Origin of the sequence: uncultured Microbacterium sp. (assembly GCF_963528945.1) — a bacterium.
Classification (GTDB): Bacteria; Actinomycetota; Actinomycetes; order Actinomycetales; family Microbacteriaceae; genus Microbacterium.
Genome location: NZ_CAURWX010000002.1, coordinates 1 through 225,622, shown reverse-complemented (window position 1 = coordinate 225,622; position 225,622 = coordinate 1). Strand labels below are relative to the sequence as shown.

General features: G+C 70.2%; 211 protein-coding genes, 3 tRNA genes and 1 pseudogene (1 of these 215 cut by a window edge). 113 read left to right on the top strand and 102 right to left on the bottom strand.

Going from position 1 to position 225,622, the window contains the following annotated elements; all coding sequences use genetic code 11:
- Nucleotides 1-2,188, top strand: the 3' portion of a protein-coding gene (locus RWS82_RS08230; RefSeq protein WP_314648713.1) for an MMPL family transporter. It extends 461 nt beyond the left edge of the window; only the last 2,188 of its 2,649 coding nucleotides appear in the window; the start codon falls outside the window, past its left edge; it ends in the stop codon at nucleotides 2,186-2,188.
- Nucleotides 2,189-2,449: 261 nt separating this feature from the next.
- A complete protein-coding gene (locus tag RWS82_RS08225) occupies nucleotides 2,450-2,809 on the top strand; it encodes a TraR/DksA C4-type zinc finger protein (RefSeq protein WP_314648710.1) in 360 nt (119 codons plus the stop codon).
- Nucleotides 2,810-2,982: 173 nt separating this feature from the next.
- On the opposite strand, the gene RWS82_RS08220 is transcribed toward RWS82_RS08225, so the two are convergent.
- Nucleotides 2,983-3,573 (bottom strand): TetR/AcrR family transcriptional regulator, encoded by a 591-nt coding sequence (locus RWS82_RS08220; RefSeq protein WP_314648707.1) that lies wholly within the window; start codon nucleotides 3,571-3,573, stop codon nucleotides 2,983-2,985.
- 94 nt (nucleotides 3,574-3,667) lie between these two features.
- Entirely contained in the window at nucleotides 3,668-4,510 is an 843-nt protein-coding gene (locus RWS82_RS08215) for a Gfo/Idh/MocA family oxidoreductase (RefSeq protein ID WP_314648704.1), read from the bottom strand.
- Between the two features lie 61 nt (nucleotides 4,511-4,571).
- Between RWS82_RS08215 and RWS82_RS08210 the strand changes: the two genes are divergently transcribed.
- Both RWS82_RS08210 and RWS82_RS08205 read left to right on the top strand, forming a co-directional pair.
- Nucleotides 4,572-5,303 (top strand): hypothetical protein, encoded by a 732-nt coding sequence (locus tag RWS82_RS08210; RefSeq protein ID WP_314648701.1) that lies wholly within the window; start codon nucleotides 4,572-4,574, stop codon nucleotides 5,301-5,303.
- On the top strand, nucleotides 5,300-6,142 hold the full coding sequence (locus tag RWS82_RS08205) for an SMP-30/gluconolactonase/LRE family protein (protein WP_314648698.1): 843 nt from the start codon (nucleotides 5,300-5,302) through the stop codon (nucleotides 6,140-6,142). The genes RWS82_RS08210 and RWS82_RS08205 overlap by 4 nt, the downstream gene beginning before the upstream one ends.
- Nucleotides 6,143-6,270: 128 nt before the next feature.
- Here RWS82_RS08205 and RWS82_RS08200 read toward each other — a convergent pair whose 3' ends face one another.
- Together RWS82_RS08200 and RWS82_RS08195 are read right to left on the bottom strand one after the other, a co-directional pair.
- Nucleotides 6,271-7,245 carry a C-terminal binding protein gene (locus RWS82_RS08200; protein WP_314648695.1) on the bottom strand — a complete coding sequence of 325 codons (975 nt, stop codon included), beginning with the start codon at nucleotides 7,243-7,245 and terminating at the stop codon, nucleotides 6,271-6,273.
- 207 nt (nucleotides 7,246-7,452) lie between these two features.
- Complete coding sequence (locus RWS82_RS08195) at nucleotides 7,453-8,337, bottom strand: LysR family transcriptional regulator (RefSeq protein ID WP_314648693.1); 885 nt, start codon at nucleotides 8,335-8,337, stop codon at nucleotides 7,453-7,455.
- Between the two features lie 102 nt (nucleotides 8,338-8,439).
- On the opposite strand from RWS82_RS08195, the gene RWS82_RS08190 reads away from it, so the two are divergent.
- From RWS82_RS08190 to RWS82_RS08175, 4 genes are all read left to right on the top strand, one after another.
- Complete coding sequence (locus tag RWS82_RS08190; protein WP_314648691.1) at nucleotides 8,440-9,765, top strand: MFS transporter; 1,326 nt, start codon at nucleotides 8,440-8,442, stop codon at nucleotides 9,763-9,765.
- Between the two features lie 87 nt (nucleotides 9,766-9,852).
- Nucleotides 9,853-11,484 (top strand): amidohydrolase, encoded by a 1,632-nt coding sequence (locus RWS82_RS08185; RefSeq protein WP_314648689.1) that lies wholly within the window; start codon nucleotides 9,853-9,855, stop codon nucleotides 11,482-11,484.
- Between the two features lie 216 nt (nucleotides 11,485-11,700).
- Entirely contained in the window at nucleotides 11,701-12,450 is a 750-nt protein-coding gene (locus RWS82_RS08180) for an SDR family oxidoreductase (RefSeq protein WP_314648687.1), read from the top strand.
- On the top strand, nucleotides 12,443-12,784 hold the full coding sequence (locus tag RWS82_RS08175) for a nuclear transport factor 2 family protein (protein ID WP_314648684.1): 342 nt from the start codon (nucleotides 12,443-12,445) through the stop codon (nucleotides 12,782-12,784). The genes RWS82_RS08180 and RWS82_RS08175 overlap by 8 nt, the downstream gene beginning before the upstream one ends.
- Nucleotides 12,785-12,864: 80 nt before the next feature.
- Here RWS82_RS08175 and RWS82_RS08170 read toward each other — a convergent pair whose 3' ends face one another.
- The 4 genes from RWS82_RS08170 to RWS82_RS08155 are packed head-to-tail and all read right to left on the bottom strand — an operon-like array spanning nucleotide 12,865 to nucleotide 17,060.
- Nucleotides 12,865-13,707 (bottom strand): SDR family oxidoreductase, encoded by an 843-nt coding sequence (locus RWS82_RS08170; RefSeq protein ID WP_314648683.1) that lies wholly within the window; start codon nucleotides 13,705-13,707, stop codon nucleotides 12,865-12,867.
- 1 nt (nucleotide 13,708) lies between these two features.
- Nucleotides 13,709-14,809 (bottom strand): enolase C-terminal domain-like protein, encoded by a 1,101-nt coding sequence (locus RWS82_RS08165; RefSeq protein ID WP_314648680.1) that lies wholly within the window; start codon nucleotides 14,807-14,809, stop codon nucleotides 13,709-13,711.
- The gene (locus tag RWS82_RS08160) at nucleotides 14,806-15,561 is read right to left on the bottom strand and encodes an SDR family oxidoreductase (RefSeq protein ID WP_314648678.1); all 756 of its coding nucleotides are present in this window, start codon (nucleotides 15,559-15,561) and stop codon (nucleotides 14,806-14,808) included. Before RWS82_RS08160 ends, RWS82_RS08165 begins: the two co-directional genes overlap by 4 nt.
- Nucleotides 15,558-17,060, bottom strand: coding sequence for a hypothetical protein (locus RWS82_RS08155; protein ID WP_314648675.1), 1,503 nt, complete (start codon nucleotides 17,058-17,060; stop codon nucleotides 15,558-15,560). Before RWS82_RS08155 ends, RWS82_RS08160 begins: the two co-directional genes overlap by 4 nt.
- Nucleotides 17,061-17,147: 87 nt before the next feature.
- Here RWS82_RS08155 and RWS82_RS08150 point away from each other — a divergent pair, with 87 nt between their 5' ends.
- From RWS82_RS08150 to RWS82_RS08140, 3 genes are all read left to right on the top strand, one after another.
- Entirely contained in the window at nucleotides 17,148-17,858 is a 711-nt protein-coding gene (locus RWS82_RS08150) for a GntR family transcriptional regulator (RefSeq protein ID WP_314648673.1), read from the top strand.
- Nucleotides 17,855-18,688 carry an SDR family NAD(P)-dependent oxidoreductase gene (locus RWS82_RS08145; RefSeq protein ID WP_314648671.1) on the top strand — a complete coding sequence of 278 codons (834 nt, stop codon included), beginning with the start codon at nucleotides 17,855-17,857 and terminating at the stop codon, nucleotides 18,686-18,688. Before RWS82_RS08150 ends, RWS82_RS08145 begins: the two co-directional genes overlap by 4 nt.
- Nucleotides 18,689-18,844: 156 nt before the next feature.
- Nucleotides 18,845-19,510: an SDR family oxidoreductase gene (locus RWS82_RS08140; protein WP_314648667.1), complete on the top strand. Its 666-nt coding sequence runs from the start codon at nucleotides 18,845-18,847 to the stop codon at nucleotides 19,508-19,510.
- A gap of 144 nt (nucleotides 19,511-19,654) precedes the next feature.
- On the opposite strand, the gene RWS82_RS08135 is transcribed toward RWS82_RS08140, so the two are convergent.
- The 7 genes from RWS82_RS08135 to RWS82_RS08105 all read right to left on the bottom strand — a co-directional run bounded on the left by RWS82_RS08135 (nucleotide 19,655) and on the right by RWS82_RS08105 (nucleotide 28,161).
- The gene (locus RWS82_RS08135; RefSeq protein ID WP_314648665.1) at nucleotides 19,655-21,811 is read right to left on the bottom strand and encodes a peptidase C14; all 2,157 of its coding nucleotides are present in this window, start codon (nucleotides 21,809-21,811) and stop codon (nucleotides 19,655-19,657) included.
- 99 nt (nucleotides 21,812-21,910) lie between these two features.
- Nucleotides 21,911-22,915 (bottom strand): hydroxyacid dehydrogenase, encoded by a 1,005-nt coding sequence (locus RWS82_RS08130; RefSeq protein ID WP_314648662.1) that lies wholly within the window; start codon nucleotides 22,913-22,915, stop codon nucleotides 21,911-21,913.
- Nucleotides 22,912-23,997 (bottom strand): dihydrodipicolinate synthase family protein, encoded by a 1,086-nt coding sequence (locus RWS82_RS08125; RefSeq protein WP_314648660.1) that lies wholly within the window; start codon nucleotides 23,995-23,997, stop codon nucleotides 22,912-22,914. Before RWS82_RS08125 ends, RWS82_RS08130 begins: the two co-directional genes overlap by 4 nt.
- Complete coding sequence (locus RWS82_RS08120) at nucleotides 23,997-25,031, bottom strand: epimerase (protein WP_314648658.1); 1,035 nt, start codon at nucleotides 25,029-25,031, stop codon at nucleotides 23,997-23,999. The genes RWS82_RS08125 and RWS82_RS08120 overlap by 1 nt, the downstream gene beginning before the upstream one ends.
- 19 nt (nucleotides 25,032-25,050) lie before the next feature.
- Nucleotides 25,051-25,965 (bottom strand): carbohydrate ABC transporter permease, encoded by a 915-nt coding sequence (locus RWS82_RS08115; protein ID WP_314648656.1) that lies wholly within the window; start codon nucleotides 25,963-25,965, stop codon nucleotides 25,051-25,053.
- A complete protein-coding gene (locus tag RWS82_RS08110) occupies nucleotides 25,962-26,867 on the bottom strand; it encodes a sugar ABC transporter permease (protein ID WP_314648654.1) in 906 nt (301 codons plus the stop codon). Before RWS82_RS08110 ends, RWS82_RS08115 begins: the two co-directional genes overlap by 4 nt.
- 58 nt (nucleotides 26,868-26,925) lie before the next feature.
- Nucleotides 26,926-28,161 (bottom strand): sugar ABC transporter substrate-binding protein, encoded by a 1,236-nt coding sequence (locus tag RWS82_RS08105; protein ID WP_314648652.1) that lies wholly within the window; start codon nucleotides 28,159-28,161, stop codon nucleotides 26,926-26,928.
- Between the two features lie 189 nt (nucleotides 28,162-28,350).
- Between RWS82_RS08105 and RWS82_RS08100 the strand changes: the two genes are divergently transcribed.
- The 5 genes from RWS82_RS08100 (at nucleotide 28,351) to RWS82_RS08080 (ending at nucleotide 33,610) form a co-directional block, all read left to right on the top strand.
- Nucleotides 28,351-29,526 (top strand): ROK family protein, encoded by a 1,176-nt coding sequence (locus RWS82_RS08100; protein WP_314648651.1) that lies wholly within the window; start codon nucleotides 28,351-28,353, stop codon nucleotides 29,524-29,526.
- Complete coding sequence (locus RWS82_RS08095) at nucleotides 29,523-30,536, top strand: Gfo/Idh/MocA family oxidoreductase (RefSeq protein ID WP_314648649.1); 1,014 nt, start codon at nucleotides 29,523-29,525, stop codon at nucleotides 30,534-30,536. The genes RWS82_RS08100 and RWS82_RS08095 overlap by 4 nt, the downstream gene beginning before the upstream one ends.
- A complete protein-coding gene (locus RWS82_RS08090) occupies nucleotides 30,533-31,549 on the top strand; it encodes a Gfo/Idh/MocA family oxidoreductase (protein ID WP_314648647.1) in 1,017 nt (338 codons plus the stop codon). Before RWS82_RS08095 ends, RWS82_RS08090 begins: the two co-directional genes overlap by 4 nt.
- A 283-nt stretch (nucleotides 31,550-31,832) precedes the next feature.
- On the top strand, nucleotides 31,833-32,834 hold the full coding sequence (locus RWS82_RS08085; RefSeq protein WP_314648644.1) for a magnesium and cobalt transport protein CorA: 1,002 nt from the start codon (nucleotides 31,833-31,835) through the stop codon (nucleotides 32,832-32,834).
- Nucleotides 32,835-32,881: 47 nt separating this feature from the next.
- Nucleotides 32,882-33,610 carry an SGNH/GDSL hydrolase family protein gene (locus RWS82_RS08080; protein WP_314648643.1) on the top strand — a complete coding sequence of 243 codons (729 nt, stop codon included), beginning with the start codon at nucleotides 32,882-32,884 and terminating at the stop codon, nucleotides 33,608-33,610.
- Between the two features lie 50 nt (nucleotides 33,611-33,660).
- Here the strand turns inward: RWS82_RS08080 and RWS82_RS08075 are convergent, their stop codons facing one another.
- Nucleotides 33,661-34,110: a cytochrome C5 gene (locus RWS82_RS08075; RefSeq protein ID WP_314648640.1), complete on the bottom strand. Its 450-nt coding sequence runs from the start codon at nucleotides 34,108-34,110 to the stop codon at nucleotides 33,661-33,663.
- 206 nt (nucleotides 34,111-34,316) lie between these two features.
- On the opposite strand from RWS82_RS08075, the gene RWS82_RS08070 reads away from it, so the two are divergent.
- The 4 genes from RWS82_RS08070 to RWS82_RS08055 are packed head-to-tail and all read left to right on the top strand — an operon-like array spanning nucleotide 34,317 to nucleotide 36,616.
- Nucleotides 34,317-34,667, top strand: a complete 351-nt coding sequence (locus RWS82_RS08070; protein WP_314648638.1) for a PadR family transcriptional regulator — start codon at nucleotides 34,317-34,319, stop codon at nucleotides 34,665-34,667.
- 1 nt (nucleotide 34,668) lies between these two features.
- Entirely contained in the window at nucleotides 34,669-35,040 is a 372-nt protein-coding gene (locus tag RWS82_RS08065; RefSeq protein WP_314648635.1) for a DUF1048 domain-containing protein, read from the top strand.
- On the top strand, nucleotides 35,034-35,852 hold the full coding sequence (locus RWS82_RS08060; RefSeq protein ID WP_400190081.1) for an ABC transporter ATP-binding protein: 819 nt from the start codon (nucleotides 35,034-35,036) through the stop codon (nucleotides 35,850-35,852). Before RWS82_RS08065 ends, RWS82_RS08060 begins: the two co-directional genes overlap by 7 nt.
- Nucleotides 35,849-36,616, top strand: coding sequence for an ABC transporter permease (locus RWS82_RS08055; RefSeq protein ID WP_314648631.1), 768 nt, complete (start codon nucleotides 35,849-35,851; stop codon nucleotides 36,614-36,616). Before RWS82_RS08060 ends, RWS82_RS08055 begins: the two co-directional genes overlap by 4 nt.
- A gap of 188 nt (nucleotides 36,617-36,804) precedes the next feature.
- Here the strand turns inward: RWS82_RS08055 and RWS82_RS08050 are convergent, their stop codons facing one another.
- The 5 genes from RWS82_RS08050 to RWS82_RS08030 all read right to left on the bottom strand — a co-directional run bounded on the left by RWS82_RS08050 (nucleotide 36,805) and on the right by RWS82_RS08030 (nucleotide 43,351).
- Nucleotides 36,805-38,268 (bottom strand): lipase maturation factor family protein, encoded by a 1,464-nt coding sequence (locus tag RWS82_RS08050; protein WP_314648629.1) that lies wholly within the window; start codon nucleotides 38,266-38,268, stop codon nucleotides 36,805-36,807.
- Between the two features lie 155 nt (nucleotides 38,269-38,423).
- Nucleotides 38,424-39,353 (bottom strand): glycine betaine ABC transporter substrate-binding protein, encoded by a 930-nt coding sequence (locus RWS82_RS08045; protein ID WP_314648626.1) that lies wholly within the window; start codon nucleotides 39,351-39,353, stop codon nucleotides 38,424-38,426.
- Nucleotides 39,346-40,305 carry a proline/glycine betaine ABC transporter permease gene (locus RWS82_RS08040; protein ID WP_314648625.1) on the bottom strand — a complete coding sequence of 320 codons (960 nt, stop codon included), beginning with the start codon at nucleotides 40,303-40,305 and terminating at the stop codon, nucleotides 39,346-39,348. Before RWS82_RS08040 ends, RWS82_RS08045 begins: the two co-directional genes overlap by 8 nt.
- Entirely contained in the window at nucleotides 40,305-41,633 is a 1,329-nt protein-coding gene (locus RWS82_RS08035) for a glycine betaine/L-proline ABC transporter ATP-binding protein (protein ID WP_314648622.1), read from the bottom strand. Before RWS82_RS08035 ends, RWS82_RS08040 begins: the two co-directional genes overlap by 1 nt.
- Before the next feature lie 527 nt (nucleotides 41,634-42,160).
- On the bottom strand, nucleotides 42,161-43,351 hold the full coding sequence (locus RWS82_RS08030; protein ID WP_314648620.1) for a methyltransferase: 1,191 nt from the start codon (nucleotides 43,349-43,351) through the stop codon (nucleotides 42,161-42,163).
- Between the two features lie 49 nt (nucleotides 43,352-43,400).
- On the opposite strand from RWS82_RS08030, the gene RWS82_RS08025 reads away from it, so the two are divergent.
- Nucleotides 43,401-43,709 (top strand): hypothetical protein, encoded by a 309-nt coding sequence (locus RWS82_RS08025; protein WP_314648619.1) that lies wholly within the window; start codon nucleotides 43,401-43,403, stop codon nucleotides 43,707-43,709.
- Between the two features lie 7 nt (nucleotides 43,710-43,716).
- Here RWS82_RS08025 and RWS82_RS08020 read toward each other — a convergent pair whose 3' ends face one another.
- Together RWS82_RS08020 and RWS82_RS08015 are read right to left on the bottom strand one after the other, a co-directional pair.
- A complete protein-coding gene (locus tag RWS82_RS08020) occupies nucleotides 43,717-44,988 on the bottom strand; it encodes an amino acid aldolase (protein ID WP_314648616.1) in 1,272 nt (423 codons plus the stop codon).
- A 194-nt stretch (nucleotides 44,989-45,182) separates the two neighbouring features.
- Nucleotides 45,183-45,764, bottom strand: a complete 582-nt coding sequence (locus RWS82_RS08015; RefSeq protein ID WP_314648613.1) for a helix-turn-helix domain-containing protein — start codon at nucleotides 45,762-45,764, stop codon at nucleotides 45,183-45,185.
- Nucleotides 45,765-45,838: 74 nt separating this feature from the next.
- Between RWS82_RS08015 and RWS82_RS08010 the strand changes: the two genes are divergently transcribed.
- The gene (locus tag RWS82_RS08010; RefSeq protein WP_314648610.1) at nucleotides 45,839-47,209 is read left to right on the top strand and encodes an MFS transporter; all 1,371 of its coding nucleotides are present in this window, start codon (nucleotides 45,839-45,841) and stop codon (nucleotides 47,207-47,209) included.
- Between the two features lie 208 nt (nucleotides 47,210-47,417).
- Here RWS82_RS08010 and RWS82_RS08005 read toward each other — a convergent pair whose 3' ends face one another.
- Nucleotides 47,418-47,666, bottom strand: coding sequence for an SCO4848 family membrane protein (locus tag RWS82_RS08005; protein ID WP_314648605.1), 249 nt, complete (start codon nucleotides 47,664-47,666; stop codon nucleotides 47,418-47,420).
- Between the two features lie 274 nt (nucleotides 47,667-47,940).
- Between RWS82_RS08005 and RWS82_RS08000 the strand changes: the two genes are divergently transcribed.
- From RWS82_RS08000 to RWS82_RS07980, 5 genes are all read left to right on the top strand, one after another.
- Nucleotides 47,941-48,561, top strand: coding sequence for a sigma-70 family RNA polymerase sigma factor (locus tag RWS82_RS08000; protein WP_314648603.1), 621 nt, complete (start codon nucleotides 47,941-47,943; stop codon nucleotides 48,559-48,561).
- Nucleotides 48,558-49,004, top strand: coding sequence for a hypothetical protein (locus RWS82_RS07995; protein ID WP_314648598.1), 447 nt, complete (start codon nucleotides 48,558-48,560; stop codon nucleotides 49,002-49,004). The genes RWS82_RS08000 and RWS82_RS07995 overlap by 4 nt, the downstream gene beginning before the upstream one ends.
- A gap of 77 nt (nucleotides 49,005-49,081) precedes the next feature.
- Nucleotides 49,082-50,635, top strand: coding sequence for a S8/S53 family peptidase (locus tag RWS82_RS07990; protein WP_314648595.1), 1,554 nt, complete (start codon nucleotides 49,082-49,084; stop codon nucleotides 50,633-50,635).
- 322 nt (nucleotides 50,636-50,957) lie between these two features.
- Complete coding sequence (locus RWS82_RS07985; RefSeq protein ID WP_314648593.1) at nucleotides 50,958-53,459, top strand: CHAT domain-containing protein; 2,502 nt, start codon at nucleotides 50,958-50,960, stop codon at nucleotides 53,457-53,459.
- Nucleotides 53,460-53,707: 248 nt separating this feature from the next.
- A complete protein-coding gene (locus RWS82_RS07980; RefSeq protein WP_314648590.1) occupies nucleotides 53,708-54,301 on the top strand; it encodes a short chain dehydrogenase in 594 nt (197 codons plus the stop codon).
- A gap of 45 nt (nucleotides 54,302-54,346) precedes the next feature.
- On the opposite strand, the gene RWS82_RS07975 is transcribed toward RWS82_RS07980, so the two are convergent.
- Nucleotides 54,347-54,646: a chorismate mutase gene (locus RWS82_RS07975; protein ID WP_314648588.1), complete on the bottom strand. Its 300-nt coding sequence runs from the start codon at nucleotides 54,644-54,646 to the stop codon at nucleotides 54,347-54,349.
- A 62-nt stretch (nucleotides 54,647-54,708) separates the two neighbouring features.
- On the opposite strand from RWS82_RS07975, the gene RWS82_RS07970 reads away from it, so the two are divergent.
- Nucleotides 54,709-55,995 (top strand): AI-2E family transporter, encoded by a 1,287-nt coding sequence (locus RWS82_RS07970; protein WP_314648586.1) that lies wholly within the window; start codon nucleotides 54,709-54,711, stop codon nucleotides 55,993-55,995.
- Between the two features lie 59 nt (nucleotides 55,996-56,054).
- On the opposite strand, the gene RWS82_RS07965 is transcribed toward RWS82_RS07970, so the two are convergent.
- From RWS82_RS07965 to RWS82_RS07930, 8 genes are all read right to left on the bottom strand, one after another.
- Nucleotides 56,055-56,981 carry an ABC transporter substrate-binding protein gene (locus tag RWS82_RS07965; RefSeq protein WP_314648584.1) on the bottom strand — a complete coding sequence of 309 codons (927 nt, stop codon included), beginning with the start codon at nucleotides 56,979-56,981 and terminating at the stop codon, nucleotides 56,055-56,057.
- A gap of 94 nt (nucleotides 56,982-57,075) precedes the next feature.
- The gene (locus RWS82_RS07960; RefSeq protein WP_314648581.1) at nucleotides 57,076-57,885 is read right to left on the bottom strand and encodes an ABC transporter permease; all 810 of its coding nucleotides are present in this window, start codon (nucleotides 57,883-57,885) and stop codon (nucleotides 57,076-57,078) included.
- Nucleotides 57,882-58,562: an ABC transporter permease subunit gene (locus RWS82_RS07955; protein WP_314648579.1), complete on the bottom strand. Its 681-nt coding sequence runs from the start codon at nucleotides 58,560-58,562 to the stop codon at nucleotides 57,882-57,884. The genes RWS82_RS07960 and RWS82_RS07955 overlap by 4 nt, the downstream gene beginning before the upstream one ends.
- Nucleotides 58,559-59,446, bottom strand: a complete 888-nt coding sequence (locus RWS82_RS07950) for an ATP-binding cassette domain-containing protein (protein WP_314648577.1) — start codon at nucleotides 59,444-59,446, stop codon at nucleotides 58,559-58,561. The genes RWS82_RS07955 and RWS82_RS07950 overlap by 4 nt, the downstream gene beginning before the upstream one ends.
- 53 nt (nucleotides 59,447-59,499) lie before the next feature.
- Nucleotides 59,500-59,802: a DUF427 domain-containing protein gene (locus tag RWS82_RS07945; RefSeq protein WP_314648576.1), complete on the bottom strand. Its 303-nt coding sequence runs from the start codon at nucleotides 59,800-59,802 to the stop codon at nucleotides 59,500-59,502.
- 186 nt (nucleotides 59,803-59,988) lie between these two features.
- Nucleotides 59,989-61,422 carry an NAD(P)/FAD-dependent oxidoreductase gene (locus tag RWS82_RS07940; RefSeq protein WP_314648573.1) on the bottom strand — a complete coding sequence of 478 codons (1,434 nt, stop codon included), beginning with the start codon at nucleotides 61,420-61,422 and terminating at the stop codon, nucleotides 59,989-59,991.
- A gap of 107 nt (nucleotides 61,423-61,529) precedes the next feature.
- Nucleotides 61,530-62,633 (bottom strand): beta-propeller fold lactonase family protein, encoded by a 1,104-nt coding sequence (locus RWS82_RS07935; protein WP_314648570.1) that lies wholly within the window; start codon nucleotides 62,631-62,633, stop codon nucleotides 61,530-61,532.
- Nucleotides 62,634-62,636: 3 nt separating this feature from the next.
- Nucleotides 62,637-63,923 carry an adenylosuccinate synthase gene (locus tag RWS82_RS07930; RefSeq protein ID WP_314648567.1) on the bottom strand — a complete coding sequence of 429 codons (1,287 nt, stop codon included), beginning with the start codon at nucleotides 63,921-63,923 and terminating at the stop codon, nucleotides 62,637-62,639.
- 250 nt (nucleotides 63,924-64,173) lie between these two features.
- On the opposite strand from RWS82_RS07930, the gene RWS82_RS07925 reads away from it, so the two are divergent.
- The 11 genes from RWS82_RS07925 to RWS82_RS07875 all read left to right on the top strand — a co-directional run bounded on the left by RWS82_RS07925 (nucleotide 64,174) and on the right by RWS82_RS07875 (nucleotide 74,756).
- Nucleotides 64,174-65,103 carry a DMT family transporter gene (locus RWS82_RS07925; RefSeq protein ID WP_314648564.1) on the top strand — a complete coding sequence of 310 codons (930 nt, stop codon included), beginning with the start codon at nucleotides 64,174-64,176 and terminating at the stop codon, nucleotides 65,101-65,103.
- 235 nt (nucleotides 65,104-65,338) lie between these two features.
- On the top strand, nucleotides 65,339-66,319 hold the full coding sequence (locus RWS82_RS07920) for a Pr6Pr family membrane protein (protein ID WP_314648561.1): 981 nt from the start codon (nucleotides 65,339-65,341) through the stop codon (nucleotides 66,317-66,319).
- Between the two features lie 77 nt (nucleotides 66,320-66,396).
- A complete protein-coding gene (locus RWS82_RS07915) occupies nucleotides 66,397-67,116 on the top strand; it encodes a Pr6Pr family membrane protein (RefSeq protein ID WP_314648559.1) in 720 nt (239 codons plus the stop codon).
- A 229-nt stretch (nucleotides 67,117-67,345) separates the two neighbouring features.
- Complete coding sequence (locus RWS82_RS07910; protein ID WP_314648556.1) at nucleotides 67,346-68,539, top strand: MoxR family ATPase; 1,194 nt, start codon at nucleotides 67,346-67,348, stop codon at nucleotides 68,537-68,539.
- A 112-nt stretch (nucleotides 68,540-68,651) separates the two neighbouring features.
- A complete protein-coding gene (locus tag RWS82_RS07905; protein WP_314648554.1) occupies nucleotides 68,652-69,560 on the top strand; it encodes a DUF58 domain-containing protein in 909 nt (302 codons plus the stop codon).
- Nucleotides 69,547-70,032, top strand: coding sequence for a hypothetical protein (locus tag RWS82_RS07900; protein ID WP_314648553.1), 486 nt, complete (start codon nucleotides 69,547-69,549; stop codon nucleotides 70,030-70,032). Before RWS82_RS07905 ends, RWS82_RS07900 begins: the two co-directional genes overlap by 14 nt.
- On the top strand, nucleotides 70,023-71,009 hold the full coding sequence (locus RWS82_RS07895; protein ID WP_314648551.1) for a VWA domain-containing protein: 987 nt from the start codon (nucleotides 70,023-70,025) through the stop codon (nucleotides 71,007-71,009). The genes RWS82_RS07900 and RWS82_RS07895 overlap by 10 nt, the downstream gene beginning before the upstream one ends.
- Complete coding sequence (locus RWS82_RS07890) at nucleotides 71,006-72,064, top strand: VWA domain-containing protein (protein ID WP_314648549.1); 1,059 nt, start codon at nucleotides 71,006-71,008, stop codon at nucleotides 72,062-72,064. The genes RWS82_RS07895 and RWS82_RS07890 overlap by 4 nt, the downstream gene beginning before the upstream one ends.
- Nucleotides 72,061-72,828 (top strand): tetratricopeptide repeat protein, encoded by a 768-nt coding sequence (locus tag RWS82_RS07885; RefSeq protein ID WP_314648546.1) that lies wholly within the window; start codon nucleotides 72,061-72,063, stop codon nucleotides 72,826-72,828. The genes RWS82_RS07890 and RWS82_RS07885 overlap by 4 nt, the downstream gene beginning before the upstream one ends.
- The gene (locus tag RWS82_RS07880; RefSeq protein WP_314648543.1) at nucleotides 72,822-73,928 is read left to right on the top strand and encodes a hypothetical protein; all 1,107 of its coding nucleotides are present in this window, start codon (nucleotides 72,822-72,824) and stop codon (nucleotides 73,926-73,928) included. Before RWS82_RS07885 ends, RWS82_RS07880 begins: the two co-directional genes overlap by 7 nt.
- A 135-nt stretch (nucleotides 73,929-74,063) precedes the next feature.
- Nucleotides 74,064-74,756, top strand: a complete 693-nt coding sequence (locus tag RWS82_RS07875) for a phosphotransferase (RefSeq protein WP_314648540.1) — start codon at nucleotides 74,064-74,066, stop codon at nucleotides 74,754-74,756.
- Between the two features lie 201 nt (nucleotides 74,757-74,957).
- Here the strand turns inward: RWS82_RS07875 and RWS82_RS07870 are convergent, their stop codons facing one another.
- A complete protein-coding gene (locus RWS82_RS07870; RefSeq protein WP_314648537.1) occupies nucleotides 74,958-75,665 on the bottom strand; it encodes a hypothetical protein in 708 nt (235 codons plus the stop codon).
- 142 nt (nucleotides 75,666-75,807) lie between these two features.
- Between RWS82_RS07870 and argG the strand changes: the two genes are divergently transcribed.
- From argG to RWS82_RS07845, 5 genes are all read left to right on the top strand, one after another.
- Nucleotides 75,808-77,241 (top strand): argininosuccinate synthase, encoded by a 1,434-nt coding sequence (argG, locus tag RWS82_RS07865; protein ID WP_314648535.1) that lies wholly within the window; start codon nucleotides 75,808-75,810, stop codon nucleotides 77,239-77,241.
- Nucleotides 77,242-77,359: 118 nt separating this feature from the next.
- The gene (locus RWS82_RS07860) at nucleotides 77,360-78,034 is read left to right on the top strand and encodes a TetR family transcriptional regulator (protein WP_314648532.1); all 675 of its coding nucleotides are present in this window, start codon (nucleotides 77,360-77,362) and stop codon (nucleotides 78,032-78,034) included.
- Entirely contained in the window at nucleotides 78,031-79,047 is a 1,017-nt protein-coding gene (locus RWS82_RS07855; protein ID WP_314648528.1) for a hypothetical protein, read from the top strand. The genes RWS82_RS07860 and RWS82_RS07855 overlap by 4 nt, the downstream gene beginning before the upstream one ends.
- Nucleotides 79,044-80,873 carry a YhgE/Pip domain-containing protein gene (locus RWS82_RS07850; protein WP_314648525.1) on the top strand — a complete coding sequence of 610 codons (1,830 nt, stop codon included), beginning with the start codon at nucleotides 79,044-79,046 and terminating at the stop codon, nucleotides 80,871-80,873. The genes RWS82_RS07855 and RWS82_RS07850 overlap by 4 nt, the downstream gene beginning before the upstream one ends.
- 64 nt (nucleotides 80,874-80,937) lie before the next feature.
- The gene (locus RWS82_RS07845; RefSeq protein ID WP_314648523.1) at nucleotides 80,938-81,699 is read left to right on the top strand and encodes an alpha/beta hydrolase; all 762 of its coding nucleotides are present in this window, start codon (nucleotides 80,938-80,940) and stop codon (nucleotides 81,697-81,699) included.
- Nucleotides 81,700-81,726: 27 nt separating this feature from the next.
- Here the strand turns inward: RWS82_RS07845 and RWS82_RS07840 are convergent, their stop codons facing one another.
- The 7 genes and pseudogenes from RWS82_RS07840 to RWS82_RS07810 form a co-directional block, all read right to left on the bottom strand.
- On the bottom strand, nucleotides 81,727-81,900 hold the full coding sequence (locus RWS82_RS07840) for a hypothetical protein (protein WP_314648520.1): 174 nt from the start codon (nucleotides 81,898-81,900) through the stop codon (nucleotides 81,727-81,729).
- Between the two features lie 89 nt (nucleotides 81,901-81,989).
- Entirely contained in the window at nucleotides 81,990-82,379 is a 390-nt protein-coding gene (gene mnhG / locus RWS82_RS07835) for a monovalent cation/H(+) antiporter subunit G (RefSeq protein ID WP_314648518.1), read from the bottom strand.
- Nucleotides 82,376-82,645, bottom strand: coding sequence for a monovalent cation/H+ antiporter complex subunit F (locus tag RWS82_RS07830; protein WP_314648515.1), 270 nt, complete (start codon nucleotides 82,643-82,645; stop codon nucleotides 82,376-82,378). Before RWS82_RS07830 ends, mnhG begins: the two co-directional genes overlap by 4 nt.
- Nucleotides 82,642-83,244: a Na+/H+ antiporter subunit E gene (locus tag RWS82_RS07825; RefSeq protein ID WP_314648514.1), complete on the bottom strand. Its 603-nt coding sequence runs from the start codon at nucleotides 83,242-83,244 to the stop codon at nucleotides 82,642-82,644. The genes RWS82_RS07830 and RWS82_RS07825 overlap by 4 nt, the downstream gene beginning before the upstream one ends.
- Nucleotides 83,241-84,797, bottom strand: coding sequence for a Na+/H+ antiporter subunit D (locus RWS82_RS07820; RefSeq protein ID WP_314648511.1), 1,557 nt, complete (start codon nucleotides 84,795-84,797; stop codon nucleotides 83,241-83,243). Before RWS82_RS07820 ends, RWS82_RS07825 begins: the two co-directional genes overlap by 4 nt.
- 692 nt (nucleotides 84,798-85,489) lie before the next feature.
- A pseudogene (locus tag RWS82_RS07815) lies at nucleotides 85,490-85,981 on the bottom strand (Na(+)/H(+) antiporter subunit C); the annotation flags it as partial.
- Nucleotides 85,981-88,971: a Na+/H+ antiporter subunit A gene (locus RWS82_RS07810; protein ID WP_314648509.1), complete on the bottom strand. Its 2,991-nt coding sequence runs from the start codon at nucleotides 88,969-88,971 to the stop codon at nucleotides 85,981-85,983. The pseudogene RWS82_RS07815 and the gene RWS82_RS07810, both read right to left, overlap by 1 nt.
- 191 nt (nucleotides 88,972-89,162) lie before the next feature.
- Between RWS82_RS07810 and RWS82_RS07805 the strand changes: the two genes are divergently transcribed.
- Complete coding sequence (locus RWS82_RS07805; RefSeq protein ID WP_314648506.1) at nucleotides 89,163-90,677, top strand: hypothetical protein; 1,515 nt, start codon at nucleotides 89,163-89,165, stop codon at nucleotides 90,675-90,677.
- Nucleotides 90,678-90,714: 37 nt separating this feature from the next.
- Here the strand turns inward: RWS82_RS07805 and RWS82_RS07800 are convergent, their stop codons facing one another.
- Nucleotides 90,715-91,776, bottom strand: a complete 1,062-nt coding sequence (locus RWS82_RS07800) for a LacI family DNA-binding transcriptional regulator (protein WP_314648503.1) — start codon at nucleotides 91,774-91,776, stop codon at nucleotides 90,715-90,717.
- Between the two features lie 58 nt (nucleotides 91,777-91,834).
- On the opposite strand from RWS82_RS07800, the gene RWS82_RS07795 reads away from it, so the two are divergent.
- From RWS82_RS07795 to RWS82_RS07785, 3 genes are all read left to right on the top strand, one after another.
- Nucleotides 91,835-93,061 (top strand): MFS transporter, encoded by a 1,227-nt coding sequence (locus RWS82_RS07795; RefSeq protein WP_314648501.1) that lies wholly within the window; start codon nucleotides 91,835-91,837, stop codon nucleotides 93,059-93,061.
- A 193-nt stretch (nucleotides 93,062-93,254) separates the two neighbouring features.
- Nucleotides 93,255-93,950: an endonuclease NucS gene (nucS, locus tag RWS82_RS07790; RefSeq protein WP_314648498.1), complete on the top strand. Its 696-nt coding sequence runs from the start codon at nucleotides 93,255-93,257 to the stop codon at nucleotides 93,948-93,950.
- Nucleotides 93,951-94,152: 202 nt separating this feature from the next.
- Complete coding sequence (locus tag RWS82_RS07785) at nucleotides 94,153-94,818, top strand: HAD hydrolase-like protein (RefSeq protein WP_314648495.1); 666 nt, start codon at nucleotides 94,153-94,155, stop codon at nucleotides 94,816-94,818.
- Nucleotides 94,819-94,934: 116 nt separating this feature from the next.
- Here the strand turns inward: RWS82_RS07785 and RWS82_RS07780 are convergent, their stop codons facing one another.
- Nucleotides 94,935-95,141 (bottom strand): cold-shock protein, encoded by a 207-nt coding sequence (locus RWS82_RS07780; protein WP_314648492.1) that lies wholly within the window; start codon nucleotides 95,139-95,141, stop codon nucleotides 94,935-94,937.
- Between the two features lie 710 nt (nucleotides 95,142-95,851).
- On the opposite strand from RWS82_RS07780, the gene RWS82_RS07775 reads away from it, so the two are divergent.
- Entirely contained in the window at nucleotides 95,852-96,673 is an 822-nt protein-coding gene (locus RWS82_RS07775) for a shikimate 5-dehydrogenase (protein ID WP_314648489.1), read from the top strand.
- Between the two features lie 12 nt (nucleotides 96,674-96,685).
- Here the strand turns inward: RWS82_RS07775 and RWS82_RS07770 are convergent, their stop codons facing one another.
- Complete coding sequence (locus RWS82_RS07770) at nucleotides 96,686-97,882, bottom strand: MFS transporter (RefSeq protein WP_314648486.1); 1,197 nt, start codon at nucleotides 97,880-97,882, stop codon at nucleotides 96,686-96,688.
- A gap of 115 nt (nucleotides 97,883-97,997) precedes the next feature.
- Here RWS82_RS07770 and RWS82_RS07765 point away from each other — a divergent pair, with 115 nt between their 5' ends.
- From RWS82_RS07765 to RWS82_RS07755, 3 genes are all read left to right on the top strand, one after another.
- The gene (locus RWS82_RS07765) at nucleotides 97,998-98,447 is read left to right on the top strand and encodes a MarR family transcriptional regulator (RefSeq protein WP_314648485.1); all 450 of its coding nucleotides are present in this window, start codon (nucleotides 97,998-98,000) and stop codon (nucleotides 98,445-98,447) included.
- 37 nt (nucleotides 98,448-98,484) lie between these two features.
- Nucleotides 98,485-99,177 (top strand): aspartate/glutamate racemase family protein, encoded by a 693-nt coding sequence (locus RWS82_RS07760; RefSeq protein WP_314648483.1) that lies wholly within the window; start codon nucleotides 98,485-98,487, stop codon nucleotides 99,175-99,177.
- Nucleotides 99,178-99,304: 127 nt separating this feature from the next.
- A complete protein-coding gene (locus tag RWS82_RS07755) occupies nucleotides 99,305-100,486 on the top strand; it encodes an alcohol dehydrogenase catalytic domain-containing protein (protein WP_314648481.1) in 1,182 nt (393 codons plus the stop codon).
- 84 nt (nucleotides 100,487-100,570) lie between these two features.
- Here RWS82_RS07755 and RWS82_RS07750 read toward each other — a convergent pair whose 3' ends face one another.
- The gene (locus RWS82_RS07750; RefSeq protein WP_314648478.1) at nucleotides 100,571-100,852 is read right to left on the bottom strand and encodes a hypothetical protein; all 282 of its coding nucleotides are present in this window, start codon (nucleotides 100,850-100,852) and stop codon (nucleotides 100,571-100,573) included.
- Complete coding sequence (locus RWS82_RS07745; RefSeq protein WP_314648476.1) at nucleotides 100,849-101,073, bottom strand: hypothetical protein; 225 nt, start codon at nucleotides 101,071-101,073, stop codon at nucleotides 100,849-100,851. Before RWS82_RS07745 ends, RWS82_RS07750 begins: the two co-directional genes overlap by 4 nt.
- A 146-nt stretch (nucleotides 101,074-101,219) precedes the next feature.
- On the opposite strand from RWS82_RS07745, the gene RWS82_RS07740 reads away from it, so the two are divergent.
- The 3 genes from RWS82_RS07740 to RWS82_RS07730 all read left to right on the top strand — a co-directional run bounded on the left by RWS82_RS07740 (nucleotide 101,220) and on the right by RWS82_RS07730 (nucleotide 104,546).
- Nucleotides 101,220-101,984 (top strand): hypothetical protein, encoded by a 765-nt coding sequence (locus RWS82_RS07740; protein WP_314648474.1) that lies wholly within the window; start codon nucleotides 101,220-101,222, stop codon nucleotides 101,982-101,984.
- A gap of 99 nt (nucleotides 101,985-102,083) precedes the next feature.
- Nucleotides 102,084-103,703 carry a serine/threonine-protein kinase gene (locus RWS82_RS07735; protein ID WP_314648471.1) on the top strand — a complete coding sequence of 540 codons (1,620 nt, stop codon included), beginning with the start codon at nucleotides 102,084-102,086 and terminating at the stop codon, nucleotides 103,701-103,703.
- Between the two features lie 84 nt (nucleotides 103,704-103,787).
- On the top strand, nucleotides 103,788-104,546 hold the full coding sequence (locus RWS82_RS07730; RefSeq protein ID WP_314648469.1) for a DUF3800 domain-containing protein: 759 nt from the start codon (nucleotides 103,788-103,790) through the stop codon (nucleotides 104,544-104,546).
- Between the two features lie 161 nt (nucleotides 104,547-104,707).
- Here the strand turns inward: RWS82_RS07730 and RWS82_RS07725 are convergent, their stop codons facing one another.
- On the bottom strand, nucleotides 104,708-106,312 hold the full coding sequence (locus RWS82_RS07725; RefSeq protein ID WP_314648466.1) for a LuxR C-terminal-related transcriptional regulator: 1,605 nt from the start codon (nucleotides 106,310-106,312) through the stop codon (nucleotides 104,708-104,710).
- Nucleotides 106,313-106,608: 296 nt separating this feature from the next.
- Here RWS82_RS07725 and RWS82_RS07720 point away from each other — a divergent pair, with 296 nt between their 5' ends.
- The gene (locus RWS82_RS07720) at nucleotides 106,609-107,286 is read left to right on the top strand and encodes a DUF6766 family protein (RefSeq protein WP_314648464.1); all 678 of its coding nucleotides are present in this window, start codon (nucleotides 106,609-106,611) and stop codon (nucleotides 107,284-107,286) included.
- Between the two features lie 129 nt (nucleotides 107,287-107,415).
- Here RWS82_RS07720 and RWS82_RS07715 read toward each other — a convergent pair whose 3' ends face one another.
- The 5 genes from RWS82_RS07715 to RWS82_RS07695 form a co-directional block, all read right to left on the bottom strand.
- Nucleotides 107,416-112,464 (bottom strand): hypothetical protein, encoded by a 5,049-nt coding sequence (locus tag RWS82_RS07715; protein WP_314648461.1) that lies wholly within the window; start codon nucleotides 112,462-112,464, stop codon nucleotides 107,416-107,418.
- Nucleotides 112,465-112,640: 176 nt separating this feature from the next.
- Entirely contained in the window at nucleotides 112,641-116,114 is a 3,474-nt protein-coding gene (locus RWS82_RS07710) for an SdrD B-like domain-containing protein (RefSeq protein ID WP_314648459.1), read from the bottom strand.
- A gap of 230 nt (nucleotides 116,115-116,344) precedes the next feature.
- Nucleotides 116,345-116,797: a DUF2243 domain-containing protein gene (locus tag RWS82_RS07705; protein WP_314648456.1), complete on the bottom strand. Its 453-nt coding sequence runs from the start codon at nucleotides 116,795-116,797 to the stop codon at nucleotides 116,345-116,347.
- A gap of 5 nt (nucleotides 116,798-116,802) precedes the next feature.
- A complete protein-coding gene (locus RWS82_RS07700) occupies nucleotides 116,803-117,696 on the bottom strand; it encodes a cytochrome c oxidase assembly protein (protein WP_314648453.1) in 894 nt (297 codons plus the stop codon).
- A gap of 106 nt (nucleotides 117,697-117,802) precedes the next feature.
- On the bottom strand, nucleotides 117,803-118,147 hold the full coding sequence (locus tag RWS82_RS07695) for a hypothetical protein (protein WP_314648450.1): 345 nt from the start codon (nucleotides 118,145-118,147) through the stop codon (nucleotides 117,803-117,805).
- A 145-nt stretch (nucleotides 118,148-118,292) separates the two neighbouring features.
- Here RWS82_RS07695 and RWS82_RS07690 point away from each other — a divergent pair, with 145 nt between their 5' ends.
- Together RWS82_RS07690 and RWS82_RS07685 are read left to right on the top strand one after the other, a co-directional pair.
- A complete protein-coding gene (locus RWS82_RS07690) occupies nucleotides 118,293-118,907 on the top strand; it encodes a cyclodeaminase/cyclohydrolase family protein (RefSeq protein WP_314648447.1) in 615 nt (204 codons plus the stop codon).
- A gap of 13 nt (nucleotides 118,908-118,920) precedes the next feature.
- Complete coding sequence (locus RWS82_RS07685; RefSeq protein ID WP_314648445.1) at nucleotides 118,921-119,208, top strand: hypothetical protein; 288 nt, start codon at nucleotides 118,921-118,923, stop codon at nucleotides 119,206-119,208.
- Here RWS82_RS07685 and nhaA read toward each other — a convergent pair.
- From nhaA to RWS82_RS07670, 3 genes are all read right to left on the bottom strand, one after another.
- Nucleotides 119,196-120,461, bottom strand: coding sequence for a Na+/H+ antiporter NhaA (gene nhaA / locus RWS82_RS07680; protein WP_314648442.1), 1,266 nt, complete (start codon nucleotides 120,459-120,461; stop codon nucleotides 119,196-119,198). The two genes, RWS82_RS07685 and nhaA, sit on opposite strands and share 13 nt — an antisense overlap.
- Before the next feature lie 66 nt (nucleotides 120,462-120,527).
- Nucleotides 120,528-120,701 (bottom strand): hypothetical protein, encoded by a 174-nt coding sequence (locus RWS82_RS07675; protein WP_314648439.1) that lies wholly within the window; start codon nucleotides 120,699-120,701, stop codon nucleotides 120,528-120,530.
- Nucleotides 120,702-120,807: 106 nt separating this feature from the next.
- Complete coding sequence (locus tag RWS82_RS07670) at nucleotides 120,808-121,398, bottom strand: TetR/AcrR family transcriptional regulator C-terminal domain-containing protein (RefSeq protein ID WP_314648437.1); 591 nt, start codon at nucleotides 121,396-121,398, stop codon at nucleotides 120,808-120,810.
- Between the two features lie 50 nt (nucleotides 121,399-121,448).
- Here RWS82_RS07670 and RWS82_RS07665 point away from each other — a divergent pair, with 50 nt between their 5' ends.
- Nucleotides 121,449-121,769 carry a DUF952 domain-containing protein gene (locus tag RWS82_RS07665; RefSeq protein ID WP_314648436.1) on the top strand — a complete coding sequence of 107 codons (321 nt, stop codon included), beginning with the start codon at nucleotides 121,449-121,451 and terminating at the stop codon, nucleotides 121,767-121,769.
- A gap of 28 nt (nucleotides 121,770-121,797) precedes the next feature.
- Here RWS82_RS07665 and trxA (RWS82_RS07660) read toward each other — a convergent pair whose 3' ends face one another.
- Complete coding sequence (gene trxA / locus RWS82_RS07660; RefSeq protein ID WP_314648433.1) at nucleotides 121,798-122,181, bottom strand: thioredoxin; 384 nt, start codon at nucleotides 122,179-122,181, stop codon at nucleotides 121,798-121,800.
- 144 nt (nucleotides 122,182-122,325) lie between these two features.
- On the opposite strand from trxA (RWS82_RS07660), the gene RWS82_RS07655 reads away from it, so the two are divergent.
- From RWS82_RS07655 to RWS82_RS07645, 3 genes are all read left to right on the top strand, one after another.
- Nucleotides 122,326-122,547 (top strand): hypothetical protein, encoded by a 222-nt coding sequence (locus RWS82_RS07655; protein ID WP_314648431.1) that lies wholly within the window; start codon nucleotides 122,326-122,328, stop codon nucleotides 122,545-122,547.
- A gap of 125 nt (nucleotides 122,548-122,672) precedes the next feature.
- Nucleotides 122,673-123,425 carry a sigma-70 family RNA polymerase sigma factor gene (locus RWS82_RS07650; protein ID WP_314648427.1) on the top strand — a complete coding sequence of 251 codons (753 nt, stop codon included), beginning with the start codon at nucleotides 122,673-122,675 and terminating at the stop codon, nucleotides 123,423-123,425.
- Nucleotides 123,422-124,414, top strand: a complete 993-nt coding sequence (locus tag RWS82_RS07645) for a hypothetical protein (protein ID WP_314648425.1) — start codon at nucleotides 123,422-123,424, stop codon at nucleotides 124,412-124,414. Before RWS82_RS07650 ends, RWS82_RS07645 begins: the two co-directional genes overlap by 4 nt.
- A gap of 7 nt (nucleotides 124,415-124,421) precedes the next feature.
- Here the strand turns inward: RWS82_RS07645 and RWS82_RS07640 are convergent, their stop codons facing one another.
- The 6 genes from RWS82_RS07640 to RWS82_RS07615 all read right to left on the bottom strand — a co-directional run bounded on the left by RWS82_RS07640 (nucleotide 124,422) and on the right by RWS82_RS07615 (nucleotide 130,774).
- On the bottom strand, nucleotides 124,422-125,387 hold the full coding sequence (locus RWS82_RS07640; RefSeq protein WP_314648422.1) for a hypothetical protein: 966 nt from the start codon (nucleotides 125,385-125,387) through the stop codon (nucleotides 124,422-124,424).
- A 24-nt stretch (nucleotides 125,388-125,411) separates the two neighbouring features.
- Nucleotides 125,412-126,206, bottom strand: a complete 795-nt coding sequence (locus RWS82_RS07635) for a siderophore-interacting protein (RefSeq protein ID WP_314648420.1) — start codon at nucleotides 126,204-126,206, stop codon at nucleotides 125,412-125,414.
- Nucleotides 126,207-126,261: 55 nt separating this feature from the next.
- Complete coding sequence (locus RWS82_RS07630) at nucleotides 126,262-127,404, bottom strand: hypothetical protein (RefSeq protein ID WP_314648417.1); 1,143 nt, start codon at nucleotides 127,402-127,404, stop codon at nucleotides 126,262-126,264.
- A gap of 120 nt (nucleotides 127,405-127,524) precedes the next feature.
- Nucleotides 127,525-128,739 (bottom strand): MFS transporter, encoded by a 1,215-nt coding sequence (locus RWS82_RS07625; protein ID WP_314648413.1) that lies wholly within the window; start codon nucleotides 128,737-128,739, stop codon nucleotides 127,525-127,527.
- On the bottom strand, nucleotides 128,739-129,788 hold the full coding sequence (locus tag RWS82_RS07620; RefSeq protein WP_314648411.1) for a SagB/ThcOx family dehydrogenase: 1,050 nt from the start codon (nucleotides 129,786-129,788) through the stop codon (nucleotides 128,739-128,741). The genes RWS82_RS07625 and RWS82_RS07620 overlap by 1 nt, the downstream gene beginning before the upstream one ends.
- Nucleotides 129,785-130,774 (bottom strand): hypothetical protein, encoded by a 990-nt coding sequence (locus tag RWS82_RS07615; RefSeq protein ID WP_314648406.1) that lies wholly within the window; start codon nucleotides 130,772-130,774, stop codon nucleotides 129,785-129,787. The genes RWS82_RS07620 and RWS82_RS07615 overlap by 4 nt, the downstream gene beginning before the upstream one ends.
- Before the next feature lie 407 nt (nucleotides 130,775-131,181).
- Here RWS82_RS07615 and RWS82_RS07610 point away from each other — a divergent pair, with 407 nt between their 5' ends.
- Nucleotides 131,182-131,727, top strand: coding sequence for a helix-turn-helix domain-containing protein (locus tag RWS82_RS07610; RefSeq protein ID WP_314648404.1), 546 nt, complete (start codon nucleotides 131,182-131,184; stop codon nucleotides 131,725-131,727).
- A gap of 57 nt (nucleotides 131,728-131,784) precedes the next feature.
- On the opposite strand, the gene RWS82_RS07605 is transcribed toward RWS82_RS07610, so the two are convergent.
- Nucleotides 131,785-131,867, bottom strand: a tRNA-Leu gene (locus tag RWS82_RS07605).
- Nucleotides 131,868-132,048: 181 nt separating this feature from the next.
- Here RWS82_RS07605 and RWS82_RS07600 point away from each other — a divergent pair.
- The 7 genes from RWS82_RS07600 to pknB are packed head-to-tail and all read left to right on the top strand — an operon-like array spanning nucleotide 132,049 to nucleotide 141,017.
- On the top strand, nucleotides 132,049-132,771 hold the full coding sequence (locus RWS82_RS07600) for a DUF3662 and FHA domain-containing protein (RefSeq protein WP_314648402.1): 723 nt from the start codon (nucleotides 132,049-132,051) through the stop codon (nucleotides 132,769-132,771).
- Nucleotides 132,768-133,289 carry an FHA domain-containing protein gene (locus RWS82_RS07595; RefSeq protein WP_314648401.1) on the top strand — a complete coding sequence of 174 codons (522 nt, stop codon included), beginning with the start codon at nucleotides 132,768-132,770 and terminating at the stop codon, nucleotides 133,287-133,289. Before RWS82_RS07600 ends, RWS82_RS07595 begins: the two co-directional genes overlap by 4 nt.
- 7 nt (nucleotides 133,290-133,296) lie before the next feature.
- Entirely contained in the window at nucleotides 133,297-134,610 is a 1,314-nt protein-coding gene (locus RWS82_RS07590) for a PP2C family serine/threonine-protein phosphatase (RefSeq protein ID WP_314648399.1), read from the top strand.
- Nucleotides 134,607-135,992, top strand: coding sequence for an FtsW/RodA/SpoVE family cell cycle protein (locus RWS82_RS07585; RefSeq protein WP_314648396.1), 1,386 nt, complete (start codon nucleotides 134,607-134,609; stop codon nucleotides 135,990-135,992). The genes RWS82_RS07590 and RWS82_RS07585 overlap by 4 nt, the downstream gene beginning before the upstream one ends.
- A 40-nt stretch (nucleotides 135,993-136,032) precedes the next feature.
- Nucleotides 136,033-137,487 (top strand): penicillin-binding transpeptidase domain-containing protein, encoded by a 1,455-nt coding sequence (locus RWS82_RS07580; RefSeq protein WP_314648395.1) that lies wholly within the window; start codon nucleotides 136,033-136,035, stop codon nucleotides 137,485-137,487.
- On the top strand, nucleotides 137,484-139,280 hold the full coding sequence (locus RWS82_RS07575; RefSeq protein ID WP_314648392.1) for a protein kinase domain-containing protein: 1,797 nt from the start codon (nucleotides 137,484-137,486) through the stop codon (nucleotides 139,278-139,280). The genes RWS82_RS07580 and RWS82_RS07575 overlap by 4 nt, the downstream gene beginning before the upstream one ends.
- Nucleotides 139,281-139,328: 48 nt before the next feature.
- Nucleotides 139,329-141,017, top strand: a complete 1,689-nt coding sequence (gene pknB, locus RWS82_RS07570; RefSeq protein ID WP_314648390.1) for a Stk1 family PASTA domain-containing Ser/Thr kinase — start codon at nucleotides 139,329-139,331, stop codon at nucleotides 141,015-141,017.
- 33 nt (nucleotides 141,018-141,050) lie between these two features.
- On the opposite strand, the gene RWS82_RS07565 is transcribed toward pknB, so the two are convergent.
- From RWS82_RS07565 to RWS82_RS07555, 3 genes are read right to left on the bottom strand one after another with little or no spacing between them, the layout of a single operon-like run.
- Nucleotides 141,051-141,683: a glutamine amidotransferase-related protein gene (locus RWS82_RS07565; RefSeq protein ID WP_314648388.1), complete on the bottom strand. Its 633-nt coding sequence runs from the start codon at nucleotides 141,681-141,683 to the stop codon at nucleotides 141,051-141,053.
- A complete protein-coding gene (locus RWS82_RS07560) occupies nucleotides 141,680-141,835 on the bottom strand; it encodes a hypothetical protein (RefSeq protein WP_314648386.1) in 156 nt (51 codons plus the stop codon). The genes RWS82_RS07565 and RWS82_RS07560 overlap by 4 nt, the downstream gene beginning before the upstream one ends.
- Before the next feature lie 16 nt (nucleotides 141,836-141,851).
- Complete coding sequence (locus RWS82_RS07555) at nucleotides 141,852-142,646, bottom strand: class E sortase (RefSeq protein WP_314648383.1); 795 nt, start codon at nucleotides 142,644-142,646, stop codon at nucleotides 141,852-141,854.
- 78 nt (nucleotides 142,647-142,724) lie between these two features.
- Between RWS82_RS07555 and RWS82_RS07550 the strand changes: the two genes are divergently transcribed.
- Nucleotides 142,725-142,964, top strand: coding sequence for a cell division protein CrgA (locus tag RWS82_RS07550; protein WP_314648380.1), 240 nt, complete (start codon nucleotides 142,725-142,727; stop codon nucleotides 142,962-142,964).
- Nucleotides 142,965-143,135: 171 nt separating this feature from the next.
- On the opposite strand, the gene RWS82_RS07545 is transcribed toward RWS82_RS07550, so the two are convergent.
- Both RWS82_RS07545 and RWS82_RS07540 read right to left on the bottom strand, forming a co-directional pair.
- Nucleotides 143,136-144,035: a rhomboid family intramembrane serine protease gene (locus tag RWS82_RS07545; protein ID WP_314648377.1), complete on the bottom strand. Its 900-nt coding sequence runs from the start codon at nucleotides 144,033-144,035 to the stop codon at nucleotides 143,136-143,138.
- A 21-nt stretch (nucleotides 144,036-144,056) separates the two neighbouring features.
- Complete coding sequence (locus RWS82_RS07540; protein WP_314648374.1) at nucleotides 144,057-144,614, bottom strand: peptidylprolyl isomerase; 558 nt, start codon at nucleotides 144,612-144,614, stop codon at nucleotides 144,057-144,059.
- Between the two features lie 146 nt (nucleotides 144,615-144,760).
- Between RWS82_RS07540 and RWS82_RS07535 the strand changes: the two genes are divergently transcribed.
- From RWS82_RS07535 to RWS82_RS15175, 3 genes are all read left to right on the top strand, one after another.
- The gene (locus RWS82_RS07535; RefSeq protein WP_314648371.1) at nucleotides 144,761-145,267 is read left to right on the top strand and encodes a DNA helicase; all 507 of its coding nucleotides are present in this window, start codon (nucleotides 144,761-144,763) and stop codon (nucleotides 145,265-145,267) included.
- A gap of 65 nt (nucleotides 145,268-145,332) precedes the next feature.
- On the top strand, nucleotides 145,333-145,761 hold the full coding sequence (locus RWS82_RS07530; protein ID WP_314649498.1) for a YbaK/EbsC family protein: 429 nt from the start codon (nucleotides 145,333-145,335) through the stop codon (nucleotides 145,759-145,761).
- Between the two features lie 293 nt (nucleotides 145,762-146,054).
- On the top strand, nucleotides 146,055-146,297 hold the full coding sequence (locus RWS82_RS15175) for a type IV pilin protein (protein ID WP_400190073.1): 243 nt from the start codon (nucleotides 146,055-146,057) through the stop codon (nucleotides 146,295-146,297).
- Here the strand turns inward: RWS82_RS15175 and RWS82_RS07525 are convergent.
- A complete protein-coding gene (locus tag RWS82_RS07525; protein ID WP_314648369.1) occupies nucleotides 146,221-146,643 on the bottom strand; it encodes an NUDIX domain-containing protein in 423 nt (140 codons plus the stop codon). The two genes, RWS82_RS15175 and RWS82_RS07525, sit on opposite strands and share 77 nt — an antisense overlap.
- A gap of 163 nt (nucleotides 146,644-146,806) precedes the next feature.
- On the opposite strand from RWS82_RS07525, the gene RWS82_RS07520 reads away from it, so the two are divergent.
- The 3 genes from RWS82_RS07520 (at nucleotide 146,807) to RWS82_RS07510 (ending at nucleotide 150,510) form a co-directional block, all read left to right on the top strand.
- Nucleotides 146,807-147,256, top strand: coding sequence for a DUF1801 domain-containing protein (locus tag RWS82_RS07520; protein ID WP_314648365.1), 450 nt, complete (start codon nucleotides 146,807-146,809; stop codon nucleotides 147,254-147,256).
- 99 nt (nucleotides 147,257-147,355) lie between these two features.
- Nucleotides 147,356-149,335 (top strand): serine hydrolase domain-containing protein, encoded by a 1,980-nt coding sequence (locus RWS82_RS07515; RefSeq protein WP_314648363.1) that lies wholly within the window; start codon nucleotides 147,356-147,358, stop codon nucleotides 149,333-149,335.
- Nucleotides 149,336-149,394: 59 nt separating this feature from the next.
- Entirely contained in the window at nucleotides 149,395-150,510 is a 1,116-nt protein-coding gene (locus RWS82_RS07510) for a Xaa-Pro peptidase family protein (protein ID WP_314648361.1), read from the top strand.
- A gap of 223 nt (nucleotides 150,511-150,733) precedes the next feature.
- Here RWS82_RS07510 and RWS82_RS07505 read toward each other — a convergent pair whose 3' ends face one another.
- The gene (locus RWS82_RS07505; protein WP_314648358.1) at nucleotides 150,734-156,763 is read right to left on the bottom strand and encodes a GH92 family glycosyl hydrolase; all 6,030 of its coding nucleotides are present in this window, start codon (nucleotides 156,761-156,763) and stop codon (nucleotides 150,734-150,736) included.
- Nucleotides 156,764-156,955: 192 nt separating this feature from the next.
- On the opposite strand from RWS82_RS07505, the gene RWS82_RS07500 reads away from it, so the two are divergent.
- Nucleotides 156,956-157,963, top strand: coding sequence for a LacI family DNA-binding transcriptional regulator (locus RWS82_RS07500; protein WP_314648355.1), 1,008 nt, complete (start codon nucleotides 156,956-156,958; stop codon nucleotides 157,961-157,963).
- A 6-nt stretch (nucleotides 157,964-157,969) separates the two neighbouring features.
- On the opposite strand, the gene ilvD is transcribed toward RWS82_RS07500, so the two are convergent.
- On the bottom strand, nucleotides 157,970-159,874 hold the full coding sequence (gene ilvD, locus RWS82_RS07495) for a dihydroxy-acid dehydratase (RefSeq protein ID WP_314648353.1): 1,905 nt from the start codon (nucleotides 159,872-159,874) through the stop codon (nucleotides 157,970-157,972).
- A gap of 77 nt (nucleotides 159,875-159,951) precedes the next feature.
- Between ilvD and RWS82_RS07490 the strand changes: the two genes are divergently transcribed.
- Nucleotides 159,952-160,782: a helix-turn-helix transcriptional regulator gene (locus tag RWS82_RS07490; protein WP_314648350.1), complete on the top strand. Its 831-nt coding sequence runs from the start codon at nucleotides 159,952-159,954 to the stop codon at nucleotides 160,780-160,782.
- A 135-nt stretch (nucleotides 160,783-160,917) separates the two neighbouring features.
- Here the strand turns inward: RWS82_RS07490 and RWS82_RS07485 are convergent, their stop codons facing one another.
- Nucleotides 160,918-161,196 carry a hypothetical protein gene (locus RWS82_RS07485; RefSeq protein WP_314648347.1) on the bottom strand — a complete coding sequence of 93 codons (279 nt, stop codon included), beginning with the start codon at nucleotides 161,194-161,196 and terminating at the stop codon, nucleotides 160,918-160,920.
- Between the two features lie 112 nt (nucleotides 161,197-161,308).
- On the opposite strand from RWS82_RS07485, the gene RWS82_RS07480 reads away from it, so the two are divergent.
- The gene (locus tag RWS82_RS07480; protein WP_314648344.1) at nucleotides 161,309-161,824 is read left to right on the top strand and encodes a DUF3253 domain-containing protein; all 516 of its coding nucleotides are present in this window, start codon (nucleotides 161,309-161,311) and stop codon (nucleotides 161,822-161,824) included.
- 37 nt (nucleotides 161,825-161,861) lie between these two features.
- On the opposite strand, the gene RWS82_RS07475 is transcribed toward RWS82_RS07480, so the two are convergent.
- The 15 genes from RWS82_RS07475 to dnaA all read right to left on the bottom strand — a co-directional run bounded on the left by RWS82_RS07475 (nucleotide 161,862) and on the right by dnaA (nucleotide 179,337).
- Entirely contained in the window at nucleotides 161,862-162,386 is a 525-nt protein-coding gene (locus tag RWS82_RS07475; RefSeq protein ID WP_314648341.1) for a hypothetical protein, read from the bottom strand.
- A gap of 92 nt (nucleotides 162,387-162,478) precedes the next feature.
- The gene (locus RWS82_RS07470; protein WP_314648339.1) at nucleotides 162,479-165,091 is read right to left on the bottom strand and encodes a glycine-rich protein; all 2,613 of its coding nucleotides are present in this window, start codon (nucleotides 165,089-165,091) and stop codon (nucleotides 162,479-162,481) included.
- A gap of 223 nt (nucleotides 165,092-165,314) precedes the next feature.
- A complete protein-coding gene (yiaA, locus tag RWS82_RS07465) occupies nucleotides 165,315-165,782 on the bottom strand; it encodes an inner membrane protein YiaA (RefSeq protein WP_314648336.1) in 468 nt (155 codons plus the stop codon).
- A 271-nt stretch (nucleotides 165,783-166,053) separates the two neighbouring features.
- Nucleotides 166,054-166,126: transfer RNA gene (locus tag RWS82_RS07460), tRNA-Ala, on the bottom strand.
- 24 nt (nucleotides 166,127-166,150) lie between these two features.
- Nucleotides 166,151-166,224: transfer RNA gene (locus tag RWS82_RS07455), tRNA-Ile, on the bottom strand.
- Nucleotides 166,225-166,306: 82 nt separating this feature from the next.
- On the bottom strand, nucleotides 166,307-167,251 hold the full coding sequence (locus RWS82_RS07450; RefSeq protein WP_314648334.1) for a DUF4097 family beta strand repeat-containing protein: 945 nt from the start codon (nucleotides 167,249-167,251) through the stop codon (nucleotides 166,307-166,309).
- Entirely contained in the window at nucleotides 167,248-167,934 is a 687-nt protein-coding gene (locus RWS82_RS07445) for a response regulator transcription factor (protein WP_314648331.1), read from the bottom strand. The genes RWS82_RS07450 and RWS82_RS07445 overlap by 4 nt, the downstream gene beginning before the upstream one ends.
- Nucleotides 167,922-169,190 carry a histidine kinase gene (locus tag RWS82_RS07440; protein WP_314648329.1) on the bottom strand — a complete coding sequence of 423 codons (1,269 nt, stop codon included), beginning with the start codon at nucleotides 169,188-169,190 and terminating at the stop codon, nucleotides 167,922-167,924. Before RWS82_RS07440 ends, RWS82_RS07445 begins: the two co-directional genes overlap by 13 nt.
- Nucleotides 169,191-169,336: 146 nt before the next feature.
- A complete protein-coding gene (locus RWS82_RS07435; RefSeq protein WP_314648326.1) occupies nucleotides 169,337-169,741 on the bottom strand; it encodes a DUF3566 domain-containing protein in 405 nt (134 codons plus the stop codon).
- Entirely contained in the window at nucleotides 169,738-172,293 is a 2,556-nt protein-coding gene (gene gyrA, locus RWS82_RS07430; RefSeq protein ID WP_314648323.1) for a DNA gyrase subunit A, read from the bottom strand. Before gyrA ends, RWS82_RS07435 begins: the two co-directional genes overlap by 4 nt.
- A gap of 74 nt (nucleotides 172,294-172,367) precedes the next feature.
- Complete coding sequence (gene gyrB, locus RWS82_RS07425) at nucleotides 172,368-174,449, bottom strand: DNA topoisomerase (ATP-hydrolyzing) subunit B (RefSeq protein WP_314648320.1); 2,082 nt, start codon at nucleotides 174,447-174,449, stop codon at nucleotides 172,368-172,370.
- 118 nt (nucleotides 174,450-174,567) lie between these two features.
- Nucleotides 174,568-175,107 carry a DUF721 domain-containing protein gene (locus tag RWS82_RS07420; protein ID WP_400190080.1) on the bottom strand — a complete coding sequence of 180 codons (540 nt, stop codon included), beginning with the start codon at nucleotides 175,105-175,107 and terminating at the stop codon, nucleotides 174,568-174,570.
- A 62-nt stretch (nucleotides 175,108-175,169) separates the two neighbouring features.
- Nucleotides 175,170-176,348, bottom strand: a complete 1,179-nt coding sequence (gene recF, locus RWS82_RS07415) for a DNA replication/repair protein RecF (protein ID WP_314648314.1) — start codon at nucleotides 176,346-176,348, stop codon at nucleotides 175,170-175,172.
- Nucleotides 176,349-176,400: 52 nt separating this feature from the next.
- Entirely contained in the window at nucleotides 176,401-177,546 is a 1,146-nt protein-coding gene (dnaN, locus tag RWS82_RS07410; RefSeq protein ID WP_314648312.1) for a DNA polymerase III subunit beta, read from the bottom strand.
- 519 nt (nucleotides 177,547-178,065) lie between these two features.
- Nucleotides 178,066-179,337: a chromosomal replication initiator protein DnaA gene (gene dnaA / locus RWS82_RS07405; protein WP_400190079.1), complete on the bottom strand. Its 1,272-nt coding sequence runs from the start codon at nucleotides 179,335-179,337 to the stop codon at nucleotides 178,066-178,068.
- 448 nt (nucleotides 179,338-179,785) lie between these two features.
- Between dnaA and rpmH the strand changes: the two genes are divergently transcribed.
- From rpmH to RWS82_RS07345, 12 genes are all read left to right on the top strand, one after another.
- Complete coding sequence (rpmH, locus tag RWS82_RS07400; RefSeq protein ID WP_022879826.1) at nucleotides 179,786-179,923, top strand: 50S ribosomal protein L34; 138 nt, start codon at nucleotides 179,786-179,788, stop codon at nucleotides 179,921-179,923.
- Between the two features lie 6 nt (nucleotides 179,924-179,929).
- Nucleotides 179,930-180,277, top strand: coding sequence for a ribonuclease P protein component (gene rnpA / locus RWS82_RS07395; RefSeq protein ID WP_314648295.1), 348 nt, complete (start codon nucleotides 179,930-179,932; stop codon nucleotides 180,275-180,277).
- The gene (gene yidD / locus RWS82_RS07390) at nucleotides 180,274-180,624 is read left to right on the top strand and encodes a membrane protein insertion efficiency factor YidD (protein WP_314648292.1); all 351 of its coding nucleotides are present in this window, start codon (nucleotides 180,274-180,276) and stop codon (nucleotides 180,622-180,624) included. Before rnpA ends, yidD begins: the two co-directional genes overlap by 4 nt.
- 3 nt (nucleotides 180,625-180,627) lie before the next feature.
- Nucleotides 180,628-181,695, top strand: a complete 1,068-nt coding sequence (yidC, locus tag RWS82_RS07385; protein ID WP_314648290.1) for a membrane protein insertase YidC — start codon at nucleotides 180,628-180,630, stop codon at nucleotides 181,693-181,695.
- Nucleotides 181,695-182,186, top strand: a complete 492-nt coding sequence (locus RWS82_RS07380) for a R3H domain-containing nucleic acid-binding protein (protein ID WP_314648289.1) — start codon at nucleotides 181,695-181,697, stop codon at nucleotides 182,184-182,186. The genes yidC and RWS82_RS07380 overlap by 1 nt, the downstream gene beginning before the upstream one ends.
- 18 nt (nucleotides 182,187-182,204) lie before the next feature.
- Nucleotides 182,205-182,837 (top strand): 16S rRNA (guanine(527)-N(7))-methyltransferase RsmG, encoded by a 633-nt coding sequence (gene rsmG / locus RWS82_RS07375; RefSeq protein WP_314648286.1) that lies wholly within the window; start codon nucleotides 182,205-182,207, stop codon nucleotides 182,835-182,837.
- Between the two features lie 79 nt (nucleotides 182,838-182,916).
- On the top strand, nucleotides 182,917-183,309 hold the full coding sequence (locus RWS82_RS07370) for a GNAT family N-acetyltransferase (protein ID WP_314648284.1): 393 nt from the start codon (nucleotides 182,917-182,919) through the stop codon (nucleotides 183,307-183,309).
- Nucleotides 183,310-185,597: 2,288 nt separating this feature from the next.
- A complete protein-coding gene (locus RWS82_RS07365; protein ID WP_314648283.1) occupies nucleotides 185,598-186,470 on the top strand; it encodes a ParA family protein in 873 nt (290 codons plus the stop codon).
- Nucleotides 186,470-187,450, top strand: a complete 981-nt coding sequence (locus RWS82_RS07360; RefSeq protein WP_314648281.1) for a ParB/RepB/Spo0J family partition protein — start codon at nucleotides 186,470-186,472, stop codon at nucleotides 187,448-187,450. The genes RWS82_RS07365 and RWS82_RS07360 overlap by 1 nt, the downstream gene beginning before the upstream one ends.
- 149 nt (nucleotides 187,451-187,599) lie before the next feature.
- Complete coding sequence (locus RWS82_RS07355; RefSeq protein WP_314648280.1) at nucleotides 187,600-189,048, top strand: sugar porter family MFS transporter; 1,449 nt, start codon at nucleotides 187,600-187,602, stop codon at nucleotides 189,046-189,048.
- A gap of 9 nt (nucleotides 189,049-189,057) precedes the next feature.
- Nucleotides 189,058-189,384: a tryptophan synthase subunit alpha gene (locus RWS82_RS07350; RefSeq protein WP_314648278.1), complete on the top strand. Its 327-nt coding sequence runs from the start codon at nucleotides 189,058-189,060 to the stop codon at nucleotides 189,382-189,384.
- Nucleotides 189,385-189,406: 22 nt separating this feature from the next.
- The gene (locus RWS82_RS07345) at nucleotides 189,407-189,925 is read left to right on the top strand and encodes a GrpB family protein (RefSeq protein ID WP_314648276.1); all 519 of its coding nucleotides are present in this window, start codon (nucleotides 189,407-189,409) and stop codon (nucleotides 189,923-189,925) included.
- A 101-nt stretch (nucleotides 189,926-190,026) separates the two neighbouring features.
- Here the strand turns inward: RWS82_RS07345 and trxA (RWS82_RS07340) are convergent, their stop codons facing one another.
- From trxA (RWS82_RS07340) to RWS82_RS07325, 4 genes are all read right to left on the bottom strand, one after another.
- Entirely contained in the window at nucleotides 190,027-190,350 is a 324-nt protein-coding gene (trxA, locus tag RWS82_RS07340) for a thioredoxin (RefSeq protein WP_314648273.1), read from the bottom strand.
- Nucleotides 190,351-190,419: 69 nt separating this feature from the next.
- On the bottom strand, nucleotides 190,420-191,394 hold the full coding sequence (gene trxB / locus RWS82_RS07335) for a thioredoxin-disulfide reductase (RefSeq protein WP_314648271.1): 975 nt from the start codon (nucleotides 191,392-191,394) through the stop codon (nucleotides 190,420-190,422).
- 109 nt (nucleotides 191,395-191,503) lie between these two features.
- Nucleotides 191,504-193,120 carry a murein biosynthesis integral membrane protein MurJ gene (gene murJ / locus RWS82_RS07330; RefSeq protein WP_314648269.1) on the bottom strand — a complete coding sequence of 539 codons (1,617 nt, stop codon included), beginning with the start codon at nucleotides 193,118-193,120 and terminating at the stop codon, nucleotides 191,504-191,506.
- Nucleotides 193,113-195,251 (bottom strand): DUF6049 family protein, encoded by a 2,139-nt coding sequence (locus RWS82_RS07325; RefSeq protein WP_314648267.1) that lies wholly within the window; start codon nucleotides 195,249-195,251, stop codon nucleotides 193,113-193,115. Before RWS82_RS07325 ends, murJ begins: the two co-directional genes overlap by 8 nt.
- A 105-nt stretch (nucleotides 195,252-195,356) precedes the next feature.
- Here RWS82_RS07325 and RWS82_RS07320 point away from each other — a divergent pair, with 105 nt between their 5' ends.
- Nucleotides 195,357-196,853, top strand: a complete 1,497-nt coding sequence (locus RWS82_RS07320; protein ID WP_400190072.1) for a methyltransferase — start codon at nucleotides 195,357-195,359, stop codon at nucleotides 196,851-196,853.
- A gap of 110 nt (nucleotides 196,854-196,963) precedes the next feature.
- Here the strand turns inward: RWS82_RS07320 and RWS82_RS07315 are convergent, their stop codons facing one another.
- Nucleotides 196,964-200,242, bottom strand: coding sequence for a putative Ig domain-containing protein (locus tag RWS82_RS07315; protein WP_314648265.1), 3,279 nt, complete (start codon nucleotides 200,240-200,242; stop codon nucleotides 196,964-196,966).
- Between the two features lie 143 nt (nucleotides 200,243-200,385).
- Here RWS82_RS07315 and RWS82_RS07310 point away from each other — a divergent pair, with 143 nt between their 5' ends.
- Genes RWS82_RS07310 through RWS82_RS07285 form a run of 6 tightly spaced genes read left to right on the top strand, consistent with a single transcriptional unit; the run spans nucleotide 200,386 to nucleotide 203,954 of the window.
- A complete protein-coding gene (locus RWS82_RS07310; RefSeq protein ID WP_314648263.1) occupies nucleotides 200,386-200,844 on the top strand; it encodes a hypothetical protein in 459 nt (152 codons plus the stop codon).
- Nucleotides 200,841-201,356 carry a tail fiber protein gene (locus tag RWS82_RS07305; RefSeq protein WP_314648261.1) on the top strand — a complete coding sequence of 172 codons (516 nt, stop codon included), beginning with the start codon at nucleotides 200,841-200,843 and terminating at the stop codon, nucleotides 201,354-201,356. Before RWS82_RS07310 ends, RWS82_RS07305 begins: the two co-directional genes overlap by 4 nt.
- A gap of 3 nt (nucleotides 201,357-201,359) precedes the next feature.
- A complete protein-coding gene (locus RWS82_RS07300; protein ID WP_314648260.1) occupies nucleotides 201,360-201,857 on the top strand; it encodes a tail fiber protein in 498 nt (165 codons plus the stop codon).
- A gap of 18 nt (nucleotides 201,858-201,875) precedes the next feature.
- Nucleotides 201,876-202,400 (top strand): tail fiber protein, encoded by a 525-nt coding sequence (locus RWS82_RS07295; RefSeq protein WP_314648259.1) that lies wholly within the window; start codon nucleotides 201,876-201,878, stop codon nucleotides 202,398-202,400.
- Nucleotides 202,393-202,866: a GNAT family N-acetyltransferase gene (locus RWS82_RS07290; RefSeq protein WP_314648257.1), complete on the top strand. Its 474-nt coding sequence runs from the start codon at nucleotides 202,393-202,395 to the stop codon at nucleotides 202,864-202,866. Before RWS82_RS07295 ends, RWS82_RS07290 begins: the two co-directional genes overlap by 8 nt.
- A 29-nt stretch (nucleotides 202,867-202,895) precedes the next feature.
- A complete protein-coding gene (locus RWS82_RS07285; protein WP_314648255.1) occupies nucleotides 202,896-203,954 on the top strand; it encodes an LLM class flavin-dependent oxidoreductase in 1,059 nt (352 codons plus the stop codon).
- A gap of 107 nt (nucleotides 203,955-204,061) precedes the next feature.
- On the opposite strand, the gene RWS82_RS07280 is transcribed toward RWS82_RS07285, so the two are convergent.
- Both RWS82_RS07280 and RWS82_RS07275 read right to left on the bottom strand, forming a co-directional pair.
- On the bottom strand, nucleotides 204,062-204,538 hold the full coding sequence (locus tag RWS82_RS07280; protein WP_314648254.1) for an ASCH domain-containing protein: 477 nt from the start codon (nucleotides 204,536-204,538) through the stop codon (nucleotides 204,062-204,064).
- A gap of 17 nt (nucleotides 204,539-204,555) precedes the next feature.
- Nucleotides 204,556-206,313, bottom strand: coding sequence for an alkaline phosphatase family protein (locus RWS82_RS07275; RefSeq protein ID WP_314648252.1), 1,758 nt, complete (start codon nucleotides 206,311-206,313; stop codon nucleotides 204,556-204,558).
- Between the two features lie 203 nt (nucleotides 206,314-206,516).
- Here RWS82_RS07275 and RWS82_RS07270 point away from each other — a divergent pair, with 203 nt between their 5' ends.
- The gene (locus RWS82_RS07270; protein WP_314648251.1) at nucleotides 206,517-207,944 is read left to right on the top strand and encodes a CCA tRNA nucleotidyltransferase; all 1,428 of its coding nucleotides are present in this window, start codon (nucleotides 206,517-206,519) and stop codon (nucleotides 207,942-207,944) included.
- Nucleotides 207,945-207,948: 4 nt separating this feature from the next.
- Here RWS82_RS07270 and RWS82_RS07265 read toward each other — a convergent pair whose 3' ends face one another.
- The 3 genes from RWS82_RS07265 to RWS82_RS07255 are packed head-to-tail and all read right to left on the bottom strand — an operon-like array spanning nucleotide 207,949 to nucleotide 209,521.
- Nucleotides 207,949-208,107 carry a hypothetical protein gene (locus RWS82_RS07265; RefSeq protein ID WP_314648250.1) on the bottom strand — a complete coding sequence of 53 codons (159 nt, stop codon included), beginning with the start codon at nucleotides 208,105-208,107 and terminating at the stop codon, nucleotides 207,949-207,951.
- On the bottom strand, nucleotides 208,104-209,171 hold the full coding sequence (locus RWS82_RS07260) for a hypothetical protein (protein ID WP_314648248.1): 1,068 nt from the start codon (nucleotides 209,169-209,171) through the stop codon (nucleotides 208,104-208,106). The genes RWS82_RS07265 and RWS82_RS07260 overlap by 4 nt, the downstream gene beginning before the upstream one ends.
- Complete coding sequence (locus tag RWS82_RS07255) at nucleotides 209,168-209,521, bottom strand: PadR family transcriptional regulator (protein WP_314648247.1); 354 nt, start codon at nucleotides 209,519-209,521, stop codon at nucleotides 209,168-209,170. Before RWS82_RS07255 ends, RWS82_RS07260 begins: the two co-directional genes overlap by 4 nt.
- Before the next feature lie 152 nt (nucleotides 209,522-209,673).
- Here RWS82_RS07255 and RWS82_RS07250 point away from each other — a divergent pair, with 152 nt between their 5' ends.
- From RWS82_RS07250 to RWS82_RS07240, 3 genes are all read left to right on the top strand, one after another.
- Complete coding sequence (locus RWS82_RS07250) at nucleotides 209,674-211,002, top strand: transcriptional regulator (protein ID WP_314648246.1); 1,329 nt, start codon at nucleotides 209,674-209,676, stop codon at nucleotides 211,000-211,002.
- A 116-nt stretch (nucleotides 211,003-211,118) separates the two neighbouring features.
- Complete coding sequence (locus tag RWS82_RS07245) at nucleotides 211,119-212,684, top strand: aldehyde dehydrogenase family protein (RefSeq protein WP_314648244.1); 1,566 nt, start codon at nucleotides 211,119-211,121, stop codon at nucleotides 212,682-212,684.
- A complete protein-coding gene (locus RWS82_RS07240) occupies nucleotides 212,684-213,100 on the top strand; it encodes a DUF779 domain-containing protein (RefSeq protein ID WP_314648242.1) in 417 nt (138 codons plus the stop codon). The genes RWS82_RS07245 and RWS82_RS07240 overlap by 1 nt, the downstream gene beginning before the upstream one ends.
- A gap of 225 nt (nucleotides 213,101-213,325) precedes the next feature.
- Here the strand turns inward: RWS82_RS07240 and RWS82_RS07235 are convergent, their stop codons facing one another.
- Together RWS82_RS07235 and RWS82_RS07230 are read right to left on the bottom strand one after the other, a co-directional pair.
- Complete coding sequence (locus RWS82_RS07235) at nucleotides 213,326-214,450, bottom strand: hypothetical protein (RefSeq protein ID WP_314648240.1); 1,125 nt, start codon at nucleotides 214,448-214,450, stop codon at nucleotides 213,326-213,328.
- Nucleotides 214,447-215,415, bottom strand: coding sequence for a hypothetical protein (locus RWS82_RS07230; protein ID WP_314648238.1), 969 nt, complete (start codon nucleotides 215,413-215,415; stop codon nucleotides 214,447-214,449). Before RWS82_RS07230 ends, RWS82_RS07235 begins: the two co-directional genes overlap by 4 nt.
- A 48-nt stretch (nucleotides 215,416-215,463) precedes the next feature.
- Between RWS82_RS07230 and RWS82_RS07225 the strand changes: the two genes are divergently transcribed.
- A complete protein-coding gene (locus RWS82_RS07225) occupies nucleotides 215,464-215,823 on the top strand; it encodes a hypothetical protein (RefSeq protein ID WP_314648237.1) in 360 nt (119 codons plus the stop codon).
- Nucleotides 215,824-215,857: 34 nt separating this feature from the next.
- Here the strand turns inward: RWS82_RS07225 and RWS82_RS07220 are convergent, their stop codons facing one another.
- Complete coding sequence (locus RWS82_RS07220) at nucleotides 215,858-216,445, bottom strand: Lrp/AsnC family transcriptional regulator (protein ID WP_314648235.1); 588 nt, start codon at nucleotides 216,443-216,445, stop codon at nucleotides 215,858-215,860.
- Between the two features lie 152 nt (nucleotides 216,446-216,597).
- Between RWS82_RS07220 and RWS82_RS07215 the strand changes: the two genes are divergently transcribed.
- From RWS82_RS07215 to RWS82_RS07195, 5 genes are read left to right on the top strand one after another with little or no spacing between them, the layout of a single operon-like run.
- Entirely contained in the window at nucleotides 216,598-218,181 is a 1,584-nt protein-coding gene (locus tag RWS82_RS07215) for an ABC transporter substrate-binding protein (protein ID WP_314648234.1), read from the top strand.
- A gap of 11 nt (nucleotides 218,182-218,192) precedes the next feature.
- The gene (locus RWS82_RS07210) at nucleotides 218,193-219,254 is read left to right on the top strand and encodes an ABC transporter permease (RefSeq protein ID WP_314648233.1); all 1,062 of its coding nucleotides are present in this window, start codon (nucleotides 218,193-218,195) and stop codon (nucleotides 219,252-219,254) included.
- Nucleotides 219,251-220,159 (top strand): ABC transporter permease, encoded by a 909-nt coding sequence (locus RWS82_RS07205; RefSeq protein ID WP_314648231.1) that lies wholly within the window; start codon nucleotides 219,251-219,253, stop codon nucleotides 220,157-220,159. Before RWS82_RS07210 ends, RWS82_RS07205 begins: the two co-directional genes overlap by 4 nt.
- Complete coding sequence (locus RWS82_RS07200) at nucleotides 220,156-220,944, top strand: ABC transporter ATP-binding protein (RefSeq protein WP_314648229.1); 789 nt, start codon at nucleotides 220,156-220,158, stop codon at nucleotides 220,942-220,944. Before RWS82_RS07205 ends, RWS82_RS07200 begins: the two co-directional genes overlap by 4 nt.
- Entirely contained in the window at nucleotides 220,937-221,773 is an 837-nt protein-coding gene (locus RWS82_RS07195; protein WP_314648227.1) for an ATP-binding cassette domain-containing protein, read from the top strand. Before RWS82_RS07200 ends, RWS82_RS07195 begins: the two co-directional genes overlap by 8 nt.
- Nucleotides 221,774-221,949: 176 nt before the next feature.
- Here RWS82_RS07195 and RWS82_RS07190 read toward each other — a convergent pair whose 3' ends face one another.
- A complete protein-coding gene (locus RWS82_RS07190; RefSeq protein WP_314648226.1) occupies nucleotides 221,950-222,666 on the bottom strand; it encodes a hypothetical protein in 717 nt (238 codons plus the stop codon).
- Nucleotides 222,667-222,870: 204 nt separating this feature from the next.
- Here RWS82_RS07190 and rpsF point away from each other — a divergent pair, with 204 nt between their 5' ends.
- The 4 genes from rpsF to rplI are packed head-to-tail and all read left to right on the top strand — an operon-like array spanning nucleotide 222,871 to nucleotide 224,525.
- Nucleotides 222,871-223,239 (top strand): 30S ribosomal protein S6, encoded by a 369-nt coding sequence (gene rpsF, locus RWS82_RS07185; RefSeq protein ID WP_314648224.1) that lies wholly within the window; start codon nucleotides 222,871-222,873, stop codon nucleotides 223,237-223,239.
- A gap of 4 nt (nucleotides 223,240-223,243) precedes the next feature.
- The gene (locus RWS82_RS07180; RefSeq protein WP_314648222.1) at nucleotides 223,244-223,747 is read left to right on the top strand and encodes a single-stranded DNA-binding protein; all 504 of its coding nucleotides are present in this window, start codon (nucleotides 223,244-223,246) and stop codon (nucleotides 223,745-223,747) included.
- Nucleotides 223,748-223,806: 59 nt separating this feature from the next.
- On the top strand, nucleotides 223,807-224,061 hold the full coding sequence (rpsR, locus tag RWS82_RS07175; protein ID WP_017829850.1) for a 30S ribosomal protein S18: 255 nt from the start codon (nucleotides 223,807-223,809) through the stop codon (nucleotides 224,059-224,061).
- Between the two features lie 11 nt (nucleotides 224,062-224,072).
- Nucleotides 224,073-224,525, top strand: a complete 453-nt coding sequence (gene rplI, locus RWS82_RS07170) for a 50S ribosomal protein L9 (RefSeq protein ID WP_314648221.1) — start codon at nucleotides 224,073-224,075, stop codon at nucleotides 224,523-224,525.
- A gap of 404 nt (nucleotides 224,526-224,929) precedes the next feature.
- Here the strand turns inward: rplI and RWS82_RS07165 are convergent.
- Nucleotides 224,930-225,622: LPXTG cell wall anchor domain-containing protein (locus RWS82_RS07165; RefSeq protein ID WP_314648219.1), on the bottom strand; the 693-nt coding region annotated here is incomplete at its 5' end.

The following is a 225,622-nucleotide window of genomic DNA, read 5'->3' as shown; positions in this document are numbered from 1 at the left end:
CGGCATCGCGCAGATCGACGCGGCCCGCGCCCAGGCCGAGGCCGCCGGCGCTCCCGCCGCGCAGCTCGCCGGCATCGACGCGCAGAAGCTGCAGCTGACCGCTCAGCTCACCGAGCTCGAGACGCAGCAGCAGACCCTGAACAGCGGCCGCGACGAACTCAAGGCGAACGCGGAGCAGGCCGAGCTCGGCCGCACGCTGCTCGACCTCGCGAACGGCATCGGCGTGGTCTCGGAAGACGGGTCGACCGCGATCGTCAACGTGTCGTTCGTCGACCCCCGCCTCGAGCTCTCCGAAGAGGTCAAGCAGAGCGCCATCGACCACTTCCGCGATGAGCCGATCGACGGCGTCACGGTCGACTTCGGCACCGACATCGCGCAGGGCGTGCCCGAGATCTTCGGAATCGGCGAGGCCGTCGGCCTGGCATTCGCGGCCGTCGTGCTCATCGTCATGCTCGGCACCCTGCTCGGCGCGGCCCTCCCCATCGTCACGGCGGTGGTCGGCGTGGGCGTCGGTGTGACGGCATCCCTCGCCTTCTCGGGCGTCGTCGACATGGCATCCGTCACCCCCGTCCTGGGTGTGATGCTCGGTCTCGCCGTCGGCATCGACTACTCGCTCTTCATCGTCAACCGGCACCGCAAGCAGGTGCTCGCCGGCTCTCCGCTGCGCGAGTCGATCGGCCTGGCGACCGGCACCTCGGGCACCGCGGTCGTCTTCGCGGGCGCGACGGTGATCGTCGCGCTGCTCGCGCTCAACGTGACCGGCGTGCCGTTCCTCGGCCTCATGGGCACCGTCGGCGCAGTGTGCGTCGCGATCGCCGTGCTCGTCGCGGTCACGCTCGCCCCGGCCATCCTCGGCCTGCTGGGCGAGCGCCTGCTCAGCCGCAAGGCGCGCGCCGCCGTCGGACAGCCGCACGCCGTCGGCAAGCCCGTGAAGCGCATGTCGACGCTGCGCGCGATCGTCACGGCGCTCGTCAGCGTCGCGGCCCTGCTCATCATCGCGATCCCGGCCATGTCGATGCGGCTGGGGCTGCCCGACGGCGGCAGCGAGCCCGACGATTCCACCAGCTACCGCGCCTTCCACGCGGTCGAAGACCAGTTCGGCGCCGGAGCCAACGGCCCGCTGCTCGTCACCGCCACGCTCGACGAGGGCGTGAGCGACGACGATCTCGTCGCGACGCAGGTCGAGGTCGCGCAGAAGCTCGCCGACCAGGACGACGTCGTCGCCGTGGCCCCCGTCGCCGCATCCGACGACAACGCCCTGCTCGCGTTCCAGGTGCTGCCCGCGGAGGGGCCGAACAGCCCGTCGACCGAGAAGCTCGTGCAGAGCATCCGCGCCCTGCCCGACCTCGACGGCGGCATCACGCTCGGCGTCGCAGGCCAGGCGGCGGTGAACATCGACATCTCCGAGGCGCTCGCGAGCGTGCTGCCGCTGTACCTCGTGGTGGTCGTCGGTCTGTCGCTGCTCATCATGATCGTCGTGTTCCGCTCGCTGCTCGTGCCGATCATCGCGACGGGAGGGTTCGTGCTGTCGCTGTTCGCGACATACGGACTCATCGTCTCGGTGTTCCAGTTCGGCTGGGGCGCCGACCTCATCGGCCTGCACAGCACCGGCCCGATCCTCAGCTTCCTGCCGGTGATCCTCGTCGGCATCCTGTTCGGCCTGGCGATGGACTATCAGCTGTTCCTCGCCTCCGGCATGCGCGAGGCGTACGTGCACGGCGCATCGGCACGGGATGCCGTGGCGCAGGGGTTCCGGGCGGGCCGCTCGGTCGTGATCGCCGCCGCGCTGATCATGGTCTCGGTGTTCGGTGGATTCGTGTTCTCGGAGTCGACGATCATCCGCTCGATCGGGTTCGGCCTGGCGTTCGGCGTGCTGCTCGACGCGTTCGTGGTGCGGATGCTGCTCATGCCGGCGCTCATGCACCTGCTCGGGAAGTCGGCGTGGTGGTTGCCGCGCTGGCTCGACCGTGCGCTGCCGAACGTCGACATGGAGGGCGCCGCGCTCGAGCGCGACCACCCCTCGGTGCACGTCGACGCCGCGCCCGCCATGGCCGACGCCGCTCCGACCCGCACACGGGGGTCGCGCGACGGTGCGGTTCCGCGCACGCGGGATGAGCGCAAGGCCGCGCGGGCCGAGGGTTCCGTGCCGCGCACCCGGGCCGAGCGCAAGCGGCGCGAGCGCGGCTGAGTTCCATGCCTCTCGCGCGAGGGGTCAAAAAGTGCCGCGTCCGGGGGCTCCCGCACGGCGTGTCTTGACCCCTCACGTGCAGAATGACCCCTCACGTTGGATGCGGGTGGTGGGGGGCGAAATTCCTGCGCGAGGGGTCAGAAAGTGCCGCGTCCGGGCGTTCCCGCACGGCGTGTCTTGACCCCTCACCCTTGGACGCGGGTGGGTAGGGGCCTGGGCGCGGGAGCGGGCACGAAGGGCGACGCGGGTAGGGTGGCCGGCATGGAGGAGGACGAGGGACGCCTACGGGCGCTGCTCACCGCGATGCGCACCCAGGCGGATGCTCGGGTCCGCGCGACCGCGGCGATCCTCGACGAGCTCACGCACGACCGCGAGGGCTCGAACGACGACGATGAGCACGACCCTGAGGGCGTCACCCTTTCGTCGGAGTGGTCGCGCCTGACGGGTCTCGCCGAGGCCGCGGCATCCGAACTGCGGCAGGTCGATGACGCGCTCGCCCGCATGGATGCCGGCACCTACGGCGTGTGCCTGCACTGCGGTCGACCGATCCCCGCCGCGCGCCTCGAGATCCGCCCCTTTGCCGAGTACTGCGTCGCCTGCGCGACCGCCCTCGGTCGCTGATCCGATCCCCCTCGGCGGGCTGCTGAATCCTTGCGGACGCGCCGTCCCACCCGCACAACTTCGGAGTTGCGTCCCGACACGCCGACCCGCGGCCGTCGGCGACGGCGCGTCTGCGCAGAAATCCGAAGTTGTGCAGACGGCGCGGGGGCGGGCGGCGAGGGACGCGCGCGCGGTCAGGCGGCGGGGCGGTGCGAGGCGAGCAGCACGCCGTTCCAGAGGCGGGTCAGGCGCTCGACCATGTCGACCGACGAGTCGAGCAGCCACTGCATCTGCAGCCCGTCCGAGACGGCGATGATGATGTCGACGGTGATGGGCACGTCGATGGTCGGTCCGACGTCTCCGGATGCCTGCGCCCGCTCGATCACATCGGTCAGCAGTCGCCGCGCACCGGCGTAGTGCTCGACGAAGTACTCGTTGGCGGGGTGACCGGGGATGGTCGCCTCGGCCGAGAACTCGACGAAGAGGCGCACGAGTCCCGGCACCGACACGTTGTGGTCGATCACCGCGAGCCACCCGTCGAACGTCAGGTCGGGGGCGAGGAACCGATCGAGGTCGCGGTTGTCCTTGGCGCGCAGCACCTCCATGTACAGCTCCTCACGCGAGGAGAAGTAGTGCATGAGCCCGGGCTGGGTGAGCCCGACCCGCTCGGCGATCTCGCGATTGGAGGCCTTCCGGTATCCGACCTCGGCAACGACATCGAGAGCGACCTGCAGGATCTCCTCCCGCTTCGCGATCCCCTTCGCGTATCTCCCCCGAGCTGTCATGGGCACATTCTAGGTTCCGGCGGCGCAGAACGCGCCGATGCCGTTCGCGTCCTGTCATCGATTTCACAACGGTCGCGCGCGACACGACGCGCGCTCACTCGCCCGCAGTCGCGACCGTCTCCTCGATGACCGTGACAGCGGCGAGCATCTCGGCCGACGGCACCGCAACCTGCCGGGTCACGAGCATCCGCCCGAAAGCCTGCAGCGCCGGCTGCACGTAGTCGCCGCCCACCACGATCTCCCGGTCGACGCTCCCCTGCGCACCCTCCGCCGTCACGCGGAACGGGACCTCGAGGTCAGGCCGAACAAAGTCGAGCGCGACCTCGACCTCGCCCGACCGGTAGCGCGCGATCAGTCCTCGGTCGTGCGCCGAGACCCGCAGATCGCCCGGCTCGCCGGGTGCGAGTCGCTGAGCGAGGTCGGCATGGTGGATGCCGTAGAAGAAGAGGCCGCCGAACGGGCCGTCCGGGTCGGCGGGCCCCGACACGGTGAGGCGGCGCACGGGTCCGATGCCGGGGAGGGCGGCGGCGACGGCATCCGTGTCGGACAGCCACCGCAACGTCGACGACGAAGTGAGGAGCGCTCCTCCGCGCCCGGCCGCCACGACCATGGCCTCGGCATCCGCCCGGGTCTCGGCGAACGGCTTGTCGACCCACACCGGCACGCCCGCCTCGAGGAACGGCACCGCGAGGTCGCGGTGCGTGGCGCCGTCGCGGGTCGTGATGATGAACGCATCCACCTCGCCGACGAGAGCGCGCACGTCGTCGACCACGCGCTCGACCCTGCCGAGCTCGGCGAGGCGCGCGGTGCGTTCGGGATCGCCCGCCACGATCGCCGTCGCCCGCAGCGCCGGCGCCTCGTCGAGGCCGAGGTGACGCAGGATGTGCTCGGCATGACTGTTCTCGATACCGACGAGGCCGACGCGCACAGGATGCATGCCTCCATCCTCGCGGACACCCCCGTCGCGCGTCGTGCCCCGCCAGTAGGCTGAGCACATCATGCAACCGTTGCTGGACTTCGCGGGCGACTTCTGGTGGCTCATCTTCCCCCTGATGGCCGCCGCCGGCGGCGCTGCCACGTCGTGGGAACGCGCGTCGAAGCGGCGGCACGAACGGCGCATCGAGACGCTCAAGGTCAAGGCGCAGCTGAAGCAGGCTCAGATCGACGCGCGGTCGGGCGGGCGGACGCGCGCCACCGTCGTCGACTCGGCGCCGTCCGTCGCTCCCAACGACCTTCTGGTGCGCCTGTTCGCCGAGCACGACGAGATCACCGCGCGCTGGCTCGACTACGAGCTCGACGTGTCGAAGCTGATCGCGTTCCCCGCGATGAGCGACGGTCGACAGCCGTTGACCGCGGCGTTCCTGCGCGCGAAGCGCACCGCGGATGCCCTGCGGCCCACGTCGGCCGAGGCGAAGGTCACCGAACAGCAGGTGGCGGAATACCTCGATGCCGTCGGAGCCTACGCGGTGGCGTTCGAGGTGGCCGAGAAGGATGCCCGGCGCCTGCGCGACTCGACCTTCACCGAGACCGAGCGCAAACGCCTCGACCGTGCGCAGAAACTGCTCACCGTCGCGGTCGACGAGTCGGCAACGCAGGCCGAGCGCAACCTCGCCTACAAGCGGGTGCGCGAAGAACTCGACGGGCTGATCCTGCTGTCGGACGAGGCCGTCGAAGTGCTCGAGAAGAAGGTCGCGCGCGAGCTGACGCGCGGGACGGAGGACCCCTCGTGAACGTCGAGAACCTGACCGGACCGATCTGCGTGCACGCCGAGACTCCCGTGTGGTCGACGTCGTGGGGCGGCATCCGATGGGTGGATGCCGAGGCCGCCGACCTCGTGACCCTGCGCGACGACGGCATCCACCGGCTGCACCTCGACGACACCTATGCGGCGTTCTGCCGTCCCCGGGTCGGGGGTGGTTTCGTGGCGTTCGGCGCGCGGTCGATGCACCTGTCCGACTCGGCCGACGGGCCCGCCCAGGTGGTGGCGACCTTCGACCTCGGCGAGGCGCAGTTCAACGACGGCACGGTCGACCCGCGGGGGCGGCTGCTGGCCGGGTCGATGGCGACCGGCGACGGGCCGGCAGGCCGCGTGCTGCGGATCGGCGCGGACCTGTCTGCGACGCAGGTGCTGTCGCGCGTGACGGTGTCGAACGGCGTGGCCTTCGCGCCGGGCGGCGGTCGGGCGTATTACGTCGACACCGAGACGCAGCGCGTCGACGTGTTCGACGTGAGCGAGGGCGAGCTGCGCGGGCGCCGCGGCTTCGTCACGATCGACGAGGAGCACGGGTCGCCCGACGGCCTCACCGTCGCGGCTGACGGTTCGGTGTGGGTGGCGCTGTGGGGCGGATCGGCCGTGCACGGCTACGCGCCCGACGGGTCGCTGATCGAGCGGATCGAGCTGCCCGTGCCGCGGGTGAGCGCCTGCACGTTCGGCGGCGACGACCTCGGCACGCTCTACATCACGACCTCGGCGCAGGGCCTCGACCCCGACCACGGCACCGAGGCGGGTTCGCTGTTCGCGGTACGCCCCGGGGTGACCGGCATGCCCGCGGCGGCGTTCGCGGGCTGAGTGCCGCGGGCGGGGTCGCGCGTGGGGCGCGGGCGCGTGGGCGTGAGGGGTCAAGACACGCCGTGTCCCGGGCCCCGAACGCGACCATTCCTGGCCCCTCACGTGGGGTGAGGGGAACGGGGACGCGGTCAGCGGGCGGCGGCGTAGCCGGGGTTGACCACGGGCACGGGCGCGCCGGCGAGGAAGTCGACGATGTTGCGGGCGGCGTGCACGGGAAGGTCGGCGAGAGCCTCGGGCGAGTACCACGCGGCGTGCGGCGACAGCAGCACCTGGTCGAGGTCGCGCAGCGGGGAGTCATCGGCCAGAGGTTCACCGTCGAACACGTCGAGCGCCGCCGCGCCCAGCCGCCCCGACCGCAGCGCCTCCGCCAGTGCGTGCTCGTCGACGAGCGGCCCGCGGCACGTGTTCACCACGACGGCCCCGCGCTTCATCGTCCGGAGCGCGGCGGCGTCGATCAGGTGGTGGGTCTCCGGGGTCAGCGGCACGTGCAGCGTGAGGATGTCGGCTCGTGCCACCGCATCCGCGATCTCGACCGGCTCGCATCCGGCATCGCGAACGGCCTCGGCGGCGGCGAACGGATCGGCGACCAGCACGCGGAAGCCCAGCGCCCGGCATCCGCGCGCCACCATCGACCCGATTCGGCCGAAGCCCAGCACCGACACGGTCGTCGTCGAGGGACGCACGGCGAGCGGCCGGGCATCCACCGCCTTCCACGTTCCCGCACGCACCGCGCGGTCGTACGCCGGAAGCCCGCGGGCCTGGGTCATGATCATCGCGATCGTGTGGGCGGCGACCTCTTCGATGCAGTAGCTCGGGGTGTTGGCGACGGCGATGCCGCGGGCGGTGGCCGCCTCGACGTCGACCATGTCGTAGCCGATGCCCACGCGGCTGATGATGCGGAGGTTCGGCATGCGATCCATGACCTCTGCGCCGACGGATGCCCACTGCACGACGAGCCCGGTCGCGTCGGAACCCGCGGCGGCGAGCGCCTCCGGATCGGATGCCGGAGCGCGATCGGCCCGCAGGCCGGAACTCCGCAGGGTGTCTTCGATGACGGTTCCCGGGAGGTCGCAGTCGGTCACGAGGATGAACGGCGCTGTCATGCCCCCGATGCTATAGCATCTAGCACTCCCGGACACCCGCCGCCCCCCGGCCCCTGCCCCGACCCGGGTGCTCCCGTCGCATTTTCTGTCGCTCCGGCCGACAAGAAGCGACAGAAATTGCGACGGGAGCAGAAGAAGAGGGGGAAGGAGGGACGGGGGGGGAAGGAAGGGACGGGGGAGGGAGGGAGGGGAAGAAGGGGCGGGGGGTCAGGGGGTGGGGTCGTAGAGGCTCAGCACGTGGTCGGCGGCGAACGCGGTGAGCTGCTCGGCGACCCGGCGGATGTCCTCCCGCGCGTAGTGCGTGCGCTCCCAACTGGCGTAGAGCGCGCACTGCATGGGCAGCCCGCGGTGGTGCAGGGGGCGCGACAGCAGCCCGAACCGCGGCGGCTCGACGACGACGCAGGGCCCGTGCCCGGCGGCCGACCGCGCTTGGATGATCGGCGCATCCGCTCCGAAGCTCGCCATCTCGACCGACCAGGCCTCGCTCTCGGCTGCCCGCTGGATCTGCGTCCACGCCGCGGAACCCGCGCCCGACGTGAGGAACGGGCCGGCGAGTAGGTCTTCGAGTTCGAGTCGCTCCCGCACGGCGAGCGGGTGCGAGGCGGGCAGCTGGCAGTACAGGGGCAGGGTGAGGATGCGGATGCTGCTCAGCCGGGCATCCGGTGGGGCGGTGGTGACCGCGAGGTCGGCCCCGGAGCGCAGCCGATCGTAGGTCTCGGCCGGGGTGGCGACCACGACGTCGGAGATCGGCCCGCCGCCCGCGATGAACGGCGCCAGCACCAGCACGCTCGTCATCTCGGGCGCGGCGGCGACGAACGAACGCTCCTTCTGCACGATCCCCGCCATGACCTCGCGTGCTCGCCGCCCGCGGCGCACGAGGTCGCGGGCCATGGGTTCGAGCCGCTCGCCGGCGTACGTGGTGACCATGCCCTGCGGCATCCGGCGGAAGAGGGATGCTCCCACCTGACGCTCCAGCGACGCGATCTGCCGCGACACCGTCGGCTGGGTTCGGATCAGCCGCTCGGCGGCCAGGCTCACCGATCCGTGGTCGAGCACCGCGACGAATGCTTCGAGTTCCCGCTCTCCGTACATACACAAATCGTATGTCTATCCTCGGATTCTTCATTGGACGGGCATGGCGTGGGACGATCAGGATGGCAGAACCCGACTCCCCCGAGACAGAGAGCCTTCCCGATGGCCCCTTCGCACAGCGAGATCAGTTCTGCCCGGCAACGACGTTCGATGGTCGGCGCCTTCGTCGGCACCGCGATCGAATGGTACGACTTCTACATCTTCGGCACGGCCGCCGCCCTCGTGTTCGGCCGCGTCTTCTACCCCGAGGTCGCGCCCGGCGCCGCCCTCCTCGCCTCCTTCGCCACGTTCTGGGTCGGCTTCCTCATGCGCCCCATCGGCGGGCTCGTGTTCGGCCACTTCGGCGACAAGTTCGGGCGCAAGAACGTGCTCGTCCTCACGCTCATCCTCATGGGTCTCGCGACCACGATGATCGGCCTCCTCCCGACCTACGCGCAGATCGGCATCTTCGCTCCGATCCTGCTCGTCGTGCTGCGCGGCCTGCAGGGCTTCGCGGTCGGCGGCGAATGGGGCGGCGCGGTGCTGCTGTCGACCGAGAACGCCCGCGCCGAGAAGAAGGGCCTCGCCGGCGCCTGGGTGCAGCAGGGCTCGCCCGCGGGTTCGATCCTCGCGACCGTGATGTTCCTGCTGGTGGGGCTGCTTCCCGACGACGCGTTCATCTCGTGGGGATGGCGCGTGCCGTTCCTGCTGTCGGCCGTGCTCGTGATCATCGGCCTCGTCATCCGCGTGAAGGTCGAGGAGTCGCCCGACTTCGAGGCCGCCAAGAAGTCGCAGGAGGTCGTGAGCGCCCCGGTGCTCGTCGCCATCCGCACCGCCCCGCTGCTCATCAGCCTCGGCGTGCTCGCGTCGGTCATGGGCATCTCGAACGCTTACTTCTCGAACACGTTCCTGCTCGCCTGGACCACGGGCTCGCTCGGCATCGACCGTCAGCTCATGCTGAACATCCTGCTCGGCATGGCCATCCTGCAGTTCGTGTGGCAGCCGATCGCCGCCAAGATCGCCGAGCGCTTCGGCATCGCCCGCGTGATGCTCGCCGGACTCGTGCTCAGCGTCGTGCTGACCGTGCCGTACTTCCTCGCGATCCAGGCCGCCTCCCCACTGTGGATCACCGTCACCCTGTACGCCACGATCATCGGCAGCACGGCCTACTACGCGCTGCTCGCGACTCTGCTGGCCTCGGCGTTCCCGGCGCGCATCCGCTACTCCGGTGTCTCGCTCGCCTACCAGCTGTGCGCCACGGTGTTCGGCGGATCGACCCCGCTCGTCGCGCAGTGGATCCTCAACTCCACCGGCGGCAGCGTGTGGGGCGTGGCGGTGTTCTACGCCGTGATGATCCTCGTCACGATCGCCGGCGTGTGGGGCCTCCAGCGCCGCATCGCCCGCTCGGTCGAGGCCGAGGTCACGGCGACCGCCCCCGCCACCGCCTGACGCTCGAGCGCGAGGGGTGCCGTGGCCTGGCCCGGCACCCCTCGCCGAGCATCCGGCCCCCGCACGCACCCACCCCCTGGAGAGACCATGCGCGTCGACACCATCTTCACCAACGCCCGCATCCGCACCCTCGACCCCGAGCGCCCCACCGCCCAGCGCATCGGCACGCTGCACGGTCGCATCGTCGGCTTCGACGACGACCTGCACGGTGTCGACGCCGACCGGGTGGTCGACCTGGGTGGCCAGCCGGTGCTGCCCGGGTTCCACGACGCCCACCACCACCTGTCGCTCACCGGCTTCCGCCTCGCCTCGCTGAACCTGCGGCCCGGCGCGGTGAACTCCCTCGACGAGTTGTACGCGGCGGTGCGGAAGCACGCCGAGGGCCTGGCTCCGGATGCCTGGGTGCGGGGCTCCGGCTACGACCAGAACTTCCTCGAGGGGCATCCGACCGCCGAGGGCCTCGATCGGGTCGCGGGCGGGCGCCCGGTGATCCTCGAGCACGTGTCGGGGCACATGATGGTCGCCAACACCCGCGCGTTCGAGCTCGCCGGGTACAGCGGGCGCGACGGGTTCCCCGACATCGCCGGCGGCGGCATTCCCCGCGACGGCTCCGGGCGTCCGGAGGGGTTGCTGCAGGAATCGGCGATGGCCCCGATCCTCGCCCTCGTGCGACCCATGGATCTCGACGAGGTGCAGCGCAACCTCGGCCTCGCGAGCGACCAGGCGCTGAGCTACGGCCTGACGTCGGTGACCGAGCCGGGCATCGGCGAGATCCGCATGGTCGGCAACAGCCCCCTCGACTATCACGCGTACCAGACGGCGGTCGAGCGGCGGCTGCTGCGGGTGCGCACCACCCTCATGCCGTACATCACCGTGCTGCACCCGTTCACCGACCTGCCGGACAAGGAGATGCTGGGCCTCGACCTCGGCATCCGCACCGGTCTCGGCGACGACATGCTGCGCGTCGGACCGGTCAAGATCGTCGCCGACGGGTCGTTCATCGGTCGCTCGGCGGCCATGCACGCGTGCTTCCACGGCGAGGCCGACAACTTCGGCGTGCTGCTGCACGAACCGGAGGCGCTGCGCGATTACATCGTCGGCGCGCACCGCTCGGGGTGGACCGTGGCGACGCACGCGATCGGCGACCGCGCGATCACCCACGTGCTCGACGCGATCGAGCACGCGCAGAGCATCGCCCCACGGCCGGCGGTGCGCCACCGCATCGAGCACTTCGCGCTCGCGAGCGACGACGACATCGCCCGCGCCGCACGCCTCGGGGTGATCCCGGTGCCGCAGGGCGTGTTCGTCTCGGACTTCGGCGACGGCATGGCCGCCGCGGTCGCCGCCGACCGCCGCGACGACATCTACCGCGTGAAGTCATTGGCGGATGCCGGGATCGTGCTGAACGGCTCGACCGACTCCCCCATCTCCGACGCGAACCCCCTCGTCTCGCTGCGCGACATGGTGCTGCGGCGCACGAGCGGCGGCGAGGTGCTCGGGGCGCGCGAGCGCGTCTCGGTCGACGAGGCCGTGCGCGCCTACACGCACGGCTCGGCCTACGCGGTCGGGCAGGAGCACGACAAGGGAACACTGAAGGTCGGGATGCTGGCCGACTTCATCGCCCTGAGCGACGACCTCTACGAGATCGCCCCCGAGCGCATCGCCGAACAGCACGTGACGACGACGGTCGTCGGCGGCGAGGTGGTGTTCGGGGGCTGAGGCTCCCTCTCCTCTCCCCCTCCCCCTCCTCTCCCCCTCCCCCTCCCCCCTCCCCCTCTCCGGGTCGGGCGCTCTCGTCGCATTTTCTGTCGCTTCGGCCGCCCTCAGGCGACAGAAAGTGCGACGGGAACAGAGGGTGGGGTGCGAGGTGGGCCGGCGGGGGCGGGGCGGGCTGGGGCGGATGCGGCGGGTGGAGGTTTGCTATAGCGTTTAGGGATGACCCACCGCCGCGCACTCGTCACGGGAGCCAGCTCCGGAATCGGCACCGCCGCCGCCCTCGAACTCGCCCGCGAAGGACTCGACGTCTGGCTCACTTACGCCGGACGTGAGGCCGAAGCGGCCCGTGTCGCCGAGGAATGCCGGCGGGCCGGGGCATCCGACGTGCGGGTCTCGCGCCTCGACCTGCGCGACCCGGCCTCGATCGATGCCCTCGTGGCCGAGATGACGGATGCCTGGGGCGAGCTGCACGTGCTCGTCAACAACGGCGGCGTGTGCCCGTACACTCCCTTCGACGAGATCGACATCGAGGAGTGGGACGGGGTGCTCGAGACGAACGTGCGCGGCACGTTCCTGCTGACGCGTGGCTCCCTGCCGCTGCTGCGCGCCGCCTCGGGCGACCGCAGCATCATCAACCTCTCATCGATCGCGGGGCAGGTCGGTGCGCTGCAGACCGGTCTGCACTACGCCGCGAGCAAGGGCGCGATCCTCGCGCTGACCCGCAGTTTCGCCCGGCACCTCGCGCCCGAGGGCATCCGTGTGAACGCCGTGACGCCCGGTCCGGTCGCGAGCGCCATCACCGATCAGTTGCAGGGCGAGGGGCGCGCGAAGCTCGAAGCATCGATCCCGCTCGGCGCCTTCGGGCAGCCTGCCGATGTCGCCTGGATCATCTCCTCGCTCGCCTCGCCGCGGGCCGGGTTCATCACCGGCGCCACGTACGACGTCAACGGAGGAGTTCGCATTGACTGACAGCATCCGCACCGCCGAGCAGACCGTGCAGGAGCAGCTCGACGCGTTCAACGCGCACGACCTCGACGCCTTCGTCGCGACGTACGCACCGGATGCCGTGATCACCGGCGTCTCGCCCGAACCTCTCGTGGGGTCGGAGGCGATCCGCGCGTTCTACGAGCCGCGGCTGCAGAATCCCGAGCTCTCGTGCGTGATCGATCGGATCGTGCTGTTCGGCGACCGCTGGGTCGTCGCGCAGGAACAGGTGATCAACGCCGGCGTGGCGACCGAGACCATCGCGACCTTCGACGTGGTGGACGGCCTGATCGCGCGCGCCTCCATGCTCAAGGCCTAGGCCCCTCGCCCCCCCGTTTCCCGCTTGAGGGGTCACAAAGGGCCGCGTGCGCGGGGGTGGATGCGGCGTGTCTTGACTCCTCACGCGGGGTGGGACGAGGGGTGGGACGAAGGGCGGTGCGGCGAATACGGGGAGGCACCGAAGCGGGCGCGAAGTGCGGGGTCGAGAGCGACCTCTCCGAACGACGCGGTCCAGGCACCGTCGACGGCGATCGACTGCCCTGACAAGTACGGCGCCTCGTCGGACAGCAGGAACGCCGCGACCGCAGCCACCTCCTCGGCGCGGGCGATGCGCCCCATCGGCGGCCCCTCGGCGAGCGCGCGCTCCGCCGCGGCGGGGTCGTCGGATGCGGCGATCTGCGCCTCGAGGTGCGGCGTGCGCACCCCTCCCGGCGCGACCGTGTTCGCGCGGATGCCGAGCCCGCCGTAGGTCACGGCGACACTGCGACTCAGCGCGTCGATGCCGCCCTTGGTGAACTCGTACGCCGCGTGGTCGACGAACGACGCCCGCCCGTGGATCGACCCGATGTTCACGATCGCGCCCGCGACGCCCTGTTCGACGAACGCCGACACCGCGACCGAACACCCCCACAGGTAACCGAAGCCGTTGATGTCGAGCACCTCGCGCACCACCGCCTCGTCGAGGTCGTGCAGCGGGGTGCGCTTCGTGATGCCGGCGTTGTTGACCCAGCCGGCCAGGGGCGCCCGGGCGCGCGCCGCCGCGGCAGCCCGCTCGTGCGTGGCGCGGTCGGCGGCGTCGCCGAGCACGACCTCGGCGACCACCCCGTCCTCCACCGTGCCCGACCCCGGCGAGCGCTCGAGCCCGACGACGATCCACCCGTCGGCCGTCAGCCGCTCCGCGATCGCCCGTCCGATGCCCTTGCCGCTGCCCGTCACGACGACGCTGCGTACTGCTCCATCCATCTCAGTTCCCTCCCGGAGACGCGAACCCGAACACACTCGGGTCGAGCGTGAACCCCAGCCCCGGAGCATCCGTCGGCCGCACCTCGCCCGCGAACGACGGCCCACCGACGATGAATGACGGCGCCGGGTCGTACGGGTTCCCCCCGCGCGCGAAGGTCTCGACGCCGATGCCGAGATGCGTCGTGACCTCGGGGTAGACGTGACCCGACACGGGCACACCCCGCTCCGCCGCCCAGGCGATCACCTCGCGCGCGGGCGTCACCCCGCCGATCGCGACGACGTCGAGCCGCAGCACGTCGACGCCCCCGACCTCGACGAGCGCCCGCAGCACCGCGGGGTCGGTCACCTCGTCGCCGACCGAGACCCTCAGCCCGCTCTCGCGGCGGATGCGCGCACACCCCTCCGCATCTTCGGGCAGCAGCGGATCTTCGAGCCACGCGAGCCGCGGCGAGCCCCACTGCGCGATCTCGGTGAGCGCCTCGTCGGCGTCGCGCCAGCCGAACCCGACGTCGACCACGAGACCGGTCGACGACGGCAGCTCCGCGCCCAGGATCGTCAGCAGCTCGCGCATGTACGACGGGTCAGGCAGGCGCGAGATCTTCACCTGCGCCCACCCCGCGGCCTGCGCGAGCACCTCGACGGCGACCTCCCTCGGCGTGCGCGTGGCCGACGGGTACGCCGCCACGAGCATGGCCTCGCGGGGCGCGTCGCCGGTGCCGAGCATCCGCCACAGCGGCACCCCGGCGCGCCGGGCGGCGACATCCCACAGGGCGACGTCGACCAGGCCGATCGCCCGGCGCACGAGACCGACCCGTCCGACGATCGCGCTGCCGCGCAGCATCCGCTCCCACGTCGTCGCCGGGTCGTCGGCGTCGGCTCCGTGGGCGTGCGGAGCGACGAGACGGTCGACGATCTCGGCCATCGGCGCCTCCCGCGAGAGGCAGTACGCCACGCCCCGGATGCCGTCGGCGTCGGTCACCTGCACCGCGCTGTACTCGCGCCGGGTCACCGTCATCGCCCCGAGGTGCAGCGGCGCGGGCAGCGGCAGCACCGCCGTCGCCGTCTCGACCGTGGCGATCACGCCCCCCGATGCGCCGGTCATGCGGGCCTCTTCGCGAGCGGCACGCCGTAGTCGACCATGAATCCGCCGTCGACGTAGAGGGTCTGGCCGTTCATGTACCGCGACTCCTCGGAGACGAGGAAGCTGACCGCGGCGGCGATCTCGCTCGCCTCGGCCAGGCGCTGCGCCGGGATGCGCGACAGGATCGTGTCGAGGCTGAGCGTGCCCTGCTCCACGCCCTGACGGAACACCCCGGTGTCGACGTAGCCCGGCGCCACCGCGTTGACCCGCACGCCGCGCGCCGCCCATTCGGCACCCGCGGTCGATGTGAGACCGATCACGGCCGCCTTCGTCGTGGCGTACGGCGCCCGGCCGGCCGAGCCCCGCGACGAGATCGACGAGATGTTCACGATGCGGCCCTCGCCGCGCGTGAGCATCCGTCGCCCTGCAGCCTGCAGTGCCGAGAACACGCCGTGCAGGTTGACGTCGACGACCGTCGACCACTCGTCGAACGTGAGGTCTTCGAGGCCGCGATGCCGCTGGATACCGGCGTTGTTCACGAGCACCTCGATGGGCCCGAGGTCGTCTTCGATCTCCCCGAACACGCGGTCGACGGCGGCGTGATCGGTCACGTCGAGCTCGCGCCACAGGATGCCCGCCGGGTTCTCTCCCGCCGTCAGGCCAGGAACACGATCGGCTGCGACGACGAGGTAGCCGTCGGCGGCGAGGCGCTGCCCGATCTCCCAGCCGATGCCGGCGGATCCTCCGGTGACGATGGCGACGAGGCGGGTCATGCTTCTCCTTGCGTGTTGGTAGGGGTGGGGGTGGGGGTGGATGCCGGGGAGGAGGCGGGCGGGGCGGCGAGCACGGCCGCCACCCTCTCGGCGGCGTGGTCGATGAGGAGATCGAGGGCACCGGGCGCGAGCGGCGTCTGCCACGCCTGGTACGCCCCGCGCGCATACGCCTCGGTGGTGGGCAGGTACACGAACCCCGGACCGTTCGTCAGGTTCATGACCACGATCGGGATGCCGGGGAAGCGCTCGCGCAGAGCGGTCTGCAGCCTCGAGTACGCCTCGCCGGGATGAGCGACGAACACGGCGTCGCCGAATCGCCACACCCACACGGGATGCGCGACGGTGGGGCCGTCGATGTAGTCCTCGCGCAGGTTCCGTGCCCGGCCGAGGCGCTCGTCGCGAGAGCGCGGATCGATGTCGGCCCACTCCTCGGCCAGCTCGTCGAGGGTGGGCAGATCGCGCAGCGGCAGCTCGACCCCCGACAGGATCGCGGCGGCGGTCGCTGACACCGCGGGAGGGGCCGCGGGGGAAGAGGCCACCCCGGAGGAGGCCGTCACGGAGGACCCCGCGACCGGCCGCCCCGCCCAGACCGCGAGCGGCGCACCCGATTCGACCACGCCGTCGAGGGTGAGTTCCTCGCCCGGGGCGGGCATCGCATCGATCGCGGCAAGCACCGCGTGCCCGAGCGAGCGGCCGTGCCGATCGGCGACCGCGACCTCGCCCGTGTACTGCTCGCGCGGCGCGAGTTCGCCCGAGGCCCCCTGCACGAACAGGCACGGTGCTCCGGTGGCACCCTCGACCACCTCGCGCATCGCGCCCACGTAGTCGGGCGACACCTCCCGGTTCTGCCACGCGAGGGTCGTCGGGTGGCACGCGTAGTTCACGAGCGTCGCGCACACGACGCCGTCGACGCTGATGCGTCCGATCGTCACCGTGTCGTCGGCGGCGCCTGCGGGGTTGAAGCCGACGAGCGCGCGGCCGTCGAGGTCGAGTTCGCGTTCGGCGGCGAGGGCGCACCGTCCGGTCGTCCATTCGACGAGGCCGGGGCGGGCCGCGGCCAGCGCCTCACGGCCGGCGGCGACACCGGCGGCCGTGAGAGCATCGAGGTACCCGGGGATCAGTTCGCCGCCGGGCAGGTGCGCGTCGGCCGCGCACAGCACCGCTCCCGCGTGGGTGTGGGAGAGCGACACGAGCAATTGGTCGGCGTCGAGCGCGAGCCCGTCGAGGATGGCGGTGCGCACGCCGCGCTCGTCGGCGACCCGCCGCCACCAGGTGCCGTCGGCGGCGAGCAGCACGCGCGGGCGGTCGTCGTCGCCGATGAGCGCGAAGGCGGTGAGGGTGAACGGCCGGTGCGCGCCCTCGGAGCGCTCCCAGTCGGCCGGCCCCCAGTTCTTCGCACGGATGCCGGTGGGCGGCGTGATGTCGCGGCGTGCGACGCCGACCGACACGGCGCTGCGCGGCACACGGATGCGGTCGCCGATGCGGGTGGCCGACGTCATGGGCGCTCCTCGGAGGCGATGTGGGAGTGGTGGGAGGTGGCATCTCCGGAGCGGGCGGGGGATGCCATAGCATCGGTGCGAGCGCGCATGACCGGCATCCCGATCCCCGCCGGCCGCGACGCACTCGGAGAGGGCCCACCCATGCGCACCGTGTCGGATCGCAACATCGCCGAACAGGTCGCCGACGAGCTGCGCGCCGCGATCCAGTCGGGTGAGCTCGCCCCCGGCGAGCGCCTGGTTGAACGCACGCTCGCCGATCGGCTCGGTGTGAGCCACATCCCCGTGCGGGAGGCGCTCACACGGCTCGCCGAGGAGCGGCTGATCGTGCGGGAACCGCGCCGCGGGGCGCGCGTGGCCGAGCTCACGGCGCAGGACCTCGACGAGGTCTCGAGCCTGCGCATCGTGCTCGAACAGTTCATGGCCGTGCGTGTGCAGGAACGGTGGAACGCGGATGCCGCGGCGCGCCTCGAGTCGATCGTCACCGCGATGGGCGCCGCCGCCCCGGGCGACATCGACGAGGTGCTGCAGCAGGACCGGCTGTTCCACGAGGCGCTCGCCGACCTGGCCGAGCACCGGTTCCTCGACGAGGTGAGCTCGCAGTTGCGCGGGCGCATCGCCGGGTTCCTCCGCGCCGCGAACGCCGCTCTCGACCCCGCAGAGCAGGAGCACCACGTGCAGAGCCACCAGGACATCGTCGACGCCCTCGCGAGCGGCGACCCCGAGCGTGCCCGCGCCGTCGTCGCCGCGCACATCACCCGCGCGGCCGCGCGCATCACCCCGGCAGGAGCATCCGCATGACCGACCGCACCATCGTGATCACCGGAGCATCCGACGGGATCGGCGCCGCCGCGGCCCGCCAACTCGCGGGATCCGGCGCCCGCCTGATCCTCGTCGGACGCTCGCCCGAGAAGACCCGCGCCGTCGCCGAGGCGGCGGGTGCCGAGCACTTCACCGCCGACTTCGCGCGCCTGGACGACGTGCGCGCTCTCGCGCAGCAGCTCACCGACGCCGTCGGCGACGGCACGCTCGACGTGCTGGCGAACAACGCCGGCGGTATCTTCGGCGACCGCACCCCGACCGTCGACGGCTACGAGAAGACGATCCAGGTCAACCACCTCGCCCCGTTCCTGCTCACGAACCTGTTGCTGCCGAAGCTGCTCTCGTCGCGGGCATCCGTCATCAACACGTCGAGCGTGGGTCATCGCCTGTTCGGGCACATCGACATCGACGACCTCGACAACGCGAAGAAGTTCAGCGCGAACAAGGCCTACGGCGACGCCAAGCTCGCGAACGTGCTGTTCACCCGCAGCCTGCACGAGAAGTTCCACGACGACGGGCTCAGCGCCGTCGCCTTCCACCCCGGCACGGTGCAGACGAACTTCGCCTCCGACTCGTCGAGCATCATGCGGCTCGTGTACCGCAGCTTCCTCGGCAAGCTGCTGCTGACGAGCACCGACGAGGGCGGTGCGATCCTGCGCTTCTTCATCGAGGGCACGCCCGGCGACACGTGGTTCTCGGGCGCCTACTACGACGAGCGCGCCCTCTCGTCGAAGGTCAATCCGCAGGCCGACGACCCCGCGCTCGCCGAGGCCCTCTGGCAGCGCAGCGCCGAGCTCGTGCGCCTGTAGGCGGCGCCCACCTCGCTCCCGCACCCGCACCTGCACCCCCACCCGCACCCGCTGCGAAGGAGAACACGCGGAACGCAGGAGCGGATGCCGCGTCCGCTCCTCCATAGCGTGAGATCTCCTCCGCACCGGGCGCCGAGACTTCGGTACCCTTCCCGCATGCCCCTCGCACTCGTCACCGGAGCCGCGCGCCCGAACAGCATCGCCGCGGGTATCGTGCCGCGACTGCGGGCCGACGGCTGGTCCGTCGTCACCAGCGACCTCGATGCCGGAGACCATCCGGCCGATCTCTCCGACCCCGACGCCCCCGCTGCACTCGTCGAGCGCGTGCGCCGCGAGCACGGCGAGGTCTCGGCGCTGGTCCTGAGCCACGCTCACGGCGTCGAGTCGGGCATCCTCGACACCACCGCCGAGAGCTTCGATCGTCACGTCGCGGTGAACGCGCGCGCCAGCCTGCTGCTGATCGCGGCGTTCGCGCGGCAGGTCGGCACGGACGGCGGCGCGATCGTCGCCTTCACCAGCGACCACACCACGGGCAATCTGCCCTACGGCGCCTCGAAGGGAGCGCTCGACCGCATCGTGATCTCGGCGGCGCGCGAACTCGGGCCCCGGGGCATCTCGGCGAACGTCGTCAACCCGGGCCCCATCGACACCGGATGGATGAACGACGAGATCCGTGATGCGCTGACACCCCTGCATCCGCTCGGTCGCGCCGGCACGCCCCGCGACATCGCCGGGGTCACGTCGTTCCTTCTCTCGCCCGAGGGCCGATGGATCACCGGCCAGCTCCTGCACACCGACGGTGGGTTCTCGGCCCGCTACTGATCGTTCGCCCCCCGGGCGACCGCCCCGCACCCGCACCCGCACCTGCACCCGCTGCGAAGGAGGACACGCGGAATGGAGGAGCGGATGCCGCGTCCGCTCCTCCATAGCGTGAGATCTCCTCCGCACCGCGCGCCCGCCGCCGACTCAGACCGCGATGTTCGCCGTGTCGACCACGCGGTCGCCCTCGGCGGGGAACGCGGTGCGGGTGACGCCCGACTCGACGTTGGCCGTGTGCACGAGGGTCGACGACGATCCGAACGCCCCGTCGGCGAGTTCGATCGCCCCGCCCTCGAAGCGGTTACCGACCGCGCGGTAGTGCGTCGCACCCGTCTTGATCGACACGTGCGTCGCCGCCCCCTCGGCGCGGAACGTGCTGTCCGACAACGCCACGTGCAGCTCGCCCGATCCGGTGCGGGCGAGGCCCGTGCCGCCGACGTTCACGACCTCCGACCCGGCGATCTCGACGGCCTGGCGCTCACCGCGCGCGGCGGCGATGCGCGCATTGCGCAGGGTCGACCCCTCGATGCGCAGCCGCGCAGACGACACCGGCATCGGGGCCGCGTCGTCGGGGCCGGTGAGGGTCGACCCGCGGAAGGTGACCGCGCCCGGCCCGGTGATCTTCAGCCCGCCCACGCCGCTCAGCACGGTGTCGACGAAGGTCACCGGGGTGGTGACGTTCGCGGCGGTGAGTTCGCCGCCCGCGGCGACGAACGTGAAGTGCGACCCCTCGATGATGTTCGGGCGGGACGAGGCATCCGACTGCTGGGTGATGATGAGCGTGTCGGATGCGGTGCACCCGCGCAGCTGCGCCCCGTCGGCGTTGATCCACAGCATGCCCGAGCCCGCGAGAGTCGGCTTGCCGATCACCTGTACGTCTTCGAGGGTGAGGTCGGTGATGCGCACGCGCGCCACGAACCACGAGCACACGTGCTTGCGCACGGTGATGCGCTTGGCCGCCGAACCCCACGCGGCACCCGAGTTCGCGAACGTCATGAGCCCGGAGTTGCCGGTGTAGGTGAGGTCGTGCTCGTACTGGCCGTGCGTGACGAAGGGCCCCTGGTCGTCGCCGTCGCCGTGGCAGTTCTCGACCAGGCAGTAGGCGCTCGCGGTGAAGTCGTTGAGGTGCCGCGCGTTGGCGGTGTGGCAGTTGGCGACGTAGCCGTACAGGCAGTAGATCTGCTGCGTGAGGTACCCGGCTCCGCCCCAGGTGACCGAGGTGGGGTTCTTGAGCGTGCAGTCGGTGGTCGAGAAGTAGGTGTTCCAGCGGCGCTGGATGAGCGGCCAGAAGGTGCCGGTGCCGTCGATGTGGTCGACGTCGCAGCGCACCGCGTACTCGAAGGCGAGGGGGTGCGACCCGGTGTACTCGTCGGTGCCCTTCCCGAGGAACTTCAGGTTCGACACCGACACGTCCTGCACGGGCACCACGCGTCGCCACGTCATGGTGCGGTCCTTGCCCAGCGGCCACCCGTTCTTGTAGTTCACGCGGATGTGCGTGCCGTCGACGATCTGCGTCACCTGCACGAGCCGCTGCAGTTCGCGCTCCCACCGGCCGCTGAGCGCGTTGACCTCGGCCGCGTACCAGTCGCCGACCGTGAAGAACGACGAATCGGCCACGGGGAACACGTCGCGCAGGTCGGGCACGTCCTCGCCGAGCCGCGCCTGCTGCACGGCCTCGGTCACCTCGCCGCGGAAGAACATGACCGCGGCGAACGGGTCGTCCTTGCCGGCGTTCTCGATGCCCTCGGTCGTCATGAGGTGCCCGCCGAAGTCGAACGCGATGTTCGAGCGCGAGAACTTATGACGACGCACGAAGTTGAGGTCGGTGTGCGCCTCGATCCGGTGGATCGTCGGGTCGTTCACCATCGCGTCGAGGGCATCGTCGGCGTTGACGTTCGCCCCGAAGATGCCGAAGGCGCGGAAGTCGACGACGCCCTGGTGCACGAGCATCCAGACGCCCTCCTTGCGGGCGGCGAGCACGGTGCCCCCGTTCACGGCCGGAGCCGCGTCTTTCACGAATCGGTAGAGCCCGTCTCCCCCGTCGCCCGGCGCGGCGTAGCCGGAGGTGCGCATCAGGTCGCCGGCCTTGCCCTTGATCGACGCGAGGTCGGTCGCGAGACCGGCGTTGCCGACGTCTTTCGAACCGGCCGCCGCCGTCGGCGCCACCGGACCGGATGCCTGAGCGGGAGACTGCATCGCGACGGCGGCCAGGCCTCCCGCCGCTGCCGCGCCGAAGCCCGCGAGCAGCATGCGCCTGCTGCGGAGTCCGGCCGGGGTCGTGCTGTCGTCGTGCGTGATCGTCATCTCTACCTCCGTGCGGCAGCCGTGCCGCGGTCGGGCGTGCGGCCGGATGGTCGTCACGCAGCGTGGGTCAGTTCGTGCGGTCTCCCGCTGTGGGGCCGTTCATGCCATCGACGCGAGCTGTGCGCGGTCGACGAGGTGCGTCAGGGCGTGCCCGGCGGCGAACGCGTCGATCTCGTCGGCGACGATGCGTCCCTGCCGCAGGCGCCCTTCGGTCGTGCCGGCCGCGCGGTGCGGGGTGAGCAGCGCGCCGCGGAGTGCGCGCAGCGGATGCTCGGGGCCGAACGGCTCTTCGTCGAACACGTCGACGGCGGCGCTGAGCCGCCCCGAGCGCACCTCGTCGATGAGCGCGGCCTCGTCGACGAGCCACGAGCGGGCGGTGTTCACGAGTCCCGCGCCGTCGGGCATGAGGGCGAGTTCGCGGCGTCCGATCAGATGGTGCGTCTCGGGCAGCGTGGGCGCGTGCACGGCCACGATGCGCGCCTGGGCGAGGGCGTCGTCGAGCGGCAGCAGCTCGGCACCCAGGGCGGATGCCCCGGCCTCGTCGAGCGTCGGATCGACGAGCAGCAGGCGGGCGCCGAGGGCGCGGACGAGGTCGAGGTAGGCGCGCCCGGTGCGTGAGGCGCCGATCACGGCGATCGGGGCGTCGAGGATCTCGTGCTGCGCACCGACGCCCTCGTACCAGCCGCCGTCGCGCAGCCCGTTGTGCAGCTCGGGCACCCGGTGCAGCAGCGCCAGGGTGAAGGCGAGCGACACCTCGGCGACCGAGCGCGCCATGCCGGCGCCCGCCTGCGTCACGCGGATGCCGCGGTCGAACAGGTCGTCGGTCGCGAACGCCTTGATCGAGGCGCCGGTGTGCGCCACGAGTGCGAGCTGCGGGAGGGCGTCGAGCGTCGGCGCGTCGAACGGACCGACACCCCAGCTCGTGATGACGACGCGGGCCTGGTCGAGACGGGCATCCGTCAGCCGGTCGACGCGCGCGAACGCTCCCCCGAGCTGTTCCGCAACCGCGGCGAGACGGTCGGCGTCGGCCGGCGAGAAGAACTCGGCGAACAGCGCCTCCGGCACGACGGCGACGATCGAAGGCCCTCCCGGCGATGCGCTCATGCCAGCCAGGCCTCGCGGTGCGCCGCGATGAACGCGTCGTCGTTGAGCGCCGGATAGGCCCGGCGCACGCGGGCGATCTCGTCGGCCTGCCCCGGCGACAGCCCCTCGGCGGGATCGAGGCACCAGATGCCGTCGAGCAGACCCTGCTGGCGCAGCATCTCGTGCACGCCCGCGATCACGCCGTGGAAGTCGTTGCCCGGGTCGAACACCGCCTGGTTCACGTCGACCATGTCCGAGGCGATGAGGCCGAGCTCGCGGTACGCCGCGGCATCCCCCGCCATCGCCCGCTGCGCCTTCTCGAGCAGCGCGACCGCCGCCCGGGTGCCCACGGCCCACTGCCCGAGCAGACCGCCGACGAATCGCAGCGTGCGGGGGCCGTCGGGCGCATCGACGTGGAACTCCGAGAGCAGGTCGGCGACGATCGCGTCGTCGTTGCCCGTGTACAGCGCGATCTCGTCGGCGCGACCCGACGCGGCGACGCCGCGCACGAGCTCGAGCGTGCGGTAGCGGTCGAACGGCGCCGCCTTGACCGCGACCACCGCGGGGATCGCGGCGAACTCGCGCCAGAAGTCGCGGTCGAGCACGGGGCCGCCGATCGCGGTCTGCAGGTAGAACCCCACCACGGGCAGCACCTCGCCGACCGCACGGGCGCGGTCGAGCAGCGCCTGCTCATCAGCCCCGGCGACGCGAGGGCTCACGAGCACGGCGTCGTAGCCGAGCGACCGGGCGAGCTCGGCCTCGGCCACCGCCTGCGTCAGGTCTCCTGCGACCCCGGCGATGCGCACGAGGCTCGCGTCGTCGCGGGCATCCATCTCCTCGGCCGCGAGCGCGAGCACCGGCTCGAACAGCGCGTGCTCCGGGTCGCGGATCTCGAACTGGGTCGTGTGCACCCCGACGGCGAGGCCGCCGGCGCCCGCGTCGAGGTAGTAGCGGCTCAGCGCACGCTGACGGCGTTCGTCGAGCCGGCGGTCGGCGGTCAGGGCGAGCGGATGCGCGGGGATGACGGCACCGCGGGCGAGCGTCGCCGCCGCCTCGGGGCGCAGGGTGGGAACGGTCGCGGTGCGGGCGGCGGATGCGGCCATCAGAACTTGCCGTCCCGCACGGCCCACTTGGTGGGCTTGGCGATCATCGGCAATCCCGCCGTGATCCACTCGGCCTGCCGCTCGATGAGCGTCTCGGCCGACACCTCGGGGTAGCCGAACAGCGCCATGCACCGGCGGGCGTCGCTGAGCAGTGCCGTCGGCTGCGGGTCGTCGACCAACGTGACCTCGCGGCCGAGCAGCGTGCCGAAGCGGCGGGCGATCGACTCGACGCTCAGCAGCTCCGGGCCGGTGAGGTTGATCGTGAACGGGTCGGTCGAGGCGTGGCGCAGGCTCCGAAGCACCACCTCGTTCGCGTACCCCTGCCAGATGACGTTGACGTTGGCCGTCGCCACCGACACGGGCTCGCCGGCGTGCACGGCGCTGCCGATGTCGGCGAGCACGCCGTAGCGCAGGTCGATCGCGTAGTTGAGGCGGATGATGGCGACCTTCGTGCCGCGCTCCTGCGCCCCGAACTCGAACACCCGCTCGCGGCCGAGGCACGACTGCGCGTATTCGCCGATCGGGGCGGGGGCGACCTCTTCGGATGCCCCGCCCGATGCGGCGGGCACGAACGGGTACACGTTGCCGGTCGACAGCACAGAGATGGCGCTGTCGCGGTAGCGGCGGGCGACCCGGTCTGGGAGCGCCGCGTTGACCTCCCACGCCCACGACGCGTTGGTCGCGGCGCCGAACTTCGCGCCCACCATGAACACGACGTTCGGAGCATCCGGGAGCCCTGCGAGGTCGTCGTTCTCGATGAGGTCGAACGGCACCACCTGCACCCCCGCGCTCTCGAGGCGCTCGCGGATCGCCGCGTCGCCGAACCGCGAGACGGCGATGACGGCGTCGCCCTGGCGGCCGGCCGCGTCGAGGCCGCGACGGGCGAGCATCGCGAGGGTCGGGCCCATCTTGCCGCCCGCCCCGAGGATCACGAGGTCGCCGGAACCTGCGGCGAGGTCGTCGACGAGCGCGGCGCTCGGCGTCGCGAGGGCCTCCTCGAGCTCGGCCTCGGAGGTGAAGCGGTGCGATGTCATGTGGTGCATTCCCTTCTTGTCAGCCCTTGATCCCGGTGCCCGTGACTCCCTCTTGCACGTAGCGCTGAGCGATCAGGTACGCGAGGAAGATGGGCAGGAGGGCGACGACCGAACCCGCGAGCATGGTGCTCAACGGCACGTCCTGCTGCTGCAGCGACGAGATGCCCACGGTGAGCGTGAACATCGAGTTGGACTTGGCGATGATGAGCGGCCACAGGAAGTCGTTCCAGTGCCACAGGAAGACGAAGATGCCGAGGGTCGCGAGGATCGGCTTGCACAGCGGCAGCACGATGCGCAGGAAGATGCGGAACTCGCCCGCACCGTCGATGCGCGCCGCCTCGAACAGCTCGTCGGGCAGCCCCTGGATGAACTGGCGCATGAGGAACACCGCCTGCGCGTTCGCGAGCGTCGGCAGGATGAGGCCCCAGTAGGTGTCGATGCCGCCGAGGTTCGCCATGAGGATGAACGTCGGGATGAGCGTGACGTGGAACGGCACCATCACCATCGCGAGGAACGACCAGAACATCACCTCTTTGCCGCGGAACCGTTTCTTCGCGAAGGCGTAGCCCGCGAGCGCCGAGAGGAACAGCACGGCGACGACCGACACCAGCGAGTAGACGAGGGTGTTGAACAGCCAGACGAGGATGTTCTGGCCGCCGAGCACCTGCGCGTACGAGTCGAATGAGATGTCGCTGAAGGGCGACAGCGAACCTGGAAGCTCGACGACCATGCCGGGCTTCAGGCTGAGCACGACCATCGCGTAGAACGGGAAGAAGCTGAGGATGCCGGCGATGCTCAGCCACACCCAGCGCACGACGACGCCGAGACGCGTCGGCTCCAGGGCGCGGAACGAGCGGTTGCGGCCGCGGGGGGCGGCGGGCTTCGGGGTCGTCGCCGGCGGCGTCTGGGTGGGCGGCTGGATCAGGGCGGTCATTTCTGCTTTCCGATCACGAGGCGCTGGATGAGGGCGACCACGAGGGTCATGAGGAACAGGGCCACACCTACGGCGGCGGCATAGCCGTAGTCGAAGTAGCGGAAGCCCTGGTCGTAGAGCATGTAGACGAGCGAGTAGCTGGCGTTGGCCGGCCCGCCCTGGGTCATGACGTAGATGACGTCGAACACCTGGAACGCGGCGGTCGTCTCGATGACCGCGAGGAAGAAGAAGGTCGGCCGCAGGTACGGGAGGATGATGTACCGGAATCGGTTCCAGGCGTTCGCCCCGTCGACGAGGGCCGCTTCCTCCAGCTCGCGCGGCACGTCCTGCAGCGCGGCGATGAGGATCATCATTCCGTAGCCGAACCGCGACCACACACCGACGACGACGATCGCGGGGATGACGAGGATCGTGCTGCCCAGCCACGACCCGCCGAGCCCGAGCGGGCTCATGATCGCCGACCACGGGCCGTTGCTCGAGAAGATCCAGACGAAGATGCTGCCCGCGAGCACGAGCGACGTGATGACCGGCAGGAAGAAGATCGACCGGAAGAACCGCGAGCCGCGGAACGCCCGCCGCACCCCGAGCGCCATGACGGTCGAGAGCACCAGCGAGATCGGCACGGCGAAGATCGTGAACGTCACCGTGGTGCCGAGCGCCCGCCAGAACAGCGGGTCGGCGACGAGACGCTGGAAGTGGTCGAGTCCGCGCCACGCGATCTCGCCCGAGATGTCGTAGTCGAAGAAGCTCAGCGCGACGCCGGCGATGCTCGGGCCGAAACGGAACGCGATGAAGAGCAGGAAGGCGGGGAGCACGAAGAGGAACGCGACGCGCGCCTCCCGGCGGGCGAGCACGCGCGCCACGCGCCCCGTGGGCCGTTCAGCGGTGGATGCCGTCGTCATCAGGGGTCCTCACGGAAGGGAGCGGGGGCGCACGGGCGTGCGCCCCCGCTCGGCACGACTACTTGATCAGCGGAGCCGCGGCGGCCGCGGCATCCTTCAGCGCATCGGCCGGCGACTTCTGGCCGAGCAGCGCCGCCTGGATCTCGGGGGCGAGCACGCCCATGAGGGCGCGGGAGCTGCCGTCGAGCTCGCCGACGGTCGTGTCGGGCACGTACTTCTCGACCTCGCCGAGCAGCGGGTCGTCGGCGTACAGCGGCTCGGTGGTGCTGAGCGCCGAGAAGTAGCCCGCGGCCTTCAGGTAGGGCTCGATGACGTCGGCGCTCGTGGCGTACTCGGCGAACTTCGCCGCAGCATCCTGCGCCTTCGATCCCTTCATGACCGACAGCGATCCGACGGTGCCGTAGGCGACCGACTCCTTGTCGGTGAGCGGCGCGAGCACCTTGACGTTCTCCTCGCCCCAGAACGGCGCGACCTCGGTCACGGCGTTGTTCCAGGTGCAGGCGACCTTGCCCTGGGCGATCGCGGTCTGCTCGAGCGGCACGTTCGTGGTGAGCGCCTCGGGGTCGAGCGCTCCGTCGGCGGCGAGGTCGCTGATGAACGTCAGGGCCTCTTCGCCGGCCTTGCTGTCGAAGCCGACCGCGCCGTCGTCGTACACCTGACCGCCGGCCTGCCACAGCAGGGGGTAGAAGGTGAGGTTGAGCGTGTTCTCGGCCGAGGCCGGGTAGTTGAGCACGTACATGTCGGCGGCGGTGAACGACGGCGCGATCTCGGCGATGTCGTCCCACGTCTCGGGGTACTCGGTGACGCCGGCGGCCTCGAACGCGGCGGCGTTGCAGATGAGGGGCTGGGCGCTTGTGAGCAGCGGGGAGCCGAGGATGTCGCCGTCGATGGTGACCGACTCCTTGACGTTCGGCAGCAGGTCGTCCTGCCGCTCCGAGCTGAGCAGGTCGTTCAGCGGCGCGATCGACTTCTGGTAGGCGGCGAGCTGGTCGGGGATGAGGTAGACGACGTCCGGGCCCTTGCCGGCGGCGATCGCGGTCTGCAGCGCCTCGTCGCGGTTCGCCCAGGGGAAGATCTCGTAGTCGACGTTGATCCCGTCGTTCTCCTTCTCGAACTCCTCGATCGTCGAGTCCCAGAACTCCTTGTGCGCCGCTTCGTCGGCGATGACGGGGTAGAGCCAGACGGTGATGTCCTGCTCGCCGTCGGCGGTGCCTCCGCCGCCGGCCGAACAACCGGCCAAGAGGGCGACGGTCGCGAATCCCGCGACGACGCCGGTGGTCTTGCTGACGCGCATGGTGCTCCTTTGCTCATACCGTGCTGAGTACGGTTCATTATGACAGTAGGGTGGGATAATTCGTCAAGGACAACTTCTCAGCCATTTGTTTCACCGGTGTTTCCGGCGGGAAAATGGTTGACCTTGATCTGAGAATCCGGTGTGCTAATTTGATCGCACCTGCCGACGTCAGCAAGGAGAGGACTGCACATGGGAGTGCCGGGCCACCTGTCGATCGTCGCGCGATCGGCCCTGCAACTGCGTGACGGCGGACCGGCGACGGTCGCCGCACTCGCCCGCTCGCTCGAGATCTCGCGCACATCGGTCGAGAACGCGGTCGCGGTGCTGAGCGAGTCGGGACTTCTCGTCGACGCCCCCGCACCCGGCGCGTCCGGGGCCGGGCGCCCCGCCCGCCACTACGCCTTCCACGCGGGCGCCGGCACCGTCGTCGGTCTCGACATCGGCGTCGCCAGCGTGCGCGTGATCCTCGCCGACCTCGCGGGCCGCGTCGTCGCCCAACGCTCCTTCCCCGGCGTCGAGGCGCAGGCCGACGGGGCCGCCAAACTGCAGGCCGTCATCGACCATGTGCGCCGCACCCTCGCCGATGCCGACCTCCCGGCGTCGCGGCTCCGCGCCGTGGGCGTCTCGCTCCCGGGGCTCATCGACGACAGCGGTCGGGTCACGCTCTCGGTCGTCATCCCCGAGTGGTCGGGCGTCGACATCGGAGCGCAGCTGCGCCAGGCCTTCGGATGCCCGGTCGCGGTCGACAACGGCGTGCGCCTCGCCGCAGTCGCCGAGCATCACCTCGGAGTCGCCCAGCTCGTCGACGACGTCATCTACCTCTCGGTCGGCAACCGCATCTCGATGGGCCTCATCCTCGGCGGACGCCCGCGTCGCGGCATCCACAACGCCGCCGGCGACATCGGACGCCTGGCCTTCCGCGGCCTCGACACCGGCACCGGTCAGATCTCGTGGCGCACCGCGCCGACCGCCGCCGAGGTGTTCGCCGCGGCCCGCGCCGGCGACGCCGCGGCGCGCGACGAGCTCGACGCGTTCATCGACGAGCTCGCGCACGGCATCGCCACCCTCACCATGACCGTCGACCCGGCCATGATCGTCGTCGGCGGGGGTCTCTCGGCCGCGCACGAGCAGCTGCTCGACCCCCTGCGCGCGGCACTCCCCCGCCACCTCGGCCTGCCGTTCCAGGTGCCGATCGCCGAGGCGCGCCTCGGGGCGGAGGCCGCCGCGCACGGCGCCGTCGTGCACGCCTTCCAGCGGCACGCCTCCGATGTGTACGGCATCGACGACATGCCCGTGCCGCCCATCACCCCGCTGTCGGCGGTCGCCGCGTCGGCCCCCGCATCCGCATCTCTGGAGGAGAAGTGAGCACCCTGAAGGTCGGACTCATCGGCGCGGGCGGCATCTCCCGCGTGCACGCCGACGCCTGGCGCGCCCTCGGCGTCGAGGGCTACGTCACCTCACTCGACGGGGCGGACGAGATCGCCGCGGAGTACGGCTTCGTGCAGGTCGCCGACGTCGACACCCTCATCGAACACGTCGACCTCGTCGACATCGTCACCCCCAGCAGCACGCACGCCGACTTCGCCTTGCGGGCCATCGCCCGCGGCCGCGACGTCATCTGCGAGAAGCCGCTGGCGGCGACGGCGGATGCCGCGGCCGAGGTCGCGCGCGCCGCCGAGGCCGCCGGGGTGCGCCTCTTCCCCGCCCACGTCGTGCGCTACATGGGCGAGTACGAGCGCATCAAGCAGGGCATCGACGCCGGCCGCATCGGCACCCTCGCCGTGCAGCGCTTCAGCCGTGCGGGCTCCGCGCCGCAGACGCCGTGGTTCTTCTCGGAGCGCGCGGGCGGAGGCGTGATCCGCGACCTCGCGATCCACGACATCGACCAGGCGATGTGGTTCGCCGGCGACGTGACCCAGGTGTTCGCGGTGCAGAACCCGCCGACGGTCGACGACCGTGTGCCCGCCCCCGTCACCGCGCACATCGTGCTGACCCACGTGAACGGCGTGGTCAGCCACATCCACGCCAGCTGGGGCCTGCCGGGCATCCCGTTCCGCACCAGCGTCGAGGTCGCGGGGTCGGAGGGGCGTCTGCGCTACGACAGCGCAGAGGACCGCACCCTCCGCACGGATGCCGTGGTCGACCCCGGCACCACCGACTATCTGCCGCCGATGTCGCCGCAGGACAGCCCGTACTACGCCGAGATCGCCGATTTCGTCGCCGCGATCGGCGAGCGCCGCGACGCCCGGGTGGCGCCCGCCGACGGCATCCGCGCCGTCGCCGTGGCCGAGGCGGCGTACGCGTCGATCGCCGCCGGGGCACCGGTCGCACTCGCCCCTTCTCCTGTTTCGCCCGCCGAGGAGGTCTCCCGATGACCGCGCCCCTGCGCATCGCCGTGCTGTCGTTCGCCCACACGCACGCCCTCAGCTACGTGCACGCCCTGAAAGCGATGCCGGGCGTCGAGCTGATCGCCGCCGATCCCGACGGAGCGACCGCATCCGACGATGCGCCGCGCGGCGCCGACCTCGCCGCCGAGCTGGGCGTCGCGTACGTCGACACCTACGACGAGGCGTTCGCCTGGCAGCCCGACGCCGTGGTGATCGCGGCCGAGAACTCCCGCCATCGCGCCCTCGTCGAGCGCGCCGCGGTCGCCGGGGTGCACGTGCTGTGCGAGAAGCCGCTCGCGACCTCGGTCGACGACGCGGTCGCCATGCGCGACGCGTGCGAGGCCGCCGGAGTCATCCTCATGGTCGCGTACCCCGTACGGTTCGCCCCGGCGGTGCGCGACGCGATCGCCGAACTGCGAAGCGGCCGCCTCGGGCGCGTGCTCGGGGTCACCGGCATCAACAACGGCAAGCTCCCCGCTGAGCGCGCCTGGTTCACCGATCCGGAGCTCGCCGGCGGCGGCGCCCTGGTCGACCACGTGGTGCACTGCGCCGACCTGCTCGACGACCTGCTCGGCGAACGCGCCGTCTCGGTGCGGGCGGTGTCCAACGGCATCCTGCACGGCCAGCGCGACCTCGCCGTCGAGACCGGCGGACTCGTGACGCTGCAGTACCCGAGCGGCGTGATCGCCACGATCGACTGCTCGTGGAGCTGGCCGATGAGCTCCGCGACCTGGGGCGGTCTGACGCTGCAGGTGGTCGCCGAGCGCGGCACCGTCACGGTGAGCCCCTTCGCGAAGGGCGTCGCGGGGCACGACGCCGCGGGCGAGACGTGGGACCCGATCGGCGCCGACCTCGACGCCCTGCTGCTCGCCGAGTTCGTCGACGCCGTGCGCACGCGACGGCACCCCCAGCCCGACGCGGGTGTCGGCATCCGCACCGTCGAGATCGTGAAAGCCGCGCAGCTCTCCGCCGCCCGCGGGGGCGAGGTCGTCGCGCTGTAGCGGCGCCCGCGGTATCGCGGGTGGAGACTCCGGGGAGGACGGGGGAGTAAGCTCTCCCTTCGGGTCGATCGGCCCGAGGAGTCACGGAAGGCGGTGAGGGCGATGTCCGACGATAGTTACGACGCCGCCTCCGCTGCGTCGCGACTCCCTGCGCTCGCGCGTTGAGCATCCGCTCCGCGTCCGCACGTCGATCTCCGCAGCCGTCGGTGGCGTCCTCCGCATCCTGACGAATCCGCGCACCAGCCGACCGCCCGTGTGCGCCTGCGAGAGAAGAAGCACCCCCATGGCCCTCATCGACAATGGCGTGTACGTCCACGGACGTCGCGTCGAGACGCTCAAGAACCTCGACGACACCTTCCGCACCCTCGGCGCGACCGGCGGGATCGCCTGGATCGGTCTCTACCGACCGCAGCGCGAAGAGGTCGAATCGGTCGCTCGGGAGTTCGACCTGCATCCGCTCGCCGTCGAAGACGCCCTGTCGGGGCACCAGTGGTCGAAGGTCGAGCGCTACGGCGACACGCTCTTCGCCGTGCTGCGGCCCGCGCGGTATCGCGACGAGCAGGAGTCGATCGTGTTCGGCGAGCTGCACCTCTTCATCGGCCCCGACTTCGTGGTCACCATCCGGCACGCCGAGTCGCCGAACCTCTCGGCGGTCCGCCGCCGCATGGAGGCGAACCCCGACCTGCTCGCGAAGGGCCCGGAGGCGGTGCTCTACGCGATCCTCGACGAGGTCGTCGACGAGTACGAGCCGATCGTCGCGGGACTCGAGAACGACATCGACGAGATCGAGGACCAGCTCTTCGGCGACAGCGACGACGACGCGCTCTCCCGTCGCATCTACGAGCTCTCGCGCGAGGTGATCAACTTCCAGCGGGCGGTGCATCCCCTCAGCGGGATGCTCGAATGGCTGCGCCGCGGAAGCGACAAGTACCGCGTCGACGAAGAGCTGCAGCGGTCGCTGCGCGATGTGCTCGACCACGTGATCCGCGTGAACGAGCGGGTCGACTCGTTCCGCTCGATCCTCGAGAACGCGCTGACCGTGCAGTCGGCGCTCGTGGCACGACGGCACTCCGAGGCGGGGCTCGCCCAGAACGACGAGATCAAGAAGATCTCCTCGTGGGCGGCGATCATCTTCGCCCCCACCCTCGTCGGCACCGTGTACGGCATGAACTTCGACCACATGCCCGAGCTGCACTGGGCCCTCGGCTATCCGCTGGCGCTCGGGGCGATGGGTGCGTTCGCGGTGACGCTGTACGGCATCTTCCGGTACAAGCGCTGGCTCTGAGGCAGGGGGGAGTGGGCGACGGCGGCGGCCCCGGTAGGGTCGGAGACGTGTCAGACACCGCCGCCCCCACCGCCGCATCCGACCTCGCCCGCATCGCCGACGGCCTCGCCGGCGCCGACCCGCTGACCTGGGTCATCACGGGCGACTCGATCACGCACGGGCTGGTGTTCACCCAGGGCGGCCGCAGCTACGCCGAGCACCTGCACGAGCTGATCCGCGGCGAGCTGGAGCGCGTGCGCGACATCGTCATCAACTCGGCGATCAGCGGGCATCGCATCGTCGACATCCTCGGCGACTTCGACCGGCGGGTGTCGTCGTGGCGACCCGACGTGGTGACGCTCATGATCGGCACGAACGACTTGTCGACGGGCGGGCCGCAGCCGGTCATCTCGCCCGAGGACTACGCGGCGTCGCTGCGCACCTTCGTCGCGCGGGTCCGCGAGCTCGGCGCCGTGCCGGTGCTGCAGACGCCTCCGCCGATCGACATCGCGAATGCGCCGGAGCGCGCGCGGGTGGCGGAGTTCGCGGATGCCGTGCGCACCGTCGCCGCGAGCGACGACGTCATCTTCGTCGACCAGTACGCGCACCTCGTCGCCCTCGGGGCCGGGGGCGTGCCGTGGGGTCTGATGGGCGACCCGTTCCACCCGAACGCGGCGGGGCATGCGGCGCTGGCCCTCGAACTCGCGAGGGTGCTCGGCATCCGCCCGTCCGCGGAGCGCTCCCGCACCCTGCCGCTGCTCGAGGCGAAGGTCGGCGCCGCGCGCATCTACAGCTGACGCCGCGGCGCACTCCGCGTCCGGCGACCTCGACCCGTTCCGCGACGCGCTCAGGCGTCGACGACCTCGACCCCGGTGACCTCCAGCTCGTCGTCGAGCTGCACGAGGATGCGCGAGTCGGGGAACTGCTTCGGCGCCGCGAACGACACGTGCACGGCGTCGGCGAAGACGACGATCGCCGTCGCCTCCATGTCGTCGCGCAGGTCGCGCTGCTCGGTGACCTCGGCCTCGCCGACGGCATCCTCGATGTCGGTGGCCGCTTCGTCGACGATCGCGCGCCAGCGGCGCTCCGACACGGCGAGGATGCGGCGCAGCCCGTCGATGATCTCTGCCGGGTCGGCGTCTCCGTCGTCGCCCTCGGGGTCGAGATCGACGGCGACGACCACGCCGGCCGCTTCGAGCTCGGTGCGTCCGTGCAGGAGGCCGTCGCCGGGGGCGGCGTCGTCGAGCAGTCCGCTCTCGGTCACGCGGTTCAGGAGGTCGTCGAGCGCAGAGGTCATCCCTCCATCCTCCCCGAATCCGCCCGGCTCTTCACGGTTCCCGTCGCACTTTCTGTCGCCTCTCCGCCCAGTGAGCGACAGAAAGTGCGACGGGAGCTGGGGAACGGAGTCCGTAGTCGGTCTTGCTAGGTACCGGTACTTAGTGTTACTTTGTAGCGGTACCCAGCATCACTGAGTAGCGGATGCGGCAAGAGAAGGAGCATCGGATGGGCAAGCAGATGACCGAGATGCTGAAGGGCACCCTGGAGGGCATCGTGCTGGCCCTCCTCGGCGAGCAGCCGGCCTACGGCTACGACATCACCGCGCGCCTGCGCGACCACGGGTTCACCGACATCGCCGAGGGCACGATCTACGCCCTCCTGGTGCGCATCGAGCAGCGCGGTCTCGTCGACGTCGAGAAGGTGCCGAGCGAGAAGGGGCCGCCCCGCAAGGTGTACTCCCTCAACACGCAGGGCACCGCCGAGCTGGCCGAGTTCTGGAAGACCTGGAGCTTCCTCTCGCAGCGCATCGAAGAAGTACGAACCACCCCCGCGAACACCCCGAGCAAGGAGAACTGACATGGCCGCCAAATGGATCGAAGCCCTCACCGGCTCGCTCGAGCAGAAGAAGCAGTACAAGCAGGCGAAGGCGCGGCTCGACGCCCTGCCCCAGCCCTACGCCGCCACGGCCGACGCCTTCCACCGGTACTTCCTGTACTTCGGGGGCATCAGCGAGGGCGACACCCTCGTGCAGATGATCGCCGACTTCGCCGACCTGTGGGAGCGGGCAGCCCTCGACGGCACGCCGATCGATGCACTCATCGGCGACGACCCGGTGGAGTTCGCCGAGAACTTCGCCAGCGCCTACAGCGGCAAGCAGTGGATCGACAAGGAGCGCGCCCGGCTGGTGCAGGCGGTCGACGAGGCGACGGGGAAGGCGAAGGAATCATGAGCGCCGCGATCAGCGCCCGGGGTATCGAGAAGTCCTACGGCGACCTGCGGGTGCTGCGGGGCGTCGACCTCGACGTCGATGAAGGCTCGATCTTCGCCCTGCTCGGCTCGAACGGCGCCGGCAAGACGACCATGGTGCGCATCCTCTCGACGCTGCTGTCGGCGGATGCCGGAACGGCCACGGTGCACGGAGCCGACGTGTCGCGCGAACCCCGTGCCGTACGCGAGGCGATCAGCCTGACAGGGCAGTTCGCCGCCGTTGACGAGATCCTCACCGGGCGCGAGAACCTCGTGCTGGTGGCGAAGCTGCGGCACCTCCCCGACGCCGGGCGGATCGCCGACGATCTCCTCAGCCGGTTCCGGTTGACGGATGCCGGCGGCCGCCGGGTCGGCACCTACTCCGGCGGTATGCGGCGGCGCCTCGACATCGCCATGAGCCTCGTCGGGAACCCCGCCGTCATCTACCTCGACGAACCCACCACTGGGCTCGACCCCGAGGCTCGGATCGAGGTGTGGCAGGTCGTGAAAGAACTGGCGGATGCCGGCACCACCGTGCTGCTCACCACCCAGTACCTCGACGAGGCCGAGCACCTGGCCGACCGCATCGCGATCCTGCATGAGGGTCGCATCATCGCGAACGGCACACTCGCCGAGCTGAAGGCACCGCTGCCGCCAGCCAAGGTCGAGTACGTCGAGAAGCAGCCCACGCTGGAGGAGATCTTCCTCTCGCTCGTCGGGCCTGACGCCACGAGCGCTCCAAACACCCCGAACACCCCGCACACCCCGCGCGCGCCGAAGGAGGACGCCGTATGAGCACGCACGTCGTCGCCGACACGGCGACCCTCACGGGCCGGTCCCTGCGCCACATCTTCCGCAGCGCCGACACCATCATCACCACCGCGGTCACACCGATCGCCCTCCTGCTTCTGTTCGTCTACGTTTTCGGCGGCGCCCTGCGGCAGAGCACCGGGCAGCAGAACTACGTGAACTACCTGCTTCCCGGCATCCTGCTCATCGCCATCGCGTCCGGCATCGCCTACACGGCGTTCCGCCTCTTCACCGATCTGCAGAGCGGCATCTTCGACCGCTTCCACTCCATGCCGATCGCGCGGTCGAGCGTGCTGTGGGCCCACGTGCTCACCTCGCTCGTCGCGAACGGCGTCACGGTGGCGATCATCATCGGCGTCGGGTTCGCGATGGGGTTCCGCACCGGTGCGAGCATCGGGGCGTGGCTCGCCGTGATCGGCATCCTGCTGCTGTTCACCCTGGCGCTGACGTGGCTGGCGGTCATCGCGGGTCTCAGCGCCACGACGGTCGACGGAGCGAGCGCGTTCTCGTACCCGCTGATCTTCCTGCCGTTCATCAGCTCGGCGTTCGTGCCGACCGACACCATGCCGGGCCCCGTGCGGTGGTTCGCCGAGAATCAGCCGGTCACGTCGATCGTGAACACGATCCAGGCGCTGTTCGCCGGCGAGCCCGTCGGGGCGGAGATCGGGGTCGCCCTCGCCTGGTGCGTCGGCATCCTCGTCGTCGCCTACGCGTTCGCGATGCTGACCTACCGCCGGAAGGTGCGCTGACGGCGCCCGATTCGCCTTTCTTCCCCGCGCCGTGCCGCCATAACTCAGGACGACGCGCGACGAACCGCCCCGGAATCCGCTTCTGGGGCGGTTCCTCGCGGGTCGGTCCTGAGTTACGGTCGGCCGCCGGGCAAGCCATGGCTCGAAACCCGTGAACCCCACGCCGAGAAACCGAGGCCGAGCATCGCTCAGCGCAGCGCGACCGGTCCGAGCACGAGGCGCCGGCGGTCGCGCACCCAGTGCACCCCGAGTTCCCGCCGCTCCGCCCGGGTGGCGAATCGGTAGCGGTACGACACGGCCCGCACCCACCGCGGCGGCTCCCCGTCGAACGGATCGACCCGCAGCAGCGCGAGCGTCGGGGCATCCGCCTCGAGCAGGCGGAGGAGGAACACCGTGAACCAGTCGTCGAGCGAGCGACCGAGCGGCAGGAACCACATCAACCAGTCGAGCCGCAGGTGGTACGGGGCGAACTGCCGCGGCACGCGCCGCACATCGCCCGGTTTGCCTCGGAACTCGTACTCACGCCAGTCGCTCTCGCCGTCGGCATCCGTCGTGCCCTCGACGACGATCTCGACGCGTTCCTTCGTCACCGTGCCGAAGGCGCCGTAGGCGTTGGCGAGCTGCCAGCGGTTGAAGCTCGCGTTCATCAGCTGACGGCGGGCGAAAAGGTTGCGCAGCGCTGACCAGCTCAGCACGACGTACAGCGCGGCAACGGCCGACGTCACGACGAACCACCACAAGGGCATGCCCGGCCACGGACCCGCCTCGACCGACGGATGCCCGACACCCGGCAGCCCGATCGCCGAGAACCCGATCACGATCGTCGCCCAATTCAGCCAGGCGAAGTTGCCCGTGATGACGAGCCACGCCTGCGTTCCGATCAGGATGAGCGCCGCCACGGTGCCGATGATCTGCGGCACGGGTCCGTCGAACCAGATCGACAGCAGCGGCGCGAACAGGAAGAACGGCACGAGGAGCTGCGCGACATGGTTGCCGACCACCTCCCCCTTGTGGAACCACGCGGGCAGCAGATGCGCCTGACGACTGAGCGGACCGGGCATCGGCTGCGTCTCGTGGTGGTACATCAGGGCGGTGAGGTCGCGCCACTCGCGCCCGCCGCGGATCTTGATCATGCCGGCGCCGAACTCCAACCGGAACAGCAGCCACCAGAACAGCACGATCACCACCGTGGGCGGCGGCTGCTCGTTCGAACCGAGGAACGCCGCGAGGAACCCGGCCTCGAGCAGCAGCATCTCCCACCCGAACGAGTAGAACGTCTGCCCGATGCTGACGACCGACATGTAGCCGAGCCACAGCGCGAGGAAGCAGAGCATCGGCACCCAGGGCGGCCCGAGCTGCGGGATGCCGGCGACGAGCGTCGCGGCGACGACGATGCCCGCGACGCAGAGGACGACGAGACGCCGGTCGGTGTAGCGGATGCGCGAGAAGAGCGTCGGATGCAGCATCCGCCGTCGCTCCTTCTTCTGGGCGACCCAGTCGAGCAGTGCCGGTGCGGGAAGGAGTCCGCGTTCGCCGAGCAGCGGCCGGAACTGGTTCAGCGTCGACACGAACGCGACGAGGTACAGCGCCGCGATGCCCCGCTGCAGGACCTCGCGGGCGAACCCGAAGTCGACCGCCGCGAACCCGTCCACCCGGTCAGGCTACGCCCGGGGCAGACCCCACCGCCGCCCCCCTTGCGCTCCCCCCAAACCGACGCTCCCGTCGCACTTTCTGTCGGAACCGGCGGGCCGGAGCGACAGAAAATGCGACGGGAGCAGAAGGGGGAAGGGGGAAAGGGAAGGAGGGGTCAGCTGACCACCCAGTCGAAGTCGGCGCCGTTCTCCTCGAGCCAGGCGTCGACCGCCTCGGCCTCGCGACCCTCGCCGTACTCGTTCACCACGAGGTCTTCGAGCGAGCCGTACTGGGCGTCGTCGAGCTGGATCTTCTCGATCAGCTCGGCCGCCTCGGGGAACTCCTCGGCGAAGCCCTTCGTGCCCAGGAAGTGCAGCCCCTCGGCGTCGCCCATCGCGCCCTTCGGGTCTTCGAGGTCCTTGACGGGGAAGGCATCGTTGGCCCAGAACGGACGCCACAGGGTGACGACGATGTCCTGCTCCTTGTCGGTCGCCGACTGCAGCTCGGTGAGCATCGCCGCGGTCGACGAGGTGACGAGCTCGTACTCGCCGTCGAGACCGTACTCGGGCATCATTTTCTGCGTCTGGGCGGTGAGGCCCGCGCCGGGTTCGATGCCGTAGATCTTCCCGCCGAGGTCGCCGCTCTTGCCGACGAGGTCGTCGATGGTCTCGAGCTCGGAGTACTCCGGCACCGCGATCGTCAGCCGTGCGTTGTCGTAGTAGGTGCCGAGGTCTTCGATCTGCTCACCGTACGTCTTCATGTACTCGGCGTGCGTGACCTCGGGCCAGGCCGACGGGAACACGTCGACGTCGCCCTGCGCGAGACCCGTGTACAGCGGCCCCGCCTCGGTCAGCGTCTTCATCTCGACGGTGTAGCCGATCTTCTCGAGCTGGTCCTGCAGCAGGTACGCGGTGCTCAGACCATCCGTCCACGAGGGCAGGAAGCCGAGGGTGATCGTGCCCTTGTCCCCCGTGCCGCCGCCGGCATTGCCGCCTCCGCCGCCGAGTTCGATGGTTCCGCCGGCGCCGTCCGAGGCGCAGCCCGACAGGGCGAGGGCGGTCGCGGCGCCGAGGGCCGCGAGGGTGGTGATCCTGCTCTTACGCATTCTGGAGCTCCTTCTCTGCGACGGGCGTACGGTCGACATCGCCGGAATCGGATGCCTCCGCCACAGCTGCCGATCGACGGCGGGCACGCCGCGACCGCAGCATCGCCAGCAGCGACGAGGGGTTCTGGCCGAGCGTTCCGAGGGCCGCGGTGACGCGGTCGAGGAACACGGCGATGAGCACGACACCGAGCCCGGCCTCGACGCCCTTCGCGATGTTCACGGTCGAGATGGCCTCGACGACCATCTTCCCGAGGCCGTCGGCGCCCGCCATACCGGCGATGACCGCCATGGAGAGGGCGAGCATGATGACCTGGTTGATGCCGGCGAGGATGGTCGGCATGGCGAGGGGCAGCTGGATGCCGCGGAGGATCTGCCCCGGCTTCGCGCCGAACGCCTGTCCGGCTTCGACGGTCTCGGAGTCGACGCCCCGGATGCCCAGCTCGGTCAGTCGCACGCCCGGAGGGAGCGCGAAGATCACCGTGGCGACGAGTCCCGGCACGACGCCGATGCTGAAGAACACGATCGCGGGGATGAGGTAGACGAACGCGGGCATCGTCTGCATGAAGTCGAGGATCGGCTTCAGCACCGCCCGCACCGTGGCGTTGCGCGCCGACCAGATGCCCAGGGGCACGGCGATGAGCACGGCCACGATCGCGGCGACGAGCACCAGCGCGAGCGTCTGCATCGCGGGCACCCACAGCCCCATCGCGACGATGAGGGCGAACGAGATGATCGTGCCGATGGCGAGCTGCCACGAGCGCACGATCCAGGCGATGAGTGCAGCGGCCGCGATGAGCACGAAGAAGTACGGCAGCAGGAGGAGCGACGTCAGGCCGTCGACGAAGAACGTCACGACGAACGAGACGGCATCGAGGAAGCCGTCGAGGTTGGTCTTGATCCAGTCGACACCGGTCGCGACCCACGAGCCGAGGGGAATGCGGAACCCGTCCATCAGCGCACCTCCCCGGCGATCGATGCATCCGATCCGGGGGCGGTGGTGCCCCCGTCTGTCGGCTCGGCCGTCCAGCCGTCGTCGAGCACGGCGTCGATCTCCGCCTGCGGCATCGGCAGCAGCGGCAGGGTCAGCTCACCCGTGGCCCCGGGGCCGGGGCCCAGTGCGGCGAGCAGGGTCACGCGCGGGATGACACCGACGAGTCGGCCGGCGGCATCCGTCACCGCGAGCGGCAGCGGCGACTCGACGGCCGGCACGAACAGGTTCATCAGCACCTCGTCCTCGCTCACGCTCTGCGGCACGGGCTTGATGATGTCGCGCAGGGTCGCCGTGCCCTTGCGCACCAGCTTCACGGCATCGCGGTCGGTGACGATGCCGACGAGCTGACGGTCGCGGCCGACGACGTACGTCGCCGACATGTAGGCGTCGCGCATCTGACGCAGCGCCGTGCGGGGGCCGGCAGTCTCGGCGACGACGGGGCGCGGGCGCTCCATCACGTTGCCGGCGGTGAGCACCCGGGCGCGGTCGACGTCTTGCACGAACTGCTCGACGTAGTCGTTCGCCGGGTCGGTGAGGATGTCCTCCGGCGTGCCGATCTGCACGATGCGGCCGTCGCGCATCACGGCGATGCGGTCACCGAGGAACATGGCCTCGTTCAAGTCGTGCGTGATGAACACGATCGTCTTCTGGAACTTCTGCTGCAGTTCGAGCAGCTGCTCCTGCATCTCGCGGCGGATGAGCGGGTCGAGGGCGCTGAACGCTTCGTCCATGAGCAGGATGTCGGTGTCGGCGGCGAGGGCGCGGGCGATGCCAACGCGCTGCTGCATTCCGCCGGAGAGCTCGGAGGGGAGCTTGTCGCCCTGGCCGTCGAGGCCCACGAGGCCGAGGATCTCGTTCGCCTTCGCCAGGCGCTCGGCCTTGCCGACGCCCTTGAGCTCGAGGGGGTAGGCGACGTTCGCGGCGACCGTGCGGTGCGGCAGCAGTGCGAAGTGCTGGAAGACCATCGACACGCGGTCGCGGCGGATCTCGCGCAGGCGCGACGCCGGGATGCCGGTGATGGCGTCGCCGCTCACCGTGACGGAACCGTCGGTGGCGGGGTGCAGCCCGTTGAGCATGCGGATGATGGTGGACTTGCCGGAGCCGGAGAGCCCCATGATGACGAAGATCTCACCGCGGTTCACGGTGAAGCTCGCGTCGATGACGGCAGCGGTTCCTGCGTCGGTGACGGCGGAGCGGGTCTCGCCGGCTTTCAACCGGCGGACGGCGGCGTTCGGATTCTTCCCGAACACCTTGAACAGATGGCGCGCTTCGAGTGCGGTTTCGGACACGTTTCCCCCGCGGCTCGCCTCGGGTCGGCGAGCCTGCTTCGGTTACGCCCGGGTGATGTCCTCGAGGCCGTTTCGACAGGGCTGCTGTGGCGGCGCGGGCGGCGGATTTCGGATCCACCGCGATAGGACATCGACCGTACGGACACGCCTCTTCGCAGCACAGCAGATCGAAAGAAGGACGCGTTCGCGGACTGGTCTTCGGACCGTCAGGCCCACAGACCAACGTAGCGAAATGGCCGGTCAGCGCCAAATCCGGCCTCCCGGTATGCCGCGCGAATCGCGGTCTGACCGGGTGATTGCACGGGGCGTTTCCGAATTCACGCGCATACTTTCACGGTGCGCGAGGGGTCACGAAATGCCGCCTCCCGGCATCCCCATACGGCGTGTCTTGACCCCTCACGCGAGTTGCCCCGGAAGGGGAACGCACTCGTGCGCGAGGGGCCACGAAATGCCGCCTCCCGGCATCCCCATACGGCGTGTCTTGACCCCTCATGAGGCACGCGCGAGGACGCGCGAGCGGGCGCGCGTCAGGGGCGACGGATGCTGCGCGTCACCGTGAACTTCGGGGTGCGGTGCAGCTGCTCGGTTGGGCCGACGAGGCGTCCGAGCTCGGCGCGGTAGCCGAGCGACGAGTTGAACACCGTGAACAGCTCGCCGCCCGGCCTCAGCACGCGGGCGGATGCCTCGAACAGCCGCGTCGCGGCACCGGTGTGCACGCTCGTGCCGAGGTGGAAGGGCGGGTTGAGCAACACGACGTCGACCGAGGCATCCGCGACCTCCGACGCGGCATCGTCGTGTGTGACCTCGACGCGATCGGCCACCCCGTTCGCCTCGACCGTGGCCCGGGCGGAGGCGACGGCCGCGGCCGAGCGGTCGGTCGCGATCACGCGTGCGTCGGAATGGGCGCGCGCGTATGAGACGGCGAGCGCGCCGGTGCCGCAACCGAGATCGAGCACCGTGCGAGATCCTCCGTCGGCGGCAACGGGGCCACGGGGGGCCGTCCCGTTCTCCGCCCTCGGCGAAGACGAACCCGCATCCCCACCCAGCCCCAACACCTCGAGCAGCACCCGCGTGCCGATGTCTAGGCGCGGTCCGGCGAACGCACCACCGTGCGCGACGATCGTGAGCCCATCGTGCATCGCCGTGACCGGGAACGGCGGCCGTTCGGGCGCCTCCCGCGGCTCGCTCGCGACGATCAGTCGGGACTTCCGCTCCGCGCGCTGCGGCTGCACGACGGCGAAGCTCCGCCCGATCACCTCGTTCTGCGCGAGCGTCATGTGCTTCACGCGACCGCCCGCGACGAGCACCGCATCGGGCGCTGCGCACCGGGCCACCGCATCCGCGATCTCCTCGAGTTCGGCGAGCGCCTTCGGCAGCTGCAGCAGCACCAGACGAGCATCCGCGAGCAGCCCGCCGTCGAGCTCGTGCGACACGAACCCCTCGACACCCAGCTCCTCGGCGTTCCGGGCGAGGGCGCGGCGTCCGGTCGCGAGGTCCTGATGCACGCGGATGCCTGGGAATCCGGCATCCGTCAACGCCAGCGTGATCGCGCCGTACTCGTCGCCGATCACCGCGATCTGCGCGCCGTCGATTTTCCGCTCTGCGGCGAGCGCGACGGCTCGGTCGACGAGCAGCCGGTCGGTCGCATCGTGCGCCTGCAGGTTCTCGGCCTCGACGTCGGGCCACCGGCGCAGGCGGCTGTAGGGGAACTCCGGCACCTGCCCACTGTACGGGGCGGGCGACCCACGACCGCGCTAGGTTCGTGCCATGAGCCCGTGGCAGTGGATCGTCGTCGCGCTCGCCGTCACGATCGCCGTCGCGCTGCCCCTGGTCACCCTGTGGCGGCTGCGCACTCCCGAGCGGCGCCGCGACGAATGGCTGGGCGCCACGGCGCAGCCGCGACTGACGCGCCTGTCGTTCGCGCTCTCGTTCGCACTCACCGCTGTCGGTGGCCTCGTCAGCGTGTTCATCGCCGTGGACGGATTCCCGCTCGCCTGGGCGACGGTCGCGCTCTCCGCCGGCCTCCTCGCCACGACACTCATCTCCGCGGTCGTGGCCCTGCGCACTCCGCGGTGACGGCCCCTCAGAAGAAGGTGCGGACGAGCTCGACGACGCGGTCGGACTCGGCCGACTCCACCACCGGCAGGAAGTGCCACTTGTCGAACGCCGTGCACGGGTGCGACAGGCCGAGCGCCACGACGTCACCGATCGAGGCATCCGCGTCGCGCAGGAACGTGTGCTGGTCGTTCATGGCGGTGACGGATGCTCCGGCTGCCGGCGCGATCGCCCTTCCGAGGTCGGGGGCGACGCCGTGCACGACGGGGAGTCCCTCGTCGAACGGGAAGTCGCGCTTGCCGCCGTCGAGCAGAGCGAGGGCCGGCTCGGGGTGCGAGACGACCCGCGCGTAGCCCCGCATCGCGGAGCGGAGCATCCCCTCGTCGATCCCGGTTCGCGTCGCGTCGAGCGGCGAGATGCCGCGGTAGAAGCCGTCGTCGTGCACGATGTACGCGCCCGAGCGCAGGGTGAACCGCGTTCGATCGTCGCGCGCGATGGCCGGGGCGTAGACCTCGGCGACGAGATCGAAGTACGCGCTGCCGCCCGCGGTCACGAACACGTCGCCCTCGTCGTACAGGTCGCCGAGCGCCTCGTGCACGACGAGCTGGTCGGCGAGGTACCGGCGCACGGCGGTGAGCGCGGCATCCGATCGGTCGTGGCCCAGCGCCCCTTCGTACCCGCCCACGCCGGCGAGGCGCAGCACGTCGGATGCCGCGATCCGGCGTCCGATCTCGATCGCGGTGTCGACGGTGCGGGCGCCGGTGCGTCCGCCCTCGGCGCCGAGTTCGACGCAGACGTCGACGCGGCGCGGCGTGCCGACCTCACGGAGCGCGCGCTCCATCGCATCGACCGTGTCGAGGGAGTCGGCCCAGCTCACGAAACGGAAGCCGGGGTCGGCGAGCTCGCCGGCGAGCCAGCGCAGCGAGCGGGCGTCGACCACCGCGTTCGCGAGCATGACGCTGTCGAGACCGAACGTGCGGGCGGTGCGCACCTGCCCCATGGTCGCGAGGGTGATGCCGGGGCATCCGGCGTCGAGCTGACGCTGCCACAGCGCGGGGGCCATGGTCGTCTTGCCGTGCGGCATGAGCTGCAGGCCGCGGGCCTCGGTCCACGCCGCCATGACGGCGAGGTTGTTGCGCATAGCGGTGTCGTCGAGCGCGATGACGGGGGTCCAGAACTCCGACAGCCGGGGCTCGGTGGCGAGGAACTCGTCGACCGTCAGACCGATCGCCCGTTCGGGGATGCCCTTGTCGCGCGCCGTGAGGCGCTCGGCGCCCCATCCGTCGTCCAGCCGTGTCATCCGTCGCCCTCCGGTTTTGTACAGTGCCCTGCCAATCTACCCGTCGGCCTGTCCCGGCAGGCTCCGCCCCCGGAACCTTCTGCTCCCGTCGCATTTTCTGTCGCCCGGCGGCGTCCGAAGCGACAGAAAGTGCGACGGGAACGGCGGGATGGAGGGAGGGCGGGAGGGAGGAATGGGGGAACAGGGGCCGAGGGCTAGATGGTGTCGTCGGCCGCGAGCAGGTCGATCTGCCAGTGGCGACCGGCGGGATCCTGGTCGTCGTGGGCCTTCTGCGCGGCGTCGAGCACGTCGTTCACCTTCTCCATCGCGACCTCGAACTCGGCTTCGGTCAGGCGGATGGTGCGCTGCGTGAAACTGCCGTGCACCTCGGCCGTGCGCCCGGTCAGATACTCGGGGGCCCAGGCGGCGACGCGTTCGAGCAGGGCGCGGTGCTCGTCGACGATGCCCGCGAGCACCGCCCCGCCCAGGGCCTCATCGGCCACGGGGCGCTCGGGTCCGCCGACACTGAGCGGCCCCTTGATGCTCGTCCACACCCGGTCGCGCCGGTCGCGGGCGTGTTCCGGCGCTTCGGAGATCAGACCGGCGTCGGCGAGCGCGCGCAGGTGGAAACTCACGCTGTTCGCGGGCACGTCGAGTTCGGCGGCGATGTCGGCGGCGCGCAGGTGCTCGTGGCGCGAGAAGAGCCGGATGATGCGGCGACGCAGCGGATGCGCGTAGGCCTTGAGCATCGCCGACGTCATGAATTCCGCGTCTGTGCCGCTCTCGTCGCCCGCCATGCCCCGAGTGTATCCGCCAGAAGACTTGCGCAAGGACAGTTGCGCAACTGCTCTTGCGCATCTACCATCGAGCCATGACCACCGTGACCGCCCCGCACCGCCTCTGGCGCAACCCGCGCTACCTCCTCTGGCTCGTGAGCGACACCAGCAAGGGTCTCGCCGCGGCGCTGTTCGGCTTCGCGATCCCCCTGCTGGCGCTCATCGTCACCGACGACCCGGCGCTCGCGGGCATCATCGCCGGGGCGGGGCTCGTCGCGCGCCTGCTCGCGACGCTGATCGGCGGCATCCTGGCCGATCGTCACCGCCGCATCGTGCTGATGCTCGTCGGGTCGCTGCTGGGAGTGGGCCTTTCGGTCGCCTTCACGGTGCTCGCATGGACCGATGCCCTGACGTTCTCGGTGCTGCTCGTGATCGACGTGCTGCTCGCCGCCCGCAACGGACTCTTCGACGTCGCCGGCGAGAGCGCCATCAAGGAGATCGTGCCCGACGAGGCGATGGGGCGCGCACAGGCGGCGAATCAGGGAAGGGATGCCGCGCTGCAGCTCGCCGGCGGACCCCTCGGCGGCCTCCTGCTCGGCGTCGGTGGGTGGCTCGTCGGTCTCGTCATGGCCCTCTGCCACGCCCTCGCCGCCGCGACCGCCTGGCTGCTCACCCGTTCTGTGGTCCCCACCCCCGTCGCGACATCGCTCGGTGGCGAAAACCCGGACGAGACGGCGGATGCTCGGCGCGGCGCCGCACGACACACCGCGGATGCCGCATCCGATCTGGGTTTTCACACCGCCGGCGGCGCCCGGCCCGCGCGCCGCCGCGCTCTGACCGAGCTGCGCGAAGGGTTCGCCTGGTTGTTCTCGCGCCCCGACCTGGGCGGCGTGCTCGCGATCATCACGATCATCAACCTCGGGTTCAACGCCGCGATCACGACCGTGATCTACGCGCTGCAGCAGGCCGGATACTCCGAGCTGCTCATCGGCACCCTCAGCGCGGGCGTCGGCGTCGTCATGCTCGTGGGCGCTGTGATCGCGCCGCTGCTCGTGTCGCGGGTAGGCACGGGCGCGCTGACCATCGCCACGCTCACCGTCGTCGCGGCCGCCGCCGTGGGGCTGTCGTTCGTCACCGACCTGTGGGCGATCGTGGCGGTGCTGGGTTCAGCGGTCCTGCTGCTGCCCGCTCTGAACGCCGGAATGATGGGCTACTTCATGGTCGCGACGCCCAGTCATCTGCTCGGGCGCGCCAACAGCGCGGCGGGCGTGCTGGGCATGGGGGCGATGCCGCTCGGTCCGCTGATCGCCGGGTTCGGCCTCGCGTGGGCCGGACGCCAGGGCACCATCCTGGTGTGCGCCGCGCTCTGCGCGATCGCCGCGGTGCTGGCCGTCGCCAACCGGGCTCTGCGGGCCCTGCCCGTCGAGGCCCGGTGGGCCGCGCACGCCCGCCAGTACGAGCAGTAGTCCCCGCATCCGCGGTCCTGACCCACGGGCCCCGCATCCGCCCGCCGCACAACTTCGGAGTTCCCGGCCGACACGCCGTCGGCGGATGCATCTGGCCGGCGCGCCTCCCGGGCACTCCGAAGTTGTGCAGGGCGGGGCGGGCGGAGGTGGGGCGAGCCAGGCCAGCGACCGGCTACGGCTCGCAGGCGGGGGCCGGACGAGGGTGGGATCAGAGGGCGCCGGCGAGCGCGGCGATGCCGGCGATCAGCGACAGCAGAGCGAGCACGAGCGCGATCGAGATCAGCACGATGTGCACCGTTAGGAACGGGGTCGGCTTGCCGTTCGTGTCGCGCGCCCGCGGGTCCTTCGCGACGCGGCGCAGGAACTGCGGCCACACCACCGCGTTGAAGACGGCGTTGAGGAACAGGATCACGGCGAGGAGGGTCACCCGTCCACCGTATCCGCCGCTGCGGAGCATCCGCCCTCCCCGACCCCCGGGCAGCTTTCCGCTCGCCGCCCCCGGGCAACTCCCCCACCCGTCGGATGCACGGACCTTGCACACCTGCACGGAGAATCCCGTCGCCTCTCCGTGCAGACGTGCACACTCCGTGCAACCGGCCACCCACCCGCACACCGCACCCCGCCCCGCACCCCGCACCCGGCACCGCACCCCGCACCACCCCTCCTGCACCGAGGTCATGTATCACCGACCTCTTGCCGCGCTCCTGGTAGATGTGCGCACAATGTTCCTCATGATCGACGGTGCTCCCGGCACCGCCCTCGATCCTGCATCGGACGACGGCCCCCGGCGTTGGCAACGGGCGGCCGAGCTCTTCGGCGCATGGCATGGGGGCGACAGTCGCGCGATGGACGGGCTCGTCCGCTTGATGACGCCCGTGCTCTGGCATGTCGTGCGCGCGTACGGGCTGGAGCGCTCCCTCGCGGAAGACGTGGTGCAGACCACGTGGCTGCGACTCGTGCGCGGGCACGACTCCATCGCCGACCCGCAGGCCGTGTCTGCCTGGCTCACCACCACCGCGCGTCGCGAGGCGTGGAAGGTCGCGAAAGCGCACGGCCGGGTCGACACGACGGATGCCGACGACCTCGACGCCCTCCTGCCGGAGCAGCCGTCTCCCGAAGACCAGGCGACGGTCTCCGATGAGCGGCGTCGGCTCTGGGTCGCCGTGAGACGGCTGGCGGAGCGCTGCCAGCGACTGCTGCGCGTGATCGCCTTCGAAGACCGCCCCGACTACGCCCGGCTCGCCGCCGACCTGTCGATGCCCGTGGGGAGCATCGGTCCGACCCGTCAACGCTGCCTCGCGAAGCTGCGCGTGGCACTCGACGCGGCCCCCCGAGCGGAGGGCGCGACATGAGCGACGACGCGCTGTTCGCCGAGCTGCGGGCGATGTGGCGCGAAGCGGACCCCGTACCCGACACCCTCGTCGACCGCATGATCGCGGCCGTCGCCTCCGACGGCCTCACGCAGGAGTACGCGCTGCTCACCCTCATCGACGACCAACTCGGTGCGGTGCGCGGCGACGCGGATGCCCTCACCCTGCAGTTCAGCGACGGCAGCACGAGCATCCTGCTGCACATCACCACCAGCGAGAACGGGCGCCGTCGGGTCGACGGCTGGGTCGACACCGCGGCGGGCGAGATCGTGCTCACGCAGGGTGACCGGTCACGATCAACGACCCCCGCCGAGACGGGACGCTTCGCCTTCGACGACGTGCCACCGGGGCTGACCTCGGTGCGACTGACCACCGTCGTGAGCGGCGAGACGCGCACGCTGTCGACGCCCCGCTTCGAACTCTGAGCACCATCGCCGTATCGCACGCCCGCCGTATCGCCGTATCGCACGCCCGCCGTATCGCCGTATCGAGAGGATGACGCATGGAGCAGCCCGAAGGATGGAGCTGGCAGGATCGCGCGGAAGGGTCGATCCGTCGAGGATCCGCTCTGGATCCGGGCCTCGAGCCGGTCGACGGCATCCGCGCCTTCCCGACCGCGTACCTGCCCGAGCGCCTGCTGATCACGAACGACCTCGACGAGCAGGAGGAGTTCGATCGGGAGCTGCGCACGCTGCGAGATGCGGCCGACTCATTCGGGTGGATGCTCGAACTCGACGTCTCCGACCGCGAAGACGCGGGCGAGCTGGTGCCGGGCGTCGCGGGGTTCCTCCGGGCCCGGCTGACGACGCCGGACGAGCCGCAGCGCGGGGAGTCGCCGGTGGCTCCGGATGCCTGGCGCGTGCTGCAGCGGGCACGGAGAATGTCGCGGTCGACGATGCCGCGCACGAGCCTCGAGCACGTGGTGTCGATCGACCCGGTCGGCCTGAACCCGTTCAGCCGCACGAATCCCTTCAGCCGCACCAACCCGTTCAGCCGCACGAACCCGGCGGCGGGTGAGCGGGGCGGCAGCGACGACTACCTCGAGCCGGGGCGCGGGGCGCGGCAGCCGGTGAGCTGGGTGGGTCCGGCACCGCAGCGCGGCCCTCGCCCGCCGCGGGGCAGACGGCGTGCGGTGGTCGCGGTGCTCGACACGGGCTGCGGGGTGCACGACTGGTTGCCCGACGACATCGTCACGCGGCACCTCGAGCTCGACGGCATCCCGGTGGGCCTCACCGATGCCGCCGACCCGGAGCGCTACCCCGACCTTTACGGCCAGCTCGACGGCGAACTCGACGCCGTCGCCGGGCACGGCACCTTCATCGCGGGCATCGTGCGGCAACTGGCGCCCGACGCCGACATCCTGTCGGTGCGCGTCGCGGGCGCGCTCGGCGTGGTCGACGAGAGCAGCCTGCTGCGCACACTCGCCCAGGTGGTGGAGCTGCTGCGGCGCTACCGGGAAGACCCGGCGACGGGGCATCCGATCGACGTGCTCAACCTGTCGCTCGGCTACTACCACGAGACCCCGCAGGACGGTCTGTACAGCCGCACCCTCTTCGACCTCCTCGCGAAGGCCCGCGAACTGGGATGCGTGGTGGTGTGCTCGGCGGGCAACGACGCCGTCGACCGCCCGTCGTTCCCCGCGTCGCTGTGGGCGTGGCCGGGCGCCGACAACGGGCTGCCGGTCGATGAGGGGGCCCCGCACGTGTCGGTCGGCGCGTTGAACCCCTCGGGTCATTCGGTGGCGCTGTTCTCGAACGTCGGCCCGTGGGTGAAGGTGTACGCGCCCGGCGCGGCGGTGGTGAGCTGCTCTCCCGCGTTCGTCGGCGGCACGCAGGCCCTCACCCGCGCCGACGCCCACGACCTGCGCCGCGAGACCATCGACCCCGACGACTACCGCGGTGGGTTCGCCGTGTGGAGCGGCACGTCGTTCGCGGCGCCGTTCGTCGCCGCACGCATCGCCGCCGAGCTGGGCCCGGTGCCGGTCGACGGCGCGGGAACGGATGCCGTCGCCGCCGCCGTGAAGACCGTCGCCGGGGCTCTTCCGTCGCCGGCGTAGCGCCCGCCGCGCCACCTGCACGGACTCCGCACGCCTGCACGGAGCATCCGCCCATTCCGCCGTGCAGATGTGCGTCGTCCGTGCAACTGCGGACCCACCCCGCCGACCGGCGTCCGCCCCCGCCCACCCATTGACGCGCCCCACCCACCGAGGCATCCCCGCCCACCGGCGCAACCCCGCCCACCGCCGGCACCCCCGCCCACCGCCGCACCCGGCCGCGTGGCCCTTCCCGCACCACCCCAGACCGCACACCCCAGACCGCACCGCCCACCCCAGGCCCCGCCCCTTCCCCGGATGCCGATGCACCGGGCATCCTGGGGACATGCCCCTGACCGCTGCCGAGCTGCATCGGCGCGGCGTCGACGCGGCGAACGCGCGCCGGTTCGCCGCCGCACGACGTGCCCTCGATGCCGCGGCGGATCGCGTGCACGACGCCGATCTGCGCGCGCGCATCGACGGCACCCGGTCGTACGTGCTCGCGCAGACCGGGCATCCGGCCGACGCCGAGCAACTCTGCCGCGACGCCCTCGCCCGGCGGGGGCTGCGGCCCGACACGGTCGCACTGCTGAGCGGGCAACTCGGCACACTCCTCCTGCACTCCGGCACGCTCGACGCCGCCGAGACGATGCTCACGCGCGCGATCGACGCGATGAGCGAGTCGTCCTCTACGGAGCTCGCGAACCTGCTCATGAACCGGTCGATGGTGCGGATGCAGCGACACGAGCTCGCGGCCTGCACCGCCGACCTGCATCGCGCCGTCGCCCTGTACGAGCGCAACGGAGACGATGAGCCGCTCGCCGAGGCGCGACACAACCTCGGCTACGCCGCACTGCTCGCCGGCGACCTGGTGGCGGCGCTGAGCCTGATGATGCGCTCGCGCCCCGTGCTCGCGGCGACGAGCGACCTCGCCGCGGCGATCAGCGACCTCGACCGCGCCGAGGTGCTGCGCGACGCCGGTCTCACCACCGAGGCCGAGACCCTGCTCGCCCGCGTCGCCGAGCAGTTCGGCGCGCAGCGCATGCCGCAGGCCCGCGGTGAGGCCGAGCTGCATCTCGCCCGTTCTCTGCTGCGGCACGATCCCGCCGCGGCCGAGCGCACCGCGCGTCGCGCCGCACGGCGCTTCACCACCCTGGGCAGCGAGGGCTGGGCGGCCCGCGCCGAGGCAGTACGACACGAGGCCGCGCGCCGCGCCGGTCGCACTCCCCCGCGCGACGAGATCGACGGCACGATCGATGCCCTCACCCGCGGCGGCTTCCGCACCGAGGCGACCGCCCTTCGGCTCGACGCCCGGCGCGACGGAACCGGTCGGATGCCCCGGCTCGCCCCCGGCGCCGCGACTCCGCTCCGCCTGCGCGCCCACGAGGTGCGGGCCGCGCGGGCCGAGGCCGCGGGGCGCACGACGGAGGCCCGCCGCGCCGCCGCCGCCGGGCTCGATCTGCTCACGAACTGGCAGCAGTCGTTCGGGGCCCTCGACCTGCAGGCCTCGGTGGCGATGCACGGGACCGACCTGATGTTCGCCGGTCTCCGCGCCGCCGCCGCGACCGGCGACCCCGCCGTCCTGTTCGAGTGGGCGGAGCGGGCGCGACACCTCAGCCAGCAGGTGGCGTCGGTGCGCCCACCGGTCGATGACGAACAGGCCGCTGACCTGGCCGAACTGCGGATGCTCCGCGCCGACCTCGCCGGCACCGACTGGACCGCCGACGCCCGGGTGCGCGTGCTGCGCGGGCGCATCCGCGAACGGCAGTGGGCGTCGACGGGCGTGCAGGGCACTCGGCAGCGGGTCGACCTGGAGACCGTCCGCGCGCACCTCGATCCGGACACCGCGCTGCTCGCCTACCTCTACACGGGCGTCGAGCTGCTGTGCGTCGTGGTGGATCATCGGGGCGCCACGGTCGTCCGCCTCGAATGGGGGCGTACTCGCACCGCGATGGACGGCCTGCGCGCCGACCTCGACGTCGCGGCGCTCACCCGCGGCGGGGCGATGTCGGGCGTGATCGAGCGCTCCCTCGACGCGCGGCTGCGCGACCTGGGCGACGCGCTCCTCGCGCCCGTTCGAGCGGTGACCACGGCGCGGCACCTCGTGATCACGCTGCCGGGGGTGCTCGCGGGGGTGCCCTGGGCGATGCTCCCCGACATGCACGGTGTGCCTTTCACCGTCGCTCCGTCGGCGTCGCGGTGGGTCGACGACCATCGCCCCACCCAGGGTGCGGGTGCCCGCCACCGGCGCGACGCCGTCCCGCTGCACCCCGCAGACACCCGGGCTTCTGCCGTGCCCACCGCCACTCGCGCGCCTCGCGTCGGCTTCGCGGTGGGGCCGCGGGTTCCGCGCGGAGCCGAGGAGGTGCACGAGGCCGCGACCGCGTGGACCTCCTCGACGACCCTGCTCGGCGACGAGGCGTCGGTGACGGGCGTGACACGTCTCGCCGGGGCATCCGATCTGCTGCACATCGCCGCGCACGGCCGGCACTCCGCCGACAACCCGCTGTTCGCGGGCTTCGACCTGGCCGACGGCACCCTGTTCGGCTACGACGTCGACCTCATCGCCCGCACACCCGAGACGGTGGTGCTGTCGGCGTGCGAACTCGGCCGCTCAGCCGTGCGCTGGGGAGAGGAGGCGCTGGGCATGACGCGGGTGTGGTTGCACGCCGGAACACGCAGCGTGATCGCCGCCCCGGTGACCGTGCCAGACGACGTGGCCTGCGAGTTGCTCGGGGCGCTGCACGTCGAGCTGGCGGGCGGCGCCGTACCGGCCGTCGCGCTCGCACGCGCCGCCATCTCGACCGGGCACCGCGCCCCGTTCCAGTGCCACGGCAGCGGTCTCTGACGCCTTCTCCCGCGACGTGCTCGTCGACGATTTTCTTCTCGACGCGATGTATCAGGAGCGTGACGTCGTGCTCCTGATCTTCGGAAGGTGTCGACAGAGCGGCTCCGGGTCACCTGGGGTGGGAGGGCGCTGTCGGCGGGGGAGCCCGCACTGGGGATGGCGGACTCGACATCGGCACCGACTGCTCAGAGGGCCCGGCGATGGGGACGCCGGGCCCTCGCGCGCGCACCGGTGGAAGACTGGAGGGCATGAAGATCGTCGTCATCGGAGCATCCGGCAGCATCGGCACCGTCGTCGCCGACACCCTCGACGCCCGCGGGCACGAGGTCGTGCGCGCCTCGCGCACCGGCGATGTACGCGTCGACCTGACGGATGCCGCCTCACTGGCCGCCCTGTTCGACGAGGTCACCGGCATCGACGCCGTGGTCGTGACGGCCGGCGCGGTGCCGTTCCGCCCCCTGGCCGACCTCGACCGCGACGACCACACCGCCGCGTTCCTGGGCAAGGTCCTGCCCCAGCTCGACGTCGTGCGCCTCGCCCTCACCCACCTGAACGACGGAGGATCGGTGACTCTCACCAGCGGGGTGCTGTCGCGCTCCCCGATCCCCACCGGAGCGGCGGCCGCCATGGCGAACGGCGCCCTGGAGTCATTCGTGATCACGGCCGCTGCCGAGGCGCCCCGCGGCATTCGCATCAACGCCGTGTCGCCCGACGTGCTCGAGAACTCGCCCGGCTACCACGACCTGTTCGCCGGACACCGGCCCGTATCGGATGCCGAGATCGGACGCGCCTACACGCTCGCCGTCGAGGGGCTGGTGAACGGGACGACGATCGTCGTCTGACCGCCCCCCGCTATCCGCGGACCACGGGAGGCGGGATGCGGCGGGTCAGCGCCCCTCCGCCGCCTCGGTGTGATGGCGGATGACCTCGGCGACGACGAAGTTGAACCACTTCTCGGCGAACTCCGGGTCGAGGTGCGCATCTTCCGCGAGCGCGCGCAGGCGTGCGACCTGCTGCTCCTCGCGGCCCGGGTCGGAGGCGGGCATCTCGTGCTCGGCCTTGAGCGTGCCCACCTGCTGCGTCGCCCGGAACCGCTCGGCGAGCAGGAAGATCAGCGCGGCGTCGATGTTGTCGATGCTCGCGCGGAGGCGCAGCAGTTCGGCTCTCGGGTCGTCGGGGGCGCTCATGCTCCCACTCTAGAGCGGTGCGGGTGCAGGGACCGGCGGGCGACGGCCGATATCGTGTGCTGATGAGCGACGACAGCGCGTCCCGGGCATCCGACGACCCCACGACCTCCCCGACGGGCGCCGCAGCCGCCGACGGCGCCGGCGATTCCCCGGCATCCGACCGGCCCGCCTCGCCCTCCGACCGGCCCGACTCCGCTGCTGCCGGCGAGTCGTACGGCTCGGCGGCCGAGCAGGGCGACGTGCCCACCGGCGACGCGACCCGCGATGTCGTCGTCGAGACGGCGCCGCCGAGCCGCTCGTTCTGGGCGCGCATCGACCGTCCGTTCGTCTTCGGTTTCCTGCTGACCCTCGGCGGACTCGCGGCGATCGTGCTCGGTCTCGCGATCACCAGCCTGTCGACCGTGCTCATCTACATCGCCCTCGCGCTGTTCGCGGCGCTGGGCCTCGACCCGTCGGTGCGGTTCCTCGAGCGGCGCGGCCTGTCGCGCGCGTTGTCGGTCGTCGTGGTGATCGTCTCGCTCATCGTGGTGGTCGCGCTGGTGCTCTGGATGATCCTCCCCGTCGTGATCGAGCAGATCGCGAGCTTTGTGCGATCGGTGCCGGGCATGATCGACGACTTCCAGCGCAGCGACCTCTACCGCACGCTCGACGACCAGTTCGGCGATCAGTTCCAGGGTCTCGTCTCCGACGTGCAGACCTTCCTCACCGACCCGGGCAACATCGCCAGCATCGGCGGAGGGGCGCTGCAGGTCGGAGCATCCATCGCCACGGGCATCTCGGGCGTGATCGTGGTGCTCGTGCTCACCCTCTACTTCGTGGCCACGCTGCCGACGATGAAGAAGGCGCTGCTGCGCCTGGTGCCGGCGCGCGACCGCGAGCGCACCGGCGACATCGCCGACCAGATCACCGAATCCGTCGGAGGCTACGTGATGGGGATGGTCGTGCTCGCGTTCTGCAACGCGGTGCTCGCCTTCCTGCTGTACTTCTTCCTGGGACTGCCGTTCCCGCCCCTCATGGCGACGGTCGCGTTCTGCATCACGCTCATCCCGCTCGTGGGATCGGTGCTGTTCTGGGCGATCGCCACGACCCTCGCGCTGTTCACCGACCCGATCAGCGCGCTGATCTTCGCGGCGGTCTACCTCGTGTACATGCAGGTCGAGGCGTACGTGCTCACCCCGCGCGTCATGAACAAGGCGGTGTCGGTCCCCGGGTCGCTCGTCGTGATCGGCGCCCTGGCAGGCGGCACGCTGCTCGGTCTGCTCGGCGCGCTCGTGGCCGTGCCCGTGACGGCGTCGATCCTCATCATCGTCAAGCAGGTGTGGGTGCCGCGACAGGACGCCCGGGTCTGACACGCAGCAGTGCCCGGGACCATCGGCCCCGGGCACTGCGGTGCGACACGATCAGGGGATCAGATGAGACCCTGGTCTTCGAGCCACTTCTTCGCGATGTCCTTCGACGACTGCTGGTCGACGGTGCTCTTCACGTTGAGCGAGACGAGCTCCTCGGCCGTGAGCTTCGCGTTGACCTCGTTGAGCACCTCGCTGATCTCGTCGGCGATGTCGCTCGACACGATCGGCACGACGTTCGACGAGATGATCAGGTTCTCGGGGTCTTCGAGCGCGACGATGTCCTCGGTCTCGAAGGCCGGGTCGGCGGTGTAGATGTCGGCGACCTGGATCTCACCGGCGAGCAGCGACTCGAGCGTGCTCGGGCCGGTGGCCGAGAACTGCAGGTCGACGCCGTAGACCTCCTTGGCGGCGGCCGGGCTGTACGGACGCTGCTCGAACTCGGGTGCCGCACCGATGGTGACCGGCGCGGGTGCCTTCGACAGGTCGGCGATCGAGGTGATGCCGTTCTCCTCGGCGAAGCTCTTGAGCACCGTGTAGGTGTCCTGGTCGGACGCCTCGGCGTAGTCGAGGGCGGTCAGACTGTCGGGCAGAGCATCCTGCAGCGCGGCGTAGACGTCGTCGGGGCTGGTGACGTCGACGCCGTCCTTCGAGAGGTACTCGAGCAGGCTGCCCGTGTACTCGGGGAAGACGTCGATCGCGCCCGACTCGACCTCGGGCATGTACGCGTCGCGCTGCCCGATGTTGAGCTTGGTCTCGACGTCGTAGCCGGCGTTCTCGAGCGCCTGGGCGTAGATCTCGGCGATGATCTCGTTCGAGTAGTACGCCTGCGAGCCGACGACGATCGTGTCGCTGCTGCCCGAGCCGGAGCTGTCTTCCGACGGCTCGTCGAGCGGGTTGCTGCTACCGCCGCACGCCGTCAGGGTGAGTGCCGCGGCGGCGACAAGACCGACGGCGAAAGCGGTGCGCTTGCCTCGTGCTGTGAACATGGACTTCCTCTTCTCTGGGAACTGCGTGTGCTGTGTGGGCTGTGTGGGCTGTGTGGACTGTGGAGTCGGGTCTAAGGGTGCCGCGGGCAAGCGGTCAGGCGGTGGCGGATGCCGGGGCGCCGGCCGAGCCGCCGGCGGCAGATGCCGGGGTGGAGGCCGCCCCGGTGGTGGCGGCGGAACCGGTGGTCGACGCACTGTCGGCATTGCGCGACGTGCGCTGGGCGCCCCCGCGCGGGCCGCCGCGGAGACCCGCCGGCACGGCGGCGCGCTGAGCGGCGGCGAGGAGCAGGTCAACGATGAGCGCGAGCACGGCGACGATGATCGCGCCGGCGAGCACCTGATCGAACCGCCGCAGGGGGATGCCCTGAATGATCGGCCACCCCAGTCCGCCGAGGTTGACGTACGCGGCGATGGTGACGGTGGCGATCACCTGCAGGAGAGCCGACCGGATGCCGCCGACCAGCAGCGGCAGCCCCAGCGGTACCTCGACCTTCCAGAACACCTGCCATCCGGTCATGCCCATCGCCTTCGCGGCGTCGAGCGTGCGGCGGTCGATCGCCTCGAGCCCCGTGTAGGCACCGGCGAGGAGCGACGGGATCGCGAGGAGCACGAACGTGATGATCGCCGCCTCGGGGATGCGGAGCACGCCGAGCAGCAGCACCAGCAGCACCATGAGGCCGAACGACGGGATCGCGCGTGCCGCACCCGACACGGCGACCGCCAGCTCGCGACCACGGCCCGTGTGGCCGATCAGCCAGCCGATCGGGATCGCGATGGCCGCGGCGATGAGAACCGAGATCGCCGTGAGGGCGAGGTGCTCGCCCAGCAGCTTCGGCAGCGCGTAGGTACCGGTCCACTGGGCGGGGGCGAAGATCCAGGCGAACGCCTCGAGGAAGAGGTTCATGCGGGGGCTCCCACCGCGATGGCCCGGGTCGGGATCTTCTTCGAGGCGGCGCGCGTCCACGGCATGAGCGCGCGCCCGACGAGCAGCAGGATCAGGTCGATCACGAGGGCGATGATGACGACCGCGACGACTCCGGCGAACACCTCGGCGATGATGCGCCGCTCGAGGCCGTTGGTGAAGAGGTAGCCGAGGTTGGTGACCCCGATGAGGATGCCGACGGTGGCGAGCGAGATCGTGCTGACCGCCGTGACCCGCAGGCCGGCGAGGATCACGGGGCCTGCGAGCGGGAACTCCACCGCCCAGAACCGCCGGAACGGCGCGAAGCCGGTGGCGGTGGCCGCCTGTCGCACGTCGTCGTCGACCGAGTCGAGGCCGTCGGAGACGGCGCGCACGAGGATCGCGATCGCGTAGATGGTGAGGGCGATCACCAGGTTCGTCTCACTGATCGCGGAGTAGCCGAGGGTCGCGGGCAAAAGGATCAGCAGTGCCAGAGAGGGGATCGTGTACAGCAGACCCGTGAGCACGATGATCGGGCCGCGCACCAGGCGGTACCGCCAGGCGACCCACCCGAGCGGCAGCGAGAGCACGAAGCCGATCACGATCGGGATGATGCTCTGCCGCAGGTGCACCGCGGTGAGTTCGAGGATCAGCCCGAGGTTGTTGACGACCCAGTTCACGGGTGACCGCCCTGTACCGAGTCGAGGGCCGCGGCATCCGGGCCCGCGAGCGGCCCGTCGGAGTGCTCGGTGTCGCCGACGATGGCTCCCTGCGTGCGGCCTTCGGAGTCGACCACGACCGTGCCGTGCGGCGTCTGCTTGAGGTGCAGCGCACGGCGGCCGCGGTCGGCGCCGATGAACGAGGCGACGAAGTCGTCGGCCGGGTTCTCGATGATCTCGCTGGGTGTGCCCACCTGCACCACACGTGCACCCTTGTCGAGGATGACGACCTGGTCTCCCAGCAGGAAGGCCTCGTCGATGTCGTGCGTGACGAACACCACGGTCTTGTCGAGCTCGCGCTGCAGGCGCAGGGTCTCCTGCTGCAGGTCGGCGCGCACGATCGGGTCGACCGCCCCGAAGGGCTCGTCCATGAGCAGGATGTTCGGGTCGGCGGCGAGACCGCGGGCCACGCCCACCCGCTGCTGCTGCCCGCCGGAGAGCTGGCTGGGGTAGCGCTCGGCCAGCTTCTGGTCGAGACCCACCGTGTCGAGCAGCTCGCGGGACCGGCGGTGCGCGTCGCCCTTCTTGACGCCGTTCAGCCGCAGCACGGTCGAGACGTTGTCGATCACCGTGAAGTGCGGCATGAGCCCCGAGTTCTGCATGACGTACCCGATGCGTCGGCGCAGCTGCACCGGGTCGCCGCCGAGCACGCTCTCGCCGTCGATCTCGACGTCGCCGGAGGTCGGCTCGACCATGCGGTTGATCATGCGCAGCAGGGTGGTCTTGCCGCAGCCGGACGACCCCACGAAGACCGTCGTCTTGCGCGACGGCAGCACCAGGCTGAAATCGTTCACGGCGACCGTGCCGTCGGGGAACTGCTTGGTGACGTTGCGGAACTCGATCATGGCTGTTCTCCCGTCGGGGGGGTGGTGTGCGGCGGCGGCTCGACCCGCGAGGGTCAGGCCGAGACCTCGACCCCGGGCGCGAAGGCGACGTAGCCCGAGAAGTCGCCGCCGACGCGGTCGAAGGCCGACGGGTACGGCTGCGGGTACGACCACGCCAGGTCCTTGTGCAGCTCTCCGCCTGCCTGCACGGAGTAGTACTGGCACACGCCCTTCCACGGGCATGTATAGGGCGTCGGGCTCTCGACGAGGACGTCGGACGAAATCGACGCCGGCGGGAAGTACCAGTTGCCCTCGATGCGGTAGAGGTCGCTCTCGTCGGCCTCGGCGAGCACGGTTCCTGCGAATACAGCCTTCATGACGTGCCTCCTGGGATGTGGGTTAGAGCGTATAAGAGGGTGCCGACATCGCGCCGAGGCTTGCGCCTCGCCGTGTCAATGTGCGAAACATTCGGGCAGGCTCGGTCGGCCCCGCCCCCCTCTCTTCGGAGCGGGAGACGGAACGGATCGGATGCCGGGACGACGCCGTCGCCCCGGCCGACGAAGTCATGCCGAATCCCTGCCGTAGGTCTCGAGCAGCCGCAGCCAGACCTCGCTGACCGTCGGGTAGGAGGGCACCGCGTGCCAGAGCCGCGCGATCGGCACCTCGCCCACGATGGCGATCGTCGCCGCCTGCACGAGCTCGGCGACCTCCGGTCCGACGAACGTCGCACCCACGACGACCTCGCGTGCCGTGTCGACGACGAGACGCGCCTGCCCCTCGAACCCGTCCTCGTACAGGCTCGCGCCGGCGACCCCGCCCAGGTCGTAGTCGACGGCACGGATCTCGAGACCCGCCTCCGCCGCGGCATCCGCGGTCAACCCGACCGATCCCACCTCCGGGATCGAGAACGTCACCTGCGGCACCGCAGCGTGATCGGCCGTCGCGGCATGACGACCCCAGTCGCCGGCGTCCACGTCGTCGCCCTTCGCACGAGCGGCGATCACGTCGCCGGCCGCCCGGGCCTGGTACTTGCCCTGGTGGGTCAGCAGCACGCGCCCGTTGACGTCGCCGACCGCGTAGAGCCACTCCGACCCCGGCACGCGCATCGTGTCGTCGACCGTGATCCAGCGGCCGGGCTCGAGGCCCACGACGTCGAGACCGATGTCATCGCTGCGCGGCGAACGTCCGGTCGCGACCAGCACCTCGGATGCCGTGATCTCGCTGTCATCGTCGAGGGTGATCGTGACGCCGTCATCGCCACGGCGCACCGCGGTGGTGCCGGTGTTCAGCCGCACCTCGACGCCGAGCTCGCGCAGGCCCGCGGTGACCCGTTCGCCGGCGAAGGTCTCCATGCCGCCGAGCAGACCGCTGCGGGCGAGCAGCGTCACGCGGGAGCCCAGCGCGGCGTACGCCGTCGCCATCTCGACCGCGACCACGCCGCCGCCGATCACGGCGAGGGAGTCGGGCAGCTGCTCGGCGCTCGTCGCCTCGCGGCTCGTCCACGGGGAGGCCTCGCGCAGTCCGGGGATCGGCGGCACGACGGCATCCGATCCGGTGCTGATCGCGACCGCATGGCGGGCGCGCAGCACACGTGTGCCGCCGTCGGCGTCGGTGACGGTCACCTCGCGCTCGCCCGTGATCCGACCGTGGCCGCGAGCGAGGTCGATGTGCGCCGACTCGAGCCACTTCACCTGACCGTCGTCCGACCAGTTGCTGGTGAACGAGTCGCGCCGCGCGAACACCGCCGAGACGTCGAGCGCGCCGGTCACGGCCTCCTTCGCACCCGCGACGTGCTGCGCCGCGCGCAGCGCCTGAGCCGAACGCAACAGAGCCTTCGACGGCATGCACGCCCAGTACGAGCACTCGCCGCCGACCAGCTCGCTCTCGACGATGATCGCCGTGAGACCACCCTGCACGGCGCGGTCGGCGACGTTCTCGCCGACCGGACCTCCGCCCAGGACGATCAGATCGTACTCACCGGTCTTGTCTGCAGTCATCGCACGCCTCTCCGCCGAACAGTCTCGCTCACCAGCAACGTCGTGTCACGGGTTCGTTGTTCCCGCGGGTGGGCGGCGGGCGTGTCCGGACGCGTCCGGCGACGGCCTCAGCGGACGGGGAGGATGTGCGTGGGCGTCGCCGCCGGCGCCTGATGACGGATGCCCCGGGGCGCTCCCGTGCGGTCGTCGAGGTCGATCAGCGAGATCGAGTCCGACCGCTGCCCCGCGACGACGAGCTTGCCCTCGAACACCCGGTGGTGGCGGGGCCAGTCGACGCCGGAGTCGGCGAGGGCGACCGACTCGAGGCGCGCGCCCCCGTCGAGCACGCGCAGGGCGGCGATCGTGTTGCTGCCGCGGAGCGCGGTGTACAGGAAGGCGCCGTCACGGGTGCGGGCGAGCTCGGCGGGGAAATCGGTGCCGACCTGCGCCACGGGGCTGGTCGGGGTGACAGACGCGACGCTCCAGGTGCCATCGGGCGCTGACGCGAGGGTGAACACCTCGCACGAGTACTCGGTCACGACATGCAGGTGACCGCTCGGATGCACGACCATGTGGCGCGGCCCCACGCCCTGCGGCAGCACCACCTGATGATCGAGCGCCAGGCCCGACCCGGTGATCCGCCAGAACCGCACGAGGTCGAATCCCAGATCGGTGGTCGCGATCCGCCCGTCCGGAAGGAAGGCGGCAGCATGCGCGTGCGACGAGCGCTCCGGCGCGGAGTACGGGTCGGATGCCGCGGCACCCACGCCCGGTTCGTCGCGCACCGCGTCGGTGTCGTCGTCGGCGCCGAACAGGGCCGCGCGCAGCGCCGCCGCGGCATCCGCCTTCGCCGGCACGAGCCGACCGTCGGGCGCGAGGCCGAAGCGCACGACGCGGCCGTCTCCGTAGCAGCTGGCGATGAGCGTCTGACCGTTCGGCGCGACGGCGAGGTGGCACACCGCCTCACCGGCCGGCACGGCAGCTCCGAGGGGTGCGAGCGACCCCTCGCCGGAGCGGACGAACGCCTGCACCGTTCCCGCGTGCTCGAGCGCCGCGTAGACGACGTCGAGGGTCGGATGCTGCGCCAACCACGACGGCGACGAGACGGGCGCCGCGAGGTCGCGGTACGCGAGGGTCGTCGCCTCGCGCCCCTCGTCACCGGCGAGGAAGCCGACGCCCTCGGCCGAGCCGCCCAACTCGGGCCCGTAGCCGCCGAGCCAGAAGCGCGTCACGGGTCAGTCAAGAAGGTCGTGGCGCACCACGACCTGGTCGCGCTCGGGGCCGACGCCGATCACCGAGATGCGCGTGTTGCTCATCTTCTCGAGGGCGAGCACGTAGTCCTGGGCGTTCTTGGGGAGGTCGTCGAAGCTGCGCGCGACGGAGATGTCTTCGCTCCAGCCCGGGAAATACTCGAGGATCGGGGTCGCGTGGTGGAAGTCGGTCTGGTTGACGGGCACCTCGTCGAACCGCTCGCCGTCGACGTCGTACGCCACGCACACCGGGATCTGCTCGAGGCCGGTGAGGATGTCGAGCTTCGTGAGCACCAGGTCGGTGATGCCGTTGACGCGCGTGGCGTAGCGGGTGATCGGGGCGTCGTACCAGCCGACGCGACGCGGACGCCCCGTGGTGGTGCCGAACTCGAAGCCGCGCGAACGCAGCCAGTCGCCCTGCTCGTCGAACAGCTCGGTCGGGAACGGACCCGACCCGACCCGGGTCGTGTACGCCTTGACGATGCCGACGATGCGGTCGAGCGCGCCCGGGCCGACACCCGAGCCGGTCGAGGCGCCGCCGGCCGTCGCCGACGACGAGGTCACGAACGGGTAGGTGCCGTGGTCGACGTCGAGCATGGTCGCCTGACCGCCCTCGAACACGACGACCTCGCCGCGGTGCAGCGCCTCGTCGAGGAGGTGCCCGGTGTCGGCGACCATGGGGCGCAGGCGCTCGGCGTACGACAGCAGGTCGTCGACGATCTCATCGACGGTGATCGAACGGCGGTTGAAGACCTTCACGAGCAGGTGGTTCTTCTGGTCGAGGGCGCCCTCGACCTTCTGGCGCAGGATGTTCTCGTCGAACAGGTCCTGCACGCGGATGCCGACCCGGTTGATCTTGTCGGCGTACGCCGGACCGATGCCGCGGCCGGTCGTGCCGATCATGCGCTTGCCCAGGAAGCGCTCGGTGACCTTGTCGAGCGTGCGGTGGTACTGCGTGATGATGTGCGCGTTCGCGCTGACCTTGAGGCGCGAGATGTCGATGCCGCGGGCGCCGAGCGCCTCGAGCTCGCTGAACAGCACCTCGAGGTCGATGACCACGCCGTTGCCGATCACGGGGGTGACGCCGGGGGAGAGGATGCCGGAGGGCAGGAGGTGCAGCGCGTACTTCTCGTTGCCGACCACCACGGTGTGCCCGGCGTTGTTGCCGCCGTTGAACTTCACCACCCAGTCGGTGCGCTCACCGAGGAGATCGGTGGCCTTGCCTTTTCCTTCGTCGCCCCACTGCACGCCGACGATCACGATTCCTGGCATGGGTAACCCCCTGGATGATGCCTCTCGCCGGGATTCCACCGGCGGATGAGCTGGCCCGATCGGGCGCTCCCATCCTAGCGAAGCCCCTCCGACACTCCCCTCTGTCGAGTCTGCGACCTGTCTGCACACCTCGGCCGACCTGCGACGCCCGCGCCTCGCACCGTGCGACGCCCGCACTCAGGCAGGAATCCGCCGACGGCTGTCCGCCGCCCGCCTCGCCGATGTCGGTGACCCCTGCCACCATCGGAACATGTCGAAGACCGCTCCCGTCTCCGGCGGCCTCCCGCGCACCGCGTCGCGACAGGGACCGCTGGTGCTCATCGCCGCCCTCGTGACCGTGGCGCTGTGGGCGTCGGCGTTCATCGGCATCCGCGGGGCGGGGCCGCACTACGACCCCGGCGCCCTCGCTCTGCTGCGCATGGCGGTCGGCACCGCGGTGCTCGCGATCATCGCGGTGCGCCACGGCATCCGACTCCCCGCTCGCCGTCAGTGGTGGCTGATCGCGGTGTGGGGCGTCGGCTGGTTCTGCGTGTACAACCTGGCGTTGAACGCCGCCGAGCGCACGCTCGATGCGGGAACGGCGGCGATGGTCGTGAACCTCGCTCCCCTCATGGTGGTGGTCTTCAGCGGACTCTTCCTCCGCGAAGGATTCCCGAAACCGCTGGTCATCGGCGCACCGATCGCCTTCCTGGGGGTGGTGCTCATCGGGATGAACTCCTCCACCCCGGCGGGCGAGGGGCCCGACATCACCGGCCTGCTCCTCGCGCTCCTCGCGGCGGTCATGTATGCGGGATGCACGCTGCTGCAGAAGCACCTGCTGACGGGCGGGGCCGACTCGACGACGCTCACGTGGCTCGGCGCACTCGCCGGCACCATCGCCCTGCTGCCCTGGGCGGGGAGCCTGGTCGCCGCGGTGCAGACCGCTCCGCTGTCGTCGACGCTGTGGGTCGTCTACCTGGGCGTCTTCCCCACCGCGATCGCCTTCACCACCTGGGCCTACGTGCTGCAACGCAGCACCGCCGGTCAGACCTCGGCCACCACCTACGTGGTGCCGGCGCTCGCCATCCTCATGTCCTGGGCCATCCTCGGCGAGGTTCCGACGCCCCTCATGCTCCTCGGCGGCGCGCTGTGCCTGCTGGGCGTGCTCGTGACCCGTCTGCGCTGGGGTTCGAAACGCTGATTCGCGCGCAAACTACCGACGCCGGGCCTGTTCCCTCTGCGCTCGCTCGAACACATCGATATACCGATCGCCGGTCGTAATTCTCACCGATCGCCAGCGCTTCTTCGCGATATCCCACTGAGCCGGAATGAAGGCGCGGAACCCGTCGAGAGGCGCCCGCCATCGCTTCGGGGACGCGCTACGTTGTCCCGCGGCCCGACCGCATCCGCGTCGGCCCTGGAGCGATGGAGGAACCGTGAACCGACTGTGGCCGTACCTGCGGATCGCCGCCGCGCTCCTCGCGCTCACCGCTCTCACGCGGCAGCTCTCGCTCGAGATCGTCACCGCCCGCTCGGCCACGACCGACTGGGGTTCCGACATCCCCACGGCGGTGTCCAACTACGTCAGCTTCTTCACGGTGCTCTCGGGTCTCATCGCCGCCGTCGCTCTCCTCGTCGGCGCCGGATGGATGCTGCGCACTCGTCGTGAGAACCACGCCGAACCGCGGTGGCTCGCCGTGCTGCTCGCCGATGCCAGCACCTACATGATCACGACGGGCATCGTCTACAACCTCCTCCTCCGCGGCATCCCCTCGCACAGCGCCACCGAGGCCTGGACGGGCGAGGTCATGCACGTCGTGCTGCCGGTGGTGATGCTGGCCGACGTGCTGTTCGCTCCCCGCCGCCGCGCGTTGGGGTGGCGGACCGCGCTCGTCGCCGTGATCTTCCCGCTCACCTGGGGCGCGTACACGCTCGTCCGTGCGCCGTTCATCACCGACCCGTTCACGGGTGCGCCGTATTGGTACCCGTATCCGTTCCTCGATCCGCACAGCGGGGGTGGCTGGCCGTCCGTCCTCACCTACATCGCCGTCATCGCCGCGGGGATCCTCCTCATCGCGGTACTGGTCGTCGCCGTCGGGCGCCGCCGCGGAGCACCGCACGACCATCGGCCGAGCACCGGATCGCCGTCGACGACGGTCGACGCCGCAGCCGCCACCGCAGCCGCCACCGATCCGAACCCGAACCCGCACCCGCACCCGCAGCCGCAGCCGCAGCCGCAGCCGCAGCGGAACCCGCAGCCGCACCCGCAGCCACACCCGCACCCGCACCCGCACCCGCACCCGCACCCGCACCCGCACCCGCACCAACTCAGGACACCGCCGGCCCCGGCGCCGCAGGAACCCCGCGATTCCGGTACGGAGCCGTCGGAGACACCGAGGAACACGACGGTGTCCTGAGTTGTGGCGGCCTCCACGCCTCTCCGAATCACCAGACCGGAGTCTGCCGCCGATGCGCCCGCCGATACATTGGCATCATGACGACCTGGTGGCCCTACTTCCGCATCGCGGCAGCCCTGCTCGGCACGGCGGCGCTGGTGCGCCAGTTCGTGCAGACCGTCGGCAACGCCCTCTCCGCGACCACCGAATGGGGCTCGCACGTGCCCACGGTGGTCGCCAACTTCTTCAGCTACTTCACGATCCTGTCGAACCTCAGCGCGGTGGTCGCGCTCACCCTCGGGGCGGTGTGGATGCTCCGCACCCGCCGCGAGAACACCCCCGAGCCCCGCTGGCTCGCGACGCTCCTCGCATTCTCGAGCACGTACATGATCGTCACCGGGGTCGTCTACAACGTGCTGCTGCGCAACATCGCTCTCGTCGGACTCTCGGAGCCGTGGACGAACGAGACGCTCCACGTGGTCATGCCGCTGGTGATGCTCGTCGACGTGCTGGTGGCGCCGCGGCGCCGGGCGCTGCCGTGGAGCGCCGCCCTCGGCGCGGCGATCTTCCCGATCGTTTGGGCGATCTACACGATGGTGCGCGCGAACTTCATCACGGCTCCCGCCACCGGCAACGCCTGGTGGTACCCGTACCCGTTCCTCGACCCGAACGGTCCGGGTGGCTGGCCATCGGTCGTCGCGTACATCGTCGGAATCGCCGTGGTCATCGTGGGCTTCGCGGCTGCGGTGGTGTGGGTCGGTCGGCGCCGCGGCATCCACGTTTCCAACGGAAGGACCGCGGCCCCCTCCGCCGCATAGGTGCCGTCTGCAGGCACCACGGCAACGTGCAGGCGAGGAAAGCGGTTGATCCGCCTGCATCCCGCACCACTGCCTGCAACCGACGGCGCCGCGCCCAGCGGAGACCCACGAGACGGATGCCCGTGGGGAGAAGTACCCCGCCGGAGCGGGACGGAACGTCGGATGGGGCCGCTACCCTGGTGCGGGGGAAGGCCGGAGGCGTCTCCCCGAGCGATCGAGGAGACTTCCCATGAACGAGCCATACGCGCCCGAGCCGTCCGCGAGCTCGACGCCGCCGCCGCCCGCTCCCTCCCTGCGCAGCGAGCAGCGCGCGGCCGCACCGTCGGCACCCCCCGCGCCCGCCCCGCAGACCCCCGCCACTGCCCCGGCTCAGCCCGCTCCGGCCTCGCGGCCCCCGCAGCCCGCGGCCCGGCAGACGACGGATGCCTCGCCCAAGAGCGCTCCGACCGACGCCGAGCTCGCCCGTGCCGGCGCGGTGCTGAAGGTCGTCTCCGACGCGTACTCGGCGAAGATGGTCGGCCAGGAACGGCTGCGCATGAGCCTGCTCATCGCCCTCATCGCCGGCGGCCACATCCTGCTCGAGAGCGTGCCGGGGCTCGCGAAGACGACCGCCGCGAGCACCCTCGCCGACACCGTGAAGGCGCAGTTCAAGCGCATCCAGTGCACCCCGGACCTTCTCCCCAGCGACATCACGGGCAACCAGATCTACGACGCCGCGACCGGCTCGTTCCGCACGGTGCTCGGCCCGGTGCACGCGAACTTCGTGCTGCTCGACGAGATCAACCGCTCCAGCGCGAAGACGCAGAGCGCGATGCTCGAGGCGATGCAGGAGCACCAGACCACCATCGGCGGCGAGGTGCACCACCTACCCAAGCCGTTCCTCGTGATCGCCACGCAGAACCCCATCGAGCAGGAGGGCACGTACGAGCTGCCCGAGGCGCAGATGGACCGCTTCCTGCTCAAGGAGATCGTGGAGTACCCGAGTCCCGCCGAGGAGTTCGAGATCCTCGGGCGCATCGACTCGGGTGTACTCGACCCCGACCGGCACGTGTCGAGCGCCATCACCCTCGACGACGTGCACATGCTGCAGGACGTGGCGAGCCGCATCTACGTCGACCCCGCGATCCGCAACTACATCGTGTCGATCGCGTACGTCACGCGTAACCCCGCTCCGTACATCGGTGACGACCGCGCCCGCTTCATCAAGTACGGTGCGAGCCCGCGCGCGAGCATCGCGTTCCTCCAGGCCACGCGCGCGCTCGCCCTGCTCAAGGGGCGCTCGCACGTGCTGCCCGAAGACGTGCGCGAGCTGCGCCACCTGGTGCTGCGCCACCGCGTGCTGCTCACGTTCGAGGCCGATGCCGAGGGCATCCGCAGCGAGGAGATCATCGACCAGATCTTCGCCGCGGTCCCCACGCCCTGACGTCCGGGCCCCGGCCCCGGCCGCTCGGGCGACGTCGACCCGGAACCGACCGCACACCGCACACCGCACACCACCGCAGAGAACCGAACCAGCCCGCCACCGCAGGAACCCGATGCCCAGTCTGATCACGCAGGTGAAGAGCAAGCTCTTCATCCACTCGACGCGCAAGTCGATGCACGCCCTCGACGGCGCGCACGCGTCGTTGCTGCGGGGGCGGAGCCTCGACTTCGAAGACCTGCGCAAGTACGAGTACGGCGATCAGGTGCGCGACATCGACTGGCGCGCGACCGCGCGGCTGGGCACTCCCCTCGTCAAACGCTCGCGTGCGACGAAGATGCAGACGGTGCTGTTCGTCGTCGACACGGGGCGCTCGATGACCGCCCTCGCCGCCGACGAGCGGCCGAAGCGCGACCTCGCGATCATGGCGACGGGCGCGCTGGGCATCCTGACCCTGCGGCACGGCGACGATTTCACCGCGATCTACGGCGACGCCGACGGCACCCGCCGGCTCGCGCCCGGCCGCAGCGAGGGCGCGCTCGAGCACGCCCTCCGCACGATCAGCACCGCGACCGATCGCAGCACGGCCCCGAACGACCGCGATGCGCTGCTCGCCGCCGTGACCCGCACCGTGTCGCGGCGCATGGTCGTCGTGATCGTCACCGACGCGGCGCCGGTCACCGATCAGACCGAGCGGATGCTCCGCCGCCTGCGCGTGCAGCACGACGTGCTGTGGCTCACCGTGCGCGACGCCGACCCCGTGCTCGATCACGCGACGGGCCGCATCCGCAGCGACGTGGACAGCCTGTGGGACGTGCCCGATTTCGTGCAGGGCGACGCCGCGATCGTCCGCGAGCTCGCCGCGCAGTCGCAGGCCGAGGCCGCGCAGCTCGCCGACACGCTGCAGCGGCTGGAGATCGCCCACGGCGTGCTCGAGAGCCAGGAGCAGGCGGTGCCGCAGCTGCTGCGTCTGCTGCACAGCGTGCTCAGCCGAGGGAACGGGAGGTCGCATGCCCGTCTCTGATGAGCTCTACCCCCCGGCCCAGTACGGCTGGGGCTGGGTGCTGCTCGCCTTCGGCATTCTGGCGCTGATGGTGGCCGCGGTGTGGATCGTGATCGCGCTGACCCGTCCGCGCCGCGAGACCGCCGTGCGCGGAGAGCAGCAGCCGCTGCCGACGGGCGACGTGCTCAGCCAGCTGCGCATCGAGTACCTGGAACGCGTGCAGCAGATCGAGACCGACTACCGCGAACGCCGTCTGTCGCCGCGCAACGCGAACCTCGAGCTCAGTCGCGTCGTGCGCACGTTCGTCAACGAGTACAGCGGCCTCGAAGCTCCCGTGCTCGCGCTCGACGACCTCATCGCACGCGGCGTGCACCCCGCCCTCGTCGACGCGCTGCGCCGCCACTACTACCCGAGCATCTTCCGTCAGGGCCCGCCGATCGATCCGATCGCCGGAGCCGAGGCGGCGCGAACGGTGGTGCGCGCATGGCACTAGCGAATGGGTGGGTGATCCTCGTCGCGGTCGGCGTGGTCGTCATTGCGGCGGGCGTCGGGCTCTTCCTCGGCCTCCGCCGCCGCGCGCAGACGGCATCCGTCGACCGGGCCCGTGTGGCGCGAGCCGAGCGTCTGCGCGCCCTGCCGGCCTTCCGCGAGGCGCTGTCGCGGCGGATGCTCGCCCTGTCCGGCGTGCTGCTGCTGGGGGCGCTGACGGTGGTGACCGCCGGCGTCGTCGCCGCGCGGCCGATGTCGTCGGAGACCATCCAGCCGGTGAACACCAGCCGCGACATCATGCTGTGCCTCGACGTGTCGGGGTCGATGTCGGAGGTCGATGTCGAGGTGCTCACGGTGTTCGAGGAGCTGCTGGAGGGCTTCGAGGGCGAGCGCATCGGTCTGACGATCTTCAACAGCTCGCCCGTGCAGATCTTCCCCCTCACCGACGATTACGAGTTCATCCGCGGTCATCTCGAGAGCATGCGGGGGAGCTTCGACTACCTCGACGAGGTGCCCGAGCACTGGGTCGGCACGCTCAACGGCAACGGGGCGTCGCTCATCGGAGACGGCCTCGCGGCGTGCGCGATGGGTTTCGACCACCCCGACGACGAACGCTCCCGGTCGATCATCTTCGCCACCGACAACGAGATCAACGGCGCCTCGATCGTGACCCTCGAGGAGGCCGCGAACTACGCCGCCTCGAACGGGGTGCGGGTGTTCGCGCTGAACCCCGTCGAGGGCAAAGACACCGACGTGAGCGCCGAGCTCACCGCTGCGGCGGAAGCCACCGGCGGCCAGGCGTACGGGCTGCGCGAGACGACGACCGTGGGCGACATCGTCGACCAGGTGCGCGAACAGGACGCCACCGAGCTGCGCGGCGAGGCGCAGGTCGTGTGGACCGACTCGCCCGACCTGTGGATCGTCGTCGTGGCGGTCGCCCTGCTCTCGTTCATCGTGCTGCTGTGGAGGGTGCGACGGTGATCCTCCAGCCCGTCATCAACGGCTTCCTTCTGCTGCTGCTTTTCGCGCCGATCGTGGCGCTGGTGGTGTGGATCCTGGTGCGCGCCCCAAAGCCCGCCCCCGCGACCGCGGCAGTCGACCCCCGCCTCGCCGCACGCCCCGCCCGCACGCACCGGCTGCTGTGGGGACTGCGCCTGGCCATGGTGCTCGCCTGCTTCGTGATGCTGCTGCGCCCCGGCATCCCCGGCGGCGCCACCCAGACGCTCGCGACCGACACCGACGTGGTGCTCGTGGTCGACACGACCGCCAGCATCGTCGCCGAGGACTGGGCCGAGGGCCAGCCGCGGCTCGACGGGGTACGGGCAGACGTGCGCACGATCGTCGCCGAGTACCCCGGTGCGCGGTTCGCCCTCATCACCTCCGACGCGTCCGCGCAGCTGCGGATGCCGCTGACCACCGACACCACGGCTCTGATCGGTTCGGTCGACGTGCTGCGACCCGAGGTCACGTCGCAGTCGCGCGGCAGCTCGATCGGGATCGCCGCGAACCTCCTGGCCGAGACGCTGGCGTCGGCGGCGGATGCTTCACCCGACCGTTCGCGCATGGTCTTCTATCTCGGCGACGGCGAGCAGACGGTGTCGTCCGACCCCGAGTCGTTCGCGGCGAGCACGGAGTACACCGACGGCGGCGCGGTGCTCGGATACGGCACCGCCGAGGGCGGTCCCATGCGGATCACCAGCGGTGGCGTCGACGGGGAAGACGCCGGGTACATCGAGTACCAGGGGTCGGAGGCCCTGTCGGTCATCGACGAGAAGAACCTCGAGGCGATCGCGGGCGAGCTGGGCGTGGAGTACGAGCACCGCACCCCCGACAGCGAGCCGGTGCTGCCGGAGGCCCCGACCACCACGACGAACTTCGCCGAATCGGGCGAGGTGGGCAACGTCACCGAGCTGTACTGGGTCGCCGCTCTGCTCCTCGTCGCACTGCTCGGCATCGAGCTCGCACGCGCGACCATGCTCGTCGCCCGGCTGCGTGGTCTTCGCGCCGCGCCCGTGAAAGAGGGAGGCGCCTCATGAGCGACGCCCAGAGCGCCGCCGCGGCGCTGCTCGCCTCGAACCGCCGCCGTCGGAGCATCCGGAAGTGGATGGCGATCGCCGGCCTGCCGTTCGTGCTCGTCGGCCTGCTGTTCGTCGGCAAACTGCTGAGCATGTACGCCTTCGCCCACCAGTCGATCAGCGCCTACGTGGTCGACGACTACGCAGGAAGCGAGTCGGCCGCGCACGGACAGGAGTTCCTCAACTGGTTCGAGCCGTACAAGGCTCCCTTCAACGTCGGCACGGCGCTGGCGGGAGCGGAGGAGCTGCCCGAGGCGCGCGCGAAACTCGAAGAGGCGCTCGATCTGGCGACGGGTCTCGAGGTGTGCGACGTGCGCATCAACCTCTCGCTCGTGATCGAGCGCATGGGGGACGCCGCCCGACAGGACGGTGACGGGGCGGGAGCGGCCGAACTGTACGCCGAGGCGTTGACGATCACCGTCGAGACGCCGGAGGAGTGCCGCAGCGAGGACGCGCAGAACCAGTCGTCCGACCCGAATCGCGACCCGGGCGAGAGCCTCGACGATTCGGAGGAACGCCTGAAGGAGAAGCAGCAGCAACAGGAGCAGCAGGAGCAGCCGCAGGACGGCGAAGAGCAGCCGCAGGAGGAGCAGGAGCAGCCGACGCAGCCCGACGAGCAGAAGCTCGACGACCTGAAGGACAAGCTGGAGCAGGGCACCCAGGAGCGCGATCAGCAGCAGGACGACGAGGGCGGGACCTCCGGCGGAACGGACAAGCCATGGTGAGTGACCACGAGCGTCAGCGCGCACGCTATGTCGCCGGATCCGAGGGCGCCCCGCCCGTGCCGCCGCCCGGGGGTTACCGGGGGGCGCGGCGCGGCAACGAGCCGGCACCGCCGCCGCAGTTCCCCACCTTCGTCTCGGTCGACAGCGACGACGAGGGACGTTCGGCGAACGCCCTCGGCTGGATCGCCCTCTGCCTGAGCATCCTGTTCGCGCTCGTTCTGCTGGGCACCCTTCTCGCCGGCGGCACCGACGTGCTCTACGGCGTGACGATGCTCGCGGTGCAGCTCGTCGTCGTCGCCGTCGTGATCGGAGCGATCGTCACGAAGCGCGGCCGCACCCTCGGAGCGATCGCGCTCGTCGTCGCCGTGCTGTTCAACGTCGCGACGGTCGGCGGTCTGAGCGCCCTCCAGACCTCGGCGAGCGGCAGTTACGACGGCACGAAGAGCGACGAGCAGCGGCATGCCGAGGCGTACCCCGGCATCAAGGGCACGAATTCGCAGGACGTGCTGAACCAGGACTCGCTCGAAGACATCCGGGCCGAGTCCGAGAGCCTGTTCGCCGACATCCGGACACGACTCACCGAGCGGTTCGGCTACACGTGGGTGCAGGTGTCCGACGAAGACCTGCGGCCGGAGCGCAACGGCTACGGCGGCGAGTCGATGCTCTACGAATACACGTCGGTGGGCTGGGCGACCGTCGAGCCCATCCAGGACTACGACCGCAAACTCGAGGTGATGGAGGTCGCCAACGACGTGGTGCGCGAGCACGGACTGTGGGATCTCTACGCCTTCAACGACCCCGTGCAGTCGGGCCTCGACACGGGCGTGCTCACCAAGATGTACGGCTCCGACGACCCGCGCACGCAGCACACCTGGGAGTCGTACACCGAGAACGTCCCGGAGCCGCTGCGGTTCTACGCGAACATCTTCGACCTCTCGAACGACCCGACCGGCGATTTCCAGCTGGAACGCGAGGCGCAGAGCGCACGGACCGGCGAGCCGCTGGAGGGCATGCAGCTCTTCGTGCTCGCGAGCGCCGTGCTCAGCGACGACGACCGGGCCACCTTCGAGGAGAAGCTGAAGGAGTACCCCGGGTTCTGACGCGCGTGCGGGCGTGAGGGGCCAGCAAACGCCGCTTCCGGATGCCTCGATGCGGCGTGTCTTGACCCCTCACGAGGTGGGCGGGCGCGCGTGCGTGGGGCGGGGGCGCGGGGCGGCGCGTGCGAGGATGACGGGATGCGTCAGGGAGCGGTCGGCGAGGTGCGACTCGTGGTGCGTGAAGGGCGGCGGCTCGTCGAGAAGCGCCTGCGCGATCCGACGCGGCACGACACCGAGCTGCGGGCACTCCGCGCATTGGAGGGCTCGAGCCTCCCCGTTCCGCGAGTGGTCGACGCCCACCCCGGGATGATCGTCATGACCGAACTCCCGGGCACGCGACTCGACGACGTCGACCCCGAGAGTCGGCTCGCGGGGCTGCGCGACTCGGCGTCTCTCCTCCGCCGACTGCACGCGCTCGAGGCTCCGGCGGGCCTCTCCTCCACACCGAACGACGCCGAGATCGTGGCGCGCTACCGCGCCGCCGACGGACCGCGCCTGCCCCTGAGCATCCCTCCCTCGGCGGGGCGGGTGTTCTGCCACGGCGACTGGGGCGACGGCAATCTGCTCGGCATCGACGGCCGCGTCACCGGCGTCGTCGACTGGGAGGCGGCGCACCTCGGCGATCCGATCCGCGAGGTGGCTCGGGCGGCGTACGGCGCCGCGCGCAAGGATCCGCGTTCGGCGCAGGTGCTCATCGACGCGTACGGGGCGGATGCCTCGGACGTCGCCGCCTGGTACCCGATCCACGCCGCGGAGCTGTGGCTGTGGTTCCGTCAGGCCGGCCCTCCGGAGTACCTCGCCCAGCTCACCGCCGAACTCCGCGCCTGGTAGGGCGCCGGCGCGAAGCGCGCCCGGTCGGACGGCAAAAACACAGAGCATCGGGCCATCGCTCGGTGTGTCGGGCCGCGACGCGCCGCATTCCGCTCGGATGATCTCCGTTTTCGCACGCGGGTGGGGCGGCGTCGGCCAACTGGGCGAGAGGCAGGCGGCGAAACGCAGGGGGAGGCGCGCGGGGGGGATAGGGCGACGGGGTCAGGATGCCAGGGCGAGGCCCGCGGCGAGCGCGAAGCCGAGCACGGTGGCGAGGCCCGTGGCCTCCTTCGCCTTCGACTGGGCCTCGGGCACCATCGAGTCGACGAGCATGACCAGCAGCGCTCCGGCGGCGAATCCGCTGGCGCCCGCCCGGAACGCGTCACCCGTGAGGCTGGCGAGAGCGAACCCGGCGACGGTCGCCAGGGCGCACACCACCGCGACGCCACCCCACAGCAGCAGCACCCGCTTCTTCGCCATGCCTCCGTCGAGCAGATCGGCCGCCGAGCCGATCGATTCGGGGAGGTTCGAGACGAGGATGGCGACGACGAGGGCGATGCTCACCGGCTCGCCGGAGGCGAGTCCGATACCGAGCACGAGCTGCTCGGGGATGCCGTCGAGCAGCGCTCCGACGGCGAGCTGCCCTCCGCCCTCCGACCCCTTCTTCTTCGCCGCGCGGGCGTCGAGGATGCGCGCGGCGATGAAGTAGGCGAGCGCGCCGAGCGCCACACCCGCGACGAGGGGCACAGGGCCCGCGACATCGAGGCCCTCCTCCCACAGCTCGAACGCGATCGACGCCATGAGCGCACCCGCACCGAAGCCCAGCACGATGCCGAGCCACCGCGGCGGCCACGCGCGCAGCAGCGCGAGCACCGCGCCGACGAACAGCGGCGCCGCCGCGACCACACCCCACAGCACTGCCTGACCCATACGCCCACTCTGGCACGCCGGCGCCTCGCCGCGAGGCATCCCCCTCCACCCCTTGCCGCCAGGGGTGGGCGCACGAGAGCTGACCGCACCGTCCGCGTCACGCATTCCAGAGCGACACGCCGCCCGCCGTAGACTGGAGGGCATGTCCAAGGTCCTCCAGTCCCTGCCCGTCGGCGAGCGCGTCGGCATCGCCTTCTCCGGAGGACTCGACACCTCCGTCGCCGTCGCGTGGATGCGCGACAAGGGCGCGGTGCCGTTCACGTACACCGGCGACCTGGGGCAGTACGACGAAGACGACATCGAGTCGATCCCGGGTCGTGCGCTCGAGTACGGCGCGGAGGCCTCGCGGCTCATCGACTGCAAGACGGCCCTCGTCGAAGAGGGGTTCGTCGCCCTCGCGTGCGGCGCCTTCCACATCCGCTCCGGCGGCAAGACCTACTTCAACACCACGCCGCTCGGTCGCGCCGTCACGGGCACGCTGCTCGTGCGCGCCATGAAGGAGGACGGCGTCGACATCTGGGGCGACGGCTCCACCTACAAGGGCAACGACATCGAGCGGTTCTACCGCTACGGCCTGCTCGCCAACCCCCGCCTGCGCATCTACAAGCCGTGGCTCGACGCCGACTTCGTCACCGAGCTCGGCGGACGCAAGGAGATGAGCGACTGGCTCGTCGCCCACGACTTCCCCTACCGCGACTCGGCCGAGAAGGCGTACTCGACCGACGCCAACATCTGGGGCGCCACGCACGAGGCGAAGACCCTCGAGCACCTCGACGTCTCGCTCGAGACCGTCGACCCGATCATGGGCGTCAAGTTCTGGGACCCCTCGGTCGCGATCGACTCCGAAGACGTCACCGTGACCTTCGAGTCGGGACGCCCGGTCGCCATCAACGGCGTCGAGTTCTCCGACCCGGTGGCGCTCGTGCAGGAGGCGAACACGATCGGCGGTCGCCACGGCCTGGGCATGAGCGACCAGATCGAGAACCGCATCATCGAGGCGAAGTCGCGCGGCATCTACGAGGCCCCCGCCATGGCGTTGCTGTTCATCGCCTACGAGCGCCTGGTCAACGGCATCCTCAACGAAGACACGCTCGCGACGTACCACGAGCAGGGTCGCCGCCTCGGCCGCCTCATGTACGAGGGACGGTGGCTCGAGCCGCAGTCACTCATGCTGCGCGAGTCGATCCAGCGCTGGGTCGGATCGACGATCTCGGGCTCGGTGACCATCCGTCTGCGTCGCGGCGACGACTGGACCATTCTCGACACCGTCTCGCCCAACCTGTCGTACGGTCCGGAGAAGCTGTCGATGGAGCGCGTCGGCGACGCGGCCTTCGGCCCGGTCGACCGCATCGGACAGCTGACGATGCGCAACCTCGACATCGCCGACTCGCGTGCCCGCCTCGAGCAGTACGCCGGTCTCGGCCTGGTGGGCGGGGCCACGGGCGAGCTGGTCGGCCGCGTGACCGCGGGTGAGGCCGGCGAGATCACCGGCTCGGTCGAGGAGGTCGACGCGAACCTCGCCGACCGCGTCGACGTGGCGTCCGAGGGCGCGGCCTTCGATTCCGGCACCGACTGACACGGATTCGAGGAGGGGCGGATGCTGCGGCATCCGCCCCTTTTTCGTGCCCCCGCGCCCCCTGTGAAGGTGCTGGGTTATCTTGCACACCTCTGTGCACGTTAGCTAGAATCGACGCATGACCACTCGCGCACCCCGCCGCGACGCGCTCGAGAACCGCGCCGGAATCCTCGCCGCCGCCCGCTCCGCACTCTCCGCCGACCCCTATGCCTCGGTCGACGTCATCGCCCGCAGCGCCGGCCTCTCGCGCCGCACCCTCTACGGCCACTTCGACGACCGCGAGGCGCTCATCCGCGAACTCATCTCGTCGGGCGCCCAGCGATTCAATGCGATCGCCGCCGAGGTCGCCGACCCCGACGCCCGCGTCGCCCTGGCGCGACTCGCCGCCCGCCTGTGGCACGAGGCCGCGCACGTGCAGGTCGCCGCCGCGCTGGCCCTCGACGAGGCGCACGTGCAGCACACGGCGGATGCTCTCGCTCCCCTCCGCCGCGCCGTCGCCGCCCTCGCCCGCCGCGGGCAGGACGAGGAGGTGTTCCGCACCGATCTCGCCGCCCCCACGCTCGCGCGCCTCATCGAAGAGATCGCCCGCACCGTCATCTCGCGCACCGACGCGTCAAGCGCGGGCGCGGCCGACCTCGCCGTGCGCACGGTGCTGAGCATCGCCGGGCTCTCGTGGCGCGAGGCCGATGCGCTGCTCGTCGCGCACCCCGACATCGTCACGACCGCTGCGGAAGGCACGACCGCCACAGACTGCGCGACCACCCCCTCGACCGGGCGGGAGGCCACCGAATGAGGATCGCACTGCACGAGGTCAGCAAGGGCCGCGGCGGGCAGGCGCTGCCGACCATCTCCCTCGAGTTCCACACCGGCGAGGTGCGGTTCGCCCTCGCCGAGACCGAGCAGCGCCCGACAGTGCTCGGTCTCATCGCGAGCGGACGGATGCGCCCCGACTCCGGCTACGTGACGCTCGACGGCGACCGCAACGCCAAGGAGCTGCGCCGCCGCGTCGCCCTGGTCGACGCCCCGGACGTCAGCGACCCGCACCCCGACATCTCGCTCGCCGGCGTGGTCGGCGAGGAACTCATGTTCGCCGGACTCGGCGCGACACCCCTGCACGCCCGGCGCTGGCTCTCGATGCTCGGATACGCCGAGCTCGCCTCGGTACCGATCGGCAGCATCGATCCGGCGGCGCGCGTGCGCATCCTCTGCGAGCTGGCCGTGCTGCGCGACGGGACGGATGCCGTCGTGCTCGTCTCGCCCGACCGCCACGGCGGCTCGCCCGACGGCTGGTGGCGTATCGCCCGCGAGTTCGCCGAGCGGGGCTACGCGATGCTCGTGATCGTCGGCGGCGCCGCCGCGGTGGCCCTGGAGCGCATGGAGGAACTCGGCGCCGTGAACGCCTCCGGCCCGGTCGAGCCGCTTGTGCTCGACGACGAGGGCGACGCAGATACGGACGCCGGCGCCGAGGCGGATGCCGAGGTACAGGCCGACGGGAACGGGGAACGGGGCGGAGCCGCGGACGAGGCGGAGACCCGAACCGAAACCGTCACGGAGGCCGAGTCCGGAACCGAGACCGTCACGGAGACCGAGTCCGGAACCGCGACCGTCGTGGAGGCCGAGGCGCCCGGCGCACCCGCCGCCGAGGCGTCCGACCCCGCGCCCGCCACCTCGGCATCCGACCCCGCCGCTCCTGCCGACCCGCCTGCCCCCGACCCGTCTCCCGACGCCGTCGCACGCCCACCCGTCGGCGAATCCCTCGACACCACCCCCACTCCCGACGACCCCCGGAACGGAGCAGCATCGTGAAGGTCCCCGCGATGATCGCCGCCGAACTGCGACGGCTGACCGCGAGCCGGATGAGCGTGATCGCCCTGATCGCGCTGGTGTGCGTGCCGATCCTCTACGGCGGCCTCTACCTGTGGGCCAACCAGGACCCGTACGGCAAGTTCTCCGAGGTTCCCGTCGCCCTCGTGGTCGACGACGAGGGCGCGCCGTCGACGGCATCCGATGCCGGTCCGGGCGACACGGTCAACTACGGCGAGGACGTCGCCGACAACCTGATCGAGGGCAACGCGTTCGACTGGCAGCGCATGACGTCGGACGAGGCGGCGGATGCCCTGCGCACCGGCTCCGTCGACTTCACCGTCACCATCCCCGCCGACTTCTCGTCGGCCCTCACGTCGGCCTCCGGCGACGACCCGCACCAGGCGCGCATCGACCTCGAGACCAACGACGCGAACAACTACCTCGCGTCGTCGATGGGGTCGCAGGCGGTCGAGAAGATCCGCAGCTCGGTCGCCGAGATGGTCGGCAGCGAGGCGGCGGAGCGGCTGCTCACGGGCCTCAGCGACATCCGCGACAGCCTGGTGTCGGCGACCGACGGCGCCACGCAGCTCACCGACGGTGCGAACACCGCCGCCTCCGGCAGCACCACGCTCGCCGACGGCACCGCGCAGCTCGCCGACGGCACGTCGCAGCTCGCCACCGGCGCGCAGACCCTCGCCACGGGGGCGCAGCGGGTGGCCGACGGAAACCGGCAGCTCGCCGATGTCGCCGATCGCGCGGGTTCCGTCGTGCAGGAGGCGTCGGATGCCCTGCCCCAGGTGCACACCGACATCACCACGCTGCTCACCGACCAGGGCCTCACGCAGGAGGAGATCGACCGGGTGCTCGCGACACTCGACCCGGTCGCGACGCGCCTGCAGGAGGGCAACACCAAGGTGCAGGCCGACGTGGCGAAGATCGACCAGCTCGCCGACGGTGCGGCGCAGGTCGCCTCTGGTGCGTCCACTCTCGCCTCGGGAGCGAGCACGGCCGCCGAGGGCGCATCGGCCGTCAACGACGGCGCGGTGCAGCTGCGCGACGGACTCGGCACTCTCGCGAGCGGCGCGGCCGAGCTGCGCGACGGACTCGCGTCGGGCGTCGAGCAGATCCCGGCATCCACCCCCGACCTGCGCACGCAGCAGGCCGACACGATCGCCGACCCCGTCGACGTGTCGAGCGACAAGGTCGCCTCCGCCGAGGACTACGGCGCCGGACTCGCGCCCTTCTTCGCCGCGCTGTCGGCCTGGATCGGCATCTACGCCCTGTTCCTGATCGTCAAGCCGATCTCGCGACGGGCGATTACGGCGCTGCACTCCCCGGTGCGCGTGACCCTCGCGGGCTGGCTCACGCCCGCCATGCTCGGTGCCGTGCAGATGGTGGGGCTGATGGGCATCCTCGCCCTCACGCTCGGGTTCACGTTCAACCATCCCGTCGGCACGCTCGGCGTGCTCGTGATCGCGTCGGCGACGTTCGCGGCGATCATCCTCGCGCTGAACGTGTGGCTCGGATCGGTCGGACAGTTCCTCGGCCTCGTCCTCATGGTGCTGCAGCTCGTGACCGCGGGCGGCACGTTCCCGTGGCAGACCCTTCCGACGCCGTTGGCCGCGCTGCACCACGTGCTGCCCATGGGGTACGTCGTGGACGCGATGCGGCAGCTCATGTACGGCGGCGATCTCAGTCGCGCCGGGAGCGACCTGCTCGTGCTCGGCGCCTGGCTCGCCGGTGCGCTGCTGCTGGCGATGATCGGGGTCACGCGGATGACGCACCGGCGCACGCTGCGCGACCTGCAGCCGAGCCTGATCGGCTGACGTCGCCCGCGCGGAGGGCCCCGCTCGCGGGGTCCTCCCATCCGCCTGCCGGTAACGTGGAGCGGTGCCCACCAGCTATCTCGCCCCGAAGGGCACCCCGGTCACCCTTCTCGAATTCGAGCACGCGGGCGCGACGCTGATCGCCGAGACATTCGGCGACGAGGGTCCGACCTTCCTGCTGCTGCACGGCATCGGCATGGGGCGGAGCGTGTACCTCGACCTCGCCCAGCGGCTCGACGGCCGACTCATCGCCCTCGATCTGCCCGGCTTCGGCGAGGCACCCGAGCCCGACCGCACGCTCACGATGGAACGGCACGCCGACCTCGTCGCCGCCTACCTCCGTCACACCGGCGAGGGGCCCGTCGTGGTGATCGGCCATTCGATGGGCAGTCAGATCGGGGCGGAGTTGGCGGCGCGGCATCCGCTCCTCGTGTCGGGCGTCGTGCTCGCCGGGCCGACCGTCGACAAGCGCGCGCGCAACATCCGTGCGCAGGCCACCTACCTGCTGCGCGACCTGCTGGGCGAACGGCCGCTGGTGATCTGGCGCGGCGCCCGCGAGTACCTGCGCGGCGGCCCGCACCTGCTGCGCAAGATCGAGGCGACCGTGCGGCATCAACCCGAGCGGGCCTATGCGCGCATCGAGCAGCCGGTGCTGGTGCTGCGCGGCGAGGACGACCCGCTCGCGCCCATGAGCTGGTGCCGTCAGATCATCGACCAGATCCCCGGGGCGCGGCTCGAGATCATCCCCGACCACGGGCACGGCACGCTCATCAGCGACTCCGAGCCGGCAGCGCGCCTCATCGAGGACTTCGCCGCAGGCCTGTGACCCGCGTCACCCAGAGGGGCACCGAGTTCAGAGCATCCCCTGGTTGTTGATTCCGGGCTGGTGTGCGTCGAGGGCCACACCGAGCGACGGATCCGGGCGCGGCCCCTCGTCGCTCGCGTCACGCGATCGGCGTCCGGCGAAGGCCAGCATGACGACCGCCCCCAGGGCGGCCAGACCGTAAAGGGCGAAGGCGGCATCCATATCGGAATGCTAGACGCCCCCTCGCCCGACGGCCAGCCCTCGCCCTACGGCCGGCCCTACCCGGCGGCGGCCCTACCCGACGGCCAGCCCTACCCGGCGGCCGGCGGGGTCTGCTTCGACTCGGCGAGCTCGTCGACGACGAGGTGGCGCTGGTCGGCCGAGCCGTTGCGGTAGGCCTGCCGCCCGACGATGTGCGCCGACAGCGGCGCGGTCGCGAACTGCATGAGCACGATCGGCGCGACCAGGGCGAGACCGAGCAGGAACCCGCCCACACTGCGCTGCGCCAAGGCGATCGCGATGCAGATAAACACCAGCCCGAGCACCTGCGGCTTCGTGGCGGCGTGCAGTCGCGACGGCACGTCGCGAAAGTGCAGCAGCCCGACCGCGGCCGAGAGGCACAGCAGCGCGCCGAGGAGGATGAGCACCAGCACCGCCGTGTCGATCACGGCGTCGGGAATGACGAGACCGAAGACGTTCATGGTGTCGTGTTGTCCCTTCTGGCGACGAATCGGGCGACCGAGATCGATCCGAACACGCCGACCGCCGCGATGATGAGCAGCACGGGGATGCTGCGGGTGTGGCCGTTGATCGCCATCTCAGCCCCGAGCACGCACATCACCTCGGTCAGCAGCACGTCGGACGCGACGGCGCGGTCGAGGATCGTCGGTCCGCGGAAGATGCGCACCACCGTGAGGATCGCCGCGATACCGAACACGATCATGATGATCAGCAGGAGGATGTTCACCGCACCCCTCCCTTCGTCGATGCAGAGCCGGCCGCACGTTCCGCCCGCTCGTCGGCCTTGAGGGCGCGGTACTGCGCGGGGTCGCCGAGCGCACGGACGACCCGCTTCTCCCAGCGCAGCACGATCTGGCGCTGTCGCTCGACTCCCGCGCGGTCCTTCACGCCGATGACGTGCATGTAGAGCACCCGGCGGTCGCGATCGGCCTCGACGACGAGCGATCCGGGAACGAGCGACGACACCACGGCGACGTGCGTCATCACGAGGTCGTCGGCGTAGCGCAGCGGCACCGCGACGATGGCCGTGCCCGGCTGGTGGCGGAAGTCGAACACCTGCACGGTGACCGACAGCGCGCCCTTGAGCAGCGCCCAGAGGAACTGCACCACGAAGAGCGCCGCGTAGAAGACGTTGAGGCGCCCGGAGAGCTCGACCGTCGGCAGACGGAACACCCGGGTCACGAAGACGGCGACGACGAGTCCCGAGACGAAGGCGAGCAGCGTGAACTGGCTCCACAGGAGCATCCACAGCACCACGAGCCAGGCCAGGAATGGCAGCTGCACTCGAAGGTCGCGCCAGAAGTGGCGCGCGTTGTCGCGGCTCATCCGACCACCTCGTCTTCGAGCTGCACGAGGTTGACCGGTTCGAGCAGCGTTTCGCCGATGCGGTCGCACAGTTCGTAGAGCGGACCGGCGAACACCGTCAGGGCGACGGTCACGGCGACCATGCCCGCGGTGGCGAGGGTCATGATCCGGGGGATGCGGCGGCGCTCCTGCTGCTCGTCGGCGGCGGGTGCGTTGCCGAGGTACGAGATGCGCCCCTCGGTCTCGCTGGAGTCCTCCTCCTCGCGCCAGAACGCGAGGTTCCAGGCGCGCATGAGCGCATAGAGCGTGAGGAGCGACGTGACGATGCCGCCACCGATCAGCACGAGCATGAGCGGGGTGCCGACCGAGGCCGCGGCCTCGAACAGCGCAAACTTGCCGATGAACCCCGAGAAGGGTGGGAGCCCGCCGAGGTTGATGGCGGGGATGAAGTAGAGCACGGCGATCACGGGCGCGATCTTGAGCAGCCCCTTCACCCGCAGGATCGACGTACTGCCCGCCCGGCGTTCGATCAGGCCCACCGCGAGGAACAGGGTGGTCTGCACGACGATGTGGTGCACGATGTAGTACACCGTTGCGCCGATCGCCGCGGGCGTCGCGATCGCGAGGCCGAAGATCATGTACCCGACGTGGCTGACGAGCGTGAACGACAGGATGCGTTTGAGTTCGGCCTGCGCGACGGCGCCCAGCACGCCGACGATCATGGTGGCGAGCGCGATGATGAGCAGCACGGTGTCGATGCTGTTCGAGGCGAAGAGCTGCGTCTCGGTGCGGATGAGCGCGTAGACGCCGACCTTCGTCAGCAACCCCGCGAAGACGGCGGTGACCGGTGCGGGCGCCGTCGGGTAGGAGTCCGGCAGCCAGAACGAGACCGGGAAGATCGCGGCCTTGATGCCGAAGGCCACGACGAGCATGAGGTGCAGGACGAGCTGGGTCTCCTGCGGCAGATCGGACATGCGCTCGGCGATCTGCGCCATGTTCACCGTGCCGACCGCGCCGTAGATCATCGCGATCGACGCGAGGAACAGGATCGACGACACCAGCGACACGACGATGTACACCGCGCCGGTGCGGATGCGCGACTCGGTGCTGCCCAGGGTGATGAGCACGTACGACGCGACGAGCAGGATCTCGAATCCGACGTAGAGGTTGAACAGGTCGCCGGCGATGAATGCGTTGAAGATGCCGGCGGCGAGGATGAGGTACGACGGGTTGAAGATCGAGATCGGGGTCTCGTCCGTCCCATCGGCGGCGCCCTGACCGATGGAGAAGAGCAGCACCGCGAGCAGCACGATGCTCGACACCAGCACGAGCAGCGCCGCCAGCCGGTCGACGTAGAGCACGATGCCGAAGGGTACCGGCCATCCTCCGACCGAGACCGCCATGGGGGTGTCGGCGGCGTCGACCGCGATGAGCAGCACCGCGGCGATCACCGATACGGCGGCGAGCGTCACGACGGTGACGAGCACCTGCAGGCGAGCGTTGCGCCCGAAGACGAGCGTGATGGCCGCACCCAGCAGCGGAAGGCCGACCAGGAGGGGGACGAGCGTCGTCATCGGCTCTCCTCCTCGTCGGTCTCAGCGGGTCGGTCGGTGGGGCGAGGCTCGGCGGGGCGATGTTCCGCCCGCGGATCGTCGTCGGCATCGGATGCTGCGGTGTCGGATGCCCCGGCGGTGGATGCTCCGGTGTCGGAGGATCCGTCCGCACCCGCGGGCTTCTCCGTCTCCCCGGGTACGTCTGCGTGGGCCTCGGCCGCGTCGGTGTCGTCGACGTCGTCGGCGTGCGTGTCAGCGGCGGTGCGCAGCACGCCCGGGTTGTCGGCATCCCGTCGCACTGGATCGTCGTCGGTGTCGTCCACCTCGTGGACGTCGTCCTCGTCGTCGGGCGGGGCCGACTCGGCGCTGAGCACGGGCGATCCGCCGTCGACGGTCTCCTCCCGCTCCTCTTCTTCGGCCGCGGCATCCGCATCGCCGCCGGCATCGGCCCGCCGTTCGGCGGCCCGGCCTCCGAACGTGCCGTCGGCGCGGGCCTCCGCGTCGGTGTCTCCGTACGCAGGCGCGGCGACCACGTCGGCATCCGCTTCGCTCTCCCGCCCACCGGCACTTTCACGCCCCCGCGCACCGGCGTCGGCCACCACGTCGGCATCCGCATCACCGTCGGCGAGAGCATCCGCGTCGCCATCGCTCTCGTCCCCCGCGTCGGCGTCCGAGTCCACGCCACCCGCATCCGCACCGCTCGCGGGGTATGCCCGGTCGACCGGGGCGTCGTCGACGATGGCGGGATGATCGCGCATGTGCAGCACCGTGATCGGAGCCGTCTGCACCCCCACGAAGTCGGTCGTCGCCTCGTCGTCGCTCTCGGACTCGTCGTCCATGAGGTCCTCGTCGGCGTCGGAGCGCTCGCGCAGCGCGATGTCGGCCTCGTCGTCGGCCACGGTGTCGGCCTGGCCCAGCTGCCACGAGCGATAGATGAGCGCGAGCAGGAACGCGGATACGGCGAACGTGATGACGATGGCCGTGAGCGTCAGGGCCTGCGGCAGCGGGTCGCTGATGTCGCCGTCGACGCCGTAGAACGGCGCCTTGCTCGGCACGCCCATCACGATCAGCAGCAGCAGGTTCACGGCGTTGCCCAAGAGCAGGAAGCCGATGAGAACGCGGGTCAGGCTGCGCTCGAGCATGGCGTAGACGCCGCAGGCGAAGAGCACGGCCATGATGACGATGAGGGTGAGCGAGGTGTCCATCAACGGCTCACCCGCCCCTCGGTCGAACGCGCCGAACCCGAGCTCGACGCCGCACCCGACGGTGCCTCACGCAGCGCCTGGGTCTGCCGGTCGACCTCGGCGCCGAGGCTGCGCAGCACGTCGAGCACGAGTCCGATCACCACGAGGTAGACGCCCACGTCGAAGATCGTCGAGGTGACGAACTCCATGTGGCCGAACCCGGGGATCTCCCACTCCCAGAACGTGCTCGTGAGCGGCGCCTGGCCGAAGAAGAGGGGGATGAGAGCGGCCCCCACCGCGAGGATGAGACCGGCGCCGAGCAGTCGACCGGCATCGGTCGGCGCCGCGGCACCCAGCTCCCAGCGGCCACCCGCGACGTAGCGCATGACGAGGGCCATGCCCGCGACGAGGCCGCCGGCGAACCCGCCACCCGGGAGGTTGTGCCCCGAGAAGAGCAGGAAGATCGACACGACGATGATCGTGTGGAACAGCACCCGCACGATCACCTCGAGCAGGATCGACCGGTTCTCGGGCTTCATCTTGGTGCCGCCGACGAGCCAGGCGCGCGGGCTGCTCTCGTTCTCGGAGGTCTGGAAGCGGATGCCGTCGGTCGTCTCGACGAGCGGCATGCGGCGAGCGGCACGACGCTTGGTGCGCGGAAGGGTCTTGGTCGCCGAGAGCAGATCGGCGCGGTGGGTGACGAACACGAGCGAGGCGACACCCGTCGCGGCGAGCACGAGCACCGACAGCTCGCCCATCGTGTCCCACCCGCGGAGGTCGACGAGGGCGACGTTGACGACGTTCTTGCCGTGGCCGATCTCGTAGGCGAGACGGGCGAACGAGGTCGAGATCGGTTCGTGGATGCGCGACTGGGTCGCCACGACCGCGACGAGGGCCATTGTGAGACCGGCGCCGATCGCGAGCAGCGCGCGCGGGAGCCTGCTCACCGAGGCGTTGTGCTCGCCCATCTTCGACGGCAGGCGGCGCAGCACGAGCGCGAAGGTCACGAGGGTGACGGTCTCGACGAGGATCTGCGTGAGGGCGAGGTCGGGCGCACCGCTGGTGGCAAAGAGCACGACCATGCCGAGGCCCGTGACCGACACCAGCACCACGCCGGTGTAGCGCTTCTGCGCACGTACGGCGAAGACGCCGGCCGCCGCCATGATCGGCGCCACCACGATCTGCACCGGGGTGTGCCAGGCCGAGAGCTGGAAGCGCTCGATGTCGGTGGCGACGAGCGCCGTCACCTCGGCGGCGACGAACACGACGAAGATCGTGCCGACATAGACCGGCAGTGAACCGCGCTGGGTGAGCGTGGTGCTGAGCACCGACAGTCGGTCGATGCCGCGCATCACGAGGTAGTAGGCGTCAGCGGCGGTGAACGGCAGCAGCCGCGCCTTGCGGTCCCACCCGGTGCGTCGCGTGAGCAGGAACAGGCCGACGCCGAGCAGGATCGTGGCGATCGAGATGCCGAGGGCCGGCTCGAGTCCGTGCCACAGCGCCAGGTGCCCTGGTCCCTCGGCGGCGACTCCCTCATGGTCGAGCCCCGGCGTCGCGGTCTTCGCATAGCCCTGCAGGGCGATGTCGAGGGCGGGGGCGCCGATGCCGGCGGCGAGCGTCACACCGGCGAGGATGATCGGGGCCGAGAGGAAGCCGACGGGAGGGTCGGGCCACTCCGTGTCGGGCATCCGGTCGCCGTTCTCGTCGCGCTTGGTCCAGAACGCTCCCCAGATGAAGCGCGCGCCGTATGCCGCGGTGAGCATGGATCCGAGCGCCACGCCGATCAGGGCCACGAGACCCCAGGGCGAGCCGCCGATCGCGTCGTCGAGGAGCGCGGTGAGCGTCGACTCCTTCGCGACGAAGCCGATGGTCGGGGCGATGCCCACCATCGACGCGATCGAGATGACCGCCGCGGTCGTCATGACCGGCGCCTGGCGGGCGACACCCGACAGCTCGCGGAGGTCTCGTGTCGAGAGCTGCCGGTCGATGACCCCGACGATGAGGAACAGCGCCGACTTGAACAGCGCATGCCCGATGACGAGCGCGAGCCCGGCGAGAGCCGCCGCCTGCGTGCCGTAGCCGACGACGACCGCGAAGAAACCGAGCTGGCTGACGGTGCCGAACGCGAGCACCCGCTTGAGGTCGGTCTCGCGGAGCGCCTGCATGCCACCGATGAGCATGGTGAGGATGCCGAGGCTGATCACGATCGGACGCCACGTCGCGCTCAGCGCGAAGATCGGCGCGAACCGCGCGATGAGGTAGATGCCGGCCTTGACCATGGCCGCCGCATGGAGGTACGCGCTGACGGGTGTCGGCGCGGCCATCGCGCCCGGAAGCCAGAAGTGGAAGGGGAACAGCGCCGATTTGCTGATGGCGCCGACGAGGAGCATGACGATCGCCGCTTCGACGATCGGGCCCGTGGGCGGCGCGGCGAGGATCTCGCGGATGCTCGACGTGCCTGCATCCACCACCAGCAGCACCACGCCGACGAACATGACCAGTCCGCCGAGCGTCGTGACGAGGAGCGCCTGCAGCGCCGCTCGACGGCTGGCGGCGCGGCGTCGATAGTGGCCGATCAGGAGGTACGAGAGGATGCTCGTCACCTCCCAGAACATGACGAGCATGACGAGGTCGTCGGTCAGCACGAGGCCGTACATCGCTCCGGCGAATCCGAGCAGCACTGCGGCGAACTGCCCGATCCCCGCGGAGTCGTCGTGGAAGTACCAGCGGCAGTAGAACAGCACGAGCGCGCCGACGCCGGTGACGATGAGGGTGAGCACCCAGCCGAGCACGTCCATGCTCATCGACAGGTTCAGCCCGAGCTGCGGGATCCACGGGATCGACTCGAAGGGGGAATCGCCCTCGATGACGCGCGGCGTCAGGGTGAGCGCGTGGACGAATGCCGCTGCGGGAATGAGAGCGGCGATCGCGAACGCCTGAGCTCCCAGCCAGCGCACCAGAACGGGCATCAGGAGAGACCCGAGGAGGAACACTGCGAGGAGCATCAGCATATACGCGGCTCCTCGGGGCTCGTCGGCCGGTCACGGCTCAGGCGGGCGGGTGTGATCCCAGTCTACCGGGCGTTAGGGAACCGTTAGGCCGCGAGGGCGACATCCACCGCGCAGGCGGCGCGTCAGGGACGCTCCGGTGGGCGTGCAGACCAGGGCGGACGGCCGGTGGCCGACCGTGGCAGAGTGGCTCCGTGCAGCGGACGTGGGTGCGAGAGCTGGCGGGGTGGATGCTCGCCCTCGCCGTGGCCGTCATCACGGTCGGCGCTGTGGCGTCGTCCGCCCGCGCCGAACTGCTGTTCCGCGACGGCGATTCCCTCATCGTCGCGCTGCTCTCCCGCTCGCTGCTCGACGGCGGGCATCAGGACTGGGCGATGTCGAGCGTGCTGTTCCTGCCCGAGACGGCCGTGTTCACCACCCTCGACGCGCTGCTGCCGCTCGACGTGGACGGGCTGCTGGCGCTCAGCGGCGTGCTCAACATGGTCGCCCTCTACGGCGCGCTGCGGCTGGTCGCCGGTCGACGCCGCGCGGGCGCGGCTCCCGTCGGGTGGGCAGTGGCCGCGCTCTGCGTCGTCGGGGTGCTCGCGATGACCGAGACCTCGGCCTCGCGCGATGCCCTCGAACTCGCCTCCCTCCCCCTGACCACCACGTACTACTCGGCGACGGTGATCGGCACGGTGTTGGCCGTCGGGATCGTCCGGCGGATGCTCGACCACGGCCGCCCGAGACCGATGCTCCTCGCCGGACTGCTCGTGGTCACGGGCGTCTCGACCCTCTCGAATCCCCTCTTCGTCGCCTGGGCCGTGGTGCCGATCGGCGTTCTTCTCGTCGTGAGCGCTGTTCGGCGGAGAGGCGCGGCCCCGGTCGCTCGGTCGACGGCCGGGGCCGCTCTCGCCGCCCTGGCGGCGGGCACGGCGATCGGCTTCGCGTCGCGCATTCCGTTCTCGGCATGGATCGCCAACACGGGTGCGGGATACGCGCAGCCGGAGCGCTGGCGGGAGTCGCTCGTGTACTACGGCGGACTGCTCGGTGACCGTCTCGGCTCCCCGCTCGGCGTTCTCGCCGCGGCGATCATCGCCGCGCTCCTGGGGTGGGCTGTCGTGCGCAGCATCCGATCGCACGACGCGGCGGCACGCTTCGTCGCGGGAGCCGCCTGGCTCGCACCTCTTCTCGTGGTCGTCGGCGCGATCGCGCTCGGCACCCACGCGGCCCGCTACCTGCAGCCGCTCGCCTTCGCCCCGGTGCTCGCGCTCGTCGCCCACCCTCGTGTGCTGCGCCTCGCACCGAATCTGCGCCGGCAGGCCATCGCGGCGATCGCCGTCGTGCTGGTGCTCGGCGCGGGCCTGAGCATGCCCCGTGCGATCGCTGCCGCCTCTCGACCCGACGCCGACCTCGCCTGCGTGACCGACTGGGTCGAGGCATCCGGTCACACCGGGGCGGGACAGTTCTGGACGGTGCGGCTACCGAAACTGCACCTCGCCGACCCCTCGCGCCTCGTCCAGGTCGACCACCGTCTGAACGGATACGCCTGGCTGGTGAACCGCGCCGACCTGTCGGCGGCCGAGGTCTCGTTCCTCATCGAAGACGCGCAGACCGTGCAATGGCAGCTGCCCGTGTCGGCGATCCCGGACGATGTGGTCGACTGCGGGCGCTACCGCATCCTCGACTTCGGCGACGCGCTGCTGCCTCTCGGCCCCGCCCACAGCTAGACCGGGCCGGGTGTCAGCGCGCGGGCGAAAAGCTCGGTCAGAGCGCGGGCGGACCCGTCGTCGCGCCGATGCGCACCACGCAGGTGAGGTCCTGCGTCTCGCCGGGCTCTCCCCCGAGCATGCGCGCGATCTGCTCGCCCGCCACGCGGCCCTTCTCGACCGCGGGCTGCACGACCGTCGTCAGCGCACGATCCCCGAGACCGTCGACGGCGATGCCATCGAAGCCCGCCACCGAGACGTCCTCCGGCACGCGCAGCCCCAGCTCCTCGGCGGCGCGGATCACGCCGACGGCGAGCAGGTCGCTCTGGGCCAGGACGGCGGTGGGCCGGGTGCGGGGGTCGGCCAGCAGCTCGCGGCCGACAACGAGCCCCTCGTCGATCAGACTGCCCGCGGCCGAGACCGCCGGGGCGTCGGGGAACACGCGCCGCGTGCCCTCGAGCCGGTCGACGGTCACGCCGATCGTCGCTTCGGCGATGCGCTCGGGGGTCACCGGTCCGCGCCGCCGCTCCGATCCGAGCGACAACGTGACGATCGCGACGTCGCGATGGCCGAGATCGTGCAGATGTCGCGCGAGGGCCGCCGACGCATCCGCATTGTCGAGCGTGACGCGAGGGATGCCGGGATCGCCCGGGTCTCCCTCGATGACCACGACCGGGAGCCCGCGGCCGCGCACGACGCGCACCGATTCGCGGGTGCGGCCCGACCAGCCGATGAGCACGTACGCATCGACCGGGGCGCTGGCGAGCGCCAGACCCTCGCCGCCGTCGTCGCGCATGAGAAGGATGCCGGAGCTGAGCTCGGCCAGCCCGTCGGCGAGGCCGTCCATCATCGCCGTCGTCACCGGATCGAGGAACGCATGGCGCAGATGCCCCTCGAACACGACGGCGACGATGCCGCTCCGGCCCCGTCGGAGCGAGGCCGCCCGCGGGTCGGGCCCGGCATACCCGAGTTGTGCGGCGGCGGCGAGAACCCGATCGCGGGTGCCGTCGGAGACGTTCGCCTTGCCACTGAAGACGATCGACGCGGTCGACGCGGAGACCCCCGCCTCGCGGGCGACATCAGAGATGGTCGCGCGCCGAGGCGGCTCCTGACTGCTCATGGTTTGAGGATAGCCCGCGACCCCGGGTGCTCGAATCGATTCGAATAGGATGAGCGTCATGAACACCGCTCTCTCGCGCCCGCAGTTCGTGCGGTGGCGCGCCGCGATCTTCGCCATCTTCGCGGCGAGCGGTCTCTCGGTCGCGACCTGGGCGTCACGGGTGCCGGGCATCAAGAGCGATCTCGGGCTCGACAACGCGCAGGTCGGACTCATCCTGCTGGGCATGGGCGTCTCGTCGATCATCGGCATCTCGACGAGCCCTGCCGTCATGGCGCGGACCGGCGCCCGGCGCGGCATGCTCCTCACGATGCTCATGTTCTCGGTCGGCATCGCCCTGATCGGCGTGGGCTCGACTGTGCTGGCGTCGGTGCCCGTTGTGCTCGTCGGCATGGTGCTCTTCGGATTCGGCAACGGATGCCTCGACGTCATGATGAACGTCGAGGCGACCGCGATCGAGCAGCAGATGGGTCGCACGGTGCTGCCCGTGTTCCACGCTTTCTTCAGCTTCGGCACCGTGATCGGTGCGGGTGTCGGTGCGCTGGCCGCGTGGCTGCAGCTGACGGTGGCCGTGCACGCCGGCATCATGGGGCTGCTGCTCGCGGCGATCGCGGCGTTCTGCTTCACCCAGGTGCCGGTGCGCGCCGAAGCCCTCGACCCCGCACCGGTCGAGAAACCGGGATGGCGGGAGCGGATGCACGTCGCGCTCGAGGCCTGGCGCGAACCCCGCACGTACCTCATCGGCGTGGTCATGCTGGGCATGGCCTTCGCCGAGGGCGGAGCGAACGACTGGATCGCCCTCGGAACCGAGCAGGGCCACGGCTTCGGAGCCGGCAGCGGCGCCGTCGCCCTCGCAGTGTTCTCGGTGGGGATGACCGTGGTGCGCCTGTTCGGCGGTCCGCTGGTCGACCGCTTCGGACGCGTGGTCGTGCTGCGAGTGCTCGCGCTCTCGGCCGCCGCCGGGGTGCTGCTGTTCATCCTCGCCCCGAACCTGCCGCTCATGCTGGTGGGCGCGGCCCTGTGGGGCGTCGGCGCCTCGCTCGGATTCCCCATCGGCATGTCCGCCGCAGCCGACGATCCCGCCAAGGCCGCGGCGCGGGTCAGCGCCGCGGCGACGATCGGCTACGTCGCGTTCCTCGGCGGGCCCCCGGTGCTCGGCTTCATCAGCGAGCACATCGGGCTGCTGAACACGCTGTACATCCTCATGGGTCTCATCGTGGCCTCGGGCCTCTTCTCCGGCGCCGTCCGCCCCCTCCCCGCCGACGAGAAGACCCCCGCCGCGCGCTGATCGCGACGCGCGGGTGTCCGCCCGGTGGGCAGGAGATCTCACGCAAAGAAGGAGTGGACGCCGCATCCGCTCCTTCCCATCCTGAGATCTCCTTCGCAACGCGATGCCGGCGCCGAGCGCGCTGCCGTCGCCGAACGCCCGCCCGCCACCGACCGCGTCGTGCGACACCGACGCGACGAAGTAGGCTCGTCGGGTGCGTCTCGTCATCGCCCGCTGCTCCGTCGACTACACCGGTCGGCTCAACGCCCATCTGCCGCTCGCCACCCGCCTGCTCGTGCACAAGGGTGACGGGAGTCTGCTCGTGCACTCCGACGGCGGCAGCTACAAGCCGCTCAACTGGATGAGCCCGCCGTGCACCCTCACCACCGAGGAGCCCGGCGAGGAGGAGGCGACCGCCGGCGTCATCGACGTGTGGCGCGTGACCCACAAGAAGACCGGCGATGCTCTGCGGGTGCAGATCTACGAGATCATCCACGACACGTCCCACGAGCTGGGCGTCGACCCCGGTCTGCAGAAGGACGGCGTGGAGGCCGACCTGCAGCGGCTGCTCGCCGAGCAGGTCGAGCGCATCTCGGAGGGCGCGACGCTCGTGCGCCGCGAGTACCCGACGGCGATCGGTCCGGTCGACCTGCTGGTGCGGGATGCCGGGGGCGCGGCCATCGCGGTCGAGATCAAGCGCCGCGGCGACATCGATGGCGTCGAGCAGCTCACCCGCTACCTCGAACTGCTCGGTCGCGACCCGCACCTCGCACCGGTGCAGGGCGTGTTCGCGGCGCAGGAGATCAAACCCCAGGCCCGCGTGCTCGCCGAGGACCGCGGCATCCGCTGCCTCGTGCTCGACTACGAAGACATGAAGGGCATCGAGTCGGGCATCCCCCGCCTCTTCTGACGCCCACCCCGTCGCTGCGGCCGTCCGGACCCACGAAAACCCAGATCATCCGCGGCGCGAAGCGCGTGTCGGATGCCGACGCGCCGACGATCGCGTGGTTCGTCTCCGTTTTGCCGGCGGGGGGCGCGGGCCGCACCCCACGGCGCTGCACGTCCGTGCACCGCAACGCGGGCGCGCGGTGCCGGGCCATAGGCTGGAGGGTATGGCCTCTTCCCCCTACTCCTGCGTGCTGTGGGACGTCGACGGCACCATCGTCGACGCATCCGTCGGCATCCTCCGTCGTCTGAACGTCGCGCTGACGCACTTCGGACGCCCGGCGCCCACGCGCGAGGAGCTGGTGCACTGGATCGGCCCGCCCATGTTCCAGTCGTTCCAGGACCAGGCGGGCATGACGCCCGAGCAGTCCGCCGAAGCGGTGTCGTTCTACCGCACGCTCGGCAAGGCCGACGGCTACACCACCGACGTGACCACCTACCCGGGGGTCGCCGATCTGATCCGCGAGGTGCACGCCGCCGGCATCCCGCAGGCCACGGCGAGCTCCAAGCCCGAGAACCAGGTCGATGCCCTGATCGACCACTTCGAGCTGCGGGCCGACTTCCTCACCACCGTCGGCGCCACCCCTGATGAGTCGACCCTCGCGTCGAAGACCGACATCGTCGCCGAAGCTCTGCGCCGGCTGACCGCGCTCGGCGCCGACGTCTCGCGACCCGTGCTCATCGGCGACCGTCACCACGACGTCGAGGGCGGCAACGCGAACGGCGTGCCGGTGATCTTCGTCGAGTGGGGCTTCAGCGACGCGCACGAGGGCGACGAGGCGGCGTTCCGCGCGGCGTCGGTCGACGAGCTGCGCGCGCTGCTGCTGCACTGACCCCGCGATCGACCACCGACGCGCTCAGCGCGCCCGAAGGCCGGAAAGCACAGAACTCCCCGCCGGACACCGCACAAGCGGCTCCGGTCGGGGAGCTCAGAGAGATACCGTGCGACTCAGAGAGCGCGGATGTTCTCGGCCTGCAGGCCCTTGGGGCCCTGCGCGACGTCGAACTCGACCCGCTGGTTCTCTTCGAGGCTGCGGTAGCCGGACGATTCGATCGCGGAATAGTGCGCGAAGACGTCGGCGCCTCCGTCATCGGGGGAGATGAAGCCGAAGCCCTTCTCCGCGTTGAACCACTTAACAGTGCCCTGGGTGCTCATGTACTGCCTGTTCTGCTGGAAAAGAAGCCGACGCAGGATGCACCGACACCGCTAACGCTAGCGGGTGAGGTGCCGAGGGCAACAGACGCAATCAGAAGGTAATCCAAATGTTGCACGGGCGATGAGGCGGCCTGGGGCGGTGCAGCGGCGCCGCATCGGATGCGGACGGCTCGCGCGGAGCATCCGGCATCCGATGCGTTCCCTGACGACTTCGGGGCCGCCGAGACGGACCCTCCCTGAAAAATGGTGTGGCCCTCACCGCGGGGGGAGCGATGAGGGCCGAAGACGACCGGAGGGTGCGTCAGAGTCCACTGTACAACGTTTTTCGGATCTGTGTCCCCCATTTGGGGGACAAATCTCGAAAAAGGTGCAACCATGAGACAGCGGCCCCCTCGAGTAGCCCATTGGGGACTGAACTACTCGAGAGGGCCCAATCGCATGCACGGATCGTCTGGCCTCTGGGGAAGGCGGCCCGTCTTCTGGGGAAAGACGGGGACGATCGATCCCCTTGTGCATGCATCTTCACCATAGGGGAGGTAGCACGATCCCGCCACGGCCCTTCCCGTGGCGGTGAGGTGAAGCAGCAGGGGAATGATCCGGGGAGGATCGCAGGTTCCGGAGGGCGGGGCGCACAGCACGGACCAGGTCCGTCGCCCCGCCTCCCGGATCCGCGGCCCCACAGCCGGCGCCATGATCGGTAGCCTTGACGCGTGACCCTGCTGAACAAGGACATGACGCTGTGCATCTCGCTCTCGGGACGCCCGAGCAACAACGGCACGCGCTTCCACAACTTCCTCTACGAGGAGCTGGGGCTCAACTGGATCTACAAGGCGTTCGCTCCGACCGATCTCGAGCAGGCGATCGCCGGGGTGCGCGGCCTCGGCATCCGCGGCTGCGCGGTCTCGATGCCGTACAAGGAAGACGTCATCGCGTTCGTCGACCGCATGGAGCCGTCGGCCGCAGCGATCGACTCTGTAAACACGATCGTCAATGACGACGGGGTGCTCACGGCGTACAACACCGATTACTCGGCGATCGCGCAATTGATCGCCGAGAACGCCCTCGATCCCCGATCGTCGGTGCTGCTGCGCGGCTCGGGCGGCATGGCGAAGGCCACCGCCGCGGCGTTCCGCGACGCCGGTTTCACGCAGGTCACGGTCGCCGCCCGCAATGAGGACGCGGGGCGGATGATCGCCGACCTCTACGCCTTCACCTGGCAGTCGGATGCCGAGGGCACCACGACCGCCGACATCATCGTGAACATCACCCCCATCGGCATGGCGGGTGGCCCCGACGAGCACGAACTCGCGTTCACCGACATGCAGATCACGGCGGCATCCGTCGTGTTCGACGTGGTCGCGATGCCCGCCGAGACGCCGCTCATCCGCGCCGGGCGCGCGGCGGGCAAGACCGTGATCAGCGGCGCCGAGGTCGCGACACGTCAGGCGTTGGAGCAGTTCGTGCTCTACACCGGCATCCGCCCCTCCGACGAGCAGGTGCGCGCCGCCGAGGAGTTCGTGCGCGCGCAGTGATCGACGGCGGGGTCAGACGCGCGACGGCACGACGACCACGGCCGCTTCGACGGGCGCATTCTGCCCGCGACGTGCCCCGCGCGCGGCGACGACCATGACGACGAGGGCGACGGCCGTGATCGCGGCTCCGATCCAGATGGGCGACGTGTAGCCGAGCCCCGCCGCGATGCCCGCACCGCCGGCCCACGCGCCGAGGGCGTTGCCGAGGTTGAACGCGCCGATGTTCGCCCCGGAGGCCAGGGTCGGAGCCCCGCCGGCGAAATGCATGATGCGGCTCTGCAGGGCGGGGACGGTGCCGAACCCGAACCCGCCCATGAGCACGAGCAGCACCATGGTGGCGACCTGCGACCATGCGAGCGCGGCGAAGGCGACGAGCACCACCACCAGCACGGCGATGAAGGCGAGCAGGGTGCGATCGATGGCGCGGTCTGCGAGACGCCCGCCGACGGTGTTGCCGGCGACGAGGCCGACTCCGAACAGCACGAGCAGCCAGGGCACCGCGGTCTCGGCGAAGCCACCGACGCCGGTGAGGGTGTACGCGATGTAGGTGAAGGCGCCGAACATGCCGCCGAAGGCGAGCACCGTCACGACCAGCGAGAGCCACACCTGCGTCGACCGGAACGCGCCGAGCTCGCTCCGCAGGCTCACGTGCTGCGCCTCGGCACGGGGCACCCGCACGAGCAGGGAGACGCCGACCAGCGCGACCACGCCGACGAGCGAGATCACGGCGAACGTCGAGCGCCATCCGAACTGCTGACCGATGAAGGTGCCGAACGGCACGCCCAGCACGTTCGCCGCCGTGAGACCGGTGAACATGATGGAGATCGCACGCGCCTTCTTCGCGGGCACGACGAGTTGCGCCGCGACGACCGAGCCGATGCCGAAGAACGCTCCGTGGCAGAGGGCGGCGACCACGCGGCCGGCCATCGCGACGCCGTAGTCAGCGGCGATGGCGGTCAGGGCATTGCCGACGATGAACAGCACCAGGAGTCCGACCAGCACGGGCTTGCGCGGCAGTCGCGTCGTCGCGGCCGTGAGGCCCAGCGCCCCGACCACCACGGCGAGCGCGTAGCCCGTGATCAGCCATCCGGCGGTCGCTTCGGTGACACCGAAGTCGTGCGCCACGTCGGGCAGCAGGCCCATGATGACAAATTCAGTGAGTCCGATCCCGAACGCGCCGAGGGCCAGCGCGATGAGTCCGAGTGGCATGGTGGTGCTCCTGGTGCTCTGATAAGGTATTTGCAGACGCGGGATATTGCGTCCGAGAAGCAATGATTGCACGCGCAAGTATTTTGCGCAAGCAACGACCCCGAGAGGATCCGCCATGGGCATCTCCGACGACGCCGTCGAGATCCGCGCACACGGATGGCGCACGCTCGCCGCCCTGCACGGGCTCATCGAAGCCGAACTGGAACGCGCCCTCGCCGCCTCCGTCGGCCTGTCGGTGGTCGAGTACACGGTGCTCGACGCCCTCAACCGCCAAGACGGATGGCACATGCGCATGCAGCAACTCGCTCGCGCCGCCGCGCTCAGCCCGAGCGCGACCACGCGTCTCGTCACGCGCCTCGAAGACCGCGGACTGCTCACGCGAGTACTGTGCGCCGACGACCGCCGCGGCATCTACACCGAGCTCACCCCTGCGGGCCGCGCCCTCTACGACCGTGCGCATCCGATCCATGACGAAACGCTGGAGCGCGCCCTCGACGACGCCGTCGACCGACCCGAGCTCGCCCCCGTCGTGCACGCGCTGCAGCAGACCGCGGCGCTCGCCTGACCGCTGACCTGAGGGCGCCGGCCGCTACCCTGGGGCCATGAAGACGATCGGTGTTCTCGGCGGGATGAGCTGGGAGTCCTCCCTCGAGTGGTACCGGCTGGCGAACGAGCGCGTCGCGGCGCGACTCGGCGGCTACCACTCCGCTCGCGTGATCCTCGACTCGCTCGACTTCGCCGAGATCGAGGCGATGCAGGCCCGCGACGACTGGGACGCCGCGGGTGCGCTGCTCGCCGACCGGGCCCGTGCGCTCGAGACCGCCGGTGCCGACCTGCTGGTGCTCGCGACGAACACCATGCATCTCGTCGCCGACCGGATCACGGATGCCGTGGGCATCCCCTTCCTGCACATCGCCGACGCGGCCGGCGCCGCCGTTTCGGCCGCGGGCGTCGAGACCGTCGGTCTGCTCGGCACGGCCTTCACCATGGAGAAGCCGTTCTACGCCGAGAGGCTCGCGGCGCAGGGCATCCGCACGATCGTGCCCGAGGCCGACGACCGACGCACGGTACACGACGTCATCTACGGCGAACTGGTGCACGGCGTGGTGCGCGACGAGTCGCGGCGGAGCTACGTCGAGGTCGTCGACCGTCTGATCGCCCGCGGCGCGCAGGGCGTGATCCTCGGATGCACCGAGATCGAGCTGCTCCTCTCGGCCGACGATGTCGTGGTGCCGGTGTTCCCCACCACCGCGCTGCACGTCGAGGCGGCCGTCGACGCCGCACTCGCCGACTGAGGCGCGGCGTGGCTTCCCCGGCGCCTGACCTCTTTCGTCTCATCGTCGGTCTGTCAACCGGGTAGGCGTCCGGTCGGATGACGACGAGCGTGGAGCCCGTCCACCCCCCACGCGAACGGAGCACACGATGAAGGCACTCACCTGGCAGGGCACCCGCGACGTGACGGTCGAGGAGGTGCCGGACCCGGTCATCCAGGAGCCGACGGATGCGATCGTCCGCATCACCTCTTCGGCGATCTGCGGCTCCGACCTGCACCTGTACGAGCTGCTCGGCCCGTTCATCGACCGCGGAGACATCCTCGGCCACGAGCCGATGGGCGTCGTCGTCGAGGTCGGGTCGGGCGTGACCACGCTCAAGCCCGGCGACCGCGTCGTCATCCCCTTCAACATCTCGTGCGGCGAGTGCTTCATGTGCAGGCACGGCTTCCAGTCGCAGTGCGAGACCACGCAGGTGCGCGAGTACGGCAGCGGCGCCGCGCTGTTCGGCTACACGAAGCTGTACGGGCAGGTACCCGGCGGTCAGGCCGAGTTCCTGCGCGTGCCGCTCGCCGACTACAACCACGTCCTCGTCGGGCACGAGCTTCCCGACGAGCGCTACCTCTTCCTCAGCGACATCCTGCCGACGGCCTGGCAGGGCGTCGAGTACGCGCAGGTGCCCGAGGGCGGCACGCTCGCCGTCATGGGACTCGGCCCCGTGGGCCAGTTCGTGGCGCGCATCGGCCGACACCGCGGGTACCGGGTGCTGGCCGTGGAGCCCGTCGCCGAGCGCCGTGCGATGGCCGAACGGCACGGCATCGAGACATTCGACCTCACCGACACCGTCGTCGACGAGCTGCGCGACCTGACCGAGGGGCGCGGAGCCGACGGCGTGGTGGATGCGGTCGGCCTGGAGGCGCACGGAAACTCCGGCGTCGAGCTCATGCAGAAGGCCGTGGGCCTGCTGCCCGATGCGGCAGCGCGCCAGATGCTCGACAAGGCCGGGGTCGACCGCCTCGCGGCGGTCTACGCGTCGATCGACACGGTGCGCCGCGGCGGCACGGTCTCGCTGAGCGGCGTCTACGCGGGCGACGCCGACATCATGCCGATGAAGACCCTGTTCGACAAGCAGATCAGCCTGCGGATGGGCCAGTGCAACGTGAAGCGGTGGATCGACGATCTGCTTCCGCTCGTCGAGGATTCCGCCGACCCGCTCGGCGTGATGGACCTCACCACACATCACGCGCCGCTCGAAGACGCCCCGGGTCTCTACAGCACGTTCCAGAAGAAGGAGGACGGCTGCATCAAGGTGGTCCTCCACCCCGGCTCCTGACACACGACATGCGGGATCGATATGTCGGCTCCGGAAGGCATCCGGGGTGACATATCGATCCCGCACGGGACCGTGTGGCGGCGATCAGTCGGGGCGGCGGTTGCCGATACCCGGCTCGTCGTTGTGCTCGGAGTTGTAGGAGTCGGCCTCCGCCGCGGCGGTGCCGTCGGTGAACTCGTCGACACCCACAGCGGCGGCCGCACCGGAGTCGGCGCCTCCTCCGCCCGCGGGCACCTCGCCCGCACCCGCACCGTCACGCGTGCGCTCTTCGAGCAGTTCGGTGAAGCGCTCCTGCGCCTCGGCGCCGCCGGGCATCTGCGGGTTCGCGGCGTCGACGCCGGCGCCCTGGTTCTCGATGCCGCTCATTCGTCGCGCTCCTCGACCTCGTCGGGCGAGTCGGCTATGCCCAGGTCGGGGTCGGTGTTGACACCGCCGCCGATGGCATCCTGACCGGCGATGCGCGCCTCGGCCGACACGTCGTCGTCGGGCAGCGTCGAGTCGTCGTTCTCGACCAGGTCCTCCTCTTCGGGCAGGACCGTGGGTTCCTGCGAGCTGATGGAGTTGATGAGTCCCTCGGGGTTCGACATGCTGCTCCTCTCGTCGGGGGTGGTGCATCCAGACTGCCGCTCGGGCCGGTCTGCGACAGGCCCGTTGACACGCTCCCCTCCACGGCGTAGCAGGGCCGTTCGGAGCATCCGACCGCGATATGCCAGGCTGGTCGCGAGGGGGAGACATGACGAAGGTGTGGCAGTTCTACGCGCAGTCGGCCCGCAGGAACCCGACCGATCTCTGGATCTCGGTGGCGACCGTGCTCCTCACGCTCGTGCTCGGCGTGGGCGTGCTCGTGTCGTCGACCGACTTCGCGTTCGCGGTGCTCGCGGCGCAGGTGCTGCTCGGGGCCCTCGACGTGCGATTCGGCTTCCAGCGGGCGACGCGGCCGGCCCCCGATGCCCGTGGCGCGCGCAGGCGATCGCAACCCGACCCGGATGCCGCGTTCCCGGCCTTCCTGTTGCTGGTCCCCCTCGTCACCACCGTCCTCGGCTTCTGGTGGATCATGCCCGGGCTGCAGGCCGACGACACGCCCCCGGCGATGGCCCTGCTGCTGTGGCTGATCATCTCGTACGCGGCGATGCTGCTGTCGATCCTGGTGGCCGCGTTCCTGCTCTTCCCCCTCGAGCTCGTCGGCCGCGGTCTCATCCACGCGATCCGCGGTCGCTTCGCCCAGGCCGTGCCCCTGGTGATCGGCGGCATCTACATCCTGCTCGTGCCCGCATTCGGCGTCGCCGGGGCGCTGGCCCTCGACGATCTGCCCCCTTTCCCCTTCGCCGGTTACGGGATCATCGCGGGTCTGCTCGGGGTCGGCGGTCGGTACTCGATCGAGAGCGAGGGATGGCTGTGGGTCACCCGGCTGCTGTTCGTGCTGATCCTCATCCCGCTGCTCGGCCTGCTGCGCGTGCGCCGCGACCGGCGGAACGACGTCCGCACCCCCGTCGAGTGACGGCGAAACAGGTATCGCGCCCCACGTCAAGGGGGGTTTTCCGCTGATTCTGCGGCACTAACGTCATCAGACGTAGGAGCGCAGCGGCGAGGAGACCACATGCCCGAGGGGACGACGCCGACGGCTGCCCTGCTCGACGGGCGCTACCAGGTCGGTGAGAGCCTCGGTCGAGGGGGCATGTCGACGGTCTACCGCGCCGAAGACACGTATCTCGAGCGCACCGTGGCGATCAAGATCCTCCGCGACGACGACCAGCTCGTCGGATTCTCCGACCGCATGCACACCGAGAAGGCACTGCAGGCCTCGCTCAGCCATCCGTCGCTCGTGACGCTGTTCGACGCGCGCCTCGAGCGCACCGGCCCGCGCTACCTCGTGATGGAGTTCATCGACGGGCCGACGCTCGCCGACCGGATGTTCGCCGGACCTCTGCCGGCCGAGCAGGTCGCCGCGCTGGCGCAGGATCTCGCCGAGGCGCTGAGCGCGGTGCACGCCGCGGGCATCGTGCACCGCGACGTCAAGCCGTCGAACGTGCTGCTCGCCCCGCGCAAAGCCGGACGCACGACCGCGAAGCTCGCCGACTTCGGCATCGCCTGCGAGATCGACGCGCCCGCGATGACCTCCCCCGGTGTGGTGATGGGGACGCTGGCGTACATGGCACCCGAGCAGGTGCGCGGTCAGCGCGTGACCCCGGCCGGCGACGTGTTCTCGCTCGGACTGGTGCTGCTCGAAGCCCTCACCGGGGAGCGCGGCTACCCCGCCGCCGTCGGCATCGCCGCCGCCGTCGCGCGGGTCAGCGGGCCGCCCGAGATCCCGGAGGACATCGACCCCGGCTGGCGCGACCTGCTCGATCGGATGACGCGCACCGAACCGTCGGAGCGGCCGACCGCCGACGAGGTCGCCGCGGCCGCCCACATGCTCGCACCGAGAACGACCACCGGCTCGCCCGCGGCGGCACCCGTAGCGGGAGCCGCCTCCCGTGCAGCAGCACGGAAAGCGGCCGCGGTCGGCGCGGGGGCGGCGGGGGGAGGCGCAGCCGCCTCGGTCGGCGCGGGAGTGGCGGGGGTCGGCGCAGCCGCCTCCGTCGGCGCGGGGGCAGTAGCCGGCGCAGGGGCGGCGGAGTCCGCACACCCCGCAACAGGCGCGACGTCAGCCTCCGACGCACCGGCCACGATGGCTCTCGGTACGTCCGGATCGCCCTCCGGCCCCGGCATCGCCGCGCACACCCCGGCCGAGCGCCGGGCCGCGGCCGAGCATCCGACCGCCGTGATGGACGTGGTGCCCCTTCGTCGCAACCGTCAGCACCGACCGCAGCCCCGTCGTCGCCCGGTCGCCCGCACGGCGTCGGCCGTGCTCGCCGGGGTACTGCTGCTCGGGGCAGGCGGCGCCGGTACGGCCGCCCTGCTCGGCGCGGGCGCCCCGACCTCGCCGCGCATCGCCGCCGTCACGGCCGTGCGCACGCCGGCCGAGGCGCCGGCCGACGGCGTCGAGCAGGCGACCGTCGAGCAGGCGACGCAGCAGCAGGCGACGCAGGAGCAGGCGACGCAGCAGGCCGTCGCGCCGCAGCCCGCCCAGGAAGCCGTCGTCGAGCCGGCAACCCCTCAGGACAGCGCCCCCGACAACTCGAGCAAGGGCTCCGAGAAGGCGAAAGAGGCGAGCCAGCAGCAGGGCCCGCCGTCGTGGAGCGGCAATAAGGGCCCCGGCAAGAAGGACGACGAGTAACGCCGCGCCAGCGCTCGGCCGGAGGCCGACCGGCTGCGTCCACAGGGAACCTGCGGAGGCGCCGCGCTCGGCCATGATATCGGGATGCATCTCTGCTACATCGACGATTCCGGGGACTCGAAACACGGCGTGACCCTGACTGCACTGCTGATCGCGGAAAAGGACTGGTCGTCGGTACTGGCGTTCTGGCTGCGGGGGCGCCGAGAGATCTTCAAGGAGTTCGGTGTACTCAAGAACCGGGAGATTCACGCGAACCATCTCTACAAAGGGCGCAAGAACTATTGCGCGACACCGCAGGAGAACGCGCGCTTCGGTACCGCCAAGAGGGCGGCTGCGGGCCGGGTCCTCCTGAGTTGGTTGGCGCGCGCGTCCTTCATTGCCGTCACCTTCGGCACCAGCGAGGTCTCGAAGCCCGGAGCGTATGCTCGCGCCATCGCGGCGCTCGAGGATTGGGCAGCCGAGCAAGACACGTACCTGTTGATCTTCTACGACGGACAACAGGGCATGACCGCGCCGGAGCAGGAGGTGACTGCCGAACACCGGCGCGAGCTATGGGAGCGGGCGGTCAGAGACGCGAAACCCTACCGAGCCGTGCACCGCGACCTCGACATCGCCGACCGTCGCATCATCGAGGATCCGATCATGCAAGACAGTAGGTACAGCCAGCTCATCCAGGCTGTCGACTTGATCGCCTATGGGGCCTTCCACCTCCACAAACAGAACCATCCGGAAATCTGGGGCACCCAGTCGCCGGTGGTGCGGGAAGCGATCGTCGCTTACATGCGAATACGAAGGCACTGGCCCGAGGCTGCGGACGATGGCGTGATCTGGTTGGACGATTAACGCAAGAACCCCCGGCGGGCCGGGGGTTCTTGGGTTGCAAGACCCCGTGGACAACCTCAGGGGATGTATAGGGCCTTGCGGCATCGATTCTACCAGCCCGGCCGTGACCGGGCTATGGGCGCGGCCGACGTCCGACGACTCTCATCACGCCCGGTCCCGGCTCAGAGCAGACCGAGGTCATAGGCGGCGGCGACGGCCTCGTCCCGCGTCGCGACGCCAAGACGCTGGTACAGCGCTCGTGCGTGCGACTTCACCGTGTTGATCGACAGGTGCGAGCCCGAGGCGATGGCCTGCAGACTCATCCCCCGATCGAGGCCTTCCAGCACCCGACGCTGCTGCGGGGTGATGCGCACGCGATCGTCGTCGAGCGCGGCGACCTCGCGGGCCCCCTGCGTGTCGGCGAGGTCGGCGCCGAGAGCCGAGCGCGCAGCGGCCGGCACGGCGAGCCAGGTGCTGAGCAATCCCCGCTCGCGCACCGATGCCGCCAGGTCGCTGTACTCCCCCTCGACCGGACGGGCGGCGCGTGCGGCCGCATGCGTGGCCAGCGCCCCGAGCCGTTCGCGGGTCGTGCGACTCGCGCCGAGCGCCTCCACGGCACGTCGGGCGGCGAGCGGTGCGTCGCCCGCGGCGAGCGCCAGCCGTGCGCGGGTGAGACGGGCGATGTGGTGGTCGGCGTGGTCGGCGGCGGCTCGCTGCGCCTGGGCATCCTGCCGTAGCGACAGCAGCAGTTCGACCTCGGCGTGGGTGAGTAACGGGCCGAGCGTGCTGCCCTCCCCGAGCCAGGACTCGAAACGCATCTTGTCGTCGCGCACCGACTGCAGCGTGCCCAGACGGTCGCCCCACACCAGCGCGTGTCGCGCCCGGGCGTAAGTCACGGCGGGCCCCCATCCCTGCTCGGCGTTGACCGGCTGGTCGAGCATCCGCAGGGCTGCCTCGGCGTCGTCGCGACGCAACGACTCGATACCGATGATCGCGCGTGCCGTGTCGGCGGTGAGCGCGATGCGCGAGGAGAACCACCCCTCGACGTCTGGCGCGGCATCGTGCCGGGCCACCCAGGCCGACGCCTGCTCAATGTCGCCGTCGAGCGCGAGGAACAGGGCGGCCTTGCCGGCCGCGTCGCGCTGCACGTAATCGACGCGGGAGTCGCCGCTGCGTTCGTACGCATCGCGCAGGCTGAGCACGGCACCGGCGAGATCATCGGCGAGCCCGCGCGTGATCCCCGCCTGCAGCAACGCCGCGGGTACGCGCGATGCGACCAGCCCCGGTCGGTGGACGGCCGCGATGCGGCTGAAGCGCTCGACCAGCGACGCCAGCCGGATGGCGCGGGGGAATCGCCCCCGCACCCGCAGCGCGATCATGCGGGAGGCGGCGACGCTCAGCAGGCTGAGGGCCCGGTCGGAGCGTGCCAGCGCCTCGAGCTCGTCGAGGTCGTCGGCATCGGGCAGAGCGGCGCTTCCCAGCATGCGGTCGACCGCGTCGGCCGAGGAGTGCAGGCGGATGTCGCGCACGGCCGCCGCGCGGGCGTCGAGCTCGAACGCGTCGAGGGGGATGAGGCGCAGAGCCTCGTCGAGCAACTGGCCGGGTTCGTCGAGCAGAGCCGACCAGTGCGCGCCGACGAGCCGCACCGCGCGTGCCCAGTCGCGCGAGTCGAGTGCGCGGCGCACGTCGCGTTCGACGTCGGCCACGTCGGCGTCGTCGTCGAGGGAAGCGGTGGCGATGTCGTCGCGCCCTGTTGCCGGCGCGGTTCCGTGGGGGTCGCTCGTCATGATCGTCGTTCCTCGGGGTCTCCCTCCGAGAATATCGGTGAGCCAATGCGATGCGGGATATCCGAACCGTCCGACGCGTGCAACCCTCTGCGCGCCCGACGACCACGTGTCTATGGTGCAGCCAGGACAGCCACGCCCCGGCCGAGCCGAGACGCTGGCGGTGGAGAGAGGAGAGAACCATGTCGGATGAGACGCCCCCGGTCGGCGCGATGCGGATGGCCTTCTGGTCGTGGATGGGCATCATCGTCGTCGGCCTCGCGGTGATGATCGTGCTCCCCCTGGCGGGGAGGTGACCCATGCGTCGATTCGTGCGCGACTGCGGCCTCAGCCTCGCGTTCCTCACCATCTTCGCGCTGACGCTCGTCGGCCAGTCGTTCGCCGGTCTGGCCTACACGAACGAGGAGCTGGCCCAGCACGGCCAGCCGCCCGTCGGCTATCTCGAGTTCGTCACCTCGTCGGACTTCCTCGTCGATGTCGCCGAGAACTGGCAGTCGGAGTTCCTCCAGTTCTTCCTCTTCATCCTCGCGACGATCTGGTTCATCCAGCGCGGGTCGCCCGAGTCGAAGAAGCCCGGCGACGAGGGGGTCGGCACCGATGCCGACCAGTACGTCGGCCGGTACGCCCGGCCCGATTCGCCGCGGTGGGCGAAGGTCACGGGCATCCGTCGGTGGATCTACTCGAACTCGCTGCTGGTGGTCATGGGCGCGATCTTCCTCCTGTCGTGGTTCGCCCAGTCGCTGGCCGGCACCACCGTGGCGAACGAGCAGAACGCGCAGCACGGCCTCCCGCCCGACACGTGGCTGGACTACGTGCTCTCGCCCGAGTTCTGGAACCGCACGCTGCAGAACTGGCAGTCGGAGTTCTTGGCCGTGGGCGCGATGGTCGCGTTCTCGATCTACCTGCGCCAGCGCGGGTCGAGCGAGTCGAAGCCGGTGGGCACCCCGCACCACACGAGCAGCGTCGAAGCGGAGTGAGCGCGGCGCGGTGAGACACCGCATCCGCCGGGTGAGACCTCACATCCGCCGTGAGACGACACGCGTGGGGCGCGGTCTCACGGCGGATGCGGTGTCTCGGCGGAGCATCCGGAGCGCTCCGCCGAGACCTCAGGCGGCGCGTCGCCGCCGTCCCACCAGGAGTCCCCCGACCCCGGCGAGCAGAAGGACGATCGCGAGGGCGAGCACCGCCCGCGACTCCGCACCCGTGGTGGCGAGCGGGTCGCTCGCTCCCGGTGCAGCGACCGTCACGGCCTCCACCTCGACCACGGCCGACGCCTCGGCAGCAGCCGTCGCGTCACCGACACCCGAGGCCGACGCCGTTGCCAGGTTCACGACCTCGCCGGCCGCGGCCTGTTCGGCGGTGATGCGGTAGTCGTCGACCGCTGCGCATTCCACGGATGCCCCGGGCGCGATCTCCGCGGCCGCGCAGTCCACGGCTCCGGCCATCGGGTCGGACACGGCGAGGTCGCGCAGGGTGGCGGCGCCGTCGTTCGTGACCGTGAACGTCCATTGGATGCTGTCGCGCACCGTCGTTCGTCCGTCGCCGTCGGCGTCGATCGCCGTGCCGGTCTTGGTCAGCGCGAGCGACACCGCTCCCACGAAGGGGAGGGTGCTCGTCGACGGACCCGCGAGCACGGGCACCTCGGAGCGCGGGGCGAGCGCCGACGCCGAGGCGGTATTCGTGAGCCCGCCCGCGTCGATGTCGGCCTGCGTCACCTCGTACGACGCGGTGCAGTCGACCCACTGACCGGGCAGCAGACCGTCGGCGTCGCAGACGATGTCGGACAGCTCCCCGGTTCCGGTGAACTCCTCCTCCGCGACGGCGACGTCGGTCATCGTCACGTTTCCGGTGTTCGTCACGCGGAAGCGGTACTCGACCTCCTGTCCCGCCTCCTCGATCCCCGCGACGTCGGCGCTCTTGACGATCGAGACGGCGGGCGCGGGGGTGAAGGGCAGGTCGGCACGCGAGGCCGGCGAGCGCACCGGTCCACCGGCCCCCGTCGCCGTGGCGACGGCCGTGTTCGACAGGCCACCGGCATCCACATCGGCCTGGGTCACCGTGTATGTCGCCTCGCAGACCACCTGGTCATCGATCGCGAGCTCGTCGGCCCCGTCGGCGCACACCACCGGAGACAGGTCGCCCGTGCCGGTGAACGCGGTCTCGTCGATCGCGACGTCGCGCAGCGGCACGTTGCCGGCGTTCGTCACCACGAAGGAGTAGACGACCTCGTCGCCCGCCACCAGCGCATCGGTCGACACCGACTTGGTGAGCGTGATCGCCGGGGCGGGTGTGACCGCGACGACGGCCGTCGATGCGTTCGACACGGGTGCGTCGACGCCGGCGGGAGCGGATGCCGTCGCCACGGCGGTGTTGCTCACGCGACCCGCGGCGATGTCGTCCTGCGTGAGGGTGTAGGTCGCCGTACAGGTCAGCACGGCCTGCGGGGCGAGCGGACCCGTCGGGCAGGTGACGACCGGCGCGCTCACGCCCGAGCCCGTGAACGCGCGCTCGTCGACGCGCACATCGGTGAGCGTGACGTCGCCCTCGTTCACCACCCGGAACGCGTAGGCGACCGGAGTGCCGGCGGCGATCACCGCATCGGGGGTGACCGACTTGGTGAGCGACAGCGCCGCCGTGCGCACCACCTGATCGGTGTCGTCGTCGGATGCCGTGAGCGACGCCTGCGCGTCGGCGGGATCGGATGCCGCGACCGAGGCCGCGTTGGTGAGCACGTCGATCGCCTCGGCACTCTGCCGCACCCGCACCGTCACCGACACCTGGGTCGACGACGCATCCGGAGCCTCGCCGATCGCACCCTCGTCGTTCGGGGCGGCGGCCGGGGCGAGCGCGGCCAGCGGCCAGGTCACCGTGCCGCCCGCACCGTCGTCGGACGCGCCGGAGAGGGTGCCGCCGGCCGAGGCCGACACGAACTGCAGGTGGGCGGGGAGCACGTCGGTCACGACGGCGCCCTCGACGCTCTCACCGACGAGCCGGTTCGCGACGGTGATCGTGTAGGTGTACTCGTCGCCGATGGAGATGCGGTCGCGGCCGTCGTCCTTCGCCAGCGTGAGCGCGGGCTCGCCGGCGATGACCTGCATGCACGCCTGCGTCGTGTCGTTCGCGGGGACGCCGTCGTAGTACTCGCCGTCGACGGTGGCGTCGACGCACACGGCATCCGCACCCTCGACCGCGGTCACCGGCAGGTTCAGTGCGACCGGCTCGCCCTGCGCAACCACTCCACCGGTCGGCTCGCATGTCAGGGTCGTTCCCCCGGCGACGGGAGCGGGCCCGTCGGGCGAGGTGCAGACCCAGCCGTCGAACTCCAGCGCGGTGACCGTGAGCGCCGCGGGCACGTCGACGACGACCCGGGCCGGGGCATCCGTCGCACCGCTGTTGTTCGTCACCAGGAACGGCACGACGCCGGGGCGGTCGACCTGCAGGGGCAATCGCGCGGGCGCCGCGGCCGAGAGATCGGACTCGACCACCCGCGCGCACACGGCCCGGGGTTCGGTGGGCGACGTCGTCGCGCTGTCGATCGCCACCGAGTTGCAGGCGATGTCGCCGTTCACCGGGTCTCCGACGACCGCGGCGACGTAGGTGAACGAGCGCGACTGACCGGCGGCGAGCGTGCCGCCCACGACCGCGCGGATCGCCATGGCGCCGTCGGCGTCGGCGTTCCACGTGTTCGCGCAGCCCGTCGGACCGCCCGCGAAGACCTCGGGACGGCAGGGGTTCACGGCGTCCGAGTAGCTGAGGGTCACGCCGGCGCCTGCCGTGGCCGAGGCGAGGCTCTCGGCGAAGGTCGAACCGCGCGAGACGCCCGCGGTGGTCGCCGTGAGCCCCGTGTCGCCGGGGTGGGGCAGCACGTCGTAGGCGATGACCCCGGTCTGCGCCGTCGAGCCGTTGTTCGTGATGGTCACGCGGTAGGTGATGTCGTTCGTGGTGGGCGAGACCGGCACGGGAACGTCCGGATTCGAGCGCCACTCGCAGCCGCCGGGTGCCGAGGCCACCGGGTAGCAGATCTCCTTGAGCACGTTGAGGGCCGTGGTCGCCCCGACCGTCACGTTCGCGCCGACATAGGCCCAGCTCTCGGTCACGTCACCGTCGCCGTCGAGGTCGGGGGCGTCGACGAAGCGGAAGTTGCCGTTGTTGCCCCAGATCGCGGTGTTGGGGCCGTAGTTGTGCCCCGCGTCACCCATGTAAAAGATCGCGTTGCCGGTGCTGCCGCCCGCGACCGCCGTGGTGGGCGTCGCCTGCACGGTCATGGTCGGCCACGTCTCGTTGGCACCCCACACGGTGCCGGCCGCACGCGACGCGTATACGGCCTGACGCTGCTGGCCGCTGATGGTCACGGTCTTGTACTCGAATGAGAACCCGGAGGCCGCGGCGATGGCGGCGGAGTTCGGGATGATGTCCCAGCCCACCGGGGCGACGTACACGTACTGCCCCTCGAACGGTGTGCCCGGTTCGACGTCGGCCGTCGACGCGTTCAGCGAGTAGGTGACCGGTGTGCCCACGACGGGCTGACCGCCACCCGCGACCGAGACGCCGAGGGTCGGGCGGAAGTAGACCGGACGGGGAACCGCGGTGACGGTGTACGACGCGTCGCCCAGGTCGAGGTCGGCGAGGTCGGTGCCCGGGTAGCTCATGGTGGCCGACGCCGTGTTGGTGCGCTCCCACCCTTCGTTCGGCACGTCATCGCCGACGCTGTAGTAGTACCGCACCTGCGCCTCGGTGCGCGCCGTCTGGCTCGACTCCTCGAGGTTCGGGCCGTTCAGCGGCGCCGTCACGACCGTCGCGGCGGTGAGGAACCGGCCGGCGGGGGCGTTGTAGTTCGCGACGTCGGAGACGGTACCCGTGGTCCCGTCGTCGAGCGTGAACCGCACCGAGCCGCGCGTGCCGACGAGGGCGACCCCGTACACCGGAAGGCCGGCCTGGCCGAGTTCGTCGTCGACCACGGTCGCGACACCGGGCACGTTGGCGCGGTTGGCGAGGCGCACGTACCAGTAGTGACCCGACTGGCGCTCCCACACCAGGGGGTCGGTCGCGGTGCCCGCGTCGCGGGTCGAGCTCTTGCCGTCGAGGATGGCACTGGCGAACGGCTCGCAGGCGTTGACCCGGTGCGAGCGGCTGGCGGTCGCGGTCTTCACCGTGCCACTGAGGTAGGTCATCGACACGTCGAGGCGGTTGGTCATGTCGACCACGCAGCTCTCGCCGTCGACGATCGAGTCGGGGTACCGCACCGTGACGGTGCGCGGCTGGCCGAGGTTGTTCAGCGGGCCCCACCCGGGCGCGGCGCCCTGACCCGAGGCGGTCCAGGTGACGGTGTTCGTGGCGGGATCGTGCACGCCGCCGTTGCTCGCCGAGACGAAGATCGCGTCCTCGTCGAGGTGGTCGGTGACGGTGTAGTCGCGCGCGCACTCGTATGCGGGCTCGCCGTGCCCGGCGGTGCTGCGCTCCCACTGGCAGCTCGCCGACATGTAGAGCGTGTACGTGTAGTCGCTCTCGGTGCGCGCGAGGTCGGGCGACGCGACCGAGACGCGGGGGTCGGGCGTGGCGATGTGCCAGGTGATCTGATCGGTCGCGGTGACGGGGTCGAGCCCGGTGGCCGAGAGCGTGACGGATGCCGGCACGACCTGCCCCTCGGGGAAGAACGACGCCGGGTCCACACCCACACCGCGGCTCTGGAAGCGGTAGGTCATCTGAAACGAGCCGCTCGTGCCGGGCGCGAGGGTGCCGAGCTGCACGGTCTGGCCCGCCGCGGCGCTGCTCGTGACGACGTTGCCCGGCAGCGAGGTGCTCGCGTACGCCGAGAAGCGCTGGGTGCCGTAATACGGGTCGACGATCTGCGGGGCCACCCGCACGACGGCCGACGCGCACTGCACCGGGCCGCAGCTGTACGAGACGTTGAGCTTGTAGAACCACTCGTCGCCGTTGGACCGGTCGGCGATCTGCGCCTGCAGGTCGGTGATCGGCTGGTTCGTGATGCCGTCGAGGTATTCGACCTGCACGACGAGGTCGCCCGGGGCGGCGGTCGCAGCGACCGGAGCGACCAGGATGCCTCCGATCGCGGTGACGACCCCGAGCACGGCGGCGATCAGGGGGCGTAGGCGACCGGTTCCGAGGCGCGCGCGACGACGGGTTCTCTGTGACATGGGGACTCCCTCTCCGAGCACGAACCTAGGGTCCACGGATTCAGCAAATGCACGGAAACGAGAAAACTCACCCCCATTTCACCCGTGCCGGCGCGAGGCACCACCGAAAGATGGCACCCCGCGCCGGAGCGGGTTCAACGGCGCAGGCGGGTGCTACGAGCGGATGCTCGAGCCCGTCACGCGCGACGCCGGCGGGTGATCACGGCCACCGCACCACCGGCGAGCGCGAGCAGCGCGGCCAGGGCGGCGAGGCCCATCGGCCCCTCGGCCCCGGTGGTCGCGAGCTCGTTCACCCCGGGGGTGCCGGGGCGGGCCGGGTCGACGGGCGTCTCTCCGCCACCGGGGGTGCCGGGCAGCTCGGCGGCCGGAAGCCGCACGATCACGCCGGCATCCCACGTCGGGTCGATGCCCTCGGTCGCACGCACGTCGGCCCACGGGTAGTCGCGGGTCAGGTGCACGTTGTCGGGTCCGAGCACGATCGTCTGCGTCAGGCCCGTCTGCCGGTCGGCATCCGAGTCCGCGACGTCGTCGGCACCGGCATCCGCCTGCGTGAACACGTACGTCTTCTTCTGCTCGTCGGTCAGCGTGAAGCGCACGCGGTACTCGCCCGCGGGCAGCTCGTCGAACAGGTACCGACCGCGTGCGTCGGTGGCCGTGGTCGCGATGACCTCGTCACCGCGCAGCAGCTCGACCGTGACGCCGGGCAGCACCTGCTCGTCGTCGTCCTGTCGACCGTCGCTGTTCGCGTCGATCCAGGTGACGTCGCCGATCGCGTACGTCTTCTCAGGCTCGACGGTCACGCCCGGCGTGTTGAAGAGCACGACATCGTCGGATGCCCCGCTCTCGGCCACGGTGATCCGGGTGAGTTGCGTCGCCTTCTGGTACCCCGAGGGGGCGACGTCCTCGCGCAGCCAGTACGTGCCGGCCGCCGCCACCGTCGGGGTGGCCCCGTCGGCGGTGAGGATTGAGCCGTCGACGACGCGCAGGTCGCCGAGCACGACGGTGGCCTGGTCGTCGGCGAGCACCGAGAAGCGCGCTCCGGCGTCGGTGATGAGCTTCGCGGCGTCGGTGCTGTCGCGCTTGAGCAGGTTCAACGGCAGATCGTTGGTCGGGGTGACGGTCGCCCCGCTCGCTCCGATCATGTTGGTGATGCCGACGTTCGGCTCGAAGTCGACGACGCGCACCGCGAAGTACAGCGTCACGGTCTGTCCGCTCACGAGGCGTCCGCGCTCGAGCGTCACGGTGTCGTCGGCCGCGTCGTACGACGCGGTGAGACCCGACCCGGGCACGGCGTAGCGGGTGCCGTCGATCGTGCGCCCCGTGGCGACGTCTGCGGGGTCGACCCAGCCGACGAACTCCACGCCGGTCGGCAGCACGTCGACGACGTCTTCGACCATGTTCGTGAACGTGCCGTGCGGCATCAGCTCGACGCGGTAGACGAACTCATCGCGCACGAGCGCGCCCTCGGCATCCGTCTCGACCCGCAGGCTGCCGGTGAACGCGTCGTTCGCGGCGTCGTAGACGCGCTTGCGCACCTCCATCTCGTTGCCGAAGCTCGTCGCGGTCGAGCGCGACGTCGACGTGTACACGATCTCCTCGTCTGCCCCCTCGTAGCGGGCGGAGTTCTGCACGTCGAGCGTCTGCTTGCCCTGCAGCGCCTGCAGCGGAAGGTCGACGGTGATCGACCAGCGCTTGGTGAAGGGCGCCGCTGCGGATGCTCCCCACGCCGCGTCCTTCGGGAACTCGGCGTTCGGCGCGATCACGAGTCGGCCGTCGTCGTCGAGCGAGACGTCGAAGGTGTCGGCGTCGAGCGGGAAGTTGCTGTCGTACGCACCGGTGATCGAGTCCGCGATGGCGGGCAGCGTCGCCGGGGTGACGTCGAACACCTCGTGGTCGATCTCATCGACGATGCGCGCGGTCGAGGCGTCGCCGACGTTCGCACCGATCGTGAAGGTGTATGGGATGGTCGTCGCCGTGCCGGGGGTCACCGAGACGGTGCCGCCCTGGGTGGTCTTCGAGAATCGACTCGGGTCGTCGACCCCGCCGCTCGTGTCCTTCGGCACGGTGACGGTCGTCGTCGCCGACTTCGTCTCCCACGTGCCGTCGGCGTACACGAAGTACGCGTCGTTCTGCACGCGGTAGTTCGTGGAGTACTGGTCGCCGCCGCTGGCGTTCTTCGGCAGGGCCGTGATCGACGCGGCCGCGCGCAGCTGGTAGCTCTTCGATACGTCGGCGCCGAGGTTCACGTACAGGTTCCGACCGTCGATCGCATAGGTGAAGCGGTACTCGTCGGCGGCGATGGCCTGCTCGTACCCGCCCTCGATGCCCCGTGCGGGCGTGAGCGCGATCGTCGCTCCGGTCTGGTCGGTCATCGTCAGGAACCCCTCCGCATCCGCGCGCCACACCGCCTCCTCGGGCAGCGTGTCGCGCACGACGACGTTGCGCGTCAGCGCGAAGGGGCCGTCGGCGAACGGGGCGAAGACGGTGAGGTCGGCCCGCAGGGAGTAGGTGACGGCGAGGGGCTGATCGAGCGCAGCGCCCGCAGGCAACTGCTCGTCGAGGCGCACGGCGGTGGGATCGACGGCCTTGCCGAAGGCCGAACCCGTGCCGGGGCGATCCTGACCCTTCACGCTGCCGCGGATGGCGGTGCTCGTGCGGTGCTTCTGACCCGAGACGTCGACCTCGTTGGTGAGCGACACGGCGTACGATCCGCCGTTCACGCGGTCGACCGCGTCGTAGGCCTTCTGCAGGTCGTCGCGGATCGCGGCGAGCGCGGCGGCGTCGGCGATGCGTGCCCGGTAGGTGAAGGTGTAGACGGAGTTCGCCTCGGCGCGGAAGGAGTGGGTGAAGGTCGCGCCGCCGATCGACGGCAGACCGGAGACCGGCGAGGTCACCGGGTTGAGGTCGTCGGCGTCACGCACGGTCTTGGTGCCCGCGAGCGAGCCCTCGACGAAGGCGAGGTGCGCGCCCAGCGTGTCGGTGAGAACGATGTCGCGGGCCTCGGCGCTCGACACGGTCACGGTGTACGGAAGGGTGGCGTCGAGCGCGCTGTCGGGGATCACGACACGGCCGTCGACCACCGAGTGCGGGATCGCGACGGTGCCGACGGTCTTGTTCGACCCGGTGGCGGTGGCCTGCGGGGACTCGCCCGGCTTCACGACGATGACCTTCTGCGTGGTCGGGGTGCCGCCGATGTTCCAGACGAGTTCCCGCACCTCGCTCTTCTCGATCGTCTCGACGGTGAACGAGAGGTCGAGCACGCCCTGATTGACGTCGCCGGGGAAGGGGTCGGCGAAAGCGACGACGAGTCGACCGTCGGCATCCATCGCGAGCGATCGCACGGCGGTGTTGCCGGTCGGCACGACGAGTGCCTTCTCGGGGATGGTGATTCCCTCGGGCAGGTCGATCGCGACCACGGCTCCGTCGTCCATGCTGCCGTAGCCGAGCTGGAACGCGTAGGTCCCGCCCTCGGTGAGAACGGGGGTGCCGTCGTGCACGCTGCCGGAGTCGACGGGGAAGACGGTCACACCCCCGCCCGCGGCGAACGCCGGGGCGCTGAGGCCGCCGACGGCGAGGAGGGCGGCGAGGATGCCCGCCAGCCAGTGGATGAGAGTGCGCGCGCGGGATCGCCGCACCGTGTACTGAGACATCGGATACTCCAGAACGGTTCAGGAGGCGCGCCGAATGGGGTGCACGCCTCTGCGTCGGTACCGGGTTGCGGTACGCGTGACCGCACGGATGTCAACCGTGCGATCAGGGGGCCCGGGATGGCCCACCAATGAAGAGAACACGGATGCGCCGTTTCATGACGCGAAGTTGCGGGTGAACCGAGGGTGAAGTTCGTCGGGCCACGGACTCACCCCCGCGCTGCGCAGACGCGTCAGGCGTCGTGCGGTACGGCGGGGCGGTGGCGCGAGACGAGCACCGTCACGGCGATCCCGGCGACGAGCAGCACCGCGCCCGCGCCGACCCAGGCGATGTCGTAGGGAAGCAGGTCGACGCCGTATCGCACCTGATGCACCCGCAGCAGTTTGTGATGCACGACCCCGTCGAAGACCTGGAACAGCCCGGCGCCGACGAGAAGCCCCGCGACGACGTCGATGCCACGGAAGCCCGCGCGCCGCCTCGCGTCGAGCAGCAGGAACACCCCGGCCACCGCGACAGCGAGCTCGCCCGCGTGCAGCAGCCCGTCCGACAGCAGCCCGATCGCCGGGGTGCCGCGGTCGTAGAAGTGGTGCCAGGCCAGGATCTGGTGGAAGACGATCTCGTCGACGGCGGCCATGACGGCGACCCCGAGCAGCGGACCGGCGATCCAGGCGCGCGTGCGCAGCATCCGCCTCATGACCGTGCTCCCGCAGACGCCGGGGCGTTCCCCGTGGCCGCCTCCGACGCGATCGACGACACCGGCACCGGCGTCGCGCGCCCCGCGCCACGTCCGACGCCGTCGCGGCGCCCGGTCGCGCGGAACCACTCGAGTCCGAGAAGCACGAGCAGCGCCGCGTCGACGAGATCGCCACCGTAGATCATCAGCTGCGCGCCCGCCTCGACGTCGGCCACCGGAAGCCCGGCGGGCGGGTTCGCGTACAGGGCCTTCGCGATGATGGCGTGCACGGCGAGCGCGACGACGAGCACGCCGACGCGCAGACGGAACGGACTGCGGTGTGGATTCGGGTCGACCGCGATGACGGATGCCGTGAACAGCACTCCGGCGAGGAGCACGTGCGCCATCACCACGATGTGCAGCAGCGGATTGCGGTGAACGACCTCGAACACCGGGGTCAGGTACAGCACGGCCAGCCCGCCGAGGGAGAGCACCGCGGCGACGATCGGATGCGTCAGCACACGAGCGATCGGACTGCGCAGCACCGCGCTCACCCGCCGCGCCGGTTCGATGCTGAACGATCGGAGGGCGAGGGTGACCGGCGCCGCGAGCACGAGCAGCAGGGGGGCGATCATGCCGACGAGCAGGTGCGCGGCCATGTGCGCGACGAACGAGTCGTGCGCCGCCGCGGCGAGGGGTCCGACGGTGCCGAGCCAGACCGCTGCGACACCGGCCGTCCAGGCGGCGATGCGCACACCGGGCCACGGGCCGCGTCCGCGCTGCGCCCCGAGCGCTGCGCAGGTGTACACGATCGCGGCGGCGACGAACGGCGCGGCGAGCGCGGCGTCGCCGATGCCCACCGTGGCGAGGCCTGCGCCGTGGTGATGCACGTGCGCCGAGACGCTGTCCATCGTTCCCCCTCCGCTCGCCGTGCGTCGACGCTATGGCGACGCGCGCGCGGCGACGGAGGGGCTTGACTACCGGTGCGGGGCGTGCCGAGGGCGCAGTGCGGGCGGGTCAGCCGGCCGTCTGCGGCGCGCGGCGGCGGTGCACCTCGACCGCGAGGCCGCCCAGCGCCACGAGCAGCAGGGCACCGCTCGCCGCCGCGATGGGCAGAGCGCCGCGGGTGTCGACGGCGCGCTCGTCGTCGGCGTCCCTCGCGGGCACCGGCGCGTGCGACGAGCCCGTCGGCGGCGAGACGGCACCGGCCGCGGTGACGTCGGCGGTCGCCGAGAACGGGACGGCAACGGGTGACGCGGCGGCGGGTTCCGCCGCGAGGACGGCGCCTCCGACCAGCAGGGCACTGGCCGTCGAGGCGAGAAGGGCGCGCTGGAGGCGCGCGCGAACGCGGGTGCTCCCCATCAGGGACGATCTCCTTGGTGGCTTCGGGTAAAAGCCGTTCGGATGCCGGGCATTCCCCCCGTCTACCTCGCCCGGAGAACTGTAGACGCAGGAGAGCATACCCCCTCCGGGTGCAGGAACAGTGGAGGGTCGTAGGGTGGCACGCATGTCGGATAACGCGCACGTGCCCACCTCCCTGCCGATGGATGCCTGGCTCGCCGCCCTCGCGAAGCCGGCGGGAGCGCCGGGCGGCGGTGCCGCGTGCGGTGTGGTGCTCGCCGTCTCGGCCGGGCTGCTGCACATGGTCGCCGGCTACACCGACGATCCCCGGGCCGAGGAGTGCGCCGACCGCGTCGCACACGCTCGACGTGCGGCGCTCGATGCCGCCGAGGCCGACGGCATCCGCTCGGCCGACTTCGGCGCCGCGCTCGCGCTGCCGTCCGACGACCCCGAGCGCGATGCGCGCGTGCGCGACGCCGCCCTGTCGGCCTCGCGATCGTCGATCGAGGTCGGCGCGATCGGTCGGGGTCTCGTGCCCGACCTCGCCCTGCTCGCCGAGATCGGCAACCCCGCGGTGCGCGCCGATCTCGCCATCGCCGCCGAGACGCTCGCGGTCGGCATCTCGGGTGCCGCGATCAACCTGCGCGCCGACCTCGCCCTCGCGACGAAGCACGGCGCCGACGCGTCCGAGCGATCGCGTCTCGACGAGGCGGCCGCGGCCCTCGACGATGACCGCGGCCGTACGATCGAGATCGCCGCGCGCATCCGCGCGAAGATGTGACTACCATTTCAGCGTGGCCGATATGACGAGGGTGATGATCCGTACGCACCTCAAGATCGATGGCGACACGTATGCCCTGTCGCAGGGCACTGACGTCGAAGAGCTCAAAGACCAGGTCCGCGCGTGCGTCGCGTCGGGCGGAGACTTCCTCGAGTTCGTGGTCGTCGGCAACCGCCTCGTCAGCGTCTTCGTGTCGCGGCGCACGCGCGTCGTTTTCAGCATCGAGACCGTGCGCCACGACGCCCGCGACACCGGCGACCGCGAGCACCCGTACGGCGGCTTCTTCGACTACGAGTACTGACGCGCCCGCCTGCTGCGCACGCCCAGCACCGCCCCGCCCAGCACCGCCGCGACGAACGACCCGAGCAGCACGCCGATCTTGACGTGCTCATCGGCCACCGAGCTCGCGCCGTAGGCGAGTTCGCCCACGAGCAGCGACACCGTGAAGCCGATGCCGGCGAGCAGCGACATGCCCGCGAGGTCGGGCCAGCGCAGACCGTCGTCGAGACGCAGCGCGGGCACCCGACTGAGCGCGAACGTCGTCGCCAGGATGCCGAGGGGCTTGCCCAGCACGAGACCCGCGATGATGCCGAGCGTGATCGGATCCCGCAGAGCCGAGACCAGCCCGTCGATGCCGCCGATCGTGACGCCGGCCGCGAAGAACGCGAAGACGGGCACCGCGAACAGCGTGGCGACGACACCCCAGCGGTCGGCGAGGTGCGGCGCCATGCCGTCGTATTCGGGCTCGCCGTCGGGCCCGACGCGCGTCGCCACCCGCGCGCGGGCGGTGGGCAGCACGGGCACGACGAAACCGAGGAGCACGCCCGCGACGGTCGCGTGCACACCGGCCGCGTGCACGCACACCCATACGGCGATCGCCAGCGGCAGCAGGATCCACCAGGCACGGATGCCGGTGCGCACCGCGAGCGCGAACCCGGCGAGGGGCAGCAGCGCCAGCACCAGCCAGGGCACGCTGATCGACTCGGTGTAGAACGTGGCGATGATCGTGATCGCGATGAGGTCGTCGACGATCGCGAGCGTCAGCAGGAACACGCGCAGCGCGGGCGGCAGGAACCGGCCGACCACGGCGAGCACCGCGACGGCGAACGCGATGTCGGTGGCCGTGGGGATCGCCCAGCCGCGCAGCGCATCGGGGCCGCTGCCCGCGGCGATGAGCAGGAAGATGGCGGCCGGAACGACCACGCCGCCCACGGCTGCAGCGATCGGCAGAGCGGCGCGCCGGGGGTCGCGCAGGCGCCCGGTGACGAACTCCTCCTTCAGCTCCAGTCCGACGACGAAGAAGAAGATCGCGAGCAGGCCGTCGGCCGCCCACGCGCCCACGCTCAGCTCGAGGTGCACCTCGGGGATGCCGAAGCGGAAGTCGCGCACCTGCTCGTACCAGGGCGCGAGCGGCGAGTTGGCGAGCACGAGGGCGGCGACGGTCGCCGCCAGCAGCAGGGCGCCGCCGAGGACGTCGCTGCGGAGGTTCTGACGGATGCCCCGCCACAGTTCGTGGGGCGCACGACGCGGGCGGGAAGGGGTGGTCGAAGACATGGAGGCACCTCGGGGTGAGAAGAAGGGGTGGCGCGTCTGGCCGCCCCCGGATCCCGGAGGGGCGACCTAGGCGCGGCGAGGCGGCGGGCAGCCGGCGATCTCACCGTGCGAGATCGTGCCCCAGACGCTCGTCCACCCGTTGGTGCCGGGGTGCATGACCACGCGCATCCACTCGCTTATCGGCGTCGCCGAGGCGAGGCGACGCGGGGCGCGCGTCGCGCCGGCGGAGAGCAGGGTCATGCCCATCAGCCTACCGAGCCGCCCTGAGCCTCCACCTCCGTCGTGCGCCCCGTCCGCGCGCCGAGACATCCGTTGCGCCAGGAGACACCAGGCCTCCCGTGGTGTCTCACGCGCGAGGTGGTGTCTCACCGGCGCCGCCGAGCGCCAGCGCGGTGAGCACGCGGTCGACGTGCGCCTCGACCTCGGCCGGGGTCGGCGCGGGGGCGAGGCCGAGCAGCCGACGGCGATGCGGTTCGCCGAGCAGTGCCGCGAACAGCAGGTCGCCGCGGTCTGCGGCGTCCGGCGGAAGGTGCGCGACGAGGAACCGCTGCGCCCGACCCGGCCCCTGCTCGTAGAACTCGGCCGCGAGCGAGGCATCCGCTCCGGCCGCGCCGACGAGCGCGCGGTGCACGGCGATCGCGTCGTCATCGAGCAGGTGCGCGACGACCGAGACGGATGCGGCGCGCAGGTCGGCCTCAGCCGTCCACGCCTCGTCGGCATAGGCGTGCTGCCGTCGTACGGCGGCGCGCACGAGGCCGAGGCGGTCGCCGTAGTCCGCGTACAGCGTGCGCTTGGCGACCTGCGCCTCGGTCGACACGCGATCGAAGCCGACCGCACCGTACCCCTCCGCGGCGAGCAGTGCGACGACCACGTCGACCACGCGCTCGTGGCGTTGCGCCTTCTCGCCGGCGGAGGGTCGTCCGCGCTTTCCCGTCATGGGAGTAGCCTAGCGTTAATGCTACGAAACCGTTTCATTGAGGAGGCCCCGTGAGCACGCACATCCACCACATCGCGATCCAGGACGACTGGGAGATGAGTCGCGGCTTCGGCGAGTACGCTGTCGCGACCCGCGGCACCCACCTCGACGACGAGGGATTCATCCACGCCACGACCGCCGACCGCGTGCCGCAGGTGGTCGCCCAGCGCTACGGCGACCTCGCGCTGCCTTTGCTCGACATCACGATCGACGTCGAGCACCTGCGGAGCGCCGGGGTCGACGTCGAATGGGTCGACGGAGCGCCCCGCATCCTCGGCGAACTGCCGATGTCGAGCGAGGTCATCGTGGCGGAGCATCCGATCGCGCGCTGAGCGCCCGTCGTCGCTCCCCGCGACCGGGCTACTCCGCAGCCGGGTCCTTCGCGGTCTGCGCCTCGGCGATCGACGCCCGCACGGCGTCCATGTCGAGCGCGCGCACCTGACCGATCAGGTCCTCCAGCGCGGGCGCGGGAAGGGCCCCGGCCTGCGAGAAGACGAGCACGTTGTCGCGGAACGCCATGAGCGTCGGGATCGAGACGATGCCGGCCGCACGCGCGAGATCCTGATTGGCCTCGGTGTCGACCTTGGCGAAGGTGATGTCGGAGTGCTGCTCCGACGCCTTCTCGAAGATGGGGCCGAACATGCGGCAGGGACCGCACCATTCCGCCCAGAAGTCGACGAGCACGATGCCGTCGTCGGCGACCGTCTGGGCGAAGTCCGCACTGCTGAGGGCTGTGGTTGCCATGGGTGTCCTTCCGTCGTCTCCAGTATGGGTGCCATCGCACCCGTCGAGGGCCGCGAGGAAGTCGGTCAGGAATTCGCCGCTCGCGCCAAGAGCGCCCCGGCGTGATCGGCCGCGCTCGCCTACCGTCGCTCGAAAGGGGGAGAGATGTGGCGAGTGTTCTGGGTGGCGGCGTTCGTCGTCGGGGTCGCGGCCGTGGCCGTCGCAGCGATGTCGAGCGCGCCGCACGGCGCCCTCGCCGCAGACGTCCCGTCGGCGGCGCGCGTCGCGGTCTTCGTGCTGGGCGGGATGCTCGTGGTGACGGCGATCGTCGGCAACGTCGCCCTGACGGCGATCGAGCCCCGCGTGCATCTCGGCGAAGGTCTGTAAGGAATCGGCGGGAGCGGCAAAGAGCGCTGCCGCAGGCGGTCGCTCGGCCGACCCATACTGAAAGCCGGGGGGCCGGCTCGTGCGCCCCCGGGGAGGGGCGCACGAGTGCCGGCGCTAGCGTGGGCATGACGACGACGACACGGAGCGGGGTGGCGATGCTGCGGGGGACAGCTCTGTTCGCTCCGTTCCGCACGGTGCTCGTGGGGGCCGCACCGACCTCGCGTCGTGCCCAGGGCCGGTCGTCGGCATCGTCGGCCCGCGCGTCGTCGGCCCGCGCGTCGTCGGCCCGCGCGTCGTCGGCCCGCGGATCGTCGACCCGGACGTCGTCGGCCCGGGCGACATCGACGACCGCATCGTCGACCACCGCGGCACCGACGCCCGGGGCGTCGCCGAACAAGGCGGTGGTGTTCCGCATCCTCTTCGACGAGCACCTGCCCCGCGTGCGGCGCCACCTCGCGTGCTACGTCGACGACCCCGACGAGGTCGACGAGATCGCGGCCGACGTCTTCACGATCGCGTGGCGCAAGCTGCGCCCGCACAGCCCCATGGGCCTCGCCTGGCTGCTGCGCACCGCCGACAACAAGCTCAAGGACGCCGCGCGGCGTCACCGCTCGCGCGAGCAGGCCCTCGTCGCCCTGACCCGTGGCATGCGTGAAGACACTGGCGACCTGCATCCGCTCGAGGCGCTGGCCCTGCGCGAGGCGATGACGGCCCTGACGGCACGGGAGCGGCAGGTCGTGGTGCTCACCTACTGGGACGAACTGAGCGCGGGCGAGACCGCGGCCGTGCTGCGCTGCAGCCCCGCCTCGGTGTGGACCACGCTCACCCGTGCACGCGCCAAACTGCGCATGCAGCTCGAGACGAAGGAGGGGTCGTGACCCTCACCGACGACCGGATCGACCGTCTCTTCGCCGCTGCGAACCCGGCCCCCACCAGCGAGCGCGCCGACCAGCGCGCCGCCGACATCGCGCTGCGGGAACGCATCATCCGCGGCGAGCGCCGTCCGTCCCGCCGCCCGGCCCGAGCGGCACGTCGCGGAGCGTGGGTCGCGGGGGCGTCGATCGCCGTCGCCGCCGCGGCGGTCGTGACGATCGTTGCAGTCGACGTGTTGGCGCCGGGGCAACCGGCGAGCGCCCTCGCCCCTCCCCCGCTCACCTACGTCGACCCCGAGCCGCTCGACGACGTGATCCGAGACGCGCAGACCGCCCTCGCCGACGGCGACGGGCCGGCGCAGGCGCCGCACGTGGAATCGATCGGCTGGGCCTGGAGCATCGACATGAGCGGCGAGCACATCGAGATCGTGCCGCAGGAGGTCACCACCGACTGGTCGTACGAGACGGGATCGGTCACGACGATCGTCGCCGGAGAGTCGTACTGGCCGAACGACGATCGGCCGGACGGCGTCGCCGACAGCCCCTACCACCCGGGCGAGGTGATCGCGGTCGTCACCCAGTCGGCATCGGAGTTCGACCTTCCCGGGCTGCTGGGCGACCTCGACGGCTCGAGCGAACAGGACCTGCGCTCGGCGATGGACGGCTACGAGGCCGGCGACGCGACGACCTCGGGCGAGCTCGCGACGGGCATCGTGTCGCTGCAGGGCTGGTGGACGCTCACCGACGCACAGCACGCCACCCTGCTCGGGATGCTCGCGGATGCCGGGGGCGTCACGGTTCTCGGCCGAACGGAGGACCGCCTCGGACGCGACGTCGTGGGGCTGCGGGTGTCGGGCGGCAGTGACCTGCACGACGTGACGCTGCTGGTGTCGGTCGAGACGGGGCGCATCGTCGGCGAGGAGGTGGAGCTGCGGGAGGCGCAGGACTTCATTCCCGCCGGGGTGATCGGATACACGCTCTGGGACGTGGAGTAGAGGAGCCTCAGTCGTCGGCGCGCACCGAGATGACGTCGCCGTCCAAGACGAACTCGAGCCCCGTGCCGTCGGCGAACCGTTCGCGCAGCGCCTCGGGCTGACCCGGGTTCACGGTCATGTGCAGGGTCGGCGGGAAGTCACCCGCGCCGCACGCCCAGGTGACCGGCTGCAGCGCGCCGACCTCCTCACGCAGCAGCTCGCTGCGCACGATCACGAGACAGGTGTCCCGTTCCTCCTCGGGCGAGAACCACCCGATGTCGCGGATGACGGTGAGCCCATGGAAGTCCTCGAACAGCGCGGCGTCGGGGGTCTGCTCGCCGAGCAGCTCGGGCCAGGGGGCATCCGCATCGACGGCGATGGTCGCGACCTGCCGCGGGTCGGGCCACGGAAGGGTGGTCACCACCGCCGTCACCGCCACCGCGGCGAGCGCGATGCACGCCGCGCCGAGCCACGCCCGGCCGGACGGGCTCAGCGGTTCGAGCATCCGTCGGATGCCCCCCACCCACCCTCGCTCGGGCGCATCCCCTTCCCGCTCCGTCCGCGAGGGTCCGCCGTCCTCGCCTGAGGGGTCAGCAAATGCCGCATCCGGGGCGCGGAACCCGGCCACTTCCGACCCCTCGCGCCCCGCCCCCAGCTCGCGCGCGGGATTCCCCACCTCACGTGAGGGGTCAGCAAACGCCGCATCAGGGGCGGCGAACCCGGCCACTTCCGACCCCTCGCGCCCCGCCCCCAGCTCGCGCGCGGGATTCCCCACCTCACGTGAGGGGTCAGCAAACGCCGCGTGCGGGGTGCGGAACCCGGCCACTTCCGACCCCTCACGCCCCGAACGAGGGGACGCGGGCACGGAGGGGCGCGGGGCGCGGGCGCGCTCGAGCTCGGCGAGACGCGCCTGGGCGGCGGGGTCGTCGGCGATGTCGGCATCCCGGCCGTACGCACGCGCCTGCAGTCGGCGCAGTTCGTCCGCCTCGTCCATGGACTCCTCCTGCACCACGCCGTACTACTCGATCTGACCGATCGGCTCGCGCTTCTCGGCCTGGAACTGGTCTTCGGCCCGCCCTCGCGCCCAGTACGCCGAGATCGACAGTGCCTCGCGGGGCACCTCGTGCTCCTTCAGCAAAGCCCGCACGGCCTTGATCGTGCCGCGCTCCCCGTGAGCGAAGACACCCGGGTGGCCCTCGCGCCACGGCAGCGCGGCGAGCTCGGTGAGCAGCGCGTCGTCGTCGGCGACCCAGTGGATGCTGAGACCCGCCGGCGCATCGGGCAGCAGCCGGTCGGCGGGGTCGGGGATGCTGAGCAGGAGGTGCCCGACGGCATCCGGCCCCATCGCCTCGACGGCGGAGGAGATCGCGGGCAGTGCCGTGTGGTCGCCGATCAGCAGATGCCACGGGCTCGCAGGGTCGGGGCGGTACCCGCCGCCCGCACCGCTGATGACCATCGTGTCGCCCGGCTGCGCCTGCCGCGCCCAGGGGCCGGCGACCCCTTCGTCGCCGTGCACGACGAAGTCGATGACCACGCGGCGACGGTCGGGGTCGGACGCGCGGATCGTGTAGGTGCGACGCGTGGGCAGCTTCTCGGGGCTCTCGTCGCGCAGGCGCGCGAGGTCGTACGGAGGGGTGAGTCCGTGCGCCGGGTCGGCGAACAGGACCTTGACGTACTTGTCGGTGAACGGGTTGTCGGTGAAGTCGTCGTAGCCCTCGCCGCCCGCCGTGACCCGGATCAGGTCGGGACTGATCTCCTCGACGTCCTCCACCGTGAGGACGGCCTGGGCGGGGGTGCGACGCGGTTCCGTCATTCGATCTCCTGGGTTCGCGGGTCGGATGCCTCCAGTCTGCCCGCGTCGTCGGCGTTCAGGGTCGTTCGACCGATGCGTCCTGCTCCCACACGTATTCCTGCTCGCGCTCCCGCAGGACCCACCCGACCGGGTCGCCGACCCGCCGCACGCCGGGCGCGAACCAGCACGTCTCGTCGGGGTGCCACCCCGCGATCACCGACGCCCGCGTCGCGTCGATGGCGATCGCCGTGCCCGCCGCCGCGAGATAGGTCGCGACGGGAAGATGCACCGCGTCGTAGTGCTCGGCCACCCGCACCCAGTCGGGCACCACCCAGGCACCGTCGCGCCCGGTCGCGCGGAACCAGTCGTGACGCTTCTGGCCGGTCGCCTCGAAGGGGAATCGCGCGCACAGCTCGGCCCAGGCATCCGTCGATTCGATCTCGAAGACGCGCGCGTCGGCGGGGGTCTGCACCCGGTAGGCGTGCGCCGCCTCCCAGCCCATCGCGTCTTCCCAGGCCCAGACCGACACCGGCGCCCCGTCGGCGTAGGCGCGCGTCGACGTGGGGATGCCCCAGTTCGGGGTCGACCACCAGTTGCCGCTCCACCGCGCCGTCGGGTCGGAGGGCCGCTCGCGCTGCGCCTGCGCCTCCTCTTCGAGCTCCTGCTCCCGCCGTTCGCGCAGGCGCTCGCGGGGATCGTCCTGCAGCGGCTCGCGCGGCATATCGTCGACCCACTCGACCGCCCACTGGTCGGCGGCGATCGGCGACCACCACCACGCGCTCTCCGGCGCCTGCGCGATGTGCGCGGCGACCCGGGCGAGCGAGTCACGCATTTCGGGGGTCGCGGCGAGAACGTCGTCGCCGTCGGGTTCCTGCCAGTAGCGGGCCGCGTCGGCCGCAGCCTGCAGCGACTGCCGCAGCCGCGGCAGCGTGGGCGCAGCGAGGTCGAGGGCAGCGAGCGCGTCGGCGACCTCGCGCGGCGACACGTAGGGAACATCCGGGACCGCGCTCGGGTCGCCGCCGATCGCGATCAGTGTGCTCGACCCTCGATCCGGGTCCAGGTGATGCGCGGCATGGTTCACCGCCAACCCGAATCCGCCGAGCCGACCGTCCGCCGCCGGCACCTCGGAGGCGCGCGCGAAGTCGAGCAGCATCCGCCGCCCGCGAGGCCCGCGCAGCAGTGCTTCCGCGCGCTGCGCCGCCGTCGAGGCATCCGTCATCGTCGCCCTCCCCTGTCCGCGCTCCACGGTAATGGGAACGCGCGGCGCGAACCGATCTGTCAGGAATCACCCGCTCACGCAAAGACGCCCTCCGTTGCTGTTCCTGCTCCGCTACCCCCCTCAGAGCACCTCCAGCTTGCGGCTCCGGAACGCGTGGAAGACACCGGGCAGAGCCGTAGCCGCACACGCAGCAAGGGCAACCGACAGTGACACTGCGCCGATCGCCGCGACGGGCGCTTTGACGAAAGATCCGCCGATGGACGAGGCGATGGACTGGAAGCTGAGCACTCGTCCGCGTGTGCGCTCCGTGGTGAGAACGGTGATTCGCGCGAACACGAGTGCGCTCGCGCTCGGCGCGAGAAGCAGGCAGAACGCCAGCGGAACAACCATCCACAATGACCCCACGAGCGCCGCCGAAGTGAGCGCACCGGCGACGACGGCCATCATCGCGATCGTGAGCAACACGGTGAACGGGATGCGTTTCGTGATGACTCCGACAAGACTCGCTCCGATCAGTCCGGCAACGCCGATGGCGGTTTGAGCCATGCCGATGACAGTGGCGGAGTGGCCTGCTTGTTCGAGCGACAGCACGGTGACGAACAGGGCACCGGTCACCGCCGTGTTGGCCCAGAACTGCATGAGCACGAGATTGCGAATCTGCCGATGTGTGAAGAGCGTCTTCCACCCTTCTGCGAGGTCGCGGACGAAGGTCGTCTCGCCGCCGTTTCCTTCTCCCACAGGCGACCGAATGAGCGCCACGGTCACGGCCGCGAGGAGGCAGCTCAGCGCGGCCAACGCGTAGAGCAGAGGCGGGAAGAACCCGAGGAGCACTCCGCCGAGGGGTGGTCCGAGGAGGTTCGCGGCGTGCATCCGCCCCTGGTACAGCCCGCTCGCCTCCGTGAGGTGCTCCTTCGGCACGAGCTGAGTGATCGCCGCCAACTCCGGAGCGGTGACGAATCCGCCGAGGATCGCCATGCCGATGGACGCGACGGCGAAGACCGTCATGTTGAGGTTTCCCATCAGCAGCATGAACCCGATGCCGAGAGCGAGGGGGATCTGCAGAGCGTTACAGAGGAGCATGGTGCGGCGTCGGTTATGTCTGTCCGCAAAGGTTCCCGCGATCACGCCCACACCTGTCGACACGATCGCGATGGTCGCCATGACGACACCGGTGAGCACCAGATCGTTGGAAACGCGAAGCACGATGAGCGGTTCGGCGAAGACGACCGCTGCCGAGGCGAACTCCACGACGGCACCTCCTGCCCAGAGCAGCCGGAAGTCGCGACGCGTCCTGCCCGGCCAATTCTGCACAGCGGTCGATTCGGTGCGCGACATCACTGTTCCAGCGGGGTGGGGACACGAGCCGTGAGCGCGTCCGGGTCTCGGTGCTGCCCCAGCCCCGTGAGCATCAGGGGAACCTTGAGTGCAGGGGAGAGCCCGAACTCCTGCTCGAAACTCTCATCACGTTGCACGGCGGTCGTGCCGACCGCCAGGCCCAGAGAAGTGCCAACCAGGTAGATGTTCTGGTTGAGATGCCCGGCATCCAGGATGACAGAACGATATGACCGCTTATCCGTGTACTTCCATGCCGTGGACTGCAGGTCGGCGGTGAGGACGACCAGCACGGCGCACTCGAGGAACCACTGCTGACCGGACAGCGCATGGAGCATGTCATCGTCGGACGACATGTCTCCGAGCCAGTCGAGGGAATGAGCATCCGCGAGGTATCGGTAGTTTCCGCGCCTCAGTCCTTCGACGTTTCGCACCTGCAGGTAGAGATCGGTGCTGGCCCGGGCACCGCCCGACGGAGAATTGCGATAGTAGTTCCCGTACTGAACGTCTTCGGGAGTCCGCGCTCGGCGACGGGTGCTTGCGACGTTGTAGAGCAGGAGCCCGAGTTGCTCGAGAGTGATGGAGTCGTTCGAGAACTTCCGAGACGTGCGGCGGGACCACAGCACTTCCTGGAAGTCCTTCGCCGGCAGGCGCTCGGGGTCGGGCAGAGCGATGGGTGTCGAGTCCGTGGTCGAGGCGAACCGCCCCGGAACGGGGAACGCGATCTCTTTCACGATGACTCGCTCACGCGATTGGTCGTGCGTGACGACGGGGTCGTTGTGGCGCATGCGGGACGCGAAGCTGTACAACCGCGCCATCCGGTTCCAGCCGTCCCAGCCGTCGTTCAACGTCTTCTCGAGGTCTGCGCGGGCGTCGTCGACGAGTCCAGGAGCTTCCTGCACCAACGCGACAGTGGTGTCACCATCCTCGAGCGCATCGGCCAGTGCGCGTAGCTGCATCGGGGTGACGCGCGCCTGCTTGTGCTCGATGACGTCGTCCCAGATCAGCTCTTGGTCTCGGAAGTACATGAGACCGTATTCGGAGAAGTTCATGTGTGCACCTTCATGGCGATGTGATGGAGGACAGAATCGCTGACGCGCGTGTCGCCTGCGGCCTTCTCGAAGTAGCGCCAGTCACCGACGAGATTCACCTCGAGGAAGACGAGCTCATCGGACTCCGTCACCAGGAGGTCGAGGGCGCCGAAGTCGATGTTCAATTCGCGGATCAGTCGACCGATGGCGGCGGCGTGAGCGGAGGAGAGAGTCGTGGCGCTGACCTGCACGTCGTCGATGTCCGTCCAGAGCGCTTCGGCAGATGACTTTCCCTCGACGCGGTACGCGAGGGTGTCGTCACCGACGGCGTAGACGCGCAGTTCGAAGACGTGCGGCACGAACTCCTGGATGATGAGGGGCGCTGGTTCGACGTCGAGGTTGCGGATGATCGATGGCTCGAGCACCCGGGGGAACGTGCCGTTCAAGACGCCCGGGGGCTGCTCGACCCAGTGTTCTCCGACGACTTTCCCAATGAGTTTCGCCTCATCGTGCGTGTGCACCCGCCGCGAGCCCCGCGCGACGTCGCGCGTCACGGTCGTGCCCGGCACTCGTATTCCGCTGCGGGCAGCGACGCGCTGCTGAGCCAGCCGTCCCGTCGCGGCGGCCCCGTCGTTCATTCGGCGCGGACACAGCTCCTCGATTGTTCGAATGAACGCGGAGTTGTGTTGGCTGACGTAGGTTCCGAGGATCTCTCCACGGAGCGAACGGGGTTCCGAAGCGGCGCGCTGCGGGTGATGGAGAAGATACCGAGACCAGAAGAGGACGGGCCGCAGCACCTCCGCTCCGTGGACGAGTTCGAGGGTGTCGAGGTAGCTGACGATGTCCACGTCCGGAAGCTCGTCCACGTTCAGCCGGAGGAGCCGAACGTTTTGCGCGGCGAGCCTGAGGGAGAGCGCGGAGATCTCCATATCGTCGCGGATGGTCGCGACGACGACGCAGGGTGTGGCGTCTTCCTGCGCGGGCGTCATGACGCCGAGGTCAGCCATGCGTTCCTGGAAATCCAGCGAACGTCCGTCGAGGATCTGGCGATGGGTATTGCTCAACATGATCGACGACATGTCGACTCCAATGGTCTGGGTCGTTCCGCGGCCCGAGGGCCCGAGACCTCTTCTCGGACCACGGAACGACCGCGTCGGATCAGAAGTCCTTCTTCTCCCAACGAACGTCTGCCGCGACGCTGTACTCGTCGAAGAAGTCCTTCGCCTCCGGGGCGGGGCTCTTCGCAAGAAGGTCCTGGGCGGTCTGCTGCATGTCCATGTGTCACCTCCTCTCTGAGGTCAGTTCCCCAACCATAAGTGGCCAACTGCAATTGGGCAACCATGCGCGGGCATGGTCGGTGGGGCAGGCTTAGAGTTGATCCATGTCTGGTCCGGAAGAGAACGAAGCGGGGACGATGACGTCCGCGATGCTCGCCGCTCTGGCTCATCCGCTGCGTCGCCGGATGCTCCGCATGCTCAGCCACCGCAAGTCCGCGCGAGGTGCCGATTTCGTGGAGGAGTTGGGCGTGCCATCCAACTCGATCAGCTTCCACATACGCACGCTGGCACGTGCGGGGTTCCTGGCTGAGGCGCCCGAACTCGCCCGTGACAGACGCGACAAGGTCTGGGTTCTCGTCCCCGGAACCTACAACGTGGGTGTACCCACGGCACCGGTAGCGGATGCCGAGTTGGGCTCCGCCGTTCTGCACGCGCTCGCCTCCGAGCATCAGGAACTTCTCGCTCGTTCACTGAGTTGGTTGGAGGAGTATGCGAGCGGTCGCACGACCGACCTCAACGGCGCGTTCGCGCGACACAGGATCCTGCTGACGGAAGACCAGTTCGAGCGAGCGATGAAAGGCATCGAGGACGCGATTCGTGGCGCCGACGAGGCGTCTCATGAAACGCAGGCCGGCCTCCTCGCATGGGAGATCGACATCATCGCAGCGAGCGAACGGGTCTAGTCCTGCTGGGGCAACGCGAAAGGCCCGGCTCATCAGAACCGGGCCTTTCACTCGCTGTGCGCGAGGGGGGACTTGAACCCCCACGTCCATAAGGACACTGGCACCTGAAGCCAGCGCGTCTACCATTCCGCCACTCGCGCGAGTCATCTCGTTCCGAAGAACTCAACTTCGCAAGGCTATCACGCAGTCCGCCGCACCGAAAACTCGCGCCCACTCCCCCACTCGAACCCCCCGGAAACCCGCGCCACAACCGTCTGCGCGGGGGATTTCCAGGACACCTGGCTACGATGGCCGTACCAGTCGGCATGCCAGAGGAGCCCCGTGGGACTACTTGACAGCTTCGAGAAAGGTCTCGAGCGCGCGGTCAATGGCGCGTTCGCGAAGACCTTTCGCAGCGGCATCCAGCCGGTCGAGATCGCCTCGGCCCTGCGCCGCGAGGCCGACACGAAGGCCGCGGTCGTCAGCCGCGACCGCATCATCACGCCCAACAACTTCGTCGTGCGCCTCAGCGCCGACGACGCCGACCGCATGCGCGGCCTCGGCAGTGCGCTGACCGACGAGCTGCACGCGCTGCTCACGAAGCACGCGTCGTCGCAGGGCTACAGCTTCGCCGGCCCCCTCACCATCTCGCTGGAGAGCGACGAGAAGGTCGCCACCGGCACGGTGCGGGTCAGTTCGGGTTCGGTCGAGAGCCGTGTCAGCTGGCAGGCCGTCGTCGACGTCGACGGCCGCCGCCACGTCGTCACGCAGGCGCGCACCGTGATCGGCCGCGGGTCGGATGCCGACATCACGATCGCGGATGCCGGTTCGAGCCGCAAGCACGCCGAGATCTTGTGGGACGGCGAGCGCGCCATGATGCGCGACCTCGGGTCGACGAACGGCACGAAGGTCAACGGCCAGAAGCTGCGCGAGGCATCCCTGCCGTCCGACACGACCATCACGATCGGCCGCACCGACCTCGTCTTCCGTGTCGTGCCGCAGTCGACTCCGTCGCGCGGCTCCGGCGGCGACGCGGCGACCCGCATGTTCGGGGGTCTGTCGTGAGCGAGCTCGTCCTCCTGCTGCTGCGCATCGGGTTCCTGGTGCTGCTGTGGTTCTTCGTGTTCGGCGTCGTGTACTCGCTGCGCGCCGACCTGTTCGGTGTGAAGGCGCGCAAGCTCCCCGCCGAGGCCGCCGCGGGCGCCGCCGCGTCCCCCGGCGGCGCCGCCCCAAAGCCCGCGGCCAAGCCCGCCTCCGCACGGGCCCAGACGGGCCCCGCGACCATCGCGACGGCCAAGCGCCTCGTGATCACCTCCGGCCCGAAGGCCGGTCTCGAACTGCCGCTCGGCAACGACACCCTCACGATCGGACGGTCGAGCGAGTCTGCCCTCGTGATCCGCGACGACTACACCTCCAGCCATCACGCACGCCTGGTTCTCCGCGGCGATGCGTGGGCGGTGCAGGACCTCGACTCCACCAACGGCACGTTCGTCGCCGGTCAGCGGGTCAGCGGCTCGCCGGTCTCCCTGTCGCTCGGCACGCCCGTCAAGGTCGGGGCCACGACGTTCGAGCTGCGGGCCTGACTCCGGCATGGTCTTCGAGGGTTCGAGCGCCGCGATCTCCCACACCGGGAAGGTCCGCTCCAACAACCAGGACTCCGGCTACGCCGGGGCCAACCTGTTCGCCGTCGCCGACGGCATGGGCGGGCACGCGGGTGGCGATGTCGCGTCGAGCATCGCGATCCAGCGCCTCGAACCGCTCGACCAGGCGTACGAGTCGACCGACGACGCTCAGGCGTCGCTGCAGGCGGCGGCGACGACCGCAGCCGGCGACCTGATCCGCGCTGCGAAGGACCGCCCCGAGCTCGCCGGCCTCGGCACCACCGTCAGCGCGATCATCATGGTCGACGACTACGCGGTGATCGGCCACATCGGCGACTCGCGCATCTATCTGTACCGCGACGACGCGCTCACCCAGATCACCGCCGACCACACCTTCGTGCAGCGCCTCGTCGACTCCGGCCGCATCACGCCCGAAGAGGCGCGGTACCACCCTCGCCGCTCGGTGCTGATGCGCGTGCTCAGCGACATGGACTCCGACCCCGAGCTCGACATGTTCGTCATGCCGACGCAGCCCGGTGACCGCTGGCTGCTCTGCTCCGACGGTCTCTCGGGCGTCGTCGACGAGACCCGCGTGCTCAAGGCGCTGCGCCTCGACCAGCCTCCGGGCCGCACGGCCGACAACCTGCTCAAGCAGGCGCTCGACGGCGGCGCACCCGACAACGTCACGATCGTGCTCGTCGACGTCGGCGGCCAGCATCCGCTCTCCTCCGGCACCCCGACGATCGTCGGCTCGGCGTCGAACCCGTCGGGCGTCATCGTGCCGCCGGTGCGGGCACCGCGCAGCAGCTGGCTGCACCCGGTGCGCCAGGCCGCGAACGAGCCGACGCACTTCGAGCCCGCCGCCGAGTATCTCGAAGAGCTCATCGAGGAGGACCGCCGCCGGGCCACGCGCCGGCGCGTCGGGTGGATCGCCGCGATGCTGCTCGTCATCGGCATGCTCGCGTTCGCGGCCTTCGCGGCCTACAGCTGGACGCAGACGCGCTACTTCATCGGCGCCGACGACGACAGCGTCGTGATCTTCCAGGGCGTGCAGCAGAACATCGGCCCGATCACCCTGTCGACCGTCGCCGAAGACACCGACATCCTGCTCGCCGACCTCCCGCAGTTCCAACGCACGACCGTCGAGCGCACCATCTCGGCCCGTTCGCTGTCGGATGCCATGGCGATCGTCGACCGTCTGCGCGCGGCCGCCGAGGCCAACGTGCTGCCGACCCCGCTCCCCACCGAGACCCCGCTGCCCACGCCGGCTCCCGAGGAGACGACCGACGGGGGTGAGGGATGAGCACCGACGTGTCGACCGACACCGCCGTCCTCAAGGCGCTGAAGCGTCTGCGCATGCCGCAGACCCAGCGCAATCGCGAGTTCTGGCTGCTGCTGTTCGCCGTGGTCGTCGCCGCGTCGTCGCTCACCCTGGTGCAGCTCGGCGCGCTGGGCACGATCGACCCGATGATCCTCGCGATCGGCGGCGGCCTCGCCGTGCTCGCGTTCGCCCTGCACTTCACGCTGCGGTTCGTCGCGTCGGATGCCGATCCCTTCGTCCTGCCGATCGGCACCCTGCTCACAGGGTTGGGCATCGCGATGATCTACCGCATCGACATCGCCAAGCGGCTCACCGGGTGGGATGCCTACTCGACGAAGCAGCTCGCCTGGACGGCGATCTCGCTCGCCGGCGCGATCACGGTCGTCATCATGCTGCGGAACTACCGGGTGCTGTTCCGCTACACCTACATCTTCGGCTTCGCGGGCATCCTGCTGCTGCTGCTCCCCTTCGTGCCTGGTCTGCGCATCCCCGATGCGAATGCTCAGGTGTGGGTGTCGCTCGGCGGCCTGTTCGCCTTCCAGCCCGGAGAGATCGCGAAGATCTGCCTCGCCATCTTCTTCGCGGGCTACCTCGTGCGCACCCGCGAGAGCCTGACGTCGGTCGGTACGCGGTTCCTCGGCATCACTTGGCCGCGCATGCGCGAGCTCGGGCCGGTGCTGGTGGTGTGGGCGATCTCGCTCGGCATCATCGTGATCCAGCGCGACCTCGGCACCGGAACGCTGATCTTCGGCCTGTTCATCGCGATGCTGTACGTCGCCACGGGCAAGACGAGCTGGGTGGTGATCGGCCTCGGGCTCGTCGCCGCCGGTGTGGCCGTCGCCACGCAGATCCTCAGCTACGTGCGCGGACGCTTCATCAACTGGCTGTTCCTGTTCGACCCCGAGCAGGTCGACCCCGACGGCCCCGGCTACCAGCCGATGCAGGGCCTCTTCGGCCTCGCCCGCGGCGGTCTCATGGGCACCGGCTGGGGACAGGGCCGCCCCGAGGTCACCCCGCTCGCGCACAGCGACTACATCATCACCAGCCTCGGCGAGGAACTCGGACTCATCGGCCTGTTCGCCATTCTCTGCCTATACATGGTGTTCGTCAGCCGCGGCATCCGCATCGGTCTCGCCGGGCAGGACGACTTCGGAAAGCTGCTCGCCACCGGCCTGTCGTTCACGATCGCGCTGCAGGTGTTCATCATGGTCGGCGGAGTGACGCGGCTCATCCCGCTCACCGGACTCACGACGCCGTTCCTCGCGGCGGGCGGGTCGTCGCTGATCGCCAACTGGCTCATCATCGCGATCCTGCTCCGCATCTCCGACGGCGTGCGCCGCCAACCGAGAGTGGTGATCGGATGATCCGGACCACGACGACCACGACCACGACGGGAGGTGCCGCATGACCAAGGAACTGCGACGCCTCAGCATCGTCATGCTCTTCATGTTCATCGCGCTCTTCGCGTCGACCAGCGTCATCCAGGTCGTGCAGGCCGACGCCCTCGCGCAGAACGGCAACAACAAGCGCACGCAGCTCGACAGCTACGAGATCCAGCGCGGCGCGATCATCGTCGACGGCGTCACGATCGCCTCATCGGTGCCGAGCGACGATCGCTACCAGTACCAGCGGGTCTATGCGGATGCTCCGATGTGGGCGCCCGTGACCGGCTACTTCAACGCCGCCCTCGACTCGCGTACCGGCATCGAGCAGGCACTGAACGCCGACCTGTCGGGAACGGGCTCGAGCGCGTTCCTCTCGGAGATCGACCGCATCCTGTCGGGTCAGCCGCAGCAGGGGTACAACGTCGAACTCTCGCTCGACGCGGCAGCGCAGAAGGCCGCGTACGACGCCCTCGGCTCGATGAAGGGCGCCGTGGTCGCGATCGAGCCCTCGACCGGGCGCATCCTGGCCCTGGTGTCGACCCCCGGTTTCGACACGAACCTGCTGGCGACCCACGATGCGGATGCCGCGAACGCCACGTACGACCAGCTCTCCGACGACCCGCTCAAGCCGCTGTCGAACCGTGCGATCGCCGGCGACCTCAACCCTCCCGGGTCGACGTTCAAGCTCGTCGTCGCGGCGGCGGCGTATGCCAGCGGCGAGTACTCGCCGGACTCCGCGCTGCCGAACCCCGTGTCGTACACGCTCCCCGGCTCGAGCAGCCGCGTCTCGAACGCCTGGGGCGGCACCTGCGGACCCGGCGAGACGGTGTCGATCGCCGAGGCGATCCGCCTGAGCTGCAACATCCCGATGGCCGAGCTGGCGGTCGAGCTGGGCGACGACGCCATCCGCGAGATGGCCGAGAAGTTCGGCTACAACCGCAGCTTCGACATCCCGCTCACCTCGACGCCGTCGAGCTACCCGCGGGCCCTCGACGACGCGCAGACCGCGCTGAGCGGCTTCGGTCAGGGGCAGGTCACCGCGACGCCGCTGCAGATCGCCATGATCTCGGCCGGGATCGCGAACGACGGCGTCGTGATGAATCCGCGGATGGTCGACCAGGTCATCGGCGACGACCTCTCGGTCGTACGGTCGGGCGAGGACAGCGAGTTCGGGCGAGCGCTCGAATCCGACGTCGCCGGCGAGGTGACGGATGCCATGGTCGCCAGCGTCTCAACCGGCGCTGCGCAGGGTGCAAGAATAGACGGGATCGACGTGGCCGGTAAGACCGGAACCGCTGAGAACGGAAACAAGCCGCACACGTTGTGGTTCACCGGCTTCGCGCCGGCGGACGACCCGGCGGTGGCAGTAGCGGTCGTCGTCGAAGACGGCGGAGGACAGGGTCAGTCCGGATCCGGCGACACGATCGCCGCTCCGATTGCGAAGAAGGTCATAGAGGCGGTGCTGGGCAGATGAGGCCGACGCAGGGTGTGTCGTTCGGTGGTCGTTACGAGCTGCAGTCGCGTATCGCGATCGGCGGTATGGGCGAGGTCTGGGAGGCGACGGATCACGTCATCGGGCGTACCGTCGCGATCAAGATCCTCAAAGACGAGTACATGGGTGACCCCGGGTTCCTCGAGCGCTTCCGCGCCGAGGCCCGTCACGCCGCACTCGTCAACCACGAGGGCATCGCGAGCGTGTTCGACTACGGCGAGGAGAACGGTAGCGCCTACCTCGTCATGGAGCTCGTGCCCGGCGAGGCGCTCTCGACGATCCTCGAACGCGACGGGGCGCTGAACGCCGACAAGACGCTCGACATCGTCGCGCAGACGGCGTCGGCGCTGCAGGCCGCGCACGCCGCGGGCCTCGTGCACCGCGACATCAAACCCGGCAACCTGCTGATCACCCCCGACGGCCGGGTGAAAATCACCGACTTCGGTATCGCGCGCATCGCCGACCAGGTGCCTCTCACCGCGACCGGCCAGGTGATGGGGACCGTGCAGTACCTCTCCCCCGAGCAGGCATCCGGCCACCCGGCGTCGCCGGCCACCGACACGTACTCGCTGGGCATCGTCGCGTACGAGTGCCTCGCCGGCAAGCGTCCCTTCACCGGCGAGTCGCAGGTCGCGATCGCGATGGCGCAGATCAATGAGCAGCCGCCGCCGCTGCCGCCCACCGTGCCCATCCCGGTGCAGAACCTCGTCATGGCGATGATCGCCAAGAAGCCGGCCGACCGTCCATCGTCGTCGGCCAGTGTGGCGCGTGCCGCGCAGGCGCTGCGCCGCGGCGACCTGAACTCCGCCGCCATCGCCGTTCCCGCCATCGCCACCGGTGGGGTCGCGGCCGACGACGACGCGACCCGCATGCTCTCGACCGGCGACGACGGCACGACGCGCATCCTGCCGACCACCGCACAGGTACCGGCGGCCGCCGCCGAGCCGACCGACGAGGTCGTCAAGAAGAAGCGCAGCCGCTGGACGTGGCCGCTCGTCGCCCTCATCGCTCTCCTCGTGATCGCGATCGCCGGAACGGTGTTCTCGCTCATGAACCAGGGCGATGCGGATGCCGATCCCACCCCGTCGACGAGCGCCCCGGCGACGCCGCGGCCCACGCCGACCGAGACCGAGACCGAGACTCCCGAGCCGGAGGCGGTCGACGTCGACGCGCTCGGGCTGGTCGGTCAGAGCTGCGACGCGGCCCTCGCCGCCGCACGCGACGCGGGGCTCGAGCCCAGCTGCGTCACGGGTTCGACGACGGCACCGTCGGGCGACCTCGTCGGCACCGTCGAGCGCGTCGAGCCGCGCGGCTCGGTGCAGCCGGGGTCGGCGATCACCCTGTACCTCTACGCCGACCAGGTCTCGGTGGGCAAGCCGCAGAACGCTCCGACGTTCTCGGGCACGTTCATCGAGGGCGGCAAGGCCACCGTCAACTGGACGGCCTACTCGTGCCCGTCCGGCACCGGCAACCTCACGGCTTACGAGGTCACGCTCACGAACGCGACGTTCGACAACGGGCAGACGCTGTTCAACTTCGACCCGAGCCAGCGCTCCAGCCAGATCACGGTCGACGCAGGCAAGGCCGGCCAGGTCGTCACGGCGACGTACCGTGCCTTCTGCGGCGACCGCCCCTCCGAGGTCTCGCCGCAGGGCCAGTCCGGCCCGATCACGGCCGCGTCGACGCCCCCCGGCAACGGGAACGGTGACGGCAACGGGAACGGCAACGGCAACGGCACGGGCACCACTCCGGGCGGCGGGGGTCAGCCGGGGTAGGGTTGCCCGTCGAGTCATTCCACCGTTCGTGTTCCAGGGGGTCCAGCCGTGTCCACAGAGCCACGCGTTCTCGCGGGTCGTTACCGCGTCGATGAGCTCATCGGCCAGGGCGGCATGGCCAAGGTCTACCGCGGCTACGACCTGACCCTCGGACGCGACGTCGCGATCAAGATCCTCGACGCCGACCTCGCCCGCGACACCGCGTTCCGTACGCGCTTCCGCCTGGAGGCGCAGGCCGCATCGCGCATGTCGCACCCCTCGATCGTGCGGGTATACGACGCCGGCGACTCGGCGAGCGACCCGTCGTCCGACGATCCGCCGTACATCGTCATGGAACTCGTGCAGGGCCGCCTGCTCAAGCAGATCATCGCCGAGGGCCCCGTGCCGCTCGACGATGCCGTGCGCTACGTCGACGGCATCCTCGAGGCGCTCGACTACTCGCACCGCGCCGGCGTCGTGCATCGCGACATCAAGCCGGGCAACGTGATGGTGCTGCCGAGCGGCAAGGTGAAGGTGATGGACTTCGGCATCGCCCGCGCCGTCTCCGACTCGTCGTCGACCGTCGCGCAGACCACGCAGATCATCGGCACCGCCGCGTACTTCTCACCCGAGCAGGCCAAGGGCGAGCCGGTCGACGCCCGCGCCGACCTGTACTCCACGGGCGTCGTTCTCTACGAGCTGCTCACGGGCCGTCAGCCGTTCCGGGGAGACTCCCCCGTCGCCGTCGCCTACCAGCACGTCAGCGAGACGCCCATCCCGCCGACCGAGCTCAACGAGCAGGTACCCGGGGCGCTCGACCCGATCGTGCTGCGTGCGCTCGCGAAGGACCCGTACCAGCGGTACCCCGATGCCGCGCACTTCCGCGCGGCTCTCGACGGGGCCGTCACGGGCGCCGCACCGACCCGTAAGCAGCTCGGTGCCCTGACCAGCGAGCTCTACGGGCCGAATCCCCGGCAGGCGCAGGAGACCGCTCGGTCGCTGCGACAGCTCAGCACCGACACCACGATGGCCCGCACGCAGTCGGGTCCTCCGGTCGCGTGGATCTGGGCGGGTGTCGCCCTGCTCGCCGTGCTGATCGCCTCCGTGCTCTTCTGGGTCGTGACCGTGCGCACTCCCGATGTGCCCGACTCGGCCCGCGTCGTGCCCGATCTCGTCGACGTCGCCTCCGAGCGCGCGCAAGACGATCTGGCGGGACTCGATCTCGAAGCCAAGATCGTGCTCGAGTCGAGTGCCGAGGTGGGCGAGGGCAACGTCATCCGCACCGATCCGGCCGCTGGTACCGCCGTCGACGAGGGCGACCTCGTGACCCTGTACGTGTCGACCGGTCAGGAGATGGTCGTCGTGCCGTCGGTGGAGGGCATGAAGCTCGACGCCGCCAAGAAGGCCCTGACCGACGCGGGGCTCTCCGTCGGCACCGTCATCCAGCGCAACGACAAGGGCCTCGCGACCGACACCGTCATCTCGGCCAGCCAGCCGGCCGATGCCGAGGTCGCGCCCGGCACGGTCGTGAACCTCGTGGTCGCCAGCGGCAAGGTCACGCTGAACGACATGGCGGGCTGGACCGTCGACGCCGCCACCGCGAATCTCGAGAACCTGGGACTCGTGGCCGCGCCGATCGAGCAGGCCGACTGCGTCGCGACGACGCCGCCCACGGTCGTCTCGATGTCGGCGCCTCCCGGCGACGTGGCGGTGGGATCGACCGTCGAACTGCGGTACTGCACCGGTGCTGCCGGCTGAGCTGCCGCTCGAGTCGTCAGCCGGCGCGAGTCGTCAGCCGACGAGCGGGTGCAGCTTCGCCGAACGGGCGGCCGCGTCGGGGTCACCGCACGCGGCGAGCCAGTTCGCCAACAACCGGTAGCCACCCTCGGTGAGCACGCTCTCGGGGTGGAACTGCACCCCGACGATCGGCAGGTCGCGATGCGCGATCGCCATCACCGCGCCCGTGTCGGCGCGAGCGGTCACCGCCAGTTCGGCGGGTAGGTCGGACTCCCCCACCCCCAGCGAGTGGTACCGCCCGGCGGCGAACGGCGACGGGATGCCGTCGAAGAGGCTCGATGCGTCGTGGGTGACCGACGACACCATGCCGTGCATGAGTTCGGGTGCTTCGGAGACCGGAGCGCCAAGGGCCTCGGCGATGACCTGATGCCCGAGGCAGACGCCCAGGAGCGGCATCCGACGCCGGGCCGCGAGGTGCACGGCATCGATCGAGACACCCGCATCGCGCGGCGCTCCGGGGCCCGGCGAGAGCAGGAGCCCGTCGAATCCGTCGATCATGCCTTCTACGGCATGTACATCGACGGCATCCGCCTCGACCATTTGGGTCTCGGCACCCAGTTCGTGCAGGTAGCCGATCAGGGTGTGCACGAAGCTGTCGTGGTTGTCGACCACGAGCACCCGGGTCATTCGAGGTCGACCTCGCCCGGGTTCACGATGGGGCTGATCCACGGGAACACGTACCAGAAGAGGCCGTAGAGGATGGCGGCGACGAGCACGAGGACGATGAGCAGGCGCACGAACCAGGGTCCGGGCAGCAGGCGCCAGAATGCGGAGTACATGGATTCTCCTCGTCGCTCAGAGAGATGGCGCGGCCGGCGGGGGCGGCGGATCGGTGAGCGCCGCGGGCGGACCCTCGGCACGGGGCTGGAAGCTCTCGAAGACGCCGTACGCCACGATGCGCTCGGCGAGCGAGTACAGCGGTGAACATGCCGTGAGCGTGATGTACCGCTCCCCCGTCGCCACCTCGGGCATCTGCGGCACGTCGGCGAGGACGTCGGTCTGCGTGGGCTTGACGTATTCGAGCGTGCGGAAGCGGTACGTGTACCAGCCGTCGGGCGTCTCGACGACGATCGCGTCGCCGATCTGCAGCTTGTCGAGCTGGTTGAACGGCTTGCCCCAGGTGGTGCGGTGACCGGCCATGGCGAAGTTGCCCACCTCGCCGGGCATCTTGGAGTTGGTGTAGACGCCGATGCCGAGGTGGTCGAGCGTGCGCGCGCGCGTGGTGCCGCCGTAGATGCCCTTCACGTAGTCGGTGCCGAAGCGCGGGATGTGCATCACCCCGAGTTGCTCGGTCTCGGCCGGATGCGCGGGGATGACCGGCTCATACACGGTCGTGCCGTCATCGGTTACCACGGCGGGAGGGGCCTCGGGCACGGGCCCCGCAGCGTACTCCGCGACGATGGCCGCGCCCTCGTCGTTCTTCTGGGCGTTGATGATGATGTCGCCGATCCACATCTGCCATGCCACGAACAGGAGCACCAGCACGCCGGCGGTGAGCAGGAGCTCGCCGAGGACGCTCGCGAAGGTCGCGCGCGAACGCGGACGGGACCCCCGTGCGCGCCGCCCCCCAGGAACGACGGATGCACTCATGGCGCGATCTTATCCCGTCGGGCTGACGGCGGAGCATCCGCTGTGGGTACGGCCATGCGCTTTCGGTACACTGGCGGAATGGCACGAGACCGCAAGCCCGAAGAACCCGTGATCGAGCGCTCCGAAGGGGATGTCGCCCCCAACGCCGTCTGGTTCAAGCCCGTGATGGTCGGCTTCATGCTGCTGGGCCTGATCTGGATCCTCGTGTTCTACATCTCCGGTCAGCAGTTCCCGATCCCCGGTCTGGGCAGCTGGAACCTCGCCATCGGCCTCGGCATCGCGCTGATCGGCTTCCTGATGACCACACGCTGGCGCTGACCGCATCCGTCTCGTCTTCCGAAGGCCCCTCGCTCCGGCGGGGGGCCTTCGTCGTGGCATCCTCAAGAACTCACAAGCCGCCCACAGAGTTATCCACAGGTCTATCCACACCTGGGGAGAATTACACGGGTGTTATTCACAGGTGTTAACAGAGTTGTTAACAACCTCTGATCAGGCCAGGAGCAGCAGCGGCGGCACCACGAAGACGATCGCGAGAAGGGCGACGACAAGGGCCGAGAGCGCGACGATCTGCCAGATCCTCTGGTCGCGGCGCTTCGTCTTGACGATGATGAACGCGACCAGCGCCCCGATCAGCAGTCCGCCGAGGTGCGCCTGCCACGAGATGCGTCCGCCGCCGAACACCAGTCCGTAGACGAAGTTGATCGCGAGGATTACGAGGATGCCGGTGACATTCGCACCGAGGTGACGACCCACGATGAACAGCGCCGCCATGAGGCCGAAGATGGCGCCGGATGCTCCGACGGTGGGCTGCCCCGGATCGAGGACCGCCACCATCACCGATCCGCCGAGCCCGCTGATCAGATAGAGCGCGAGGAACCGGGCGCGACCGAGCATCGGCTCGAGACCCTGGCCGATGAGCCACAGCGCGAGCATGTTCAGCGCGAGGTGGATGAACCCGCCGTGCGCGAAGACCGCGGTCAGCAGGCGCCACGGCTCGAAGGGCGCGCCCGTGAGGTCGGGGTAGAGGTAGGCCGCGGCGAAGACCAGCTGCGAGGTGATCGCGTCGCCGAGGCCGGGGATCAGCTGCAGCAGGCCGATGAACGAAGTGACCGCGAGCAGGACATAGGTGACCATCGGTCGGCCGGGGCGGGTGGTGCCCATGACCGCGGCCCCGCCACCGCGCCAGCGGCGCTCGGCGCGCTTCTGGGCGGGCGTGCGGTTCTTGCGCTCGGCGGCCATGCACTCGGGGCAGATGACCCCGACCGGGGCCTGCGTCTGGCACTCGGGGCAGATCGTACGCAGGCAGCGCTGGCAGAGCACGAAGCTCTGCCGATCCGGATGCCGGTAGCAGAAGTTGTCGCGGTTGCGGGAGAACTCAGGCGTGGTCATCCGGATCGGCCGAAGCTGTCGTCAGGCGGCGACGACGTCGATCGAGTGCAGCACGACCGGCTCGATCGGACGGTCGCCCGCCGCGGTCGGAACGGCCGAGATCTTGTCGACGACGGCCTTGGAGGCGTCGTCGGCGACCTCGCCGAAGATGGTGTGCTTGCCCTGCAGCCACGGCGTCGGGTCGGTGGTGATGAAGAACTGCGAGCCGTTGGTGCCCTCGGCCTGGCCGGTGATGGCGTTGCGACGCAGGCCCGCGTTCGCCATGGCGAGGATGTAGGGCTCGTTGAAGTTCAGCTCGGGGCTGATCTCGTCGTTGAAGTTGTAGCCGGGACCGCCGACGCCCTGACCGAGCGGGTCGCCGCCCTGGATCATGAAGTTGGGGATGATGCGGTGGAACACGACGTCCTTGTAGAGGGGACCCTCGCCCGGCTTGCCGGTGGCGGGGTGCGTCCATTCCTGGGTGCCGTCGGCGAGGCCGACGAAGTTCTTGACCGTCTTCGGGGCCTGGTCGCCGAAGAGGTTGATGACGATGTCACCGTGGTTGGTGTGCAGGGTTGCGACGTGAGAAGCGTGAGGCATGCCCTCATTCTCGCAGAGTGTGCGGGGAGGGAGCCGGGGATTGCGGGTCGGAGGGTCGGATGTCAAGGGGCGACGATTCCCTCCTCGCATCCAGCCTGTTCTGGCAGTATGGGGAACCCGTACTCCACCATGGACAGGAGAGCAACGTGAGCCTCAGCCGTAAGCGGAAGAAGCAACTGCGTCGTCTGCAGAAGGACGCGAACCAGCTCTGGGAGGCCCAGCAGGAGCTCGTCGGGCATGCTGCCGGCGTCGCCCGTGAAGCGGGTCGCCAGCTCGGCAACTTCAATCGCGAGCAGGTCGTGCCGGTCGTGCAGGACACCTACAACCGGCGCCTCGCACCCGTCGTGAACCCCGTCGTCAAGGTGGGCAAGCACGTCGTCGACGACAAGGTCGTTCCCGTCATCGGCGGTGTCGTGGGCAGCGCCCTCACCGCGTGGGATGTCGCGAACGCCAAGCGTCATGGCCTGCCGTCGCCGTCGTCGCACAAGAAGAGCAAGAAGGCCGCGAAGAAGGGCGGCGGGGTCGGTTCGATCATCGCCATCGTTCTCGGTGCCGCCGCGGCGGTCGGCGTTCTCTACGCCGCCTGGACCGCTCTGCGCGCCGACGACGAGCTCTGGGTCGCGGACGACCCGCTCTCCGCGCCCGACGCGTGAGCGCCGACGCACCACTCGACCCGCACGCGCGGGTCACCACCGCCGCCGCCGCTCGCGGTCTCGACATCGAGATCCGCGCGCGGCCGGAGGCGGGGAGCCTGTTCGAGGCCGCCGAGTTGCTCGGCCTCCAGCCCTCCGACATCGTCAAGACCCTCGTGGTCAAGCGCTCCGACGACACCTACCTGTTCGCTCTCGTGCCGGGTGGGCGGTCGATCTCATGGCCCAAGCTGCGCGCCGTCGTCGGCGTGAACAAGCTGCGCCTCCCCGAGCCAGAGCTCGCCCTCGCCGCCACCGGCTATGAGCGCGGCACGATCGTGCCCATCGGCAGCACGAACGACTGGCCGGTCTACGCCGACGAGACGATCGTCGGACGCCGCATCGCCATGGGAGCGGGCGCGCACGGACACAGCCTGTTCGTCGACGCGGATGCTCTGATCGCCGCCTACGGCGCCACCGTCGCCGACATCTCCGAGCCCGAGAAGCCCCGCGCCTGACCGCTCCTGGTCGCGCTCCGCGAGCTGCGAGAGCGCTATAGCGTTTAGCTGCGAAACTCGCTCGAATACGAGGAAAAGCGGTGTACCGAGACCGCTCTCATTACGGCTGGAAAACGCTTCGGCGGGTCTCTTGACAGCGCATCATGCGAGGGCATACATATAGTCCTGCGAGGCCGTCGTCCCCCACATGTGACGACCTCGCCGGGCAGGGGAGGCCCTTCGTTCGTCACGCTCCGGCGTGCGCGAAACATCTCCGCGCCCGTCCCCACAACCGGAGATGAAGGAACCCCCTTATGCGTGCAACCATCCGCCGCGCCGTCGAGGCGCACAAGGCACAGCGCGAAGAGAACGGCGAAGCCGGCTTCTCGCTCATCGAGCTCATCATCGTGGTCGTGATCCTCGGCGTTCTCGCCGCGATCGCGATTCCGATCTTCCTCAACGCGGGCGGCCCGGCCGGGATCAGAAGATGCCGGCCATGCGCAGCGCGATGTCGACCAGCTTCACGCGCTGCAGCTGCGCGACCTGGGCGCGGGTGAACCAGCCCGCCATGTCGGTCGATCCGTCGGTCTCGAAGCGCAGGCGGCCACCGCGCACGCGAGCGCGGTAGACGATGCGGAGGGTGTGCAGCGGGGCGTCGGCCTTGTGCACGCGGCGTCCGGCGGGGATCACGCGGGAGTGGATGCCGAGCAACTCGCCGACCTCGACGCTGTAGCCGGTCTCCTCGCGCAGCTCGCGGCGCACCGCATCCTCCGGCGACTCCCCGTCTTCGAGACCACCGCCCGGCATCGTCCACGCGACGCGGCGGCCCTCGATCCATCGCGCGAGCAGCAGCCGGTCGTCGTCATCGGTGACGACCGCGTACGCCGCGACACGCAGGTCCATGCGCTCACACTATCCCCCGCTCACCCGGGGAAACGCGCATGTGACGTCTCCCCCGGCGCGGGAGCGGGAGGCCTGGACGACGGCGCACCACTGGCGTCATCATGAGAGAAGGCGCGACGTCTCTCCGGTGCGCCACCATCCACCCGCAGCGAAGGAGCCGGCCGTGGCCGAAGACACCAAGAACTTCACCGCCGAAGAGCGCGAGGCCATGCAGGCCGCGGCGAAAGAGGCGAAGGCGAAGCGCTCGCGCGCGAAGAAGTCTCCCGAAGAGCAGCGTGCCGCCGGCGAGGCCGACCTGCGCGAGGCCGTCGACAAGCTGGCGGACGAGAACGACAAGAAGCTCGCCCTCGCCCTGCACGACCTGGTGAGCGAGGTCGCGCCCGAGCTCGTGCCGCGCACGTACTACGGCATGCCCGCGTGGGGGAAGGACGGCAAGGTGCTGTGCTTCTTCCAGCCCGCGAGCAAGTTCAAAGTGCGGTACGGCACCTTCGGGTTCGAGCCGATCGCCCAGCTCGACGACGGCACGATGTGGCCGACCGCGTACGCCCTGCTCGAGCTGACGGCGGCGAACCGGAAGACCCTGACCGAACGCATCCGGCTCGCCGTCGGCTGAGCGCGCGCCGCTCGTCGCCGGGGGAGGGCCGTTCGGCCTGCCCCCTTATCGACGGCCACCCCCGCAGGGGCGAGGGCGGCGGGACTGCCAGGATGAACTGTGAGATCCCGTCGCTCCCTGTCCGTGGCGCTCTCGGCGTTGGCCGGAGTCCTGTTCTGTCTGACCGCGTGCGCCCCACAGGGCCGGGCGCCCGAGCCCCCGGCGGCCGACACCCCCACGGCCGAACTGTCTGCCGCCGACGTGCAGGAGTGGTTGGACGAGACTCTTCCGGATGCTCTGCGGAGCGAAGGCATCGTGGGCGCCACCGTCTCGGTCGTCGCCGACGGCGAGATCATCGCCGCGGAGGGCTACGGACGTACCGCGACGAGCACCGACGCGAGCGCCGACACCGGCACCGACGCGCATACGGTGGATGCCGAGTCGTCGCTGTTCCGTATCGGGTCGGTGTCGAAGCTGTTCACGGCGACCGTCGTCATGCAGCTCGTCGAAGAGGGCCGGCTCGACCTGGACGCCCCCGTGCAGGAGCTCGTCGACTTCCCGCTGTCGACGACGTTCGACGAGCCCGTCACGCTGCGGAATCTGCTCAGCCACACGGCGGGATTCGAAGACGAGATCGCCGGCCTCATCACCGCTCCCGGTGGCGAGGTCGTCTCGCTGCGCGACGCCCTGTCGACCGACCCGCCCGCGCAGATCTTCATGCCGGGGTCGACGCCGGCCTACTCGAACTACTCGAACGGGCTCGCCGCGTACGTCGCCGAGCGGGCCGCCGGCGTCCCGTTCGAGGACCTCGTGCAGCAGCGGATCCTCGACCCGCTCGGCATGACGACGGCGACGACGGCGCAACCCCTTCCCGCCGAACGGCAGGGCGACATGTCGAAGGGCTACCGCTACGACGGGTCGGACGAGGTGCCGTTCGAGGTCGTCTCGCCCGCACCCGCGGGAGCGATCTCGGCCACCGCCGTCGACATGGGCCGGTTCATGCTCGGTCAGCTCGGCGCATCCGAGACGCCGCTGATGCAGCCCGAAACGCTCGCTCTCATGCACCAGCCGGCGCTGACCGAGGCCGACCTCGGCGGTCTCGCGGCGGGACCGGTGATGACGCTCGGCTTCTTCGAGCGCGACCGCAACGGGCATCGGGTGCTCAGCCACGCCGGTGACCTCACGGCGTTCCACGCACAGGTGGAGATCTACCCCGATGACGGTGCCGGCATCTTCGTCTCCCTCAACAGTTCGGGCATCCACCCCGATTCGTCCACCGTGATCCGCGACGAACTGATGGCGGGCTTCGCCGATCGCTATTTCGCCGACGACCGACCGGAGCGTGTCGCCACCGACACCGCCGCCGCGCATGCCGAGCAGATCGCCGGCACCTATCAGCTCTCGCGGCGCGGTGAGACGACCTTCATCCGCGCCTTCTTCATCCTCTCGAGCGTCGATGTCGCCACCGACGGCGAGGGCGAGGTGACGATCTCCGCCATCGTCGACCCCTCGGGGCAGCCGGTGCCGTTCGTCGAGACGGAGCCGTGGATATGGACCGAGGTCGGCGGCGACCGCACCATCGCCGTCGACCAGAACGACGGCGACGTGATCGCGATCGGCTTCGATCCCGCGTTCACGCTGCAGCCGATGCCGACCGAGCGGGCCCTCATGCCGCTCGTCGCCGCGGGCTCGATCGTCGTGCTGGTCGCGCAGCTGATCGCTTTCCCCCTCGCCGCCCTCGTGCGCCGCGTGCGGGCGCGGCCCGATGACCGGCCGCGTGCGTGGCGGCGACTCGGATGGTTCGTGTGGGCGGCCACCGCGAGCCTGGCCCTGTCGGTCGTGCCCTGGTCGGTCGTGGCGAATGCGCTGCTGACCGACGGCCCCGCGCCGGATGCCCTCATCATCCGTACCGGACAGGTTCTGCTCGTCATCGCGGCGCTGGGCATCGTGCCCGCGGTCTGGCGCACGGTGCTGGCCTTCCGACTGCGGCGCCGGCGGTGGGGGGCGGTCGTGGTGTCGCTCGTGCTCGCCGTGGCTTTCGCCGGTCTGATCTTCACGGTGCTGGTCGGCGGCATCCTGCAGCCGAGCCTCAGCTACTGAGGCCGCGGCAACACAGGTGGCCCGTCGGCGAAGGCATCCGCCGGAGTAGCGTGGAGCGGGTGAGCACCCCGCCCTTCGCCCCTGCCGTGTACGCCTCCCGTCTCGAGCGAGCATCCACCCTCGCCGCCGACGCCGGACTCGACGCCGTGATCGTCGGCCCCGGACCCGACCTGCAGTACCTCGTGGGTGTGGAGGGCGACACGATCGAGCGTCTGACGGCCCTCGTGCTCGGCCCCGGGCTCGCTTCGACCGTCGTGGTGCCGCGCATGGAGCTCGCCAAGGTGCGCAGCACGGCGGTCGGGTCGCTCGGGCTCGCGGTCGCCGACTGGGTCGACGGCGAGAACCCGTACGATCTCGTCGCGGCCGCCATCGGCTCGGCCGCGCGGGTGGGCGTATCGGATGCCCTTCCCGCCCTGCACGTCGTGCCGATCGGTGAGCGTCTCGGCGTGCGCCTGGAGCTCGCGACGCCCGTGCTGCGCGAGGGGCGCATGATCAAGGATGCCGCCGAGATCGCGGAGCTGCGGCGGGCCGGAGACGCGATCGACGCCGTGCACCGTCGGGTGCCGGAGTGGTTGCGCGCGGGACGCACCGAGCGCGAGGTCGCTGCCGACATCGCCGCCGCCATCGTCGCCGAGGGCCACGAGACGGTCGAGTTCGTGATCGTCGGGTCGGGTCCCAACGGGGCCGACCCCCACCACGAGGTGTCGGACCGGGTGATCGAAGACGGCGACGTGGTCGTGGTCGACATCGGGGGAGCGGTGCCGAGCGGGTACAACTCCGACAGCACCCGCACCTACGTGGTGGGCGAGCCGTCGCCTGAGGCTGCCGAGCGTATTGCCGTGCTGGTGCGGGCGCAGCAGACCGCGGTCGACGCCGCGCGTCCGGGGGTGAGGGCATCCGAGGTCGATGCCGCGGCCCGTCAGGTGCTCGCGGATGCCGGCCTGGGGGATGCCTTCCTCCACCGCACCGGGCACGGCATCGGCGTATCGGTGCACGAGGAGCCGTACATCGCCCCCGGCAACGACCTCGTGCTGCGCGAGGGCATGGCCTTCAGCATCGAACCGGGCATCTACTTCGCGGGCGAGTGGGGTGCGCGCATCGAGGACATCGTCGTGCTCACCGCCGACGGTTGCGAGCGCCTGAACACCGCCCCGCACGCCCTGCGCGCGGTCTGACCCCGCCGCCTCGGGGGTCGGTTCTCTGCCTCAGCGCTCGGTCGGCGAACTGCAGGCACCCACGCGAAGCGCAGGCCGGATGTTGCACGAATCGCCTGCATCCGCCGCCGGAGCCTGCAGTTCGCGCGCAGGACGACCGCTCCGCGCACCGCGCCACAGGCGAAGAGGCCACCTTCCCCTGGGGCGGGAAGGTGGCCTCTTCATTTCTGGGGATGGGGAGGGGTCAGGACTCCACGCGGCGGCGACGTGCGACGAGCACGCCTCCCGCGGTGAGGAGCAGGAGCAGCGCCACGAGGGCTGCGGCGGGAACCGTTCCACCGGTGGCGGGGAGTCCGCCACCGCCGGCGCCCGGGGCCGCGGTGACCGCGAGGGCCGCCTCGGCCGACAGGCCAGAGCCCGCTCCGAGAGCGACCAGCGTGTGGTCGCCGACCGGGGCGTTCGCGGGGATCGTGACCACGGCGCGGAAGGCACCGGTGTCACCCGCGGTCACGGTGTCGAGCAGGATCGGCTCGGAGTTCAGCGTGAGCGAGACCTTCTCGCCCGGCGCGAAGCCCCGCCCGATGACCTCGACCGTGCCGCCCTGCACCACGCTCTTCACGCTGACGGTGATCTCGGCCTCGAGCACCGGAGCACTCCGCACGTCGAGCGTCAGGGGCGACGACTCCGATCCGCGGAACGCGTCCTCATCGGCCGGCACGAACCGGGCGACGTAGGTGTGCGTCCCCGAGGTCGCGATGACGACGTCGGCCGTGGCCGTGCCGCCCGTGACCTCGGCGGATCCGACGATCTGCTCGCCCTCGAGGAACTCGACCTTGCCGGCCGCGCCCGCGGGCTTGACCGTCGCGATCAGCGCCACCGACTCGCCGGCGACCGGGTCGTCGGTCCCTGCGGCGAGCGCGACCGAGGTGTTGCGCGGAGCGGTCGGGTCGACCGCGACCTGCACGGATGCCCGCGCCTCGACCTTCGACACGTCGCCGAAAGCGACCACCGGGTGGGCCCCGTCGATCGCATCGACCGGCACGACCACCTCGGCACGGATGCCGCCGTCGCCGTCGGCCTTCACGACCACCGGCGCCTCGTCGTCGATGCGCACCGACACGTTCTCGCCGGGAGCGAAGCCGGTGCCGGTGATGACCGCGGTGTCTCCGGGTGCGACCGTGCCGGTCGGCGCCTGGATCTCCGGGGTGTACACGGGCTCGGGGTCGACCACCGTGACCTGCAGCTGAGCATCCGCCGAGGTGACCCCGTCGTCGGCCGTGACCGTCACCGTGTAGGTGCCCGCCGCAGCGTACGTGTGGGTGCCCGTGACGGTGCCGTCGACGACCTCCGCCGTGGAGACGGGCGAGCCGTCTCCCCAGTTGACGTTCGCCGACGTCTCGCCCTGACCGCCGGTGATCGTCGCGAGCGTCGCGGCGAACTCCTCACCGGTGACCTGCCCGTCGACCGTGCCGGCCGTGACCGCGAGCGGTGCGGCGGCGGCGCGGTCGCCGTCGGAGGCGATCGCGAAGATGTGCACGCGGCCGTCGTTCAGTTCGCCCGGCTCATCGGGCATCGTGAGCGACTCGACGACCTTCGGCGCACCGTTGCCGTCGACCGCGAGGGCGATCGGGGCGGTGGCGTAGATGGCCGTGTTCTTGGCACCGCCCGACTCGGCGCCGGTGCCCGACAGGCGACCCTCCGAGATGGTGAGCACGGTGTTGCCCTTGTAGGGGTTGCCGGATGCTCCGACCCAGTCGCCCAGGCTGATCGTCACCGTCTGCGTGGTGCCGTCGGTGAAGTGCAGCGTGGCCTGCGAGTCGCGGTTGCTCTCGGTCGCCGTCCCGATGAACGCGAGCTGCGTCGCACCGGCGCCCAGCGACACCTTCACGGTCTGACCCTCGCCCGTGATGTTGTCGGGCTGACCGGCGGGGATCGCCGGCAGGTCGTACGTGAGCGTCGTGTTCGGCACGGTCAGGGTCTGCCCCTGCACGAAACCGTCGGCCGCCAGCTTGTCGCGGAAGTAGCCGTGACCCTGCGAGTCGCAGTTCGCGGCCGTGACCCCGAGGTCGCCGATGCACACGTTGTTGAAGGCGCCGGTGAACGACTCGTCGCGGAACACCTCGACCGTGGCGGTCGTCTGGGCGACCGCTCCGTTCGAGTCGCGCACCGTGATCGCGGCGGAGTAGGTGCCGGGGGTGGTGAAGGTGTGCGGGGCGCTGACCTTCCAGCCGCCCAGCTCGTCACGGGTGAGGGTGACGTCGTCGACCTTCGTGCCGTCACCGTAGTCGACCGTGACGTCGTAGCCCGAGGCCTGCGTCTCGGTGCCCACGATGGTCGCCAGCGAGCCGGTGAACTCCGTGTCGACGGCCACGCGTTGCGGAGCGCCGGCAGAGATCGAGAGGCCGTCGGCGGCCGCGGCGGAGGCGAACAGCTCGACCTCCGACAGTGCGAGCGCGTCGGCATCCGTCGTCATCGTCAGTCGAACGCTCGTGAACCCGGCGGGGTTCGCCGCCGTGAACGGACGGGTCTGCGTGTCCCACTGGAACGACTGACCCTTCCGCGAGTCGATCTCGGTCCACGTCGTGCCGTCGAGCGAGCCCTCCAGCGTCCAGCTCGACGGCGCGTTCGCCTTCGTGCCGCTGGTGAGCGTGTACTGCCCGATCGAGACGGGACCCGACTGCGAGGTCCACGTGAGCTCGGCGGTCTTGCCGGCGAACGTCACCTTCGAGTTCATGTTGTCGTCGACGAGCGACCCGACGGGGGTGCCGTCGGCCGCCGCGAGAACTCCACGGCCCGGCTTGGTGGCGTCGACCAGGGTCTTCGGGGTCTCGAGCTCCTCGCCGAGATCCTTCGCACCCCACGCCGACGGGCTGTCGCTCATGGTGAAGTCGAGCCGTCCGCCCTCGCGCAGCAGGTCGCCGTCGAAGGTCGTCTCGGTCACGGCGGTGCCGTTGAGGCTCACGCCCGCCACGTAGTCCTTGCCCGCGGATGCTCCGGGGGCGTTGATCACGAGCTCGGTGTCGCCGATCGACAGCGTCGCGCTGTCGAAGAGCGGCGTACCGACGGTGTAGTCGCCGGAGCCGACCTCGAGCGGGTAGAACCCGAGCGCCGAGAAGACGTACCAGGCCGAGAACTCGCCGTTGTCCTCATCGCCGGGGTAGCCCTGGCCGATGTCGTCGCCGATGAACAGACGATCCTGGATGTCGCGGATCAGCTCCTGCGCCCCCGACGGGTCGCCGGCCTCGGCCAGCACGTAGGGGATGTGGTGGGCGATCTGGTTCGACATGCCGAGCATGCCCAGGCGCACGTCGCGCGCCTCGCGGGCCTCGTGGATGCCGGAGTAGTCGGCCTTCTCGCGCTCGGTGAGGAACGCGTGCATCACGTCGAGCAGACCCTGCCGGCCGCCGTAGAGCGCGGCCAGACCGTCGACGTCGTGCGGGGCGTGGAACCCGAAGGTCCACGCGCTCGCCTCGGTGAACGCCCCGCCCCAGGCCTTCTTGTCGAAGTCGGCACCCGTGGTCCACGAGCCGTCGGCGTTGCGCGAGGTGAACGTGCCCGCCTCGGGGTTGAACATCTCGACGTAGTGCTCGGCGCGGGCCTCGAAGTAGGTGGCCTCCTCCTGCAGCTGCGCGACGCGGTCGGCCGGGGTGTTCGGGTCTTCGGCGAGCTTCTTCGCCATCTCGGCGATGCCGAAGTCGTTGATGTAGCCCTCCAGGCCCCACGACGCGCTCTCGTGCGTCGACGCCTCGGTGTAGCCGAGGAAGATCGACTGCCCGAGTCCCTTGCGGCCGACGGCGTTGGATGCCGGCAGCACGGTGGCGTTCTTCACGGCCGCGTCGTACGCCTCGAGCGCCGTCTCGGTGCTCAGGGCGCCGGCGAGGTAGGCCTCGGCGAACGCGACGTCGGAGCTGGTGCCGGTCATGAGGTCGGCGTAACCCGGCGACGACCAGCGCGCGATCCAGCCGCTGTCGCGGTACTGCTGCACGAAGCCGTCGACGAGGTTCTCCGTCACGTCCGGGTAGAGCAGGGAGTAGAGCGGCCAGGCGGTGCGGTACGTGTCCCAGAAGCCGTTGTTGACGTAGATCTCACCGTCGACGATCTTTGCGTTCGTCTGGGTGTCGCTCGCCGACCCGGTGGTGCCGGCGACGGGGCTCGCGTACTTGTAGACGGGTGCGTCTGCGCTGCCGGTGTTCTCGAACTGCGAGTTCGGGTACAGGTTCAGTCGGTACAGGCTCGAGTAGAGCGTGACGAGCTGGGTGTCGGTGGCGCCCTTCACGTCGTGCACGACGCTGAGGCGGTCGTTCCAGGCATCCTTCACGGCGGCGTGCGCCGCGTCGAACGAGACGCCCTCGACCTCGAAGCCGTGGTTCTTCTTCGCCTGGTCCTGCGAGATGAACGACGAGGCGATGCGCAGCTCGACCGTCTTGTCGCCGGTCGTGTCGAAGGCCGCGTACCGGGCGGTGCCGTTGCGGTCGCCGGCCGTGGTGGCGCCGGCCGTCGTCGGGGCCTGGTCGAACGTGCCGTAGACGAACATGCGCGTGCGGCCCGGCCATCCCGATCCACCGTCGACCCATCCGCTGACCGTGCTGCCCGAGATGGTGAGCTTCGAGTTGTTGACGAGCTGGTCGACGAGCACCGAGCTGGTGTCGCCGGTGAAGGTGAAGCGGTAGATCGCGCCGTGGTCGGTGGCGGTGACCTCGGTGCGGATGCCGTTGTCGAAGGTGACGTCGTAGATGTCGGGGCGCGCGGTCTCGTTCTCGTGCGTGAACGTGAGCTTGCGCCCGGAGAGGCTCGACGTGGGGGAGCCGTTGGCGGCGGGCATCACCGCGAGCTGGTTGCGGTCGCCCATCCAGATGCTCGGCTGGTGCGAGAACCCGATGCCGTTGAGGCCCGGGCGGTTCTGTGCGTCGTTGGCCCGCTGGTACTGGTAGATCGTGCCGGTGTTGTCGGCGTTCGTCATCGGGGTGATGAAGTTGAAGCCGTTCGGCCACGCGGTCGCGGGGAAGTTGTTGCCGCGCGAGAATCCGCCGGTGGAGTTCGTGCCGCGACGGGTGTCGACGTACGAGACGAGGCCGTCGCTGGTGTCGATGGGCGTGGCCGCCTCGATCGACACGTCGTCGAGCCATCCGCTGAACGAGGTCGCGGCCGTCGGCACCTCGATGTTCTTCACGTCGGAGCCGGGGTGGTCGTAGGTGAACACGATGTCGTCGATCGTGCGTCCCTCGAACTGGCCGAGGTCGACGGTCACCTTGTTCCACTGGTTGGGCCACAGGCGGTTCGACCGACCCTGCTCCTGCGCGTTCGCGAGGTAGCCGTAGGTGTCGGTCGCGCCGGAGGTCGAGAGGCGTCCGCCGTCGGTGAAGGTGATGTCGACGCCCACGAACGTGGCCGCGTAGGTCTGCTCGCCGTCGAGGATCGGGAAGACGGTGTACGACAGCTGGGTGTCGTCGCCGATCGCCGTGCCGACGTTGTCGTACAGGGTGGTCGACGACGAGGCGGGGCCCGCACCCAGGTGGCGGCCGGAGTACTGCACGGCCTTCGTGCCGGTGAAGCCGACGCCGGTCTTGGCGGTGTCGGATGCCGTGGGCCCATTGCCGACGGTCAGCCGCAGGTCGCTCGGGGTCGCGGCGCCGTCGCCGGCGGCGATGGGCTCGAAGTCGGCGAGCTGGATGAGGTTGGTGGTGGGGGTGCGGTTCTCGAGCACGTCGAGGCGGTAGTAGAGGAACGCCGCGCTCGGCTGCGCGAGCTCGAACGTGCGGGTCTGGCCGCGGCCGGTGAACAGCTCGCCGGTGCGCTCGTCGACGGGAGTCCAGTTCGTGCCGTCGTTCGAGCCGAGCACGCGGAAGTTCTTGGGGTCGCGCTCCTGCGCGTCGTTGCCCGAGGTGAGGGTGTAGCGGGCGAGGGGCTGCGCCGCGGTGAGCTCGTACTGCAGCCAGCCCTTGTTCACGAAGGCGAGCCACTTGGTCGACGCGTTGCCGTCGGCGGCGAATGCGGCGGCCTCGTTGGGGGTGTTCTGCGCCGACGCGGTGACGTTCTTCACGCCGGGCAGCATGCTGCCGGGCGCGAACCGGTCGCCGGTGACGTTGACCGGCTGTCCCGTGCCGGTCAGCAGCGGCGCGGCATCCGCGGCTTCGAAGGACGACGAGAACGTGCCCCCCGGTGCGGCTGCCGCAGACAGCGGCGTCAGCATGGCCGCGGTCACGGTGATCGCGGCACCGGCGGCCGCCCAGATACGACCCGCGGGCCGTGCGTTCCTCGAATGGGGAACCGTCATGGTTGCTCCTCAAACTCCACTGCAGTGTGTCGTTCGCCGACCGCAGCCCGGGTAGGGCCACGGCCGGCATGGTTTTATGACATCGCTGTCATACGTCGAGACGCTATCACAGCGGATGCCCCGTGGGGAAGGAGAGGGAGGCATCGGATCACCCGTCATAATGAGCAGATCGCTCGGAGCAGCAGGAGCACGATGACATCACACGAAGACGGGGTCGCCCCCCGCGCCACCCTGGCGCAGGTCGCCGCGCGCGCCGGCGTCAGCCTGAAGACCGCCTCGCGCGCCCTCGGCGGGGAGTCGTACGTCAGCGAGAAGACGCTGACGAGCGTGCTCGCCGCCGCCGCCGAGCTCGACTACCAGCGCAACACCGCGGCCAGCCTCCTCGCGAGCGGACGCCTCGCCGACTCGATCGGCCTCATCACCGGCGACTTCACGAACCCCTTCTACTCGGCGCTCGCCCAGGCCGTCGAAGACGAGATCCGCCCGCGCGGCATGCACCTCTCGGTCGCGAACTCCCGCGAGTCGGCCGAGCAGGAGCAGCGGGTGGCCCACGACCTCGCCGACCGGCAGACCAAGGCCGTCATCACCGTCTCGGCCATGACCGACCACTCCGACTACGCCCAGTTGCAGGCCCGCGGAATCCCCGTCGTGTTCGTCGACCGCCCGGCCGAGGGGCTCGCGGCCGACTCGGTCGTGTTCGACAACCGCGACGGGGGTCGTCTCGTCGCCCGGCACCTCATCGAGCGCGGACACCGCCGCATCGCGTTCATCGGCGACTACGCGTGGCTGCCCACCTACCGTCAGCGCCTGGCCGGCATGGGCGATGTGCTCGACGCCTCCGGGGTTCAGTGGCGCGACCTGCTGCGCACCGACGCGCACGATGTCGCCTCGTCACGCGCCTGCGTGCGCGAGCTCCTCGAGCTCGCCGAGCCACCGACCGCGATCGTCGCGGGCAACAACCGCATCCTGCTCGGGGCGATGGAGGAGATCGCCGAATCGGCTGCCGCACCCGCCGTGATCGGCTTCGACGACCCGGAATGGGCCCGCGTTCTCGGCATCAGCGTCGTCGCCGGAGACGTCGAGGAACTGGGCCGCTGCGCCGCCCGCCTCGCCCTCGCGCGCCTCGGCGACCGCACGAGAGAACCCGAGGCGGTCACGGTTCCCATGCGCCTCCTCGAACGCCGCTCGACCGCCCGCTGACCCGGGTCAGACGAGCGAGGCGGCCCGGCGAACCTCCTGCTCGCGCAGCGCGTTCTCAACAGCCTCCACATCGCGCACCGCGCCGCGGTCGGCCGAGGTCGCCATCGCCGCATACGCCCGCAGCGCCAGCGACACGGGGCGCTGACGGTCGACGGGCCGGTACCCGCCGGCATCCAGCAGGCGGGCGCGACGCTGCTCGAGCTCGGCCTCGCTCACCTCGAGAGTCATGCCACGGGTGGGGATGTCGATCGAGATGATGTCGCCGTCCTCGACGAGCGCGATCACGCCGCCCGATGCCGCCTCCGGCGAGACATGGCCGATCGACAGCCCCGACGTGCCGCCCGAGAAGCGGCCGTCGGTCACGAGCGCGCACACCTTGCCGAGTCCGCGCCCCTTGAGGAACGACGTCGGATGCAGCATCTCCTGCATACCCGGACCGCCCTTCGGGCCCTCGTAGCGAATCACGACCACGTCGCCCGGCTGCACCTTCTTGCCGAGGATCTTCGCGACCGCCTCCTCCTGCGACTCACACACCACCGCAGGGCCAGAGAACACGAGGATCGACGGGTCGACACCTGCCGTCTTCACCACGGCGCCGTCAACGGCGAGGTTGCCCCTCAGCACCGCCAACCCGCCGTCGACCGAGTAGGCGTGCGCGACGTCGCGGATGCATCCGTTCTCGGCATCCTCATCGAGCGCCGTCCATCGCTCCGACTGCGAGAACGCGCTCGACGAACGCACCCCGCCGGGGGCGGCGAACCAGAGGTCCTTCGCCGTGTCGGTCGCGCGGCCGCCGCGGATGTCCCAGTCGTCGAGCCAGGCGGCGAGCGACGGCGAGTGGATGCTGCTCACATCGTCCTTCAGCAGACCGCCGCGTCGCAGCTCACCGAGCACGGCGGGGATCCCGCCGGCGCGGTGCACGTCTTCCATGTAGTACATGCGGCCGTAGGCCGGGTTCGGGGCGATCTTCGCCAGGCACGGCACACGACGGGAGATCTCGTCGATCTCGTTCAGCCCGAAGTCGATGCCCGCCTCGTGCGCGGCGGCGAGCAGGTGCAGGATCGTGTTCGTCGATCCGCCCATCGCGATGTCGAGCGCCATGGCGTTCTCGAACGCCGAGAAACTGGCGACCTCGCGGGGGAGCACCGATCGGTCGTCCTCGTCGTAGAAGCGGCGGGTGATCTGCACGGCCACCTCGCCGGCCTTCTCGTACAGGGCGCGGCGGGCGGTGTGGGTGGCGAGCACCGAGCCGTTGCCGGGAAGGGCGAGGCCGAGCGCCTCGACGAGGCAGTTCATCGAGTTGGCGGTGAACATGCCCGAGCACGAGCCGCACGTGGGGCACGCGTTCTCTTCGATGCGCTGGATGTCGGCATCCGACACGGTGTCATTCGCCGCTTCGGAGATCGCGTCGACGAGGTCGAGCGTGCGCACCGAGCCGTCGACGAGGGTGGCGCGGCCCGACTCCATCGGCCCGCCCGAGACGAAGACCGTCGGGATGTTCAGCCGCAGCGCGGCCATGAGCATGCCGGGGGTGATCTTGTCGCAGTTCGAGATGCATACGAGCGCGTCGGCCTGGTGCGCGTTCACCATGTACTCGACCGAGTCGGCGATGAGGTCGCGCGACGGCAGCGAGTACAGCATGCCGCCGTGTCCCATCGCGATGCCGTCGTCGACCGCGATCGTGTTGAACTCGCGGGGGATGCCGCCCGCGGCCGAGATCGCCTCCGAGACGATGCGTCCGACCGGCTGCAGGTGCGTGTGGCCGGGAACGAACTCGGTGAAGCTGTTCGCGACCGCGATCATCGGCTTGCCGAAGTCGGCGGCGTTGACGCCGGCGGCGCGGAACAGCGCGCGGGCTCCGGCCGCATTGCGGCCGTGGGTGACGGTGCGGGAGCGAAGAGGGGTCGGCATGATTCCACCCTGACTGGGCGGAGCGGATGCCGGAAGACGGCGCTGACACTAGTAGTGGAAGCACTAGGTTTGTGGGTATGGCCGTCGACGAGGAGCAGCGCAAGGAGCTCGGCGCCTTCCTGCGCGCGCGACGGGAGCAGCTCGACCGGGGTTCGTTCGGCCTTCCGCCCGCGGGCCGCGGTCGCACGATCGGCCTCCGCCGCGAAGAGGTCTCCTTCCTCTCCGGCGTGAGCGTCACCTGGTACACCTGGCTCGAACAGGGTCGAGACATCAACGCCTCGCGACAGGTGCTGGATGCCGTCGCCACCGCGCTGCACCTCACTGTCGCCGAACATGACTACGTGCTGCGCCTCGCCGGGTTCTCACCCGCGCGGCCGGGGGTCGGGGCTGCGGTGGAGACCGCGCCCGCGCACGTGCAGCGCTTCCTCGACGCGCTCGACGAGCATCCGGCGTACGCCCTCGCCCCCGACTGGGGCGTCGCGGGCTGGAACCAGGCGTACGAGGCGCTGTACCCGAACATCGGCACCACCCCGCCCGAGAAGCGCAACCTGCTGTGGCTCATCTTCACCGACCCCGCGGTGCGCGACCTGCTCGACGACTGGGACGACACCAGTCGCCGGTTCCTCGCCGAATTCCGCGCCGAGGCGGGCCCACGGCTCGGCGACCCGCGCTACCGCGACCTCGTGGGCCGGTTGAGGGAGGCGAGCCCGGAGTTCCGGGAGCGGTGGGAGAGCCACGACGTGCGCGGGTTCGAGTCGCGCGAGCGCGTGTTCCGGCATCCGCGACTCGGACGGCTGGTGTTCGAGCACCACCAGTTGCGCCCGTCGGACCAGACCGAGATCCAACTCGTCGTCTACACCCCCGCGGATGCCGCGGCCCGCGCCCGCTTCTTCCGCCGCGGCGAGTGAGGTCGCGCGCGCGTCGTGACGCGCGTGACCTCGTGAGGGGTCACGACACGCCGTATCGGGGCATCCGTTCGCGTCGTTTTCCGACCCCTCACCGGGTCGGGGGCGGGGAAGAGAGCGCGGTGAAGGGGGAGCGGATCAGGGAGCGGGAGGCATGATCGGCTTGCCCAGGAGGCCGTGCGCCGACTCGATCTCGACCTGCTCGTACAGACCCGCGTAGCCCTCGCGCTGGTCGGGGTCGTCGGCGAGGTTCTGGCTGAGGCGCATCTCCCACACCACGTTCTCGAAGTCCGTCTCGAGCATCTCCTGCACGCGGCGATGCAGCTCGTCGAAGACCTCGGGCGGAGCGAGGAATCCGATCGACAGCTCAGCGAGGTCGAACGTACTCGAATCGGTCAGATCTTCATGCTCGGTCATGCCGCCACGGTAGCGAAGCCCCCTGCGCGTCTGCTGGCCGGGCGTCGTGCACCGGGCGGATGCCGGCGTCAAGACCCTTCACCGCGCCTGGAGGATGGCGGAGGGTGGGAGCATGTCCACTGCCACCGAGCACCGAACCGAGCCCGAGCGCACGCCCGACGGGCACCACTTCGTGATCGACGGGCGACGCTGGCGGGCCACCGATCCGACGATCCCCGACTCGTTCCGCCAAGAATTGGTGGATGAGTTGATGTCGGCCCGCCGAGCGGTGAAGGGTGCCGAGAAGAACGCCGAGAAGGATGCCCGGGCACGCGTGCAGGATGCGAAGGTCGCTCTCGGTGAGCGCGGACATCCGTGGTGGGAGGACCGCGCCGGCGATGCGTTCGACGATCGGATCGCCTCGACGCTGCGCGCTTTGGTGCGAAAGCGCGACGGGTCGTCGATCTGCCCGAGCGACGTCGCACGCACCGTCGGCGGGGAGTCGTGGCGCGATCACATGGACGACGTGCGCCGGGTCGCGCACGGGCTCGCCGCCCGCGGCGACATCGTCGTGACCCAGAAGGGTGAGCCGGTGCGCATCGATCAGGCGCGCGGCCCCGTGCGGATCATCCGAGGCCCCGGCCTCTGACCGGCGCACCGCCCGTGACTGCGATGGGCGCGGCCGCTCACTCGACCCGCAGCAGCGACACCGCGTAGACCGTGGGGTCGCCCTCGAGGTCGAGGAGGATGCTCGCCCCGGTCTCGGTGGTGACGACGTCGAACGCGACGGTCTCGTTCGTGCACGCGATCGGCCCGGTGGATGCCTCGGCATCGACCTGTCCGGCGGAGAGCGTGATCGTTCCCTCACCGCGGCACGCGATCTGGCCCTGGAACATGCCCGGCTCGAGCGACCGGAAGTCGGTGCGGTGATGCGCGGAGGTGTGCGCGCTCATCCAGCCCGAGAACGGACCCGCTCCGGTACCCGTGTCCGACACCGGCACGGCGGTGGCGGCCCAGTCGCCGATCTCGTCGACCGGGAGGGGCAGCATGGCCTCGTCGGTCTCGGCATCCGCCGTCGGGGTCGAGGTCGCCGAGGGCGTCGATGACGGCGACGGTTGCGGCTCGGCATCCGTCGCCTCGCCCGTGCATCCGGCGAGCGCGACGCCGACCGTCAGGAGCGCGCCCATGATGAGACCTCGTCTGGTATCCATGGCTGCCACGCTACGGACGCGCTGCGCCCGGGGCGAGGGATCCCCCGCGACTCGGAGGAGGTACGGAGGTTCAGCTCGAGCGCGGGGGAACGTCAGTCTGCCGAGCGGCGGCGAGACCCGACGGCCATCATCAGCAGCGCACCGAACACGAGTGCGGCGGCGCCTCCGACGAGCGGCAGCCCCGATGCGGCCCCGGTCGCGGCGAGCGCGGGATCGGCCGGATCAGCGGCGACGGCCGCCGACGCGGACGGAGCGGGCGGCGCCCCCACCTCGACGGCCGGGGCGGCTTCGACCGTGACGGTGAGGCCGGTGGTGATCGAGTCGACCGTGGCCGTGACGAAGCGCGGCCCGGCCGAGACGACGGTGACCGTCGACCCGGTGACCTGGTCCCCCTCGACCGAACTGGCGAGCGTCGCCAGAGAGGTGACATCACCGAGCCCGTTCCCCTCGGAATCGAAGCCGGCCACGGTGAAGCCCACCGTGTCGCCGACCACGGGCTTCTCCGCAGCCGCCGTCAGTGTGATCGACGCGATCGGACCCGCCATCACGTCGACCACCAGGGCGCCCGTCGTCGTACCGTCGGTAGCGGTGATCGTTCGCGTCCCCGCTTCGCTCACGCGGATGCGTGAACCCGACACGGTGTCGCCGCTGGCCGAGCTCGCGAAGGTCAGCGACTCGGTGACGTCTCCCAGATCGTTGCCCTCCGCATCCGTGGCGGTTGCGGTGATGTCGAGCGTGTCGCCGGCGACGACGGACGCCGAAGGGATCGCGACCGTGATGGCGGCGATCGGACCGGCCGTCACCACGAGGGCGGTGGAAGCCGTCAGCGTGCCGTACGAGGCGGAGATCGTGCGCGGCCCGGCGGCGTGGACGGTGATCGCGTCTCCCTCCACCTCGTCCGACTCGACCGAGCTCGCGAATGTGGTGTCGGCGGTGACGTCGCCGAGGACAGTGCCACCGGCATCCATCGCTGTGACGGCGAACGATGCGGTACCGCCAGCGGTGACCGGTGCGGTCGGACCGGTCACGACGATCCCCGCCGCCGGTCCGGGCGCGACATCCACGACGACTCCGTCGGTGACCAGGCCGTTGCGCGCCGACACGGTGCGCGTGCCGGCGGGACCGAAGGTGACCGTGTTCCCGACGACGGTGTCGGCGGGGTTGGAGCTCGAGAAGGTGGTCGTCGCGGTGACGTCCCCTAGGTCGGTGCCGCCCGCGTCACGCCCGGAGACCGTGAACGCGACAGTGTCGCCGGCGGTGACCGATGTCGACGCCGCCGACGCGGTCAGCGCCACCAGAGGGCCCGCCGTGACCGTGATCGGTGCGGACCCGGTGACCGTCCCGTCCTGTGCGACGATGGTCCGTTCGCCGGCAGCACCGAAGCGGATGCTGTCGCCGATGACCACGTCGGAGGCGACCGAGCTGCGTAGCGTCGTCCGGGCGGTCACGTCGCCGAGGTCATTGCCCGCGACGTCGAAGGCGCGGGATGAGAAGGTCGCGGCCCCATCGGCGACCACAGTGGATGCTGAGGGGGTCACGGTGAGCCCGACCGCCGGGCCGACCTCCACTGTGATCTGGATGGTGTCGGTCACGCCCTGGTTGGTCGCCGTGATCGTGCGCACGCCGGCCTTCGCGAAACGGATGCTGTTGCCGGTGACGACGTCGGACGCGTCGGAGCTGGAGAAGGTCGTCGCAGCAGTGCCGTTCCAGGTGTCGCCGCGCACGTCGCCGGCCGCGACGGAGAAAGGTACCGACCCGCCGGCCGTGACCGTGGTCATCGGGGTGCTGACGTCGAGCGTCGAGGTTCGCGACACATAGCTGAGCGTCACCGAGGCCGGACCTGAGGCGAGACCGGTGACCGTGCCCAGCGAAGAACCGCCCCCGCCGCCGCCATAGGTCGACGCGCCGCCGCCGCCGTACAGACCACCGCCGCCGCCGGCACCACCGCCGGACGAGCTGCCATCGCCACCTCTACCGAGGGTTCCCGGCAGGCCCGCCGGACCGTTGGTGCTCACGCCACCGGCCCCGCCCGCACTCGCCGTGCCGGCCCCACCGAAGCTGTTGTACATCGTGGGTCCGCCCGGGCTCCCCGCGTTGCCGCCGGCGCCATCGAGTGCCGCGCCGCCGCCGCCACCCGCGACCACGAGGCGGGACGTCAGCGTTCCCTCGACGGCGGACGACACCGTTCGGACATCCGAGGCGCCGCCCCCGCCCGCGCCCCCGAGGTCGTACCAATTGGGCTCGAAGTAGGTCGGAGCGGCACCTCCGCCGTTGAAGCCCCCGGGGGTCGGGGTTCCGCCCGCGGTCCAGGAACCGCCGACACCGCCGACCTCGATGAACAGGGTGTCGCCGGGCGTGACCGCGAACTGCCCGGTCACCACTGCACCCCGACCGGCGGGCCGGTTGGTGTCGGATCGCGTGCCACCGGCCGCCCCGACCACTTCTGCGGAGATCGAGGTGATGCCCGCGGGCACCACGTACTCCTGCTCGGCGCCGGTGAACGAGAAGGTCTGGGTGCAGAGCACCTGCGCCGCGGTCTGCGTGCACGTGCGTTCGGCCACAGCGGCCGATGCGGGCGAGACCGCAGCGATGCTCGCGGCGAGGGCGACGCCGATCGCGATGAGGGCGGCGGCGATGCGCGACGGGCGAGCGACCGGGGAAGAGGCGAGAGGGGACGGGTAGCGCGCGCTCGACGGCGTGGTCACGGGAACCTGATTTCGGGGGAATCGGGCACGACCCCACCGGTCCGCCATCTCCGGCTTACGTTAGCAGTCCCCGCGCCCGGCGATGGACGGCGCCGCTCACCAGGAGACGCTCATCGAGACGTCGGCGATCACGGGCTTGCCGTCTTCGAACGTGATCGAACCGCTGACAGTGATGTCGGTCTTCTTCGAGTTCGGGATTCGGGGGCGGGGTCGCGGGTGGCGATCAGGCCGCGGGCGGCGGGAGCAGCGGCGGCCGCGGGCGTGCCGCGGGGGGCGCCGCTTCTCGGACCGCCGCCAGATCGCGCACGTTCTTCTGCACCGCGACCACCGCGAACAGGCTCATGGCGAACCCGATCCCGTAGAAGCCCTTCTCGGACAGCAGCAGGTCGGCGTTCCACAACCCGACGGTCAGGAGCACCAGCGCGGCGAGCAGCATGCTCCACGCCACGCCGAGGTAGACGCCGGTGATGGGCACGTCTTCGGCGCGATCGCGCACCGCCTTCTGCACCGACACCGCGGCGAAGATGCCGAGCAGGAACACCGAGAGGTAGAAGCCCTTCTCGGCGAGGCTCATCGAGGCGTTGTACAGGCCGATGAAGAACAGCGAGGTTCCGAGCCCCAGGGCGACCCAGGATGCTCCCACGAAGGCGCCGGTCGGTCGAGCGGGCACCGTCTGCGCAGGCTGATCCACGTGTTCTCCTTCGGTAGTTCCGCGCGCGAGGACGACGATGCGTCCGGAGCGGCGGCAGCGACGCCGGAAGTTTCGCACGAAGCCGCTCCGGGATTCACGCGTTTTCAGAAGGCATACCGAAGTACTTCGGATCGGGAGTTGTTAACAGGGTTGTTAACACCTGTGTACAACCCTCACCGACTTCGCTTTTCGCGCGCGAACGCCGGAACGACGGGGAAAACGAGAAGGCCCCGCACTCGGCGGGGCCTTCTCGAACTGTCTCAACACAGTGTGGAGCCTAGGAGATTCGAACTCCTGACATCCTGCTTGCAAAGCAGGCGCTCTACCAACTGAGCTAAGGCCCCGTGCGGGGATTTTGAGTTTCGGAGTGGGGCTACCAGGACTTGAACCTGGGACCTCTTCATTATCAGTGAAGCGCTCTAACCGCCTGAGCTATAGCCCCGTCAACCTCCGAAACTTTACCGGAGATTCGTGGAAAGTCCCAATCGGGGGCGAGACCCGGGTGAGTCCCGCCCCCGCGCCCCTCAGCGGCCGGGTCGGATGGTGGCGCTGCCGGCCGAGAGCGAGACGTCGATAACGTTGCGCGAACTCGACGACTGCTTCACGGTCGCGTCGAGCGACCCGGCGTCGATGCTCTGATCGATGCGGTACTCGGCGTCGGGCAGCGTGAGGTCGAGCGAGCCGGCACTCACGTCGATACCGGTGCGTGCGGGTGCCCCGCCGGTCAACTCGACTGCCAGGTCGCCGGCCGACACCGAGAGGGTCGCCTCTTCGACGTCGTCGAGCTGCAGGTCGGCTCGACCGGCGCTCATGTCGACGTCGACGCTGAGCGCCGACCCCTCGATGTCGAGCGCTCCGGCGTTCACGTCGACCGCGAGCGAACCGAAGTCGCCCACCACGTCGAGGCTGCCCGCATCGAGCGACAGGTCGGCGTCGATCGCGGCATCGCGCAGCGACTCCGGCAGGGTGATGACCGCCACCTCGCCCTCACCGAACCAGCTGCCGAACCACCAGCCCCATCCGCGGTTGGCGCTGTGCACGACGAGCTCGTCCGACTCGCGCTCGAACGTCCATGCCGGTCCGCGCGGGTTCGTCACCTTCAGCTCGGCCTCGTCGACGTCGGCGAACTCGACGCGCACGCTGCTCGTGTCGGCATCCACGCGGATGCTCTCGAGGCCGTCGACGTCGACCGTCTGCACGGCGGTGGATCCGTCGGTCGAGGCGAACATCGCTCCGGCGGTGGCGAAGGCGGCGGTGCCGCCCGTTCCCACCAGGGCCAGTCCACCGGCGATCGCGGTGACGATCCCGATCGCGGTGAACCCGGCGGTCCTCGACGCGGTGGGCGCACCGCCCGCCGCGGGTGCGGGGGCCGTCGGCGGCGCCGGCTGAGCAAAGCCCGGTGCCGGCTGACCAGACCCCGGCGCCGGCGGGGGAGTGAGCGGCGTGCGGTCGTCGTTGCTCGTGGTCATCGTGTCGTTCCCGTCTGGTGCGGCGACGCGGGGCCGCCGAGGTTCTCGATGTGGGCGAGGGCGGCGAGCACACGTCGGTTTCCCGATTCGTCCTGCTCGAGGCCCAGCTTCTGGAAGATGGAGGTGATGTACTTCTCGACGCTCGCCTCCGAGACGAAGAGCAGGCCGGCGATCGCCTGATTCGATTTGCCCTCGGCGATCAGTGCGAGGACCGTGCGTTCCCGCTCGGTGAGGCGGAGCATCCGGTCGTCGCGGTTGCGCCGCGTGAGCAGCTGCGCCACGACCTCCGGGTCGAGCACCGTCGCCCCTTCGGAGATGCGATTCACCGATTCGAGGAACTCGGACACGTCGGCAACCCGGTCTTTCAGCAGGTAGCCGAGGGGTCCGCCCTGCGCCGCGATGAGGTCGGAGGCGTAACGCTCCTCGACGTACTGCGACAGCACGAGGATGGCGAGCGAAGGATGCGTCGCGCGCAGGCCGAGCGCCGCGCGGATGCCCTCGTCGGTGAACGTCGGGGGAAGCCGCACGTCGAGGATGCACAGCTCGGGCGACTCCGAGGCGACCGCCTCGGTGAGACCGTCGGTGTCGGGCAGGGCCGCGACGACCTCGTGTCCAGCATCTTCCAGCAGTCGCACGAGTCCTTCGCGCAGCAGCACGCTGTCTTCGCAGATCAGGATGCGCATGGCACGTTCACCTCCAGGCTCGTGGGTCCGCCGACGGGGCTGTCGAGACGGAACGTCCCTCCCGCGGCGAGGATGCGGTTCGCGATGCCGTCGAGTCCTCCGCCGGGCTGCACCTGCGCGCCTCCCATTCCGTTGTCCTCGACGCGGGCCCACAGCGTCCCGCCGTCGCGGAGCCGAACGACGACGCGCGCCTCGCTGGCCCGGGAGTGCTTGGCCGCGTTCGTGAGCGACTCGGCGATCGAGAAGTACACGGCTGCCTCGGCCTCGCGGCTGCACCGCCCCTCCATGCGCACGTCGAGGTGCACGGGGATGTGCGATCGGCCGGCGAGCGCCGACAGGGCGGCGTCGAGTCCGCGGTCGTCGAGCACCGAGGCGTGGATGCCGCGGGCGAGCTGCCGCAGCTCGGTGATCGCGGCCTTCGTCGAGGTGTGGGCCTCGGCGATGAGTTCTTTCGCGGCTCCCGGGTCGTCGTCGATCTTCTGCTGGGCGAGGCCCAGGGTCATACCGACCGACACCAGGCGGGGCTGCACGCCGTCATGCAGATCGCGCTCGATGCGGGTGCGCTCGACATCGGCCGCCCGCACCGCTCCCTCGCGCTGCGCGGTGCTCGTACGCACCTGCTCGGTGAGCTCGGCCTCGCGGCTGCGCACCACGATGGCGAGCGACAGGGTGCGGTGCAGGAAGGCGAGACCGATCGTGCCGCCCACCGCAGCCGCCATCCCGAGAATGCCGACCAGCGGCGCCCACATGACCGGGATGCCTCCGCCGCCGAACGGACCGAAGACGCTCTCGGCCGGGGTCAGCGGGGCGAAGAGCAGCACTACCGAGCCGACGAGAGCGGCGAACAGTCGGAGGACGATGAAGCCGAGGATCGCGGTGATCGCGAAGTTCGCGAGGGCACGCCACATGCGTCCGTCGACGGCCTGGCGTCCGAGCGAGCGGAGCCATCCGACGAACCCGGGGCGGTCACGCGGTCGCCAGCGCAGCGGGGTCACCGGAACGCGGTACAGCGAGCCGACCCGGGCGATTTCGAACCAGCCGACGCCGAACAGCGCGTAGACGAGACCCACCAGGAAGATGAGGCCGATGCCGGCGACGAGCAGAAGACCCAGACCGGTGCTGAGCACGCCGGTGAGCACCGTGAAGATCACGCCGCCGATCAGTCCGACGCCGGCGAGATGCAGCACCGTGAGGAAGAAGCGCAACGGCGGCCGATCGGCCCTGGTCCGCTGCGGGATCGCTGTCTGTGTGGTCATGGTTCCACGGTAGAGCCGGGGGTCGGGGCCCCGACACCGAGTCAACCGGACACCTCGATTCGGGTTTTCCCTACCGTGTGGTGGAGGAAGACCCGCGGGAACAACGAAAGGCGGATGCCGCAGCATCCGCCCCTTCGTGAGAACCGTCAGTTCGAGGTGAACCCGACGAGCAGACCGCCCGTGACCTTCACCGCGAAGTTGTAGATACCGGCGACGACCGCACCGAGAACCGTGAAGACGATGAGGTTGAGGATCGCGACCACCGCGGCGAACGCCATCACCTGGGGCAGGCCGGCGATCTCGGTCAGCACGATCTCGTTGTTGCTGAAGCTGCGGAGGAACTCTTCGGCCTTGAGCATCACACCGGTCGCGTCGAGCACGAGGTAGATCAGGAAGAACGAGACCATCGTCACGATCGCGAGCGCCACGGCGCCCAGGAACGACAGCTTGATCGCAGACCAGAAGTCGACGTAGACCAGGCGCAGGCGCACCTGCTTGCCGCTGGTCTTGCGGGTGGATTTCTTCGCGAGCTTGTCGGCTACCGTGCTCATGCGTCCGTGCTCTCCTCGGGGGTGTTCGTCGTCTCGGTGACGTCGGAAGCGGCATCCGCCTCCTCCGACTCCTCGTCGGACAGGCCGCGCTCACTGTTACGGGCGATCGCGAGGATCCGGTCGGCTTCCGTCGTCCGGGCGAACACCACTCCCATGGTGTCTCGGCCTTTGGCGGGCACCTCGGCCACGGCAGAGCGTACCACCTTGCCGCTGGAGAGAACCACCAAGACCTCGTCGTCCTCGGCGACGATCAGACCACCCGCGAGAGTGCCTCGATCGTCGTTCAGCTTGGCCACCTTGATGCCGTATCCACCGCGTCCCTGGACCCGGTATTCCTGCACCGCGGTGCGCTTCGCATACCCGCCGTCGGTGACGACGAACACGAAGCAGCCGGGGTCGGCGACCGACGCCGAGAGCAGGCTGTCGCCGTCGCGGAACTTCATTCCCTTCACACCGGCGGTCGCCCGGCCCATCGGCCGCAGCGCGTCGTCGGTCGCCTGGAAGCGCACCGACATGCCCTTGCGGCTGATGAGCAGGATGTCGTCGGATGCGTCGACGAGCAGAGCCCCGACGAGAGCGTCGTCGTCGTTCAGACGAATGGCGATGACGCCGCCCTGACGGTTCGTGTCGTACGCCTCGAGCCGCGTCTTCTTGACGAGACCGTCGCGCGTCGCGAGCACGAGGTAGTCGGCCACGCCGTAGTCGCGGATGTCGAGCACCTGCGCGATGCTCTCATCGGGCTGCATCGCGAGGAGGTTGGCGACGTGCGTGCCCTTCGCGTCGCGACCGGCCTCCGGCACCTCGTAGGTCTTCGCCCGATAGACGCGTCCCTTGTCGGTGAAGAACAGCAGCCAATGGTGCGTCGTCGTGACGAAGAAGTGCTCGACGATGTCGTCGGCGCGCAGCTGGGCGCCCTTGATGCCCTTGCCGCCGCGGTGCTGCGAACGGTAGTTGTCGCTGCGCGTGCGCTTGATGTAACCCTCGCGCGTGACGGTGACGACCATCTCCTCCTCGGCGATGAGGTCTTCCATCGAGACGTCGCCGTCGTACCCGTGCAGGATGTGGGTGCGGCGCTCGTCGCCGAAGCGGTCGACGATCGCCGTCAGCTCCTCGCGGATGATCGTGCGCTGGCGACCCTGGTCGGCGAGGATCGCCTTGTAGTCGGCGATGAGCGCCTCGAGCTCGTTGGCCTGATCGATGATCTTCTGGCGCTCGAGGGCGGCGAGGCGGCGCAGCTGCATCTGCAGGATGGCCTCGGCCTGGATCTCGTCGATGTCGAGCAGCTTCTGCAGCCCCTCGTTCGCCTCCTGCGTGGTCTGCGACCGGCGGATGAGCGCGATGACGTCGTCGAGCGCATCGAGAGCCTTGAGGTAACCGCGCAGGATGTGCATGCGCTTCTCGGCCTCGGTGAGGCGGAACTGCGTGCGGCGCACGATCACGTCGATCTGGTGCGAGATCCAGTTCGTGATGAAGCCGTCGATCGCGAGGGTGCGGGGCACACCGTCGACGATCGCGAGCATGTTCGCGCCGAAGTTCTCCTGCAGCGAGGTGTGCTTGTACAGGTTGTTGAGCACGACCTTCGCGACGGCATCGCGCTTGAGCACCACCACGAGACGCTGACCGGTGCGGTCGGACGACTCGTCGCGGATGTCGGCGATGCCGGTGATCTTGCCGTCACGGGCGAGGTCGCCGATCTTCACGGCGACGTTGTCGGGGTTCACCTGGTACGGCAGCTCCGTGATGACGAGGCAGGTGCGGCCCTGGATCTCCTCGACGTTCACGACCGCGCGCATCGTGATCGAGCCGCGCCCGGTGCGATACGCCTCGTGGATGCCCTTGGTGCCGAGGATCTGCGCGCCGGTCGGGAAGTCCGGACCGGGGATGCGCTGGATGAGCCCGTCGAGCAGCTCCTCGCGGCTGACCTCGGGGTTGTCGAGGGCCCAGAGTGCGGCCTCCGACACCTCGCGCAGGTTGTGCGGGGGGATGTTCGTGGCCATGCCGACCGCGATACCCACCGAACCGTTGACGAGCAGGTTCGGGAACCGGGCCGGGAGGACCGTGGGCTCCTGCGTCTGACCGTCGTAGTTGTCGGTGAAGTCGACCGTGTCCTCTTCGATGTCGCGCACCATCTCGAGCGCGAGCGGGGCCATCTTGGTCTCGGTGTATCGCGGCGCAGCGGCACCCATGTTGCCCGGCGACCCGAAGTTGCCCTGGCCGAGGGCCAGCGGGTACCGCAGAGACCACGGCTGCACGAGACGCACGAGGGCGTCGTAGATCGCCGAGTCGCCGTGCGGGTGGTACTGACCCATGACCTCGCCGACGACGCGGGCGCACTTCGAGAACGACTTGTCTGGACGGAAGCCGCCGTCGTACATGCCGTAGATCACCCGGCGGTGCACGGGCTTCAGCCCGTCGCGCACGTCGGGCAGCGCGCGTCCGACGATGACCGCCATGGCGTAGTCGAGATAGCTGCGCTGCATCTCCGACTGCAGGTCGACCTGGTCGATCCGGCCGTGATCGTGCTCGGGGACGGGGCGTTCTTCGTCAGTCATGTGTCATTTCCTGGGTTGCTGAGCGTGTCGAAGCATCCGGGACCCCGCGGCGTACCGGGGGACCCACGGCATGGCTAGATGTCGAGGAACCGGACGTCCTTGGCGTTGCGCTGGATGAACGTGCGTCGCGACTCGACGTCTTCACCCATCAGCACGCTGAAGATCTCGTCGGCGGCCGCGGCATCCTCGATGGTCACCTGACGCAGCGTGCGCGTCGAGTGGTCCATCGTGGTCTCCCACAGCTCCTTGGCGTTCATCTCGCCGAGACCCTTGTAGCGCTGGATGCCGGCGTCCTTCGGGATGCGCTTGCCGTTGTCGAGTCCGTACTTCAGCAGCGCGTCGCGCTCGTCGTCGCTGAACACGTACTCGTGCGGCGAGTTCGACCACTTCAGGCGGTAGAGCGGCGGCATCGCGAGGTACACGAAGCCGGCCTCGATGAGCCCGCGCATGTAGCGGAACAGCAGCGTGAGCAGCAGCGTCGTGATGTGCTGGCCGTCGACGTCGGCATCCGCCATCAGCACGATCTTGTGGTACCGCGCCTTCTCGATGTCGAAGTCCTCGCCGATGCCCGTGCCGAAGGCCTGGATCATCGCCTGGACCTCTTTGTTGCCGAGGGCCTTGTCGAGACGCGCGCGCTCGACGTTGAGGATCTTGCCGCGGAGCGCCAGGATCGCCTGCGTGTGCGGGTCGCGACCCTGCACCGCCGAGCCGCCGGCCGAGTCGCCCTCGACGAGGAAGATCTCGCTGATCGACGGGTCCTTGCTGGTGCAGTCCTTGAGCTTGTCGGGCATGGCCGCCGACTCGAAGACGCTCTTGCGACGCGCCGTCTCACGCGCCTTGCGCGCCGCCATGCGGGCGGTCGCGGCGTCGATGGCCTTGCGGATCACGTTCTTGGCCTGGCCGGGGTTGCGCTCGAACCAGTCGCCGAGCTGGTCGCCGACGACCTTCTGCACGAACGCCTTCGCCTCGGTGTTACCGAGCTTGGTCTTCGTCTGGCCTTCGAACTGCGGCTCGCCGAGCTTGATCGAGATGACCGCGGTCAGCCCCTCGCGCACGTCGTCGCCCGAGAGGTTGTCGTCCTTCTCCTTGAGCAGGTTGTTCGCGCGGGCGTACCGGTTGACGAGCGTGGTCAGCGCCGCACGGAAACCCTCCTCGTGCGTGCCGCCTTCGTGCGTGTTGATCGTGTTCGCGTAGGTGAAGACGTTCTCGGTGTACGAGGTGGTCCACTGCATCGCGACCTCGAGCGAGATCTTGCGCGACGTGTCCTCCGACTCGAACGCGATGATCTCCTCGGTGACGACCTCGGCGTGCCGCACCTTGTTCAGGTACTCGACGTAGTCGACGAGACCCCGCTCGTAGAAGAAGACGTCGTGGGGCTGCTTCGCGATCGGCTGCCCCTCCTCCTCGATCTCGTACACCGACGAGGGGCGCTCGTCGCGCAGCTCGATGCGGAGGCCCTTGTTGAGGAACGCCATCTGCTGGAACCGGGTGCGCAGCGTGTCGTAGTCGTACTCGGTCGTCTCGGTGAAGATCTCGCCGTCGGCCCAGAACGTGATCGCCGTGCCGGTCTCGTCGGTGGTCTCACCCTTCTCGAGCGCCTGCTGCGGCTTGCCGCCGTCGGCGAAGCTGTGACGCCAGACGTGGCCCTTCTGCTTGACCTCGACCTCGAATCGGGTCGACAGCGCGTTCACCACCGACGAACCGACGCCGTGCAGACCGCCGGAGACGGCGTAGGCGCCGCCGCCGAATTTGCCGCCCGCGTGCAGGATCGTCAGCACGACCTCGACGGTCGACTTGGTCGGGTCGGAGGAGTGCGGGTCGACGGGGATGCCGCGGCCGTTGTCGACGACGCGCACGCCGCCGTCTTCGAGCAGCGTGACGAGGATGGTGTCGGCGTAGCCGGCCAGCGCCTCATCGACGGAGTTGTCGACGATCTCGTAGACGAGGTGGTGCAGACCCCGGGGTCCGGTCGACCCGATGTACATACCGGGCCGCTTGCGCACGGCCTCGAGGCCCTCGAGGATCTGGATCGAGTCCGCACCGTACTCGGGGAGGTCCGGGGGTGTCGATGTGTTTCCGTTCGCGGAGCCCGTCGAAGGGTCGGGGGTTCCCCCGGTCGTCGATTCGGACTCGTCAGCGGGGGATTCAGGTGTCATCAGAAGACATTCTCCACATCGATAGTTCGAACTCCCAGTCTAGCCGGGTTTCGAGTGGAAATATCGCTCAACGGCCGCGTGTGGCCCTCTGAGGCGTCCGACCCCCTCAGATGGTGCCCTACCCGTAGGTATCGCGCGGACCCCGCCCTGGGACGACTCTGGGACCCCATTTCCAGGAGGGGACGTCCGGTCCGATGAAGCGCAGGTTCTCGACGCCGGCGTCGGGATAACGCCGACCGATCTCGGTGAGGATGGTGCCGCGCATGTACTGGAGGTTCTTCGCCCAGGCCGTCGAGTCGCACTTGACGGTGAGCAGCCCGCGCTCGAGCGACACCGGTTCGGAGTGCTGGGCGGTGTCGGCGCCGGCGAGGTCGGCCCACTGTCGCACCAGGTCTTCGCGCGCGAGAGCGACCTGCCACCCCGAGTCGCGGCTGAGCTTGTCGAGCACGTCGCCGAGTGCGCCGGGGTCGCGGCCCGGAGCGAACGGTACGTTCTCGTCGTCGACGGTGAGGCGCTTCTTGCGGCGCCAGTTCTTGCTGCTCGGCTTCAGCCCGCGCAGGCGCAGGTAGGTCGCGACCGTCTCGGGGGGCGGGGGTGCCGAGGCGCCGGCGTCTGCGGATGCCCGGGCGGATCCCGCCGCGTCGGATGCCGCAGGCATGGCCGCGCGTGAAGCGGATGCCGCGCCGGGACCGGATGCCGGCCGCGGCTGGAGGGTGTCGTTCATGCGGCTCCCCCCTCGCGCTCATCGCTGATCGTGCCGGCGGTGATGCGAACGACGTGCGCGTGGAGCACCTCGGGGATGTCCTCCTCGACGGCGGCGGTCACCACCACCTGCTCGTACCCCGCGGTCAGCGCCGCGAGGCGCTGGCGTCGGTCGGCGTCGAGTTCGGCGAACACGTCGTCGAGGATCAGCACCGGGTCGCCGGCCGGTGATTCGCTGCGCAGCAGTTCGGCGGACGCGAGGCGCAGCGCGAGCGCGACCGACCACGACTCGCCGTGCGACGCGTAGCCCTTCACGGGAAGACCCCGCACCCGCAGCACGAGGTCGTCGCGATGCGGCCCGGTGAGGGTGAGACCGCGGTCGAGCTCGCTGGCGCGCTTCGATGCGAGCGACGATCGGAACATCTCGGCGACGGATGCCGGAACCGGGGCATCCGTCTCGGCGTCGTCGGACGAGTCCTCGCCGTCTTCCGGGTCGCCGCCGCGGATCGACAGGGCCCACTCCAGTTCGGGGCGGTGATCCTCACCCGCGATGGCGGCGTACGCGTCGGCGACGGGCTGCTGCAGATCGGCGGCTAGGCGCTGACGGGCGACGATGATCTCGGTGCCGAGGGCGACGAGCTTGTCGTCCCACACGTCGAGCGTGCTCAACGCCTCGCCGCGGATGCCCCGGGCGCGAGCCGACTTGAGCAGGGCGTTGCGCTGCTTGAGCACACGGTCGTAGTCGGCGAGAACGGCGGCGAGACGCGGGGTGCGCTGGATGAGCAGCTGATCGACGAACCGGCGTCGTGCCGACGGGTCGCCCCGCACGATCTGCAGGTCTTCGGGAGCGAAGAGCACCACGTGGGCGTAACGGGGGAGCTCGTTCGTCTTCGACGGCGACCCGTTGATGCGCGCTTTGTTCGAGCCCTGGCGGTTGAGCTGCACCTCGGCGAGCACCTTGCGCTCCCCGTGCGAGAGGCGAGCCCGGATGATCGCGAACTCCTGCCCGTCGCGCACCATCGGCGCATCGGCCGAGACGCGATGCGAACCCAGCGTGGCGAGGAACACGACCGCCTCGGCGAGGTTCGTCTTGCCCTGACCGTTGCGGCCGACGAGCACGTTCGGCCCGCGGTGCAGAGCCAGTTCGGCGGTCGCGTAATTGCGGAAGTCCACCAGGCTCAAGTGCTCCACGATCACGCGTTCACACTACCTTCGGGGTCGGACAGTGCTCGCTCCGGCCCGATCGGGATCAGCGGAGGAGCAGGTTGGGCTGGAGCAGGTACTTGAACGAGTCGAGACCGGCCTGGTCGACCGAGGTCTGGCTCGTGATGAGCACCGGGCTGAGCTTGTTGGCGTTGTCGCTCGACGTGAAGGTCACGCGCACGAACTCGCTTTTCACCGCACCGAGCGCCTCGATGAGGTACTGCGGGTTGAGGCCGAGCACCACCTCGTCGCCCCCGGTGAGGATGGCGTCGACCGACTCGGAGGCGCGCGCGTGCTCGCTGCCCGAGGCATCCATCGTCACACCGTCGGCCGAGAACGTGAACCGCAGCGGAGCGGCACGGTCGAGGACGAGGGCGACACGGCGAACGGCCTCGACGAGATCGGCGGTGTTGACGACCGCGTAGTGGTCGGTCTGCTCGGGGAAGAGCCGGCGCACGGGCGGGAAGTTGCCCTTGATGAGCAGCGACGTGACGGTCTTGTTGCCGGCGGTGAAGGCGATGATCTCGCGGTCACCGGCACCCGAGAACGCGATCTGGATCGTGCCGGCGTGGCCGAAGGTCTTGCCGACCTCGAGCAGGGTGCGTGCGGGGACCAGAGCGGTCTGATCGCCCGCGGCCTCGCCGTCCCACGGCACGTCGCGCAGCGACACCCGGTAGCGGTCGGTCGCCACGAGGCTGAGGTTGTGCCCGGAGACCTCGAGCTGCACACCGGTGAGCACGGGGGTGACGTCGTCGCGCGACGCGGCGAAGCCGACCTGCGCGATCGCGGTGCCGAATTCGTCGGCCGGGACGACACCCGACGGGCCGGACACCTCGGGGATCGACGGGTATTCCTCGACCGGCATGGCCGCGAGGGTGAAGCGTGCAGAGCCGCAGGTGACGGTGATGCTGCCGTCGTCCTCGACGGCGATGTCGATCGGCGCGTTCGGCAGCCGGCTCGCGATGTCGGAGAGCAGTCGACCGTGCACGAGGATCGTGCCCGGGTCGTCGACCGTGGCTTCGATGGTCGTACGGGCGGATGCCTCGTAGTCGAACGCCGAGAGGGTGAGCCCCGACCCGTCCGCCTCGATCAGCACACCGGCCAGGATCGGCTGCGGGTTGCGCTGCGGCAGGAGCTTGACGACGAACGAGACGGCCTCGCTGAAGACGTCGCGATTGACCTGAAACCTCACGGGTGCTCCCTTGTCGTCGATCTGAGACGGGTGTCGTCGGTGGGCTGCAGGGCATGGCCGACTGCAGGGCTTCCCATGCTAGCCCCACGATCCGCCCGATCCCTACGACGAGGTTTCCTGTCATGCCTCGGCGTTCTCCCCACCCGTCTGGTGATCGGATCGCGCCATAACCGGATTAACTCCTTAACGGTGTTAACAGCTGTGGATACTGTGGATAACTCGGTGGATAGCAGTCGGCCGTAGGGAACTACACGTTTGTCAGTTGTGGAATTCCTGAGGAATCCGCGGGTGGAGAGCATCCGACGCCCGATTCGCTCTCCCGGAGTTATCCACAGGAATGGGCGATCGCCCCACATTCGTCCCGATGCGGAACCCGATAATCCACAAGTTATCCACATGTGCATAGAGGCATCTTTCCTGCGCGGAGAAATGGGCGGTGCGGCGCGTCGGACGGTCGGGCGTACGACGAAGGGCACGGATCCGCGATCGGATGCCGTGCCCCTCACGTCGAGAGCCGGGTCAGCGGCGACCGAGCTGGGTGGTGATCTCGGTCACCTGGTTGTAGATGGAGCGACGCTCTTTCATGAGGTCGCTGATCTTCTTATAGGCGTACATGACCGTGGTGTGGTCGCGGTTGCCGAACAGCTGCCCGATCTTCGGCAGGGAGAGGCTCGTGCGCTCGCGGCACAGATACATCGCGATCTGCCGTGCCGTGGCGATCTGCTGCGACCGGCTCGACCCGTACAGGTCGTCGACGGTGAGCTTGAAGTACTGCGCGGTCGCCGTGATGATGTCGGTCGGCGAGATGATGTTGTCCTCGGCCGTGTCGACGATGTCGCGCAGCACGGTCTGGGCCAGCGAGATGTCGAGAGCCGAGCGGTTCAGGCTCGCGAACGCCGACACGCGGATGAGAGCGCCCTCGAGCTCGCGGATGTTCGACGACACCACCGTGGCGATGTACTCGAGCACCTCGTCGGGGATGTGGAGCGCCTCGCTCTGCGCCTTCTTGCGGAGGATGGCGATACGCGTCTCGAGGTCGGGAGCCTGCACGTCGGTGATGAGGCCCCACTCGAACCGGCTGCGCATGCGGTCTTCGAAGCCGGTCAGGTGCTTCGGTGCGACGTCGCTGGTGATGACCACCTGCTTGTTGTGGTCGTGCAGCGTGTTGAAGGTGTGGAAGAACGCCTCCTGCGTCTCGGCGCGACCCTGCAGGAACTGGATGTCGTCGATGAGGAGGATGTCGACCTCGCGGTACCGGGCCTGGAATGCGGCACCGCGGTTGTTCGCGATCGAGTTGATGAAGTCGTTCGTGAATTCCTCGCTCGACACGTACCGCACCTTCACCCCGGCGTAGAGCGACTGGGCGTAGTCGCCGATCGCGTGCAGGAGGTGCGTCTTACCGAGCCCGGAGTCGCCGTAGATGAAGAGCGGGTTGTAGGCCTTGGCCGGCGCCTCGGCGACCGCGACGGCGGCGGCGTGGGCGAATCGGTTGGACTGGCCGATGACGAAGTTGTCGAAGGTGTACTTCGGGTTGAGACGCGATTCGTGCCGCAGCGGCGTCGGCTGCTCCATCGGAGACTCGACGCGCACCGCGCTCTCCTGGCGACCGAAGTCCGAGACGGCGATCGGTGCGGTCGGCTGCTCGACGAGCTCGGGGTTCACGACCACGCGGAACGAGGTGACCTCTTCGCCGACGTGCGCGAGCGCCTCCATGATCGGCAGGCGCAGCCGCTTGTTGATCTGCGCGGCGGTGAGATCGTTCGGCACCTCGAGATAGAGGGTCGCCGACATCACGCCGGCCGGCACGGCGAGGCTGAGGAAGCCCTGCAGCTGCGGTGTCACCCGGTCGTCGTCGACGAGCAGCTCCTGCACCGTGGTCCAGATCGGGACGTCGGGCTGGGCAGGTGAGGACATGACGCTCCGGAGACTGTGATCGGGCGAGGCGGCGCGGGTTCCGTCCTCCGCCTGTGGATAACTACGGATGCCCACGCTAGTCACCGAGGCTGGGAACGGCAACCTGCCGCGGGATATCAACGCGCGTGTTGTGTGCGAGGTGGCGACGGAGGTTGTGGATAATGGCTGTGCGGTACGCACCGGATGACAAGGGTCGCAGCGCGCAGATTTGCTCTGCGCGCCGCAGCGACGTACCCTTAGTCGGTTGACTTATGCCTTTTCGGCAGTTCCCTACAGATGTCTCCGGTCGCAGTGAATCCGGTGACAGCACCCCCGGAGTGATTCCATGAGCAAGCGCACCTTCCAGCCCAACAACCGTCGTCGCGCCAAGAAGCACGGCTTCCGCGCCCGCATGCGCACCCGCGCCGGCCGCGCCATCCTGTCGGCACGCCGTGCGAAGGGCCGCACCGAGCTCTCCGCGTAACCCGCTGTGCTCGCCCGTCCGTACCGTCTGACCCGCGGCATCGACTACCGCATGGTGGTCCGTCGCGGCTCGCGGTGTGGAGGGGCGACGGTGATCACGTCGGTGATGACCTCGGATGAGCGACGCGTTCCGCGGTTCGGCTTCATCATCAGCAAGCAGGTCGGCGGCGCGGTCGTGCGCAACACGGTTCGTCGTCGCCTCAAGGCCGTCTGCGCCGAGGCGCTCGACCGCGTACCCGAGGGCACGGATGTCGTCATCCGTGCCCTTCCTGCATCCGCGTCGGCGACGTACGACGAGCTGAGGTCGGATGTGCACCGGTGCTTACGGCGGTTGTCGCCGGCGGACGCCTCATGACCGCGCTACCCGCGTCGTCGATCGGTTCGGCCCGGATGCACGCGCGAGACGTCGTGCAGAGCATCCCTCTGGTCCCGCGCAATCTGGTGCTCGGCTTCCTGACGGGGTACCGCAAGGTGATCTCGCCCATGTATGGCGACGTGTGCGCGTACTACCCCTCGTGTTCGGCTTACGCTGTAGGGGCGGTGCAGCAGCACGGCGCCGTGCGGGGAGCAGCGCTCTCGGCCTGGCGCATCCTCCGCTGCAATCCCTGGTCCCGCGGGGGCGTCGACGACGTGAAACCGCACGCACACTTCCGTTACGACCTGACCGCTCATGGTTTCGTCGTTCCCGCTCGAAAGGACTGACCGGTGGGTCTCGACCTTCTGCTCGCCAGCGCCACACCGTCGCCGGCCCCCTCCTCCGGAGGCTTCGACCTGATCGGAACCATCCTCTGGCCGCTGAAGTGGCTGGTGGAGCTGGTCCTCGTGGCATGGCACTGGCTGCTCACCGCGGTCGGCATGGCCGCCGATTCGGGCCTCACCTGGGTGCTCTCGATCGTCGGACTCGTGGTCGTCGTGCGCGCCGCGCTGATCCCGCTGTTCGTCAAGCAGATCAAGAGCCAGCGCAAGATGATGGAGATCGCTCCTGAACTGCGCAAGGTGCAGGAGAAGTACAAGGGCAAGCGCGACCAGCTCAGCCGCGAGGCCATGAGCCGCGAGACCATGGCGCTGTACAAGAAGCACGGCACGACACCGATGTCGAGCTGCCTCCCGCTTCTCGTGCAGATGCCGATCTTCTTCTCGCTGTTCAGCGTGCTGAGCGACGTCACGAAGCACCACGCCCAGGGCGTCGGCGGCGTGGGCCTGCTCAACCAGGAGCTCACGGAGCAGTTCTACGACGCCAAGCTGTTCGGCATCGCCTCCCTGCACGAGACGCTCGGCAATGCGGTGGATGCCGGCAACACCACGGCGATCATCATCCTCGTCACGCTCGTCGTGCTCATGATCGCGTCGCAGTTCTTCACGCAGCTGCAGATCATCTCCAAGAACCTGTCGCCCGAAGCCAAGACCGGCCAGGCGTACCAGATGCAGAAGATCATGCTCTACGTGCTGCCGCTGGGCTTCATCTTCTCGGGCGTGTTCTTCCCGCTCGGTGTGGTCATGTACTGGTTCGTCTCGAACCTGTGGACGATGGGCCAGCAGTTCCTCGTGATCCGCGAGATGCCGACCCCCGGGTCCGAGGCGGCGAAGGCGCGCGAAGAGCGTCTGGCGCGCAAGGGCAAGGCGATCGACTCGTCGGGCAAGGTCGTGCCGATGGCGGCGTACGAGGCGGAGCAGCAGCGTCTGCTCGACGCGGCCGAGAAGGCCAAGGCCGAGGCGCCCAAGCGTCAGCAGCCGGTCGGTAAGAAGCGTGCGAAGAAGAAGGGGAGCGCCTGATGAGCGAGAGCATCACCGAGCGCGTCGAGCCCACCGTGGCCGAGCTCGAGAACGAGGGCGACATCGCCGCGGACTACCTCGAGGAGCTCCTCGACATCGCCGACATCGACGGCGATCTGAACCTCGATGTGCGACAGGGCCGCGCGTACGTGTCGGTCGAGGCCGACAGTGGTTCGCTGAGCCTGCTCTCCGCGCCCGACACGGTGCAGGCCCTGCAGGAGCTGACGCGCCTCGCCGTGCAGAACAAGACGGGGGCGTTCTCGCGACTCATCCTCGACATCGGTGGATCGCGTGACGCGCGTCGTCGCCAGCTCGAGACCCTGGTCGACGCCGCGGCGGAGAAGCTCGACGAAGGCGCCTCGCAGGCATCCCTGCCGGCGATGTCGAGCTACGAGCGCAAGCTCGTGCACGACGTCGCGGCCGAGCGGGGGCTCGTCTCCGAGTCGTACGGCGAGGGCGCCGACCGTCACACCGTTCTGCGTCGCCGCTGAGTTCGGGTCGGGACGACGATGGGCGCTGAGCTCGAGGTCGAGCCGCAGGCGGCGGCCGGCATCTTCGGGGATCGCATCGATCTCGCACGCGCGTTCACCGCGGCGCTCGCCCGCGAGGGCGAGGAGCGTGGCCTGATCGGCCCGCTCGAGCTGCCGCGGCTATGGACCCGGCATGTGCTGAACAGTGCGATCGCCGCACCGCTCGTGCACGGGCACGTCGCCGACATCGGTTCGGGAGCGGGGCTGCCTGGACTGGTGCTCGCGATCGCACGGCCCGAGGTGCAGTTCACGCTGGTCGAGCCGATGGAACGCCGGGTGGCGTGGCTCACGGAGCAGAGGGATGCGCTGGGTCTGAGCAACGTCGAGATCCTGCGCGCGCGGTCGGAAGACGTGCGGCGTCCCGGCGCGTTCGACGTGGTGACCGCTCGCGCGGTGAGCGCGCTGCGGACCCTGCTGCCCCTGACGGCACCCCTCGTCCGGGACGGGGGAGAGCTCACCCTCTTCAAGGGGATGAACGCCGACAAGGAGATCGAGGCGGCTCAGAAGCAGATCAAGAAGTACCGGCTGTCGGACGTGCGCGTCGACGTGCTGGGAGAGGGCGTGCTCGCAGAGACGACCCGCGTGGTGCGGGCCTTCGTTCGCGCTGCGTGAGAGTCATCCCGGCCGACACACGATGAATAGCCCGCTGAACTGGGTTTTCCGTGACGCTGTCGCCTCTGACGCCTCATGGATGGTCGAGCTCCGTGCCGTGGTCATGCGCCCCGACCTCGAGCGCCTGGGCGTTTTCGATCCGCAGCGGGTGAGACAACGCTTCCTCGATGCGTACCGGCCGGACGACACCCGGGTCATCACGGTGGATGGCCGCGACTGTGGTCTCGTCGCTCTCCGCGATGCCGAGGACGGATGGTGGCTCGAGCACTTCTACCTCGACCCCGCCCTGCAGGGCCGAGGGGTGGGGCACGCGGTGCTCGAAGCGCTGCTCGAGCCGCGGGATGAGCGGCCGTACCGCCTGAACGTTCTGCAGGGCAGCCCGGCCCGCCGACTCTACGAGCGGTTCGGTTTCGTGGCGTATGACGAAGACGACGTGGACGTGTTCATGATGCGACAGGCTCGGGTGGGGTGATCGCCAGGGTGGGACTGTGGTGTGGCCCGTTCCCTGGAAGTAGCGTGCGGAATCCGGGCGTGGCGCGCCCTCCGGGGTCATGTTTCACGTGAAACGCGAAGCGAAGTGCGTGACGGGCGACGTCCGTGTGCAACTCGCCGGCTGCCTGGCTTGTGGGGGAGTCCGGCCGTCAGGTGCTGGGTATGGCGTGCAATCGCGAGGTGCGAGGTGCGACGTGCGGGTCGCGGGGTACGGGAGCACCTGAGCGGCTCCGGTCGCGGCGGCCGGGGGCAAGCCGTGACTACGAGTGAGGCCATCAATGGGTGGCGGGGTCCGTTCGACTTGTTGATCGTTTCCGGGTAGCGATCGCTGTAGGGGAGAAGTGACGTCTACGGGGGTATTGGCCCCGCATGAGTGCTGGGCCGATCGGTGCGGAGGAGGGGCGGGCTGTGTACGAGAGGTTCATCGAGGTGCTGACCGATTGGTGAGCACGAGCCCCGGTACCCACCGTACCCAGCTTGGCTGGTGGTTCAGGATTGGTGGGTGCTGAGCCGACCGCTCGACCCTTCGTGGACCGACCGTGGGGACTGCGGTGCCGGGAGGGGCGGGCGTCGTTACGGGCGATAGCTGACGAGTACATCATTCGCGCGGTCTCGCGGCCGCAAATGCCCCATGTTTCACGTGAAACATGGGGCAGGGCGAGAAGCACCTGGTGACCCACGCCTCGCGGAACGTGAGTTGCCGGGCCCACGCACGTCTCTCCGCGCCCTACTCGCGGGTAGCGAGAACGAGAGTCAGATCGACGGACAGGTTATGGGCGGTAACGCTGCTGCGGATATCACGTCCGTTACCGGAGCTCGGCGCCCAGTCTCTTGCTCGCGGTTGGCAGGCGCAGAATCTGCTGCAGCTCAGGTGTAGCGGAGCGGACGCGCGACCACCCGGGCGGCGAGGTAACAAGAGGTGGAAGAACCGATTGAGCGATGTGTAGCGCACCGACGTCCGGTGGGTCGTGGTGAGGGGCCGATGCACGGTTGATCGCGCATGCGCAAACGTTTCACGTGAAACGTACCCTCCGTCGGTGGGCCACCCCCGCCTAAACCCCGCCCAACCCCGAGGCTACCGAGCCGAAGTGTCTCATCTATCGGGCGTTCCACGTGAAACATCGCAGCCAACAACGCCTCAGTGGCCCGTGCGTGTAGGGGTCGGCAGCCTGTCGTTCACTGATCGGGCCGTGGTAGTGGGGCGAGAGTGCCCCGGGGTCTCGAGAGGGACGGGGGCCGGAGGGCCGCTACGAGGTGGGTGACAAGTGAATGCGAGACGGTACCTGGTGGCGCTCAAGGGAGGGGACCCGACGTCCGGCTGAACGCGGCGAGCTCGTCTTGTGCGAGGTCGCCGCGGCGGTCGCGAGTCGCTGCGCTATCGCTCGCCACGGTGATGTGGTTCCGCATAGAGGAAATACACCGTCGATCGTCCCGTCGCACACGATGTGCCAGCACGTTTCACGTGAAACGGCTGCCCCGGCACCGTTCGCTACCTCTGCGGGTGGCGCACAATCCCTTCGCGGGGGAGACGAACGGGCTTTCGTGCGCAGCCCCGGAATGGACGCCCGCGCTGATCCTCGGCAGGGGGGGAGGACTGCGGCCCGGTTGGGCGGGTTGACGGTACCAGTTCGCGGCGTCGCAAGCGACGGCGCAGTCTCGGACGCGGGCCGCCTGTTTCCTGCGGGTGTTCGTAACCGTGCGGTCACCATCGCCGCTGTTGTCTCCCGCCACGCTAGGCGCGCGCGACGGCGGGTGTATGCGGAACGTCACCTCGAGGAGGTGCGTCATGCGCAGCCGCGCGCCCGAGATGTTTCACGTGAAACGTCACGGCCGGTCCGCGAACACGGTGCGTTGGGGCTGGTTCTCCACCGAAGCGCCGGTAGTGCGAGTGACACGGAAGGACGCATCGCCCAGTGCCCAGCACCGCATGCTGCGCACGGTATCACGAACACTGTTTCACGTGAAACAGCCAGACCCCACCTGCATGTCCTGTTCCGGGTGATTCCCAGGCACCCCTTGTCATCAATGGTGAGAACCGCGACAGCACGCCGGTCGCCAGGCACGCTTTCGGCCTCGGCGCCGCCCGCCGCATCAGACCGCGCCGATCCGGGACCTGGCGCCGCCCCGGAACCGCTGCGGGATCGCGCCGATCCGACGCTCGGCAGAGGCGATGTCGGCCGGAGCGATTAGAGTGGAGAGCGGCCCCGGAAGGAGTGGATGTTTCACGTGAAACAGTCCGAAAAGACATCCTCGAACGCATCGTTCGGAATGGACACACCGCTCGCGCGGGAGCTGGCCGACCTCTCTGCTCGTCGACGTGCGCTGGAATCGGTGAGTGTGACGTTCACGGGGGAGACCCGCGTGATGACGGTCTCGAACCAGAAGGGCGGCGTCGGCAAGACGACGACGGCGGTGAACATCGCCTCGGCGCTGGCCGGCCTTGGCGCCAAGGTGCTGGTCATCGACCTCGACCCCCAAGGCAACGCATCCACGGCGCTGGGAGTGCCGCACAACGGTGACACCGCCAGCATCTACGACGTCCTCATCGACGGCACCTCCCTCGCTGACATCGTCCAGAAGAGCCCCGAGAGCGACAACCTCTTCTGCGCCCCCAGCACGATCCACCTCGCCGGGGCGGAAATCGAGCTCGTCGCGCAGGTCGCGCGCGAGCACCGGCTGCGGACCGCGCTCGACGAGTACCTCACCTCGAACCCCGTCGACTTCGTCATCATCGACTGTCCGCCATCGCTCGGGCTGCTGACGATCAACGCCTTCACGGCAGCATCCGAAGTCTTCATCCCGATCCAGTGCGAGTACTACGCGCTGGAAGGACTGAGTCAGCTGCTCGGCAGCATCCAGATGATCCAGAAGCACCTCAATCCCGCGCTTCACCTCTCGACCATCCTGCTCACCATGTACGACGGGCGCACACGCCTGGCTCAGCAGGTGGCGGAGGAGGTGCGCGGACACTTCCCCGACCAGGTTCTGACGACCATGATCCCGCGCTCGGTGCGCGTGTCGGAAGCCCCCAGTTTCGGCCAGACGGTGATCTCGTACGACGGCCAGTCGGCCGGCGCGATCGCGTACCGCGAGGCAGCAGTAGAGATCGCGTCTCGCGTGGCGCAGAGCAAGGAGAAATGATGGCGAAGCGCACTGGCTTGGGTCGGGGTATCGGGGCCCTCATCCCCACGGCGGACCAGACCGAGCGTCCGGTCGACGTGTTCTTCCCTGGCGGCAGCCTCCGTCCCTCCGAGGCGACCACCACGGCCGAGGCACCGACGACCGAAGCACCCGACGATGCCGTGCTCACCGCGGTTCCGGGCATCCGCCTCGTGCAGGTCGACCCCCAGAAGATCGTCGCCAACCCGCGGCAGCCCCGCACGCACTTCGACCCCGAAGCGCTGGCCGAGCTGGTGCACAGCGTGGGGGAGTTCGGCGTTCTGCAGCCCGTCATCGTGCGCACGAACGCCGACGGCGACTACGAGCTCATCATGGGCGAGCGGCGCACTCGGGCCGCTCGTGAGGCCGGACTCACGTCGATCCCCGCCATCGTCCGCGAGACGGCCGATGAGGACCTGCTGCGCGATGCGCTGCTCGAGAACCTGCACCGCTCCGAGCTGAACCCCCTCGAAGAGGCATCCGCCTACCAGCAGCTGCTCGACGACTTCGGCATCACGCAGGAAGAGCTGGCGACCCGCATCGGGCGCTCGCGCCCGCAGATCAGCAACACGATCCGCCTGCTCAAGCTCCCCGTGCCCGTGCAGCAGCGGGTGGCCGCGGGCGTGCTGACCGCCGGCCACGCGCGCGCGATCCTCAGCCTCGAGAGCCCCGAGGCCATGCAGCGGCTCGCCGACAAGGTCGTGAACGAAGACCTGTCGGTGCGCGCGACGGAAGAAGCGGCGAAGAACCAGTGGAGCGGCGGGTCGAGCGCATCGAAGGCGACTCCCGGCGCGCGCCGCGCGTACCTCGACGAGGTCGCCGGCAAGCTCGGCGACCGCCTCAACACCCGGGTCAAGATCTCACTGGGTGCACGTAAAGGCCAGGTCACGATCGATTTCGCATCGATCCAGGATCTCAACCGCATCCTCGAAGAACTCGGCGAAGAGAGCTACGGCCGCTGACGCCGGCCCCCTCCTCGGAGCCACACCGCCCGGGCGTCCCACAACGGGACGCCCGGGCGCTCTCGTCCCGCCGTGCACGAAAGTCAAGCACCGGCGCGAAATCGCGGCCCGTCCTAGACTCTCTGGGTACGAACCCACGGGAGGGCATCATGTCTGCGACAGCATCCGGATCCGGGATCAAGGGCAAGGTCATCGGCATCAGTATCGCCGCGGCCCTCGGAGGCTTCCTCTTCGGCTTCGACACCGCCGTCATCAACGGCGCGGTGGATGCTCTCGCCGGAACGCAGTCCGGGTTCGACCTCGGTGCCGGCCTCAAGGGCTTCGCCGTCTCGTCGGCGCTGATCGGCTGCGCGATCGGCGCGTGGTTCGCGGGTCCGCTCGCCAACAAGTACGGCCGCATCCCGATCATGGTCGCCGCCGCTGTGCTCTTCCTGCTCTCGTCGGTCGGTTCGGGCCTCGCCTTCGGTGTGGTCGACCTCATCATCTGGCGCATCGTGGGCGGATTCGGCGTCGGCGCGGCATCCGTCATCGCGCCGGCCTACATCGCCGAGGTGTCGCCGGCGACGATGCGCGGACGCCTGGGATCGCTCCAGCAGCTCGCCATCGTCATGGGTATCTTCGTCGCCCTGCTCTCCGACGCGATGCTCGCGCAGGTCGCCGGGGGAGCGGCCGAGTCGCTGTGGGGCCTGTACGCCTGGCGGTGGATGTTCATCGCCGAGGCGATCCCGGCGATCATCTACGGCATCATGGCCCTCAAACTCCCCGAGTCTCCGCGGTATCTCGTGCGCAAGGGAGAGATCGACCGGGCATCCGAGGTTCTTTCCACCGTCACCGGAACCGTCGACGTGAAGGCCAAGATCGACGAGATCACCGGCACGATCGACACCGAGAAGAAGGAGTCGCTGCGCGACCTGCGCGGCAACCGCCTCGGCCTCAAGCCGATCGTCTGGGTGGGCATCCTGCTGTCGGTGTTCCAGCAGTTCGTGGGCATCAACGTGATCTTCTACTACTCCACGACGCTCTGGCAGTCGGTGGGCTTCGGCGAATCCGAGGCGCTGCTCATCACCGTCATCACCTCGGTCACCAACATCGTGGTGACCATCGTGGCGATCCTGCTCGTCGACAAGGTCGGCCGGCGCATCATGCTGCTCGTGGGATCGGTCGGCATGACGCTGTCGCTCGGCACGATGGCGGTGGCGTTCTCGTTCGGCACGCTCGACGCGGCCGGAGCCGTCACCCTTCCCGAGCCGTGGTCGACGGTCGCCCTGATCTGCGCCAACGCCTTCGTCGTGTTCTTCGGTGCCACGTGGGGTCCGCTGGTGTGGGTGCTGCTGGGCGAGATGTTCCCCAACTCCATCCGCGCCGGAGCGCTCGCGGTGGCCGCCGCCGCCCAGTGGGCCGCGAACTTCTTCATCTCGACGACCTTCCCGTGGTTCTCGAACATCGGCCTGCCGTTCGCCTACGGGTTCTACGCGTTCTTCGCGCTGCTGTCGTTCTTCTTCGTGTGGTTCAAGGTCGCCGAGACCAAGGGCAAGGAGCTCGAGGACATGAGCGAAGACGTGAAGGTGGAGCGCCGACCCCGCCGCGCACGCGCGTAGGCTGGAGGAATGACCGAGTCCGTTCCGCGCCGCGCCAGCCTCGAAGTGCTGCGCGCCGAAGCGTCGGACGAGCTCGCCGTCATCGTGCAGGAGCGCCTGCTCGGGGGTGAGGACCCCTGGGAGTTCATGGAGGAGCTGCCGAGCATCGACGAACTCGTCGTCTACCTGCTGCGGGCCGACAACATCGCCGCGAACGACGGGGTGCGTCCGAGTGAGGCGCGTCACTATCGGGTGCTGCGGCAGATCGCCCTCGAGTATCCCGAACTGACCCCGGCGGTCTGGGGGCTGCTCGACGAGAAGCAGCGGTACCGTCGTTGGGATCCGACGGTCGCCTGACTCGTCGTCCACCATGCCGCGGATGCTCGTGCCCTACGACCCGTCCTGGCCGGACCGTTTCGCGGCCGCCGCCGCGCAGCTCGCCGCGATCGGTGGCCCGGAGTGGGTCATCGAGCACATCGGCTCGACCGCCATCCCCGGAATGCGGGCGAAGCCGGTCATCGACCTCGCGGTGCGGGTGCCGGACCTGGCCGACGTCGAGCTCCATCGGCCCGCCCTCGACGCCGCGGGGTGGGTGCGGGGGAGCGGCGTGCGCAGTCATCCCGTCCTGCTGAGCGAGAGCGGCGGAGAGCGGACCCACATCGCGCACTTCTTTGCGGCGGCCGACTGGGATGCGGTGAATCAGCGCCTTCTACGGGACTGGCTGCGCGAGCATCCGGACGACGCGCAGCGGTACTCCCGCGCCAAGTGCGCCGCCGTCGCTGCGTCGGCGCGGGGCGAGGCGACGTACAACGCGGCCAAAGGCCCCGCGATCCAGGAGATCGTCGATCGCGCCCGTCGCGCGCGCGGGCTGCCGCCGGTGGATGCCTCCGACAAGTGAGCCACCTGACCACGTCGTGAGGGGCGGGGAATGCAGGGGGAGGGCACGCAAAAGGGCCGCCGCCTCCGAAGAGGCGACGGCCCTGACAGCCTGCGGGGGACTCAGCCGAGGAACGCGGCGAGGTCCTTCTCGAGAGCGGGCTTCGGCTTGGCGCCGATGATGGTCGTCTTGACCTCACCGCCCTGGAACACCTTCATCGCGGGGATCGAGGTGATCTGGTACTTCATCGCCAGCTCGGGGTTCTCGTCCACGTTGAGCTTGAGGATGGTGATCTTGTCGGGGTTCGCCGACTGGATCTCGTCCAGCACGGGAGCGACCATGCGACACGGTCCGCACCACTCGGCCCAGAAGTCCACGAGAACGGGACCGTCGGCCTGCAGAACGTCCTGCTCCCAGGTCGCCTGGCTCGTAGCCTTTGCACTCATCAGAGTTTCTCCTTGTTCGAGGTACGTCGAATACAACAGCCGACGCCGGGAAAGTGTTCCCGGGCCGGATCAGGCGGTGAGGACCTCGGCGGCCTCGGCCGCGGGCACCTCGACCGAGGCGTCTTCGAGGTCGGCGAGGAAGTGCTCCGCGTCGAGCGCGGCGACCGTTCCCGAACCGGCGGCGGTGATCGCCTGACGGTAGGTGGGGTCGATCACGTCGCCCGCGGCGAACACACCGGGCACCGAGGTCTTCGACGAGCGGCCGTCGACCCAGATGGTGCCCTCGGCGGTGAGATCGAGCTTCTCGTGCACGAGGTGCGTGCGCGGGTCGTTGCCGATCGCGACGAAGAGGCCGTCGAGGGGCAGGTCGCGCAGCGTGCCGTCTTCGGTCGACCGCAGCTTCACGCCGGTCACGGCGGTCTCACCGATGATCTCGGCGACCTCGCTGTTCCAGACGAACTCGATCTTCTCGTTCGCGAACGCGCGCTCCTGCATGATCTTCGACGCACGGAGGGTGTCCTTGCGGTGGATCACGTACACCTTGTCGGCGAAACGCGTGAGGAAGGTGGCCTCCTCCATCGCCGAGTCGCCGCCGCCGACCACGGCGATGGTCTTTTCGCGGAAGAAGAACCCGTCGCAGGTCGCGCACCACGAGACACCGTAACCGGAGAGGCGCTCCTCGCCCTCGACGCCGAGCTTGCGGTAGGCCGAGCCGGTCGCGTAGATGAGGGTCTGCGCCTCGTGCACCGCGCCGCTGCCGAGGGTGACCTTCTTGACGGTGCCGGCGAGGTCGAGGTCGGTGACGTCGTCGTAGACGACCTCGGTACCGAACTTCTCAGCCTGCTCCTGCAGCTTCGCCATCAGCTCGGGGCCCTGGATGCCCTCGGGGAAGCCGGGGTAGTTCTCGACCTCGGTGGTGTTCATCAGCTCGCCGCCGACCTCGACGGAGCTCGCGATGAGCAGCGGCTGAAGGCTCGCCCGCGCCGCGTAGATGGCGGCGGTGAAACCGGCGGGGCCGGAGCCGATGATGATGACCTGACGCATGGTGCTCTCCAAAGGACTGCAATGCCATCGAATGATGTTCGACTGCTTCAACCCATGGTAGCCGCGGGGCATTCCCGCGAGCGGGGGCGCGCGGCTCGGCGTCGCCGGGTCAGCGCCCGGGGAGGAAGCGTCGCACGAGACTGCCGGCGGCCTTCAGCTCGGGGGCGCGAAGCAGGGCCAGGATGCCGAGGTAGACGACCACGACGACGAGTCCGATGATCGCGGTGCCGAGGGCGCCCTGGATCTTGTCGGCCATCGTCCACCCCTCGACGCCGCCCAGGAGCACGAAGGCTCCCCATCCGGCGAATCCGGCCGGGATGCCGGCAAGGGCGAAGCGGCCGATCGCGGACATCCAGGACCGGATCTTCAGGCCGCCGATCTTGCGGTGCAGCAGCCAGGTGGCGACGATCGTCTGCACGATGCTGGCGATCGACTGGCCGAGGGCGACGGCGGCGGCGAGCGAGGTGAGGGGGATGACTCCGGCCTCGCGGAGACCGAGTGCGCCGAGCGCGGTGACGACGATGAGCACGCACTGGAAGATCGTGAACCAGAACGGGGTGCGGGTGTCGTCGTACGCGTAGAACGTGCGCTGCACGATGAACAGGATCGTCAGAGGGATGAGTCCGACGAGGTAGGCCAGCAGCACGAAAGAGGCGGACTGCGCGTCGGGCGCAGAGTCGGTGAACACCCGCGATGCGGGGATCGCAGCTGCGGCCACCGCGGCGGTGGCGGCGACGATGAAGAACAGCAGGGTGCGGATGCTCGTGGCGATGTCGCTGCGGACCTCGTCGTCGTTGCCCGCCGCGGCGTGCGCGCTGATCTGGGTGAAGTAGGGGGTGCCGATGGACAGCACGATCACCGAGTACGGCAGCATGAAGATGAGCCAGGCGTTGGCGACGACCGTGGCCGAGGAGCCGAGGCCGGAAGCCTCGCTCACGAGGTAGCCCTGGTACATGCCGGCCGCGAGGCTGGCGAAAGCCATGAGGAACGTCCAGCCGGCGAGGCGGCCGACATTGCCGAGGCCCACTCCCCGCCAGCGGAAGTCGGGCTTCAGTGCGAGCCCGGTGCGGCGCCAGAACACCAGCAGCACGGCCGCCTGCAGCGCGATGCCGACGGTGGCGGTGCCGCCCAGCACGGCGATCATCGCCGGCGACCAGTCGACCGCATCGCGCGAGATCGGACCGAAGACGGCTCCGAGGGCGAGGAAGCCGGCGATCGAGACGATGTTGTTGATGACCGGCGCCCAGGTGAACGGGCCGAAGATCTTCCGCGCATTGAGGGCTTCGCCGAGCATGGCGTACAGGCCGTAGAGGAGGATCTGCGGCAGGCACCAGTACGCGAGCGCTGTGGCGAGGGCCTGCATCTCGCCGTTCGCCTTCCCCGCGACGAGATGGACGAGCCAGGGGGCCGCGGCGGTGGCGATGGCCGTGACGACCACGAGCACCACGGTACCGAGGGTGAACAGCTTCGAGATGAAGGCGTTCCCGCCGTCGGCATCCGCCGTGGCCTTCACGATCTGCGGCACGATCACCGCGGTGAGGATGCCGACCGAGATGAGCGAGAAGACGCTGTTCGGCAGCTGATTCGCCGCCGTGAACGCGTCGGCCACTTCGGAGCCGACAGACCCCAGCACGCCCACGAGCACGATGCTGCGCAGGAGTCCCGTGATGCGCGAGACGAGCGTGCCCGCGCCGATGATCGCGCTCGCGCGCCCGAGGCTACTCATTCCGGACTCCTGATTCAGCGTCGGCATCCGTGTCGGCATCCGTGTCGGCATCCGCGTCGGCGTGCTCGCGGCGCTTGCGCAGCACGGTGCGCACCACCCCACCCACGATGAGCAGTCCGGCGAGCGATCCGAACAGGATCAGGCCGATGGTCTCCCACTCGGCACGCACGGCGACGCGCGCGATCTGCGGGCCGTCGACGAGAACCCCGGCGGGACTGTACAGACTGAGACGCAACGCGACCTCGCCGCTGCCCACGCGGGCCGACACGGGCACCTTGACGCGGGCGCTCGTGTTCGCGGGCACCACGACGTCGATATCGGTCTCGACATCGAGTCGGGGATCGGTCGACGCGACGGTGAGGCGCACCGTGACCGGCCAGGGGAGGTCGTTGCGCACACTGAAGGGCAAGTCGGCCGCGGCGCTGAGCAGTTGAATGGTGCTCGACGGGGGGATGCTGACGGCGCCCAGCGTCGAACGGGTGCCGTCGCGGCGCGCGTCGACCGTGCGCTCGAACTCGTCGGCGGGCACACCGACCGCGATCGTGCGGAGGAGGCGGATGCGCTCGCGCTGGATGAGCACCTGCGGGTCATCGAGCACGGTGGCGAACTGGGCGATGGAGCCCTCGTCGGCGAGCAGCTGACCCAGGGCCTCGACCCGCGCGGTGTCGATCTCGGCCGCGGCGAGGGTGACCGCCGTCGCGGGGGTGGCGCGGATGGCCGTGAGGTCGAGGCCGACCGTGTCGACGGCCGCGATGGCTTCGCGCAGGGCGTCGGCGTCGCGGCTCTCGTCGCGCTCGAGGCCGACGAGCAGCGGTGCGTCGGGGGCGGCTGCGGCCGCCAGGTAGATGCGTGCGCTCGCCGCCGCCAGCAGCTGCTGCCGCGCCTCGTCGTTTGGCTCGTCTGCGGCGTCGGAGATCGCGGACGACACCGTGTCGTCGATGACGAGCAGGTCGTGCTCTGCGGCCTGGGCGTGCGCGGCGGCCGAGCCACCCGTCGTCGCGGACGACACGATGGTCGTCGTGCCCGCACCGACGTAGGTCTCGAAGGTCGCGAGATCTTCTGCGCGGACGCCGGCGCGCGGCCACAGGATGCCGTCGAGAGAGCCGTCGAGCGCGGTGAGGGTGGCGTCATCGGGGAGGTCGGTCCCCGGCTGATCGAGCGGCGACGGTGACGGTGACGCGGTGGGGTCGGGAGTCTCGGTCGCCCGTACGCTCGGGAAGTCCTGGGGGGCGAGGAACGGCGACAGCGTCGCGGGCCTCAGGAGTTCGGGCAGCTGGGCCTGCGACTGCACGGTCGCGTCAGCATCGCCGAACTGCAGGGCGAAGCGCTCGTTGGGCAGCTCGTCGAGGCGGGTCAGCCACTCGGTCGCAGTATCGGGAGCCGCGGTGCCGCGCGCCCGGATGGCGGCGGGGATGGCCGGGTCGACCGCGAGCACGGCGGCGGTTCCGGTGACGCCGTCGAGCACGGCGGTGAGGGCACCGTCGGGCGCGGTGAGGTCGGCGAGCTCGTCGGCCGACAGCAGCACACCGTCGGCGGGCGTGGCGGTGACCGGGACGATGACGCCGACCTGCGCGGTCGTGGGGGTGATCACCAGCACGCTCTCGGTGGTCGTGTCGCGTGCCTCGACGTCGTCACCCGACGCCGCGGAGGCCCCCGCGAGCGACGCGCGCACCGGATAGACGCCGGGTGCGAGGTCGGCGAGGGCCGTCGGGTCGACCGCGAGCGCCACGCGCTCCGAGTCGCCCGCGGCCAGCACCTCGGAACGCTCGGATCCCAGCGCGGAGAACGTGCCGGGGGCCTGGGCGTCGTCCAGCCACGTGGTGACCGAGGCGTCGTCGGCGAGGGGGGTGCGGTTCAGTTCGATCACCACGTCGCCGGCGGAGATCTGGGCATCCGTCTCGTTCGCGACCGTCACCGTCGCCGATGCCCCGCTCCCGGGCACGACGCGGCCGTGCACGCCGATCGAGAGCGACAGCTCGACGCCCGCGGCATCCGCCTCGTCACCGTCGCCGTCGGCCGCGAGGGCGGGCGTCGCGATCGAGCCGAACCCCAGCGCGAGCGCACCGACCGCGACCGCGCTCGTGAGTCGCCGAACGCGCGCACGGAGTCCGGCGGGGGTGGTCGCGGTCATGAAGGTCTTCCTCGGACGCCCGGATCGGGCGGGATCGTGAGTACTGACCCTGTGATTCTAGGAGGCGCGACGAGCCGAACCCTGAAGGCGCGTAGAGTGACGCCCGTGTCCGCCCCGCTCTCGCCTCTTCCCGATGCCCTGCGGTGCGCCGCTCTCGCTGCCGATCTCGACACCGCCGACCTGCGCTCCGAGCCGCTCCGCCGGCTGTGGGGCGACGAGGCCGACGACGCGCTGGCGCGGGGGATGCGCGAGCCGATCCTGCGGGCGATCCGCGGCGACGACGGGGCGCTGGCCACCCTCGGCCGCCTGTTCGTGCTCGGGATGCCTCAGCCGCACGACGCGGTCGCCGAGGCGCTGCCGCGTCTGGGTGTCGACGGACTCGTGGCCCTCGGCCTCGCATCCGACGGCGACGAGACCGTCACCCCTGCGGCCCTGATCCGGCCGCAGTCGTTCGTCGACGCCGACGGGGTGGGCGAGTGGTGGATCGCGAGCGACCTCGACGAGGTGGCGCTCGGAACGGCGCTTCCCGCCGACCACGTGCTCGGGGTCGGGGGAGCCTCGCGCACCCTCGCCGAGATCGTCGTGCCGATCGAGGTGCAGCGTGCGCTCGACCTCGGCACGGGATGCGGCATCCAGGCGCTCCTCGTCGCCCGCCGTGCGGGAACCGTGGTGGCCACCGACATCTCCGCCCGGGCCCTCGCGTACGCCGAGCTCAACGCCATGCTGAACGGCGTGGGGAACATCGACTTCCGGCTCGGCAGCATGTTCGACCCCGTCGCGGGCGAGGCTTTCGACCTCGTCGTCTCGAACCCGCCGTTCGTCATCACCCCGCGCACCGAGGGCGTGCCGGCCTACGAGTACCGCGACGGCGGCCTCGTCGGCGACGCGCTCGTCGAGCAGTTCGTGCGCACCGTGCCCGACTACCTCACCCCCGGCGGCATCGCCCAGCTGCTCGGCAACTGGGAGTCGCGCGACGGGGTGAAGGGACTCGCCCGTCTCGATGCCTGGGTGCCGCGCGACCTCGACCTGTGGGTCGTCGAGCGCGAGGAGCTCTCGCCCCTGGCTTACGCGGAACTCTGGATCCGCGACGGCGGCACGACTCCGCGCGACGCGGAGTTCACGCCGCTGCTCACCGCATGGCTCGACGACTTCGCGGCACGGGAGGTCGACGCCGTCGGCTTCGGCTACGTGCTGATGCGCCGCGGAGAGGGCGAGGCGCTGCGCCGCACCGAGCGGGTCGGTCAGCAGGTGTCAGGTGTCGGCCAGGCCCTCGCCCACGGCCTCGCCGCGCACGACGTGCTCGCCGACGGCATCCCGTCGACCCTGATCACCGCCGCCGACATCACCGAGGCGCGGCATCTGCTGCCCGGTGCCGACGACCCCAGCGTGATCGAGCTGCGCCAGGGCGGCGGGTTCGCCCGCACGGTCAACGTCGACCCCGCGCTCGCCGCATTCGTCGGGGCGTGCGACGGCGAACTGACGGTCGGTCAGATCGCTGCGGCGCTCGCCGACCTCTTCGATGTGCCGCTCGCCGACCTGTGGGCCGAGCTCGAACCGCGCATCCGCGCCCTCCTCGTCGACGGGTTCCTCGCCGCGGAGTAGTGCTCCGGCCGCGCCGGGCGCGCGCCGAGACACCATTCCCGCCGTGACACCCCACGAGAGGCGTGGTGTGTCACGGCGAGGGTGGTGTCTCGCCGCGCCGGGCGCGCGCGTCAGGCCGCGCGGCGCCGGGCGGACCGGAAGACGACCGCGCCGCCGATCACCGCGAGCGCGGCGAGAAGCGCGAGCAGAGCGGATGCCGACGCGTCGGAGCCCGTGGTCGCCAGGCCGTCGCCCGTGGGGTCACCACCCGTGGCGGGGCTTCCGCTTCCGCCGGGTGCGCCGGTGCCCGGTGTTCCCGGAGTGCCGCCGCCGGGCTGGCCGGGTGCGGCGGGCACGATCAGCTCGGTGTCGGCCGCGAGGAAACGGGCCGTGCCCTCCGCGCCGATGCCGGAGGAGACGATCGTGTGCGCACCCTCGACCTGGTCGGCCGGCACGGTCACGACGATGCGGAACTCTCCCTGGGCGTCGGCGACGGCCGCCCCGAGCGGCGCCGGAGACGAGTACATGGTGAGCTGCACGGTAGCGCCGGGCAGGTAGCCGCCGCCGCCGATCGTGAGTTGCTGACCCCGGGTGACCTCGGGCGGGACGCCGGTGAGCGCTCCGTCGGTGATCTCCGGTGCGGCGAAGGGCGGCGGCACGGTGTCGGCGACGCGGATCGTCGCGGTCGTCGAGTCGGTGCCGAAGCCGTTGTCGACGGTGACGACCACCTCGATGCGCCCGGCGTCGTCGAGCGCGGGGGTGCCCGTGAGGGATCCCGTGCCGTCACCGTCGTCGGTGAACGTCAGCCAGGCGGGCAGCGGCGCGGCGGTGAGCGCCCCGGAGGGGAATCCGCTGCTGCGCACGTCGATCATGAGCCTCCCGCCGGCGAGCACCGTCACCGGGTCGATCGTGGTGAGGGTGGGACGCTCGCCGACGGTCAGCACGGCCTCGCCGCTCGTCGCGCTCGCCACGGTGTTGGTGAACACGGCGCGCAGACGCGCTCCGTCGTCGGCGATCGTCGTCGTGACGGTGAACGTCGTCGACGTGGCCCCCGCGATGTCGACCCAGCCGTCGCCGTCGTTGCGCTGCCACTGCACGGTGGGTGCGGGGTAGCCGGTCGCGGAGGCCGAGAAGACGGCGTCGCGCCCCGCGTTCGCCGTGACGGAGGCCGGCTGGGCGGTGATCGCCGGTGCCTCGTTGATCGTGAATTCGATGCCTTGCGTGACGGTGGTGCCGACGATGCGGAGGGACACGGTGGCGGTGCCGCCGGCCTGGGCGGGCGGGGTGCCCACGAGCCGCTGACTACCGGGAGCGCCCGTGAGGCTGATCCACGCCGGCCAGCCGATCAGTTCCACCGTGTTGCGCGCCGGGTACCCGGGGTCGACGACGATCGGGAAGTCGAGGGGGGTGCCGACCGTGGCGATGCCGGTCGCCGGGTTCGTGAACGACGGAGGAGCGGTGATCGTCAGCACGAACTCCGCGGTGGCCTGTCCCCGATCGTTGGTCGCGGTGAGGGGGATGCGGTATTCGCCCGGGGCGACCGTGGGCGTGCCGTGCAGGCGCGCCGTGCCGTCGGCGGCGGCGTCGAGCGCGAGGCCGGCGGGAAGGCCGGTCGCCGCGATGACCGCGGGAGGCGTACCCACGGTCGAGAGGGTGACGTCGACCGGGTCGCCGGCCGCGACCGAGGTCGCCAGCGGACCGGCGAACGTCGGCGCCTGGCCGACGGTGATCGTCAGCACCTGGGTGGCGGAGGTGTCTCCGTTGCTCGCCGAGAAGGTCAACGGGAACGTGCCGACGCCGGTGGGCGCGCCCGAGAGCACGAGCGTCGCCCCCGATCCCGAGAGCGTGACGCCGGGCGGCAGGTCACCCGTGGTGCGGGTCACCGTGGGGGCGGGGAAGCCGGATGCCGTCACCGAGAACGAGAACGGCTGACCGAGCGTCGCGGCGACGGCATCCGCGCTGGTGAAAGCGGTCTGCTGGCGAACGGCGACCGCCACCCGGACGGCAGCGGCGTCGAGGTTGGCGGTGACTCCGCCCTGTCCCGACGTGGGGCCGGCGACGAAGGTCGTGAGCGCCGTGCCGCCGCTGAAGACGCTGCTCGGGGCTGCGGTCGTGGCGCCCGCGGGCTGCACGTCGGTCCAGGTCACGGACCGGCCGTCGAACGCGCTGAGATCGACGGGGGTGAGCGTCGTGCCCGCGGAGTTGGTGCGCAGCGAGGCGGTGATCGCCGTGCTGGCGCCGGAGTCGACGGTCGCCGCTCCCGCGGTCGCGGAGAGGACGAGGTGCGGCTCGGTCGTTCCCGTCGTGATGGCGGCGGTGTCGCACCCCGCGGCGTTCGCGCCGCCGTTGCAGCCCCACCAGTTGTTCGGGGCGGTGACCGGGGCCGAGGCGCTGGCGCTCACGGCTGCCGTGCCCGTGTTGCCCGTGAAGGAGTTGCCGCGGGCGGTGAGCGCACCGCCGGTCGCATCGATCGCTGCGCCGCCGACGACCGCGGTGTTCTGGGTGAAGACGTTCTTCGAGATCGTGGAGGGACCGCCGAGCCGCTGGATCGCGCCGCCGCGGGCGGTGGGACCGGCTGCGGTGTTGCGGTCGAACACATTGCCCGAGATCGCGACCGAGCCGCCGCCGTCGACCGCGATCGCGCCGCCGCCCGCCGAGACGGTGCCGGCCGCGGTGAGGGTGTTCTGTGTGAACGTGCTCCCGCTCACGTCGAGGTAGTCGCCGGGGGCCGCGGCCTCGTAGTAGACGGCGCCGCCCGATGCGGACGCGCTGCTGTTGCGCTCGAAGCGGGAGCGCACGATCGTCAGGTCGCCGCCGATGAACTGGATCGCACCGCCGGGGTTGGCGGCGCCGCCGGACGCGGCGTTGTCGATGAACGTGGAGTCGCGCACGAGCAGGGTGTCGCTCGGGGCATCGATGCTGCCGCCGATGATCGCACCGCCGCCGAAGACGTCGTCTCGGCCGCCGCGGAAGGTGAAGCCGTTGATCTCGACGGCGATACCGCCGACGATGTCGGGGTCGAGAGTGAGGATCTGCGAGCTGCCGTCACCGACGATCTCGGCCCGGCTGCCGATCGATTCGAGGGTCACGTCGGTGCCGGCGCGGGTGCCCAGCACCAGGGCACCGTCGGTCAGGGTGTAGGTGCCGCCCGGCACGGACACGGTCGAGACACCGCCGGTGTTGTTGGCGACGCAGAGGGCGTTGCGCAGGGTGACGGGGGTGGCGGTCGTCGTGACGCTCGGCGTCGTGCAGGCACCGTTGGCGTCGCCGTCGGCCGTCGTGGTGACGGTGAGCGAGGTCGCGGCGGAGGCGGGCGGCGCGACCAGGAGGCCGGAGCCCACGAGTGCGAGGATCGCGGCGGTCGCGGCGAGGCCGCGCGGAAGAGCAGGCAGCGCCCGGTCAGCAGACATCGAGGTCCTTCGCTCGGGCGCGAAGGCGCCGTGTGCCAGTTGGAATATTCGAATGCTATCGGCAGGAGGCCGCTGCTGATAGCGTCAGATCCGCACCGCGCCCGCTCGGGCAGATCCCCGCGTGCACTGACCGCTGGAGTGGAATGACTGCTCTGTTCACGCGACGAGGCCTGCTCGCAGTCGGCGCCGTCGTCGGTGTCGGCGCGGGCGTGGGTGGAGCATCCGCCTCCGCATCCGCCGCCGCCCTCGCGCCCCGGCCCGCCGGACCGGCCACCTCGGATGCTCGCGCCACCGCGGCGCTCCCCCTGCAGACCGACCCGGACCGCCCGCAACGCGGACTGTTCGTCGGGCGAGAGGGCACGGTCTACCGGGCCGTCTCGACGCGATCGGTGCACCGCATGACGCTCGTCGGCGTCGGCGACATCGGAACGGAGGGCGACCCCGCGCATCGCTTCCGCCTCGAGTTCACCGCCGACGACGCCACCCGCGACGACATCTACCGCCTCGAGCAGGACGGCGCCGTCGTCGCCCGCCTCTACCTCGGCCGAGTCACGCAATCCGCGCGATTCGAGGCCGTCATCGATCGGGGCATCGGCGCATGAGCGATGCGTTCATCGGCGAGATCCGCATCTTCGCGGGCAACTTCCCCCCTGTGGGGTGGGCCCTCTGCGACGGCAGCATGCTGCCCATCTCCGAATACGACACCCTGTTCGCGCTGATCGGCACCACGTACGGCGGCGACGGCATCAACACCTTCGGGCTGCCCGACCTGCGCGGGCGCTCGGCGGTGCATGCGGGAACGGCCCGTACCGGGGAGCGGTACGACCTCGGTTCCTCCGGGGGAGTGGAGCAGGTGACGCTCACCCCCGCACAGATGCCGGCGCACACGCACCTCCCGACCACGGCGGGTGCGGCGACGTCGGCGTCGCCTGCGGGCACGCGGTGGGCGGCGCAGACGGCGAACGCCTATTCCGACGTGCAGCCGAACGCGCAGTTGGCCGCGGGCGCCGTGCAACCGGCCGGCGGGTCGCAGCCGCACGAGAACATGCCGCCCTACCTGGTCGTGTCGTACATCATCTCGCTGTACGGCATCTTCCCGTCGAGAGAGGGCTGACGAATGAGTGAACCGTACATCGGAGAGATCCGCCGCGTCGCCTTCGACTTCGCCCCGCGCGGGTGGGCGCTCTGCAACGGGCAGATGCTCGCGATCAACCAGAACACGGCGCTCTTCGCCCTGCTGGGCACGGTCTACGGCGGGAACGGTGTCACGACCTTCGCCCTTCCCGACCTGCGGGGGCGAGCGCCGATCCAGCCCGGTCAGGGGATCGTGCAGGGCATGGCGGCCGGTGCGGCGAGCGTGACGCTGCAGGCCGCGCAACTGCCCGCGCACACGCATGCGGTGGTCGCCGCATCCGATGCCGCCGACCAGACGTCGCCGCAGGACGCCTACTGGGCCGTGACCGCCCAGCCCGGTTACGGCGGTCAGGCCACGGGCACCATGTCGCCGACGGCCCTCAGCGCCGCCGGTGGCAGCCAGCCGCACGACAACATGTCGCCCTACCTGGCCGTGAATCACATCATCGCCGTGACGGGCATCTTCCCGTCGCGGGACTGAAGCGGAACCGGAGCGCACATGGACCCCTTCCTCGGAGAGATCCGCACCATCGGCTTCACCTACGCACCCCGCGGGTGGGCGATGTGCAGCGGACAACTGCTGCCCATCGCGCAGAACTCGGCGCTGTACAGCATCCTCGGCATCCAATACGGCGGGGACGGCAGGACGACCTTCGCCCTGCCCAACCTCAACGGCGCCTTCGCGATCGGTCAGGGAGCGGGCCCCGGGCTCACCCCGCGCACGGTCGGCGGCTTCGGCGGCGTCTCGGCGGTCACGCTGACACCGACCGAGATCCCCGTGCACACCCACCGGCCGAACGCCGTCGCGGCGACCGGCACCAGCGGCGACCCCGCAGGGCGCACCTGGGCACAGCCCCGGTACGGACGCGCCGCGCGCGACGCCTACGCTGCCGACGGCGACGCCGCGATGGCGCCCGACGCGCTCGCCTCGGCGGGGGGTTCGCAGGCCCACGACAACATGCCGCCGTACCTCGGCATGTACTTCGTGATCGCACTCACGGGTATCTACCCGCCGCGTGGCTGAGCAGGCCGCGCGGATCGAGCGCGTCCGTCTCGACGACCCGCGTGTACGCGAGGTCGCGGCGGATGAAGTGCGCAGCCGACTGCCCGATGCGGGGGCCGGGGTCATCGAGCCGCTCGTCGCCATGCAGCTCGACTCGAAGATCGGCACCCTGCGGGCGCAGCATCCGGATGCCGTCGTGGAGCTGCTCTCGATCGATGGGGCGCCCGTGGGCTATGCCGTGGTCGACGCGGGGGCCGAGGCGGTGCGCCTGTGCGACATCGCGGTGGTTCTCGAGGCGCGCGGTCGCGGCAACGGGCGGATGCTCATGGACCGGGTGCTCGCCGCGGCGGATGCCGACGGGGTCGCGGTGGAGCTGTCGGTGTGGCCGGGATCACCGGCGCACCACTGGTACACGCGGCTGGGGTTCGACGCGACGTCGGCCGTCGCCGCGGGGCATGTGGAGATGCGGCGGGCCGCCGCGGAATAGTCCGCCGCATCCATGCGTTCGAATAGAACATGAAGGCTTTCGGATTCCTCTCTTTCGGCCACTACGCCGACGTTCCCGGGTCGGCGACGCGCACCGCGGGCGACATGCTGAAGCAGACGATCGAGATCGCCGAGGGTGCCGACGAGCTCGGCGTTAACGGCGCCTACGTGCGCGTGCACCACTGGGCGCGTCAGGCCGCCTCTCCCATGCCGCTGCTGTCGGCGATGGCCGCGCGCACCGAGCGCATCGAGGTCGGCACCGGCGTGATCGACATGCGGTACGAGAACCCGTTCCAGTTCGCCGAGGAGGCCGCCGCCCTCGACCTCATCTCCGACGGCCGTATCGCGCTCGGCGTGAGCCGTGGGTCACCCGAGACCGCGCTGCGCGGCTACGAGACCTTCGGTTTCCGCGACACCGAAGACCCCGAGCGGGGCAGCGTGCTCGCGCGGGAGAAGTTCGAGATCTTCCTGCGTGCGATCGACGGCGAGCCGCTCGCCCCCGGCGACCCGCGCATGGTCGGCGCCGGACGGTACCTGCAGGTCGAACCGCAGTCGCCGGGGCTGCGCGACCGCATCTGGTGGGGCTCGGGTTCGCGCGCCACGGCCGAGGACACCGGTCGCCAGGGGCTCAACATGATGAGCTCGACGCTGCTGACCGAGGCCACCGGCGTGCCCTTCCACGAGCTGCAGCGCGAGCAGATCGAGCTGTACCGCGCCGCGTACAAGGAGGCCGGACACACGCGCCCGCCCCGCGTCTCGGTGAGCCGCAGCGTCTTCCCGCTGATCGACGACCGTGACCGCGCCTACTTCGGGCTGCGCAGCGAGGAGAACGGCGACCAGATCGGCATCATCGACGGCTACCGCTCGACGTTCGGCAAGACGTATGCCGCCGAGCCCGACGTGCTGATCGCGCAGCTGAAGCAGGACTCGGCCGTCATGGCCGCCGACACCCTGCTGCTGACGATCCCGAACCAGCTCGGACCGGAGTACAACCTGCACGTGCTCGAGGCGTTCGCCGAGCATGTCGCCCCCGCTCTCGGGTGGAAGCCGAACACCGAGGGACCGGTTCAGGGCGACCCGATCGTCTGATCTGGCCGCGGCCGTCTCGCCGCACCGTCGACAACGACTCAGGACACAGCCCCGCCCGCACCCCGGATCCGGCCGATTCGGGGGCTCGGTGGCGGCTGTGTCCTGAGTTAGGGTCGCGCAGCCGGGTGGACCAGGCGGAAGCGCTCGCAGATCACGGGCATGTCGGGCTCGAAGCCCCGGGGATTCTCCGAATGGTTGCGCCAGTACCGCTCGTGGATCTCGCGCCACGACGCCAGCGTGCGATCGTCTTCCCCCTCGGAGTACGCGTGCTCGGCGGTGACCTCGTCGAACGGGACCGTCTGCAGGTCGGTGGTCTCGAGCACCGCGCGCGGCGTACCCGTGCCGTCGAGGATGATGCTGAATTCGCCGACGTACGGCTCGGGGTCGCCGGTCGCCTCGTAGTCCCAGAGCGACGAGGCGGTGCCGGTCTTGATGCCCGCCAGCACCAGCTCGAGCAGCCCGTCGGCGTGCGCCGGCGTCGCACCGAACGCCCACGCGCCCGGCACGGCCTCGGGAAGCTCCGGATGCTGCGCCCGCACCTCCTGCCAGAACGAGGCGAGCGTGGCGGGGTCGGCGGTGATCATCCCCTCAGCCTAGAAGCTCACGCCGTCGTCGCCGGGCCGAACAGTTCTTCGCCGTGCTCGTGCAGCAGTCGGTAGGCGTCGGCGAAGGTCTGCGGTTCGGGCTCGTCTGGCTTTCCGTACTTCGCGATGAGGAGTCCGAGCAGCCCCCGCGCGGGCGGGGTGAGGGGCTTCGTCTCGGCGGGGTGGCCGGGCTTCGGCTCGGTGGCCTCGGGGTTGGGCGGCGTATAGGCGGGGGTGGTGACGGGCCAGTCGGCGGGATGCCGCGGCTGCGACAGGTTGACGACCGAGTACAGCGTGTTGGCCGACTGGTCGCGGTCGTTCAGCGGCCGAAGGCCGTGCAGCCGGGAGAGGGTCGCGGTGACCGAGCCGTGGTGCATCTCGTCGTGGATGATCGTGCCGCGGCGCGTGTACGCCGACACCGCGATCGCCGGTACGCGGCATCCGAGGCGGTCGAACGTGAACCCCATCTCGCCCGCGCCCGTCTCGGGGGTGGGCTTCGTGGCCGAGGGCGGCGGCACGTGGTCGTAGCATCCGCCATGCTCGTCGAACGTGATGAGCAGCAGGGTGTTGACGGCGTTCGAACCCGTGGGTGAGGCGCTCGTGCGCACCGCCTCGTAGATGTCGTGGATGAGCCGGTCTCCGGCCCGCACGTCGGAGATCGCGCTATCGTAGACCGGCTCGCCGTCGACCTCGCTTTCGCGCGGAGACCCGAACGGCGGGTGGAAGTCGTTGTGGTCGTAGACCATGCGCGGCTCGATGAACGCGTAGGCGGGGAGCGTGCCTGCGGCGGCCTCGGCGTAGAAGTCCTTCATCGTGCCGAAGTGCTCGGTGCGCCAGTACTTCTCGAGCACCGCGGCGTGCAGCATGCCGGTGAACGACACGAGCTGCAGTTCGTCGATGTAGATCTTCCAGCTGACCTTCTCGTCTTCGAGCCGGTTGAAGACGGTGGGGGCGGCCGGGGCATCCAGCCACTTCCGATAGCCGCCGCCGCCCTGGTTCGTGACGAACCCGTGCGACGTCGACGCGTGGAAGAACGAGCGGTTGCAGAACGTCTGCGACGGCACACCGGCGAACCAGTGGTCGAAGACCGCGAACTCGCTCGCGAGCGTCGAGAGCACCGGCAGCATCTCGGGCGAGAACGAGCCCATGATGTGCGCGGCCTCCTCCGGCTTCGGCTCGGTGCCTCCACGCAAACGTCGGAAGTTGATGATGTAGTCGTCGAGGAACCCCGACATCGTCGCCTTCTCGCCGTGCGACGGGGCGTTGAAGGGCGCGGTCATCTCGTCGACGAACAGGTCGGCATTGCCCTTCGGGTCGACGGTGCCGAAGATCTGGGTGTTGACGTGCGGGTACTCCTCGCCCGGATCGGGGTCGGGGAGGCTCATGATGCGGTCGGTGTCGCCCGTGTACACGTGGGCGTCGACGACGGTGCCGTCGGATGCCGTGTTGCTGTGCGAGCCGAACGCCAGGCCCTCGAATCGTTCGCCGTCGGGCAGTGTCGACGACGAGTAGAGGTAGCCGAGCAGGTTGTCGAACGAGCGGTTCTCGCCCATCACCACGACCACGTGATCGAATCCGGGCTCGCTGCGGGGCGTGAGGCCGGCGAAGGGGTCGGGGCCGCTGGCGAAGCCGTCGCGGCCGTTCGCGGTGACGGATGCTCCGATCGCCGCCCCCGCGACGCCTCCGATCGCCGCGCCGGCGAGGGCCGCGCCGCCGAGCTTCAGAAATCCGCGTCGCGATGATTCCCGCGGAGTGGGGGTCGCATCCTCTGCCATCCGCCGATCCTATGGGGGTGGGATCGTGGGCGGAATACCCGTGTGCCGCCTCGCCGGCGCGAAAACCCAGACCGGATGCTTTCGACCCGGCATGTCGTGGCATGACTCGCCGACAGTGACGCGGACGCTCTCCGTTTTCACCAGGCGAGGCGGGACGGGGGAGAACCAGGGGGCGGTGACACCCGCCGGGTACGCTGGAAACCATGCTCAACATGGCCGACGGCCTCGCCCGTCTCGGCGCGCTCGCCGAGAATCCGGTGGTCCGTACCCTCGCGGATGCCTTCGCCGCCGCGGGCTTCGACCTCGCCGTCGTGGGCGGTCCGGTGCGCGACGCGCTGCTCGGGCGCGACACCCACGACCTCGACTTCACGACGAACGCGCTGCCCGACGACATCCTGCGCATCGTGCGGCCGATCTCGACCGCCCAGTGGGACATCGGGCGCGCCTTCGGCACCATCGGGGCGCGCGTGCAGAAGGAGCAGGTCGAGATCACGACCTATCGCGCCGACAGCTACGACGGCGTCACCCGCAAGCCGACCGTCGAGTTCGGCGACACCATCGACGCCGACCTCGTTCGGCGCGACTTCACGGTCAACGCGATGGCGCTGAAGGTGCCGTCGGTCACTCTCGTCGACCCGACCGGCGGCGTCGAAGACCTGGTCGCCGGGGTGCTGCGCACCCCCACCGATCCCGATGTCTCGTTCGGCGACGACCCGCTGCGCATGCTGCGCGCTGCCCGGTTCAGCGCGCAGCTCGGCTTCGACATCGAACCGGAGACCCTCGACGCCGTCGCGCGGCTGCGCGGCACGCTGAGCATCGTCAGCCCCGAGCGCATCCAGTCGGAGCTCGTGCGCCTGCTGCAGACCGACGACCCCGTGCGCGGCATCCGCGCCCTCGTCGAGACGGGTCTGATCGACGAGTTCCTGCCCGAGGTCAGCGCCCTCAAGCTCGAGGTCGACGAGCACCATCACCACAAGGACGTGTACGAGCACTCGCTTACGGTGCTGCGTCAGGCGATCGCCCTCGAACACGCCCGCCATCCGGGCGCCGCCCCCGATGTGCCGCTCCGCATCGCGGCACTGCTGCACGACATCGGCAAGCCCCGCACCCGCAAGCTCGAAGCCGGGGGAGCGGTCACGTTCCATCACCACGACGTCGTCGGCGGGCGCATGGCCCGCAAGCGGCTGCAGGCGCTGCGGTTCGACACGGCCACGACGGATGCCGTCGTCACCCTGGTCGAGCTGCACCTGCGGTTCTTCGGCTACGCCGAGGGTGCGTGGACCGACGCTGCGGTGCGCCGGTATGTGCGCGACGCGGGCGACCTGCTCGAGCGCCTGCACATCCTCACCCGCGCCGACGTCACCACGCGCAACAAGCGCAAGGCCTCGCGCCTGGCCTCCGCGTACGACGACATCGAGGCGCGCATCGCGGCTCTCGCCGAGCAGGAGGAGCTCGACGCGATGCGCCCGGAACTCGACGGCAACCGCATCCAGGAGGTGCTCGGCATCCGCCCCGGCCGCGAGGTCGGCGAGGCCTACCGGTTCCTGCTCGACCTGCGTCTCGACGAGGGCGTGCTCGGCCCCGAGGTCGCCGAGCAGCGCCTGCGCGACTGGTGGGCCGCGCGCAGCTGAGGGACTACCCGGCGTCGCGCGCGGAACCCGAGTTCTCGCGCGACTCGGGCGTCGTGGCCGCCGCCGCCGCTGCGCCCCCGTCGGTCACTGCCGTACCGGCGAGGGCGGCGCGCACCAGATGGGTGAGATCGATCGAGACGATCCGCTCGTGCCCGTGCATCACGGCACCGGGGTCTCGACCGGAGCGGGTGCGTCGGGCGTCGCGCCCGGCGCCGGCGCCTCCGGAGTCGGAGTCGGGGTGGCCTCGCCGACACCGGGAGCGCGGAGGAACGGCGGGAGCGGTCGCTCGGCCGTCGACCGCCGGGGTTGGAGGGTCATCTCGTCGGCCTCGGCCTCGTCGAGCGGGTACACGTTCCACAGCGGACGCCCACGGAAGTCCTCGCCGGGGATCGTGACCATCGTGCCGTCGGGCTTGAGTCCGTAGGGGGCGGCGGCGTCGCCGGCGGTGGCGCTGTACCACCCGTTCTCGCCGTAGAGATTCAGCGGAGTGCCCTTGTCGGTGTACAACTGCACCTGTTCGAGGGGCTGGCCGTCGGCGTCGTAGGCGAAGATGTTGCCCACCTGCACACCGTCGAGCAGCAGGCCGGAGTCGTTCGGGTACTCGTCGTAGACGTACTCCACACGCGGCGACAGCAGCGACGGGATGGCCATGAGCAGCGCGAGTCCCGCCACGACGCTGAACACGGTGCGGATGTGCCGCAGCGGGTTGCGCGGCAGCCAGAGTCCGCGGCCCCACTGCACGCTCACCAGCGCGAGCACGAGGATGACGAGCCACTCCAGCGCCGAGTCGGGCACCATCCAGTGCGCCGAGTTCGCGCCCGGGGCGATGAAGAACCGCAGCACCACGAAGAACCCGTAGCCGCGCAGCACCCACCACACGGGCCGGAGGGTCACGGCGAGGTCGAGCAGCCAGGCCCCGAAGACACTGCGACGCATGCTGTCGGTCGTGCGTCGGCGCCAGGCGGCGAAGCGCTCGGCGACGGGCAGCTCGTGGTCGGGGGCGCCGCGCGGGGGGAGCCCGGCGGCCGATCGCAGCTCTTCGGCGTAGGCGCCGGGGTCGCCGAGATCGAGCACCCCGTCGTTGTCGGCGGCCTGTTCGGCGAGGTCGGCGCCGAGGCCGGTCATGATCTCGTCGAGCTCGTCTTCGGGCAGGTCGTCGAGGTGCGTGCGCACGGCGGCGGCGAACGAGCGGATCTGCTCGTCGAGCGAGACGCGGGTGTCGTTCATGAGTTCTCTCCGTTCGAGGATGCCCCGGCGCTGGCGTCGGTGAGCAGGGTCGACATGGCGCCGGCGAAGCCCCGCCAGGTGAGGGACTGCGCTTGCAATGCGGTGCGTCCCTGCGTGGTGATGGCGTAGTACTTGCGGTGCGGGCCGCCGTCGGAGGGGACGACGTAGCTCGAGAGGCTGCCCGCGGCGTAGAGCCGCCGCAGGGTGCCGTAGACCGAGGCGTCGCCGACGTCGCCGAGCCCGGCATCCCGCAGTCGTCGGACGATGTCGTAGCCGTACCCATCTTCCGTGCGCAGCACGGCCAGCACGGCGACGTCGAGAACGCCCTTGAGCAGTTGCGTGGTGTCCATGCACCCTCCTTCACTGCGATGCACACTACCACGCAGTACGCAGTAGTCCGCAAGACGCAACACGGCCCCCGCCGCAGCACGGGGTGGGTATCGCCGCGGGGCCCGCGCTCTTACACTGGGACGAGGCTCCCCCTCCGAGGAACGGAAGTCCTGTGACGGCGCAGTGGCAGATCTCCCGGGAGGCCTTTCCCGAGGCCTCGCGCCTCATCATCGAGCGTGCACACGAAGAGCTCATCGCCGGGAACCTCGACGATCGGCGGCTGCAGCAGGTGCGCCCGCTCGTGCGTGCATCGTGGGAGCGGTCGTGGCGCGGACGCGTCGGACCCGAGACGCCACCCGACCTCGCCCTCGCGCGGGACGAGCTGCTGGCCTACCGTGCCGCGCACCCGCTCGCCGCGGCGATGGACACGATCCGCGGCCTGCTGCTGCCGGGGAGCCCCGAGGACTCCGGCGTGCTCGTCGCGATCGGCGATCAGGCCGGGCGACTGCTGTGGATCGAGGGCGACCGCCAGGTGCAGAACCTCACCGACGGCATGGGATTCGTCGCCGGAGCGAACTGGGCGGAGGATGCCGTCGGCACATCCGCCCCGGGGACGGCGCTCGAACTCGGCCACCCCGTGCACATCCGCGGAGCGGAGCACTACAACCGGCTCGTGCATCCGTGGTCGTGCACCGCGGCGCCCGTACGCGATCCGGAGACCCGGCGCGTGCTCGGCGTGATCGACGTCACCGGTGGACCCGACGTCGTCACGCCCCAGGCCCGCCTGCTCGTCGACGCGACGGTGCGGGCGGTCGAGTCCGAGATGCTCGTCACCCGCCTGCGCGCCCGGGCCGAGCACGCCCCTCGCGTACCTTCGGCGCCGACGCGCACACGACCGGCGACCCGCGCCACCCTGCACGTGCTCGGTCGAGACAGGGCACGGCTCGAGACGGCATCCGAGCACGAGGAATCGGTCGTCGAACTCAGCGCCCGGCACGCGGCCATCCTGCTCATGCTGGCCGTGCACCGGCAGGGCCTCTCGGCCGAACGGCTCACCGAACTGGTCTACGGACCGGGCGTCTCGCCCGACACGCTGCGCCCCGAGATGGTGCGCTTGCGCAAGGCGCTCGAGGGTCGGATGCCCGGGCTGGTGCCCGAGTCGAGACCGTACCGCCTGCCGGCCGCGCTCGACACCGACGCCCACGACGTACTGTCGCTGCTCGACCGCGGCGCCCACCGCGTCGCGCTCACCGCCTACCGCGGACCGGTGCTCCCGGAATCGACGTCGCCGGGGGTCGAGGAGTTCCGCGAGACGGTGCGGGGTGCGCTGCGCGAGGCGATGCTCTCGGAGGCCAGCCTCGACGTGCTGCTCGCGTACGCCGAGATCCCCGAGGGGCAGGCGGATGCCGAGGTGCTGCGCCTCGCCCTGGAGATGCTGCCCGCGCGCTCGCCGAAGCGCACGGGTCTCGTGTCGCGCATCGAACGTCTCGACCGGTCCTGAGCCGGCGGCCGCGCAACCTGACGCAACGTTGCGCACCGGGCTGCAACCTCCCGCGGCCTACCGTCGTCGCAACAGCCGCGCACCGAGGCGCGGCCGCAGTCCGAGGGAGTCACCACATGACCATCGTCGAAGCAGACGTCTCCACCGCTCCGGCATCCGCCGCCTACGCCGCCCCGGGGCAGCACGGCTCGATCGCCGACTACCGCCCGCGCTACGGCCACTACATCGGCGGCGAGTTCGTCGAACCGGCCAAGGGTCAGTACTTCGAGAACGTGAGCCCCGTCAACGGCAAGCCGTTCACCGAGGTCGCCCGGGGCACGAGCGAAGACATCGACCGCGCGGTCGACGTCGCCTGGAAGGCGTTCGCCGGCTGGGGCAAGACGAGCCCGGCCGAGCGTGCCGTGGTGCTCAACCGCATCGCCGACCGCATGGAGCAGCACCTCGAGCGCATCGCCGTCGCCGAGACGTGGGAGAACGGCAAGCCCGTGCGCGAGACGCTCGCCGCCGACATCCCCCTCGCGGTCGACCACTTCCGCTACTTCGCCGGCGTGCTGCGCGCGCAGGAGGGCGGCATCAGCCAGCTCGACGAGAACACCGTCGCTTACCACTTCCACGAGCCGCTCGGCGTGGTCGGGCAGATCATCCCGTGGAACTTCCCCATCCTCATGGCGGTGTGGAAGCTGGCGCCCGCGCTCGCCGCGGGCAACTGCGTCGTCATCAAACCCGCCGAGCAGACCCCTGCGTCGATCCTGTTCCTCTTCGAGATCATCGGCGACCTGCTGCCTGCCGGGGTGGTGAACATCGTCAACGGCTTCGGCATCGAGGCGGGCGCCCCGCTCGCCCAGCACAAGCGCATCCGCAAGGTCGCCTTCACGGGCGAGACGACGACCGGCCGCCTCATCATGCAGTACGCGTCGCAGAACCTCATCCCCGTCACGCTCGAGCTCGGGGGCAAGAGTCCCAACGTGTTCTTCGAAGACGTCGCCCGGTCGACCAGCGACCCGTTCTACGACAAGGCGCTCGAGGGCTTCACCATGTTCGCGCTCAACCAGGGCGAGGTGTGCACCTGCCCGTCGCGCGCCCTCATCCAGCGGTCGATCTACGACGGCTTCCTCGCCGACGGGCTGGAGCGCGTCGGCAAGGTCGTGCAGGGCAATCCGCTCGACCCGGCGACGATGATCGGCGCCCAGGCATCCAACGACCAGCTCGAGAAGATCCTCAGCTACATCGACATCGGGAAGCAGGGCGGGGCGCGACTGCTCACGGGAGGCGAGCGCGTCGACCTCGGCGGCGATCTGAGCGAGGGGTTCTACGTCGCCCCGACCGTGTTCGAGGGCACGAACGACATGCGCATCTTCCAGGAGGAGATCTTCGGGCCGGTGCTCTCGGTCACCTCGTTCGACGACTACGCCGACGCGATCACGATCGCCAACGACACCCTCTACGGACTCGGAGCCGGCGTGTGGAGCCGGAGCGGCGACACCGCCTATCGCGCGGGCCGCGCGATCGAGGCCGGGCGCGTGTGGACGAACACGTACCACCAGTACCCGGCGCACGCCGCGTTCGGCGGATACAAGCAGTCGGGCGTGGGTCGCGAGAACCACAAGATGATGCTCGACCACTACCAGCAGACCAAGAACCTCCTCGTCTCGTATGCCGAGGGTCCGATGGGCTTCTTCTGATGATCGGAGCCTCGCAGCGGGTCGCGGTGACGGATGCCGCGGCATCCCTCATCCGCGACCTCACCGGGCAGCACGGACCGCTCATGTTCCACCAGTCGGGCGGATGCTGCGACGGCTCGTCACCGATGTGCTACCCGGTGGGGATGTTCCTCACCGGGCCGGCGGACGTGCTGCTCGGCACCCTCGACGTCGGCCTCGACGACCCCGTCGAGGTGTACATGTCGGCGTCGCAGTTCGAGTACTGGAAGTACACGCACCTGACGATTGACGTGGTGCCGGGGCGCGGTGCGGGATTCAGCGTGGAAGGGCCGACGGGAATGCGCTTCCTCATCCGGTCGCGCATGCTCGACCCCGCCGAGCTCGACCACTTCGGACTGTCTGCGCCGATGCGTCTTTCGCCGTCGCCGGGCGCCTGAACGGTCCTGCAACCGTCTGCAACCCTCAGCGACTTAGCATTTCCGTACAGCCGACATCGCCGGTCCCCAGCCGGCGTCGGCGCGACGGCTCGGCCGTCTGCGGAGGGAGAGTGGATTTCCTTCTGATCCCGAGGGGGGATGGGGTGGGCCGTCGGTCCCCAGTCGACGCCCACCCTCACCCGGGAGCCCGTCTCTCGGTCGCGCCGCGGTGTTCTCGCCGTGCGCTCAGAGCGATCGGATGATCGTCCACGCCACGATCGCCCCGACCATGACCACCAGCGGGATCCAGGTCGTGCGCTTCTTGAGTCGGCGACCCTGCGGTGCGACGCCGGCCGGCGGCGTGAGCAGCCCGACCGGCGGGGCGAAGGGCAGCGCGGTCGGCACGGAGGAACCCGGCGCGGCGGCGCGCGCGGCGGACCGGAGGCTCAACCGCTCGTCCCTCCAGCGCGCCCACTGGTCGAGCTTGGTGATCAGCGCACCGACGACGCCGAAGAGCCAGGCCCACGTGGCCGGGTCGAGCGTCGATGCCTCGCGCTTCGTGTAGAGGAACATCCAGTCGTCGACGATCTCGACGTCGAGCTCGGCGGCGTGATCGATGAAGCGCGCCATGATGTCGGGCGTGAAAAGGTAGAGCGCATCCTGCTCGTAGCCCTCGGGGCAGTAGAGCGTGAAGTGCTGATCGAAGTCGCCCTCCAGCGAGAGCCGCTGCGCGCGCTGGAACGACGTCGGCAGGTTCGATCCGAATCCGTTGTTGCCGAGCGCGTCGAGCACGATGTTCGGCAGCGGCACGTCGAGCTTCACCGCCACGTACCCCCACCGGTAGGTCGTCGAGCTCTTCCCGTGCTTGACGGTGTACTGGTAGTTGCCGAACTCGACGAACCGCGGCCGGGTGCCGCGCACGAGGTCGGTCGCCACGCGCCCGGAGCCGAGGCTGAAGATCATGCCGGGCAGCCCCGGGCTCGCGATGCGGTCGACGTACTCCATGCCGTTCGCACGTGCGAACATGCCGAGACGATAGCGGCGGATGCGGTTCGCCCGCCTCACGAACAGCCCGATCGTCAGACCACCGGCGACGGCGATCACGAGGATGCCGATCACGAAGGCGACACCCGAACCGTCGCCCGAGCTCGAGAAGCTGCGGACGAGTCCGCCGACCACGAACACGCCGACGAGGCAGGCGAAGACGAGCGCGAACGCCGCGATGATCGCTCCGACCACCGTTCCCGCCGACGCACCGGACGAGGTGCGTCCCGCCTTGAGCTCGGCGGCGAAGGCGGCGACGGCGACCGGGTCGACGGGTGCGGTCAACGGCGTCGCGTCGAACGACGAGGTCGGATGCGGAGAGCTCATCGGTTCACCTCGTCGGCATCCCAGGTGAGGTCGGCGCCCTCGGGAACGGTCAGCGCCTCGACTCCCTCGGTCGCGCACAGGGCCTCGACGAGCGCGACCGATCCGCCGACGATCGTCGAGTCGAAGTCGATCTCGCTCGCCATGATCCAGGCGCGATCGTCGGGCCAGAGGATGTTCGGTGCCTGCGCCGACGGCGCGAAACCGTGCTGCTCGGCCACACGGTCGCGCCATGCCGCGTCGAGGATCCAGTCGGGATCGGCGAACGCGCGCGACGCCGCCGAGAACAGCACGTATCCGCGGCCGGGCAGCTGCAGGCGCGAGCCCTCGGAGATCTCGCGCGAGAGGATGCCCTCCTGCCACGTCGGCTTGCGGAAGACGTTGTTGAACGGATCGTGCGTGCTGCGGTCGAGCATTGCACGGTGCTGCGGGTCGTCGTCGAACGTGACGAACGCCCGGGAGGGGCCGTCGCCGAAGAAGCCGAGCAGGCCGCCGTAGCCCTCCCAGATCGCGGCGACGCCGGAGTCGGGGGTGGTCGTGTGCGCGGCGAGCACGCCCGCCACGCGCGACAGCAGAGCGCGGTCGAGTTCGCCCTCGAGCGGCGCGGTGAACTCGCGCCCGTCGGGCGAGAGGCGCGAGCGCCAGTCCTCACCCTCGGGGGTGCGCACGATCCGTTGCCACTGGGCGAGCGGATGCAGCGTGGTGCCGAAGGCCGCGGCCGCCTCGGCCCAGGTCGACTCGGCGTCGACGAAGGCGTCGATCATGCGGTGCTGCTCGCCCTCGGGCATCCGCTCCCACTCGTCGGCCGACGGCATGGCGCGGTCGGGCAACGAGCGCACGCTCGGGCGGTGGAAGATGCGCGCGTAGGCCGCGAATCCGCGGGGGACGACGCCGTGCATGGTCGCGTAGCCCGGATCGAGCCGCTGCCCGATCCAGTCGCCGACGCTCGGGTTCGCGATCCACTCCATGCGACCACGGTACCCGGAGGCCCCGACGCGCCCGCCATAATCGGAGGTGTGACTGCGACTGCGACAATCCCCTCCCTCGATGGCCGCCGCTTCCGGATGATCTCGTCGACGACCTCAGCGGTCGACGACCAGGCGCCGAGCATCTTCGAATACTTCGAGCGCGACGGCGCGATCTGGGGCGGGTACACGGGTGACACGGTCACCTTCGGCAAGTTCGTGGGCACGCGCACCGGCGACACCATCTGGGTCTCGTTCGTGCACGTGCTCGTGAAGGACGGCTCGGTGGTGACCGGCGACGGAGAGAGCGAGCTCGAGCTCACCGACGACGGCCGTATCCGCCTCGTCGAGCACTACGAGATGTTCGGCCTTCCGCAGCTCAGCGTCTGCGAAGAACTCCCCGCTTCCTGACCCCCACCCCCGCTGACCCCTCGCGATAAGCGGGTCAGCGGGGCGGAAGCGCGTCGCGGCCCGGAGAGGCGGGGGTCCAGCGGGTCATGCCGAGCGGCACCTCGGTCTCGCGCTCGGGGATGTCGGTCGGCAGCAGGAACGGCCGGCGCACCACCTCGTCGAGCACGACGACGCTCACGACCGTGCGCACCTCCGGCAACTGCGCGATGACCCCGGTCGAGAACTCGTGTACACCGCTGACGTCGGTCGCGCGGATCAGCAGCATCGCGTCGTGCTCGCCGGTCGTGATCGCGCACCACTCCACGTCGGGCATGTCGACGATCCGGTCGCGGAAGGATGCCCAGGCCTGGGGCAGCACGGTGACGAAGACGAGCGCCCCGATCGAGAGGCCGGCCTTGGCGTGGTCGACCCGTGCGCCGAAGCCGGTGATCACGCCGTCGCTCACCAATGATTCGACGCGCGAATAAGCGCTCGCGCGGGAGATGCCGACCCGATCGGCGAGAGCGGCGATCGAGATGCGACCGTTATCACGGAGCACATCGAGAATTCTGTACGCGGTCTCGTCCAAAGGGGTGGCACTTCGTCCAGAATGCTTCGCCTGTTCGGCATCCTTGCTGGACATATTGCTCCTGACGTTCGGCATTACGGACAGAGCGTGTCGGTGTGACGCGCAGTTGCTGGACACATCGTCGCATATGATGCGAATCTGATCCCCGGTCGTCCACATCGGTGGCGATCGACACCCGAATGTACTCCTCGCCCTTGGAGGCCCTCATGTCGTCACGTCGCAGCACGTCCGTCATCGCGATCGGAGCCGTCGCGCTCCTCGCGCTCGCTGGTTGCTCGGGAGGGAACTCGGCGAACAACGGCGAGCAGTCCTCGGGTTCCGACTCGCTGGTCATCGACACCGCGTTCTCGATCGAGACCGCCGACCCCGGCCACACCTACGACCCGACCGGCAACATGATCGCCAAGGCGCTCTACGAGACGCTGGTCGACTTCGAGGGCTCCGACGTCTCGACCCCGGTCCCCGGACTCGCCTCCTGGGAGCAGAACGACACGGCCACCGAGTTCACGTTCACGCTCGAGGGCGACCGCGTCTTCTCCGACGGCTCGCCGATCGAGGCGAAGGACGTCGTCTTCTCGCTGCAGCGCATCCAGGGCATGGCCGACGCCAAGCCGAACTTCCTGCTCAGCGGTGTGACCATCGCCGAGGTCGACGAGAAGACCATCTCGTTCACCACCGAGACCCCGCTGCTGCAGCTGCCCGCGATCCTCGCCAACCCGGCTCTCGGCATCGTCAACTCCGACGTCGTCATGGAGAACGGCGGAGCGACCGACGGCACCGACAGCGCCCAGGGCTTCCTCGACGGCGAGTCGGCCGGTTCGGGCCCGTTCGTGCTCGACACGCTCGACCTGTCGTCGCAGGTCGTGCTCACCAAGAACGACGAGTACAACGGCGACGAGGAGTCGGAGTTCTCGCGCGTCGTCGTGCGCAACGTCTCGGAGAGCGCCACGCAGCTCGCCAACCTCAAGGGCGGCGACTCGATGGTCGCCATGGACCTCAACGGCGACCAGGTCTCGGGCCTCGGCGACGGCCTCACCGTCGACTCCGTGCCCTCGGGCCAGACGATCTTCCTGCTGCTCAACCAGGGCACGGCGGGCGGTGACCTCGCGAACGTCAAGATCGCCGAGGCGATCCGCTACGCCCTCGACTACGACGCGCTGCTCGAGCTCGCGGGTGCCGGTGCCGAGCAGGCCACCGGCGTCATCCCGCCCGGATTCGAGGGTGCCCTCGACACCGGCGTCGAGCAGGACCTCGAGAAGTCGAAGGCCGCGCTCGCCGAGGCCGGCTACACCGGCCAGACCCTGAAGCTGCAGTTCCCGAACGACTACCCGGTCGGCGGCGTCGAGTTCACCCCGCTCGCCGAGCGCATCCAGGCGCAGCTCGAGGATGCCGGAATCGCCGTGGAGCTCGCGCCGGCGCCGTTCGCCACCGAGCTCGACGCCTACGTCAACGGCACCGAGGGCTTCGGCCTGTGGTTCTGGGGTCCGGACTACGCCGACTCGGCGAACTTCCTCCCCTTCGGTCCCGGCCTCAAGGTCGGCCTGCGTGCCGGCTGGGCCGCCGAGGCGAACCCGGCCATCGCCGAGATCGCCGCGAACGCCGCAGCCGCCACGGATGCCGACGAGCGCACGAGCCTGTTCACCGACTTCGCGGAGGCGATGCAGGCCGAGGGCCCCTTCGTGCCGATGATCGTGCCGGGTCGCAACATCTCGAGCACCGACAAGGTCTCCGGCGCCGTGTACAACTCCGTCTGGGAGATGGACATCGCCGAGATCACCCCGGCCGGCTGAACGGATAACGCATGACGACGGTGGCGGTGCAGAGGCAGGCGCGCAGGCGCAGGTCTCCCCTGATCGGATACCTGCTGCGGCGGGCCGGCACCTCCCTGCTCCTGCTGGTGGGCGTGACGATCGTCACGTTCCTGCTCACCAACCTGGTGCCGGGAGACCCGGTCTCGGCGGCCCTCGGCGAGGGCGCGTCGCAGAACCCCGAGACGCGCGAGGCCTTCATCAAGGCCCAGGGACTCGACCAGCCGTTGATCGTGCAGTACTTCATCTACATGGGGAATCTGCTCCGCGGAGACCTCGGTACGTCGCTGGTGACCGGTCGCCCGGTCACCAGCGACCTCGCCACCGCGGTGCCGGCGACGATCGAGATCGCCATCGGCGCGATCATCCTCAGTCTCGTCGTCAGCACCGTGCTCGGCACGCTCGCCGCGTACCGCCGCGGTCTGGTCACCGATCAGGTCGTGCGCGTCGTCACCCTCGTCGGTCTCAGCGTGCCGACGTTCTGGCTCGCGCTCGTGAGCTTCTACGTCTTCTTCCTCGAGCTGCGCATCGCCCCCGGGTCGGGTCGCATCTCGCCGTCGATCACCCCGCCCCCACGGGTGACCGGCCTCTACACGGTCGACTACCTGCTGAACGGCGACGGCGTCGGCTTCTTCGACGCCCTCGCGCACCTGGCTCTTCCGGTGCTCGTGCTGTCGCTCGTCACGATCGGCCTGCTCACCCGCTTCATCCGCACCTCGGTGCTGGAGGTGCTCGGCAGCGACTACGTGCGAGCGGCCCGCGCCAAGGGCCTGCCCGCGATGACCGTCATCATCGGGTACGTGCTGCGCGGCGCATCCCTCCCGATCCTCACCGTCGTGGGCGTCGCGTTCGGATCGCTGCTGTCGGGCACCGTGCTCGTCGAGTCGGTCTTCGCCTGGCCGGGGCTCGGCACCTACGCCTACAACTCGGCCGCCAACCTCGACCTGCCCGGCATCATGGGCGTCGGCCTCGTGGTGGGCGTCATCTACCTGCTCATCAACTTCATCGTCGATCTCCTCTACGGCGTGCTCGACCCGAGAGTGAGGATCGCATGAGCCGCATCGACGCCGCATCCGGGCCCTGGCGCTTCCGGTTCCGCTGGCCGCGCGCCTGGCGCACGCCCCTCGGCATCATCGGCTCGGTGATCGCCCTCGCCTGGGTGATCGTCGCGTTCACCGCCCAGTGGTGGGTGCCGTACGGACCCAACGCGCAGGTGTTCCCCCGTCTGCAGGAGCCCGGGGTCGAGACCCTGCTCGGCACCGACGGCAACGGCCGCGACATCTTCTCGCGCCTCATGACCGGCGCCACCGTCAGCCTGCCGCTCGCGCTCATGCTCGTCATCGCCGCGATGATCATCGGCACGACGATCGGTGCGCTCGCCGGGTACTTCGGCGGCTGGGTCGACGAGACCCTCATGCGCATCACCGACCTGTTCATGGCGTTCCCCACCGTGATCCTCGCGATGGTCGTCGCCGCGTCGCTCGGCCCCTCGCTGTTCAACGCGGTGATCGCCGCGATCGTCGTGTCGTGGCCCCAGTACTCCCGCGTCACCCGCAGCATCGTGCTCGGTCTGCGTGGACAGAACTACGTCATCGCCGGACGACTGCTCGGCCACTCGCCGCTGCGCACGCTGTTCGTCGACATCCTCCCCAACATCGCCGGGCCGGTCATGGTGCTCGCCACCCTCGACATCGGTGCGGCCATCCTGCTGCTCTCGGGCCTGTCGTTCCTCGGTCTCGGCGCACAGCCGCCGACGGCGGAGTGGGGGTCGATGATCTCGGCCGCGATGCAGAACTTCGACGCGTGGTGGCTCGGGGTCTTCCCGGGGCTCGCGATCCTCACGGTCGTGCTCGCCTTCAACTTCCTCGGCGACGCGATGCGCGACATCCTCGACCCGACGGCCGAGGTCGCGCACGAGAAGCAGGCCGAGAAGAAGGACTCCGCGGGGGTGACGGCATGAGCGCACTCAGCATCCGCGACCTGACGATCGATATCGGACGCCCGCTCGTGAAGGGCGTCTCGCTCGAACTCGAGGCGGGTCGCATCCACGGCCTCGCCGGCGAATCGGGCTCGGGCAAGACGCTCACCTCGCTCGCCGTGCTCGGCCTGCTGCCGCGTCAGGCGAAGGTCGGCGGCTCGATCCGGCTCGCGGGCGACGAGCTCGTCGGGTTGAAGCGCCGCGGCATGAACCGCGTGCGCGGGAAGCGCATCGCGATGGTGTTCCAGGACCCGTCGGCGTCGCTGCACCCGCAGCTGCCGGTCGGTCGTCAGCTCACCGACCACATGCGCGTGCACCTGGGCCTTCGTGGGGCCGCCGCCCGCGACAAGGCCGTCGAGCTGCTCACGACCGTGCAGGTGCCGAATCCGGCCGAAGCCCTGAAGCGGTACCCGCACCAGTTCTCGGGTGGACAGCGCCAGCGCATCGCGATCGCCTGCGCTCTCGCCTGCGACCCCGAGGTTCTGCTGGCCGACGAGCCGACCACCGCACTCGACGTGACCGTGCAGGCCGGCATCCTTCGTCTGCTGCGCGATCTCGCCACCGAGCGTCAGCTGGCCGTGCTGCTCGTCACGCACGACCTCGGCGTCATGAGCGCCATCGCCGACGAGGTCGCCGTCATGAAGGACGGTCTGATCGTCGAGCGCGCCGACCGCGAGACGCTGTTCCACGACCCGCAGCACGACTACACGCGGATGCTGCTCGCTGCACTGCCCGGTTCCCGCATCGAGGAGGACGCCGATGAGTGAGATCGTGCTCGATGCGACGGACGTCGTCGTGCGCTACCCGGGCCACCCTCCGGTGGTCGCCGTGAACGGCGTCTCGATGACCGTGGCCCCGGGGGAGACCGTGGCGCTGGTCGGCGAGTCCGGCAGCGGCAAGTCGAGCTTCGCTCGCGCCGTCGTCGGGATCGAGAAGACCGCGGGCGGCACGGTGCTGTTCGACGGCGCCCCCGTCGCCCCGCTCGGCATCCGCCGCCGTTCCGTGGCGATGACCGGCATCCAGATGGTCTTCCAAGACCCCTCCACCTCGCTCAACCCGCGCCGCCGGGTGGGCGACCAGATCTCCGACGGCATCGCCACCGCCCGAGCGCGCGGTGCCGCCGGATCCACCGTCGACGAGTGGCTCGAACGCGTCGGGCTGCCCACCGAGGTCGCCTCGCGCTTCCCGCACCAGTTCTCGGGCGGGCAGAAGCAGCGCATCGCGATCGCCCGGGCGCTCGCCGCACGCCCCTCGCTGCTCGTCGCCGACGAACCGATCTCGGCGCTCGACGCGTCGACCCAGACCAGCGTCGCGGGTCTCATGCGCGACCTGGTGGCGGAGTCGGGGGCGGGCATGCTCTTCATCTCGCACGACCTCGCCGTGGTGCGCCGCATCGCCGACCGCACGTTCGTCATGTACTCGGGCCGCGTGCTCGAGTCCGGGCCGACCGCCGAGCTGTGGGCCGCGCCCCAGCATCCGTACACGCAGGCGCTGCTCGCCGCGATTCCCGAACCCGACGGTGCCGGACGCATCCCCGAGGCACCCGGCACCGCCGACCGCGAGGTCTGGTCGGAGGTCCCGCCCGTCCTGCGCTGAGCGCGTCCGCCGCCGCGAAAATGCAGATCATCTGCCGACCGCAGGGCGTGTCGCCGCGCGACATGCCGACCGCGCACTCGTTCGTCTGCGTTTTGATCACGGCGAGCCCCGCACGCAGAAAGGCCCGGCATCCGTGGAGGATGCCGGGCCTTCGCTCATGCGAGGATCCGCGAGGATCACATGGGGGCGGTGACCTCCTGCGGCACATCCCACTCGGTGATCTCGAGCGCAGCCTCGATCGGCTGACCCTGCACCTCGGTCTTCGTGGTCGTGGCGAGGATGATGTAGTCCTCGGTGACCTCGAAGGTCGCGTCGACCGCGACGCCCTGGGAATCGGTCGTGCCGCTGACGAGGTAGACCTTCTGGCCGAGGCGCTCGCTCGTGCCGGTGACCGTGAACTCGCCGTTGAGGGCGGCGGCGGCCTGTGCCGGGTCGGTCGAGGTGGCGGTGGTCGCACCGGCGCTGAGGCCGGCGATGATCGGGTCGCTCGAGTTCGGGTCGGCGACCTGCCACTCGCTCGACGGGCTCTTCACCCAGGCCTGGTCGCCGATGACGACCATCGAACCGATCGACGAGTCGATGGCGGTGGCGTCGTCAGCAGGGTTGTAGCGGGCGGTCGACTCCATGCCCATCGTGGTCGACGTGGCCGCGTAGCCCTTCGACTCGGCCATGCGCTCGGTGGAGCAGGTGGCCAGCGCCGAGATGTCGACGGTCGCGCCCTCTTCGAGCTTCGGGCAGTCCGACGACGGCGCCGTGGTCTCTTCAGCGGAGCTCGAGCTCGAGCTGCTGGGCTTGCTGTCGGACGGCTTCTCGGCCGGGCCCTGGCCCGAGCATCCGGTGAGCAGGATCGCCGCCGCGATGACGACTCCGGCCTTCCATGTGTTGACGCGCATCGCGTCCCCCCTTTCACATCGGCCGATGGCTGTCATCGACCACCGCACCAGCATGTCAAAGGATGGGGCCGGGCGCGTGGTGCGGACTCCGGGTTGCGTCCGCTAGACTGTGCAGGTTGTCTGCCTTCGGGTAGGCACGTGCCACACACCCTCCTGCTTCCGGGAAATCCTCGGAAGCCGTTCTAGTCCGAAGGAGGTGGGTAAGTGACGCACCAGTACGAACTCATGGTCATCTTGACCCCCGAGGTCGACGAGCGCCAGGTCGCACCTACGCTCGACAAGTTCCTCAAGGTCATCACCAACGATGGCGGCTCGATCGACAAGGTCGACATCTGGGGCAAGCGCCGTCTGGCCTACGAAATCCAGAAGAAGACCGAAGGCATCTACGCCGTCGTCAACTTCACCGCGACGAGCGAGGCCACCCAGGAGCTCGACCGTCAGCTGAAGCTCAACGAGCAGATCATGCGCACCAAGGTCCTCCGTGCCGAAGAGGCGCAGGCGATGGTGGCTGCTGAGGCGAAGCGCTCCGAGGAGAAGGCCGCCCGCAAGTCCGCCAAGGCTGCGAAGGCCTGAGTCCATGGCAGGCGAAACCGTCATCACCGTGGTGGGCAACCTCACGGCCGACCCCGAGCTGCGTTACACGCAGAACGGGCTGCCGGTGGCGAACTTCACCATCGCATCGACGCCTCGCAACTTCGACCGCGCCGCGAACGAGTGGAAGGACGGCGAAGCGCTGTTCCTCCGCGCGTCGGTGTGGCGGGAGTTCGCCGAGCACGTGGCGGGCTCGCTGACGAAGGGCATGCGCGTCATCGCGCAGGGCCGTCTGCGTCAGCGCTCCTACCAGGACCGCGAGGGCAACCAGCGCACCGCGATCGAGCTGGAGGTCGACGAGATCGGCCCCTCGCTCCGGTACGCGACCGCGCAGGTCACCCGGGCGGCCTCGAACGGTGGCGGCGGACAGTCTCGCCCCGCCCAGCAGCAGCAGCAGGTGTCGGAGGAGCCGTGGTCCACTCCCGGCTCGTCGACCAGCGCCGACGCCTGGAGCACTCCGGGCAGCTTCGGCGACGACACCCCGTTCTGATCAACACTTCTGGAGCCCGCCTTCACCGGCGGGCATCCGCTCATCATTAAGGAAGAACCATGGCTGGAAAGTCGAGCGGCGACCGCCGCAAGCCGCGGAAGGGTGGCAAGCCCACCGCTCCCGCGAAGTCCATCCGGGTGGGTGTCATCGACTACAAGGATGTCGCCACCCTTCGCAAGTTCGTTTCGGAGCGCGGCAAGATCCGTGCCCGTCGTATCACCGGTGTCTCGGTGCAGGAGCAGCGTCTGATCGCCACGGCGATCAAGAACGCCCGCGAGATGGCGCTCCTGCCCTACGCTGGCGCCGGCCGGTAAGGGGTATCGAGATGGCAAAGCTGATTCTCACGAACGAGGTCGCCGGGCTGGGTAGCGCCGGTGACGTGGTCGAGGTCAAGAACGGGTTCGCTCGTAACTACCTCATCCCCCAGGGCTTCGCTACGGCGTGGACCCGTGGTGGCGAAAAGCAGGTCGCGTCGATCCAGGCCGCACGCCAGGCGCGTGCGATCCACGACCGTGACGAGGCCGTCGCGCTGAAGGATGCCCTCGAGGGCACCAAGGTGCGTCTCGCCGTCAAGGCCGGCGCTGCCGGTCGTCTCTTCGGCTCGGTCAAGACCGAGCACGTCGCAGACGCCGTCGAGGCCGCCGGTCTCGGCAAGATCGACAAGCGCAAGGTGCACATCACCTCGCCGATCAAGGCTACCGGTGAGCACGAGGCCACGGTTCGTCTGCACGACGACGTGACCGCGGTCATCACCCTGCAGGTCGTCGCCGCCAAGTAAGCAGCGACAACGCTTCGAACGCCCCCTGTCCTTCGGGACGGGGGGCGTTCGGCGTATCCGGGGGTGTGAGGGTCGCGGGGGGGGGTGTGGGTGCGGCCGTCTGCGCGGAGTTCGCACGTCTGCACGGGGTTTCGGTCAAATCGTCCGTGCATCCGTGGGACGTCCGTGCAGGTGGTGGACGGTGCGGGGTGGACGGATGCCCGGATTCCGCCGGTGGCCGGTGGCCGGTGGCCGGTGGCCGGTGGCCGGTGGGCGCAACGGATGCCCCGTGCTGGGGACACGGGGCATCCGCCTTCAGCGCTCGTCAGCTCGACGGGGAGTGGGGACTCCGCGCCGGGTAGGCGACGGCGCTCCGGTGATGCGATGCCTCCTCCCTCCAGGGCACCGCACCACCGGGGTGTGCGCTACGCCGTGCGGCGACGCAGCAGGCCCAGGCCGGTGATCAGCAGCAGGACCGCAACCAGCGCGAAGCTGATCTGCGAGCTGCCGCCGGTCGTCGCCAGCGCCTCTCCGGCCTGCGCCGAACCCGCCTGTGCCGAGGCCGAGACGTTCGTCGTCGCGGCCGCAGCCATGGCGGCGCCGGAGCTCGAGCCGGTTGCAGGGGTGGTGCCGGGCGTCGTGCCGGGCGTCGTGCCGGGGTCGGTTCCGGGGTCCGTGCCCGGGTCAGTGCCCGGGTCCGTGCCGGGGTCGGTTCCCGGGTCGGTTCCGGGGTCGGTTCCGGTGGGGTCGGTCACCGTGCTGTCACCCGTGACCGAGATGGCGTTGCCGCCGATCGTGATCGGAAGGGTGATGGGTGCGGTCACCTGGGTGCCGCCGAGGGTGCTGTCGTCACCGGTGGTGGTGCTGCCGGTGCCGGTGCCGCCCGTGGCGGGGGTGCCCGTGGTGGTGCCGGTGGACTCGCTGTCCCCCAGGAGGGAGATGGCGTTGCCGCCGACGGTGACCGGGGCGGTGATGGGGGCGGTCACCTGGGTGCCGCCGAGGGTGCTGTCGTCACCGGTGGTGGTGCTACCGGTGCCGGTCGAGCCGCCGGTGGCGGGGGTGGTGGTGGTGCCGGTGGTCTCGCTGTCTCCGGTGAGGGAGATGGCGTTGCCGCCGAC

Coding starts and splice junctions, on each gene's coding strand:
- RWS82_RS07355 (WP_314648280.1), top strand. CDS start 187,600: ATGTCTGCGACAGCATCCGGATCCGGGATCAAGGGCAAGGTCATCGGC.
- RWS82_RS08105 (WP_314648652.1), bottom strand. CDS start 28,161: ATGCGCGTCAGCAAGACCACCGGCGTCGTCGCGGGATTCGCGACCGTC.
- RWS82_RS07765 (WP_314648485.1), top strand. CDS start 97,998: ATGGGCATCTCCGACGACGCCGTCGAGATCCGCGCACACGGATGGCGC.
- RWS82_RS07365 (WP_314648283.1), top strand. CDS start 185,598: ATGGACACACCGCTCGCGCGGGAGCTGGCCGACCTCTCTGCTCGTCGA.
- RWS82_RS07190 (WP_314648226.1), bottom strand. CDS start 222,666: ATGCGCGTCAACACATGGAAGGCCGGAGTCGTCATCGCGGCGGCGATC.
- RWS82_RS07735 (WP_314648471.1), top strand. CDS start 102,084: ATGCCCGAGGGGACGACGCCGACGGCTGCCCTGCTCGACGGGCGCTAC.
- RWS82_RS07695 (WP_314648450.1), bottom strand. CDS start 118,147: ATGGGGAGCACCCGCGTTCGCGCGCGCCTCCAGCGCGCCCTTCTCGCC.
- RWS82_RS08170 (WP_314648683.1), bottom strand. CDS start 13,707: ATGGATGGAGCAGTACGCAGCGTCGTCGTGACGGGCAGCGGCAAGGGC.
- RWS82_RS07200 (WP_314648229.1), top strand. CDS start 220,156: ATGAGCGCACTCAGCATCCGCGACCTGACGATCGATATCGGACGCCCG.
- trxA (WP_314648273.1), bottom strand. CDS start 190,350: ATGAGTGCAAAGGCTACGAGCCAGGCGACCTGGGAGCAGGACGTTCTG.
- RWS82_RS08210 (WP_314648701.1), top strand. CDS start 4,572: ATGCAACCGTTGCTGGACTTCGCGGGCGACTTCTGGTGGCTCATCTTC.
- RWS82_RS07640 (WP_314648422.1), bottom strand. CDS start 125,387: ATGGACGAGGCGGACGAACTGCGCCGACTGCAGGCGCGTGCGTACGGC.
- RWS82_RS08145 (WP_314648671.1), top strand. CDS start 17,855: ATGACCGACCGCACCATCGTGATCACCGGAGCATCCGACGGGATCGGC.
- RWS82_RS07280 (WP_314648254.1), bottom strand. CDS start 204,538: ATGATCACCGCCGACCCCGCCACGCTCGCCTCGTTCTGGCAGGAGGTG.
- RWS82_RS07800 (WP_314648503.1), bottom strand. CDS start 91,776: ATGAGCAGTCAGGAGCCGCCTCGGCGCGCGACCATCTCTGATGTCGCC.
- RWS82_RS07770 (WP_314648486.1), bottom strand. CDS start 97,882: ATGCCACTCGGACTCATCGCGCTGGCCCTCGGCGCGTTCGGGATCGGA.
- RWS82_RS08010 (WP_314648610.1), top strand. CDS start 45,839: ATGACCACCGTGACCGCCCCGCACCGCCTCTGGCGCAACCCGCGCTAC.
- RWS82_RS08180 (WP_314648687.1), top strand. CDS start 11,701: ATGACCCACCGCCGCGCACTCGTCACGGGAGCCAGCTCCGGAATCGGC.
- RWS82_RS08090 (WP_314648647.1), top strand. CDS start 30,533: ATGACCGCGCCCCTGCGCATCGCCGTGCTGTCGTTCGCCCACACGCAC.
- RWS82_RS08120 (WP_314648658.1), bottom strand. CDS start 25,031: ATGACATCGCACCGCTTCACCTCCGAGGCCGAGCTCGAGGAGGCCCTC.
- RWS82_RS08225 (WP_314648710.1), top strand. CDS start 2,450: ATGGAGGAGGACGAGGGACGCCTACGGGCGCTGCTCACCGCGATGCGC.
- RWS82_RS07475 (WP_314648341.1), bottom strand. CDS start 162,386: ATGGATACCAGACGAGGTCTCATCATGGGCGCGCTCCTGACGGTCGGC.
- RWS82_RS07575 (WP_314648392.1), top strand. CDS start 137,484: ATGAGGCCGACGCAGGGTGTGTCGTTCGGTGGTCGTTACGAGCTGCAG.
- RWS82_RS07555 (WP_314648383.1), bottom strand. CDS start 142,646: ATGAGTGCATCCGTCGTTCCTGGGGGGCGGCGCGCACGGGGGTCCCGT.
- RWS82_RS07345 (WP_314648276.1), top strand. CDS start 189,407: ATGCTCGTGCCCTACGACCCGTCCTGGCCGGACCGTTTCGCGGCCGCC.
- RWS82_RS07795 (WP_314648501.1), top strand. CDS start 91,835: ATGAACACCGCTCTCTCGCGCCCGCAGTTCGTGCGGTGGCGCGCCGCG.
- RWS82_RS07930 (WP_314648567.1), bottom strand. CDS start 63,923: ATGCCAGGAATCGTGATCGTCGGCGTGCAGTGGGGCGACGAAGGAAAA.
- RWS82_RS07825 (WP_314648514.1), bottom strand. CDS start 83,244: ATGAGCCGCGACAACGCGCGCCACTTCTGGCGCGACCTTCGAGTGCAG.
- RWS82_RS08135 (WP_314648665.1), bottom strand. CDS start 21,811: ATGACGATCACGCACGACGACAGCACGACCCCGGCCGGACTCCGCAGC.
- RWS82_RS08115 (WP_314648656.1), bottom strand. CDS start 25,965: ATGACCGCCCTGATCCAGCCGCCCACCCAGACGCCGCCGGCGACGACC.
- RWS82_RS07420 (WP_400190080.1), bottom strand. CDS start 175,107: ATGCCTGCGGCATCCGACGCGGCGGGATCCGCCCGGGCATCCGCAGAC.
- RWS82_RS07655 (WP_314648431.1), top strand. CDS start 122,326: ATGTGGCGAGTGTTCTGGGTGGCGGCGTTCGTCGTCGGGGTCGCGGCC.
- RWS82_RS07370 (WP_314648284.1), top strand. CDS start 182,917: ATGGTCGAGCTCCGTGCCGTGGTCATGCGCCCCGACCTCGAGCGCCTG.
- RWS82_RS07295 (WP_314648259.1), top strand. CDS start 201,876: ATGGACCCCTTCCTCGGAGAGATCCGCACCATCGGCTTCACCTACGCA.
- RWS82_RS08110 (WP_314648654.1), bottom strand. CDS start 26,867: ATGACGACGGCATCCACCGCTGAACGGCCCACGGGGCGCGTGGCGCGC.
- RWS82_RS07625 (WP_314648413.1), bottom strand. CDS start 128,739: ATGTCGCGCACCGAATCGACCGCTGTGCAGAATTGGCCGGGCAGGACG.
- RWS82_RS07450 (WP_314648334.1), bottom strand. CDS start 167,251: ATGACCACGAGCAACGACGACCGCACGCCGCTCACTCCCCCGCCGGCG.
- RWS82_RS08085 (WP_314648644.1), top strand. CDS start 31,833: ATGGCCCTCATCGACAATGGCGTGTACGTCCACGGACGTCGCGTCGAG.
- RWS82_RS07205 (WP_314648231.1), top strand. CDS start 219,251: ATGAGCCGCATCGACGCCGCATCCGGGCCCTGGCGCTTCCGGTTCCGC.
- argG (WP_314648535.1), top strand. CDS start 75,808: ATGTCCAAGGTCCTCCAGTCCCTGCCCGTCGGCGAGCGCGTCGGCATC.
- RWS82_RS07780 (WP_314648492.1), bottom strand. CDS start 95,141: ATGAGCACCCAGGGCACTGTTAAGTGGTTCAACGCGGAGAAGGGCTTC.
- RWS82_RS07925 (WP_314648564.1), top strand. CDS start 64,174: ATGTCGAAGACCGCTCCCGTCTCCGGCGGCCTCCCGCGCACCGCGTCG.
- RWS82_RS07615 (WP_314648406.1), bottom strand. CDS start 130,774: ATGGCTGACCTCGGCGTCATGACGCCCGCGCAGGAAGACGCCACACCC.
- RWS82_RS07940 (WP_314648573.1), bottom strand. CDS start 61,422: ATGACTGCAGACAAGACCGGTGAGTACGATCTGATCGTCCTGGGCGGA.
- RWS82_RS07300 (WP_314648260.1), top strand. CDS start 201,360: ATGAGTGAACCGTACATCGGAGAGATCCGCCGCGTCGCCTTCGACTTC.
- RWS82_RS07880 (WP_314648543.1), top strand. CDS start 72,822: ATGGTGAGTGACCACGAGCGTCAGCGCGCACGCTATGTCGCCGGATCC.
- RWS82_RS08100 (WP_314648651.1), top strand. CDS start 28,351: ATGGGAGTGCCGGGCCACCTGTCGATCGTCGCGCGATCGGCCCTGCAA.
- RWS82_RS07895 (WP_314648551.1), top strand. CDS start 70,023: ATGGCACTAGCGAATGGGTGGGTGATCCTCGTCGCGGTCGGCGTGGTC.
- RWS82_RS07995 (WP_314648598.1), top strand. CDS start 48,558: ATGAGCGACGACGCGCTGTTCGCCGAGCTGCGGGCGATGTGGCGCGAA.
- RWS82_RS07620 (WP_314648411.1), bottom strand. CDS start 129,788: ATGAACTTCTCCGAATACGGTCTCATGTACTTCCGAGACCAAGAGCTG.
- RWS82_RS08160 (WP_314648678.1), bottom strand. CDS start 15,561: ATGACCCGCCTCGTCGCCATCGTCACCGGAGGATCCGCCGGCATCGGC.
- RWS82_RS07750 (WP_314648478.1), bottom strand. CDS start 100,852: ATGAGCGGCATCGAGAACCAGGGCGCCGGCGTCGACGCCGCGAACCCG.
- RWS82_RS08065 (WP_314648635.1), top strand. CDS start 34,669: ATGGCCGCCAAATGGATCGAAGCCCTCACCGGCTCGCTCGAGCAGAAG.
- RWS82_RS07525 (WP_314648369.1), bottom strand. CDS start 146,643: ATGGACCTGCGTGTCGCGGCGTACGCGGTCGTCACCGATGACGACGAC.
- RWS82_RS07820 (WP_314648511.1), bottom strand. CDS start 84,797: ATGACGACGCTCGTCCCCCTCCTGGTCGGCCTTCCGCTGCTGGGTGCG.
- RWS82_RS07675 (WP_314648439.1), bottom strand. CDS start 120,701: ATGACCCTGCTCTCCGCCGGCGCGACGCGCGCCCCGCGTCGCCTCGCC.
- RWS82_RS07220 (WP_314648235.1), bottom strand. CDS start 216,445: ATGTCCAGCAAGGATGCCGAACAGGCGAAGCATTCTGGACGAAGTGCC.
- RWS82_RS07480 (WP_314648344.1), top strand. CDS start 161,309: ATGTCCACTGCCACCGAGCACCGAACCGAGCCCGAGCGCACGCCCGAC.
- RWS82_RS08185 (WP_314648689.1), top strand. CDS start 9,853: ATGCGCGTCGACACCATCTTCACCAACGCCCGCATCCGCACCCTCGAC.
- gyrA (WP_314648323.1), bottom strand. CDS start 172,293: ATGACTGACGAAGAACGCCCCGTCCCCGAGCACGATCACGGCCGGATC.
- RWS82_RS07760 (WP_314648483.1), top strand. CDS start 98,485: ATGAAGACGATCGGTGTTCTCGGCGGGATGAGCTGGGAGTCCTCCCTC.
- RWS82_RS07315 (WP_314648265.1), bottom strand. CDS start 200,242: ATGTCTGCTGACCGGGCGCTGCCTGCTCTTCCGCGCGGCCTCGCCGCG.
- RWS82_RS08190 (WP_314648691.1), top strand. CDS start 8,440: ATGGCCCCTTCGCACAGCGAGATCAGTTCTGCCCGGCAACGACGTTCG.
- RWS82_RS07210 (WP_314648233.1), top strand. CDS start 218,193: ATGACGACGGTGGCGGTGCAGAGGCAGGCGCGCAGGCGCAGGTCTCCC.
- RWS82_RS07740 (WP_314648474.1), top strand. CDS start 101,220: ATGACGAAGGTGTGGCAGTTCTACGCGCAGTCGGCCCGCAGGAACCCG.
- RWS82_RS07910 (WP_314648556.1), top strand. CDS start 67,346: ATGAACGAGCCATACGCGCCCGAGCCGTCCGCGAGCTCGACGCCGCCG.
- RWS82_RS07435 (WP_314648326.1), bottom strand. CDS start 169,741: ATGAGCACGGTAGCCGACAAGCTCGCGAAGAAATCCACCCGCAAGACC.
- RWS82_RS07445 (WP_314648331.1), bottom strand. CDS start 167,934: ATGCGCATCCTGATCTGCGAAGACAGCGTGCTGCTGCGCGAAGGACTC.
- RWS82_RS07545 (WP_314648377.1), bottom strand. CDS start 144,035: ATGACCACGCCTGAGTTCTCCCGCAACCGCGACAACTTCTGCTACCGG.
- RWS82_RS07915 (WP_314648559.1), top strand. CDS start 66,397: ATGACGACCTGGTGGCCCTACTTCCGCATCGCGGCAGCCCTGCTCGGC.
- RWS82_RS07650 (WP_314648427.1), top strand. CDS start 122,673: ATGACGACGACGACACGGAGCGGGGTGGCGATGCTGCGGGGGACAGCT.
- RWS82_RS07240 (WP_314648242.1), top strand. CDS start 212,684: ATGATCGGAGCCTCGCAGCGGGTCGCGGTGACGGATGCCGCGGCATCC.
- RWS82_RS07260 (WP_314648248.1), bottom strand. CDS start 209,171: ATGAACGACACCCGCGTCTCGCTCGACGAGCAGATCCGCTCGTTCGCC.
- RWS82_RS07975 (WP_314648588.1), bottom strand. CDS start 54,646: ATGAGCGCCCCCGACGACCCGAGAGCCGAACTGCTGCGCCTCCGCGCG.
- RWS82_RS08025 (WP_314648619.1), top strand. CDS start 43,401: ATGAGCCCGTGGCAGTGGATCGTCGTCGCGCTCGCCGTCACGATCGCC.
- RWS82_RS07710 (WP_314648459.1), bottom strand. CDS start 116,114: ATGTCTCAGTACACGGTGCGGCGATCCCGCGCGCGCACTCTCATCCAC.
- trxA (WP_314648433.1), bottom strand. CDS start 122,181: ATGGCAACCACAGCCCTCAGCAGTGCGGACTTCGCCCAGACGGTCGCC.
- RWS82_RS08155 (WP_314648675.1), bottom strand. CDS start 17,060: ATGACGTCGGCCACCCGCATCGGCGACCGCATCCGTGTGCCGCGCAGC.
- RWS82_RS07215 (WP_314648234.1), top strand. CDS start 216,598: ATGTCGTCACGTCGCAGCACGTCCGTCATCGCGATCGGAGCCGTCGCG.
- RWS82_RS08040 (WP_314648625.1), bottom strand. CDS start 40,305: ATGGACGGGTTCCGCATTCCCCTCGGCTCGTGGGTCGCGACCGGTGTC.
- RWS82_RS07630 (WP_314648417.1), bottom strand. CDS start 127,404: ATGACGGATGCCTCGACGGCGGCGCAGCGCGCGGAAGCACTGCTGCGC.
- RWS82_RS15175 (WP_400190073.1), top strand. CDS start 146,055: ATGCGTGCAACCATCCGCCGCGCCGTCGAGGCGCACAAGGCACAGCGC.
- RWS82_RS07275 (WP_314648252.1), bottom strand. CDS start 206,313: ATGGCAGAGGATGCGACCCCCACTCCGCGGGAATCATCGCGACGCGGA.
- RWS82_RS07485 (WP_314648347.1), bottom strand. CDS start 161,196: ATGACCGAGCATGAAGATCTGACCGATTCGAGTACGTTCGACCTCGCT.
- RWS82_RS07875 (WP_314648540.1), top strand. CDS start 74,064: ATGCGTCAGGGAGCGGTCGGCGAGGTGCGACTCGTGGTGCGTGAAGGG.
- RWS82_RS08020 (WP_314648616.1), bottom strand. CDS start 44,988: ATGACACGGCTGGACGACGGATGGGGCGCCGAGCGCCTCACGGCGCGC.
- RWS82_RS07885 (WP_314648546.1), top strand. CDS start 72,061: ATGAGCGACGCCCAGAGCGCCGCCGCGGCGCTGCTCGCCTCGAACCGC.
- RWS82_RS07230 (WP_314648238.1), bottom strand. CDS start 215,415: ATGGAGTGGATCGCGAACCCGAGCGTCGGCGACTGGATCGGGCAGCGG.
- RWS82_RS07810 (WP_314648509.1), bottom strand. CDS start 88,971: ATGCTGATGCTCCTCGCAGTGTTCCTCCTCGGGTCTCTCCTGATGCCC.
- RWS82_RS07590 (WP_314648399.1), top strand. CDS start 133,297: ATGGTCTTCGAGGGTTCGAGCGCCGCGATCTCCCACACCGGGAAGGTC.
- RWS82_RS08215 (WP_314648704.1), bottom strand. CDS start 4,510: ATGCATCCTGTGCGCGTCGGCCTCGTCGGTATCGAGAACAGTCATGCC.
- RWS82_RS08055 (WP_314648631.1), top strand. CDS start 35,849: ATGAGCACGCACGTCGTCGCCGACACGGCGACCCTCACGGGCCGGTCC.
- nhaA (WP_314648442.1), bottom strand. CDS start 120,461: ATGTCTTCGACCACCCCTTCCCGCCCGCGTCGTGCGCCCCACGAACTG.
- RWS82_RS07950 (WP_314648577.1), bottom strand. CDS start 59,446: ATGATCGAGTTCCGCAACGTCACCAAGCAGTTCCCCGACGGCACGGTC.
- RWS82_RS08125 (WP_314648660.1), bottom strand. CDS start 23,997: ATGGCCGCATCCGCCGCCCGCACCGCGACCGTTCCCACCCTGCGCCCC.
- RWS82_RS07860 (WP_314648532.1), top strand. CDS start 77,360: ATGACCACTCGCGCACCCCGCCGCGACGCGCTCGAGAACCGCGCCGGA.
- ilvD (WP_314648353.1), bottom strand. CDS start 159,874: ATGCCGACCCCTCTTCGCTCCCGCACCGTCACCCACGGCCGCAATGCG.
- RWS82_RS07500 (WP_314648355.1), top strand. CDS start 156,956: ATGACATCACACGAAGACGGGGTCGCCCCCCGCGCCACCCTGGCGCAG.
- rsmG (WP_314648286.1), top strand. CDS start 182,205: ATGGGCGCTGAGCTCGAGGTCGAGCCGCAGGCGGCGGCCGGCATCTTC.
- RWS82_RS07380 (WP_314648289.1), top strand. CDS start 181,695: ATGAGCGAGAGCATCACCGAGCGCGTCGAGCCCACCGTGGCCGAGCTC.
- RWS82_RS07870 (WP_314648537.1), bottom strand. CDS start 75,665: ATGGGTCAGGCAGTGCTGTGGGGTGTGGTCGCGGCGGCGCCGCTGTTC.
- RWS82_RS07490 (WP_314648350.1), top strand. CDS start 159,952: ATGGCCGTCGACGAGGAGCAGCGCAAGGAGCTCGGCGCCTTCCTGCGC.
- RWS82_RS07310 (WP_314648263.1), top strand. CDS start 200,386: ATGACTGCTCTGTTCACGCGACGAGGCCTGCTCGCAGTCGGCGCCGTC.
- RWS82_RS08070 (WP_314648638.1), top strand. CDS start 34,317: ATGGGCAAGCAGATGACCGAGATGCTGAAGGGCACCCTGGAGGGCATC.
- RWS82_RS07965 (WP_314648584.1), bottom strand. CDS start 56,981: ATGTTCACAGCACGAGGCAAGCGCACCGCTTTCGCCGTCGGTCTTGTC.
- RWS82_RS07745 (WP_314648476.1), bottom strand. CDS start 101,073: ATGTCGAACCCCGAGGGACTCATCAACTCCATCAGCTCGCAGGAACCC.
- RWS82_RS08130 (WP_314648662.1), bottom strand. CDS start 22,915: ATGAGCGCATCGCCGGGAGGGCCTTCGATCGTCGCCGTCGTGCCGGAG.
- RWS82_RS07565 (WP_314648388.1), bottom strand. CDS start 141,683: ATGACCCGGGTGCTCGTGGTCGACAACCACGACAGCTTCGTGCACACC.
- RWS82_RS07755 (WP_314648481.1), top strand. CDS start 99,305: ATGAAGGCACTCACCTGGCAGGGCACCCGCGACGTGACGGTCGAGGAG.
- mnhG (WP_314648518.1), bottom strand. CDS start 82,379: ATGAACGTCTTCGGTCTCGTCATTCCCGACGCCGTGATCGACACGGCG.
- RWS82_RS08000 (WP_314648603.1), top strand. CDS start 47,941: ATGATCGACGGTGCTCCCGGCACCGCCCTCGATCCTGCATCGGACGAC.
- RWS82_RS08165 (WP_314648680.1), bottom strand. CDS start 14,809: ATGACCGGCGCATCGGGGGGCGTGATCGCCACGGTCGAGACGGCGACG.
- RWS82_RS07270 (WP_314648251.1), top strand. CDS start 206,517: ATGCTCAACATGGCCGACGGCCTCGCCCGTCTCGGCGCGCTCGCCGAG.
- rpsR (WP_017829850.1), top strand. CDS start 223,807: ATGGCTGGAAAGTCGAGCGGCGACCGCCGCAAGCCGCGGAAGGGTGGC.
- RWS82_RS07720 (WP_314648464.1), top strand. CDS start 106,609: ATGCGTCGATTCGTGCGCGACTGCGGCCTCAGCCTCGCGTTCCTCACC.
- RWS82_RS07550 (WP_314648380.1), top strand. CDS start 142,725: ATGGCACGAGACCGCAAGCCCGAAGAACCCGTGATCGAGCGCTCCGAA.
- RWS82_RS07285 (WP_314648255.1), top strand. CDS start 202,896: ATGAAGGCTTTCGGATTCCTCTCTTTCGGCCACTACGCCGACGTTCCC.
- RWS82_RS07715 (WP_314648461.1), bottom strand. CDS start 112,464: ATGTCACAGAGAACCCGTCGTCGCGCGCGCCTCGGAACCGGTCGCCTA.
- RWS82_RS07690 (WP_314648447.1), top strand. CDS start 118,293: ATGTCGGATAACGCGCACGTGCCCACCTCCCTGCCGATGGATGCCTGG.
- RWS82_RS07505 (WP_314648358.1), bottom strand. CDS start 156,763: ATGACGGTTCCCCATTCGAGGAACGCACGGCCCGCGGGTCGTATCTGG.
- RWS82_RS07705 (WP_314648456.1), bottom strand. CDS start 116,797: ATGCTGCGCACGCGCGCCTGGATCGCCGGTCCGCTGCTCGGGGTCGCC.
- rplI (WP_314648221.1), top strand. CDS start 224,073: ATGGCAAAGCTGATTCTCACGAACGAGGTCGCCGGGCTGGGTAGCGCC.
- RWS82_RS07905 (WP_314648554.1), top strand. CDS start 68,652: ATGCCCAGTCTGATCACGCAGGTGAAGAGCAAGCTCTTCATCCACTCG.
- RWS82_RS08140 (WP_314648667.1), top strand. CDS start 18,845: ATGCCCCTCGCACTCGTCACCGGAGCCGCGCGCCCGAACAGCATCGCC.
- RWS82_RS08150 (WP_314648673.1), top strand. CDS start 17,148: ATGACCGGCATCCCGATCCCCGCCGGCCGCGACGCACTCGGAGAGGGC.
- RWS82_RS07730 (WP_314648469.1), top strand. CDS start 103,788: ATGCATCTCTGCTACATCGACGATTCCGGGGACTCGAAACACGGCGTG.
- RWS82_RS07350 (WP_314648278.1), top strand. CDS start 189,058: ATGACCGAGTCCGTTCCGCGCCGCGCCAGCCTCGAAGTGCTGCGCGCC.
- RWS82_RS07985 (WP_314648593.1), top strand. CDS start 50,958: ATGCCCCTGACCGCTGCCGAGCTGCATCGGCGCGGCGTCGACGCGGCG.
- RWS82_RS07325 (WP_314648267.1), bottom strand. CDS start 195,251: ATGACCGCGACCACCCCCGCCGGACTCCGTGCGCGCGTTCGGCGACTC.
- RWS82_RS07970 (WP_314648586.1), top strand. CDS start 54,709: ATGAGCGACGACAGCGCGTCCCGGGCATCCGACGACCCCACGACCTCC.
- RWS82_RS07440 (WP_314648329.1), bottom strand. CDS start 169,190: ATGACCACACAGACAGCGATCCCGCAGCGGACCAGGGCCGATCGGCCG.
- murJ (WP_314648269.1), bottom strand. CDS start 193,120: ATGAGTAGCCTCGGGCGCGCGAGCGCGATCATCGGCGCGGGCACGCTC.
- yidD (WP_314648292.1), top strand. CDS start 180,274: ATGACCGCGCTACCCGCGTCGTCGATCGGTTCGGCCCGGATGCACGCG.
- RWS82_RS07700 (WP_314648453.1), bottom strand. CDS start 117,696: ATGGACAGCGTCTCGGCGCACGTGCATCACCACGGCGCAGGCCTCGCC.
- RWS82_RS07725 (WP_314648466.1), bottom strand. CDS start 106,312: ATGACGAGCGACCCCCACGGAACCGCGCCGGCAACAGGGCGCGACGAC.
- RWS82_RS07585 (WP_314648396.1), top strand. CDS start 134,607: ATGAGCACCGACGTGTCGACCGACACCGCCGTCCTCAAGGCGCTGAAG.
- RWS82_RS07670 (WP_314648437.1), bottom strand. CDS start 121,398: ATGACGGGAAAGCGCGGACGACCCTCCGCCGGCGAGAAGGCGCAACGC.
- rpmH (WP_022879826.1), top strand. CDS start 179,786: ATGAGCAAGCGCACCTTCCAGCCCAACAACCGTCGTCGCGCCAAGAAG.
- RWS82_RS07305 (WP_314648261.1), top strand. CDS start 200,841: ATGAGCGATGCGTTCATCGGCGAGATCCGCATCTTCGCGGGCAACTTC.
- RWS82_RS07610 (WP_314648404.1), top strand. CDS start 131,182: ATGACGTCCGCGATGCTCGCCGCTCTGGCTCATCCGCTGCGTCGCCGG.
- RWS82_RS07245 (WP_314648244.1), top strand. CDS start 211,119: ATGACCATCGTCGAAGCAGACGTCTCCACCGCTCCGGCATCCGCCGCC.
- RWS82_RS07900 (WP_314648553.1), top strand. CDS start 69,547: ATGCCCGTCTCTGATGAGCTCTACCCCCCGGCCCAGTACGGCTGGGGC.
- RWS82_RS07945 (WP_314648576.1), bottom strand. CDS start 59,802: ATGAAGGCTGTATTCGCAGGAACCGTGCTCGCCGAGGCCGACGAGAGC.
- RWS82_RS07580 (WP_314648395.1), top strand. CDS start 136,033: ATGACCAAGGAACTGCGACGCCTCAGCATCGTCATGCTCTTCATGTTC.
- RWS82_RS07785 (WP_314648495.1), top strand. CDS start 94,153: ATGGCCTCTTCCCCCTACTCCTGCGTGCTGTGGGACGTCGACGGCACC.
- RWS82_RS08220 (WP_314648707.1), bottom strand. CDS start 3,573: ATGACAGCTCGGGGGAGATACGCGAAGGGGATCGCGAAGCGGGAGGAG.
- RWS82_RS07540 (WP_314648374.1), bottom strand. CDS start 144,614: ATGCCTCACGCTTCTCACGTCGCAACCCTGCACACCAACCACGGTGAC.
- RWS82_RS08195 (WP_314648693.1), bottom strand. CDS start 8,337: ATGTACGGAGAGCGGGAACTCGAAGCATTCGTCGCGGTGCTCGACCAC.
- RWS82_RS08005 (WP_314648605.1), bottom strand. CDS start 47,666: ATGCTCCGCAGCGGCGGATACGGTGGACGGGTGACCCTCCTCGCCGTG.
- RWS82_RS07255 (WP_314648247.1), bottom strand. CDS start 209,521: ATGGACACCACGCAACTGCTCAAGGGCGTTCTCGACGTCGCCGTGCTG.
- RWS82_RS07980 (WP_314648590.1), top strand. CDS start 53,708: ATGAAGATCGTCGTCATCGGAGCATCCGGCAGCATCGGCACCGTCGTC.
- RWS82_RS07195 (WP_314648227.1), top strand. CDS start 220,937: ATGAGTGAGATCGTGCTCGATGCGACGGACGTCGTCGTGCGCTACCCG.
- RWS82_RS08015 (WP_314648613.1), bottom strand. CDS start 45,764: ATGGCGGGCGACGAGAGCGGCACAGACGCGGAATTCATGACGTCGGCG.
- RWS82_RS07960 (WP_314648581.1), bottom strand. CDS start 57,885: ATGAACCTCTTCCTCGAGGCGTTCGCCTGGATCTTCGCCCCCGCCCAG.
- RWS82_RS07635 (WP_314648420.1), bottom strand. CDS start 126,206: ATGACGGAACCGCGTCGCACCCCCGCCCAGGCCGTCCTCACGGTGGAG.
- RWS82_RS07360 (WP_314648281.1), top strand. CDS start 186,470: ATGGCGAAGCGCACTGGCTTGGGTCGGGGTATCGGGGCCCTCATCCCC.
- RWS82_RS07235 (WP_314648240.1), bottom strand. CDS start 214,450: ATGAGCTCTCCGCATCCGACCTCGTCGTTCGACGCGACGCCGTTGACC.
- RWS82_RS07180 (WP_314648222.1), top strand. CDS start 223,244: ATGGCAGGCGAAACCGTCATCACCGTGGTGGGCAACCTCACGGCCGAC.
- RWS82_RS08045 (WP_314648626.1), bottom strand. CDS start 39,353: ATGCGTAAGAGCAGGATCACCACCCTCGCGGCCCTCGGCGCCGCGACC.
- RWS82_RS07855 (WP_314648528.1), top strand. CDS start 78,031: ATGAGGATCGCACTGCACGAGGTCAGCAAGGGCCGCGGCGGGCAGGCG.
- RWS82_RS07990 (WP_314648595.1), top strand. CDS start 49,082: ATGGAGCAGCCCGAAGGATGGAGCTGGCAGGATCGCGCGGAAGGGTCG.
- RWS82_RS08075 (WP_314648640.1), bottom strand. CDS start 34,110: ATGACCTCTGCGCTCGACGACCTCCTGAACCGCGTGACCGAGAGCGGA.
- RWS82_RS08200 (WP_314648695.1), bottom strand. CDS start 7,245: ATGACAGCGCCGTTCATCCTCGTGACCGACTGCGACCTCCCGGGAACC.
- dnaA (WP_400190079.1), bottom strand. CDS start 179,337: ATGTCGGCGACCCTCTATCTCGAGGTGCCGAACGATCTCACCGCCGCG.
- gyrB (WP_314648320.1), bottom strand. CDS start 174,449: ATGACACCTGAATCCCCCGCTGACGAGTCCGAATCGACGACCGGGGGA.
- trxB (WP_314648271.1), bottom strand. CDS start 191,394: ATGCGTCAGGTCATCATCATCGGCTCCGGCCCCGCCGGTTTCACCGCC.
- RWS82_RS07560 (WP_314648386.1), bottom strand. CDS start 141,835: ATGTACTCCGCATTCTGGCGCCTGCTGCCCGGACCCTGGTTCGTGCGC.
- RWS82_RS07840 (WP_314648520.1), bottom strand. CDS start 81,900: ATGGATGCCGCCTTCGCCCTTTACGGTCTGGCCGCCCTGGGGGCGGTC.